Below are 227,065 nucleotides of genomic sequence, written 5' to 3'. Positions count from 1 at the left end.
CTCGTCGAGCGGCGCCATGGCACCGATGACGATGTTGCTGGCGACGTCACCGGCGGCCATACCGCCCATACCGTCGGCAACGGCAAGTAGCCGCGGCCCGGCGTAGACGGAGTCTTGATTGCCGTCACGGATCAGACCGCGGTCGCTGTGGGCCGCATAGCGCAGGGTCAGAGTCATGGCCGTAATTCGAGGGAAGTGCGGCCGATCCGGATCGGCACGCCGAGGGGGACGGGGGTTGGTCCGGTGACCTTAGCGCGATCGAGGTACGTGCCGTTAGTCGAGCCGAGGTCCTCGACGTACCACTGCCCTTCGCGCGGCACGAGCCGGGCGTGTCGCGCGGAGGCGTAGTCGTCGGTGATGACCAGGGTGGAGTCCTCAGCTCGACCGATGGTGATCTGCGCTTCACCAAGAGTGATCCTGGTGCCGGCCAGTTGACCGGCGGTCACCACCAGCTGGTGTGCCGCCCTGCCCCGTTTCACCTTCGCCGGCTTCGCCGTTTGCCCGGTCGAGGCCCCCACCGCGCGTGGTGCGGCCACCAGGCGACCGGACCGCGCGCCGGCGAAGAGATCCCGGCGGATCACACCGACCACCGTGAACACGAAGATCCACAGCAGGATCAGGAAACCGAACCGGGCAACGGTGATGACCAGTTCCGGCAAGGCGGGTCAGCCGTCCACGCGGAAGGTCAGCGTCGTCGTACCGAGCTGGACCATGTCACCGGGGTTCAACGCGACGGCGGAGACCCGCTGCCCGTTGACCATGGTGCCGTTGGTCGACCCCAGGTCGGTCAGCACGACCTGGCCCCCGTCGAAATCCAGCCGGGCGTGTCGCCGGGAGATGCCGACGTCGGGCAGGCGCAGGTTGGCCTGGTCGCCACGACCGATCACCGTGGACCCCATCTGGAGGGGGTAGGTGCGGCCGTCTCCGGAGACCAGCCGCACGTTGCGACCGCCACCGTGCCCCGGCGGCGGGCCGTAGCCACCGCCCTGGTCGTACGCGGGGTAGGCGGGCGGGCCGGCGTCGTAGCCGGGTGCCGACACCGGGGCGACCTCGCCGCCGGTGTAGACCTCGGCCGTGACACGGAACATGCCCGTGTCCAGGCCCTCACCTCGCTCGATCTCGACGATCACGTCGCCGTAGACCGTCCACGCCTGCTCGCCGATGAACTCCGCCTGCGACTGGGCCAATTCCTGGGCCAGCGCGGCGGCGTACGGCGCCAGCCGACTGTGGTCGAACGGCGAGAGATCGATCACGTAGCGGTTGGGCACCAACGTGCGCCCACCGGCCAGGATCGCCTTGTGCGCCTCGGCCTCCCGCTGCATGGCGTTGAGGATCTCCACGGGGTGGACCACCCCTTTGAAGACCTTGGCGAAGGCCCCTTCGACCAGGCCTTCCAGACGCTTCTCGAAGCGTTGCAGCACGCTCACCGGCTCCTCCTCGGGTCCCGAGGACATGATGGTATCCGGCCGGCGCGCGCGCAGCTCACACGCCGCTCGGCCGGCTGCTCCCGGCCCGTTCGGAAGGGCCGGGACTGTCGTGCTAATCTTTCGTCCGCCACGAACGGTAACCGCTCGTGGCGAGCGCCAGGGACAGCGTAGTATTCCCGAGGCCCGTTGGAGACAGCGGGGCCGGGGCGGCTACAGTGTTCCGGGTCGTGCCACGGGGATGTGGCGGAATGGCAGACGCGCACGGTTCAGGTCCGTGTGCCCGAAAGGGCGTGGGGGTTCAACTCCCCCCATCCCCACCAATGACGAGGGCTCCGCTTGATGCGGGGCCCTTCCGTCATATCGGGACGTGCCGGACGTCACGCTATGCTGCGATGGATTCTGCCTCCGATGGACCGGGAGTGGCGTGTGAGTGTCGCGTTGGTGACAGGGTCGGGTGGCCTGATCGGCTCTGAGGCGGTCCGGCACTTCGCCGGCCTCGGCCTGGACGTGGTCGGCATCGACAACGACATGCGCCGGTACTTCTTCGGCGAGGACGGCTCCACCTCGTGGAGCCTGGAACGGCTCGGCCGTGACCTGGGTAACGCGTACACACACTTCGCGGTGGACATCCGGGACCGGGACGGTCTGGAGCAGGTGTTCAAGAAGTACGGCTCGGACATCGCCGTGGTGATCCACAGCGCTGCGCAGCCGAGTCACGACTGGGCGGCCAAGGAGCCGTACACGGACTTCGACGTGAACGCCGGCGGCACGCTCAACATGCTGGAGAACACCCGCCTGCACGCGATCGACGCACCGTTCATCCACTGCTCGACCAACAAGGTCTACGGCGACCGGCCGAACAGCCTGCCGCTGGTCGAGCTGGAGACCCGGTACGAGCTGCCCGAGGACCACCGCTGGCACCAGGGCATCACCGAAGAGATGTCGATCGACCACTCGCTGCACTCGGTCTTCGGCGCCTCCAAGGTCGCCGCCGACGTGATGGTCCAGGAGTACGGGCGCTACTTCGACATGAAGACAGCTTGCTTCCGCGGCGGCACGTTGACCGGCCCGGCCCACTCCGCGGCCGAGCTGCACGGGTTCCTGGCCTACCTGATGCGCTGCGTCATGGAGGGCCGGACGTACAACCTGTTCGGCTACAAGGGAAAGATGGTCCGCGACGCGATCCACTCCCGCGACGTGCTGAGCGCGTTCGAGGCGTTCTTCCGGGCACCGCGATCCGCGGAGGTCTACAACCTCGGCGGCGGGCGGCACTCGAACACCTCGCACATCGAGGCCTTCCGGATCGCCGAGGAGATCACCGGTCGCGAGGCGCAGATCAACTACGTCGAGCAAAACCGCACCGGCGACCACCAGTGGTACGTCAGCAGCATGGCCCGGTTCGAGGCCCAGTACCCGGACTGGAAGATCACATACGACGTGCCGATGATCCTGCGGGAGATCTACGAGGCCAACGTGGACAAGTGGGTCCCCCAGTCATGACCACGTCGCGGACCAAACGCAACGTGCTGGGTGTCCTGGTGGACGCCACCGACTACGCCACGGCGACCGACGCGGTGGTGACCGCGGCGCACGAGCGTCGTCCGCTCGCGCTGACCGCGTTGGCCGTGCACGGCGTGATGACCGGGGTGCTGGACCCGGCGCACAACGCCCGGCTCAACTCCTTCGACGTGGTCACACCGGACGGGCAACCGGTGCGGTGGGCGCTCAACCTGCTGCACAACGCCGGCCTCACCGACCGGGTCTACGGGCCGACGCTGACCCTGCACGTGCTGTCGCGTTTCGCCGACGAGGGTCTGCCGGTCTACCTGTACGGCTCGACCGAGGAGACCCTCGCCCGGTTGATCCCGGCCCTGGAGCGGATGTTCCCCGCCCTGAAGATCGCCGGGGTGGAGCCGTCCAAGTTCCGCGCCGTCGAGCCCGGTGAGGACGCCGAGATCGCCGACCGGATCCGGTCCAGCGGTGCCCGGCTCGTCCTGGTCGGGCTCGGCTGCCCCCGCCAGGAGGTCTTCGCGTACGCCATGCGTCCGCTGCTCGACATGCCGCTGATGGCGGTCGGCGCGGCCTTCGACTACCACGCCGGTCTGCTCCGCAAGCCGCCGCCGTGGATGCAGCGTGCCGGCCTGGAGTGGTTCTGGCGTCTCGGGCTGGAGCCCAAGCGGCTCTGGCGTCGGTACGTCATCCTCAACCCGGCGTACCTGAGCCGGCTGGCCGCGCAGAAGATCGGCCTCTGGAAGGCCCGCCCGCCGGCGCCGGCCCACGAACGGCCGGCCACCTTCTCGGTCTGACCCGTACGGCACGAGGCCCCACCCGGTCTTCCGGGTGGGGCCTCGGTCGTGGGAGACCGCTCAGACGGTCAGGGTCCAGGTGTTGATGTAGCCGGTGTCGACCGAGTAGGTGTCGCGCACCTGAAGCCGCCAGGTGCCGTCGGCAGCCTCACCGGAGACGTTGACCGAGTACGTGGCGATCACGTTGTCGGCGCTGTCCGAGGTGCTGCTGTTCTTCAGCCGGTAGGAGCTGCCGTCCGGGGCGAGCAGGTCGATGACCAGGTCACCTCGGTAGGTGTGCACGATGTTCACCGCCACCGTGGACGCCGAGGACGCGTTGCGGCCACAGCCGGAGATGGTGATGGAGCTGGTCACCGCCGAACCGGCGTCCGGGATCGACACGTCGGTGCCGTTGGTGCCGGTGCAGCCGGTGGGCGGCGGCGGGGTGGTGCCGCCGCCGCCCACGTAGAGCAGCAGGTTCGGCGAGCCCGAGCCGACGTTGCTGATCACGTTCGGGGTGGCGGTGGACACGAGTTCGTTGCGCACCTGCGCCGGGGTCCAGCTCGGGTTGGCGCTGGCCACCAGGGCAGCCGCGCCGACCACGTGCGGCGTGGCCATCGAGGTGCCGCTGATGGTGTTGGTGGCCGTGTTGCTGGTGTACCAGGCCGAGGTGATCGACGAGCCGGGCGCGAAGATGTCCAGGCAGGTGCCGATGTTGGAGAACGACGAGCGGGCGTCCGCGCTGGTCGTCGAGCCGACCGTGATGGCCTCCGTGGTACGGGCCGGTGAGGTGTTGCACGCGTTCGCGCCGCTGTCGTTGCCGGCCGCCAGGCCGTACGTCACGCCGGAGGCGATCGAGTTGCGGACGGCGTTGTCCAGCGAGCTGTTCGCGCCGCCGCCGAGGCTCATGTTGGCCACCGCCGGCTTGATCGCGTTCGCGGTGACCCAGTCGACGCCGGCGATCACACCGGCGTTCGTGCCGCTGCCGGAGCAGTTCAGCACCCGGACGCCGACCAGCTGGACACCCTTGGCCACGCCGTACGACGACCCGCCGACGGTGCCGGCGACGTGCGTGCCGTGGCCGTTGCAGTCGTCGGCCGACCCGCCGTCCACGGCGTCGTAGCCGGAGGTGGCCCGGCCGCCGAAGTCGTTGTGGGAGAACCGGATGCCGGTGTCGATGATGTAGGCGTGCACGTTGCTCGCCGTGTTCGGGTAGGTGTAGGAGCTGTCCAGCGGCCGGTTGCGCTGGTCGATCCGGTCCAGACCCCAGGAGGGCGGGTTGGTCTGCGTTCCGGAGATCGAGACGGTGTGGTTCTGCTCGACGTACGCCACCGCCGGGTCGGCCGCGATCCGCGCCGCCGCGCTCGCGCTGACAGTGACCTCGAAGCCACGCAGCGCCGCTGCGTAGGTGCGGGCCACCGCGCCGCCGTGGCGACCGGAGAGTCGCTTCGCGGCGTCGCCGACCCGGTCCCGGGCCACGGCACTGTCCTTGAGTACGACGATGTAGCTGTCCGGCACGGCGGTGGCGCCGCCCGCGGCCCGCACCACACCGACGGGTTCGGCGGCCAGGGCCGGGGTGCCGACGGCCAGCACGGTCGCCGTGGCCACCCCGATCAGTACGGACCTTCGTGGAAGACCCATCTCCTACCTCCCTCTGACCGGCGGCGGAACGTGACGCCGGTCCCAAAATCAATCGACGCATGCCGATCCAGCTGAGGGTAGATCAGCCGTCGGGCACTTGAACATGTCGAAACGGCCATACCTTCGGGTGATGACCCCCTACGGGCCGACGTCGGGGACGAACAGGGGGTCGGCCCGGATTCGCCTGGCGCAGATCCGGGAAAGACTCTCGAACATGGAGAGTCAGCTCACCATCCTGTTCCCGGTAGCCGCCGCCTGGTTGGCCGCCGGCGTCGTCGCCGACGGCCTTCCCCGCCTGCGCAACACCCGCGCGCTTCGCCGGCGTACCGGATGGTTGCTGGCGCTGACCCTCACCGGCCTGACACTCACCGCGGCCGTGCTCGGCGGCGGTCTGCTCAGCGCCGGCTCCGCGCCGGTCGACCGGGCCGCCGCCGGGCTCACCCTGGCCGTCGGCCCGGCGCTCGTGGCGTCGGTCTGCTCGGTACGCCGGATCCGCCGGCTGTGGGCCGGGGCGGGCGCCTTCGCCAACGCTCCCGCCACACCCGCGCCGCACGGGCTGCGTGCCGCCGCCGCCCACCCGCTCGTGGGGCTGCCCCTCCAGGTGGCCGCCCTGGCCACGATGCCGGCGGTGATCGCGGCGATCGGCACCGACCTCGGGGCCGACCCCAGCGTCACCGGGCCGGCGATCACGGTAGGCGCTCTCGCGGTCGCCGCCATCGCGGTCCGGCACGCACTTCGCCACAGCCGGCTGGCCGAGCGGGTCCAGCCGGACGCCGCCCGGTCAACGCGGGCGGCTGGCCCCCTGCACGTATAGCAACTCCAGGATCGCCCTGGTCGCCTCGAACCAGCGGTCCAGCCAGTCCTGCGAGGGCAGGTTGCCCTTCGGCGGCAACTCCATCAGCAGGCCACGCAGCAACGGGTGGTCGGCGAAGGACTCGGTGGGCTCCATCGGCCACCCGTTCGGCGGGAACGACGGCTCGATCAGCGGATTCGGGTCCAACGAGGGCAACGAGAGCGGCGGATCCGCCGACTCGGAGGTCGCCTCCCGCCCGCTCAACTCCTGGTCGGTCGAGACCACCTCGGTCAGTACGGTGTCCCGACGGGCCCCGCGATACTTGCCACCGAATCGTTCCGCTTTGGCCGGACCGTTGGTGAGGTTGTCTGAACCGATCGTCGTCATCCGTCTCGCCTACTCGCTCGGTTGCGGGTCGGTGCGGCGGGTCGTCGACCAGTGCCGTACCGACCGGTTCAACGAGACGAGCGCGATGTGGCGACGGGATTCCCCCCGGAACCTCACCGGCCACCGCCGGCCACCGGCCGGCCGGAGACGGCGGAGTCCCCGTCCGGCAGGCCGGACGGGGACTCGCTGGGGCCATTCACTCAGACCGCGCCGAACACACCACCTCGGGTGCCCGCGACGAAGGCGTGCCAGTCACCGGGTGCGAAGACCAGGGCTGGGCCCGCCTTGTCCTTCGAGTCCCGCACTCCGACCGCCCCCGTCACGTACGCCACCTCCACGCAGTTGTCACAGTTCGGCCCGCTCTTCGAGCTCTTGAACCATGCTGCCTGCGTCAGGTCCACGGGGAACCCCTTGGTCGCCATTTCCACAACGGCTCCTCTGCCAGTTTTGCGATGTGTGCGACGGACTCCTCCGGACGTATGGCCGCAGCGCGGATGTGATCGAAGATGAAGCTGTACTTCTGTAGTTCGTCGCTCTTCTCGAGGAAAAGCCCACCCGTGGCGTTCTCCGCGTACACAACATCCGGATCACCGGGCTCAGGGAAGCTGAGGATCGTGAACGTGCCGTCCATGCCGGCGTGCGCACCCACCTCGAAGGGCAGGATCTGCAGCGTCACGTTCGGCAACTCGGCCACCTCGACCAACCGTCTGAGTTGGCCGCGCATCACCTCGTCCCCGCCCACCGGCCGACTTACCACCGCCTCATCGAGCACCACCCACAGATCGACCGGATCGTCCTGGGTCAATAACGACTGACGGCCCAGACGGACACGCACCCTTTGGTGTACCTGATCGGCGGTGAAGTCCGGCCGAGCGGCGCGGATCATGGCTCCGGCGTACTCCTCGGTCTCCAGGAGGCCCGGCACGACCTGCTGTTCGTACGCCCTTATCGAGCTCGCCGCCGCCTCCAGCCCGACGTACGCGCCGACGAGCACCGTGCTGTACGGATGCCACCAGCCCTTCTGGCGTGCCTCCCGTGCGATCTGCACGAGCTCGTCGCTCTCGGCGCCGACCACGCCGTAGATCCGCAGCATGTCCCGCACGTCGCGTGGGGTGGCCGTGGTGTGGCCGGTCTCGATCCGGGAAACCTTCGACGCCGAGCACTCCAACTGCTCGGCGACCACCTCGATGGTGATTCCGGCGGACTCCCGCTGGCGGCGCAGCTCGGCACCGAGCCGCCGCCGTCTGATGGTCGGACTGCGCCGCTCACTCATGGCGCAACCCACGAGTCAGTGGTCCCCGCCGCTGGCTGCTCGACCCCACTCGGGCTACCTCCGGTAACGCGCCACTGGGTGACACCCGCCGGGGGCGCGACCGTCGACCGGCGAGCGTTCGCGACGAAGGGGAGTGGTGCCGGTCCTCGGCCGGCCGCGACGGGCGAAACCGGCCCCCAGTGTGCCGTCCGGACGCGGATGGCTTCAATAGGCCTTTCGCGCGACACGCTCATGTATCGGCAAAAGTCGACGTGCAACTTGCATGAAGCACGTCCCTGATGCACTCTGTCCGTATGGCACGGATCACTCAGCGTCTCCGTTCACTCCCTCGGAGTGGTGACCCCACCGACCCGGGGAAGCTGGGCACGACGCGGGCCCGGCCGACGACACCGAGACCTGCTCCGGGGTAAAGACCCCGCCGCTGCAAGCCGGCAAGCTGCGGCGGCGGGCGCGGTTCCCGGAAGCAGTCGGGTGGTGGTCGGGTGGCGGCACGTCACCAACGGAGTACGGCCCGACCACCGCCATCCGCACCACCGGTTCACGAGGCACGACCCCGTCGCCGGCCGAGACGTCCCCCGTTCAGGCACCGCCGGCAGCCCGCCGGCCAACCCTCCCCAGGAGCCCATGTGCTTCCCCGCACCGGTGACGTACTGCACGTGACTCGCGCGGCGAGTGTCCAGTTCCTCAGGCCGATCAAGTTCCGGGTGATCCGGGTGCTCGACTGGCCCACCTATGACGGCTGGCTCTGGCTCGACGGCTACGAGTTGAACTCCGCGGGCGACGCGGTCAACCGACGTTCGATCTTCGTTCAGCGGGAAGGTCTGCAGCAACTGCAGGCCGCCCCCGAGCCCCGTCCGCACACCGTGCGGGCCCGACGACCGGTTGCCCGTACCCCAGTCCGGGTGGGCTGACCGGCCCGATCCGCCGCCGGTAGGCGTGCCGCCGCCATAGAATCGGTACGCCCACCCCGGCACAGCTCCACCCGCACGTCCAGGACCCTGACCCTGGGATGGTCATGGTCAATCAGCCCGCCCTTCGGCGGCACCACCGCTCCCGTATCGCCTACGCATTCGGACTACTGGCCCTCCTCGGGGCGATGGCCACAGCGCTGGTCCTCCTCCGAGACCCGGCGATGTCGTCCACCCCGCTGACCGCGCCGGTGCCCGCACCGGAGATCACCGTGGTCGACGCCGACCCTCCGTCGGACGAAGATCCATCGCTGTACGACGAACCCGGTTGGATCGGCGGCGACGCTCCCGGCCAGGCCGCCGACCCGACGGGGCCGGTGGCCGGCCACGGCGCCGGTGGCCAGTCCGACGGCCGTCAGGAGCTGACCGAGGCGGCTCCGGCCGGGCACACCGCCACCGACGTCCGTCGGTCCCTCTTCTGGTCCGGGATCTTCGGTCTCACCATCTCGCTGGCCGGCCTCGGCATGGTCGGTACCCGCCGCCGGATGTGGTGACCAGCGATCACGACGTGCTCGTCACCGTGGGGGTCGGCGTGGTCGGGCTCGCCCCGGTGGAGGGTCGGGCCTGGGACACCACCAGCAGCACCTCGTCGTCGGTCGGCACCGGTGTGCCCGCCTCCGGTTCGGTGCCCACCACCGTGCCCGGCGGCAGTTCCGACGGGCGGTACACCACGCGGTAGGAGAGACCGAGCCGGTTCAACAAACCCTCTGCGGTGGCCTGCGGCAGGCCGGCGAGCGGCGGCACCGGCACCTCGTCCGGTGCCGTTGTGGTCGGCGAACTGCTCGGCGACTCGCTGGTCGGTGCCGCCGAGGTCGGAGGCTCGGTGGTCGGCGCGGCACTCGTCGCACTGGCCGGCGGGAGCGAGGGGGTGGGCCCGGGGTCGTCACGGTCGTCGTCCTGGTTGGCGAGCACCAACCAGAGCGCTCCGCCGAGCAGACCGGCGAACAGCAGCCCGAGCACACCCCAGAGGATCGGCAGCCACCAGCGTCGGCCGCCCTGCTCCTCGACGTACCACTCAGCGGCGTCGGTCGGCCGGGACGGCCGGACCTCGGCCCGCCCGGACCACGACGGCGGTATCTGCGCCGTGCGGTCGGCGGGCGTGCCGGTGGACCGATCGATCGGCATGGTCTCGTCGGGCGACAGATCGGGACGCGCAGGGACGGTTCGGTCGATATGTGCCGTCTGTTCGGGCACCGAAGCAGGACGGCTGTCGATGGGTGCCGTCTCGTCCGCACCCGCGGTTGGTCGGGTCGACGGCGATGACTCCGGCCGGTCGGCGGCCGGGGGCAGGGCCCTGGTTCGGTCGTCGTCGTTCTCGTCGGCGGGAGGCTCCTGGCGGTCGTTGCTCATCGCACGTCCCTTCCCCGAACCGGACGGGCGTCATGGCCCTCGACCGTCAACCTAGTCGTCCATGGCGCCATCGGCGGGGATCAGCGTGCCGAGCCGCGCGGGAGGCGGCGCGTCGATCGGTGCGGGAAACAGCTCAGGGGGTGGGTTTGGTGGTCGGCTGTTCGACGCCGTCCGTGCCACACCAGATGCTGACCTCGTCGTTCCATCGGGCAGCGCCGTCCTCGGCCGGCTCCTGCCGAGTGACCTTTCCACTGCGCCCACTGACGTAACGCGGATAGAGGCCCTCGTCGATCAACTCGTTGGCGGCCTTGTCGCAGTTGTCCCCGACCACGTCCGGAACCTCGGCTGCCGGCGCTGGCCCCGCGACCTGGAGTTGCACCGTCGTACCCCGGGTGACCTCGGTGCCCACCGCTGGCGACGTGTTCTCGACGGTACGGCCGGTGCCGCCACCGAAGACCAACCGCCAGCCCAGCCGCTGCTTACGCAACAAGTCCCGGGCCTCGACGAAGTCGGTACCGATCACCGGCGGCACGGTCAGGCCGGTCCCCTTGGTCGCGCCGGCGGAGGTCCGGACGGCCGACGGTGTGGCCCGCCCGGTGCTCGGCCGGGGCGCGGTGGCCCGACCGGTCGGCGAACCGCTCAAGCTCGCGACGGCGAGGGGATCCTCCGAGGACGTGCCGCCGTCGCCGGCCAGCAGCCAACCACCTGTCGCGCCGACCGCGGCGAGCAGCACAGCGGCCAACCCGCCACCCAGCAACACGCTGGCCCGGCCCGCGCCGGCGCCACCCTGGCCACCGACGGCATCCTGTCGGCCCGTGTTCGTGTCCGTCATACCGCCCACCGCCTCATCACCGGCGACCGTACCGTCCGTCGCCCAACCTGTTGCGCCGGCCGTCCGCACCGGCGGGTCGTTGCGACTCGCCGCGCCGACGACGGGACGTTACGCTGCCCGGCATGGCCAGACAGGGCTGGGGAGTATCGATCGCCACGGCGATCGGGGTCGCTGCCGGCGCGGGCGCCGCACAACTGGGCTTCGGCTACGGGCTCGGCGTCATCGCCTGGACACCCACCGAGGCCGGGGCCACCGACACAGCCTGGGCCGACGGCCTCGCCTGGGCCACCTGGCTCGCTGCCAGCTCCACGGTCCTCGGCGCGGTCTGCGCGCAGCGACTGCACCACCGCGGCGCACCGAAGCCGGCAGAGGTCGCCTCTCCCGACTCGGCGGCCACGCCGGCCACTCGGGCGGACACTCCGGGCACCCAGGCGGACACTCCTGATTCCGCACTCGACACCACCGGCCCGGAGCCGCCGGCCGAGCGTGACGGTCTGCTGCGCCGGATGGCACTCGCGCTCGGCGCCGGCATCGGCGGCCTGGTGACGGTATTGCTGATCGCCGTACCCGCGCGGGTGGCCACCGGCGCGGACACCGGCGCACCGCAGCGCACCGCCGCCGTCCAGGCGACGCTGGGCATCCTGCTGGGCGTGGTCGTCGCGATCTGGGCGCTGCGCTCGCGGGCGGCGGCTGTCAACGTGACCGCGACGGCCGCCTGGCTCTGGCTGCTCGCGGTGGTCTCGGTGATCGACGGGGTACGCGTCGGACGCGGGCTGACCGGTGCGCAACTGGGCACCTGGCACCTCCACCCGGACCACTCGCACTACTGGATCGGTGGCCAGCTCTACTGGCCGGGCGCGCTGTTGGCACTCGTGCCCGCGCTGCTGATCGGCGTGCTGGCCGCCCGGCGGGCGGCGCGTTCGACCGGACACCGGGTCGGCGCTGCGGCCTCCGGCGCTGCCGGGCCGGTGCTCGTCGCGCTCGCCTACCTGACCACACTGCCGCACTGGTCGACGTTGGGCCCCGCGCAGCTGTCCACCCAACTGGTCGCCCCGTACGCGGTGATCGCCGGCGTCGGCGGTTCGGTGCTGGCCGCCGTTCTCGCGGAGCGAGCCGACCGGAACCGGACCACCCAGCTCGGGTCGACCGCGCCGGAGCCGGCTGCCGACTCGACCGCGGCCGTTGCGTCCAAGCCGACGACCCCTGCCACCGCCGGCGGGCCGAACCCAACCCCTGCGACGGCGGAAACGGACCCGGAGCCGCCGGTCTCCGGTAAGTCGAACGGCACCCCGGGCCGCCGTCGCAAGGCCGCCACGACCGGGGCGGCCGGGACGGGTCCCGCACCCGATGAGGACGCTCTGCCCAGAGTGCCCGCGCCCCGGACGGACCCGGACCTCACCGGGCCAGCCGACGAGGACCCGACACCAACCACCCGCCGCCCCACCCGCGCAACCCGCCGCCCCATCCACCCCCCAACGGACTGAATCCAGCCCTCTCCTCCTTGATCATGAAGTCATTGCCATCCCGTCCGGCGTGTCGGGGTAACAACTTCATGGTCAACGCGGGTGGGAGGGGTCAGTCGACCGGCCAGGTGTGCACGGGTTCGTTGGAGCGCTGGAGTTCCGCGTAACGCTGGACCATGTGGTGCAGCGCGGCCTTCCGGTCCATGCCGTGCTGCCGCTCCGCCGCCCAGACCGTCTCGGTCTGCCAGACGGCACCGTTGCGGCCGGTCCGGCAGCGCTGCTCGATGATGCCGAGCAACCGGTCCCGTTGGGCCGCCGCGACGCCGAACCCGTCGAGGCCGGCCGCCGCGGTGGGCAGCAACTGGTCCAGCACCAGCTTGGTGACCGGCACGTCACCGAGCCCGGGCCAGTGCAGGACGGCGTCGAGGCCACGTCGGGCGGCGGCGTGGAAGTTCTCCTCGGCGGAGCTGAAGGTCAGTTGACTCCAGATCGGACGGTCCGCCTCGGCGAGACCACGAGCCAACCCGAAGTAGAAGGCCGCGTTGGCGAGCATGTCCACCACCGTCGGGCCGGCCGGCAACACCCGGTTCTCCACCCGCAGGTGCGGGCGGCCGTTCATGATGTCGTAGACCGGGCGGTTCCACCGGTAGACGGTGCCGTTGTGCAGCCTCAACTCCCCGAGCTTCGGTACGCCGCCGGCGTGCAGCACCTCCACCGGGTCCTCGTCTTCGCAGATCGGCAGCAACGGCGGAAAGTACCGCACGTTCTCCTCGAAGAGGTCGAAGATCGAGGTGATCCATCGCTCGCCGAACCACACCCGAGGGCGTACCCCCTGGGCCTTGAGCTCGTCGGGACGAGTGTCGGTGGCCTGCTGGAACAGGGCGATCCGGGTCTCCGCCCAGAGTTGGCGGCCGTAAAGGTAGGGGCTGTTCGCTCCGACCGCCACCTGCACACCGGCGATTGCCTGGGAGGCGTTCCAGTAGTCGGCGAAGCTGTCGGGCGCCACCTGGAGGTGGAACTGGAGGCTGGTGCAGGCGGCCTCGGGGGCGATCGAGTCGGTGTGCGTCCGCAGTTGCTCGACGCCACGGATGTCCAGCTCGATGTCCTCGCCGCGGGCGCCGACGATCTGGTCGTTGAGCACCCGGTAGCGCTCGTTGGTGGAGAGGTTGTCCTCGACCAGGTGTCCCTCGGTGAGGGTGGGCAGGATGCCGACCAGGACGATGTTCGCGTCGGACCGGGCCGCGCGCTCGTCGGCCCGGGAGAGGCTGCCGCGCAGGTCACGTTCGTAGTCGGCGAAGCCGGCGCCGTCGATCAGCCGGGGCTCGGCGTTGAGTTCGAGGTTGAACTGCCCCAGCTCGGTCTGGAAGAGCGGATCGGCGATGTCGGCGAGGATCTCCTCGTTGCGCATCGCCGGTTCGGCCGTCGAGTCGACCAGGTTGAGTTCGATCTCCAGGCCGGTCATCGGCCGGTCGGCGTCGAACCCGAAGTCGTCGAGCATGAGGGCGAAGACGTCGAGGCACCGCCGCACCTTCTGCCGGTATCGGACGCGATCATCCCGGGTGAAGGCGCCCTGTGAGACGTCCCTGCCCATGTGTCCTCCCGACAGCCGGCGCGGTCGGGATCCTGCCGTCCCGGAAAGCGCATTGTGAACCATCAACGGTAAGAGCGCCGACCTGACCACGGCCAGAGGCCGACGGCGGTGTTCCGACTTCGACCCGAGCGGACGGCTCTCGTGGCGCCATCTGTACCCCGTGGCCGGCCGACACGACCCGATGGCGGTGCGAACAAGTCGTGACAATTACCACGACGCCACCGGGGTGGGTAGACGACGCAGGGCCCGCGCCGACGTGCGGCGCGGGCCCTGCGTACCGGTGATCCGGGAGGGATCAGGCCTGACGGACGGCCTCACCCTCGATCTCGATCTTGATCTTGCGGCTGACCAGCACGCCCCCGGTCTCCAGGGCGACGTTCCAGGTCAGGCCGAACTCCTCGCGGTCGATCTCGGTGCTCGCGGAGAAGCCGAAGATGTCCTGGCCGAACGGGCTGCGGCCGACACCCTCGAACTCCACCTCCAGCTCGACCGGGCGGGTGACGTCCTTGATGGTCAGCTCGCCGGCGAGCACGAACTCGTTGCCGCTGCGGGACTTGACCCCGGTGCTGCGGAATTCGAGGGTCGGGAACTTGTCGGAGTCCAGGAATTCGGGGCTGCGCAGGTGGGCGTCCCGGTCGGCCTGGGTGGTGTCGATGCTGGCGGCCTGGATGGTCGCGACGACCGACGACTGCAGCGGGTCCTCCGCGACGGTGATGGTGGCGGTCGCCTCGTTGAACTCACCGCGAACCTTGCTCACCATCATGTGCCGGGCAACGAAGCCGACCCGCTTGTGCGCCACGTCGAGCGCGTAGGTGCCGGCCGTCGGGATGGTGAGGCCGTCCCAGTCGCGGGTAACCGCATCGATGCTGCTGGTCATGCTGCTGTCCTCCAGGAGATTGTTTAGTAGCCCAACGACTGCTTAAGCAACTATAACTGCAACAACATTCCCTGTGTCAAGTACTGCTAGGATGAACGCGTGACCAACGTCTTCGACGATCCCCGGATCACCGCCGTCGGCCTGCTCTTCGAGGCACACGCCGGGCTGTCCGCCCGGTTCAACGCCCAACTCGAGGAGCACGGCCTGTCCGCGGTCGAGTTCGAGGTCATCACCCGACTGGCCCGCTCGCCGGGCAACCAGCTACGCATGACCGACCTCGCCGCGCAGACCTCACTGTCGACCAGCGGGGTGACCCGCGTGGTGGACCGGATGGAACGTGACGGCCTCCTCACTCGTCGGGCCTGCCCGAACGACCGGCGCAGCTCGTACGCCGTGGTCACCGCTGCGGGGATGCAGCGCCTGAACGAGACGCTGCCCGGTCACCTGCAGATGATCGAGCAGTGGTTCACCGGTCAGCTCGACCCCGAGGCGTTGACCGCCCTCCTCGACGGGCTGCGGCGGGTCCGCGACGCCGCACATCCGTGCGCTACCGCCGGCAGCGACGACACCACCTTCGCGCAGGAGACCGCGACCGATCAACCCTGAGAGCACCCGGGCGGCGGGGCGCCCGCACCGGCAGAAAGACCGGCAGAACTGCCCCCACCAAGCTGGATCATTCGGGCCAAGTCGACTTTCTGCCGTTCCGGCGGTGGCAGGCTTCCCACACCGGGGATCAACCGGGGGGTGACGGCGCGGGCGATCAGCGAGGGGTAGCACCAAGGGGGCTCTTCGTCCGCGCCACTCTCCCGTTGCCCTGCCGTCGTCGATCGCGCAGGAAGCATCCGCCCCAGGGCGCTACGGGGCCGTCGGCCCGTCCCGGTCGGCGGTCAATGCGTAGAGCAGTCCCGACTCGTGGGGCAGCAGCGCGATGCCACTCTCCCGACACACCTGATCGAGCCGATCGAGGACCGCCGGGTCAGCGGTGCTGGCGGCCAGCCCCACCAGCGACTCCACCACGTCCCGCCGATCCTGGCCCGACTCGGCAGCGGCCGCGAACCATTCGGCGGCCAACTCCCGGTCACCCTTGTGCAACGCGAGGTTGCCCTCGATCAGCGCACAGAGGCCGACGTCCGGCCCGTCCCCGGACAGCGCCATGTCACCGGAGCGTTGGCGCGGCACAGCCCGCCCGGATGGTGCTCGCACCGAACCCGCCGCCGCAGCCTCGGCCGTTCCCGCTCGCAACTCGGCGAGCACCTCGGTCGCCTCCGCGGCACGCCCGTCCTGGGCAAGCGCCAGCCCGACGGTCCCGAGCGTTCGGCGACGGCGCCCCTGGTCACCCAGCTCGGACAACGCCGCCATCGCCCGCCGACCACGGTCCACGGCGTCGGCGTACCAACCCTCCAGGCGGGCGACCTCGGCTCGACTGGCCCAGACCAGCACCCGCAGCCGCTGTTCCCCACTCTCGGCGGCGAGTCGGTCCGCCGCAGCGAGCCGGCGTCGCGCCGCAGCCAGGTCACCGGTCCGCATCTCGTGCCAGGCGAGACTGTTCTGAGCCACCGCCAGGTCCCGGGTCCGCCCGTCACGGGCCGCCAACCGCAGCACCACCTCGGCCTGCTCGCGCGCCTCGTCCTGTCGGCCGACGGCGATCAACAGTGTGCCGAGCACGATCCGCGCCTCCAGCTCACCTGTGACATCGCTGGCCTGCCGGAAGGTCTCCAACGCCGCACGCGCCGTCGGTAACTCCTCGGCACCCGCACCGTGCTCGGCCGCGAGGCGGGCGACACCGATCGCGGCCCAGCCCCGCAGGATCGGGTCGGCATCGGCGGTACGCGGGTCCGCCAGCAGGCGGTGCAACCACTGCCGCCCGACGACATCGCGCCCACGGAATCGCCACCAACGGGTCAGGCAGGCCGCCAGCCGCAGCGCCGTCAACGGGTCGTCGGTCGCCGCGTGGGCCAGCGACGAGCTGATGTCACTCGTCATCTCGTCCAGCCGATGCACCGCCTCGGACGAACGCGGACCAACGAGGTCGACGGCGGTCCGCGCCACCAACCGTGTGATCACCTCCGCGTGTCGCCGCCGGATGCAGGTCAACTCCCCCTCGCCGGCCGCCTGCTCGACGGCGTACTCACGGACCGCGTCGAGAAGCCGGAACCGGAACGAACCGGTGCCGCGTACGCTCAGCAGCCCCAGCTCGACGAACCGGTCCAGGCGGGGGACGGGATCGATCGCCACGGTGCCGTCCTGGTCGGCCTTGTCGGCGAGCATCTCCTCGGCCAACTCCACCGACCAGCGGTTGCCGAACACGGCGAGCTGCCGCAGCGCCGCCCGCTCGTCCGGAGCCAGCAGTCGGTAGCTGGTCGCCACCGCCTCGCGCAGGGTGACCGTGGCGACCGCGGAAGGGGTGGTCGGCCGTCGGGTGAGCGCGTCCGGCGCGTCCCAACCGGGGTGGACCGTGGCGTCGGCGGGAGCGGCCAGGTCGAGCACCCGATCGCCGTACCGGTTCAGCAGTTCGGTGAGGTCGAGGAGCCGACCCCGGGCGGCCATCAGCTCGATGGCGAGCGGCAGCCCGCCCAGGCGGCGAACCAGCGCGGCGAGCGCGGGCAACTCGTCGGGGGTGGGTGTCTCCCGGCGGACCTGGGCGAGCCGGGCGGTGAACAGGGCCACCGCCGGCCACGTTTCGAGTGTGGCCAGTCCGGTGTGCGCGACGTCCGGGGGCGGCACGTCGAGCGGCGCGACCGGCCAGACCCGCTCGCCGGGTAGACCGACCGGGTGCCGCCCGGTGACCAGCACCCGCAGCGACGGCAGGGCTGCGATCAGCCGGTGCACCGTCGCGGCGGCCGGACCCGGGGCGCGTTCCACGGCGTCCATCACCAGCAGGACCGGTCGGCCGGCGAGCTGGGCGACGAGTTCCGTCGGCCGCGCCGCGCCGAGTACGGCCATCGAGGCGGCGAGTACGTCCGGCCCGTCCGAGCCCTCGCCGATCAGCACCCCGGCCACTCCGGCCGGGTGGGCGGGGGCCACCGCGTGCGCCACCGACGTCGCCAGGGCGGTCTTGCCGACCCCGGCCAGCCCGACCAGGCTCACCAGCCGAGGGCCGCGCTCCTCGGTCAGCATGGCGGTCAGCTCGGTGATGTCGCGGTCCCGACCGATCAGCGCGACCGGAGGTGGGAGGCTGACCGGCCGGTCGGAGGTCGGGACAGCGATCGCCGTAGAGGTGGTGTCCGGCCGGGTTGACTCGGTGCCGGAGCCGCGGGCCGCAGCCAGGAACGCCGCCCGGTCGGCGCCGGCCAAGGCCAACGCCGCGGCGAGCAGGTCCACAGTGGTGCGCTGCGGCCGGACCGCCCGACCACGCTCCAGATCGCGCACCGTCCGCACACCCACCCCGGCCCGGGACGCCAGCTCGGCCTGGGTCAGGCCGACGGCGCGTCGATGCTCGCGAAGCAGCTCCGGCAGCGGGGTACGGCCAGCCGGGCTCCGCGACCCATCATGATCCGGAGTCATGGGCACGAAGAGTACGGATCGACTCCGACGGTTGGCAGTCGAACGTCGGGCTATTGACGCCCACCCGCCGAAATCCGACAGCCGTACGGCCAGCCGGTCCGGTACGGACGGCGGGTGGAACGGTTCAGAGGCCCAGGTCCCGAGCGATGATCATCCGCTGCACCTCGCTGGTGCCCTCGCCGATCTCCAGGATCTTGGAGTCCCGCCAGAAACGGGCTACCGGGTACTCGTTCATGAAGCCGTACCCGCCGTGGATCTGGGTCGCCTCCCGGGCGTTGTCGACAGCGATCGTGCTGGCGTGCAGCTTGGCGATGGCGGCCTGCCGCTTGAACGGCTCGCCGGCCAGCATCCGGGCGGCGGCGTCGTAGTAGGCCAGCCGGGCGGTGTGCGCCTTCAGCTCCATGTCCGCGATCTTGAACTGGATCGCCTGGTTGGCGCCGATCGGCTGACCGAAGGCGTGCCGCTCCTTCGCGTACTTGATCGACTCGTCGACACAGCCCTGGGCGAGGCCGACGGCCAGCGCGGCGATGGCGATCCGACCCTCGTCGAGGATCCGCAGGAACTGCGCGAAGCCCCGACCCCGCGCGCCGAGCAGGTTGGCCGCTGGTACGCGGCAGTCGTCGAAGGTCAGCTCGTGGGTGTCCGAGGCGGTCCATCCCACCTTGGAGTAGCCCGGCGCGACGGTGAACCCGGGCGTGCCGGTCGGCACGATGATCGTCGACAGCTCCTTGGAGCCGTCCGGGTTCGTGCCGGTCACCGCCGTGACGGTCACCATCGCCGTGATGTCGGTGCCCGAGTTGGTGATGAACGCCTTCGACCCGTTGATCACCCACTCGTCGCCGTCCAGCACCGCGCGGGTCTGGGTGCCGGCGGCGTCCGAGCCGGTGCCCGGCTCGGTGAGCCCGAAACCGGCCAACGCCTCGCCGCTGAGCAGCCTGGGCAGCCAGGTCGCCTTCTGCTCCTCGGTGCCGAAGCGGTAGATCGGCATCGCACCCAACGAGACCGCCGCCTCCAGCGTGATGGCCACGCTGGAATCGACCCGCGCCAGCTCCTCCAGGGCCAGGCAGAGCGCGAAGTAGTCGCCGCCCATCCCACCGTGCTCCTCGGCGAAGGGCAGGCCGAACAGGCCCATCTTGCCCATCTGCCGGACCACCTCGTACGGGAAGGTGTGTTGCTCGTAGTGCTCGGCGATGACCGGGGCGACCACCTCGCGTGCGAAGTCCCGCACGCTTTCCCGCAGCGCCGCTTGTTCGTCGGTGAGCCGGAAGTCCATGTCATCCTCCAGTGGGGACGGTCCGCCGGCGCTCGTGACGCCGGGACGGGTCGCTGTGCGGGCGGTCGAGGATCAGACCGGGGTCACGCCGTGCCGGCGTCGGGAGAAGTGCCGGTCCTTCGTACGCGCCGCCGCGAAGCGACGGACCAGCTCGGTACGCAGGTCGTGCGGCTCGACGATGGCGTCCACCACCAGCTCGCTGGCGAGCCGGACCACGTCGATGTCCTGCTCGTACTCGGCCCGCTTGGCGGCCACGAAGGCGGCCCGCTCGGCCTCGTCCTCGATGGCGGCGATCTTGTTGGCGTAGACGGCGTTCACAGCGGCCTCGGCCCCCATCACCGCGATCTTCGCGGTCGGCAGGGCGATCGTGGCGTCCGGCTCGAAACCGGGACCGGCCATCGCGTAGAGGCCGGCGCCGTACGCCTTGCGGACCACCACGCAGATCTTCGGGACCGTCGCCTCGGAGATCGCGGTGATCATCTTTGCGCCGTGCCGGATGATGCCCTGCTTCTCCACGGCGCTGCCGACCATGAAGCCGGGTACGTCGCTGAGGAACAGCAGCGGCACGTTGAAGGCGTCGCAGAGCTGCACGAACCGGGTGGCCTTGTCGGCCGAGTCGACGAAGAGCACGCCGCCCTTGAACATCGAGTTGTTGCCGACGACACCGACGACCTGCCCGTCGAGGCGACCGAAGCCGATGGTCAGCTCCTTGGCCCAGAGGGCTTGGATCTCGAAGAAGGAGCCCTCGTCGAGCAGTCCCTTGGCGTACCGCCGCATGTCGAACGCCTGCCGCTCGCTGGCCGGCACCAGCGCGGCCAGGTCGGCCTTCGCGGGCGCGGCGACGGCCGGCGCGGCCGGCGGCGTCTGGGTCCAGTTCGCCGGGAGGTACGACAGGTAGGTCTTCACCACGTCGAGCGCGTCGGCCTCGGTCTTGCAGAGGAAGTGCCCGACACCCGATTCGGCGGTGTGCACCTTGGCTCCACCCATCGCCTCCAGGGTGGTCTTCTCGCCGGTGACCATCTCGACCATCCGGTCGGAGCCGAGGTACATGCTCGCGTTGCCGTCGACCAGGGCCACCACGTCGCAGAACGCCGGGATGTACGCCCCACCGGCGGCGCTCGGACCGAACAGCGCGCACACCTGCGGGATCGAACCCGAGGCGCGCACCTGGTTCCAGAAGATCTTGCCGGCGCCACGACGGCCGGGGAAGAGGTCGACCTGGTCGGTGATCCGCGCGCCGGCCGAGTCGACCAGGTAGACCATCGGCACGCCGGCGCCGTACGCCCGCTCGATGATTCGGATGATCTTTTCGACGGTGCGGGCGCCCCAGCTGCCGGCCTTGACCGTGGAGTCGTTGGCCATCAGGCAGACCTGTCGGCCGTCGATCGTGGCGGTGCCGGTGACCACCCCGTCGGCGGGCAACCCTTCGGCCATCGAGTTGGCGTAGAGGCCGTCCTCGACGAACGAACCCTCGTCGACCAGGAGCGCGACCCGCTCACGGGCGAAGAGCTTGCCCTTGGCCGCGTTGGCCGCGTGGTACTTGTCCGCGCCGCCGGACCGGGCCCGCTTGCGCAGCTGCTCCAGTGCCTCACCGTCGAGCGTCACGCCGACTCCCTCGCCGTACCGACCTGAACGATCGTTAGGCTAGCGCATCGGCGTGGTTGTCGGCGACCTACGAGCGAACCAGACAGTTGGACCGAGAGCAAGACATTGAAAAACATGAATACATATCGCTAGGCTCCTGGCACCCCCCTCCCAGATTGGAGTCAGCGATGACCTCACGACTCAATCGGCTCGCCGTCGCGGTGCTCGCGACGACACTCGCCACCCTCGGCGTCACGGTCGCCAACCCGTCGCCCGCGTCCGCCGCCATGACCATCTGCTACAACACCAGCCAGGCAGGCAGCTACGCCGGCACCGCCAACCAGGCCGCCTCGATCTGGAACAACGCCACCGTCAACCTGACGCTCTCCGCCAACTGCGGCTCCAACCTGCGGATCTACCAGATCACCGGCGGCGGCTCGTACGCCGTCCGGACCAGCCTCGGCAACGGCCGGGTCTACATCGACACCCAGCAGGCCGCGCAGTACAGCCCGCTTCGCATCATGACCCACGAGATCGGGCACATCCTCGGCCTGCCGGACAACTACAACGGCAACTGCTCGCTGCTGATGTCCGGTGGCAGCGCCGGCACCAGCTGCACCAACCCGTACCCGAGCAGCGCCGAGGCGAACCGGGTGAGCAACCTCTTCGCCGGCACCCGCATCGCCACCGAGCGCAGCACCGACCGCGCCGAGGCGGACATCTTCCGCGACAGCTGGCCGAGCATGCTCACCACGGTGGGCTGATCGACCTGGTACGTCGGAGGGGCCGGCCTCGGGCCGGCCCTCCCCACGTCTCACTCAGCTCGGCATCGGCGTCAGCCGGGTCCGCGGACCGGCCCGCAGCACACCCGACGGCAGCCTCTTGCCGAGCAACTCCTCGGCCAACTCCGCCGCCTCGACGAGGGCCGCCAGGTCGATGCCGGTGTCGATGCCCATGTCGTGCAACATGTGCACAGCCTCCTCGGTCGCCAGGTTGCCGCTGGCCCCCGGCGCGTACGGGCAGCCGCCCAGGCCACCGACGCTGGCGTCGAACTCGGTCACCCCCAGCTCCATCGCGGTCAACAGGTTGGCCAGCGCCGTGCCCCGGGTGTTGTGGAAGTGCAGCAGCACCGGCACGTTCGCGTTACGGTCGCGTACCGCGGTCAACAGCTCGCGGACCCGGCGCGGCGTTCCCATGCCGGTGGTGTCGCCGAACGCGACCCGGTCGGCGCCGTCCCGGACCACCCGGTCGACGATGCCGGCCACCCGCGTCGGATCGATGTCACCCTCGTACGGGCAGCCGAAGCTGGTCGCCACGATCACCTCCACCCGAGCGGACGCGCCGTGCAGCAGGTCGATCAGTTCGGCGATGTCGTCCAACGACTCGTCGGTCGACCGGTTGACGTTGCGGCGGTTGTGCGTGTCACTGGCGGAGACCACCACCTCGATCTCGCCGAACCCGGCGGCGAGGGCCCGCTGGGCGCCCCGGGTGTTCGGCACCAGCGCCGAGTACCGCACCCCGTCGGCCTTGACCGCCCGCTGCCACACCTCGTCGGCGTCGGCCATCTGCGGGATCGCCTTCGGGTGCACGAACGACACCGCCTCGATCCGGCGCACACCGGTGCCGGAGAGCGCGTCGAGCAGACGGACCTTGGCGTCGGTCGGGATCGGGTCCTCATTCTGCAACCCGTCCCGTGGCCCGACCTCGCGGATCGAGACGGAATCTGGCAACTGGCTCATCGGTCACCTCGCTGTGACGTCGGATCGGGACAGCATGTCGGCCGCTTTGCTCTGCTGCCCTATGTGCGACGGCTACTGTCCGTCATCGGGACGCCGCTGTCGCATATAGGTAAGCAGAGCAAAGGGCCCGTCAACCAGTCTGGCCCGGCCGCCGGGCCGCACCGCCGGGGCCGCCGGGGCCGCCGGGCAACAGTGCCAGGCCGGGCCGCCGGCCGGCGGACCGCCGGGCACCGACCGCCGGGCCGCACCGCCCGGCGACGGGCCGCCCGGGGACCTGACCGTTCAGCGCATCCGGGAGACGATGCCCGTGTCGTAGGCGCCGGAGCGGAACTCCTCGTTGTCCAGCAGCTCGGCGAAGAAGGGCAGGTTGTTCTTCGGGCCGACGACCTGGAACCCGGCGACCGCTTCCTTCGCGCGTTCGAGCACCTCGTCGCGGGTCGCCCCGCTGATGATCAGCTTCGCCATCAGGCTGTCGTAGAACGGGGTGACGGTGTTGCCCTCGGTGTAGCCGGAATCCACCCGGACACCCACGCCGGCGGGCTCCACCCAGGTCTTCACCACACCAGGGCCGGGCAGGAAACGCTTCGGGTCCTCCGCGTTGATCCGCATCTCGATCGCGTGGCCGGCCGGCGTCAGGGCGTCCGGGTCGAACGTCGGCGCCAGCCCGGACGCCACCCGCAGCTGTTCCTCGACCAGGTCGATCCCGTAGACGTACTCGGTCACCGGGTGCTCCACCTGGAGCCGTGTGTTCATCTCCAGGAAGAAGAACTCTTCGGTGGCCGGATCGAGCAGGCACTCGACAGTGCCCGCGTTGCGGTAACCGACAGCCTCGCCGGCCCGAACCGCCGCCGCCAGAAGGCGGACCCGCAGCTCCGGCGAGACCGCCGGGGACGGGGACTCCTCGACCAGCTTCTGGTTTCGTCGCTGCACCGAGCACTCCCGCTCACCGAGCGCCACCACCCGACCGTCGGCCAGGCCGAGGATCTGCACCTCGACGTGGCGCACCCGGGGGAAGTACCGCTCGATCAACACCGACCCGTCGCCGAACATCCGCTCGGCGAACGCGCGCACCTTGTCGTACTCGGTGCGCAGCGCGGCCTCGTCGACGGCGACGCCCATGCCCATGCCGCCGCCACCGGCCGCGGCCTTGACCATCACCGGGTAGCCGATCTCGGCGGCGGCCGTCACCGCCGCGTCCAGGTCGGCGGCCGGGTCGGTGGTGCCCGGCGCGACCGGAACACCGGCCGCAGCCATCAGGTTACGGGCGTTGATCTTGTCGCCCATCGCGGTGATCGCGTCCGCGTCGGGGCCGACCCAGATCAGGCCACTGGCCTCGACGGTACGGGCGAACTCGGCGTTCTCCGACAGGAAGCCGTAGCCGGGGTGGATGGCCTGCGCGCCTGTCGCCTTCGCGGCGGCGAGGATCGCCTCGGTGTTGCGGTAGCTCAGGGCCGGGTTCGCCGGGCCGATGAGGACCGCCTCGTCCGCCTCCGCCACGAACGGCAGGTCGGCATCGGCCTCCGAGTGAACCGCGATGGCGCGGATGCCGAGCCGCTTGGCGGTCCGGATGATCCGGCGGGCGATCTCACCCCGATTGGCTACCAGCAGTGACTCGATCATGTTTCCTCCCGGCGTCCGGATGGTGGGACGGTGGTTAGGGAATCATGACCGACGAACCTCTGACGAGTCGGGCTCAGGCGAGCAACGCGGCAAGTGTCGCGCCGCGCAGCAGCTCGGCCCGGCGACGCCGGTCCACCTCACCGCCCAGGAACGGAGTCGAGTTCATCAACCCGAACGCGGCGTGCGCGAGCACCCGCGCCTCACCGTCGGGCATGCCCGGGTGCAGGGCGGTGAGCACTGTGACCCACTCCTCGACGTAGAGCCGTTGCAGGCGACGGATCCGCCGTCGCGGCTCCTCCGGCAGCCGGTCCAACTCGTGCAGGTGCAACGCGATCACCGCCGGGTTGGCCAGCGCGAACTCGACGTGGAAGTCGATCAGCGACTCCAGCACACCGCGCGGATCGTCCGGGTGCCCGGCGGCGCGTTCCCGCCCGCCGGCCAGCAACCCCTCACTGACCGGGATCAGCGCGGCGGCCAGCATGGCCTCCTTGCCGGCGAAGTGGTGGTAGAGCGCCGGACCGGTGACCCCCGCCGCCGCGCCGATGTCGTCCATCGACACACCGTGGTAGCCACGCGCGGCGAACAGACCAACCGCGATCTCCAGGATCTCGTCCTTGCGGGACCTGCGCCGGCCCGCGCCCGTGGCACCCCGTGCCTGCTGCTCCACCGTCACCGGGCAAGCCTAGACCGCGATCTGGCCCCGGTGGGCCGATGGTTGGCGAGCGGTTGAGCACACCTAGGCGCGGGCCCGCCGCGCTCAGTCGTCCGGGTCGAGGTCGTGCTCCGTTCGCAGCGCGGCGGCCTCGGTGGGCCGGTCCAGCAGATCCAGGGCACGAGCCAGCAGCCAGGCCGTCTGGCGGACCGGTCGCGAGTCGGCCGGCAGCCCACCGAGAACCCGTCGCAGGAGCGGCTCCGCCTCCGCCGGACGGTCCAGGCGAAGCAGCAGCTCACCGACGAGGATCTCCACCTGGGCAGCCTCACCGAAAGCCTCGATCGACCGTAGCCGGTCGGGCACCCCGTCCAGCCGAGCCAACGCCTCGTCCGGCCGGTTCTCGGTCGTCAGCACCCGCGCCCCGACCTCGGCGACCATCGCCAGCTCGTACGTCACCGGTGGCTCCGGCAGCCCGGCCAGGGTCACCGCCAGCGCGTCCGCCTGCTCGACGGCCCGAGTGGCCGCCGGCCGGTCGTCCGCCCAGAACCAGGCGTACGCCTCCCGCCGGCGCGCCCGCAACTCGTCCAGCGGCAGGTCGCCGAGCCGGTACGCCTCGGCGGCTGCGGCGAACCGCTCCGCGCCGGCCGCGTCCCGGTCCGCGTCGTAGAGGATGTCCCCGGCCTCCTCCAGCACCTGCGCCCGGTACGGAAGGTTGTCCGGACCGTCGAGGTTGTCGGCCAACTGCTCCAGCAGGGTGAGGGCCGGTTTGATCTCGCCGAGCCCGGCGTACACGCCGGCCAGCAGGTGCCGGCACCGGTCCGCCTCGGCCTGGGCGCCGAGCCGGTCGAGACCCAGGACCGCCTCCTCGGCGACCTCGGCCGCCTCGCCGAGCCGACCCACCATCCGGTACGCGTTAGCCAACTCCCACCGCAGGAACGCGTCCCCCTCTTCGCCCCGCTCCACGCAGAGCGTCACCGCCTCGACGAAGTCGTCCACCGCGTCGGCGGCCCGGCCGGCCGCGAGCAACGCACGGGCACGGGCAACGCGAACCGCCAACTCCGCTTCCGTCGGGGCCGACGCGAGCGCCTCGTCGCAGGCGGCCACCGCTTCGGCCGGGTCGTCCACCGTCCGGGCGTACGCCAGGGAAGCCGCCGTGACCAGCTCATCGACGCCCACGTCCCGGCCGATGCGGCGGGCCTCGGCAGCGGCGGCTCGCGCCTCGTCGAGACGTTCCGACTGCTCCAACACGTGCGCCCGGTGCAGCGCGACCCGGGCCGCCAGGTACCTGTCACCACCCGCGTCGGCGGGCACCCGGTCCAACGCCGTGAGCGCCTCGGCCCAGCGTTCCTGCTGAAGCAGCGCCAACGCCACCCGGTGGTGGGCGGCGGCCCGCTGCCGGGCGTCGCCGTCCCGGTCCAGCACCTCCGCTGCCTTCCGAACCAACGCCAACCCCTCGTCGGCGTCGTCGGAGCGGGCCAGCAGCACCCCGAGCCGCCCCGCGACCACCTGGGCGGACAGCTCGTCGCCCTCCGCCAGGTAAAGGTCCAGAGCCGCTCGGTTGGACTCGATCGCGCCCGGCAGGTCGTCCTCGTCGCCGCGCTCGGCCGCCCGCAACGCCATCCGCTGCGCGACGGTACGCGGCGGCAGGTCGGCTGCGCCGAACCGCTCGTCGTAGGCGGCCAACGCCGCCCGGAACGTGATCGGGTCGTGCCGACCCCAGCTCTGCTCGGCGAGGTCCAGGAGCTGGTCCGGCCCGGCGTCGGCAGGCACCGTCGGTGCGGGCGCCTCGGGCTTGCCGGCGCGCGTCGCGCCGTCGGCCAATAGCGGGAGGTCGCCGCGGTGGGACGTGGTCGACTCGTCCCCGCCCCTCGGTGGCGGGCGACGGCGGACGCTCGCGGACAACGGCAGGTGCTCGCCGCTCGGTCGAACGGCGAGCCGGCGGGCGACCCACTCCGACTGGTGGGTGGTGCCGTTGCGGGCGTCGAAACGCTCCGCCAACTCGGTGGCGGTCCGCGTCAGCTCGTCGGCGAGCACCGACGCCGACACCTCGCCGGCCGGTCGGCCCTCGGCGGCGCGGCGGTACACGGTCGCCGCGCCGCCCTGACCGGCCTGGCGCAGCGCGGCGGCAGCCGTCGCCGCGAAGTGCATCGCGGCGGCCGGCGACGGTGCCCGGTCCAGCCAGTCCAGATGCCGTTCGACCAACTCCACCGCCCGCGCCTCATTGCCGGTCAACGTGCAGAACTCGACGTGGTCGCCGATGTCCCACAGGTCGGCGAGGTTGCCGCGCAACCGGCGGTACGCCTCCCGGTGCGCGTCCCGCGCCGACTCGGCCCGCCCGGTCCGCAGGTACGGCAGGAGCAGCGCGGTGAGGATCGCCTGCGGCTGCTCGTTGCAGGTGAGCCGGCCGGCGAGCACCGGCTCGGACAGCGCCACCGCCTCCGCGTCCCGCCCGGTGTCGGCGAGGTAGTTCACCTGGCTCGTCGGGTCACAGCCGGCGCAGTCGGAGAGGTCGTCGCGCGGCGTGGTCTGCCAGAGCCGGTACCAGTGCGCGGCGGCCTCGGCGTCGCCCACGTGGTCGGCGACCCGGAACCGGTGCTTGTGGACGGTCTGCAGGCTGTGCCCACCGGCCCGGTAGCGGCGTTCCATGTCGTCCAACACCGCGTACGTGCGGTCGAGGGGCACCTCCGGGAAGTTCAGCAACCCGGTGACCATGTACTTGAAGTGCCACAGCAGGTTGTGCGCGTGACGTTGGTGGTAGGGCTGCGGGTCTCTGTCGAACTCGGACAGACACCAGGAGAACGTCACGAAGGACTTCGCGGGCTCGCCGCCGTAGATGTAACCGGCGGTGGCCTGCATCCGGGTGACGAAGGCCAGGTGCCGATCGTCGGCGGCGTCCACCCGGCGCAACAACTGCTCGAACGCGGCGATCTGCCCCGCCCCGTACGGCATGTCGGAGATGCCGCGCAACACCCGCCAGAGATCCTCGTCGCTCATGCTCGCCCCTGTCCTGGTACGGCCCGGCCGAGCAGGCCGAGGAAGGAATCGTTCAGCAGCGCCGCGTCGGCAGCGCGGATCGGATGGTGGCCGAGCAGCAGCGCCTGGCCGTACAACGCCTCGACGGCGAGCCCCACCAGCTCCGGGTCGGCCAGCGCGGTGACCCGGCGGACCAACGGGTTGCGGTGGTTCAGCACCAGCTGCGGACGGTCCGGCGGCGCGGTGGCGGCGAGAGCGTCGAGGACGCCGCCCCACAGTTCGTCGGCCCGGTCCCGGCTGGCCGCCAACTGGTCGTTGAACGCCGCCGACCTGCTGACCAGGTAGAGCGCGGGCAGCGACACCGGCTCGTACGCCCGGATCACCACCTCGCAGCCGGACCGTTCGACGGCCCGCTGCGCGGCGGCGAGGAACGGCCGCAGCGCCATCTCCACCTGCGGGTCGAGCGCGTCGAAACGGGTGGTCAGGTCACTCGGCTCCAGCCGTTCGATCAGCACCGAGCGGTCCACCGCCGGCAGCCGCTCGATCAGCTCGGTGTCGTACGTGTAGCCGCCGTTGACCACCGCCAGGTCCTGCGCGGCGGCCACCGCGGCGAGCTGCCGGAACTCGTCCAGGCTCGCCGCGTACCGGAGCACGCCGTAGCGCTCCCGGAACTCGGCGAGGGTGAGCGTGCCGACGTTGGTGTCCATCGGCCACCACCTGTCGACCAGCTGGAGCATCTCGTCGTCGTGCAGCGCCAGTGCCTTCACACCCAGGTGGTGCACCTGGAGGAACTCGGCCAGCCGGTGCGGGTCGTGCCGGGCCAGCCGGACCAGCCAGCCTCGTACCTGGTCGCCGAGCGCCTCCCGGGTGGTGGTCAGCAGGGTGTCCTCGTAGAGGGCCTCCCGGCTGGCGGTGGGGCGCAGCTCGGTGGCGTCCACCACGCAGTGCGCGAAGAAGGCCCAGTCCGGCAGCAACCCGTCGGCGTGCTCGGTGAGCAGCATCCGCTTGAGGTAGACCCGGTGCCCGGCACGGGCCGCCGGGTTCACCGGGGTGGGCAGGATGAAGGCGACACCGGTGAGCCCGGCCTCCGGCACGCTCAGGGGCAGCACGTCGAACGGGTCGACGCCGAGCGTCTCCCGGGCGTACGCGACAAGTGCCGCCCGGTCGACGGGCGCGCCGGGGGCGGTCGGCCAGGGCGGTTCGCCGGTGGTGGTGACCACGTCACCGACCCGGACGGTGACCGGCAGCAGTGACCCGAAGAGCCGGGCCAGGTCGGTGACGGTCGGGGTGGCGAACCACTGGTCGGCGTCGCGGCGCGGCACCAGCGTGACTGTGGTGCCCGGTTCGGCGCGGGAGGCTTCCGGTGGCGCCAGGCTCACCGCGTACCGGCCGTCGGCGTACCCGGTCCAGCGCACCGTGGGGTGGTCGCCGTTGCGGGTGAACACCTGGATCTCGTCGGCGACCAGGAAGCAGGAGAGCAGGCCGATGCCGAACTGGCCGAGGAACTCGTGCCGGGAGAAGCCGAGTTCGTCCCTCTTGGAGCTGCGGCCGATGGTGGCCAGCAACTCGTGCACCTGCGCCTCGGTCAGTCCGATGCCGGTGTCGTGCACCCGCAGCGTGCCGTCACCGGTCGTCTCCGGTGTCTCGATGCGGACCAGGGCCGGCGCGTCCGGCTGGGTCGAGCGCCGCGCGGTGATCGCGTCCACGGCGTTCTGCAGCAGCTCGCGCACGTAGACCCTCGGACTGCCGTAGAGGTGGTGGCTGAGCAGATCGACCACGCCACGGAGGTCGACCTGGAAGGTGTGGTCCACGTGCGTTTCTCCCCCGGTCCCGAAATGCCGGCGCCCACCGTACCGATGATCACCGACACGCGCGTCCCCCTTTCGCCCGGCGGCTTGACCCTCGACCAGGTCGAACCAGCACGGTCGCCGGATGACCTCCACAGCTCTGGGCCGGGACTTCCGGTTGCTCTGGTCCGCCGCCGTCTCGTCGCGGTTCGGGGACGCGCTGCGTACCCCCGCACTGGCCCTGCTGGCCGCGACGGTGACCCGCGATCCGCGGATCATCGCGGCGGTCACCGTGGCGGGTCAGTTGCCGCCGTTGCTCTTCGGCCTGCTCGGCGGTGTGTACGCGGACCGCTGGGACCGTCGTCGGACGATGGCGGTGGTCGACGGGGTACGCGCCGCCGTGGTGGCGGCACTGGCGGTGGCGGTCGCCCTGCACCGGGCCAGCGTCCCGGTGTTGCTGGTGGCGGCGTTCCTCCTCGCCGCGTTGGGCACTCTGTTCGACTCCGCCTCGTTCGCTCTGCTTCCCGCGCTGGTGCCACCGGACGCGTTGCCGAGGGCGAATGGCCGCCTCCAGGCGGGCGCCGCGGTTGCCGGGGGTTTCCTCGGGGCGCCGGCCGCCGGTGTCCTCTTCGCCGTCGCACCGGCCCTCCCGTTCGCCCTCGACGCCGTCACCTTCGCCGTGGCCGCGCTGCTCGTGCTGGCCCTGACCCCGGCACCCGTCGCGGGTACGCGGCCACGGTCCGGGGTACGGCGCGGGTCGGTGTGGCGTGAGATCGTCGATGGGCTGCGCTGGCTGTACGCGCACCGGACACTGTGGCGGGTCACGGTGCTCACCTCCGCGAGCAATCTGGCGATCAGTGGGATCATGGCGGTGCTGGTGCTCTACGCGCTGGACGTGTTGCGGGTGCCGCCGGCCGCGTACGGGCTGTTCGCCGCCGCCGCCATCGTCGGTGGCGTCGTCGGGGCGCTCGGGGCCGGTCGGCTCGCCGCCCGACTCGGCACCGTCCCGGCGCTGGGCGTGGTGCTCGCCGCGGAGACCGTGGCGTTGACGGGGTTCGCGCTGGCCCGGCATCCGGTGCCGGGCGGTCTCGCGTTGGCCGTGTTCGCCGCCGGCACCGTGGTGTGGAACAGCCTGTGGGCGTCGTACGGGCAGCGGAACGTGCCGGCCGGGCTGCTCGGCCGGGTCGGGGCGGCCCAGCGGATGGTCGGTCTGCTCACCGCCCCGGTCGGCGCGGCGCTCGCCGGGCTCGCCGCCGCCGCGTTCGGGACGGTGCCGGTGATGGGCGCGGCCGCGGGAGTGTTCGCGCTGGTCACCGTCGCGGCGTGGCGGGCACTGCGGCCGGTGTCGCCGGCCTAGGGCGGCCCGTCCCACCGGCTCAGCTCGGCGGCCCGTCTCACCGGCTCAGCTCGGCGTCTGTCTCCCGGTGGGAGAGCCCGGACAGGCGCAGCGCGATCCGCCGGCGGACCGGCGGCACCGCACCGATCAACCGGAGCAGCACGTCCCGGGCCGGCCGGCGCGCCGGGGGGACGGTGGCCAGCCGGGTCAGCCCGGCGGCGAAGCTCATCACGTCCTCGGCCATCGGCCGCTGCCGGGTGTTGTAGTCGTCGAGCAGCGTGTCCGGACCACCGTCGAACACGTCCGCTAGCGCGGTGCCGAGGGCGACCGCGTCGCAGATCCCGAGGTTCATGCCCTGCCCGCCGGCCGGGCTGTGCACGTGCCCGGCGTCCCCGGCCAGCAGCACCGACCCGGCTCGGAAGGTGTCGGCGATCCGGTGGTGGACCCGGAACCGGGAGCCCCAGAGCACCTCGGTCACATGGTCGGGTGTCCGTGCCGGGCCGCGTTCGTCGAGCAGCGCCTGGAGGTACGCCCGGTCCGGTGCGGGTGGGGCGTCCGCCACGGCGGCGACCAGGCGGACCACCCCGTCCGGCAGCGGCGCCCAGATCAACGGGCCGGGGCGGGCGAGGAAGAGAGCCGCCTCGTCGCGCGGCAGAACGCTTCGCACCCGTACGTCGGCGAGCACGAAGGACTCCTCGTCGCTGGGGCCGGTGAAGTCGATGCCGGCCAACTGCCGAACGGTGCTGTGCAGGCCGTCCGCGCCGACGACGTACCGGGCGCGCAACGGCTCCCCGTCGACCTGCGCGAGCACACCGTCGCCGGTGTCGGTGAGCCCGGTCAGTCGGCACTGTCGACGTACCTGGACGCCGAGGTCGGCGAGCTGCTCGACGAGCACCGCCTCGGTCACCGCCTGGGAGACCAGCAGCGCGTAGGGGTAGCGGGACGGCAGCTCGTGGAACGGCACCGTCAGCAGCACCCGGTCCCGGTCGCGCACTGTGAAGCGCGGCGTCCGCACCGCCTGGGCGATCAACGGCTCCGCCGCGCCGATCCGGTCCAGCACCTCCAGGGTGTACGCGTGCACTACCGCCGCGCGGGACGTCGTGGGCGGCTCGGCCAGCTTGTCCAGCAGTGTCACGTCGACTCCGCGTCGAGCCAGCGTCAGGGCGGTGGCGAGACCGGTGGGGCCCGCGCCCACCACCAGAACGTCGGTGCTCATGACCACCTCCAGACGATCGCTGCCAACACATGTTGGCAAACAGTTGTTGGCGACGTTAGAACCCTGCTGATTGCGTGTCAACACTTGTTGGCATACGGTCGTTGACGTGACAGTGCCCGCTCCGCCGACCCAACCCCGCCGCTCGGACGCGACCCGGGCGGCGATCCTGCGAGCGGCCCGCGAACGATTCGCCGCGGACGGCTACGAGCGCGCCACGATCAGGGCCATCGCCGCCGACGCCCAGATCGACCCGTCGATGGTCATGCGCTACTACGGCAGCAAGGAGGGTCTCTTCGCGGCGGCAGCCGAGTTCGACCTACGCCTGCCCGACCTGACCCCCGTCCCGCCCGAGCAGCTCGGCGAGACGCTCGTCCGGCACTTCCTCAGCCGGTGGGACGGCGACGAGACCCTCGTGGCGCTGCTGCGGGCCGCCAGCACCAACCCCGGTGCCGCCGAACGCATGCGCGACATCTTCGCCAACCAGCTCACCACCGCGGTGGCCGCCTTCGGCACCGACCCGACGACGACCGCCCGCCGTGCGGGTCTGGTGGCCAGTCAGGTCCTCGGCCTCGCCTTCACCAGGTACGTCGTCCGCCTGCCGCCCATGGTGGACACGACACCGGAGGACCTGGTCTCCTGGATCGCACCGACCCTCCAGCGCTACCTGACCGGAACACCGGGAAGCTGACCCAACCTTTTCCCTCCCCCCGTGCGTCTGGCAGGTGACGCGCATCGGGACGGCCGGGAGGAGGGCGGATGGCACCGAAGGGTGACGACGGGCGCGACGGCTACCTCGCCTTCGTGGAGAGCCACCAACACCGGCTGCTCCGCGCGGCGTACCTGATCTGCGGCAACCAACACCAGGCCGAGGACCTGCTCCAGGACGCGCTCCTGAAGCTCGCCCTGCGATGGGGCTCGGTCCGCAACGCCGACCCCTCCGCGTACGTGCGGGCCATCCTCTACCGCGACTCGGTGTCGTGGTGGCGACGTCGTCGGCGGGAGTGGCTCAGCGCCGCGCCGCCGGATCAGGTGGCCCACGACCGGGACGGCGCGCTACGGCTGACACTGCACGACGCGCTGGGTCTGCTGCCCCCACGGCAACGGGCCGTACTGGTGCTGCGCTACTACGAGGACCTGACCGAGGTCGCCACCGCCGAGGCGCTCGGGGTGACCGTCGGCACCGTCAAGAGCCAGTGTCACGCGGCGCTACGTCGACTCCGCGAGGTCGCACCGGACCTCGCTCGGGACACCCGACCGAGCCAGGGCTCGGCCGACCTGGCCAGCGGTCTGGAGGTGAACCCGTGAACGAGCAGGACCTACGCCGACTGATGACCGTCAGTGTCGAGGACGTGCTGCCCAGCCGACCGGCAACCGCCGGATGGGAGCGGGCCCGCCGCACCCGGCGTACCCGAAAGGCCGTCGCGGCGGCGGCGCTGGCCGTGGCGCTCGTCGGCGGTGGCATGGTGGCCGCCCTGCGCTCCTCCGCCGATCGTCCGCCGGTCATTCCGGTGGCCCCGACCGCCGAACCCACCCACAACGGCCCGGTCCAGCGGCCGCCCGACAATCTGACCTACCTACCCGACCCGTTGAACCGGCTCGGCAGCCCGGCGACGGTGCCGCTCTCCGAGCGACCGGTCCAGCGGGCGCGGGCGCTGTTCCAACCGGTCGACGAGGAGAACCGCGCGGACGGGCCGGTCCGGGTTCTCGGCGACGACGGCGTGGTGCGCAGTCTCGACGTGGTGACGTTGGCGCCCACCCGGGACGCGAGCGGCAACGAGGCGGTCGCCCTGAAGCCGGGAGTGCTGTCGCCGGACGGCCGGTCCGCCGCGTTCGCCCAGAACGACGAGTTGGTCCTGGTCGACCTCACCACGGCGGACGTCCGCCGCATACCGATTGAGGGATACCTGGAGTTGGTCGTGTGGGCGCATGACCGGGTGCTGGTCGGGGGCGACGACCGGACGTACGCGGTGGACCGGGTCACCGGGGTCGCCACCCTGATCGACGTGTCGACCTGGGTCCTGGCCGCACCCGACCCGGAGGCCGGCCGTGACGCCCCACTGGTCGAGATGATCGGTGAACGGGACGCCCTGAAACTGCGCACCAGGACCGCCCGCGAGGCGCAGATCCGTTCCGAACAGCCCATCACCGGGCGCGCGCTGCCCTCGCCGTACGCGATCAACGAGTTCTACGGCCGGGGCTGGCTGCACGGCGAGCGGCTGGCCAGCGCGGCGTGGATCACCAGCGGTGAGATCGACGGCGCCGAAGGGGTGGCCGTGCTGGACGCACGGACCGGCGCCGTGTCCCATCTGCTCGACCTGGGCCGGGATCGGGCCAAGGGCTGCTGCGAGGTGCTGGGCTGGGACAACAAGGGCTCGGTGCTCCTCCGGCTGGAGCCGGCTGCCCTGGCCCGTTGGAACCCGGAGACCGGCGAGATCACCGGCATCGTCCGCGACCTACGGGGGGCGATGGCACTTGCCAGCTGACGGCCGTCCCCACGCGACCGGGGCAATCGCGTGGGGACGGCCGTACGGCTCAAGCCGCGAGGCCGCTCAGCCTGCTCAGGAGGCGAGGCCGCCGGGCTGGTCGCCCTTGACCACAGGTGCCCGGACCAGGTTGCCCCACTCGGTCCACGACCCGTCGTAGTTGCGCACCTGCGGGTAACCCAGCAGGTGCCGCAGCACGAACCAGGTGTGGCTGGACCGCTCACCGATCCGGCAGTACGCGATCACGTCGTCGGCCGGGCTGAGCCCGAGCTGGTCGGCGTAGATCGCGCGCAGCTCGTCGGCGGACTTGAAGGTGCCGTCGTCGTTGGCGGCGGACTTCCACGGCTTGCTCACCGCACCGGGAATGTGCCCGCCGCGCAGCGCGCCCTCCTGCGGGTAGTCCGGCATGTGCAGCGTCTCGCCCGTGTACTCGCCCGGCGAACGGACGTCGACCAGCGGCCGGCCGGCGGCGATGTGCGCCATGACCTGCTCGCGGTACGCCCGCAGCGGCGCGTCGTCGCGCAGCGGCACCGGGTATTCCGCGCGCGGTCGGGTCGTCTTGTCGCGGGTCACCTCGCGGCCCTCGGCGATCCACTTCTGCCGACCGCCGTCGAGCAGCCGCACGTCGGCGTGACCGAAGAGCGAGAACACCCAGAGGGCGTACGCGGCCCACCAGTTGAAGTTGTCGCCGTAGAACACGACGGTGTCGCCCCGACCGATGCCCTTCGCGGCGCACAGCTCGGCGAAGCTCTCGGCGTCCAGGTAGTCCCGGGTCACCTGGTCGTTCAACTCCAGGTGCCAGTCGACCTTCACGGCACCGGGAATGTGACCGGATTCGTAGAGCAGCACGTCCTCGTCGGACTCGACGACGACGAGGCCCTCGTCGCCCAGGTGCTCGGCAAGCCACTCGGTGGTGACCAACCGTTGCGGGTCCGCGTACGACTGGAGGCGGGGATCGGGATCGCTCGGCACAGACATGATCCCCAAACTACGCCGCAACCCGACCGGACGACCCGCCATCGAGCATCGGGGACGACACATGTGGCGTGGGGAACGTTCGTGGGTGCCGTTCAGGCGCGGCGGTGAACGATCCGACCGGCGACCACGGTCACCAGACAGGCACCGTCGACACGGTGGACCGCGAGGTCCGCGCGCCCGCCCGGAAGCAGCGCCACCGACACCGCGACTGGCAGCACCAGCAGGTCGCTCCTGTCGACGGCGGCCCGCAGCGGCGGGTCGGTCAGGTGCTCTGCCACCACCGCCGTCACCCCGTCGCGCAGCAGCGCGTGCACCCGCTCGCGTGGGGTGGGCGCCGGCGGCAGCGGGCCGTCGTGCAACAGACCCGGACCCAGGGTGCCGGGCCACCGGCGAATTCGAACACCCGGGTACGCCGCCGTCAGCTCGGCAAGCGGCCCGACGGCCTCGATCCGGTCGCCGCCCACGAGTACGGCGTGCTCCGGCACCGGCTCGCCGACCCGGTCGCGCCGCAGCAGCGGCGCGGTGTGCAGGGTGAGCATGTTCAGTCGACGATGGGCCCGAGCAGCGGACGCTTGGCCGTCACCGTGTCGCCGGACGACCGGCCGGTGAGCCGACGCTTCACCCACGGCGCGAGGTGCTGACCGGCCCATCGCAGGTCGGCGGCGCGGGCGGCCAGCCACGGTGACGGGGCCGGGTGCGGCGGGACCATCAGCCACTCCTCGTCGCAACCCACTCCCAACGCGTTCAACACCTGCCCCGCCACCCGCCGGTGGCCGGCCGCGGAGAGGTGCAGCCGGTCGGTGCTCCAGAGCATCGGGTTGAGGAAGGTGTCGTCGGCGTACAGGTCGACCATGATCGCGCCGTGCCGCTCGGCGGTCTCACCGACAGCCTGGTTGAGCAACTGCACCCGGGGAGCGACGAGGCGCTGGCCGGGCAGCCGGGCCATCACGTCGGCGAACCGGAACAGCAGCACATCCGCGCCACCGGAACGCAGTTGCCGGACCACCTCGTCGAAGCGGGCCACCAGCGTGTCCGGGTCGAAGGTGCGGCGCAGAACGTCGTTGCCACCGGCCGCGAAGCTGATCAGGTCGGGCTTCATCGCCACCGCCGCCGGCACCTGCTCGGCGACCACCCCGGGGAAGAGCCGGCCCCGGATGGCCAGGTTCGCGTACCGGAAGTCGGGGCCCGCCTCGGCGGCGAGCCGGGTGGCCACCAGGTCCGCCCAACCCCGGAAGGTGCCGTCCGGGTACGCGTCGTCCATTCCCTCGGTGAAGCTGTCCCCGACCGCGACAAAACTGCGCCAGCGCACCCGCGCCCCCTTACGCCACTCGTTGCCTGCGGCGACAAGTCTGTCACCGGAGGCGTCACCGGCACCGCCCCGATCGACGGACGTGGCGGAGGTCATGGCTCAGCCGCGCGACACCCCGGTCTGGCGACCAAGTCGACCGGAGGGACCGGCCACCCCCGTGAGCGGCCGGTCCCTCGTCGTCACCGGTGGAAGTCCACCGGTTGGCTCAACCCAGCAGGCCGCCCCATGGCTGACCGGCCGGGACAGCCGCGTCGGCCTGCACCCGGCCGTCAGCGCCGTAGCGGACCAACCGGTACGCCGGCGCGTCGTCCGCCGGGGTCGCGGTGTTGACCTGGACCACCAGGCCACCATCGGCCAGGATCATCGCCTTGACGGCCTGGCCGTGGCCGTTCGGCTCGCTCCAGGCCCGCTTGAGCGGCGTCAACTCGGTGGCCTTCCCGCTGGCGGCGTCCACCCGGTAGGTACGGAACCGCCAGCCGCACCCACATTCGCCGGCGTTGGGCACGTGCGTGCTGATGACGAGGGACCGACCGTCCCGGGAGATACCGGCCACCCCGTCGATGACGAGGCCCTTCGGCACGCTCGGCGTGATCGAGCGTTCGGTGCCCCGCTCGCCGCGGATTCGCACCGCTCGGTCGGTGAACTGCGCGATCGACCCGGCGGACACCGTCGGGCAGCTCGCCTGCCGGGTGGCGACCACCTTCCGGCCGGTGCCGTCGGCGTTGACGGCGACGACGGTCCAGTCCTTCTCCCGGCCCAGGCCGAACAGCACCCGGTCGGAGTCGAGCCAGCTCGGGGCGCAGGTCTGCTGGCCGTGCGTCGGGATGGCGCGCTGCTTGGTCCCCTCGAAGTCGCTGATCAGCAGCCGCTCGGCGGACGCCTCGACCCACGCGGCCCGTCGGCCGTCCGGCGCGACGGCGATCTGCCCGGCAGCCGTACCGTTGCCCGGGCGGCCCTCCCGCACCTGCTGCCAACGCCCGTCCGAGGTACGCCGCCAGACCCGGGCCGGGTCGTTCTGCGCCGCGCCGTACTCCTGGGCGGTGTACCAGGTCAGCTGCGGCCACTGGGGCGAGCCGCCGGCCGGGTCCGCCGGGGCCGTAGTGATGGGGGCGACGCCCGACCCGGAACCACCCGCCCCGCCGACCGAGGTATCACTGGTCGCGGGAAAGGCACCGTCGTTTCCGGCGGGAGTCGACGCGCGGTCCGGCCCGGCGGAACCGCAGGCTGTGACAGCAACCGACAGGAACAGCAGCGCGGCCGTACCGACGAGGGCGCGGTAACGACGGGCGGGCTGGGTGAACGGGCCGAGGTTCATGGTGGTACTCCTTCATGGAGTTCGCTACCGAGCGGGACACCACCCAAGACGTGCCCCTGGTCGTGGTGAGTTGCCCCCGCCGGACGCCGCTATCCGACAGTCGGATCCGACCGCCCCGGCAACCATTTCCGCAGATCACCAACGGTGATCGGCGCGCTGCGGCGACCGATGCGCGGACCGCAAAGGGCGGGCCACCCGGAGGTGACCCGCCCTTCGCCCTGCTTGGTCGTCAGCTCACGACGGCCAGGATCTGCATGTCCTTCAGAGCCGCCGGCTCTGCGGTCTCGGAGATCTTCCTGCCGTCCTCGCCGACCAGCAGCACGGCGTACCCGTTGCCGCCCTGGACCCGGACGACCATCGACCCGTCGGTCTGGAAGTGGACCTGCCGCACCTCGCGCCCACCCAACGGCAACCCGATCGTCTTGCCGGTACGGGTGTCCAAGACGACATTGACCCGTAGGTCGCGAGCACCGTCGCCAGAATCCCCAGCTGACCGGGCCCGCAGCAGGGCGATCCGGGAGCCGTTCGGGGAGAGGCTGACAACGTCTCTGGTGTGCCACCCGCCCGGGGAGAAGCCGGGAACGACTCGTTTCTTCCTGCCGTCGGCCCCGTAGAGGGTGACCCCGTAGTCGGTGGTCATGGCGATGGTCTGACCGTCCGCCGCCCAGAAGGCGTTGCAGCCCTCGGGGTCGGTGGCCCACCAGCTCACGGTTCTTCCCGCTGAACGCATGTCCACCACGCCGTACCGGCCAGGGCCACCCGATGACCTCAACTCCCGGAACAGCAACTGCCGACCATCCGGCGACCAGGCCGCCCCGACGCAGTACGGATCGACATTCGCGCGCACCTCCTGCCTGTCCGAGCCGTCGACGTCGGAGACGAAGAGTTCGTTCTCGGGGCTCACCCAGGCCACCCGGCGACCGTCCGACGAGACGCCCGAGTTTCCCCTCATCGCGATGTCGGGCAGCGCCAGCAGCCGAACCGGGCTTTCGCCGGGGTGCCAGGACCGAAGGTTCCACGTCTGCTCGCTGGTCACCTCGACAGGCCCGTAGAAGAGCTTGCCGAACTCCGCCGTCGGCGTGTTCGGGCTGGATCCACCGTCGGGGGAGCCGGGTGCTCCGCTGGTGCTGGTGGACGGCGTCGAGCTGGGCGACTGCGTCGGCGTCGGGCTTGCCGTGACCGACGGGCTGTCGGCGGGCAGTGGGGCCGGGGACTGATCAGGCCGAACGGCGAAGGCGGTGCCGGCCGCCGCCGCGATCAACACCAGAGCGGCGGCCGACGTGGCCACCGCCCGTTGGATACCGAGCCGTCGGGACGTCCGTAGGGTCCGGTCCCGCAGGTCGACCACGGTGACCTCCTCGGCCAGCTCGGTGAGATCGAGCCGGAGGCGCTGGTCGTTCATTGGGCGCTTCCTTCCAGGACGTACAGCTCGGCGAGTTCGGGCGCGACGACGCGCAGCTTGGCCAGTGACTTCGCCGTCTGGCTCTTCACGGTGCCCACGGTGACGCCGAGAAGATCGGCGGTCTCGGCCTCGCTGCGGTCCTCGAAGAACCGCAGCACCAGCACGGCCCGCTGTTTCGGGGAGAGCTTCGCCAGCGCGGCCCGGAGAGTGAGCCGCAGGCTGGTCTGTTGGGCGTGGTCCGGGCCCGAGTCGCCTCCGCGTGGCTCGGGCAGGTCGCCCGGCATCGACTCGGGTACCCGGCGACGCCGCCACCAGGAAACCTGTAGGTGGTACATGGTTTTGCGGGTGTACGCCTCGGCGTTGCCGGCGTGGTGCAGCCGGTTCCAGGACCGGTGTGTGCGGGCCAGAGCCGACTGGACGAGATCCTCCGCCAGGTGCTGGTCACCGGTGAGTAGATAGGCCGAGCGCAGCAACGCCGGCGTGCGAGTACGGACGAACGAGTCGAACTCACTCAGTAGAGGGTCCACACGGGCCGATCCTTCGGGTAATGAGGCTGGGGCGGTGTGCTGCCTTCCCAGACGCGAGTCGACACGGCGATGGTTGCCGCCGGCGATTCCCGGTCCACGCCACCGGATTCGCCCGAATTGGGTCGCCCGGCCGGCCGGCACGGCCCTAGGCTGCGCCCATGCTGCTACGCATGTCGACCCTGTTGCTGCGGACCCTGCGCGAGGATCCGGCCGACGCGGAGGTGCCGAGCCATCGGCTGCTGCTGCGTGCCGGCTACGTCCGTCGTGCCGCACCGGGCGGCTACACCTGGCTGCCGCTGGGCAAGTTGGTGCTGGACCGGATCACCCAGGTGGTCCGCGACGAACTGGTCGCGATCGGCGACCAGGAGGTGCACTTCCCGGCGCTGCTGCCCGCCGAGCCCTACCGGACCAGCGGCCGGTGGACGGAGTACGGCGATCTTCTCTTCACCCTCGCCGACCGGCGCGGCGCCGAGCACCTGCTGGCGCCCACCCACGAGGAGATGGCGGCGCTGCTGGTCAAGGACCTGTTCACGTCGTACCGGGACTTCCCGGTGACGCTGTTCCAGGTGCAGACGAAGTTCCGGGACGAGGCCCGACCCCGGGCCGGTGTGCTGCGCGGCCGGGAGTTCCTGATGAAGGACGCGTATTCCTTCGACCTGGACGAGGCGGGGCTGCGCGACGCGTACGCCCGGCATCGCGCGGCGTACCGGCGGATCTTCGACCGGTTGGGTCTGGACTACACGGTGGTGCACGCGATGTCCGGCGCGATGGGCGGCTCCGCGTCGGAGGAGTTCCTGGCGACGACACCGGTCGGCGAGGACACCTATGTCGGCTGCACCGCCTGCGACTACGCGGCCAACACCGAGGCGGTGGTCACCCGGGTGCCCGCCGCCGGTGATCCGACCGTGCAGCCTCCCGTCGAGGTGCACGAGACGCCGGAGACGCCGACGATCGCCAGTCTGGTGGAGTTGGCGAACGCCCGCCGGTTGGGCGGTCGGGACGGCTGGACCGCCGCCGACACCCTGAAGAACGTCGTGCTGTCCGTCCGTCAGCCGGGCGCGGACCGGGCCGAGCCCCTGGTGATCGGGCTGCCCGGTGACCGGGAGGTCGACCTCAAGCGGGTCGAAGCCGCCCTGCACCCGGCCCAGGTGGCCGTCTTCGAGGAGTGGGCCGAGCATCCCGAGTTGGTTCGCGGCTACATCGGGCCGCAACTGCTCGACAAGCTGGGCGTCCGTTACCTGGTCGATCCTCGGGTGGTGGCCGGCTCGGCGTGGCTGACCGGGGCGAACGAGCCGGGCCGACACGCGACCGATGTGGTCTGCGGTCGGGACTTCACGCCGGACGGCACTATCGAGGCGGCCGAGGTACGGGCCGGTGACCCCTGCCCGACCTGCGACGACGGTGAGCTGACCATCCGGCGGGGCATCGAGATCGGGCACATCTTCCAGCTCGGCCGCCGGTTCACCGACGCGTTCGCCGTCGACGTGCTCGGACCGGCCGGCAAGCCGGTCCGGCCGACGATGGGTTGCTACGGCATCGGGGTCTCCCGGGCGGTGGCGGCAGTAGCCGAGCAGCACCACGACGACCGTGGGTTGGTCTGGCCGGCGGCGGTCGCGCCGTGCGACGTACACCTGGTGGTCGCGGGCAAGGGCCCGCAGCTCGACACGGCGCTGGAGCTCGGCGGGCGTCTCGCCGCCGCCGGCCTGCGCGTGCTTGTCGACGACCGCACGCACGTCTCGGCCGGGGTCAAGTTCACCGACGCCGAGCTGATCGGCATCCCCCGGGCCGTCGTGGTCGGCCGCCGACTCGCCGACGGGTACGTCGAGCTGCGCGAGCGGGCCGGCGACGGGCGCTCCGAGCTACCGCTGGAAGGCGTGGTCGAGCGACTCGTCCACGAGGTACGCCAGGAACGTGGAAACCTGGTGTAGCTGCCGCGTCACGGGGTAGTGCTGTCGGATCGGTGGAAACGTCTTCGGAGGCTCTCGTGACCGAATACCGGGTCAGCGACGTGATGACCAAGCAGGTCGTGTATCTGCCGGTCGAAACCACCCTGGACGAGGCGGCCAGGGTGATGAAGGAGGCCGACATCGGTGACGTGGTGGTCACCGATGGCGCCAGCCTCGCCGGCATGATCACTGACCGGGACATCGTGGTGCGGGCCGTGGCGGAGAACAGCTCCCCGGCGGCCACCACCATCGGCTCGATCGTCACCCGCGAGGTGGTCATGATCGAGCAGCACTGCACCGCGGGTGAGGCGGCGGCGTTGATGCGGGACCGGGGCATCCGGCGGGTGCTGGTCTGTGACAGTGATCGCAAGCTGGTCGGGATCGTCTCGCTCGGCGACCTGGCCATGCAGCTCGACCCCACCAGCGCGCTGAGCGAGATCAGCGAGCAGTCGCCGACCGTCTGACGACGTGCGGGCCGGCGCGGTCGGCTTGTTCGCGAGGGCCCCGCACGACGGCGGTAGCCTCGACGCATGGCTGACATGCCGGCCCGACTGGCCGAGATCGTCGACGAGTTCGCCGCGGCGCCGCGCGACCTGGTGCTGGAGATGCTCCTGGAGTACGCGGACGTCATCCCGGTGCTGCCGGAGGGCACTGCCGAACGCGAGGGCATGGAACAGGTGCCCGAGTGTCAGACGGCGTTCTTCCTGCGCGCGAAGGTGACTCCGGACGGCACCGTCGAGACGCTCTTCGACTGCCCGCCGGAGGCACCCACCACGCGGGCGTTCGCCGGGATCCTCGCCGAAGGGCTGGCGGGTGCCAGCGCGGAGCAGGTGCTGGCCGTGCCGGACGACCTCTACCAGCGGATGGGCCTGGCGCAGGCGATCAGCCCTCTGCGGGTTCGTGGTGGCACGGCGATCCTGGGTCGCCTCAAGCGGCAGATCCGGGAACAACTCGGCTGACCTCGGGGTTGCCAACGATCATGGAGATCGAGATCTACGCGGACGTGATCTGCCCGTGGTGCTACATCGGCAAGCGCCGCCTGGACGAGGCCCTCGCCAGCTACGAGGGTGAGGTCACTGTCCGCTACCGGCCGTTCCAGCTCGACCCGTCGCCGGTGCCCGAGCCTCTTCCGCTGGTGCAGGCACTGGCCGGCAAGTTCGGTGGCCCGGAGCGCGCCCGGCAGATGATCGACCACGTGACCCAGGTCGCGGCGGCCGACGGCCTCCGACTGGACTACGACCGCGCGGTGATCGCGAACACCTTCGACGCGCACCGGCTGGTCTCCTACGCCACCGATCACGGCCGGGCGGCCGAGATGGTGGAGGCGCTCTACCAGGCGCACTTCAACAACGGCGTCGACGTCGGCTCCCGGGAGGCGCTCGCCGCGCTGGCGGGTGACATCGGGCTGGACGCGGCCGACGCACGACGATTCCTCGACTCCGACGAGCGCGTCGCCGACGTCGAGGCCCAACTGGCCACCGCCCGGGACCTCGGCATCACCGGCGTGCCGATGTTCGTCCTGGCCGGGAAGTACGCGGTCTCCGGTGCGCAGGAGGTGCAGACGCTGCTCGCCGCGATCGCCGAGGTCGAGCAGCGCGAGGCCGCAGCCCTCTGACTCAGCACGGCAACCGGCATCGATGATCATGATGTTTCACGTGCAACAACATCGATGCCGGTTGTTGGTCAGGCCGGCCTGGCCAGGCCTTCCACCACCTGAGCACCGGGCAGCGCGCCCAACGCCGGCCCCGGCAGTGCGACCTTGCTGTGCCGTACGCCGGAGCCGATGATCACGTGCGGAGTGGCGACGACCCGCGAGTCGACCAGGATCGGCCACTGCGCCGGCAGTCCGATCGGGGTGATGCCCCCGTACTCCATGCCGGTCAACTCGACCGCGTCGGCCATCGGCGCGAAGCTCGCCTTACGCACGTCGAGCGTGCGGCGGGCCACCCCGTTCACGTCGGCCCGGGTGGTGGCCAGGACGATGCACGCCGCGTAACGCACCACTCCGTCGCGCTTGCCCGCCACCACGACGCAGTTGGCCGATACGTCCAACCCCACCTCGTACGCCTGACAGAACGCGGCCGTGTCGGCGAGGTCGGCGTCGATCGGCGCCACCAGCACGTCGTTGACGTCCACCGGCGCGTCGGCCGGCCACTGCGCGACGGCCTCCGCAACCGGCGGGGCGAGCAGGTCGAGGCGAGCGCGGGCCGGTTCGGTCTTCAGCGTTCCCATCACGGGTGCGATCCTCGCATCCGCACTGCCGAACCGCCCGGCGGCTCCCGGGCCGTCCCGTGACACCACCGGGCCCGGCCGAACCGCGCCGGTGCTCAACTGCCGGCGAGGAACGCGTTGTCGCGCATGAAGGAGCGGTCGCGGGCAGCCGCCAGCTCCTCCTCGCGCCGGGCCCTGGCCCGTTGCAACTCCAGGTCCTCCAACCCGTGGCGGACACCGAGTCGGATCACGCCGTAGAGGAAGACGAAGCCGAAGACGTAGAGGATCACCGTGGTGACGACAACGAACATGGCGTCACCGTAAGACGAACGTGAACCGTTGTTGCTCTCATTTCCGGCCGGTTCCCCCGTACGTGTCGGCGAGGTGATTGGCCCAGGTACGGACGCCCCGGGGCAGCGCCTCGGTGACGAGACCACCGGCGCGCAACTCGCGACCGAGCCGGCCGGGAATCCGCACCGGCAGCAGTGGTCGGCGTGAGCCTCGGGCCTCCCGCCACGCCCGAACCGCCTCGTCGAAGCGGAGCACCTGCGGCCCGCCGTACTCCTCGATGCCGCCCAGCGGCCCGGCGACCAGCCGAGCCGCCAACCGCGCCGCCACCTCGCCCGGATCGACCGGTTGGGCCAGCACCGCCCGGTCCCCGATCACCGGTCCCAGCCGCGAGCTGGAGGTGAGCAGATCGTCGAGGAACTGCGGGAACTGGGTGGCCCGCAGCACCGACCACGGCACCGGTCCGGCCGTGACCACCTGTTCGGCGGAGAGCTTGTGCCGGTAGTACGGGATCGGCACCCGGTCCACCCCAACGATCGAGATGTAGACGAGGTGCCCCACACCGGCGGCGCGGGCGGCCATCACGAGCCGGCGCGTACCCAGCACGTCCACCTGGTAGGTCTGCCCGCCCTGCGGGGCGGACGCCAGGTGCAGCACGGCGTCCACCCCGGACACCGCCTCGCCCAGCCCGTCGCCCGTCGCGAGGTCCGCCACCACCCACTCGACCTCGGAGTCGGTACGCCACTGTCGGCTGGTGGCCCGGACCGTCACACCGTCGTCGTGCAGCCGCGTGAGCACCGCGCGCCCCAGGCGGCCGCCCGCCCCGGTGACCAGAACCCTCATCTCGTCCTCCTGTTCCGGCCGCGAACCGCGGCACACCTGTCCGATCGATGAGCCGTCGGCCCACGCGATGTCGACGGCACAGACGGCACTCCCGTGACCGGGAGTGCGGCGGGTCACCCCGAACGGATCAGGTCCAGCACGGTCAACAACGCGAAGAACGCGATCACGATCTCGTTGACGATCCAGGTGTGCCCCTCGGCCCACTCCCGCATCCGGTTGAGCGTCCGGGCCGCCCTGCCCCCGAGCAGCAGCAACGCCAGCAGGGGCAGGGCGAGTAGAAGCACTGTGAGCAGCACGAACGGCACCAGGTGCCACCACGGCAGGTTGTGCCTGGCCACGCTCGCGCCGACCGCCGCCATGGTCAGGTCGTCGGTGGGTGTCACCACGAAGAGCAACGCGCCCAGCCGCATCGCCTGACGGGGTCCGGCACGCTCGATGCCGCCCAGCCATCTCGGCGGCCCGGAGCGGTCACGCCGTACCCAGACCACCACGGCCAGGCAGACCAGCAGCGCGAGAACCACCAGGTCGATGGCGGGTCCGCGGTCGACCTTGCCGGCGACGGCGCTGGCGTCGGCGACCAGGCCACCCACCCAACGGGTCAGCAGCCAGCTCACCGTCACCCCGGCCGCGACCACCAGCCCGGCGCCGCCGAGAAAGCCCAGCGACGCCGCCCGGGGCCGGTTCGACGAAGCGAGGAAGACCGCCACGACCAGTTGGGATCCGGCGACCATCACCACGGCGAGCGGCAGGACGGTCAGGAGGTTCATCGCCCGTCATCCTCCCGGCCCGACCGGGTCGGATGCGGCCGTTTCCCCGGATCACCCGAGCGGTCGGGTGCTCACGCCCAGCACGACCCGGCCGGCCAGTAGCGCCCCGAACAGCGCGAGGCCCGCCGCCACCACCAGGGTCAGCGTGTAACTCGCCGGGCCGGGCGCGCTGCCGGCCGCCAACACGGCCCCGGTCAGCGCCAGCACTGTTGCCGCGAAGAGTGAGTCGCCCAGTTGCAGCGACGAACTGTTGCGCCCCTGCTCACCCGGTGCCGACAACTCCAGGGTGAGCACCGACAACGACGGGTAGAGCAGACCCATGCCGAGACCGGCGACCGCCCAGCCCAGCACGGCGACGCTCACCGGCAGTTCCGGTCGAACGGCCAGCGCCACCGTGGCGGTGCCGACGGTGATGCAGGTCAGCCCGGCGCGCGGCAGGCTGGCCCGGGAGGTCGGCACCGGAATCCGACCCTGCAACCAGGAGCCCACCGACCAGGCCAATGCGCCGACCGTGAGGACCAGCCCGGCTGCGGTCGGCGAGAGGCCCCGCTCCCGGGAGAGCATCAACGGAATGACGACCTCGGCGCCCACGAACGCCGCCGACGCCAGACCACGCAACCCGACGACCGTCGGCAGACCACGAGCCGCCCGGAGGAACCCGGCCGGCAGCAGACGCGGGGCGCAGACCAGCAGACCGACCACTGCGACCACGATCAGCACCAAGGCGGAGACGCCGCGCTGCTGACCCCCGATGTGCAGCAGTGCGGCACTCACCGCGGCACCGAGCGCCCAGGCGATTCGTGCCGCCGCGCCGGCCGGTGGACCGGTCGTCGTGCTCCGGCCCAGCGACCGGAGGCCCGGATGGATCAGCAGGACCGCCGGCACGGCCACCGCCGGGACCGCCAGGAAGACCCACCGCCAGCCCAGGTACTCCACGATCGGACCGGCGACAGCGGGCCCCACCAGCGACGGTACGACCCACGCCGCCGCGAACGCCGCGAAGATCTTCCGGTGCAGGTCCTGCGGGTACGCCTGCCCGACGATCACGTAGAGCGCCACCGAGAGCAGCCCGGAGCCGAAGCCCTGCACCGCCCGCCCGACGACCAGCGCACTCATCACGGGAGCGGTCCCGGCGATCAGCAGCCCGACCACGAACCAGGCGACGCCGTGCCACATCGGTCCACGAGGTCCACGGGCGTCGCACCAGATGCCGGACACGACCATGGCCAGCACACCGGTGGCGAACGATCCTCCGAACGCGATCCCGTACAGCGCCAACCCGTCGAGGCTCCGGGCCACGGTGGGCATCGCCGTACCGACAGCCAACGCCTCGAACGCGAGCAGCGAGATCAACGCGACGCTGCCCACTGTCATCGCCCGCAGCCGAGGCGCGAACAGCCCCGGTGCTGCGGGTACGGCGGTGGCTGTTGGTGTGGTCGACATCCACCGAGGATGCGACCTCAACCCTGATTCAAGTCAAACCCTGGTGATCCGGCTCTCGTCAAGCGTCCTGCAACGCCTCCCCAACCCCGCGCACGAGGCCGGAAAAATGCTGGTCGGCCAGCAGATGACCGGCGGTGATCACCAAGGCGATCGGCCACTCGATGACCTGGAGCGCGGCCAGCACCCCGAGCCCCGCGTAGTAGACGACCTTGTCCGGTGGTGGCACCGCCACCTCACCCAGCATCGGCAGGTCGACTCGTCGCTGGTACATCTGCACGTTCTCGCGCGAGCCGTTGAGGTGTCGCGTCAGCGTGCTCATTCCGGCCTCCCCGTGTCCGGTGATTGTCGTCGGATTCCACACCCCACCCCGTCCATGCGCCGGCCTCGGCGGAAAGTTCCGCCGCTGGAGGGGCATAACGGACGGCAGGTCGGGAAGCCAGGCCGCCGGACGCGAGGCGGTGGGAGGACGAGATGGCCGGCGTGCCGCACCTGTTCGGCGAGGCGGCGCGAACCGTCAACTCGGCCGCGACCCGGCTGGCCCGGACCGTGGGCCTGAGCCGTCGTCGGGTCTGGTCGCGACCGGGCCGGCACCACATCGAGGTCCACGGCGTGTGCCAGGACGGCGGCAACCGGCTGGCGCGCCAGGTGGAGGACGCGCTGGAGCGGATGCCGGGAGTGGCCTGGGCCCGCGTCAACGCCCCGTCCGGCCGGGTGGTGGTCGCCGTCCAGAATCCCGAGCCGACGATGCGCGACCTGATCGAGACGATCAGCCGGGTCGAGCAGGCCTGCGACCACGAGCCCGACCCGGAGATCCCGCCGCCGCACCCACCGGAGGAGGGGCCCCGAACTCCGCGCACCCTCGGCGGGCTCGCCTCGGACGCCCTGGGCCTCACCATCTCGGCGGCCACCCGGATCCTGCCGTTCGCGCCGCTGCCCGGGGAGGTCTCCGGCCTCCTGGCCGCCGTGGACCTACAGCCGAAGGTGCACGAATTCGTCGGCAAACGGCTGCGCTCCGACCCACGCGCCGACATCCTGTTCCCCCTGGCAGAGGCGGTGGTGCAGGGTTTGACCGGTCGCTGGACCGGGATCGTCCTGGACGGCGCCCAGCGGGTGGTCCAGTGGGGCGAGGCGCGGGCCCAACTCTCCGCCTGGGAGCGCGCCGAGCCACGGCTGACCGGCGACGCGGACCGTGCGACGGCCCGATGGCCGGTGATCGACCGTCCTCGGCCGAAGCCGGACGGCCCCGTGGAGCGGTACATCAACAAGATGCTCGCCGCGGGCGCGGCGGCCGGAGCGGCGGCCATGCCGTTCGCCGGGCCCAAGCGGGCCACCGCGCTGGGCCTCGCCGCCCTGCCCAAGGCCCCCGGCAGTGGACGCGAGGGGTACGCCGCCCAACTCGGCTGGATGCTGGCCCGGCGTGGCGTGATCGCGATGGACCGCAGCGTGCTGCGGGAACTGGACCGGATCGACACGCTGGTGTTGGACGCGGCAGTGCTCGGCTCGGACCGGGGCGTACTGGCCGATCTGGCTCCGGCGACCGGAGCGGACGTCGACCAGGTGGCCGAGCGGGCCTTCGCGCTGTTCGACCCGGACCACCCGGCCGCGTCCCGCACGGCCGACGACTGGCGGCTCGCACCCCTCGACCAGATGCCCGCGGACGGCGATGGTGACATCCCGGACGGGGACCGTCTGCGATCCGCCGGGGGTCAACTCCTCGGCCTGGCACACCGGGACCGGCTGGCCGCGCTGCTGCGGGTGGAACCGGAGCCCGCGCCCGGCGTCGACGGCCTGCCGGCCGCCGCCCGCAGGGCCGGTCTGCGGCTGGTCGTCGCGGGTGGGGACGAGCAGCGGTACGCCTTCGCCGACGCGCTGCTGCCCGGCGGCGACCGGTTGACCGAGTCGGTACGCGCGCTTCAGCGCGACGGCGCGGTGGTGATGGTGGTTTCCGCGGACCGGAAGGCGCTCGGCGCGTCCGACTGTGGTCTCGGGTTCACCACCGCCCCGGAGGATCTACCGCCGTGGGGTGCACACCTGCTGGTCGGCGGTGATCTGCGGGTGGTGGCCCTGGTGATCGAGGCGACCGGGGTCGCCCGGCGCACGGCGAAGCAGAACATCCGGCTGTCCATGGCCGGCAGCGGTCTCGGGGCGCTCGGCGCGTTCACCGCCCCACCGACGCAGTTGCCGCACAAAGCGCTGGTCGCCGTCAACGGTGCTGCCGGGTTGGCCTTCGCGAACGGGGTCTGGCAGGCCCGCCGGCTGCACGACCAGTCGGACACGCCGGCACCGGTCACGACCGCCTGGCATCTGATGCCCGTCAGTACGGTGCTCGACCACCTGCGCACCACCCCTGACGGTCTGACCGGAGCGGAGGCCCAGCGCCGCCACCACGGGTCGGCCGGGAACGGAGAGGCCGCGCCCGGAACCGGGGGTCTGCTGCGCGCCTTCGTGGAGGAGTTGTCCAACCCGTTGACTCCGGTGCTGGCCGCCGGTGCGGTCCTCTCCGCCTCCTTTGGATCGCTCGTCGACGCCGCGCTGGTGGGCAGCGTCGTCGGTGGTTCCGCCCTGATCGGCGCGGTACACGAACGGAACACGGAACGGTCGCTGGCGGAGTTGCTGTCCCGTTCGGCGGTGACGGCGCGGGTCCGTCGGGACGGTGCCGAGCAGGTGGTCGCCGCCGGAGACCTGGTCCTCGGGGACGTCATCGCCCTCGAACCGGGCGACTCGGTGCCCGCCGACTGCCGGGTCCTCGAATCAGTGGGTCTGGAGGCGGACGAGTCCTCCCTGACCGGTGAGTCGTTGCCGGTCGCCAAGTCCAACCGGCCGGTGGTGGCCGCCGCGATCGCCGACCGCCACTCGATGCTGTACGAGGGAACCACAGTCGCCGCCGGACATGGCACCGCCGTGGTCGTGGCGACCGGGTCGGACACCGAATCCGGCCGCAGTCTCGCGCTGGTGCGGCAGGCCCCACCGACGAGCGGGGTGGAAGCGCGGCTCGGCTCGTTGACCAGCGCCGCCATCCCGCTGGCCGCTGGCTCGGCGGTGGCGGTGGCGGGCGCGGGTCTGCTTCGGGGCGTACCCCTGGCCGAAACGGCGGCGACCGCCGCGAACCTCGCCGTTGCGTCGGTGCCGGAAGGGCTGCCGTTTTTGGTGAGTGCGGCGCAGCTGGCGGCCGCCCGACGTCTCGCCGAGCACGGCGCGTTGGTTCGCAACCCGCGCACGATCGAGGCGTTGGGTCGGGTGGACGTGCTCTGCTTCGACAAGACCGGCACGCTCACCGAGGGGCAGCTGCTGCTGGCCGGGGTCGGCGACAGCGCCGGTGACCGGTACGCCCCGGTGGACCGGTTGGACGACCGACTCCGGTTGACGCTGGCTGCGGCGTTGCGGGCCACCCCCGCCGCGGCGAACCCGGAGGAGTTGGCGTTGCAGACGGACCGGGCCGTCCGGCGGGGTGCCGGGGAAGCCGGGGTGGTGGAGCAGACGGGCGCTCCCGGTTGGCGGGCGAACGGAGGGCTGCCGTTCGAGCCTTCCCGCGGCTACCACGCGAGTGTCGGCGAGACCGACGGTCGGCTGCTGTTGAGCGTCAAGGGTGCTCCGGAGACGGTGCTGCCGCGGTGTTCGGCCCGCCGCATGGACGGCAGTCAGCAACCGTTGGACGACGCCGGGCGCGCGGAATTGGAGCGGATGCTCGCCGACCGGGCCGGGGCGGGCAACCGGATCCTGGCCGTCGCGGAATGTCCCGTGGACGACCCGAAGGTGACCGACTCCGACGTGCGCGGGCTGACCTTCGTGGGTTTCCTGGCCCTCGCGGACGGGGTTCGGGAGAGCGCTGCCCCGGCGGTGCGTCGGATCCGGCAGGCCGGCGTGCACACCATCATGATCACTGGTGATCATCCGGCCACCGCCGAGGCGATCGCCGCCACCATCAGCGAGCACGACGAGCAGCGCGTGGTCACCGCCGGTGAACTCGACCGACTGGACGACGACGCGCTCGCCGACCGGCTGGCCAACACCGACGTGGTGGCCCGCTGCACCCCGGCGCACAAGGTGCGGATCATCCAGGCGTTGCAGAAGTGCGGGCGAACCGTCGCGATGACCGGCGACGGGGCCAACGACGCTCCGGCGATCCGGCTGGCCGACGTCGGCATCGCCCTCGGTCAACGGGGCACCCCGGCGGCGCGTGCCGCCGCCGACCTGGTGGTCACCGACGACCGGTTGGAGACCATCATCGCGACGCTGGTGGAGGGGCGGGCGATGTGGTCGTCGGTGCGCCACGCGCTCAGCATCCTGGTCGGCGGCAACCTGGGCGAGATCGCATTCAGCGTGCTCACCGCCGCGGCGACCGGTCGTTCCGCGCTCACCGGCCGACAACTGCTGCTGGTCAACCTGCTCACCGACCTGGCACCTGCGTTGGCCATCGCGGTCCGGCCACCCGCGTCGGACCGCACCGACAGGCTGCTCAGGGAGGGCCCGGACCTGGCGCTCGGGGAGAGCCTCACCAGGGAGATCGGGTTGCGGGCGGCAGCCACCACGCTGGGCGCCACAACGGGTTGGACGTTGGCCCGGTACACCGGACGCCGTCAGCGGGCCGGCACCGTCGCCCTGGTGTCGCTGGTCGGCACCCAGCTCGGCCAGACCGTCCTGGCCGGTGGCACCAGCCCGACCGTGCTGGCGTCGACGGCGGCGTCGCTGGGGGTGCTGGCCGTGGTGGTGCAGACGCCGGGAGTGAGCCAGTTCTTCGGCTGCACCCCGCTCGGGCCGGTCGGTTGGACCATCGGGGCCGGCTCGGCGCTCGGCGCCACCTTCGCCAACGGCGCGCTCACCAGGCTGATGGAACACCTGCCGGAAGCACGACCCGAGGCCTCGTCCACGTCCACGTCCTCGCCCTCGTCCTCGTCCTCGTCCGAGATTCAGCACGCGGATTGACCACAGTTGTTCCGCGCGGCCGGCTTCGCGTTCCCGACCGTCACCGCTCCTCGGCACCGAACGGGTCGCGGGCCGGACCCTGCTCGGCCCAGCACCGACCACCACGGAACTCCACCCCCGGGACACCGTCGCTCAGTCGGCTGATGTCCACCACACCGGCCAACGCGGCGACGACGTCCGACCGTAGATCCTCGACAGCCGTCTCGAGATCGTCCTCCTCGGCGCACCAGTCGAGGTCGGCCGCCCGCAGGTCGGCGACCGCCTGACCGGTGACCGCCGCGGGGTCGGTGACGAGCACCTCGACCCGGCAGTAGAGGTGCACGGTGACGGGGGTTCGCTGCTCATCCATCCGCGGATCATGACAAGCGCGACGCAGGATCCGACAGGTCTTTACCGCAGCGGCCTGGGGAGAGGCACTTCCCCTCTCATGGCCTTCTCGGCCAGCTCGACGCGCTCAGCATGAAGCCTGCTGTCATCCAGCGGATGGCCCGGCACGTTGATGCAGCGTTGGCCCGACAGTGCACTACACACTGGACACAAGAGAAAGAACCCGCTCGACGGCACCAGCTCGACCCCCTGGGCCAGCGCGGATCGGCCAATCTTGACGATCGCCTCGTACAGGTCGTCGTCCTGATGCCGTGTGGCTGCGGCAGCCGCCTCCCGCATTCCGTCCCAGAATTGTTCGACCGAATTCGGCTCGTTCACGTCAATCCGCACGATCGCGGATCCCCGCCTCCGGTCCACGTAAACGTCACCACCTGAGCGGCGCGTCAGTCGGTACTGTCGAAGCGAAACAGGATCTAGCATCGTCGGCATGGCAACGAGGCTGGTGCAGATCAACATGAAGGCGCGGGACGACTCCGCGCTGGGCGACTTCTGGGCCAAGGCACTCGGTTGGGGAGTCTCCAGCGAGGAGCCCGGCGTGACCAACCTCGAACCCGAGGGCTTCGTCTACCCGGATCCCGTCGCCGTCGTCATCGACCTCGTCGTCTCCACGGAACCCAAGACCGTGAAGAACCGCGTGCACGTCGACCTCGCCACCACCTCGGCAGCCCACCAAGCGCAGGTGGTCGCGCGCCTGACAGACCTCGGCGCCACACCTGCCGACGTGGGCCAGGGCGACGTCCCGTGGACGGTCCTGGCCGACCCGGAGGGCAACGAGTTCTGCGTGTTGGAACCCCGACCGACCTACCGGGACACCGGGCCGATCGCCGCTGTCGTGGTCGACTGCACGGATCCGCCTGCCATGGCCCAGTTCTGGGGACAGGCCACGGACTGGGTCCTGCAGGAGGTGACCGACCGCCAGGCGGTGCTGCGCTCCGCCAAGGGCGTCGGGCCGTACCTGGAGTTCATCCGGACACCTGATGTGAAGACCCTGTGGAACCGCGTCCACCTCGACGTCCGGCCGTACCCCGGGGACGACCTCGGCGCCGAGACCGCCAGGCTGACCGCTCTCGGCGCCACCGTGATCGACCTGGACGTTCCGTGGACGGTCCTCGCCGACCCGGAAGGCAACGAGTTCTGCCTTCTCACCCCAGCCTGACCGTTCGCCCGCATCCCGGATGGCACCGCCGACGGAGATGAGCCGCCGGTTGACGTTCCTGCTCGCGGCAGCGGCGGGAGCATCCATCGGCAACCTGTACTGGGCGCAGCCGCTCCTCGGCTTCATCGCCGCCGACCTGCACGCCGCGACCGCGACCGCAGGCTGGCTCGTCACCGTGACACAGCTCGGGTACGCCGTCGGCGTGCTGCTCCTCGTGCCGCTCGGCGACGTCCTCGACCGCCGCCGGTTCGTCCCGGTGATGCTGCTGGCCTCGACAGCCGCACTGCTGATGTGTGCGCTGGCACCGACGATCGAGGTCCTTCTCCTCGCACTCGGCGTGCTCGGCGTGACGACGATCTCCGGGCAGATCCTCACCCCGCTCGCCGGGGACCTCGCCGGGGACGCCCACCGCGGCCGTATCGTCGGCGTCGTCGGGTCCGGCACCCTCACCGGCATCCTGGCCTCCCGCACGATCAGCGGCCTGGTCGCCGACACCGCCGGGTGGCGTGTGGTGTACGCCCTCGCCGCCGTCGTCGCCCTCCACTTCGCGGTCCTGCTGCACCGCGCGATCCCACCGCTGGCACCGCGGACGCGTCTGCCGTACCCCCAGCTCATCGCCTCGGTCGGCGCGGTGGTCACGGGCGAACGGGCCGCCCGGTGGACGCTGGCCCTGGCCGCGACCGGATTCGCCACGTTCTCGCTGTTCTGGACGGCGCTGACGTTCCTCCTCAGCGGCCCGCCGTTCCGCTACCCGGTGGCGGTCATCGGGCTCTTCGGGCTGGCCGGCCTCGCTGGAGTCCTGTCCGGCCTGCACGGCGGCCGTCTGCACGATAGTGGTCTGTCGCTGCCAGCCACCGGGGTGGCCTGGATGCTGGCCCTCGGCGCCTTCGTCCTCGCGGCGTTCGCCGGCCGATCCGTCGTGCTCGTCGTCGTCGCGATCGTCATGCTCGACGTCGCTCTCCAGACGCAGGCCCTTCTCAACCGGGCACGGCTGTTCACCCTCTCCCAGGTGGCTCGCAGTCGGCTCAACACGGCGCTGGCCGTCGGCAACTTCATCGGCGCCGCCGTCGGATCCGCAGCCGCAAGCATCCTCTGGTCGGCCGGGGGTTGGACAGCGGTCACGATCGCGGGGGCAGGGCTCTGCTGTGTGGCGCTGGCGGTATGGGCGCTGGGACGACGGGGACCACTCTTGACCCCACGTCCGGGTAACATCCCCGTGCTTTGATCTGTAACGGGGAGGAACATTTACATGCGTTGGAAGATCCCGGCTGGCGCCCTGATAGCGCTGGCCTTTCTGGTTCCGGCGGCACCGGCGGCCGCCCAGTTCGAATCGCCCGGGTTGGACGCGGCCTGCCAGACGGTCGAGCGCAAGGTGTACCAGGACGTCCGCAAGCTCGTCGCAGTAGACCTGGATACCCCGACCGATCAGGAGATCCGGGTGTTGACCGCCCAGCTCCTGCACGCGGCCAACGTCGACAAGTTGACCGTTCTGCAGGGTGCCATCGACAAGAAGCTGAAGGGCACCCCGGAGGAACTCCGGGCTTTCCTCAAGAAGGACGTGCCGAACGTCTGGATGGTGGATCTGCGGATCAAGGTGGGCCAGTCGATGACGGGCGCCGGCGTCAACGTGAAGCAGGCCGCACAGGTGACGCTCGACGACGGTTCCCTCGATGTGCTCCTGGCTTACCTGAACGACGGCGTGTACACCGCCCGTGAACTCGACTGCGCGTCTCAGCCCACCCCGACGCCGACCGTCACGCCAAGCGTTACGCCGAGCGCCACGACGACCGAGGCACCGACGCCTGCTCCCTCCACGACCCTGGCCGCCGGCGGCGGCGAGGGCGGTGGACTGCCCCTGACCGGTGCCAACACCGCGACCGTGATCGGCGTTGGCGGTGCGCTTCTGCTCCTCGGCGGCATCGGCTTCCTGATGGGACGCCGGCGCCGGGCTCGTTTCGTCGCATAGCTCCACTCGACGCGCCCGGCTCGATGCTTCATCGAGCCGGGCGCGTCTTTGCATGTCCCATCAGACGGCGATTGGTGACAGCCAGGCAAGTCGACACCGCGCAAGCAGTCGCGGACAGCGACATGAATACGGCGCATAGTGTGATGACGTGGACGAGCGTGAACAGCTGGCGGTGGACGCAGTCAGATCGTTCGTCGCAGCCTTCAAGCGGATCCGCGAACGCCTCTTCGCGGCCTACCCGGAGCTGACCGGCTTACCCGACCTGCTGGCTGCGGTCAGGTCAACTCGAGTACTACCTCGGGAGGGCCGGTCGAGCACCGGCATCGACTACTCGGTCCACGGTGCCGGTTGTCGAATGACAGACGAGCAGGGCACGGTAGTCGACGTCGACCTGGTCGACGGGGTGGAAGCCTTCGACGGCTGGCGGGTCCATGTCTTCCTCGACGGACGCGAGGGGGAAAGTCTCTCGGTTGAGGAACTGCACACTGCCTGCTCCCGCCTCGCCGGTTGGGCGGAGCTGCGCGAGCTGCAGCCGCACCGTTGGTACGCGCCCTGATGGTGAAACGGATCTTCACGCTGGTAAAGCGCGATCAGACGGTCGTGAGCCTCTCGTGACCAGCTGCGCACCCCACCTATGGGCCCGTGGCCGGCCCGGGGCGGCCCGCTGACCTGCCGCACGGCGTCAGGTGCTGGACTTCCTAGCCGTACTTCACGCGGGACTTGCGGCCGGCGACGGTAGACCTCAACCACGGCTTGGAGGTGCCTGCTCGACCGGGCCGACGTCGCCTTGATCAAGGGCGAAGAGCTGCGGCCGGTGACAGAGGTGCTCGGGCTCTTCACGATTTAGATGACGGCAGACCACCTACGGCCATGCACCCGCCGACGCGGGCAGGTCAGGCTGGACCGAGATCAACCAGAGAAAGTGCTGGTGGAGCCCAGGGGACTCGAACCCCTAACCCCTGCCTTGCAAAGGCAGTGCTCTGCCAGTTGAGCTAGGGCCCCGTGCGTGGGCGTCGAATGCTCGTCGCCCGGGCCGAACGTCAGCGCAGGTCGGGCGCGGTGGTCGCCTCGTGCCACAGGGCACGCTCGTCGTTCGAGGCCTTGATCTTGTTGAACACGACGGCGGCCACGCCGACGACGCCAGCCACAATCAGCAGCTTCTTGAACATTGGGGCGACCCCTCGTGCTCGACTACCGTCGGACGACAATGCGGTGGGGCTAGATGGAATCGAACCATCGACCTCAGAGTTATCAGCTCTGCGCTCTAACCGACTGAGCTATAGCCCCGCGTTGCGACGAGCAAGATTAACCCATCCGCTCTGCCGGCCCCAAATCGGGGTCCGAACCTACGAGCCGGGCCGTCGTCGCCTGCCAAAACCTACCTGAGTACGGGACGCCGGAGCGACCGCATTACGCGGTGCCCCGGCGTCCCGGTCGCTCAGTCCCGCTCGGCGAGGGTCAGCTCGATCCCGCCGACCAGGTCGGCGCAGACGTTGTAGACGAACGCTCCCAGCGTGGCCAGCGCGGTGAACAACACCACGTTGACCAGGCCGATCAGCGCCGAGCTGAGGATCACGCCCTTGGCGGTGATCTGGAAGCCGCTGGTGCTCTGCCCACCGCCGGCGTTCACCAGGTCGCTCAGGCTCTCGTTGACGCTCTGGAACACGCCCATCGCGTCCAACGCCAGGTAGAGCACCGACGTGGCGACCACCACGACGATGAAGAGCACCACCGACACGGCGAACGCGAACTTCATCACGGACCAGGGGTCGATCCGCTTCAGGTTCAGTCGGGCCCGGCGCGGTCCGCGGGAGGCGGCCGAGCTGACCGAGGTACGCGCGGCGCGTACCGCGTCACCGACACGGGCTGCCCCGACGGCGGACGCGTTGCCGATGCCCGGCGGCAGACCGCCACCGCTGGCCGGGCGGCCGGCGGCGGTACGAGCGCTCTCGGGCTGCGTCATGCCCGGTGTGATCCGCGGCTGGGTGCCGGTCGACCCGGTCGACGCCGCCGGACCGGACCGCACGTTGATCGGCTGGGTGGTCGCCGGACGGGCCGAAGACGCCGTCGCCGAACCCGAGGGGGTGGCGGCGGTGGACGACTTCGGCGCGTCGGTGTTGGAGGCCTCGGTCTTGTCGGCCGACCCAGCGTCTTCAGCGGGCGGCTCCGGCGGGGGTGTCATGCCCGGAGCCCTGGTGAATTTCGGGGCAGGCGCGTCGGCAGGGACCGTCGCCCGGCCCACGGCCGCGCGGCCGGTCGCTGGTGTGCCGCCCTTGGCGGCCTCCTCGTCGACCGGGTTGGCCGAGGTCCCCGTGTTCCCCGACTTCGCCTGTGTCTCCGTCATTCAACTAGTCCTGTTCGTCAGGCTCGTCGGCATTGCGAGCAATCGCCACGATAGTCACGCCGTCCGGGAGGTCCATCAGCTTGACCCCCATTGTGTTCCGGTCACGCGTACGGCGTACAGGCTTCACCGGAGTCCGAATGACACCACCATTGCTGGTGATCGCGAACAGCTCGTCGTCCGGATCGATCACCACCGCGCCGACCAGACCACCGCGCCGTTCGGTGATCTTCGCAGTCAACACGCCCTTACCTCCCCGGCCCTGCACCGGGTATTCCTCGATCGGGGTGCGCTTCGCATATCCCCCGTTCGTGGCCACCAGAACGTCCAGACCCTCCCGGACGACCTCCATGGCGAGCAGGACGTCGTCGTCCGTGAAGCGCATGCCGATCACGCCCGAGGTGGCCCGGCCCATCGGCCGCAACGCCTCGTCCGACGCGTTGAACCGGATCGCCTGCGCCTTCTTGGAGACCAGCAGCAGGTCGTTCTCCGGCGCAACCAACGCAGCACCGACCAGCTCGTCCTCATCGCGCAGGTTGATCGCGATGATGCCGCCGGAACGGTTGGAGTCGAACTCCTCGAGCCGCGTCTTCTTCACCAGGCCGTTCTTCGTGGCCAGTACCAGATAGGGGGCTACCTGGTAGTTCGGGATCTCAATGATCTGCGCTATCTGCTCGTCCGGTTGGAAGGCGAGCAGGTTGGCCACGTGTTGGCCCTTGGCTACCCTACTGGCCTCCGGCAACTCGTACGCCTTGGCCCGGTACACACGCCCCTTGTTCGTGAAGAACAGGATCCAGTCGTGGGTCGAGCATACGAAGAAGTGGCTGACGATGTCGTCCTGCCGCAGCGTGGCGCCACTGACGCCCTTGCCGCCGCGCCGCTGGGAGCGGTAGAGATCGACCTTGGTCCGCTTGGCATACCCCGTGCGGGTGATCGTCACCACCACGTCCTCGCGGGCGATGAGGTCCTCCATCGAGACCTCGCCGTCGAACGGGATGATCTGTGTACGCCGATCGTCGCCCCACTTGGCGACGATCTCGCCCAGCTCCTCCGAGACGATCTTCCGCTGCCGCTCCGGCTTGGCGAGGATGTCCTTCAGGTCGGCGATCTCGATCTCGAGCTTGGCCAGGTCGTCGAGGATCCGCTGCCGCTCCAACGCCGCGAGACGACGCAGCTGCATGTCCAGGATCGCGGTCGCCTGGATCTCGTCGATGTCCAGCAGCCGGATCAGGCCCTGCCGCGCGTCCTCCACCGTCGGCGAGCGCCGGATGAGCGCGATCACCTCGTCCAGGGCGTCCAGCGCCTTGGACAGACCTCGCAGGATGTGTGCCCGCTCCTCGGCCTTGCGGAGCCGGAACGCCGTCCGCCGGCGGATCACGTCGATCTGGTGCTCGACGTAGTAGCGGATGAACTGGGCCAGGTTGAGCGTGCGCGGCACCCCGTCGACCAGCGCCAGCATGTTGGCGCCGAACGTCTCCTGGAGCTGGGTGTGCTTGTAGAGGTTGTTGAGCACGACCTTCGCGACCGCGTCACGCTTGAGCACCAGCACGATCCGCATACCGGTACGACCGGAGGACTCGTCGCGGATGTCGGCGATGCCGGCGAGCTTGCCCTCCTTGATCAGCTCGGCGATCCGCTCGGCGAGGTTGTCCGGGTTGACCTGGTAGGGCAGCTCGCTGACGACCAGGCAGGGCCGACCCCGCTTGTCCTCCTCGACCTCCACCACGGCGCGCATCCGGATCGAGCCACGACCCGTGCGGTAGGCGTCCTGGATGGCGGTGGTGCCGACGATCAGACCGTGGGTGGGAAAGTCCGGGCCCTTGACGATGCCGAGCAGCGCCTCAAGGGTGGTCTCCTCGTCCTCCTCCGGGTGCTCCAGGCACCACTGCACGGCCGCGCCGATCTCGCGGAGGTTGTGCGGCGGGATCTTGGTGGCCATGCCGACCGCGATGCCCTCGGAGCCGTTCACCAGCAGGTTCGGGATCCGTGACGGCAGGATCGTGGGCTCCTTGGCCCGGCCGTCGTAGTTGTCCTGCAGGTCGACGGTGTCCTCGTCGATGTCCCGCAGCATCTCCATGGCGAGCGGGTCGAGCTTGCATTCTGTATATCGCATGGCGGCAGCCGGATCATTACCGGGCGAGCCGAAGTTGCCGTTGCCGTCGACCAGCGGGTACCGCAGCGACCAGGTCTGCGCCATCCGGACCAGCGCGTCGTAGATCGCCGAGTCGCCGTGCGGGTGGAACTGGCCCATCACGTCGCCGACGACGCGGGAGCACTTCACGTAGCCGCGGTCCGGGCGGTAGCCGGAGTCGAACATGGCGTAGAGGATCTTGCGGTGGACCGGCTTGAGGCCGTCCCGGACGTCCGGCAGCGCGCGCCCGACGATGACGCTCATCGCGTAGTCGAGGTAGGAGCGCTGCATCTCCACCTCGAGCCCGACCGGTTCGATCCGGTCGTGCGCGACCACCGCGGCGGCGGCCTCGGCGGGGACCTCAGGCTCGTTCGGTGTGGACTCGGGAGAATCGGTCACTGTATACCCTTATCAGACTCAGAGTCGTTTTTGTGCTGTGGATAACCGCTGTGGATACCGGCCAAGCTGTGGATAACTCTGTGGACCGCCGGATCGGCCGGGCATCGCCCGGCCGATCCGGTGCGGTCCGTCAGATGTCCAGGAACCGAACGTCCTTGGCGTTGCGCTGGATGAACGACCGGCGCGCCTCGACGTCCTCACCCATCAGCACACTGAACAACTCGTCGGCGGTCGCCGCGTCGTCGAGAGTGACCTGACGCAGGGTACGCGTCGCCGGGTTCATCGTGGTTTCCCACAGCTCGGGATAGTTCATCTCGCCGAGGCCCTTGAAGCGCTGGATGTCGTCCGGCCTGGCGTTGGCCTTCTTCTGCTGGCGCAGCGCGATCAGCCCGTCCCGCTCACGGTCGGAGTACGCGTACTGCGCGTCGTCGCCCTTCTTGTTCCACTTGATCTTGTAAAGCGGCGGGGCGGCCAGGTAGACGTGCCCCAGCTCGACCAGCGGACGCATGAAGCGGAACAGCAGGGTGAGCAGCAGGGTCTGGATGTGCTGGCCGTCGACGTCCGCGTCGGCCATCAGCACGATCTTGTGATACCGCAGCTTCTCGATGTCGAAGTCGTCGTGGATGCCAGTGCCCAACGCGGTGATCAGCGCCTGGACCTCGTTGTTCTTCAGCACCCGGTCGATGCGGGCCTTCTCCACGTTGAGGATCTTGCCGCGGATCGGCAGGATCGCCTGGGTCCGCGGGTCGCGGCCCTGCTTGGCCGAGCCACCGGCCGAGTCGCCCTCGACGATGAACACCTCGGACTCGCGCGGGTCGGTGGACTGGCAGTCGGCCAGCTTGCCCGGCATCGAGCCGGACTCCAGCAGCGACTTGCGCCGGGCCAGCTTGCGCGCCTGCTGTGCGGCGATCCGGGCTCGGGCCGCCTGGGAGGCCTTCGTGATGATCATCTTGGCCTCGGCCGGGTTGCGGTCGAACCAGTCGACCAACCACTCGTTGCAGACCCGCTGCACGAAGCTCTTCACCGGGGTGTTGCCGAGCTTGGTCTTCGTCTGGCCCTCGAACTGCGGGTTGGCCAACTTGACCGAGATGATCGCCGCGAGCCCTTCACGGATGTCCTCGCCGGAGAGCTTCTCGTCGCCCTTGAGCAGCTTCTTGTCGGTGCCGTACCGGTTGACCACGCTGGTCAGCGCGGACCGGAAGCCCTCCTCGTGGGTGCCGCCCTCATGCGTGTTGATCGTGTTGGCGAACGTGTAGACCGACTCGCCGTACGACTCGTTCCACTGCATGGCGATCTCGACGGACATGCCCTCTTCCTCGGCGCCGAACTCGACCACCGTCTTGTGGATCGGGTTCTTCGAGGCGTTGAGGTGTCGCACGAAGTCGGAGATGCCGCCCTCGTAGTAGAAGGTGACCTCGCGCTGCCGGCCGTCCTCCTCCTCGGCGACCCGCTCGTCGAGCAGGTGGATGCGCAGGGCGCGGTTGAGGAAGGCCATCTCCTGGAGTCGCCGGTAGATGGTCTGGAAGTCGAAGTCGACGGTCTCGAACACGTCGGGGTCGGGCCAGAAGGACACCGCCGAGCCGCTGCGGTCGGTGGTCTCGCCCTTCTCCAGCGGGCTGGGCTTGGAGTTGGTGTACTGCTGCCGCCAGACGAACCCGGACTTGTGGATCTCCACGGCCATCCGGGTGGAGAGTGCGTTCACCACGGAGACGCCGACGCCGTGCAGACCGCCGGAGACCGCGTACGCCTTGCCGTCGAACTTGCCACCCGCGTGCAGCACGGTGAGCGCGACCTCGACACCCGGCTTCTTGAGCTTCGGGTGGAGGTCGACCGGGAAACCACGGCCGTTGTCGGTGACCCGAACGCCGCCGTCGGCCAGCAGCACCACGTCGATGGTGTCGCAGTATCCGGCGAGCGCCTCGTCGACAGCGTTGTCCACAACCTCCCAGACGAGGTGGTGCAGACCGCGCTCGCCGGTCGACCCGATGTACATACCGGGCCGCTTGCGGACCGCCTCCAGCCCTTCGAGAACGGTGATCGACTCTGCGCCGTACTCCTGCTTTTCCTGCGCTGCCACCCTCGGCCACTTTCTCGCGTCAGCTGCGCCGGTGGGGCGCAGCGGGCGCGGGTTCGGCGGACAGGACGCGACGTCGGCGCGCGGACCGGTGCCGGAGACCTCCGGGCAGCGGGTCGAACGCGCCGGTCGCCGCGGTTGCCCGCGGATCGCGATCGGCTCGACCCGACGTGGAGAATGAATCTGGGCCACCGGCCCCGTCCCCCGCACCGAGTCTTCGTCTCGCTGTCAATCCTACTGTGCCCGGGGGACAGATCCACCACTCGGCACCCTCAGAGAGGCGGCTGAGAAGTCCATAGCCGGCAGAACCCCATCGCCCACGACTCCCCCCACACGCCAGGCTCGGATCGCACGCGCCGCCGCCGAACGGGTTGACCCGCGCCCGGGCGGGTCGGGGGTCGCGGCCGGGGCGTCCGTGCCGTACGTTTGCGGCGCCCCGGAACCAGCCTTGATCTTTACGGCCTGGAACCGGGACGATCGACCCGATCGACCCGACACGTGCTCTTTAAGAGGTGACAGATGGGGCTGGACAATGTCGCGGTGCACTGGCCGCGGACCGGCCGCTTCTACGATCCGGTGGCGCCGGCCGAGTTCGTCGACTTCGGCGAGATCGTCGACCTGCCGCGAATCTCCGCGCCGACGGCTGCCCTGGCCGAGCTGATCGCGAAGACCGGCACCATCCGGGCGACCGCGTACACCGAGTTGGTGGATCTGCTCCTCGGCCTGGAAGGTGTGTTGTACGCCACAGACGCCGCCGCCGAGGACGAGGACCCGGTGATCGACCCGGACGGTTGTTCCTGGATCGCCAGTGGGATCGAGAGGTTCGTCGCGGGGCACCGCGCACACGGCGAGGCGGTGACCTTCGAGTCGGTGAGCACGGTGCTGCGTTCCCTGCTCGGCGACGGCAGGCTGGCCGAGCAGCAGTTGCGATGGCTGGAGAGCCGGCTGGACGCGCTGCGCGACGAGCGCGGCGACCCGCCGCAGTGGAACTTCACCTGTGCCGAGCTGGGCGTGCTGGCGGCGTTCTACCGGCGCTGCGCGGAACGCGGCTTCGCGGTCTACGCCGACGCCTGACCCGCGCCGGCCTGCTCAGCCGCTGCGCCGCCGACCGGTCGATTGGCCGCCGCGATCAACTGGGTGAGCACCCCGTGCAGGTGTTGCAGGTCCTCGACGGGCAGCCCGAGGCGCTGCACGATCGCGGCCGGGATCAGCTCGGCCTGGCTGCGGAGCGCGGCACCGCTGGCGGTCAGGGTGACGGCGAGGCTGCGCTCGTCACTGGGGTCGCGTTCCCGGCGCAGGTAGCCGGCCGCTTCGAGCCGCTTGAGGAGGGGTGACAGGGTGCCCGGATCGAGCTGCAACAGGCGGCTGAGGTCGCGGCCGGACAACGGTGCGTGCTGCCAGAGCGCCAACATGACCAGGTACTGCGGATGGGTCAGCCCCATCGGTTCCAGCAGCGGCCGGTAGACCGCCACCACACTGCGCGCGGCCACCGAGACGGCGAAGCAGACCTGCTGTTCCAGCGCCAACGGGTCGACGCCCTGCCGTGTCTCGCTCATCGGTTGCCCTCCCCACGCACGATGGCTATCGTACCAATCATTGGTACACCAACTGTTGGTGTACCAATCGTCAATCGGGCAACGCGGGAGAGGGCGGCAGATGAGCGACGACGGCGCGGTCACCAGGGCTCCGGGCGAAGGTGGCCGGCTCCTGAGCTGGGCCTTCCGCCACCTCGCCGGCCCGGCCGACGGTGTGAAGGGCGCGGTGCAGGGCGGCTCCGCCGAGGCCCGCGAGGCGTGGAAACGGGACCTGGCCGAACGCAAGCGCTACACCCGGGAGCAACGCGAACTCAAGCGGGCCGCCCGCGAGGCCAACCGACGGGGCTGATGCCCGGTCAGCCGTACGTGTCGCGGGGGCCCCGTCCTCGTACCCGGCGCGGCCCCTTCGACCACGACGGCGCGGCCGGCCCGTGGATGTGCAGCTTGCGCACCACGTTGTGGCCGACCTCGCTGGCGATCTGCTTGAGCAGCGAACCGGCCAGCAGCCGCAGCTGGGTGGCCCACGCCGTCGACCGCGCCTCCACGGTCAGCTCACCGTTCTCCAGCTTGACCGGGCGGCTGTTCTGGGCGACCTCCGCGCCGACGACCCGCTCCCAGGCACCGAACACTGTCGCCTCGGCCGCCGGCTGCTGCCAGCCACGCGCCTTCACCAACCGGTTCAGCACCGCACCGAGCGGCTGCGGATCGCGGGGGTCGGGGCCCGGGCCGGAGTAGCCCCGCAACCGCCGCCCCGAGCCGCCGGCAGCGTCGCCGCCCGCACCCCCAGGGGTACGCCGCGCGCGAGCCGCCGCCTGCCGCTTGGACAACGCCGCGTCGAGCACCGCCCGAGCCAACTCCGGCCCAGTGGCGGCCGCCGCCGGCTCACCGCCGGTCGACTCCGCCCCGGGGGTACGCGCACCCGCACCCGCGCCCGCCTCGGGCCGCTTGGCGTCTGACTCATTCGACACGGCGTACCGTCCCTTCGCCGACCCGGTAACGGCTGCCCCGTAGGGCCGCCGGCACGTCGTCGTCCACCGCGCAGGTGACGAGCAGCTGACTCGCCCCGCCGACCAGCTCCGCCAGCCGCTCCCGGCGGCCGGTGTCCAACTCGGCGAAGACGTCGTCGAGCACCAGCACCGGCTCGATGCCGTCGGCCCGCAGGAGGTCGTACCCGGCCAGCCGCAGCGCGAGCGCGAACGACCACGACTCGCCGTGGCTGGCGTACCCCTTGGCGGGTAGTGGCCCGAGGGCCAGCGCCAGTTCGTCGCGGTGCGGGCCGACCAGGGTGGTGCCCCGTTCGATCTCGGCGGAGCGGGACGCGGCCAGAGCCGCGGCGAGTGCCTCCGCCAACACCGTCCGGTCGGTGGTCGGCTCGGCCAGGTCGATCGAGGGGCGGTAGGTGATGCCGGCGGCGCCCCGGCCGGCCGCCACCGCGTCGTACGCCTTCGCGACGTGCGGGGTGAGCGCGGCGACGAGCTCCAGGCGGCCGGCGAGCAACTCCGCGCCGTGCTGGGCCAGGTGGGTGTCCCAGACGGCGAGGGTGCCCAGGTCGCCGCCTCGCGACCCGCCGGTCTTGCGCGCCAGGTACGCCGTACGCAGCAGGGCGTTGCGCTGCTTGACAACCCGCTCGTAGTCGGCCCGTACACCCGCGTACCGGGGTTGGCGGCTGACCAGCAGGTCGTCCAGGTAGCGGCGGCGCTCGGCCGGGTCGCCCCGGACCAGCTCAAGGTCCTCCGGGGCGAAGAGCACGAGTCGCAGGGCACCGAGCACGTCCCGGGCCCGCCGCGCCGGTGACCGGCCCAGCCTTGCGCGGTTGGCCTTGCCGGGCACGATCTCCAACTCGACCAGGAGTTCCCGCCCGTCGTGCGCCACCGCGCAGCGGATCACCGCCGACGTGGCACCCATCCGCACGAGTGGTGCGTCGGTGGCGACCCGGTGCGAGTCCAGGGTCGCCACGTAGCCCAACGCCTCGACGAGATTCGTCTTGCCGACACCGTTGGCGCCGATCAGGACGTTCGCCCCCGGTTGGAGATCGACGGCCACCCGCTCGTACGAGCGGAAGTCGACCAGTTCCAACCGTTGGACGTACACCGGGTGTCGATACCGCTCAGCGCTTGTGGACGGCGTGGCCGCCGAACTGCTGACGCAGCGCGGAGACGGCCTTCATGGCGGGCGAGTCGTCCTGTCGCGAGGCGAACCGGGCGAACAGCGAAGCGGTGATCACATTCAGCGGTACGGCCAGCCGGACCGCCTCGTCGACGGTCCACCGACCCTCGCCGGTGTCCTCGGTGTAGCCGCTCAGATCGGCCAACTCCGGGTCCTCGTCGAGCGCCCGGTCCAGTAGGTCGAGCAGCCAGGAGCGGACGACGGTGCCCTCCCGCCAGGACTTGATGACGCCCGGCACGTTGGTCACCAACTCGGAGGCCGCCATCAGCTCGTAGCCCTCGGCGTAGGCGTGCATCAGCCCGTACTCGATGCCGTTGTGCACCATCTTCGAGTAGTGCCCGGCGCCGACCGGCCCGGCGTGCACGAAGCCGAACTCGCCCTCCGGCTTGAGAGCGTCGAAGATCGGCATCAGCCGGTCCACGTGCTCCTGGGCGCCGCCGACCATCAGCCCGTAGCCGTTCTGCCGACCCCAGACGCCACCGGAGACGCCGACGTCGATGTAGCCGATGCCCCGCTCGTTGAGCCGTTCGGCCCGGGGCGCGTCGTCGCTGAACCGCGAGTTGCCGCCGTCGATGATGATGTCGCCCTCGCCGAGCACAGCGGCCAGCTCGTCGATGGTCGCGTCGGTGACGCCGGCGGGCACCATGACCCAGACCGCGCGCGGCGACTCGAGCTTCTCTGCCAGGCCCGCGAGGGATGCGACGTCACTGATCTGCGCGTTGTGGTCGAAGCCGACGACTTCGTGACCAGCGGCGCGCAACCTCTCCCGCATGTTGCCGCCCATACGGCCGAGACCTACAAGGCCGAGCTGCATGTGTGTGTACCTCCGTGGATCTTTGTTGCTGGGCGCGATCAGCGAGAGACGCGGATCGGCATGATGAGGTACCGGTACCCGGGAATGACGTCGCCATCCTCGCCGGCGGGGGAGATCACGGCGGGCTTGAAGGCGTCGACGAACGACAGGACGGCCGTCTGGGATCCCAGGTTTGCCAGGCCGTCGATGAGGTACTGCGGGTTGAACCCGATGGTCAGCGCGTCACCGGTGAAGGTGGCCTCCATCGCCTCGCTGGCGCGGGCCTCCTCGGAACCACCGGCCTCCACCACCAGGCCGTCGGCGCTGAAGCTCAGCAGCACCGGGGTGGTGCGCTCGGCGACCAGCGCGACCCGCTTGACGACCTCGATCAGGGTGCTGACCGGCACCCGGGCCTCGGCGTTGTGGGTGGCCGGGAAGAGCGAGCGGACCGGCGGGTAGTTGGCGCCGTCGAGCAGGCGGCTGGTGGTGCGTCGGGTGCCACCGGCCAGGCCGACCATGCCCTCGCCCGCAGCGCCCTGGGCCAGGGCGAGAGTGACCTCGCCACCCAGCGGGCCGAGGGCCTTGGCGGTGTCGTTCAGGGTGCGGGCCGGCACCAGGGCGTTGATGCTCACGTCGGGGTCGTCCGGCCGCCACTGGATCTCACGCAGGGCCAACCGGTAGCGGTCGGTGGCGAGCATCGAGAGCGTGCTGCCGGAGAGCTCGACGCGTACGCCGGTCATCATCGGCAGGGTCTCGTCCCGGCCGGCCGCGATGGCCACCTGGGAGACCGCCGTGGCGAACGCGGCGGCGTCGACGGTGCCGGCGCTCTGCGGCATCTCGGGCAGTGCCGGGTAGTCCTCCACCGGCATGGTGGGAAGGGTGAACCGGGCGCTGCCGCAGACCAACTCGAGGTGCGCGCCGACCGCGGCGATGTCCACCGGCTTGGCCGGCAGCGCCTTGGTGATCTCGGCGAGCAGGCGGCCGGAGACGAGGGCGGCGCCGTCGGCGTCCCCCTGCACCTCGACGGTCACCTGGCTGGAGACCTCGTAGTCGAAGCCGGAAACCCGCAGGTTGCCGTCGGTGACCCGGAGCATCACCCCGGCGAGCACCGGTACGGACGGCCGGTTGGGCAGGCTCTTCGCGGTCCACGCCACGGCCTCGGCGAGCGCGTCGCGCTCCACTCGGAACTTCATCAATGCCTCCGCGTCGACGTCAGCGACAACTCTCTCATGCCGACCGCTGCCTACCGTCCCGCCCGACCGTGCGGGTACCCATCGCACCTTAGGGCGCGGGGGTATCGGCTGTGCGCCCGACCCCACTGATCGTGTCGATGCTGACCGGTTGATCCGGCAGCGTTCGGCCCGATCCACAGAAAGCCCAACGGTGATGATTGGTTTTTGTTCTCTTAGAAGAGATAACTCATCGTCTTCATCGCACCTGTGCAAACTGTGGAAAAGCCAGGTCTGCGCAGCTCAGACAGGTTATCCACCGGTGATTTAGCTGTGGAGAACCGGGGGGACAACGTGCTTGCGTGTCCACAGCCCGCTCTCGTCCACCGGTTGTCCACCGTCGTCCACCGGTTGTCCACCGGTAATCCACCGACTTTCTCCCCAAGCCTGTGGACGACGATGAAGATCACCATTGCCGTCATCCCCAGAACCTTCAACAGCTCGTACACAGGTCGACGGTCATCGGTGGATAACGTGCCGGTTGTCCCCAGGCGTCCACAGCCTCGTACACAGGGTTTCTCCACAGCCTGTGGGTAACCGTCGACGGACGGACCGTAGTTATCCACCGGCGGTGGACAACGAGCTGTGGACAACGAGTGGAAGGCGAGGCGGTCACGGCCTCGATCCTGTGGCCTACACCATGTCGAGAGTCCACCCGGGAACCGAAAGAAGTACGCCCGGCCGGAGATCCGGCCGGGCGTGTCCCGGGCTGTGCACCGTCACGACGGCTGGCGTACGCCTCAGCTGTTCTGCTTGATCCGGTTGGTCAGCTCGGCGATCTGGTTGTAAAGAGAGCGGCGCTCCGCCATCTGCTGCCGGATCTTCCGGTCGGCGTGCATCACGGTGGTGTGGTCCCGACCGCCGAAGGCCTGACCGATCCGGGGCAGCGACAGCTCGGTCAACTCCCGACACAGGTACATGGCCACCTGCCGCGCGTTGACGAGCACGCGGGACCTGGACTGGCCCCGGAGGTCCTCCAGGCTCACACCGAAGTAGTCAGCCGTCGACGCCATGATCTGGTCGGCGTTGATCTCCGGCCCGGCGCCGTCGGGCATGAAGTCCCGGAGCACCTCCTCGGCCAGGGACAGCTCGACGGTCGACCGGGTCAGGCTGGCGAACGCCGTGACCCGGATCAGCGCCCCCTCCAGTTCGCGGATCGAGTTCGACACCCGGGAGGCGATGAACTCCAACACGTCCGGCGGGGCGTACATCCGCTCCTGCGCCGCCTTCTTCTGCAGGATCGCGATCCGGGTCTCCAGGTCCGGCGGCTGGATGTCGGCCAGCAGCCCCCACTCGAACCGGGTTCGCATCCGGTCCTCCAGGGTGGCCAGCTGGCGCGGTGACCGGTCGGAGGTGATCACGATTTGCTTGTTGGCGTTGTGCAGGGTGTTGAAGGTGTGGAAGAACTCCTCCTGGGTGCGCTCGCGGTTCTCCAGGAACTGGATGTCGTCGATCAGCAGGATGTCGACGTCGCGGTAGCGCCGCTGGAACGCGCTGGTCTTGTCGTCCCGGAGCGAGTTGATGAAGTCGTTGGTGAATTCCTCGGTCGAGACGTACCGGACCGAGCGGGCGTTGCCCAGGGTCGTGGCGTAGTGCCCGATGGCGTGCAGCAGGTGCGTCTTGCCCAGACCGGAGTGCCCGTAGATGAAGAGCGGGTTGTACGCCTTCGCCGGTGACTCCGCCACCGCCACGCTCGCCGCGTGCGCGAAGCGGTTGGACGATCCGATGACGAACGTCTCGAACATGTACTTCGGGTTGAGCCGGTTACCACCGGTGTCGGCACCGGGCAGCCGGCGGTCGTCGCGACCACCCGTGCGGTGGTCGACACCGCTACGGCCCGGGCCGCTGTCCGTGCCGGTGTCCCGCGGAAGCGCGCGGATCACGTGCTGGTCGCGCGGAGACGCCGACTCCTCCCGGTAGCGGGGCTCGTAGGGCCGGGTGTCCGGACCCGGCGGGTCCAGCCGGGCGGCCTGCTCGTCGTAGCCACGCCGGTCGGGCCCGGGCCGGGGAGTACGCATCGGCTCCGCGAAGGCGGTGCTGAACAACGCCTCCTGCCCGTCCCTGCTGGCGGGGATCAGCCCCGGGCGGTGCGCGTCGACGGCCGGCGCGAGGGGCGGACCGGCAGGTGCGGGTGGCGCGGTCGGCTCGGGCGCATGTCCGGCGTGGGCCTGCTCGGGGATCAGCGGGTCGGCGGACGGCCGAGCGCCCTGGTCGTCGAAGTGGTCGGCAGCCGGACCCTCGGAGTCGAACGGCACGGGCTCCGGAGCACTGCGGTAGACGGTCCCGGCGGGTCGGCCGGCGGCGTCCTCGGCGACCCGGACGGTGACCGCCACCTGGATCGGCCGACCCAGCCGGCGGGTGAGGGCCTCGGTGATCGCCGGACGGAGCCGAGACTCGATCACGTCGCGGGTGAAAGCGTCCGGGACGGAGAGCAGAGCGGTGTCCTCGACTATCGCCCGCAGCCGGGTCAGTCGGAGATAGGCACGCTGCTGGGCGGAGATGATCTCGTCGGCGAGCTCGTCGGTCGCCGCTAACCACACTGCGGCAAGGTCGGTCGTACCGGCCACCGTCGTGCCACCCCCTCGCTTCTGCTCCCGGCCGCCGCTGTCTGCCAGCCGGCCGTCCCGGGCCCGCCGCGTTCGCGGGTGGAACAACACCCACCTGACGGTCGACCGGTGGTCATCCACAAGTTATCCACAGCCTGTGTACCGACCGATTGTGGCCTCCGCCGGACGCGGGTGGGACCTGCCCCTGCCTGAACGGGCGCTGAAGCGGGTTCACCGTGCCGAACGATTCACTACCTGGTCCGGTCTTGCCTGTGCGACGACCGGAGCTTCCGACGCTCACCGCAATCGGGCACGGTAACAGCGTTGTCCCTGCGCCATCAACCGGCGACGCGGCGGGGGCCTTCTCGGCATCAGCGAAAACCACCCTTCGGCCTCGGGCGCGTCCCGTTGGCCCCCGCCCGAGGTGTTTGACGGTCATTGCCCCCCTGCGTAGGCTGGAACGGCTGCTTTCTCGCCCTCTGCTAGGGTGATGGGTGCTTGCTGTCCACGGTCGCATCCCCGCATCGCCGAGGTCCCGCTCCGCCGGACAGCACCGATCGTGGGCCACCGTCGAGGTGGCCTGGACCACCACACGACCCCGGCGATTCCGTCGTACGGGGCGCGTACGAAAACGGAGAGCCTGACGTGAGCAAGCGCACCTACCAGCCGAACAACCGCCGGCGCGCGAAGACCCACGGCTTCCGGCTGCGCATGCGCACCCGTGCCGGCCGTGCCATCCTCTCGAGCCGTCGCGCCAAGGGTCGCACCACCCTGTCGGCCTGAGCCGACCGGGCCGGTCCAGGGGACGTGGGCAGTCGTGCTGGCCGCCGCACAGCGACTGCGGCGCAGCACTGACTTCGCCGCAGCGGTTCGTGGTGGCCGGCGCGCCGGGCGTGGTGCCGTCGTGGTCCACCTGACCGTGCCGGTGATCGCCGACCCCAGCACACCTACCTCGTCGGAGCCGGTGCGGGACAACAGTACGGAGCAGTTCTCCGTGCCGTCCCGTGCCGGCTTCGTCGTGTCCAAGGCCGTCGGCAACGCGGTGACCCGTAACCGGGTCCGGCGTCGACTGCGCGCGCTCGTCCGGGAACGGCTGGTCGACCTGCCGTCCGGCAGCACCCTGGTCGTCCGGGCGCTCCCCGCGGCGGCGCAGGCTTCGTACCCTCGGCTCGCCACCGACCTGGACGCCGCCCTCGCGGTCGCCAGGTCACCCCGCGAGCGGCGGGCTCGATGAGCGACACCGGGCAGACCGGCGCACGCCCGTCGACAACCGGTGCCAAGGTGCTGATCGCGCCCATCATCGCGTACCGTCGGTGGATAAGTCCGGCACTGCCGGCCCGCTGTCGGTTCTACCCGTCGTGCAGTGCGTACGCCCAGGAGGCGGTCGTGCGGCACGGCGCGCTCCGGGGAGCCGTGCTGGCGGTCCGGCGGCTGTTGCGCTGCCACCCCTTTCACCCTGGTGGACATGACCCGGTACCGGAGCCGGGCGGCCGCCGCCGCGCTGATGTGACTGGAGCCCCGAATTGAGTCTCGACTGGATCTACTACGCGATTTCGTGGATCCTGCTGACCTGGCACTCTGCCTGGGACGCCATCGGGGTGCCCGTCGGCGCGGTGATCGGCACCAACTTCGCCTGGATCCTGGCGATCATCTTCCTGGTGGTCACCGTCCGGGTGATCCTGTTCCCCGTCTTCGTCAAGCAGATCAAGTCGCAGCGGGCGATGCAGGCGCTCCAGCCCAAGGTCAAGGAGCTTCAGGAGAAGCACAAGGGTGACCGGGAGACGCTCCAGAAAGAAATGATGGAGCTGTACAAGAAGGAGAAGGCCAACCCGCTGATGGGTTGCCTTCCGATGTTCCTTCAGATCCCGGTCTTCCTCGGCCTCTTCCACGTGCTGCGCCGCCTCGACCCGGACAAGCAGAACAAGACGCTGTACGGCTGGACCGCCGACCAGTTCCAGAGCGCCTCGCAGGCGAAGCTCTTCACCGCCCCCATCGCCGGCAAGTTCGGCTCCACCGCCGACGAGCTGGCCAGCCTCGGCGCCAACGGCACCACCGTCAAGGTCATCGCCGGTGTCCTGGTCCTGGTCATGATCGCGACCACCTACCTGACCAGCCGTCAGATGATCCTCAAGACCGGCTGGGCCGAGGACCCGCAGCAGCGGATGATCCAGCGACTGATGCTCTACGGCATCCCCGCCTCGCTGCTGATCTCCGGCGCGATCTTCCCGATCGGCGTGATCATCTACTGGGTCACCAACAACCTCTTCACCCTCGGCCAGCAGCAGTGGGTGCTGCGGAAGTTCCCGCCGCCGGTGACCGCCAAGAAGGCCACCGCCCCCGCCGCCAGCCGCAACCCCGTGCAGCCCGCCAAGTCCGGTGGCCTGTTCGGTCGGGGCAAGACGGCTCCGCCGGCGCCGGTCAAGGCCGCCGCACCCAAGGTCGCCGGGCCGAAGCCGGGCGCCAAGCCGATGAACAACCCGAAGAAGGGTCGCCCCGCCAAGCGGCAGGGCTGACCTGCGAGGGCCGCCGCCGCTGATCCGACGGCGGCCCGTTCCGCACCGTGCAGCCGCCGCATGGCCGGCGCCGGACGGAACCGACCGCGCGCCGCGCGGCCACGGGCGACACTGCCCGTACAGACGTGCCCGCGGGCACCGGCGACCTCCCGCCGGCCCCGGGAAACCAGTCGGACCCGACGGTCCGGCCGAGCGAGTACGGAGATGAGACCGTGACCGAGACCAGCATCCCCCGCACCGAGCAGCCAGTCGACGAGGAGGAGACCGCGACGCTCGCGGTGGACGGCGACGACACCGAGGACGACGACACCGAGGCGGACGACGACACCGACACCGCCGCGCCCGGCGTCCGGTCGAAGAAGGCCGCCGGCGAGGGCGACCTGTTCCGGCAGAGCGAGATCGCGGCCGACTACGTCGAAGGGCTGCTCGACATCCTCGACTACGACGGCGACATCGACGAGTTGGTCGCCGCGGGCCGGCCCATGGTCGAGGTGGTCGGCGAGCGTCTGCAGAACCTGGTCGGTCAGCGCGGGGCCACCCTCGAGGCACTCCAGGAGCTGACCCGCCTCGCCGTCTTCCGGCAGACCGGCACCCCGAGCCGTCTGCTGCTCGACGTCGGCGGCTACCGGGCCAACCGCCGCAAGGAACTCGCCGCCGTCGCCAAGAACGCCGTCGAGAAGGTCAAGGAGTACGGCGAGCCGGTGCGCCTGGAGGCGATGTCCGCGTTCGAGCGTAAGTGCGTACACGACGTGGTCAACGCCATGTCCGGTGTGGCCAGCGAGTCCGAGGGTGTGGAGCCGAACCGGCGCATCGTCGTACGGCCGGCGGACTGACCGGGTGACCCACGACGACAACACGGCCGACGCCGTGTCCGGCCCGGGCGGTACGCCGCCCGGGCCGTCGCCTGTCCGACCGTCCACTCCGGACGCAGACTCCGCTGGATCCGGCACCGCGCCTTCACCGGACGACGCTGCCCTGCCGCCCCGGTTGGCACCGGCCGCGCTGACCCTCTTCGGTGACCGTCTCGACCTGGCTGCCGCGTACGCCGAACTCCTGGCCACCGACGGGGTCGTCCGTGGTCTGATCGGCCCTCGGGAGGCGCCCCGCATCTGGGATCGTCACCTGCTCAACTGCGCCGCGGTCGCCGAGCGCATCCCGTCCGGCGCGACGGTGCTCGACGTCGGGTCCGGCGCGGGTCTGCCGGGGCTGGTGCTCGCCATCGCACGGCCCGACCTCACCGTCACCTTGATCGAGCCACTCGCCCGACGCACGTCCTTCCTGATCGAGGCCGTCGAGCAACTCGGCCTGGCGAAGTCGGTGCGTGTCTTCCGGGGTCGGGCCGACGAAGCGGCCACCGGGTCGAGCGGTCGGGACCCGATCAGCGGGGACGTGGTGACCGCCCGCGCCGTCGCCCCACTCGATCGGCTGGCGACCTGGAGTCTTCCCCTCGCTGTGCGGGGCGGCCGTCTGCTGGCACTGAAGGGGTCCTCCGCCACCGCGGAGATCGAACAGCACGCCGAGGTGGTGACGCGGTTGGGCGGTGGCGAGCCGACCGTGCACCTCTGTGGCGTCGACGTGATCGACCCACCCACCACCGTCGTGGAGATCGTGCGCGAGCGGATGGTCGGCCCTCGCCCGGTGGCGAGCAAGCGTGACAGGGGCGGTCGCTCCCGCCGACGCTGACACTTCGTGCCATCGGGCTTCCGGCCGGTGGGTTGCCTCGTTGTACCGGTACGGATGGACGAGGAGATGAGAACCCGACGTGGACCGGCCGCGCCCGTCCGCCGTAGGCTGACCGCGCGTCGATAGTGTGGAGCGGTCGGTGGACGTCGTGGGTTTCCGATCGCTCCCGAGGGCCGCACGCTCCGGGTTGCGGGCGTGGTGTGGCCAAGTTGACCGGGGCGCGGACCGACCATCCGAAGCGGGCAGGGATGACAGGTGCATGACGACGGCAGGTACGACGATCCACACGTGACCGGGGCTACCAACGATCCCGTTTCACGTGAAACCGACTACCCGAACTGGTCGCCCGGCGCGACCGGGCCAGGAGAAGGCGGTTCGCCGGCTTCACGTGACCACCGTCCGGGGCCGGAACGGTCGGAAAGCTCGACCACGCCGGATCCCGCGAGCGTTCGCCGGACCTCCGAGGGTCTGAGTCGACCGGTCAACGCCGCCGAGGTGCGGTCGAGTACGGGCCGTCGCAACACTGCGGCGGCGGTTCGGTTCGAGTCGGCGGTTCCGCACCAGCCCACCGCAGCGGCTGCTCCGGACACCGCGTCGATGATCACCGAAGCGCCGGTCGCTTCGACCGAGTCGTTGGCCGCCGTGGCCGCCGACCCCACGTACGTTTCACGTGAAACCCCGACGCGCGAAGAGGATGACCCACCGTTGGCTATGGAGGCGATGCGCGCCGTGCAGATCCTGAATCCCAGTGGCGAGGTGACCATGCCTCGACCGGACCGGACCCGGGTCATGTGCGTCGCCAACCAGAAGGGCGGCGTGGGTAAGACCACCACCACCGTCAACCTTGCGGTGGCGCTCGCCCTGCACGGCAACCGGGTGCTCGTGGTGGACCTTGATCCGCAGGGCAACGCCTCGACCGGGCTCAACGTCCCGCATCACACCGGTATCCCGGACGTCTACGACTGCCTCATCAACAGCGTGCCGCTGGTGGAGGTGGCGCAGGCGGTGGAGGGCATCCCGAACCTGTGGTGCGTACCCGCGACCATCGACCTGGCCGGTGCGGAGATCGAGCTGGTCTCGGTCGTGGCGCGTGAGTCGCGGCTGGACCGCGCCATTGCCGCCTACCCCGGCCAGTTCGACTACGTCTTCATCGACTGCCCGCCTTCGCTCGGCCTGCTCACGGTCAACGCCCTGGTGGCCGCGCAGGAGGTGCTGATTCCGATCCAGTGCGAGTACTACGCACTGGAAGGGCTCAACCAGCTGATCAACAACATCAACCTGGTGCGCCAGCACCTCAACCCGAAGCTGGACGTCTCCACGATCCTGCTGACCATGTACGACCGCCGTACGCGGTTGGCCGACGCCGTCGAGCAGGATGTGCGGAACCACTTTGGTGACAAGGTCCTCCAGGCGGTCATCCCCCGCAACGTCCGGGTCTCCGAGGCACCGAGCTACGGCCAGTCGGTGATGACCTACGATCCCGGTTCGCGGGGAGCAACGAGCTACTTCGAGGCCGCCCAGGAGATCGCCGAGCGAGGCGTCAAGGAGCCGGTGGGCCGGAATGCGTAGTGCGGACGAGTCGCTGGGAGGCGTGGCATGAAGAACCGTCCTCGGGGCGGTCTGGGTAGGGGCCTTGGGGCGCTGATCCCGACCGGACCGGCGCCGGATGCCGCCGGCACCGCGACGGCTGTCGAACCGGACAACGACCAGGAGGCGGCAGCTGCCACAGCCGCCGCTCCTGCGGTGTCCGTCAGGGCACCGGTCCACGAACCGGAGCCCGCTCTCAGCCCGGTACCGGGAGCACGCTTCGCCGAGATTCCGGTCGACGCGATCCTGCCCAACCCGAAGCAGCCCCGTCAGGTCTTCGACGAGGAGGCACTGGAAGAGCTCAAGACCTCGATCCGGGAGGTCGGCTTCCTCCAGCCCATCGTCGTCCGCCAGCTCGACGACGAGAAGTACGAACTCGTCATGGGTGAGCGGCGTTGGCGTGCCGCCCAGGCGGTGGGGCGGGAGAACATCCCGGCGATCGTCCGGGACACCCGCGACGACGCCATGCTCCGCGATGCGCTGCTCGAGAACATCCACCGGGCCAACCTCAACCCTCTCGAAGAGGCCGCTGCCTACCAGCAGCTGCTGGAGGAGTTCGGGGCCACCCACGAGGAGCTGGCCCGCCGGATCGGCCGGAGTCGTCCGCAGATCTCGAACACGATCCGGCTGCTGAACCTGCCGGCTCAGGTACAGCGCCGAGTGGCAGCGGGGATTCTGTCGGCCGGGCACGCCCGTGCACTGCTGAGCCTGGACGAGGCGGAGGCGCAGGAGCAGTTGGCGTTGCGCATCGTGGCCGAGGGCCTGTCGGTCCGGGCGACCGAGGAGATCGTGGCGCTGACGCTCAACGACGGGTCTGCCAAGAGCCAGGCCGCGAAGCGTCGACCGAAGGCACACGCGCCAGCCTTGAACGATCTCGCCGATCGGCTCTCCGACCGCTTCGACACCCGGGTGAAGGTGGACATCGGTCGGAGCAAGGGCAAGATCACGATCGAGTTCGCCACTGTGGACGACCTCGAGCGGATCGTCGGAATCATCGGAGTGCAGCAGGAGGAGGGCGAGGGCTGACTCCTCCTCACTCCCCAACGGCGGCCGCGCTACCCACCGGGTGCGCGGCCGTTCTGTATCTACGGGCCCGTTTCACGTGAAACAGGCCCGTAGATTCGGGCTGGCGGCTGGCGGCTGGCGGCTGGCGGACGGGCGGCTGGCGGACGGGCGGCTGGTGAACGGCGGCTGGTGGACGGCGAGGGCGACTGAGGGCTGGTCGACGAGCGGCTGGCGGACGGCGGACGGCGCGTGCCTGCTCGGTGTCACCTGGGTCCGCGACGAGGGCTGTTCGTGTTCGGCTGCCCGACGTCGTCCCGCTCGACCTGAGCGCGAGGTGGATCGGCTGAAGCAGGACCGGCCGGGGGGGTACCGGTCGCCGGAGGAAGCCGCAGCCGGCAGCGAGCGAGGCTGAGCGAACCTGTACTTCCGTCTCCCGACGGGAAAGTGCAGGGCGTTGGTTCTGGCTCGCTGATCCGCCGGCTGTGTTTGCTCCGACTTATGGGGCGCGCGATGAACGAGTCGATCGTGAGTCGTCCGAGCCCTCGACGCGGGTCAGGCTCTTCGACTGCGTTGTTTCACGTGAAACGGCAATTGTCGAGGCCGCCAGCGATGCGCTCCCCGTGGATGTTCTTGAGGTGTCCTGCGCGCCGCTGAGCGGCCCGCTGCGGACCGGAGAGTCGGTGGGGGTGGGTACGGGCGACCGGGGCGTTCGGTGAGCCTCTCCGTCCCGTTGAGCGATTCGGCCGAGCGTCGGGTCGGCCGAGCGCCGGGTCGGCCGAGCGCCGGGACGGTCGAGCGCCGGGTCGGTCGACTGCGAATACGCGTGCCCCCCTCGGCCACGATTCGCGCCCCGTGCCCGGTCCCCGTGCCCGGTCCCCGTGCCCGGTCCCCGTGCCGGCGTCTGCCCTGGGTCGTGCGGTGGCAGGGAGCTCGCGGTCGCCCAGCGGCATGGTCGACTCGGGATCACCGAAGTGGGGGTATCGGAGGCACCGGCATACCCCGACTTCGCCGAACCTGTGTCGATCACGCTCAAACTGGCGAGCTGACCTTCGAAGGCGAGGCCCCGCCGGATTCTGACCGGAACGCCGACGAGACGCGTGCCGCTGTGCACGAGCCGTCCGACCGGCGGCGTGTAGACCGGTGGCCGCCGGCACGGAGCGCGTCGCTGAGTCGGGCGCACGCACAGCTATCCCAACCCTGTGGATAACGTGCCCGCGGACCGCGTCCGCGAGACCCTCCAAGGACCTGAGGCGGGCGTTCGGCCGATGAGCGATTGAAGCGTGGAGTACGCGTCCAGGGACCACCGCGAAGACGAGAGACGCGCAGCACAGCACCGAAAAGAGGGTGCCGGTGGACAGTCGCGGCGGCCTTCCTCGGCGGTCTGTCGACAACGACCGACAGGCGGAAAAGTTATCCACACCGGTTTTCCACAGGCACCCTCGGTTTCACGTGAAACAGCGCGTGGGAGCGGGTGCATGCCTGTGGATGACGGCCTGTGTTCAGGATCTCGGCAGGCTGTGGATACCGCTGGACCGGAGGTCCGTGACCCGGCGTGGCGGGTCGACAAACGGTACCGATTCGCTGTGTCGAGATCGATCATTCAGGTAGGGACACCGGTGCCAGACTCGGTTAGGGTCAGCGTCGTGCACGACACCCCTCCCTCAGTGCCGGACTTCACCCAGTGGCCGTCGTTCCCCTTCGAGGGCGACCTCCACGTGAAGCAACTCGATGATCCGGTCCCGGTCGAACCGCCCCGGAAGGGCGAGGGTCTCCGGGAATGCACCGCCTGCAACGCGCCCGACGACGCCTACATCTGGGTCGGGGAACGGTGGCGGGTGCGCGCCATGGACCGGCCGACCGGGCTGCCCATGGTTCTCATCCTGGAATCGCGGACGCACCTCGACCTCGGTGACCTGCCGAACCTGTTGGCTGCCGAGCTGGGCGTGATGACCGTACGTCTGGAGCGGGCCATCCGATCCCTCGACGGCGTGGCCCGGGTGCACGTCAACCGGTGGGGTGACGGCTCAGCGCACCTGCACATGTGGTTCCTCGCCCGGCCGTACGGCCGCCTTCAGTTGCGTGGCACCTTCCTGTCCCTCTGGGATTCGATCCTGCCGCCGATCTCCGAGGCCCAGTGGCGGGAGAACCTGGCGCTCGTCGCCGCCTGGCTCGCCGAGTTCGGTGGCCGCCCGCTCGCCGAGCCGCCCCGCATCCAGTGGCAGGCGCCGTCCAGCCTTCTGGCGCAGTCGGCCGCTGCGGATGCCGCTGCCGCCGAGGCAGCTGCTGTGTCGGTCATCGAGGCAGCAGAGGAGATTCCGGAGCCGAACTCCGACGCCGACGCGGCCCCGGGCGACACCGCGTCCGCAGCTGACGAGGTATCGCTCGACGAGGATGCTGGTGCCGGCTCCACTGCACCCCCCGGCGATTCGACGGGTGGATCCGATGATGAGCCGGCATCAGCCGACGAGGCGTCGGGCGGAACCCCCGCCGGCACGCCGGCGCCCGGCACCGCAGCGTCGAGCAAGCGGCCTTCCGGCCCGCCGACGCCTGGGATCGCCGGCACTGTGACGGCACCCGTCAACGCACGGTCTGTTCTCGACGACCCGGACGACGATGCCAGCGACGACGCCACCAAGGGCCACCAATAACGGGGCCCATCACCCACGCGGGGGACGAGCCCGCCCCACGGCCACCCCGCCCACGGCCACACCCCGCGTGTGGTGGCCACCCCGGGGTGGCGGGGCCAGCTCGGGGCGGCGGCGAACACAGAGGCATCGAGGACGCCACGTTCCGCAGGGCCGACGGTCGCTACGCCGGCATTTGAGGCTCTGCGCCGCGACGTCTCGCCGAACCGAACGATGAACCGCGCCCCACTGGGCGCGACCAACCACAGGACCGGCGACGGCATCCGCGTGCGCCGCCCCGATGGTCGGCACACGCGTCGTGCCGACCGATGCGGACGCCGCGCTCGCCGATGAGATCAGGACATCGAGACTGCCGCGCACATCAGGACGCCGCGCCCTTCCGAGCAGACCTGGACGCCGCGCACATCACTACGTCGCACCCGCCGAGCGCATCAGGACGTAGGACGTTGCTGAGCAGATCAGGACGCGGCGAGACGTGCCGCTGCGCGACTCACCAGCGTGCCGAGGAGGCGCCCGAAGTCCAACCCCGCCGCCTGTACGGCGAGCGGCAGCAGTGAGGTCTCGGTCATGCCCGGCGAGACGTTGACCTCCAGCACGTGTGGCTGGCCGGACGCGTCCACGATCACGTCGACGCGGGAGAGGTCCCGCAGGCCGAGTGCGGTGTGTGCGGCGAGAGCCACGTCGGAGACCGTGGCGGCCACCTCCGGGTCCAGCCGTGCTGGAGCGTGCCAGGTGGTGCGGCCGGCCGTGTAGCGGGCCGCGTAGTCGTAGACACCGTTGCGCGGCACGATCTCCACCGGCGGCAGCGCCTGCGGACCGTCACCGAGGTCGACCACGGAGACCGCGACGTCCATGCCGGCCACGTACCGCTCCACCAGTGCTGTGGAGTCGTACGCGAAGCAGCCGACCATCGCGGCGGGCAGCGCCGTGGCGTCCCTGACCACCGCGCCTCCGAGCCCGGACCCACCCTGCGCCGGCTTCACCATGAGAGGGAGGCCCAGCCGGTCGACGATCCGGTCCAGTACGGCGACCGCGCCGAGTTCGGAGAAGCGGTCGTGTGGGAGTGCCACCCAGTCCGGGGTGGGGATGCCGGCTTCGCGGAGCACCGCCTTGGCGGAGGGCTTGTCCCAGGCGAGTCGGGAGGCTCGGGCGTCACAGCCGACGTACGGGATGTCGCAGAGGTCCAGGACTCCCCGCAGCGAGCCGTCCTCGCCGGTGGCACCGTGCAGTGCGATCACCACGGCGTCCGGCGGGTCCGCGGCGAGCGCTGGCAGCAGCGCGACGTCGGCGTCCCGCATCTCGGCTTCCACCCCGACGGCGCGTAGCGCGTCGAGCACCCGGCGGCCGGAGCGTAGTGACACGTCCCGCTCATAGGAGAGCCCTCCCGCGAGCACCACCACGCGCAGGTCGGGCGAGGCTGCGGAATCGGTCACGAGGATGCGCTCAACGGCGGTCGTACCCATGCCGGCATCATGCCAAGTCGGGCCCTGGCACGTCGGCGCCGGCCCGGCCGCGTCGGCCGGCGGCACCACCCACGGCACCGAAGACCCGGCGCATCGCGATCTCCTGCTCCATGACACCGGCCAGCCGGCGGACACCCTCGCGGATCCGCTCCGGCGGCGGGAAGCTGAAGTTGAGGCGCATCGCGCCGGTGCCGGTGCCGTCGGCGTAGAAACCGGTGCCGGGAACGTAGGCGACTCGGGCGGCGATCGCGCGCGGCATCATGGCCTTGGAGTCGAGCCCGTCGGGCAGGGTGGCCCAGACGAAGAGACCACCGGCCGGGGTGGTCCAGCTGGTGCCCTCGGGCATCAGGTCGGTCATCGCGTCGAGCAGGGCGTCCCGGCGTTCCCGGTAGACCTCGCGGTAGACCTTGAGTTGTTGCCGCCACGGCATCGTGCCGAGGTAGGTGGCCACGGCGGCCTGGGCGTAACCGCTCGGGCAGAGGATCTGCGCCTCGCTGGCGATGACCAGCTTGTCGCGGACCGCGTGCGGCGCGAGGATCCAACCGACCCGCAGCCCGGGGGCGAAGGTCTTGGAGAAGGTGCTGAGGTAGAACACGCCGTCCCGGCGGCGGGCCCGCAACGGCGCCGGGGCCTCACCCTCGAAACCCAGCTGACCGTACGGGTCGTCCTCGACGACGAGCAGGCCGGCGCGTTCGCAGATGTCGAGCACCCGTTCCCGGCGCTCCTCGCTGAGGGTCACGCCGGCCGGGTTCTGGTAGGTGGGGATCGTGTAGAGGAACTTCACCCGACGGCCGGCGCGCGCGAGGTCGGCGATGGCCGCCTCCAGCGCCTCGGGGACGAGACCGTCCTCATCCATCGGCACATGCACGACCTGCGCCTGGGCGGCCTGGAACACTCCGAGCGCACCGACGTACGTCGGCCCTTCGGCGAGCACCACGTCACCCGGGTCGAGGAAGAGCCGGGCGACCAGGTCCAGGGCCTGCTGCCCGCCCACGGTGACCACGACGTCCTCCGGCGAGGCACCGCACGCCGCGTCGATCCCGGACAGCGACATGACCTCGCAGATCCGCTCGCGCAACTCGAGGGTGCCCTGACCGATGCCGTACTGGAGGGTGCTCACACCGTGTTCGGAGCCGAGCCGGCCGAGCATCTCACCGACCGCGTCCAGCGGCAGAGCGGCGATGTACGGGGCACCTCCGGCGAGCGAGACGACCTCCGGGCGGCTGGCGACCGCGAACAGTGCTCGGATCTCCGAGGCGGTCATTCCGCGTACCCGCCGGGCGTACCGGTCGGTGTAGTCGTCGAGTGTCGTGCCGGTCATGACCTCACCTCGATCGCTGCTCGGGTGGCTCCCGCCCCGGGTACCCCACACGCCGCTGACCATGGCGGCGAGGCACCGATTGTCGATCCTAGTCCGCCAGGGCCCCGCTGCCTGGGTGCCGAGACGGATCGACCACATGGCGGACCGTCCGCTCGACGTCCCCCGGTGCGGTGGGCATCTGCGCGTCCCCTCCCGCATCGCCGATCGGCGGCGTACGATCGCTCGTCGGGGGCAGGAAGGCGGCGCTGTCGTTCCATGCCGGTCTCACCACCGAGCCTATTGTGGGGATGCGCCATATGTCGCGACGTCTGGTCAGCCTGACCCTCGACACGCTTGAGGACCTTCCCAGTCCGTGCCGGCAGTGCGTCTACTGGGAGCTCGATCCGGTCTCTGCGGACCGGGCCTGCGCTGCGGGTGATCCGGGCCTGGAGAAGGAGGCGTGGGTCTCCCAGACGCTGTTGGAGTGGGGTTCCTGCGGCAAGCTCGCGTACGTCGACGGCATGCCGGCGGGCTTCGTCATGTACGCCCCGCCCGCCTACGTGCCCCGCTCGATGGCGTTCCCCACCTCGCCGGTCTCGGCCGACGCGGCACTGCTGATGACCGCCAACGTGGTTGCCGCGTTCGCCGGCGGTGGCCTTGGTCGGATGCTGGTGCAGGGCGTCGCCCGGGATCTCACCAAGCGGGGGATCAAGGCCATCGAGGCGTTCGGTGACGCGAAGTTCGGCGACGCCGACGATCCGTCGGGTGGCTGCGTGGCGCCTGTCGACTTCTTCCTCTCGGTGGGGTTCAAGACCGTCCGTCCGCATCCGCGTTTCCCCCGGTTGCGTCTTGAGTTGCGCACCGCGCTGAGCTGGAAGTCGGATGTCGAGTACGCGTTGGAGAAGCTGCTCGGGTCGATGAGCCCGGAAACTCTGCTCCGGCCGGTTCGTCCCGCCCCGGCGACCCGTTCCACCAACGGCTGACTGTCGACGTCACGGGTGACCGACGATCAGTCGACCACCGTGCCGGCGGCCACGACGGCCCGCAGTTCGCTGACGTCGAGCGAACCGGTCGGGACGTCCCGTTCGATCGGGTAGTACATCCGCTGCACAGCGGCCACGATCGCCTCCACCACTCGGTCCCGGAACCGGGGGTCGACCAGTTGGGCGCGGTCCGTGGGCGAGGTGAGGTACCCGACCTCGACCCGCACGGCGGGCATCCGGGTCAGTCGCAGCAGTTCCCAGGTCTTGGCGTGGGTACGGCAGTCCCGTAGCCCGGTACGCGCGACGATCTCCCGCTGCACGAGCCCGGCGAGGCGTTCACCGGTCGCCGAGGTCACCCCGTTGTCGGTGCCGTAGTGGTAGGTGGCGACACCCTCCGCGTCCGGGTTGGCGTGGCCGTCCAGGTGCAGCGAGATGAACACGTCGGCGCCGAGCGAGTTGGCCAGCAGGGCCCGGTCCGTGTCCGGCAGGCACCTGTCGGGCGACGGCCCTCTGGTGAGCTGTACCCGTACCCCGGACGCGGCGAGACGCCCCTCCAGCCGGCTGGCCAGGTCGTGCACCAGGTCCGCCTCCGTCCAGCGCAGCGACCCGTCGGGTACCACCATCCCGGGGTCGGTGCCGCCGTGCCCGGGGTCGATCACCACCGTCTTGCCGACCAGCGCCGGCCCGGACTGCCGGATGGCGTCGGACTCGCGGAGCCACTGCGGGCGGCCACCGACGACCTTGCGGCCGATCCGGCGCAGCGCGTTCATGGTGTGTGGGCCGCAGGATCCGTCGGGGGTGAGCCCGACCTCGCGCTGGAACTGCGCTACCGCGCGGGCCGTCCGGATGCCGTAGATGGAGTCGGCCCGGCCCACGTCGTACCCCATTTCCAGCAGCCGTTCCTGTAGCGACCGGACGTCCTCGCCGGTGAGCGGCTCGGGGACGGCGTGGTAGAGGGTGCGGGCACCGAGCCGCCAGCGGGCGGCGTCCAGGGCGCGCCAGGTCTCCGCACCGACCCGGCCGTCCACGCTGAGCCCGCGGGACTGCTGGAACGCGCGGACCGCCCGCTCGGTGTCGAGGTCGAACTCGTCGGCGTGCGTCCCGGCGGCGGGGAGGAGTTCGAGGCTGAGAAGGATGGTACGGATCTCCGTGACCGCGGGTCCTCGGTCACCGGGTCGGATCGGACGCACGCACGACCCCCTCTGCACGACGCTGGCTGGCCGGGCGGCCTCGGCTTGAGGCTATGCGCTCCGGGGCGGCGAGGTGGCGGGCCAGGAAAAACAGCCGGGGGAACGACGAACCCCGCACCCGGCGAGCGGGTACGGGGTTCGGTCGGCGTCCTGCTGGTCAGAGAGCCGACTGGATGAGCCGGACCAGCTCGCCCTTCGGCTTGGCGCCGGCGATCGACTGCACCGGCTGACCGTTCTTGAAGACGGTGAGCGTCGGAACCGACATCACGCGGTAGGCCCGTGCGGTCTCCGGGTTCTCGTCGATGTTGAGCTTGACGATGGTGACCTGGTCACCCATCTCGCCCGCGATCTCCTCGAGCAGCGGCGACACCTTGCGGCAGGGGCCGCACCACTCGGCCCAGAAGTCCACCAGAACCGGCTTGTCGGCCTGCAGCACGTCGGCGACGAAACTCTTGTCCGTGACCGCCTTGGTATTTCCCACTATGCCCCTCCTCCGGGATGTGTTCCTTGTTTCAGCCGAGCGTCGCGATGAACCGTTCGGCGTCGAGTGCGGCGGCACAGCCGGTGCCGGCCGCGGTGATCGCCTGACGGTAGGTGTGGTCGACCACGTCGCCGGCGGCGAAGACGCCGGGCACGTTGGTGCGGGTGCTGGGGGCGTGGACCTTGACGTAACCCTCGTCGTCCAGCTCGACCTGGTCGCGGAACAGCTCACTGCGCGGGTCGTGACCGATGGCAACGAAGACGCCGGTCACGTCCATCACCTTGGTCTCGCCGGTGTGCACGTTGCGGACCCGTACGCCGGTGACCTTGCCGTCGTCGCCGAGGATCTCCTCGACGGTGCTGTTCCACTCGACCTTGATCTTCTCGTTGCTCAGCGCCCGATCGGCCATGATCTTGCTGGCCCGGAACGAGTCGCGGCGGTGGATGATGGTGACCGACTCGGCGAAGCGGGTGAGGAAGGTGGCCTCCTCCATCGCCGAGTCACCGCCACCGACGACCACGATGTGCTGGTTACGGAAGAAGAAGCCGTCACAGGTGGCGCACGCGGAGACACCGTGACCCAGGTATTCCTGCTCACCGGGCACACCCAGCGGGCGCCAGGCCGAACCGGTGGAGAGGATGATGGACTTGGCCCGGTAGGCGGTCTCGCCGACCCAGACGGTGCTCACCGCGCCGGAGCCGACGTCGCCGGTGTCCACCAGCTCGACCCGGGTCACGTCGTCGGTGAGGAACTCGGCGCCGAACCGCTCGGCCTGCTTGCGCATGTTGTCCATCAGCTCGGGGCCGAGGATGCCGTCGGCGAATCCGGGGAAGTTTTCGACCTCGGTCGTGGTCATCAGCGCACCACCGGACTGCACGCCCTCAATGATCAGCGGCTTCAGGTTGGCGCGCGAGGCGTAGACCGCCGCCGTGTAGCCAGCCGGCCCGGAGCCGATGATGATCAGGTTGCGGACCTCGTCCACTGCCGTCTCCCGAGTTGTGTGTGTTCGGCGTCGGCGTGAGCACCGATGCCGATCCGAGTTGCCGACGCCTGGGTGGGGCCGACAGCTGACTTCCAGAACGTCATCGTACGAACCGGGGATTCCCGAGCCGGGCATCCGGTGGGTCAGGTCACGTGGGCGGTCATCGCGCCATCGACCGTGGATTCACCCTACCCGCGACGAATACCGGCTGTCCGAGCCGGACCCGGGCACCCCGCACTCCGGGCCACTCACCCAGGCCCAGCGGGCCCCGGTCGCGTCGGTGAAACGGATGACCAGTGCCGGCTCGCCCTGGAACCGGGCGTAGTCCAGCACGTCGACCACCAGCGGGCCGTACCCGTGCTCCGTCGTCACGGTGGTCAGGCAGGTCTTCAGCGCTGCCTCGCCGGTGAGGCGGGCCAACTGGTCCAGCCCGTCACCCATGGGACGCCGACTGCCACTGGCGTCCACCTCGGGCTGGGTGCCGGGCGTGTTCCCGGTCGCCCGGCCAGGGCTCGGCGCGCTCTGCATGGTGCCCTGCTCGTTGCCGAGGATCTGCGGGGAGTAGTCCGTACCGCTGCGTAGTGGCGGCCCGGTGGTGCGGGCCGGGTCGGCCCCCGCGACGCCCTCGGGTGCGCTGGCCGGCCGGTCGAGGGCGGTGCCACTCGTGTCCTGCGAGCTGTTCCTTGCCAGTTGGTTGAGGCCCAGCGTGACCGCCGCGATGGCGACCAGGACGGCGGCCACCGGCTTGCCGTGGCGGACCGCCTCTCTCCAGCGTCGACCGGGGCCGGCGGACGCCCGGGTGGTGCGGATGGCGGGCCGGCGACCAGCCCCGCCCTGGGCCGGTACGACAGGCGGGGTGGCGGTGTCGACCCGGTGCTCGGGCATGGGGTCCCCGGACGTCGGCTCCGCGGCCGCCAGCGCGGCGGAGATGCGGTCGACGATCGCCTGCGGCATCTCCGGTGACGGTTCGGCCCAGCGGGCGAGGCTCGCGTGGACCTCCGTCAACGCGGGTGCCAGCTGTGCGTACGCCTCGACCCAGGCCGGGTCCGTGGACACCAGCCGGGCGACTTCCTCCTGCTGCGGGGTGCCGTCCAACGCCCCGCCGAGGTAGTCAGCGAGGAGGTCGCCGTCGACCTCCCGGAACCCCTCGGTCGTCACGTGTCCTCCTGGTTGGCGTCCCGCCGGTACCGGCTCGACCTCGATCCGACGCCCTCCGCCGGGCCCGGGTTCCCGGGAGTGACGGCTGGCACGTCACCGGTCGGGCCCGTGGGATCCGGTCGGGGCGAGGGCGTGGCGGCCACGGCCGGGCGGAGGTGCCCGAGCAGTACCGCCAGCCGGGCCCGGCCCCGGGCACAGCGGCTCTTCACCGTCCCCTCGGCGACGTCGAGGATCCGGGCGACCTCGGCGACCGGGTAGCCCTGGACGTCCACCAGCACCAGTGCGGCGCGTTGTTCGAGGGGCAGCGCGGCGAGCGCCTCGCGGACCACCAGCGCGGTGTCGTGGTCCGGGGCCGGGGCAGCCGGCTCGGGCCCGCCGACGCCCGAGCCGTCCTCGGCGCGGTTGCCGTCCGGCAGCGGCACGGTGGGGTGCGCCTGCCGGCGACGGATCCGGTCCAGGCAGGCGTTCACCACGATGCGGTGCAGCCAGGTCGTGACCGCAGAGTCGCCCCGGAACCGCGCTGCGGCCCGGTGCGCGGACAGCAGCGCGTCCTGGAGAGCGTCGGCTGCCTCCTCGCGGTCCCCGAGGGTACGCAGAGCGACGGCCCAGAGCCGGTCGCGGTGCCGCCGGAACAGCTCGGCGAAGGCGTGCGGATCACCATCGACGTGGGCACGCAGCAGCTCCAGATCGGTAGCTGCGGCGTGCCCGTCCATCACCACGTCCTGTGGAAGCAGTGCCAGGAGGAAGCCGTCCGGCTCACGACCCCTGGACCGTGATCTCCTGCACGCCCAGCTTGAAGCCGCCCTCGGACGGGGGCAGTTCGGTGATCCAGAACAGCAGGTACTGGTATTTCTTGTCGGCGTCGAACCCGTTGAACGCCATGGTGGCGCCGTCGTGGTCCTCGAAGGGCTGCCCGATGAGGTCCGTGTAGTTGGCGACCAGCTGCTTGTCGCCATTCGAGTTCGACGGCGGGTTCGTCGTGCCGGACATGAGCTGGGCGGACGCGCCAGGCGCCGAGAGCACGGCCTTCAGCGACTTGACGCTGTGCGGCTCGCCGAGGTCGAGCCAGACCCCCATGCCCTTCTTGAGGTTGCCGAAGTTGGGCCGGTCCCGGTACGTCTCGGTCTCCCAGCCCTTGTCCTCGTCACCGTCGATGACCTTCTCGGCCCCGCCGACCTCGCTGCGGTTCTTGCTGTCCGGGTCGATGATCCGGACGTTCTTCACCGCCAGCTTGCGCACCTCGTTGGCGGCCGGGGTGGCATCGCCGGCCGGTGCGCTGGACGTGGGGGCGGGAGGCTGGTTGGCCTGCGAGCCCTTGTCGCCGTCGTCGCCCAGGGTGCTGATCCCGATCAGGAGGCCGACCAGGGCGACCACCAGCAGACCGGCGATGCCCAGGGCGACCTTGCGCCCCCCGGCCGCAGCCAGCGGCGACGGCTCCTCCCCGGTCTCGGCGGCGAACCGCAACGGCCCGCTGTTGTCGAGGTAGTGCTCCTCCTCGGCCGGCACGTCCAGACGGGCCAGCTCGGCGGCGAGCACGTCGGAGGACGGCGGAGCGATCTGGGCGTCGAGCAGGTCCATGGTCAGGTCGTCCAGGTACGCGGGCACACCGGCCCGGACCTGGCGGGGTGCGGCGAGAACGCCCGCGGCGTCCCGAACGGCGTCGGGGATGGCGGCACGGCCGTGGCCGGCGGTGGCGCCCCGCAGTGGTGCCTCCGTGTGCGGCCAGTAGCCGGTCAGGGCGAAGTAGAGGACGCCGCCGACCGCCCGGATGTCGTTCTCCTGGCTGTCGTCGCCGTCGGTGCGGGCGTCCGCCAGGACGACGCGGCCCTCGTCACTGATCATGACGGTGCCGGGGTGGACGTTGCCGTGCACCATGCCGGTGGCGTGCACCGCGGCGAGCGCGCTCGCGACGGCGTTGCCGATCGCGGTGGCGCGGGCCGGGTCCAGTGGGCCGTCGGCCGTCAGGTCCCGCAGGGACTGCCCGTCCACCCACTCGCGGACCACGTACGCCCGATCGGCCTCGTCGATCGCGTCGTAGACGCCGACCAGGTTCGGGTGGATGACCCGGCTGGCCGCGACGGCGGCCTGAAGCATCTCGGTGGCGGAGTCGCCGCCCGGGTAGCGCAGCACCACCGCGACGGGACGGCGCAGGATGACGTCGACCCCGCGCCAGACCAGCCGACCCGCGCTGTCGTTGTTGATGTGCTCAACCAGTTCGTATCGCTCGGCGAGGACTTCACCGGCCGTGGGAGCACCGAAGGTCATGACCGGAGGAGCGCTTTCGTCCGCCTCCTGACCCTCGCCGACCTGGGTCACCCGTCCTCCCTCGGTGATCGTGTCGATCGATGGACCCGCACTGCTGGGCATGTGGCTTCCCGCTCTGCCGTTGAAGGAACCGGCCGACCGGTTTCGACGCGCAGCGTCGGCCCCTGCCGTACCCGTCGAGAGCGACCTTACCCGGGTTGCCCGTCTCCCCGACATGTCATCTTCCCGCCGTACCTGGCGGGTTCCCGGCAGTCGGAGAAGTCGTCCGGTTACGACCGTTGTCAGCCACGTTGCTGGCACATGTACTAGCTAATCTACGGCTTCACCGCAAGTGACCGACGGCGGGGCTGGCCTGGCCCGATGCTCCCAACAACCGAGCTGTTCCCGCCGATCGGCCGGCCACGCTCAGCCGTACGGTTGGTTATCCACAGCCCGATGCGGTGGTTGACCGGCGAAACGCGGAGTTATCCACAGGTGCATCCCCAGCCTGGTGATCCGCAGTGACGATCTGTATCTGTGCCAACTTGTTGTGATCTGTTGTTGACGATCAGCGACCGAGGCGACGGCGAACCATCCCGACCACCTCGGTGATCTCACTGATCCGCAGCACCATCGCCAGACCCAGGTAGGTCCCTCCGATCACCGCGCCGCCGATCACGAGCTGGACGATCGCCTGGAGGCGGCTCGGCGTGGCGTCGCCGGGAAGCAGCTTCACGACGATCAGGCCGACCAACGCGGCGCCGAGCGCCGCGACCAGGACACGACCGCCGGTCCGCATGATCTCGCCGAGGCCGATGCGCCCGACGCGGGGGCGGAGCAGCCAGGCCGACCCGATGGCCGCCGCCAGATAGGACACCGCGTTACCGATCATCATCCCGGCACCGGCGAAGCTCGCCGAGAAGGCAGCGAAGAGCACGATCTGCACGCCGACCCGCAGGGCCACCACCGGAATGTTGATTAGCGCGGGCGTGCGGGTGTCCGGCAGCGCGTAGAAGGCGAAGGTGAAGAGCTGGCTCACCGCGAACGGGACCAGCGCCAGCGCGGCGGCGAGCAGCACGACGGAGGTGGCGGTGGCGTTGTCCTCGGTGAACGCGCCGACCCGGAACAGCGTGAAGGCGATAGGTGTGGCGAGGACGGCATAGCAGACCGCGATCGGAGCGAGCACCGCCGTGACCGTGCGGGTGCCCCGGGAGAGGTCGGCGGCGAGGTCGGCGTACCGGCCGTCGGCGGCGGCCGCGCTCATCCGCGGCATCAGCGCCGTGATGATCGAAACGGCGATGATGCCGTGTGCCGTCATCAGCAGGAGGAAGACGTTGTTGTAGATCAGCGGACCGGCCGCGTTCTCCTTGCCCGCCCGGTTCAGGAGGTTGAACAGCACGATCAGGCCGACCTGGCTCACCGCGACGTAGCAGATCATCCACGCGCCGAGCCGGCCCAGCTCACGCAGCCCGAGGGCGCGGAAGTCGAAGCGCAGCCTCCAGCGGAAGCCGACCTTGCGCAGCGCCGGCAGCAGGCCCATCGCCTGAATGGCGACGCCGAGCAGGGTGCCGCCACCGATCAGGATGATCCGGCCGGCCGTCATGTCCTCCGGCTGGACGATCTTCGCGCCGAAGATGGCGATGTAGAGGCCGGCGGTGCCGATGACCACCAGGTTGTTGAGGATCGGTGCCCACATCGGGGCGGCGAAGTGCCCCCGGGTGTTGAGCACCGCGCTGATCAACGCGGAGAGTCCGGAGAAGAAGATCATCGGCAGCATCAGGTACGACAGGTGCCGGACCAGGCCGGAGTACGCCTCGGTCGACTCGCTGCTGCCGTACAGCCAGGTCAGCGGCCAGGCCAGAGCCACCGCCAGGATCGCCGCCGCGCCGAGTGCCAGCACCGCGAGGGTGAGCAGCCGCTGGGCGTACGCCTGACCGCCGTCGACGTCGGTCTTGCGTCGACGCACCAGCACCGGGATCAGCACGCTGGTGAGGACGCCGCCGAGGAGGAACTCGTAGACCATCCCTGGCAGGATCTGCGCGGTGGTGTACGCGTCACCGACGAGCGCGCCGCCGAGCGCAGCGCCGATGACGAGGTTGCGCAGGAAGCCCGTACCTCGGCTGACCAGACTGCCGACCGCCATCACCGCGCTGTTCGTGGCCGCGCTGGCCTCGGCGACCTGCTCCTGCGGCGGTGCTGTCGACTCCAGGGCCGGCTGGTTCAGCGGCTCGGCCGAGATGAACGTGGCGCCGTCCCCCGGACGTACGCCAGCTCCGGGCCCGCCATCCTGCGCGGCGTTGGCGCTGCGGTAGAGCCCGCCGCTCATCTCCAGCCTCCCAGGGGTACGTCGGGTCGGACAACGACCCGCACGCCACAGACCATAGTCAACCCCCACCCGTTACCCGCGCCCGGCGGATCGGATCACACCCCGGCCCGATAAGCTGGCGATCCCATGTCCGAAGCCTCCGCTCCACACGCCGCCGACCGCCGCGAACTCACCGCCGCGCAGCGCAACGCCGTCGCCGAACTGCTCCGGGTTTCCCCGGTCGCCGACGAGTTGGGCCGCCGCTTCGTCCGCGCCGGTCACGAGTTGCACCTGGTGGGTGGTTCGGTACGCGACGCGCTGCTCGGCCGACTCGGGGACGACCTCGACTTCTGCACCGACGCGCACCCGGACGAGACGCTGCGGATCCTCAAGGGCTGGGCCGAGTCGATCTGGGAGACCGGTCGCGAGTTCGGCACCATCGGCGCGCAGCGCGACGGTCTCCGGCTGGAGGTCACCACCTTCCGCGCGGAGTCGTACGACCAGGTCAGCCGCAACCCGGTGGTGGTCTACGGCACCAGCCTCGACGAGGACCTGAAGCGGCGCGACTTCACCATCAACGCGATGGCCGTCAGCCTGCCGGAACACCGGTTCACCGATCCGCACGGCGGCCTGGACGATCTTTCGGCCAAGGTGATCCGTACCCCGAGCACCCCCGGTGAGTCGTTCGGCGACGACCCGTTGCGGATGCTGCGGGCCGCCCGGTTCGCCGCCCAACTGCGCTTCGCCGTGCACCCGGACGTGCACCGGGCGATGACCGAGATGGCCGCCGATCTGGACCGGATCACCGCCGAGCGGATCCGTGACGAGTTCACCAAGCTGCTCTGCGGCGCCGACCCGATCACCGGTTTGCGGCTGCTCGTCGACACCGGACTGGCCGAGCGGTTCATCCCGGAGCTGACCGGGTTGAAGCTGGAGATCGACGAGCACGCGCAGCACAAGGACGTCTACGAGCACACCCTGACGGTCGTCTCGAACGCCGTCTCCTACGAGGACGAGGGGTGTGACTTCGTCCTGCGGATGGCCGCCCTTCTGCACGACGTGGGCAAGCCGGCGACCAAGGCTGTCGGGCCCGACGGCCGGGTCAGCTTCCATCACCACGAGGTGGTCGGCGCGCGGTTGACCAAGGCCCGGATGAAGGCCATGCGGTACCCGAAGGAGATCACCGCGAAGGTGACCGCGCTGGTCGCGCTGCACCTGCGCTTCTACGGGTACGGGCGGGGTGAGTGGACCGACTCGGCGGTGCGCCGCTACGTCGCCGACGCCGGTGACCTGCTGCCCCGCCTGCACAAGCTGACCCGCTCGGACTGCACGACCCGTAACCGGCGCAAGGCCGCGCAGCTCGCCGCGGACTACGACGCGCTGGAGGACCGGATCGCCCGGATAGCGGCCGAGGAGGACCTGGCCCGCGTCCGCCCCGACCTGGACGGCAACGCGATCATGGAGTTGCTCGGCGTACCGCCGGGGCCGGTGGTGGGTCGGGCCTGGAAGCACCTCAAGGAACTGCGCCTCGAACACGGCCCGCTGGACCGCGATGCCGCCGAGGTGGAGTTGCTGCGCTGGGCCCGCGCCGAGGGCCTGGTCGACTAGCCCTGCCAGCCAGCGACGGGCGCCACTCCCGAACCGGGAGCGACGCCCGTCGGCGTACACACTCAGCGGGTCTCGACGGCCTTGCCGTCGACGGACGCGGTGCCGTTGCCCGCCGGCGTGGACGCTGAGCCGAGCCGGGCCAGCAGACCGGCCAGGTCGATCCCGGTCAGGTCGCTGCCGAGCTGGAGCCCTTGGGCCACGTTGCCGGCCACCGACTTCGTCAGCGACGACGCACCGTCGGTGGAGATGACAGTCATCTTGTCGATCGCACCGATCGGGGCGCTGGCCGCCTCCACCACCTGCGGTAGCACCTTGACCAGCAAGTCCAGAACCGCCGCCTCCCCGTACGCGGCGAACGCCTCGGCCTTGCGCGCCATCGCGTCCGCCTCGGCCTCACCCTTGGCCAGGATGGCCGCCGCCTCGGCCTGACCCTCCCGCTCCACCGCCTCGGCGATGGCGGAACGCCGACGCTGCTCGGCCTCACCCTCCTTGGCGCCCTCGATCGCGTTCGCCTCGGCGAGCGCGGCACGCCGGGCCCGCTCACCCTCACCGGTGAGCCGCGCCTGTTCGGCGGAGGCCTGCGCGGCGGCGATGACCGACTGTCGCTGCGCGTCCGCGTGCAGCACCGCGGCGTTGCGCGACGCCTCCGCCTCCTGCTCCACCTTGTACCGGGCCGCGTCGGCCGGCTTGCGTACCTCGGTGTCCAGTTGGCGCTGCTTGAGTTCGGCGTTGCGCTCGGCGACCTTCTGCTGCTCGGAGAGGATCGCCTGGTCCCGTTCCGCCTGCGCGAGCGGGCCGGCGGCGGCGGACTTCGCCTTCGCCGCGTCGATCTCGGCCTGGATGCCGGCCTGCTTGAGGGCCAGGTTCCGGTTCGCCTCAGCGATGGCCTCCTCGGCGAGCAGGCGCTCCTGCTCGGCCTGCTGCCGGGCCCGCGCCTCGGCGATCGCCGCGTCCTTGAGCACCCGGGCGGCCTCCGGCCGACCCAGGTCCTGCAGGTAGGAGCCCTCGGCGAGGATGTCCTGGAGTTGGAAGGTGTCCAGCACCAGGCCCTGGTTGGTCATCGAGTGCTCGGCCTCCTCAGCCACGGCGCTGGCGAACGCCGCCCGGTCCCGGATGACCTCCTCGACGGTGAGCCGACCGACGATCGAGCGCAGTGCGCCGGCGAGTACCTCGCGGGTGAAGTTGTCGATCTCGTCCTGTTGGTGCAGGAACCGCTGGGCGGCGGCCCGGATCGCGTCCTCGGTCCCGCCGACCTTGACGATCGCCACGCCGTGCAGGTCGGCGCGGATGCCCTGCTTGCTCACCGCACCCCGGATGCCGACGTCGATCCGTCGGCTGGACAGATCCAGCGACTGGAGCTTCTGCACCACCGGCAGCACGAAGACCGACGCGCCCAGCACGACCTTCTGCCCGGAGGTGTCGGTCGACCGTCCGCCGTCGGCGGTCTGCGTGGTGCGGCCCTTGCGACCGGTGACGATGAACGCCTCGTTCGGCCCGGCCACCTTGATCCGGGAGAGCACGAAGAGCACCAGGATGAGCACGAGGAGGACCGCGCCACCGATGGCGATTAACAGGGCCATATAAGGAGTCCCGTCTACGAGGGGGAAATCAGTAGGTCTCGACCTGCACGCTTGTCTCGCTCAGCGCCTGAACGACGAACACCTGGGCACCAATCGGTATCGGCTGGTCCGCACGGGCACTGAGCTTGACCGGTTGGCCGGCGACGCGGATCCGGACCTCGCCGTACCCGTCGATCGGCACCGGGGTGACGACCAGGCCGAGCGCGCCGACCAGGTCGTCACGGGTGGGGGTGGGGTCCGTGCGCATGTTCCGCGCCGCCCGGCTCAGCCGGGCGGCCAACCAACCGGTGGGCACGGCCGCGAGGACGCCGCCGACCACAGCGCCGACGACCATTCCCGGTGTACGCGCACCGAGCAGTTCGTTGACGATGGCCGCGCCGAACCCGAACGCTCCGGCGAAACCGGCGACCGTCTCGACCGAGATCGGGCCGTCCACGTCGGCGTGCCCGAACTGGAACAGCTCGGTGCCGAGCAGGGCGAGTGCGAGCACCCCGATGCCCGCCCCACCGATGATCAGGAAGATGAGCGTCCCCGTTGCCACGACCTTGACGGTATCGACGCCATGCAACGCCGAACGGCCGAGTGGCGCTCGGCCCGACGCTGGCAGTCGCGTCGGCGGCGGCGTCGGGGAGAATGGGTTGATGCGCTGGACCGTGCTCGACTCACCGATCGGTGAGTTCTCCGTCGCCACGGACGGCACGAACGTCTGCGGCGCCGCCTTCGGCCGGGTCGACGCGGCGGTCGATGAGCCCGGCGATCCGCTGTCCCAGCGGGCGGTGACCGAACTGCGGGCGTACTTCGACGGTGCGTTGACCGCGTTCACCATCCCGGTCTCGATGCCGCGCGGCTCCGACTTCGAGCGGGCCGTGTGGGAGGAGATGACGCGGATTCCGTACGGGGAGACGCTCACCTACGGCGAGGTGGCGCGCCTGGTCGGCGATCCCGGGGCGGCCCGGGCGGTGGGCGTGGCCTGCAACCGAAACCCCGTGCCGGTGATCGTGCCGTGTCACCGGATCGTCGGCGTGGGCGGCAAGCTTGTCGGCTTCGGCGGAGGTCTGCCCCGCAAGGTCAAGCTGCTGGAGCTGGAGGCCGGGGTCGCCCTGCTACGCGCCTGGCACTGAGTTCTCCGGCACCTCACCACCCGAGCGGGCCAGCCACGGCGGGTCGACCAGGGGCCGCCGCCGGAAGAAGGCATTGGCCGGAGGCAGGGCCAGCAGGACCAGCGCGACGACGATGGCCACCGGCGCGCCCACACCCAGGGTGAGCAGCAGAGGCTCCAGCCAGCCCGGCATGGCGTCCCGCGCCATCGTGGTGATCCGGTCGGTGTCCTCGGTGGAGTACACGGAGTAGAGCGGCCGGGGAGACCGGACCACACTGACGGTGGCGCAGCAGGCGAGAAAGGGCGCCGTGGCCCAGGAGGCGATCCGCGCGCCGTTCACCCCCACCACGTTGGCGGCGGCCAGCGCGAGGAGTGCGAGTGACAGCAGTGCGGTCAACAGGTCGGCCGCCAGGTCTGCGGTGCTGCCCAAGCCGGCGAAAGCGACCCCGCTCGCTGGCTCGAAGGACCTGGCAGCCTCGTTGAAGAAGTTCTGGTGCCAGTAGATAAGTGGCAGCGCGGCGAGTTGCGCGACGGCGGCCAGTGCCAACAGCAGGCAGGCCAGCGCGACGATGCGGGGCCGAGGAAACCGGCCGGGAGGCGGGATCGTCGCTGAGGTGCCGGTCCGGGAGGCCATGACTGGATTATCAGGAGCCTTGCTGCCTCCCGTGTTCCCGTTGGCGGTGGTGAGGATCACGTGCCGTGTCACCGCATCGTCGGTGCCGGTGGGCGGCTCGTCGGCTTCGGGGGCGGCCTGCCGCGCAAGGTGTACCGGCTGGAGTTGAAAGCCCGGGTGGCCCTGCAGCATGCGTGGTCCTGATTGGTCCCGCCGGGCCCATCTATATTCATCAGCCGATCGGTCGATGTGGACACCTGGCCCCATCCGCCATGATCGGGCGTCATTTCAGCGACTCTGCGGGGGAACTATGACCGAGAACCAGGACAAGACTGTCAACCGCCGTCGGCTGCTGCGCCGCGCCGGCACCGTCGCGGCAGGTGTCGCCGGCACGACCGTCGTCGGTGCCGCCGTTGCGGTGCCCGCTCAAGCCGCCCCGGGTGACCCGGTAGTTCAGGGTGCCAATAACGCCGCCGGTGCCACCACCACGGAGCTGAACAGCACCGGGACCGGCCCCACGTTGCGGCTGGCGAACACGAGCACCACCACCTCGAACGGCCTGGTGCTGGCCCGCCCGGCGCTGCAGCTGACGCCGAGCGGCGATCTGCTGCACAGCGACTCGCCCGGCGGCTCGATCGGCATGGACACCAACAGCAACATTCAGGTGGTCGCGGAGTACGGCGGCGGCAAGTACCTGGAGTACGTGCACACCACCGGTAACTCGAACCAGATCGTGCCGGTCTCGCCGCAGCGGGTCATCGACACTCGGTCGGCCGCTTCGCGCGCCCGGATCCTGAACAAGTCGTCGACGACCCTGGACAGCTCGGGTCGCCTGCGCGACGGTCAGACGATCCACGTCGACCTCAGCGACTTCGTCTACTTCGGGGACGCCCTCTTCGGCAACCTCACCGTCACCACGGCGGTCGCCTCGGGCTTCGTGCAGATCTTCCCGTACGGCACCCCGCGTCCGGCGAACTTCTCGAACATCAACTACCTGACCAACCAGGTGGTGGCTAACTCGTTCATGTCGGGTGTCGGCTACCTCAACGACGATGCGACCGACGTCATCTCCATCTACGCCGCTCGGACCACCCACATCATCATCGATGTGGTGGCGTTCGTGGTCGGCGTCGGTGCGGTCAACCCGGGCATTCTGCCCTTCGCCGCGAACGCGACGGCGCGAGGTGCCGAGTCGGCCGAGGAGCGCAGGGCGAAGCGTGCCGCGAAGGCCCAGGCGGGCACGCCGAGCTGGAAGAAGTAAGGCGGTCGCCGTACCAACGGCGAGGTTTGTGAACGCGGCGAGGGCCGGGTCCGTTCGGACCCGGCCCTCGCCGATGCTGTTGGTGTTCAGCAGGTCAGCGCGCGACCTCACCGGCGATGAACTCCTCGACAGCCTGGTGGGCGTCGTGGTCGGCGTACTGCACCGGCGGGGACTTCATGAAGTACGACGAGGCCGACAGGATCGGGCCACCGATCTTCCGGTCCAGCGCGATCTTGGCGGCGCGGACCGCGTCGATGATGACGCCGGCCGAGTTCGGGGAGTCCCACACCTCGAGCTTGAGCTCGGCGTTCAGCGGGGTGTCACCGAACGAGCGACCCTCGAGGCGGATGTACGCCCACTTGCGGTCGTCCAGCCACGGCACGTGGTCCGACGGGCCGATGTGCACGTCGCTCTTGCTCATCTCGTGCGGGATCTGCGAGGTGACCGACTGGGTCTTCGAGATCTTCTTCGAGACCAGCCGCTTGCGCTCCAGCATGTTCATGAAGTCCATGTTGCCGCCGAAGTTGAGCTGGTACGTGCGCAGCAGCTCGACGCCCCGGTCCTCGAAGAGCTTCGCGAGAGCGCGGTGCACGATGGTCGCGCCGACCTGGCTCTTGATGTCGTCGCCGACGATGGGCAGGCCCGCGTCCTCGAACTTCTTGGCCCACTCGGGGTCGGAGGCGATGAAGACCGGCAGGGCGTTGACGAACGCGCAACCGGCGTCGATCGCGGCCTGGGCGTAGAACTTGGCGGCCTGCTCGGAGCCGACCGGGAGGTAGCAGACGACGACGTCGACCTGCGCGTCGCGCAGCGCCTGCGCCACGTCGACGGGAGTGGCGTCGGACTCCTCGACGATCTCGCGGTAGTACTGGCCCAGACCGTCGAAGGTCGGGCCGCGCTGCACGCTGACGCCGGTCGGCGGTACGTCACAGAGCTTGATGGTGTTGTTCTCGCTGGCGACGATCGCCTCCGCGAGGTCCATGCCCACCTTCTTGGCGTCCACGTCGAACGCCGCGACGAACTCCACGGCGTTGACGTGGTAGTCGCCGAAGGCGACGTGCATGAGACCCGGGACGCGGTCGTTCGGGTTGGCGTTCCGGTAGTACTCGACGCCCTGAACCAGGGACGAGGCGCAGTTACCCACACCGACGATGGCGACGCGGACGGAGCCCATAGCGTCTGCCTCCTTCTTTTCTGTCACGGCCGCTCATTCCTGGTCTCTCCAGGCGGAGGCGGGCTGTTGTCTTCTCGTCGGCCGCCGGCTGTCCCGATGTTCGGGACCGTCGGGGCTCGGCCGGAGCGCTCGTTGGCGATGAGCTCCTCCAGCCAGCGGACCTCGCGCTCACAGGCATCAAGACCGTGGCGCTGCAGTTCCAAGGTGTAAGCGTCGAGGCGCTCGGCCGCCCGGCCCAGCACGTCACGAAGCCCTTCGCGACGCTCCTCGATCTTGCGGCGGCGACCCTCCAGAATGCGCAGGCGGGTCGCCTGGTCGGTCCGGGCGAAGAACGCGAAGTGCACCCCGAAGCCCGTGTCGTCGTACGTCTCGGGCCCGGCCTGTGCGATCAGCTGGGCGAAGCGTTCCTTGCCCTCCGCGGTGATTTTGTAGACCACCCGACCTCGTCGGCTGGTCAGCGCGGGAACCTCCTCGGCGGTGGCGGGTGTCTCGGCAGCTTCGGTGATCCATCCCGCCGCCTGCAACCTGCGCAGGGTCGGGTAGAGCGAGCCGTAGCTGATCGCCGCCCGGATCGCGCCGAGTTTGGCGGTCAACTCCTTGCGCAGCTCGTAGCCGTGCATCGGAGACTCCTGCAGGAGGCCGAGGATGGCGAACTCAAGCACTGGCCACCCTCTCTTTACCCTCCGGTGGGAAGTGGTAACCGCCGCGATGTATCGGACCGATACATCGCACGTTAGCGGGTCGCGCCGGCCAGGGCAAACCCCCTCTCCGAGGTGTTGTCGTCACGGATTGTGAGCATGGTCGCCTGGTCGGGCCGGACCGCGTACCCTTCTCCGCATGCGTACGCAGCGCCAGGTCGTCGACTACTCGCTCCAGAAGCGAGCAGTGCTGCGTGAGCTCCTGGCCGGCCGGGTCGGCACGTACGACGTCTGCGACGCATCGCCGTACCTGAAGAACGCCGCCCGCTTCCACGGTGAGCCGACCGACCGGCGCTGCCCGATCTGCCGGAGCGAGAATCTGACTCTCGTCCACTACATTTACGGCGACGAACTCAAGCAGTCCGCCGGGCAGGCCCGGACACTCACGGAGTTGCCCGTGCTGGCGATGACGCTGCGTGAGTTCCAGGTCTTCGTGGTGGAGGTGTGCCTCGGCTGTGACTGGAACCATCTCGTCGAGCAGTACCTGCTCGGCCGGGACGGTCTGGTCGGCGACAACGAAGGCGCCGGCGAGCAGGATGCGGCGGCCGAAGGCGCAGGTCGGCGGAGGCGAGAGGCGCAACGGTGAACGCAGCAGGTTGGACCGGCCCCGGGGCCGTAGACGAAACCCGGGACGGTCGACCGCTCGTTAGTCCGATTGGCCCGATTGATACTGCAAGTACCTCGGTGAAGCGGCACCCCCGTGCCGTCGTCCCGGGTGAAGCAACTCACGGCAACCCGGTGGCGGCGCAGTCGCGCCCCACCGCGACCGGCAGGGTGTGAGGAATGAACTCGTACGGCGATCCCAGTTCTGCGCGCGGGCGGGCCCAGTACCCGGGCCCGGACGGTGACCCCGGACCCGACGCGGCCAACGCGTACGGCCGATCCGGCGGTGACTCCCGCGCGGGTGGCTGGTCGGCCTCGGAGGGCGGCGCGGCGACTCCGGGTCGTGCCTCGGTGACACCGCGGGCCGCCGGTGGACGGGCCACCGTCGGCGGATCGGCCTCGGTGCCGCCGCGCGGTGCGGCGGCCGCCGGATCCGCCTCGGTGGGCTCGGCGACCCCGGGTCGCTCCGGGCGGGCCTCGGTGCCGGTGTCGCCGGCACCGGCCGCCGGACGTGCCGGCGCGGGCCGGGCCTCGGTGCCCGTGTCGCCCGCGCCCGGCGCCCCGGCGGGTCGGGCCGCTGTCGGTGCCGCCGCCGTCGGCGCTGCCTCGGTCGGCACCGCCTCGGCGGGCCGGGCCAGTGTCGGCTCCGCGTCGGTGGGTGGCCGTGCCGCAGTCGCGCGGGCGAGCGTCTCACCGGTCTCCGGTGGGCCCGGCGGGCCTGGTGGCCCCACCGGTCCGGGTCGAGGCGGCCGTGGCGCCGGTGACTCGGGCGCGGCGCGGTCGAAGAAGCGCAAGCGGATGAACCTGCTGATCGCCGCGTTCGCGGCCTTCATCATGCTCGCCGGCGTCGGTGTGGTCGGGTTCACCTACTACTCGACCAACGTGGTCATGCCCGACGAGTTGCCGTTGCCGCTGTCCACCACCGTCTACGCCAAGGACGGCAAGACCGCGTTGGCCAAGCTGGGCAGCGAGAACCGCACCTTCGTCACCATCAACCAGATCCCGAAGCACGTGCAGGACGCGGTGGCGGCGGCCGAGGACCGCAACTTCTACCGGCACTCGGGCGTCGACTACAAGGGCATCGTCCGGGCGGGGTGGAACAACATCTCCGGCGGCGACAAGCAGGGTGCCTCGACGATCACCCAGCAGTACGCCCGCAACGCGTTCGAGAATCTCCAGGACGACACGTACGGCCGGAAGGTGAAGGAGGCGATCCTCGCCTCCAAGCTGAACGACGCGTACAGCAAGCCGGAGATCATGCAGCACTACCTCAACGTGATCTACTTCGGACGCGGTGCCTACGGCATCGAGGCCGCGGCGCAGACCTACTTCAACAAGTCCGCGAAGGACCTCACAGTGGGTGAGGGTGCGGTGCTCGCGGCGGTGATCAAGCAGCCGGTGGCGAGCGACACCCACCGAGGGTTCGACCCGGCGGTCAACCCGACCGATGCGAAGTCGCGGTGGGACTACGTGATCAGCGGCATGAAGAAGGAAGGTTGGGTGGACGCCCCCAACCGGCCCGCGTCGCCCACCGAGTACCCCAAGGTGCAGCCGCCGAAGAAGGGCGGTAACGGGTTCGGTGTCGACAGCCCGCGAGGCAACGTCATCAACTACGTCCGCCAGGAGATGGACGCGATGGGCCTCTGCTCCGACTCGGGAGCGGAGGGCAAGGTGAGCTGCGTGGACGCGCTGCGCGACGGCGGCTACCGGATCACCACCACCATCGACCCGAAGCTGCAGACCGCCGCCGAGAACATCGCGATGCATTCGAAGAAGGGCTCCGAGCTCAACGACCAGCCGGATAACCTGATGGCGGCGATGGTCTCGATCGACCCGAAGAAGGGTCGGGTGCTCGCCTACTACGGTGGTGACAGTGGCGCCGACTTCGACTACGCCGGCAAGAACACCGACAAGAACGGTGACCTGACCGGTGGCCACCAGCCGGGCTCGTCGATGAAGGTGTACACCCTGGCCGCCGCGATCGAGGCCGGCATCTCGGTCAAGTCGCACTGGGACCCCACGCCGTACAAGCCGGAGGGCTCCTCGGTCGCGATCGGTAACGCGGGCCGCACCAACCTGAAGTGCGGCAAGTGGTGCACCCTCGAAGAGTCGACGGTCCAGTCGTACAACGTGCCGTTCTACTGGGTCGCCGACACGATCGGCGCCGACAAGGTGGTCGACATGGCCCGGAAGGCCGGCGTGACCACCATGTGGGGCGTCGACCCGCCGCAGGCCTTCGACCTGTCGAAGAAGGGGAAGAACCCGTTCGACAACTACACCGCCTTCGGCAAGTACCCGATCACCGTGTTCGACCACGCCAACGCCATGGCCACGTTCGCCAACGACGGCAAGTACATCAAGGCCCACTTCGTCCTCAAGGTCGAGCAGCAGGAGAAGGACACCGGTAAGTGGAAGGTGGTCGGCAGCGAGCGCATCAAGCCTGAACAGCGGATCTCCAAGAAGGTCACCGACGAGGTGACCGGCGTCCTGAAGCAGATCCCCGGGGCCGGGTCGAACAACATGTCGCTGGAGAGCGGCCGCCAGGCCGCCGCCAAGACCGGCACCTGGGAGTACGACAAGGACGACAACTCGCACGCCTGGACGGTCGGCTACACGCCGCAGAACGCGACAGCGGTGTGGGTGGGTAGCAAGGACCCGAAGAGGCCGGAGATCCGGCTCACGGGCGGCAAGGACATCGGCGGCTCGACGCTCCCCGGCCCGATCTGGGAGAAGTTCATGAACGCCGCCCTCAAGGGCCAGGAGGAGATTCCCCTGCCCAGCGTCACCGGCGAGGGTGACGTCACGAAGGGCAACGGCAAGGAGCCGGTGGCCCCACCGCCGCCGCCGGGCGGCCAGCCGGGCGGTCCGCCGTGTGACCCGCTCACCGACCCGTTCTGCCCGCGCGGCGGTATCCCGGGAGGCAACCCCGGCGGCAATCCGGGGGGCAACCCCGGCGGTAATCCTGGTGGGCCCGGCGGCGGTGGTGGCGGCGGCGGAGTGCTGCCCGGCCTACCACCGAACCGGGACTGACCCGTACCCTCCGCACACCGCCGCCGGCCGGACGACACGTCCCGGCCGGCGGCGGTGTTTTCGTACCCGGGATCTCCGCGTTGGGACGGGACGGGCACCCCCGTCGTACGGCAGGATGCCTCTTCATGAGCACCCAGTCGACGCCCGGCATCGACGACGCCGGTACCACCGACCACCCGTCACGCTCCGACGGATTCGTCCGCGGCTTGTCCAGCGCGATCGGCGGGCCGCTGGGCGACCACGCGACAGCGCTGGACCGACCGGCCGGCCAGGAACGTCGCTTCTGGACCGCCGTCCGGATCGTGCTGGCACTGACCTGCCTCACGCTCGCGCTGCACTGGGTGCAGAAGTCGCCCTGTCAGGACGGAGCCTGGCAGAACAACGTCCAGTACACGCGCTTCTGCTACACCGACGTCCTGGCCCTCTACTACGCCGAAGGGCTCAACGAGGGCAAGGTCCCCTACCGCGACCACCCGGTCGAGTACCCGGTGCTGACCGGATACTTCATGGGGGCGCTGGGCCTGCCGGTGCACGCTGTCGGTGCCGACGACCCGAGCATCAACCAGGGCCAGTGGTTCTACAACCTCAACGCGCTGGTGCTGGGCGCACTCGCGGTGGCCACCGTGGCGGTGATCCTGTCCCTTCGTCGTCGACGACCCTGGGACGCCGCGTTGTTCGCGCTCGCCCCGGCACTGGTGCTCACCGCCACCGTCAACTGGGACCTGCTCGCCATCGGGCTGGCCGCCTTCGGCCTGTTGGCCTGGGCCCGGAAACGGCCAGCGGTGGCCGGGGTGCTGCTCGGGCTCGCCGGCGCGGCGAAACTGTGGCCGCTGTTCCTCCTCGGGCCGATCCTCGTCCTGGCGCTGCGCGCCGACCGGATCCGCGCCGCGCTCGTCGCCACCGGTACGGCGATCGCCGCCGTGGTGCTGGTGAACCTGCCGGCCGCACGCGCGTACCCGGAGAACTGGGACCGTTTCTTCGAGTTGAACACCACCCGGCCCATCGACTGGGGCACGCTCTGGTACATCGGCCGTTACCTGGACGGCAAGGTCGGCAACGACCCCGCTCAGCTCGGCCCGTTCGAGTGGCTGAACGCCAACATCCCCACGCTCAACACCGTCTCGTACGCGCTGTTCGGGCTGGCCTGCCTCGGTGTCGCCGTGCTGGCGCTGCGCGCGCCGCGCCGACCGCGGCTGGCGCAGCTCGCCTTCCTGGTGGTCGCGGCGTTCCTCATCTTCAGCAAGGTCTGGTCCCAGCAGTTCGTGCTGTGGCTGCTGCCGCTGGTGGTGCTCGCCCGTCCGAAGTGGGGCGCCTTCCTGGCCTGGCAGATCGCCGAGGTCTGCTACTTCGTCGCCTTCTACGGCGAACTGCTCGGGGCGGCGACCAGTCGTCCGGTCTTCCCGGAGGGGGTGTTCGTGCTGGCCTCGACGCTCCGGCTGACCACAGTGGTGGTGCTCTGCGTGCTGGTCGTCCAGGAGATCCTGCACCCCGAGCGGGACGCGGTGCGGGCGACCTACCGGGACGATCCGGACGGCGGCGTGCTCGACGGCGCACCAGACGCCCCCTGGCTGGACCGCTGGCGCCTTCCCCAGAGCAGTGAACCTTCACGGGAGCCAGCAACCACGTGACTCCTCAGCTATAACGCGGCCCGGACCACGTCAGGTTTTTCGGGGAGCCCGCCCGGCGCAGGGATCAAGCCTGACCGCCCGGAGCCGGGCGGGCTCCCCGAAAAACGCCTTAGAGCCGATACACGACCGCGTCCCCGACGTCCTGCCGGCTGATGCCGAGCGACTCGACCGGTGCGTCGATGGTGATCTCCCACGGCGTGCCGACCACCTGGCCGCGCAGCAGCACCACAGTGCGGACGCCGAGCGTGCGCAGATAGTCGACGCTGGTCTGGTCGGGGAACGACTGGCTCACCCGACGAACGTCGTCGAGCTGGCGCGGGGTGAAGCCGCTACCGCCGTTGACCACGTCGGGGAAGCCGCTCGTGGACCAGAGCATCACGTGCTGGTCCAGACTCTGGTTGCTGGGCAGCACCAGCAGCGGCCCCTGCGCCGACCGCATCGCGGCCGGCTGGGTCGGCACCACCGGGTGCGGCGTGGTGTTCAGGCCCTCGACGGTCACCAGCAGCAACGGCAGCAGGGTGGCCAGCCGCAGCCACGGCCCCGGCCACGACGGGATCCGCTGCGCGGTCAACTCGCGGACCCGGTCGGTGAGCGCGGTGACCGCGCCGGCCGCGAGCAGGCCGAGCAACAACGTGGTCCACAACATCAACCGACCGGGGGTACGCAACGCGCTCCAGCCCGGCAGGTGCTCGAAAAGCGGCACGTAGGTGGCGGTGCCGTCGAAGAAGCGGGTGCCCATCGCGAAGGCCATGGTCACCAGCACCCCGGCGAGCAGCAGCAGTCGGTGCCGCAGCCGCCACACCGAGAAGAACAAACCGCCCAGGGCCAGCGCGTACAGCACGAAGCCCGGCAGCAGGGTCATCTCCGGGTGCCACGGCAGCGCGGCGCGAGCGCCCTCGTGCAGACCACCCCAGATCCGCGACTCGGCGGGTGCCGTCACGAAACCCGACGCCGGAGGCGAGAAGATGCTGATGTCGTCGATGGTCCGCTCGGCGTACGGGTGCAGCTCGGTCACCTTGAAGAACGGGTACGCCATCAGCAGACCCACGCTGGCGAAGAACAACCCGCCGAGCACGTCGGCGACGAACAACCGACGACCGAACGGCACGGCCTGGCGGGTGCGCAGCCGCCGCACGTAGAAGAGAACGACAGCGACCAGCACCGCGCCGGCCAGGAAGTACGCGAACGGCAGCCCGATGCCGAAGCCGAGGCTGAGCTGCCAGGCCGCCACCAGCCAACCGGCGTAGACCCACCCGTCGTGCCGGCGCTCGGGTCGATAGCCGTGCCGTAGTGACCAGCCGTGCCCGCGCGCCAACATCGCCAGCGCCAGCGGAATCCCGCCGTTGGAGATCACGTGCAGGTGCCCCGCCTGAGCCAGCAGCCACGGCGCGTACGTGTAGCTGACGCCGGCGACGGCGGCACCGATCCGGCCGGCCCCGAGCTGACGGGCGAGCGCGTACGCGCCGAGCGTGGCGAGCGCGTGCGCCAGCACGAACATGATGTTGTAGCGCAGCAACGCGTCCTCGGGGCCGCTGCCGAGCATGCCGGCCGGGGCGTACCCGAGCAGGGTGTCGGAGAACGCGAAGCTCCACAGCTCGGGGAAGAACGTGTTGGACTGCCACAGACGCGCCGGGTCGGCCAGCAGGATGTGCCCGGACCAGGCCATCTGCCACGCCTGCAGGCTCGGGTCCCAGTAGTCCTGGGGCAGCGTGTAGCGGGGGTAGCGCAGGGTCGGCCAGGTCATCAGCACGGCCAGCGCCACCGAGCAGAGGCTAGCCAGGGTCCACTCGTGGATCAGGAAACGGCCGACGGCACGACCCGCCCGGGTGAAGACGGAGGGCTGCGGCTCCGGCGCCGAGGCGAACGCCTCCCAACGGTCCGCCACGACCGGCGTGGCCGCACCGTCGGTCTTCGTGTCACCGTCGGTAGTGCCCGCTCTCCTGCCCTTACCTGCCCAACGCCACCACTTCGTCGTCGTCGGCTTGGCCTCGGCAGCGGCGCCTTGCGTAGCGCCGTCCTTGCTGTCTTCGGGCGGGGCGCTGGACTCGGCGTCCTCGCTCGCCTTGCCGTCCTTGGCCGGGGCGCCGTCCTTGCCGCCCTCGCTCCCCTTGCCGCCGTTGCTGTCCCCGCTGCTCGTGGCTGGGATGTTGTTGGCCTTGCCGCCCTTGGCCGGGGCGCCGCTCTTGCTGTCCTTGCCGTTCTTGCCGCTGTTGTCGTCCTTGGCGGGGACGCCGTCCCTACCGGGGACGCTGTCCTTGGCGGGGACGCTGTCCTTGGCCGCGGCGCTGTCCACGGCCGGGGCGGCCGCCGTGCTGTCGGTCGCCGCAGGGCTCTCGTCGGAGAGGGTGTCGGAGGAGCGAGCTGGCCGGGCTGGGGCACCCGACGCGGATGCGGTAGCAGGCCGGCTCTCGGCGTCCGAGCCGGCGGGGGTGGGCCGGGCCTTCCCGGGCCCGGGCTGTCCGGTGGTCATGCCGCCGGGCTCGCCGTCCCGAGCTGCTGACGGAGGAAGTCGATGTCGGCCGCCTGGCCGTCCACACCGCCCGGTGTCTCGACGACCACCGGAGCCCCGGCCGCCCGGATCACCGCGACGACCAGCTCCGGGTCGATCGTGCCGCCGTCGAGGTTGTCGTGCCGGTCCTGACCGGAGTTGAACCCGCCCTTGGAGTTGTTGGCGTGCACCAGGTCGATCCGCCCGGTGATCGCCTTGACCCGGTCGACGAGGCCGAGCAGCTCCTCGCCTCCCGCGTAGGCGTGGCAGGTGTCCAGGCAGAACCCGACCTCGTAGTCGCCCACGGCGTCCCAGAGCCGGGCGAGCGCGTCCAGTCGCCGGGCGCACGCGTTGTCGCCGCCGGCGGTGTTCTCGATCAGGACCGGCACGCCGAAGCCACCGGAGTCGGCGGCGTACGCGAATGTCTTGCGCCAGTTGTCGAAGCCGACGGCCAGGTCGTCCCCGGCGTTGACGTGCCCCCCGTGGACGATCAGGCCCTTGGCCCCGATCGAGGTGGCCGCGTTGGCGTGCCCGAGAAGCAGCTTTCGGCTGGGGATCCGGATGCGGTTGTTGAGGGTGGCGACGTTGATGACGTACGGCGCGTGCACGTACAGGTCGACCTCGGCCGTGCGTAGCCGCTCGGCGTCCTCCCGGGGCTTGGGCGCCTTCCATCCCTGTGGATCGGCGAGGAAGAACTGCACGGTGTCGGCGGACCGGGCGGCCGCCTCCGCCAGCGGGTCGGTCGAATCGACGTGGGCTCCGATACGCATGCGAGCGAGCCTACGTCGCGACCCTGACCGGGCGGGTGACGGCCGGGCGGTGTCGCGGGGTGGTCGCGTCACCGGCCGGACCGACGATCGTTGATGCGTGTGAACCGGCGACCAGTGCCCGGTGCCTCCGGCGGCGTGGATGCGCCGTGGCAGGCGACCGGAGGGTCGACGGCCGACAGCGAGGTCACCTCCGCCGTGCGGCCCGGCGCGGCGGAGGAGACCCCGCATCCCAGACACCTACCGATGAAAATCTCGGCAATTTGTGCTTTTCCCCCCGACAAGGTACGAGTGCTGTTGTATCGTCAGGTAACAACACGATAAAGCTCCGCGGGGCGTCTTCGGTCCAACCTCATCGGTGTGGTCGTTCCTCCCCAGGTCCCACCCAAGGAATGCGGACCAGACGCCTCGCGGCCTCGTAGACGGGGGTCCATCAACGGCCGGCAGACGGTCGTACGGTGGACCCCCGTCCCCATGTCCGCGTGCTGACCCCACCACCCCGGGCATGATCGTTGAGACCGGGTATCCTGGTCAGGTTGTCCGCGTCCGGCCGAGTTCCCTCGGCGCGTGCGGGCAGCGACACAAGACCTCCTGCCACGGAAGGACCGTGGCCGCTTAGCCCACAGGAGGTGAGCACGTCTTGCGTCATTACGAGATCATGGTGATCCTCGACCCCAGCCTCGAGGAACGCACCGTCGCCCCGTCGCTCGACACGTACCTGAACGTGATTCGGACCGCGGGTGGCTCGGTTGAGAAGACCGACGTGTGGGGCCGCCGGCGCCTCGCGTACGAGATCAACAAAAAGGCAGAGGGCATCTACGCCGTCGTCGACCTGCAGGCCACGCCTGCTGCGGTGGCCGAGCTGGACCGTCAGCTGCGACTCAACGAGTCCGTGCTGCGCACCAAGGTCCTCCGACCGGAAATGCGCTAAGCCTTCAACCCCCCGGTTCGTCCGGATCAGCCTCCGCGACTCTGTCAGAGGGCTCTGGCAGCCTGTACGACGAGACGCTGAGTGCGCGAGGAGATGGTCATGGCAGGAGACACCACCATCACGGTCATCGGCAATCTGACCGATGACCCCGAGTTGCGGTTCACCCCCTCCGGGGCTGCGGTCGCCAAGTTCCGAGTCGCTTCGACGCCCCGTTTCATGGACAAGGCGTCGAACGAATGGAAGGACGGCGAGCCGCTGTTCCTCGCGTGCACCGTCTGGCGTCAGGCCGCCGAGCACGTCGCCGAGTCGCTGCAGCGTGGCGCCCGGGTGATCGTGTCGGGCCGGCTGCGTCAGCGGTCGTACGAGACCCGCGAGGGTGAGAAGCGCACCGTCATCGAGCTCGAGGTCGACGAGATCGGCCCGTCGCTGCGCTACGCCACGGCAAAGGTGCAGAAGATGTCCCGCTCCGGCGGCGGTGGCGGCGGCTTCGGTGGCGGTGGTGGTGGCAACCAGGGTGGCGGCGGAGGCAACTTCGACGACCCCTGGGCTTCGGCCGCTCCCTCTCCCGCGCGTGCCGGTTCGGGCGCCAATTATGACGAGGAGCCACCGTTCTAATGGCGCCGAGCGCCCGCGATCGCAAACCAGGAGCACGTGCAATGGCCAAGGCTGCGGCACTTCGCAAGCCGAAGAAGAAGGTGAACCCGCTCGACAAGGACGGGATCACCTATATCGATTACAAGGACACCGCGCTGCTGCGCAAGTTCATCTCCGACCGCGGCAAGATCCGCGCTCGCCGGGTGACCGGCGTGACCTCGCAGCAGCAGCGGCAGATCGCCCGCGCGGTCAAGAACGCCCGTGAGATGGCGCTCCTGCCGTACACGGCCACCACCCGCTGAGAGGAGGCACCGATATGAAGATCATCCTGACTCAGGAAGTGTCCGGCCTCGGTGCCCCGGGCGACATCGTCGAGGTCAAGAACGGCTACGGCCGTAACTACCTGCTGCCGCAGGGCTTCGCGATCGCCTGGACCAAGGGCGCGGAAAAGCAGGTCACGGTCATCAAGCGGGCCCGTTCGGCCCGTGAGATCCGCGACCTCGACCACGCCAACGAGGTCAAGGCTCAGCTCGAGGGTCTCAAGGTCAACCTGAAGGTCCGCGCCGGCGACGGCGGACGGCTCTTCGGCTCGGTCACTCCGGCCGAGATCGTGGACGCCGTCAAGGCGGCCAGCGGCCCGGTCCTCGACCGTCGCCGGCTGGAGGTGCCCGGTCACATCAAGTCGACCGGCAGCTACCCGGTGAAGATCAAGCTGCACCCTGAGGTGACCGCGTCGTTCAACCTGAACGTCGTTCAGGGCTGACGTCCGCAACACCACAACGAGGGCCCGCACCGATCGCTCGGTGCGGGCCCTCGTGCGTACGTCGTCAGTCGACCCCTTCAGGGCCTGGCAGGTGGGCACAGCCGAGCCGGGCAGCCCCAGACCGCCGGCCGGTCATCCGATCGGCTGGCCGGTCACCGCGCTGATCAACACCGTGGACAGGCCGCCGCCCACCACGGCGGCGGCGACGGCGATGGTCGCTGAGCGCCACGTCGTGCCCACCCGACGCAGCAGAGCCGCCACGACCAGACTGCTCACCAACGCGAGACCGAAACGTGGCGAGCCGGCGAGAAGCGACTCCAACGCGCGTGACCGGGCCGAGTCACAGCCACCCCCGCTGATGTCGGTCACACATCCGGCCGGTGCCTGACCGTCCAACGTCAACAGCCAGACGAAGATCAGCATCGCGGGCACCAGATAACAGGCGGCCGTGTACAGCAACGGCCGGACCGAACCGCCCGGATCCGGGTCGAGCAGATCGTCCTCGAGACGCCGAGAGAACGCACCGGTGGCCGCGGACTCGACCCGCCGCCGCACCGACGCGGCCCCGACCGCAGGTCGGTCCGCCCGACGGCGGGACGCTCCACCGACCGGAGCGGGCGCGCTACGTGGGCGCGGAGCGGTGTAGCCCACCACCGGTGACCTGGGCGCCGACGTCGTCGGATCCATCCACCGGGGGTCGTCATCGGCCAGCCGGGTGCCGGGCCAGAACCCCTCGTCCCGTGCCGGCCAACCCTCCGCGGCCACCGGGCGGTCGGACCGCGGCACCAGCGTACGGTCCCACTGGTCGTCCTCGATGGCGGACCGCTCCCACTGGCCGGTGCGGTCGGACCGCTCCCAACCACCGACGCTCTCCACCGCCGACCACTGCTCACTCAGGTCCGTGCCGGCCGCCGAGGGCCACGCGTGCACGCCCGAGGCGTCCCAGGGATCCACAGCCGGCGGGTAGGTCGGCTCGGGCTCAACCACCCGGTCGGACCCCCGCACCCACGGGTCAGCCGGCGGACGCGACCAGGACTCTTCGGCCGCACGACGGCTGCGCCGGGTGGGACGCCGCACCTCCGGCTCGGGCGCGGGCTCGCTCGGGGTGGACTCCAGATCGCCACCCGACCAGACCACCTGCGGGCGGCCGGTGGACGCACGACGAGGGCGGCGTTCCTGGATCGTGCCGGAGACCGGCTCGTCCTCCCCGCTGTCGGCGCGACGACGGCCCGCGTACCCCTGCTCCTGCGGACGGTCGAGGGTCCACTCCCGGGTGTGGTCGGAGTCCGGTGCGGCGCCGATCGCCGCCTGCTCGCGCCACCCTGTCTCGCCGGCCCGCCGCCGGCCCGCCGCCGGCTCGGCCGACCGCCGGCCGGCACCGGACGTGGGTGTGTCGCGTTCGTCCTCGTCCGGGGCAGCGTGGCGTCCGCCGCCGTCGGCGTGCCGGACACCCGATTCCAGGGCCCACCGAGGCAGGTAGGCGTCGACGGGCTCGTCCTGGCCGCGGTCCAACGCACGCCGTCGGCTGGAGGTGCGGTAGCGCCCCTCCTCGTCGTACGGATCAACCGGAAGGGACGCCGCGCGCTCACTCCACGAGGCGGTCGGTGGGCGCTCGCGCGGGCTGCCATCCCCGCGCCCCCAGTCCCGGTAACTCACGGCCGGAGTGTGACCCTTCTGAACCCAAAGCGGAATCCGCTGTCCAGGTGTAGCCGTTCGCTGGAGATAGTACGGGACGATCGTGTCACAGAGCCGACCGAAATATCTTCCTCCACAGGCTGGGGAGCATGTTCTCCCAGGTCATGCGGTTCTGAGGAAGAATTCCCCAACAGTTATCCACAGGCTGTGCACACTCCACGCACATGCTGTCCACCGACATCCACAGGTTGTCCCGAGGCTCGTCCACCGGCGTTGTTGAGTCTCTGACCTCGGGGTCCGTATGGTTGGCCCTCGACCGCCGGCCTGATGGCCCCCGATCGGCCGGCCTGGTCGGACGGAAGCGTCGTACCCCAGCGGTAGAGCTGGGACCGGGTTCGGCGCAGTGGAGGGGGGACCCGTGTCGGTCACTGACGACATGCGGGCAGATTCACGCTCCGGCGGAGGTCAACCACCGGCGCAGCGGGACGGCCAGTTCGACAAGACCCCGCCGCAGGACGTGGCAGCCGAGCAGTGCGTCCTCGGCGGCATGCTGCTCTCCAAGGACGCCATCGCCGACGTCGTCGAGATCCTCAAGACCAACGACTTCTACCGGCCGGTGCACGCCACCATCTTCGACACCATCCTGGACATCTACGGTCGTGGTGAGCCGGCTGACCCGATCACCGTGGCCGCCGCCCTGACCGACTCCGGCGACCTGGCCCGGATCGGCGGCGCACCGTACCTGCACACCCTGATCGCGAGCGTGCCCACCGCCGCGAACGCGGCCTACTACGCGCGGATCGTCAGCGAGCGGGCGGTGTTGCGCCGGCTGGTCGAGGCCGGCACCAAGATCGTGCAGCTGGGTTACGGCACCGCGAGCGGCGGCAGCCGCGACGTGGACGACATCGTGGACCTTGCCCAGCAGGCCGTCTACGACGTCACCGAGCGCCGGGTCAGCGAGGACTTCGCGATCCTGGCCGACATGTTGCAGCCGACCCTGGACGAGATCGAGGCGGTGGGTGCGCAGGGCGGTGTGATGACCGGCGTGCCGACCGGCTTCAGCGACCTGGACCGGCTGCTCAACGGTCTGCACGCCGGCCAGCTTGTTATCGTCGCGGGCCGACCTGGATTGGGCAAATCAACAGCAAGCATGGATTTCGCTCGAAACGCAGCAATTCGGGCGAACCAGGCTGCGGCCATCTTCTCGCTGGAAATGAGCAAGGTCGAGATCGTCATGCGACTGCTCTCGGCCGAGGCGCGGGTGCCGCTGCACGTGCTTCGTAGCGGGCAGCTCTCCGACGACGACTGGACGAAGCTGGCGCGCTGCATGGGCGAGATCAGCGAAGCGCCGCTCTTCGTCGACGACACACCGAGCATGAACCTGATGGAGATCCGGGCCAAGGCTCGGCGGCTCAAGCAGCGGCACGACCTCAAGATGATCGTGGTCGACTATCTCCAGCTGATGACCTCGCCGAAGCGCACCGAGAGCCGTCAGCAGGAGGTCGCGGACCTCTCCCGTGGCCTCAAGCTGTTGGCCAAGGAGGTCGAGTGCCCGGTCATCGCGGTGAGTCAGCTGAACCGTGGCCCCGAGCAGCGCACCGACAAGCGACCCCAGCTGTCCGATTTGCGCGAATCTGGCTCAATTGAGCAGGATGCCGACGTTGTCATCCTTTTGCACCGCGACGACTACTACGACAAGGAGTCGCCGCGGGCGGGCGAAGCGGATTTTATTGTTGCCAAGCATCGGAATGGCCCTACCGACACCGTGACCGTCGCCGCCCAGCTGCACCTGTCGCGTTTCGTGGACATGGCCATCGGCTAGTTCAGCCGAGCAGTGGAAACCAGCCCGCCGACTCGCCCAACTCCAGTCGGTCCCGGTCGGTGAGCGGCACGCGCCCGGTCGCCTTCAGCAGGTAGTCGTGGTCGCTCCAGGCGACCGGACGGACCGCGTCGTCACTGAGCAGGCCGTCCATCGTGGCCACCGCGACAGGTGTCGCCAGTGGACCCGGAGGCGGCGCGTCGGGTAGGTCCACGATCAGGTCCAGGTGATGGGCGACGGCCTCGGTCGTCAGGGTGGCGAGGAAATCCGGTACGCGCAGCACGTGTCCCTGCGTGGTCACGTACCCCTGCGGATTGGTTGACGCGGCGGCGCGGACCGCTGCGGGGGCGGTCTCGCGCCAGAGCCGGACGATGCCGGTCGGGCGGTCGAACGCGGCGGCCGAGCGGCGGACCCACCAGGCGTGCGCGGCGGCCTCGTCGTCACCGCCGGGGAAGTCACGCCAGTAGCTGACGTCGTCGGCGTCGGCGGGGCCGTCCACCGGGCTGGCCAGTGCGACAAGCGCGCGTTGGGCGTCGCCGAGCACGTGGAGGAGCAGGTCGGCGACGAGCCAGCCGTGACAGCGGGTGGTGCGTTGCAGGCCGCTGTCATCCAGGCCGTCGACCACCGCGGTGATCCCGGCGTACGCCTGGGCCAACGCCTCGGCGGCTCGGATCGCGGTCATGCGACCAGCCTGGCACGGGCGAGTTCCACCCACCACCCACCGGCGTTGTGCCCGGGTCGACACGTGGATCGACCCGGGCGCGAGGTCGACCTGGGCTCAGCCGAACATCTCGTCGAGGAAGCCCTTGCGCTTCTTCTGCCGGTAGTGGCCGTGGTAGCCGTGGTGCTGCTGCTGGTGGCCGTAAGCCGGCGCCGGCGGGTAGCCGTGAGCGGGCGGCGGCGGTGGCGGAACGGCACCGTAGCCGGGCTGGTGGGGCGCCGGGGGCGGCGGAGGCGGCGGGTAACCGGCCGGCTGATGGGCGGGCTGCGACGGCGCGCCGCCGCTCTGCTGGCGGCTCCAGTTGGCCTCCGCCTCGAAGAGCTTCTCCAGCTCACCGCGGTCCAGGAAGATGCCTCGGCACTCCCCGCACTGGTCGATGACGACTCCGCTGCGCTCGTACTGGCGCATTTCTCCGCGACACTTGGGACAGGTGAGACTACTCATCGCACGACGGTACCTGGTGGACCTATGCAGTTGCTGTGAGCGCCTCGGTGACTTCTTCGTCGGAAACCTCGTGGAAGTCGTCGTAGTAGACGCTCACCGCACCGAAGTCCGGCGGACGTTGCGCGCAGATCACCTGGTCCGCCTCGGCGGCGAGGAGTTCGTAGGCCTCCTGTGCGCCGACCGGGACCGCTACCACGACCCGGTCGGCTCCGAGTTGGCGTGTGACCTCGACGGCGGCGCGGGCGGTCGCGCCGGTGGCGAGGCCGTCGTCGACGATCACCGCCGTGCGTCCGGTGAGGTCCAGTGGTGGGCGGCCGCCCCGGTACAGCCGTTCCCGGCGCTCCAGTTCGGCCTGCTCCCGTTGGCTGACCTCGGCGATGTCGTCGCTGCTGAGACGGCTGGCCACCGCGTCGTTGAGGACCTGGACGCCGCCCGGCCCGAGCGCGCCGAAGGCGACCTCCCGGGCCCACGGCATTCCGAGCTTACGGACGACCAGCACGTCCAGCGGCGCGCCGAGGCGTTCGGCGACGACCCGGGCGACAGGTACGCCGCCACGGACGAGACCGAGGACGACGACGTCGGGTTCGCCGACGAGTGCGGTGAGCCGGTCGGAGAGCACCCGGCCGGCGTCGGCCCGGTCGCGGTAGGTCGTCATGCCTTCAGGTCTACGCCCTGACGCGGTCCCGCGCCCTGCGGTTACGCGGATGTGGCCCGACCGGACAGGTGGCCGGGAGCCGCGATCGGTGGCGTGTCGGTGGGGCGGTGCAGGGCTGGTGCCCAGGTGAGCAGGGCGAGCGGGTACAGCAGGTAGCCGAAACGGGTCGTGGGCATCAGGGCGATGGCGGCGAGTAGTCCGTACCCGCAGATGATGGCGGTGGCGGCGGCGGTGCGGGGCGGGCGGCGGGCGAGTCGGACGGCGATGGCGACGCCCGCCGCGACCAGCAGCGCGGCGGCGATCAGGCGGCCGGCGGGCAGCCCGGTGGCGATCAGGTAGCCGGGGAACGGAGACTGTGCGGGGCTGGTGACCAGGCCGTGGCCGAGAGGGAAGCGCAGCACGTTCTCGGTCAGCGCGTCGCGGTCGACGAGCATCGCGGGCAGGAGGGCGGCGACCGGCAGGCCGATCGCGCCGGCGGCGACCCGCGCGCCGGCGCGGCGGGTCAGACCCCACACGATCAGGACCAGGGCGACCGGCCACGCGAACAGCTTCAGCGCGCCGGCGAGCCCGACCGCGAGGCCGGCCCGGCCGGGTCGGTCGGCGGCGGCGAGCGCGAGGGCCAGCAGGCAGAGCGCGAGTACGGGTAGGTCGTCGCCGCCGGTGGCGAGGGTGAGGGCGCAGATCGGCAGTACGGTGGCGGCCTGCACGCCGCGCAGCAGCGCGGCGTTCCGGCGGTGCGCGGCGTCGGCCTCGTCCGGGTCGGCAGGTGTTCTGCGCAGGGCGCGCACGGCCAGGGCGAGCGCCAGCGCGGTGCCCACCGCGAACCAGACTCGGGAGTCGGTCCACCAGGTGTCGACGAGTGCTCGGGGTAGGCCGAAGATCGCCATGCCGGGCTGGTACGGGGTGTAGCCCATCAGTTGGTCGCCGGGTGGGAGGGCGGCGATCGCGTCCGGTCCGAGGTACGGGGTGCCGTGTTCCAGGAGGCGGGCGCCGGCGTGCTCCACGACCAGCACCTCCTCCTGCGCCCGGTCGGTGCGCCCGCCGGCCCGCTCGATGCTCTGCCAGAGCAGAGGCAGCAGCGCGGTGCCCGCCCAGGCGAGACCGGTGACCGCCCAGCGGGCTGGCAGCCCGACCAGCGGGGAGGTCGGGGTGCGCCGGCGCAGCAGCAGTTGGGCGGTCACCACAAGCGTCGCGACCAGGTAGCCGGCTGCGGCGATCGTGCCCCAGGCCCGGTGCGGCAGCAGGGTCGACGTGACCGCGGTGATCGCGGCGAAGACGGTCGACGCGGCGTAGAGACCGAGGTCGAGGGCGAGTCCGCCGGCGGCGGTGTCGAGCGTCCGCCAGTGCCAGCGACGGCGGCGGCGGGCGGTCGGGTCGTCGGCGATCACGGCGCAAGTCTGGCAGACCGGTCCGCTTCGGCACCGGGCCGAGCCGGTCGGATCCGGCGTTGCCGGACGCGGCCGGTCAGGCGGGCAGGTGCGGGAGGCGTTCGGTGCGGGAACGGCCGCTCTGGCGACGGTTCTGGCTCAGCCTGATGACCGCACCGGCGTCGTGCAGGGGCGCGGCCAGGGCGCCGGGTCGGCCGCCCGAGCCCCGCTGCATCGCCGCGAGCAGAGTGCCGGCGGGCATCGGCCGGGCGAAGAGGTGCCCCTGGCCGGCGACGCAGCCCAACTCCCACAGGGCCCGCCGCTGCGGTTCGCTCTCCACCCCCTCGGCCACCACGTCCAGGTCGAGGCTACGGCCCAGGTCGAGGGTGGAGCGGATGACGGCGGCGGCCTCCGCCGAGCTGTCCATCGTCGTCACGAAACTCCGGTCGATCTTCAGCTCGTGCACCGGGATTCGGGAGAGCAGGGAGAGGGACGAGTAACCGGTGCCGAAGTCGTCCAACGCCAGCCGGACACCCTCGTCTCGTAGTCGACCGAGCACCCGGTCGACCACGTCGAGTTGGCTGAGCGTCAGTGTCTCGGTCAACTCCAGCACCAGCCGGTCCGGTGGCAGGTCGTGCGCGCGCAGGCGGGCCAGCACCGAGCCCGGGAACCGCGCGTCGAGGAGGCTTCGCGGCGACACGTTCACCGCTACCGGTACGTCGAAGCCGGCGTCCCGCCAACTGCCCGCGGCGATCAGCGCCTGGTCGAGGATCGCCTCGGCGAAGGCCGGCAGCAGGCCGGACCGTTCCACGGCCTCCAGGAACCGCAGCGGGTCGATCATGCCGTGGGTGGGGTGGTGCCAGCGGGCCAGCGCCTCGGCGCTGGTCACCTCGCCGGTGCCCAGGTCGACGATTGGTTGGAAGTTGACGACGAACTCGTGGTCGGCGACCGCACGTGGCAGGTCGCCACCGAGGGTGAGGCGGCCCAGGTCGGCGGTGTCCCGCGTGGCGGCGTACGTGGCGGTCCGCTGCCCGGCCCGTTTGGCCTGGTACATCGCCACGTCGGCGCGGCGCAGCAGCTCGGCCATGCCACCGCTGGACGGGGCGACGGAGATCCCGCCGCTGGCCTCCACGCTGATCCGCATGCCGTCCAGTTCGAAGGGCTCGTGCAGGGCGGCGAGCAGCGTCTCGGCCCGGTGCGCGGCCACCGCCGGGGCCGGAAGCCCTCGCAGGAGTACGGCGAACTCGTCGCCGCCGAGGCGGGCCACCAGGTCACTCGGCTGGGCTGCGCCCCGCAACCGGCCGGCGACCTGCACCAGCACCTGGTCGCCGGCGGCGTGCCCGAGTGTGTCGTTGACCTCCTTGAAGTGGTTGAGGTCGATTAGCACCAGCGCCGTCACCCCGTCGGCGTGCCGGGCGCTCAGCTGCTCGGTGCCCTCGTCGAGGAGTTGCCGACGGTTGGCCAGGTCGGTCAGCGCATCGTGCGCTGCCGCGTACGCGTGTTCGTCGGCCACCCGGGCGAGTTCGGCGTACGCCTGGGCGTTTCGGACGGCCGTGCAGAGTGCGGAGGCGAAGGTGCGCAGGGTGTACTGCTCCCGCTCGGAGAGTTGCACCGGGCCGTGGAAGCGCAGTTGGAGGACGCCGATGTCGATGGTCCGGTCGTGCCCCTCCAGTGGGGTGGGGACGATCGTGCCGTCGACGTTGGTGGGGGTGCCGGTCGGGCCGTCGAAGGTGATGCCGCCGGTGCCGCCGCGTACGGTGCGACCGCCGTCGCGCAGCTCGATTTCGACCTCGTCGGCGGAGAACAGTTCGGCGGCCTGGGTGACGGCGGTGGTGAGGACGGTGTCCAGGTCGACCACGTTGAGCGCGTCCGTGGTGCGGGCGAGCCGCTGCCACGCCTGCTGTTCGGTGCGGCCCCGGATGCGCGCGGCGTAGGCCAGGTGCAGGCTCAGGACCAGGGGCGGAACCGCGAGCAGCAGGCGGGGGTCGAGTCGGATGATCAGTAGCGTGCAGGCCGTGACGACGAACCGCACGGCGAAGCTGGCGAGGCGGAGGTCGAGATTGCTGCGGAAGTGCTTCGCGATCCTGGTCTCGGAGGCGAGCGCGATGACCGGAATGGCGAGCAGGTCGTCCAGTAACGCTGCGACCAGGTAGGCGAGCGCCAGCGGACCCAGCAGCGTCAGGGGGGCGGCCCCGGTGGCTGGCCACGTCCAGTTCGTCATCGCGAGCGTGGTGCCGGCGCCCCAGGCCACGATGACGTTCTTCCCGACACCGAAGGCGAGCTTTATCGGTGTCAGGCGGAGGGAGGCGATGGCGATCCCGACAGCGGTGCAGAGCACGACGACCGAGGTCGGAGCGATGGCCGCGCCAACGATGATCGCCATTTCGTTCCAGCTGATCGACTGAGTCGTCGACCGGATCCGTACGCGGGCCTTGACCAGCGTGCCCAGAGCGATCATGAGCGTGAGCATCACGAGAACCGCGGCGTCGTTCGCCGTCGTCGGCTTCGCCGAGCGCAGGGCGGCCGGGAGTGAGGCGGCGACGATGACCGCGGCCACAGCGACGACGAGACCGACGAGCAGCAACAGCCGCCGATCGGTCTCAGTCTCTCGTCGCTGAGGAAGGGTCATGCCGCTCCCGATAGGTGTCTGCGCGTTCTCGCAGCCTACTGCCCGGGTCCTCAGAAGTCCTGTGTCGAGCTCGTCAGTTCCAGTCGGTTCCACGCATCGCGCTGCCCCCTTCTAGTGCTGTCCATTGGAGTGCCTGTCCGAGTTCGGGAGGTCTTCCTTGAAAGGCAGCGTAAGAGAAGGAAGGGCGGTCTAGAACAAATAAATGTCGGTATGCGCAGGATTAGCCAAGTTGGGGCCCTTTTATTACGTTCTGTCCATCGTCACTGAACGGAGTGCGTTGAGCTCGTCGACGTCGGAATCAACTGGCACCTTGCAACTGCGGACGGTATCTGGCGCGGATGTGGTTGCTCTATTCCTTGAGTCTGGAGGCTCGTCAGGAGTTGCCTCATCCGGAGTTTGGTCAGGCGTAAGGTCGGCACGGGCAGAGTTGGTGCGTCCCGAGGCTCCCTGGCCAGGGGCAGTAATGGTGTCAGTCCGGCCGGGTCGTTGGCGACGGCGGATGGATAATCGCGTTTCAGCAGGCCGCGGCGCAACTTGCTGTCCACATGATGCTGTCCCGGATTGGCATTCGAGCAGCTCCTTACGTCGCTCCCGGGATGCCAAGGATGGTTCGTATCGCCCCCCGTAAGCGGCGCGCCACCCCCCGGGGTCGTAGACTTCGCTGCGTGGTCGGCTGAATACCTGGCAGGGCTGGCGGGGGCGGGTGGAGATTCGGGTTCTGGGCGGCCTTTCGGTGCAACTGTCTACCCGCGCACTGCACCTCGGTACACCCAAGCAACAGGCAATATTCGCAATGCTCACCGTTCAGCCCGGGCGACTCGTGACAGTGGACGATCTCGTCGATGAGTTATGGGCCGATCGCCCACCGCGATCGGCGATAGCTAATGTGCAGACCTATGCGGCCAATCTGCGCCGGGCTTTCGAAGCCTGCCCGACTGGACGCGGCGTCATCGAGCGCCAACGCAACGGCTATCGACTCGTCGTGGATCCGGAGCGCGTCGACGTCTTTCGCTTCGAGATGGAACGCAACGCGGGCCGGGAAGCAGTGTCGGCTGGCGACCTGGACGGCGCGCGGCAACTGCTTGAGCGCGCCGTGGCTCGGTGGCGGGGTCCAATGCTCGCAGGCATCCCGCTCGGACCCGCCCTCACCTCCCGAACCGTCGCTGCGGAAGAGGAGCGGCTACTGACCGTTGAGCTTCTCGCCGACGTCCAGCTGCGCTCGGCCCGAGACGACCTGGCGATTCCGCTGCTGCGTGACGTGGTGGCTCGCCACCCTCTCCGTGAGTCGGCCTACCTGCTCCTCATGCGGGCTCTGTTCGAGCGGGGCGACAACGCGGAGGCGTTGGCCACGTACGACGAGATCCGAACGAGGCTCGTCACGGAGCTGGGGGTGGGTCCCGGGAACAACCTCCAGGACCTGCACCGCTCGATCGTCACGTCGGTGTCGCATGCGGGCGGTGTCGGCCCGGGGCGCTCGGCCGCGGTCACGGCTGGTGTTCAGGGGGGTGCGACGCCCGGAGAGACGGGTCGGACCGCTCCGGTGGATCACCTGCCCCGAGCGGTGACCGACTTCGTCGGACGGGAAGAAGTGGTGTCGCGGCTGCTGGCGGAGACCCGGAGAGTCGAGGAGCGGGTGCCCGCCGTGCACATCATCGACGGGATGGCGGGCAGCGGCAAGACCACCCTCGCCGTGCACGTGGCCCGCCGGCTGTCCGACCGATATCCGGACGCCGCGTTGTTCCTGGACCTCGGCGGGCACGGAGAGAAGCGTCAGATGGAGCCAGCGAGTGCCCTCGTCGTCCTGCTTCGACAGCTCGGTGTTCCGGCCGAGCGTGTTCCGGTGGAGCTCGACGCGCGGGTGGAGTTGTGGCGGCACGAACTGGCTGGCCGAAGGTCGGTGGTCGTTCTCGACAACGCCGCGAGTAGCGAGCAGGTGATGCCTCTGCTGCCGGCCGAGCCGAGCGCCGTCGTATTGGTGACCTCGCGACGACGTCTCTCCCACCCGGAGGTCGGACCGTCGCGAACGCTCCCGCTGCTGAGCCCGCAGGAGAGTGTGGATCTCCTCGGCCTCAGCGTCGGCCGGGACAGGGTCGAAGCAGAGCCGGAGGCCGCCTTCGAGGTGGTCCGGCGGTGCGGGCATCTTCCCTTGGCGATCCGTCTGGCCGGTGCCAGGCTGGCCCATCGGCGCGGTTGGCGGACCTTGTCGAACAAATGACCGGCGACCCTCTGGTGCTGCACCACCTGGCTCGGGAGGAAAGCACCGTCACCGGTGCGTTCGCCGCTTCCTATGAGCCCCTCCCGGACTCGACCAAGCGCGTCTTCCGGTTCCTGGGTCTGTATCCCGGGACCCGTTTCAGCCCGCCCGCGGTAGCCGCACTGACCGGCCTGACATTGTCGGAAGCCCACACGACGCTGGACGACCTCGTCGACCGGAACCTAGTGGAGGACCTGGAATCCGGTCGGTATCGGCTGCATGACCTCTTGCGCCAGTACGCCCTCGAACTCTGCTCGCACGACGACTCCTCGACGGACCGCAACCTCGGCCTGGCTCGACTGTTCGACTTCACGTTGGGCGCGGTCCTGAAGGTCGCTGACCTCCTGGAGCCTGGCGTCATCCGGTCCCAGGTGCGGCACGACCCATCCAGGCAGCTCGAACTCGTTGAGGCCCTCGGGGCGGCGACCGTCGACTGGTTGGAAGCCGAGCGCACGGACCTGGTGACCATGGTGACATCGGCGCACGAGTCCGGGTTCGACGAGCACTGTTGGCAACTGGCCCGCGCCCTGTGGCGGTTCTGCTACATCCGCGGATACTTCGAGGACATCATCCTGACCCATCGCGTCGGGCTGGAGGCGGCGGAGGCGACCAAGAACTCCGACTCGCTGGCGTTGATGAACAACTATCTGGCGTCCGCGTACGTCCGTACCGGTGACATGCGGGCTGCGCTCGACCATCTGACGCGGTCGGTCGACCTCTCCCGCGACTCGCGGGACGTGTCGAACGCAGCTCGGTACCGGGCGAACCTCGCCGCTGTGTACTGGTGGAGCGGTCACCTGTCCGAGTCGGTGAAGCTCGGCTCGGAGTGCCTGCGTGATCACAAGTTGTACGGGAATGCCGGCGGTTCCATCCTGCTACCGAATCTCGGCTTGGCGCTCACGGCCCTCGGGCGTCACGAGGAGGCGTTGCGGATGCATCGCCTGCACCTGTGGTGGGCCCGGACGAATTCCGACCATTTCCACACCCTCAACGCGCTCAGCCACATCGGCGCGGTGCGTGTCCGGATGGGCGACCTTCCGCAGGCGATCCGGATTCTGCTGGCGTCGTTGGCCCTGCGGAAGCGCACCGGCCACCGGTACGCCGAGGCCGAGGTGCGCAACGATCTCGGGATCGCCTACCGGGGTCTGGGCCGTCTGGTGGAGGCTCAGCAGGAACACGAGACGGCCCGGAAGTTGTCGATCGGTTCCGGGGAGCGACACGTCGAGGCGGCTGCGCTGAACGAACTGGGACGCACTCTGCTGGCGCAGGGGCGGGGCGTCGAGGCGGCCGAGATGCACGAGGAGGCGTTGCGGTTGGCGACCAGGATCGCGCACCCGTACGAGCAGGGCCGCGCCCTGGCCGGCCTCGCCGAACACCGTGCCGGGCTCGACCCTGCGGAGGCCCGGAGGTACTGGGAGCGGGCCCTGGCGATCTTCCGACGAATGGGCGTGCCGGAGCGCTTCGATGCCGAGCGGCGCATCGCCGGGTTGGCGGGCGTCGGAGCTCACGACCACACCCCCGCGAGCGACGCCGCGAAGCGCTGACCCGGCCGAGCAGCGCTTATCGATTTCTTATCGACCGGCCCGGTAACTTACCGGCCGTATCGGCGAACGGGGGAGGCTCTGCCCGTGTGCAGAGCCGGTCCGTCGACACGCACCCGCCGACAGGTCACCCCAGCGACCTCGGCGGCGGGTCGGTGAGGGAGGAGCGGCGTCGGACCGGCGCGCCGTCAGCACCCGGTGTGGCGGTCGACGCGGCGCCGCTCCTTCTCCAGCACCGTCGTACCGCACCGATAGGCTCACGACCGTGACCGAACCCGCGCAGCTCAGCCACGTCGACCGCGCCGGCGCGGCCCGCATGGTCGACGTCTCCGCCAAGGCGGTGACGGGCCGGTTGGCCGTCGCGGCCGGCCGTCTGCGGACCACGCCCGAGGTCATCGACCTGCTGCATCGCGACGGGTTGCCCAAGGGTGACGCGCTGGCGGTCGGTCGGCTGGCCGGCATCATGGGGGCGAAGCGCACGCCCGATCTGATCCCGCTGTGTCACCCGATCGCGCTGCACGGCGTCACTGTCGACCTGCGGTTGACCGCCGACACCGTGGAGATCACGGCCACCGCCCGCACCGCGGATCGCACCGGAGTGGAGATGGAGGCGCTGACGGCGGTCGCCGTCGCCGGTCTCGCGCTGGTCGACATGGTCAAGGCGGTCGACCCGGCCGCCTCGGTGGAGGCGGTGCGGGTGCTGCGCAAGGAAGGCGGCAAGACCGGCGAGTGGGTTCGGCCGGAGGACCGGCCGTGATCCGGGCCCGGGTGATCGTGGCATCGAACCGAGCCTCGGCCGGCGTCTACGCCGACACCAGCGGGCCGCTGCTCGTCGCGGGCCTGCGCGAGTTGGGGTGCCAGGTCGACGAGCCGGTGGTGGTGCCCGACGGAGAGCCGGTCGGCGTCGCTCTGCGGGCCGCCCGAGCCGACGGTGTCGACGTGGTGGTGACCAGCGGTGGCACCGGGGTGACCCCGTCGGATCGGACGCCGGACGTGACCCGCGATCTGCTGGATTACGAGATCCCCGGCATCGCCGAGGCGATCCGCGCGCACAGCCGCGACCGGGTGCCCACGTCGGTGCTGTCCCGGGGCCTGGCCGGGGTGGCCGGCCGGATGCTGGTGGTCAACCTGCCCGGCTCGACCGGCGGGGCCCGGGACGGCCTGGCCGTGCTCGGGCCGATCCTCGGGCACACCGTCGACCAGTTACGCGGCGGAGACCACTGAGCGGGGACACCCCCGCGCTCGTGCCGGAGGGCAACCGGCTCGGTGGTCGTGCCCACCGATCGGTCCGTGCCAGGCCCGGGCGGGTGTCGGTCCGTGCCGATAGGCTCGGTCGGTGAGCACGGAAACCGCACCCACCGCGGATCGGGTGGCCGCACCCCCGCCGGCTGGCTGGGAGGAAGCGCGGTCGCGGGTCTACGCGGTCGGTCTCGCCGCCGCGCTGCCCGCCGTCGCCCGACCACTGGCCGACATCGACGGGTCCACCCTCGCCGAACCGTTGACCACCCGCACCGACCTTCCGGCCTTTCCGACATCCAGCGTCGACGGCTGGGCGGTGCGGGGCGCCGGCCCGTGGCGGGTCGTCGGTCGAGTGCTGGCGGGCAGCACCCCTGCGCCGCTCACCGAGGCCGACACCACGGTCGAGATCGCGACCGGAGCCATGGTGCCCGAGGGCGCCACTGCGGTTCTGCGGGTCGAGGAGTCCACGACCGCCGACGGCCTGGTGCACGGCACTCCCCGGGAGACGCCGGAGTGGCGGCAGCCAGGTGAGGAGGCGTACGCCGATGAGGAGTTGTTGCCGGCCGGCACGCCGGTCGACCCGGCGGTGATCGGTCTGGCGGCCTCCTGTGGGCACGACACGCTGCGGGTCCGGCGCGCACCGCGCGCCGCCCTCCTGGTCTTCGGCGACGAGCTGTTGACCGCTGGGCCGCCCGCGGCCGGTCGTGTCCGGGACGCGCTGGGTCCGGCGGTGCCCGCGTGGCTACGGCGCTACGGCTGTCAGGTCCGACAGTCGGACGTGATGGGCCCGGTGGCCGACACGCTGCCCGCGCACGTGGCGGCCCTGCGGTCGGCATTGGCCAGCGCCGACCTCGTGTGCACCACCGGCGGCACGATGAACGGCCCGGTCGACCACCTGCACCCGACCCTGGAGGCGCTCGGCGCCGACTACGTGGTCAACACCGTCGCGGTCCGGCCGGGCTTCCCGATGCTGCTGGCCCGGCTGGCCGACCCCGACGGGCGGATCAGGTTCGTGGCCGGGCTGCCGGGCAACCCACAGTCCGCCATCGTCGCGCTGGTGTCGCTGGTCGCCCCGCTGCTCGCCGGCCTCCAGGGGCGCTCGATGCCCGTGCTGCCGCAGGCCACGTTGGCCGAGGCGGTGCCCGGCCGTGGTGACCACACCCACCTGGCGCTGGTGAGTCTGGACCGGGCCGCGGGCACCGCGTCTCCGGTGCGACACGTCGGGTCGGCGATGCTTCGTGGCCTGGCCGGCGCGGACGGCTTCGCCGTCATCCGGCCCGGCACCAGAGGCGAGCCGGGTGACCGTGTGCCGATCGTGCCGCTGCCGTTGCTGCCCGGGGAGCGTGCGTCATGACCGCGCCGGCGATCACCTTCGGTGAGGTCACCGACCAGCCGCTCGACCTCGCCACGCACGAGGCGGCGGTCGCCGACCGGCGGGCCGGCGCTGTGGTGTCCTTCCAGGGCGTGGTCCGCGACCACGACCACGGGCGCCAGGTCACCAGCCTGGAGTACGAAGGACACCCGAGCGCCGCTCAGGTGCTGCGCGAGGTGGCCGCCGAGATCGCCGCGGAACCCGACGTCTACGCGGTAGCCGTCTCGCACCGGGTCGGCCCACTGGAGATCGGTGACGTGGCGCTTGTCGCCGCCGTGAGCACCGCGCACCGGGCGGCGGCCTTCGCCGCCTGCGCCCGGCTGGTCGACGAGGTCAAGGCACGCCTGCCGATCTGGAAACGGCAGGTCTTCACCGACGGCACCGAGGAGTGGGTCAACTGCCCATGACCGGGTTCACCGACGGTTGCTGAGCACCGCCGCCCTGGCGAGCCGGTCACCGTAGAACGCGGGCTCGGCACCGGGCCGCCAGGGCAGCGCGGCGACCAGCACGATCAACGCGACAGCGAGTGAGTTCTCCATCAGGGCCCCGAACAGACCGTCCTGGTAGTGCGACATCTCCGGCAGTTGGTGCTCGTACGGCCAGATCGGGGAGATCAGGAACAGCAGGTAGAGCCCGATCGCGGCGGCGCCGTGGCGGAGGCCGGTGAGGGTGGGATACCAGATCGGCGGGCGGAGGCCGTTGACCCCGGGCAGTCCGCCGAACACGGGCCCCTGGCCGGTGCGCTGAGGCATCGTGCGACTCGCCTCCCGGCGTCGCACGGCGGCGTCGGCCAGCACGATGATCGCTGGGATCACCCAGACCAGGTGGTGCGTCCAGGAGATCGGGCTGATCACGTTCGCGGTCAGACCGACGAGCGTGAACGCGGTCAGCTCGTCGCCGTCGGCGCGGGAACTGGCCGCGCGGGACAGGCCCAGCGCCAGGATCAGCACTGAGAAGGCGAACCAGAGCAGCCCGGGGGTCTCGATCGAGTCGTACAGCCGGGCGAGCAGGCCGGCGAGTGACTGGTTGGGCGTCATGTCCGCCGCGCCGACCCGTTCGGTCTGCCAGAGCACGCTGCCGAAGTACGTCCGTGACTCGTCGCCGACGATCGCGAAGCTCGCCACCGTCACGCCGATCGTGGTGCCGATGGCGGTGGCCGCCACCCGCCACTGACGGGTGATGAGCAGGTACGCGATGAACAGTGCCGGGGTGAGCTTGACCGCGGTGGCCAAGCCGATGCCGGCGCCGGCCCAGGCTCCGCCGTAGACGAAGCGCAGCAGCGGGCCGTCGGTGGCGGCGTAGTGGGTGCCTCGGCGGGAGCGCCAGCGGAGGCCGATCAGATCCGCCATGATCAGGGCGAACAGCAGGATGTTGACCTGGCCGTAACCGAGGGTTTCCCGAGCCGGTTCGATGGCGACCGCGAGCGGCACCGCCAGGGCCACTGTGAACCACAGTGGCCACGCCAACCGGTCCACGATGGGGCGCAGCAACCCGGCCAGGACCAGCGCCAACGCGGCGATGCTGGCGGCGGCGTTGACCATGCCCGCCATACCGATCGGCAACTGCGCCATCGGCAACATGACCAGGCCGGCGAACGGCGGGTAGGTGAAGCCCAGCGTGGTTCCGGGCGCGATGAACTCATAGAGCTCGTGTCCGCTCGCCCACCACACCACGGCACCGTGGTAGATCTTCATATCGAAGAAGTTGTACGGCCGCCCGAAGGTGCCGATGGCGAGCCATGCGGCGTAGGCGACGGCGGCCACGATGGCGCCCCGTACGACGTTCCTGCGATCGATCCCGCGCGTCGCGCGTTGGATTGGGGCGAGGCGGTCCGCCCGACTACCGACAGCCGTCGGCATGGCGTGGCCACCCCCGTACCAAGGTTGTCCTATCCGTCCAGGTCCTGCACGGAGCCTAGAACGGCGCCTCACGTCAGTGCCTCCCGCGTTATGCGACCGTGTCCGATCCCACACAAGTTTTTGACATTTCCACCGCGTTAACGCCTACCGGGTGGTTCAGGTAATTCGCGGCCTTAGCGGGGGGTGGGGGCGGCTCGGAGACGGATCGACGCAGGTCAGCCGGGAAGTCGGCGCGCGGTGGACGCGGACCGGACGGCGATCCGAGCCTCGCGTCGTGCCGTACGGACGGCGCGTTGCACGGAACGTCGAGAGTGGCCGATGCGGTGACCCGTCCGCCACCGCAGACCGGGCTTGCCGCCGGTGTCGGCAGCGGCCAGCAGAAGACCGCCGAGGATGCCCAGGTTCTTCATGGCGTGGATCTGGTTGTTGTTCCTGGCGGTCGGGTCGTCGTTCTTCCAGAAAGGATGCCCGGCGACGGTCACCGGCACCAACGTGCCGGCGAGGACCAGAGCGGCAGGTCGACTGAAGCGGCCGGTGGCGAGCATCAACCCGGCGCTGACCTGCACCGCGGCGTTGAGTCGGATCAACGCCTCGGTCTCGGTGGGGAAGCTCGGGTGAGCCTTCTTCAGAAGCGGCGCGACCTTCTCGGTCACCGGCTGGGCGGCCACCGCGAGCCGGCCCGGGTCGCGGAAGTTGCGGTACCCCTGGACCACGAAGATGCCGCTCAGCATGGCTCGGGCGAGGGAGCGTACGGGCGTCATGGATCAGTCATACCCCGTCTGGGCGGTTGCTACCCCGGCAACGGCCGGATCGGATCGGTGCCCGTGCACGTGCGCCACGCCGATTCGAGCGACAGTCACGGATGGACTGGCTGCGGCGGGTAACGTCGCGCGGGTGACCACGCTGCGGCTACGCCCCGAGGACCCGGCCGACGCCGGCTCGGTACGCCGCGTTCTGGGAGCTGCCTTCGCCCGTCCGGACGTGACGACGCCGCCGGAGGTGGGCCTCGTCGACGAGTTGCGCGGCACCGCCGCCTGGCTGCCGGAGCTGGCCATGGTCGCGGAGTACGGCGGTGAGGTGGTCGGTTACGCGCTGCTGACCCGGGTGCGTGTGCGGCCTGAGCGGGGTTCGGACGTTCCCGTCCTGGCACTCGGTCCGGTTGCGGTGGCGCCGCACCGGCAGCGCGTCGGGCACGGCACTTCGGTCGTGCAGGCCGCGTTGGACGCCTCCATCGAGTTGGGTGAGCGGCTGGTCGTGGTCCTCGGCGACCCGGCTTTCTACCGCCGGTTCGGTTTCGGCCCGGCGGCGGAGCTGGGCCTGACCGGGCCGTGGGCTGGTCTCGGCGAGCCGTGGCAGGCGTTGGTGCTGCCACCTTCAACCAGCGAGGAGGGTCCGCCGCCCCGCGGTGAGGTGCTCTTTCCGGCGCCCTGGTCCAAGGTCTGACCGCATCGGTGGCGGTCAGGCCGGTTGGGTGCGTAGGTACCGACCGAAGTGCGGCACAGTGAAGGCGACAGTGCCCCGCTCACCGGAGTAGATCAGCCCCTTCTTGATGAGAGCGTCGCGGGCCGGGGACAGGCTGGCGGGCTTGCGGCCGAGTGCCCGCGCGATCTCGGCGGTGGGCACCGCCGCGTCCATGTCGTCGCGGACCACCGCCGAGGAGTCACCCTCGACCGCGGACATCGTGGCCATCGCCCGCATGTATTCGCGCTCGGCGGGCGTGGCCCGCTCGAATCGGGAGCCGAAGAACCCGACCGCCAGCTCCGCCTCCGCCTCCGGTGCGGCGACCCGCACGTCGGCGGCGGTGATCGGCGAGCGCGGCGCGTGATCCCAGGTCGCCTTGCCGTACGCCTGGACGAAGTAGGGGTAGCCGCCGGACTTCTCGTAGAGCAGGTCGAGGGCCTTCTGTTCGTACTCGACCTGCTCGCGCTCGGCTGGCGCGCAGAGCGCTTGGTCGGCGGCGATCCGGTCGAGCCGGTCGATGCGTTGGTAGCGGAACAACCGCTCGGAGTACGACTTGGCGGCGCTGAGCACCGCCGGCAGGTGCGGTAGGCCGGCGCCGACCACGATCAGGGGAGCGCCGAGCTGGGACAGCTCGTGGCAGGCGGCGCAGAGCGCCGACACGTCCTCCGGGCCCAGGTCCTGCATCTCGTCGATGAAGATGGCGATGCCGGTGCCCACGTCACTGGCCACCGCGGCGGCGTCGCTGAGCAGCTCGACCAGGTCGATCTCGATGTCGCCGGAGTCGGCCCGGCCGCTGGCCGCCGGCACGTCGATGCCGGGCTGCCACCGGTCGCGCAGTTTCGGGGCGGCGCCGGCCCGGCCGGTCGGGGCGGAGCGTTGGGCGAACGCCTTCAGGACGCCGAGGAACGCGTCGATCCGGTCGGGCGCCCGGTGTCGGGGGGCGAGTTCCCGGACGGCCATGTGCAGGGCTGCGGCGACCGGTCGCCGCAACGACTGGTCCGGCCGTGCCTCGATCTTGCCGCTGCCCCATAGATGGTTGATCGCCTGGGACCGGAGGGTGTTGAGCAGGACCGTCTTGCCGACGCCCCGCAGCCCGGTGAGCATCAGGCTGCGCTCGGGGCGACCCCGGGCGATGCGTTCCAGCACGATGTCGAAGACGTCCAGCTCCCGCCCCCGCCCGGCGAGCTCGGGCGGACGCTGGCCGGCGCCCGGCGCGTACGGGTTGCGGACCGGATCCACGCATTGGAGAGTATCGGGCCATCTAGCTGCGGGGCTAGACATGGATAGATGGGGCTACCGGCGTGTCGAGACCGTCGAGACAAAACTAGGGCTGTCTAGCTTGGACGCTAGACAGCCCTAGTTTTGCCACGAAACAGGCCCTAGCGTTCCTTCAGGCAGAGGACGTAGTCGAACAGGTCGATCGAGTTGTCGTGCACGTAGTTAGCTGTCGCCTGCGGCGCGAGCGTCTCGCACCGGTCCCCGTCGGTGGTCGCCGGAATCCGCAGCAGCACCTGGTACGTGTTCGGACCACACGGCACCTTGCGCAGCTCCGCGTCGTCCTCGGTGCCCTCGTTCACCACGCAGTCGCCTCGGGCGAACTCCTCGTCCGGACCGGGCGGGGACGGCAGGTCCGGCGTCGGTGCCGCGCTGGGCAGGACGGGCGGGCGCACCGGCATGCTCACCGACGGCTTGGGCTCGACGTCGTTGCTGGCGTCCGCCACCCTCCAGATCGCCCAGCCGGCCAGGCTTAGGCACGGGCAGAGCAGGAGCAGCACCACCAGCGCGATGATGAGGGCGACCTTGCGGCCGTTGGTCTTCGCCGGTGCGGCGGGCGGCATGCCGAAGCCGCCCGGAGGCGGCGGGCCCCACGGCGCGGACGGCTGACCCGGCACCGGCCCGGCCGGCGGGAACGGCCCAGGCGGCGGGTAACCCGCGCCGGAGGTGGGGGGATAGCCCGGGCCCACCGTGGGAGGCTGGCCCGCGCCCGAGGCCGGCGGGTAACCCGGGCCCGAGGTCGGCGGGGGTGCCCACATCGGTTCGGTCGGAGGCTCCGGGTTGGTGGGCGGCGGCGCCCACATCGGGGCGGTGGGCGGTTCCGCGCCGCTCGGCGGAGGGCCCCACTGCTGCCGGGTCGGGTCCTCAGCGGGCGGCGGCGGGCCCCACTGCGGCACTGTCGGGTCGACCGGTGGAGGGCCGCCAGACCCCTCGGGAGGGCGCTGCTGACGGTCGTCCGGCTGGTCGGAGCCCGGTGGTCCGTAGGTCGTCATGTCATATCCCCGGGGTGGGTGGTCTCAGCGTTGTTTGAGGCAGAGGACGAAGTCGAGGGTGTCCAGCTCGCTGTCGAAGAAGTACCAGTTGGTGTACCCCTCGACCTTGCTGCACTTGGCCTCGGCGTCACGCTCGCCGCTGGTCGCGCCGTCGACCCGACTCAGCACCTCGTACGTCTTCGCCGCACAACCGCTGATCAGCAGCTTGGGCTTGCCGCCCGCGGCACCGTCGTTGCGGACACACTGGCCGACCTTGGCGAACCGGGGATCGGCCGACGACTCCGGAGCAGCGCCGCTCGGTGCGGGCTCGGCCACGTCCGCGTCCGCGTCCGCACTCGGTTCACCGGCAACTGGTGAATCGCTCGGTGCGGCCAACGGTGTCGGGTCGTCCTGCCCGCGTAGCAGCCAGAAGGCCCCACCGGCGGCCACCACCAGCAGCACGACGGCCAGCACCGCGATCAGCGGCCCCCGACCGCGTCGGCCTGGTGCCGGAGCAGGATCGCCGCCGTACGGGCCTTCGTCCGGCCGGTACGGCTGCCCGTACGCCGGGTTCGTCCCGTACGAGCCGCCGTAGGGCGGTGACCCCTGCTCGCGCCCGTAGGGCCCCTCGGAGCCGCCCCCGTAGGACGCGGGACCTGAGCCGCCGTACGTGGCGGGACCTGGGCCGTCGTACGACGCGGGACCCGGGCCGTCGTAGGGGCCGGGTCTCCCCTGCGGTGCGCGCGGATACGACGGAACCGCAGGCGGGTACTGCTCGTTCGCGGGCGGATAAGGCTGCTGCGTAGGCCGTCCGGGCGTCTCGTCGGGTCGTTGCCCACGCCACGGTCCCGGGTCGCCGCCGCCCGGTGGTCCGTAGTTCGTCATGCCGCTCTCCTGCACGTGTGGTGAGAGGCCGGCCACCAACACGCGACGCCGACTCCGACGTCACCGTAGCGTGGTCCACTGATGAGCTCACCTCCACCGAGCGCCGCAGCCCTCTCCGGGCGCCGCGCAGGCGCCACACCGACACTGGTCTGGACCGCGTTGATCGTGGTCTACCTGCTCTGGGGATCCACCTATCTGGCCATCCGGATCACTGTGGAGACGCTGCCGCCGCTGTTGTCGGCCGCCCTGCGGTTCGCGGTGGCCGGTCTGATCCTGGCGGTGGTGCTGCGGCTGCGTCGAGGGCCCGGCGCGCTGCGGGTCGACCGCCGGCAACTCGGCTCGGCCGCGCTGGTCGGCGTGCTCCTGCTCGCCGGTGGCAACGGCCTGGTGGTGCTCGCCGAGTCCGGGCCACCCGGGGTGGCGCTGCCCTCCGGCATCGCCGCACTGCTGGTGGCGACAGTGCCGCTGCTGGTGGTGCTGTTGCGTTCCGCCACCGGTGACCGGCCCCCGCTCTGGACGTTCGCCGGGGTCACGGTGGGCTTCGCCGGTCTGGTCCTGCTGGTGCTGCCCGCCGGCAGTTCGGACGCGGTGCCGCTGGTGGGGGCGTTGACAGTGGTGGGGGCGGCGACCTCCTGGTCGGTCGGGTCGTTCCTGTCCGGACGCATCCGGATGCCCAGCGACCCGTTCGTCGCGACGGTGTACGAGATGCTGGCCGGTGCCCTGGTGCTGGCCGTCGTCTCCGCCGGTCGGGGCGAGCTGAGCGACTTCCATCCGGCGCAGGTCAGCGCGCGTTCCTGGCTGGCGTTGGGCTACCTTATGGTGGCCGGCTCGCTGGTGGCCTTCACCGCGTACGTCTGGCTGCTGCACAACGCGCCCATCTCGTTGGTGTCGACGTACGCCTACGTCAACCCGGCGGTCGCGGTGGCGCTCGGTGCGCTGCTGGTCGCCGAGCCGATCACCCCGCAGGTGCTGCTCGGTGGAGCGGTCATCGTGGCCGGTGTCGCACTGGTGGTGAGCACGGAACGGCCGCGTCGGGCGAGCGCGGAATCACGATCGGGGACCTCACCGGTGAGCGAGCGCCGGTAGCCTCCGGGCCATGTCGGCCGCTGCTCTGGTCGGGGTGGCGTTGCTCGGCGGGCTGGTCGGTGTCGTCGTACCCCCGCTGGCTCTGCGCTTCACCGACCCGCCGGCCCGGCCGCGGCCTCGACGTGGTGTCTGGGTGTGGCTGCCGGTGTCGGCGGCGGTGTTCGGCGGGCTTGCCGTGACTCGAAGTGACGATCCCGCGTTGCCGGTCTTTCTCCTGGTGGCGGCCGTCGGGCTGGTGCTGGCCCGGGTGGACCTGGCCTGTCTGCGCCTGCCCGACCCGTTGGTCCTCACCGCCGGGCTGGTGGCTCTCGCCGGCCTGACCGCCGTGGCGCTGCTGGCCGACGAGCCGGCCCGACTGCTCGGCGCGTTGACCGGCGCGACGGTCGCGGGTGCGGCGCACGTGCTGCTGGCCCTGCTCCCCGGCTCCCGACTGGGTTTCGGAGACGTGAAACTCGCCGCCGCCCTCGGTTTGCCGCTCGGCTGGCTGGGTCGGGACGCCCTGCTCGTCGGGCTGCTCCTGCCGCACCTGCTCCACGGCACACTGGTGGTCGGCCTACTCGCCGCGCGACGGGTCCGCCGGGACACCCTGCTGCCACTCGGGCCGGCCCTGCTCGCGGGCGCCTGGCTCGCCGCCCTACTCGACTGACCAGCCCGTTGCTTCCACCCTCCGTGGCAGCCGTCCGGCGGCCCGTCGCAGAGAGCGATATACCTGTGAGTCATAGATATGACTCACAGGTATATCGCCTACGCGTCATCGTGCGGCGAGGTCTCGTGCTGGCCGGCGTCCCGGCCCGGACCGTCAGATCAGGCGGAGTTGACGGTCCTTGGGACGACGGGGCTCGGCCTCTCCGAACCGCTCGAACAGGCCGGGGTCGATGACACCGAGGAACGGCGACGGAACGCAGTCCCGCTCCACGCCTTGACGGGTACGCCGGGCGGCGTGGCTGACGTAGAGCCGGTCCTGGGCGCGGGTGAGGCCGACGAAGAAGAGCCGACGCTCCTCGGCGACCGCGTCCTCGTCGGGCGTCGAGCCGGGCCACCGCAGCGGCAGCAACCCGTCCTCCACACCGATCAGGAAGACCACCGGGAACTCCAGGCCCTTCGCGGCGTGCAGGGTGAGCAGCGTGACCGCCTCCGCGCGCGGGTCGAGCGCGTCCACCTCCGCGCCCGTCGCCAACTGCGACAGGAACGTCTCCAGGTCGTCCCCACAGCGGCGGGCCAGTGGGGTCAGCAGGTCCACGGCCGAGCGGACGTCCTCGGGACGGACCGCGCCGCCGACGCCGTCGAGGGTGGGCACGGCGAACCGCTCCGCGACCACCTGGCCAGCCAGTCGCACCCGGGCGGCCAGCGGGCCGGCCAACCCGTCGGCGTGCCGCAACTCGCGGGCGATGGCCGCCACCCCGGGCCGGTCCCGCAGCCGGTCGTGGGACCGCTTCTGCACCGGGATGTTGGCCCGGGTCAGGGCGTCCACGACGGGTGCGGCCTGCGCATCGGTGCGGTACAGCACGGCGATGTCGGAGAACGACAACGTCGTGGAGCGGCCGTCGATCCGGCCCGAGTCCAGCGAGCGGTGGGACAGCCCGCCGACGAGTTCGTCGACGGTACGGACCACGAAGTCGGTCTCCTCGGCGACGGAGGCCGCTGGGTAACGGCCGACCAGCGGAGCCTCCGGGTCGAGCCGGGCAGGGTCCAGTCGCCGGCCACGAACCAGCGAGGACGGCGCGATGGCCTGCACGGCGGCGGCCAGGATCGGCGCGGACGAGCGGTAGTTGCGGTTGAGTCGGACCAACCGGGCGTCCGTGAAGTCCTCGGAGAAGCGCAGGAAGTAGCCGACGTCGGCACCCCGGAACGAGTAGATCGCCTGGTCCGGGTCGCCGATCGCGCAGAGGTTCCCGTCCGCCGGGCTGAGCAGCCGCAGCAGCTCGTACTGCGTCTCGTCGACGTCCTGGTACTCGTCGACGAAGATCCACCGCCAGCGGTCCCGGTAGCGCTGCACCAGCCCACGATCGGCCCGCAACAACTCCACCGGCAGGCTCACCAGCTCGTCCAGGTCGACCAGGTCCTGCTTGCGCAGCAGCGCCGTGTAGCTGGCGCTGTCGTCGCCGGCCTCCACCCGCGCCGCCGCCCGCTCGGCGTCGTCGGCGATCCGGAAGTCGCTCGGGAGGCCCACGGCCGCGGCGTTCTCCCGAAGGATGGTCAAGCCCAGCGCGTGGAACGTGCCGACGGTGACGTCCTCGGCGACCGGGCCGAGCAGGCCGTCGAGGCGGTGCCGCAGCTCCTCGGCGGCGCGACGGGTGAACGTGATCGCCAGACAGTGCTCGGGAAAGACGTTCAGCTCCGCGCAGAGGTACGCGATCCGGTGCGTGAGCGTCCGCGTCTTGCCGGTGCCCGGGCCGGCGACGATGAGCAGCGGCCCGCCGGGTGCGGAGGCGGCCACCCGCTGCATCGCGTCCAGCCGGTCCAGCAGACCGGTGCCGACCTCCTCCATGCCGGACAGCATCGGCTCGAACGGCTCGTGCGGCGACGGCGGCGGCGCGATCGGTGGCGCGGGCGGCGGGGTCGGCTTGCGCTTCGGCTCGGCCTTGGCCGCCGCCGGGCGCTTGGCCGTCGCGCGGGCCGCCGGCTCCGAGGGACGTCGCTGCGCCGGCACGGGTACGTCGAACAGCGTCTCCTGTGCCGTGCCCGCGTGAGCGCCCAACTCCGCCGGGTCGAAGAGCGTGATCACCCCGTACTCGCCGTCGTAGCCCGGCACCCGACGTACCTCGCCCCGCCGCAACCGTCCGATGCCCTCCGCGAGGAGTTCCCCGCCCGTCTGGGCGATGTCGGTGAGCGGCGTGGTGGTCAGGATCTCCAGCTCGGGGCCGAGGGTCGCCACCAACTCGTTGAGTCGCCCCTCGACCTTCTTCGACCGGGCGCCCACCTTGTTGATCTCACCGAGGATCTCGGCCAGCGGCACCAGGTGGGTGACGTCGCGGGCGTCCGCCGGCCGGTGCCCCTCCGGGCGGTCGGCCAGCTCCTCGACCCGGCTGAGGACGCCCACGGTGAGGGGTTTGCCGCACTCGGGGCAACGACCGCCGGCCGCGCGGGTGCGCTCCGGCGACCAGTTGACGCCGCACAGCCGGTGCCCGTCCGCGTGGTACTTGCCCTCCTCCGGGAAGAACTCGATGGTGCCGGCCAGGCCCGCACCGGTCCGCAGCGCATCCCGGACGGCGAAGTAGTTGCGCTCGGCGGTCAGCACCGTCGCCTCCCGGCCCAGGGCCGGCGGGGAGTGCGCATCCGAGTTGGACACCAACTGGTAGCCGTCCAGACTGCCGACCCGCCAGTTCATCGCCGGGTCGGACGAGAGACCGGTCTCCACCGCGAAGATGTGCTCGGCCAGGTCGGCATAGCAGTCCGCGATCGCGTCGAAGCCCGACTTCGAGCCCAGTGCGGAGAACCACGGCGTCCAGATGTGCGCCGGCACCAGGAATCCGTCCGGGCTGGCCTCCAGGGTGATCTCCAGCAGGTCGCGGGAGTCCAGGCCGAGGATCGGCCGGCCGTCCGAGCCGAGGTTGCCGATCCGGCCGAGCGCGGTGTTGAACCGTGCTACCGCGTCCAGGTCGGGCAGGTAGATCAGGTGGTGCACCTTGCGGGTCCGGTCGTCCCGCTTGTAGATGGTGGAGATCTCCACGCTCAGCATGAACCGGACCGGGTCGGCCTCCGCGGCGCTCGCCAGCCGGGGAGGCAGCCGGCGGGCGACGTCCCGTTCCGCGTCGGCGTCGAGCCGGTACAGCCCCGGCTCGGCGGGCCGAAGGGTCTCCCGCAGGTGGTCGTACCAGGCAGGATGGGTGAAGTCGCCGGTGCCGAGCAGACCGATGCCCTTACGGCGGGCCCACCACGAGAGATTCGGTGTGGTGAGGTCGCGGCTGCACGCGCGCGAGTATTTCGAATGGATGTGCAGGTCCGCGACGAATGGCGGTAGGCCACCGGGGGGTACGGCGCTGAACGGAGGCACGCCGCATCCTGTCACGCCCGCCACGCCGGTCGCCTGCCGCCACGCGCGGACGTGACATCCGCTATGCCGAGCGCAACTCGACCAGACTGATCTGCGGCTCGGCGCCGACCCGGACCGGCGGCCCCCAGAAGCCGGCGCCGTTGGTCACGTACACCTTGGTGCCGTCGACCTCGCCGAGGCCGCTGACCACCGGCTGCTCCAGCCGCACGGCCAGGTTGAACGGCACCATCTGACCACCGTGGGTGTGCCCGGACAGTTGCAGGTCAACGCCGTACCTGGCCGCCTGCACGGCAGCCAACGGCTGGTGGGCGAGCAGCACCACCGGGCGGCTCGGGTCGCGGCCACCGAGGGCGGCGGCGAAGTCCGGACCGGCCGCCAGGCCGCTGTCTCCCGTGGCGTCCAGGTCGTTGACGCCAGCGATGTCGAGCACGCCGCCCCGGGCCTGGATCTCCTGGCGGCGGTTCTGCAGGACCCGCAGGCCGAGACGGTCGACCTCCTGGACCCACTCCTCCACGCCGGAGTAGTACTCGTGGTTGCCGGTGACGAAGAAGTTGCCGTACCGGGAGCGCAGGTCACGCAGCGGCGCGGCGGCCGAGCCGAGTTCGGCGACCGAGCCGTCGACCAGGTCGCCGACGACCGCGACCAGGTCCGCGTCGAGCCGGTTGATCGCGGCCACGATCCGCTCGGTGTGCGCCCGGCCGCGCAGAGGGCCGAGGTGGATGTCGGAGACGGTCGCGATCCGCAGGCCGTCCATGCTGCGGGGGAGTTTGGCCAGCGGGATCCGCACCCGGTCCAGTCGTGGTGGGCCGAGAGCGGTGCGGACGCCGTACCCCACGGTGGCGGTGGCGGTGAGGCCGGCGAAGATGGCCGCGCTGCGGGCCAGCAGGAGCCGGCGGGCCGGGTCGTGGTCCGGTGCCGCGACGGCGCCGGCGGCCGGCGGGTCGGTGGGCCCGGCGGCACCGACCAGCACCGGCTCGGGCGCGGCGGCGGTCGGCTCCGCGGCGATCACCCGGCGGCGCAGCACCAGCCGGGTGACCAGCATCGGCACCTCGAGCACGACAAGCACCACGAGCAGGTAGAACATCAGCGCGAGCCACAGGTAGCCCGGCCAGGCGAGCCAGTAGAGCCCGGCCTGCGTCCCGGCGAGGGTGACCGGCACGAGCAGCGCCAGCACCAGGGCGGCGATCCCGCCGATCCGTCGCCAACGGCCCGGGGTGGTGGTGTCGCGAACCAGCCGCTTCCACAGGTAGAGGTGGATGAGGCCGGTGATCAGAGCCAGGACGCCCACGAACCCCAGAACCGCGAACATGCGTGCGCCTCCCTCAGCCGCCCGCGAACGGGGGCAGGACGTCGATCGTGGCCCCGGCCGGCAGGGGTGCCCGACGATCATGACAGGCCACGCCGTCCACGAGGAAACTCGCCACCCGCAGCACCGCGGCGAGCCGGTCGCCGTGACGCTGGGTCAACTCGGCGCTGAGGTCGTCGAGCGACCGACCGGCGGGCAGGACCTCCTCGGTGCGTCCTGCGGCGGCCCGGGCCCCCGCGAAGTAGCGGACGGTCAGGTGCGTCGGGTCCACGTCTCAGCCCCCGATCGCGGACATCGGCCGGGTCGGCTGCAGGAAGGTGGGATCGTCGATGCCGTGCCCGGCACGCTTGCCCCACATCGCGGTGCGCCAGCGCCGGGCCAGCTCGTCGTCGTCCGCGCCGCCGCGCAGCGCGGCGCGCAGGTCGGACTCCTCGGTCGCGAAGAGGCAGGCGCGGACCTGGCCGTCGGCGGTCAGCCGGGTGCGGTCGCAGTCCCCGCAGAAGGGGCGGGTGACGCTGGCGATCACACCGACCCGGGCGGGGCCGCCGTCGACCAACCAGGTCTCCGCCGGTGCCGCGCCGCGCTCGGCCGGGTCGGCGCTGAGATCGAAGGCGGTACGCAGGGAGGTCAGGATCTCCTCGGCCGTCACCATCGTGCTGCGGTCCCAGCCGTGCTGGGCGTCCAACGGCATCTGCTCGATGATCCGCAGTTGGTAGTCATGGTCGAGAGCGAAGCGCAGCAGTGCCGGTGCCTCGTCCTCGTTGACACCACGCATCAGCACGGAGTTGATTTTCACGGGGCTGAGCCCGGCGGCCTTCGCCCCGGCGAGCCCGGCCAACACCGCGTCGAGGCGGGGCCGGCGGGTGAGCCGGTCGAACCGGCCCGGGTCCAGGGTGTCCAGTGAGACGTTCACCCGGTCGAGGCCGGCCGCTCGTAGTGCCGGAGCCAACCGGTCCAGACCGATGCCGTTGGTGGTCAGCGAGACCCGGGGGCGGGGCTGCAACGCGGCGACCGCGGTCACGATGCCGACCAGCCCCGGTCGGATCAGCGGCTCACCGCCGGTGAACCGCACCTCGGTCACGCCGAGCCGCTCGACGGCCACCCGGACCAGCCGGACGATCTCCTGGTCGGTCAGCAACTCGGGGCCGGCCAGCCAGGGCAGACCTTCGGCCGGCATGCAGTAGGTGCAGCGCAGGTTGCACTTGTCGGTGAGGGACACGCGCAGGTCCCGGGCGACGCGGCCGTACCGGTCGACGAGGACCCCGTCGGTCCCCGGGGCGACGCTCACCTGTCGACCGTAGCGCGCTCGGCCCGGCCCAGGGCGGCACGGGCGGTCTGGACCACCACATCTCGGTAGCTGCCGCCGAACAGGGCGGTGTGCACGAGCAGCAGATGCAGTTGGTGCACTGGTAGCCGAGCCTGCCAGTTGTCCGGCAACGGCCAGGCCTCCTGGTAGGCGGCGAGCACCCGGTCCAGGTGCGGGATGCCGCCGAAGAGCGCGAGTTGGGCGAGATCTGTCTCCCGGTGCCCGCCGTGCGCTGCCGGGTCGACCAGCCAGACCCGGTCGTCGGCCCCCCACAGCACGTTGCCCGGCCACAGGTCGCCGTGGACGCGCGTGGGCGGCTCGTCGCCGCCGAACTCGCCGACCCGATCGATCACCTGCTCGACCAAAGCGATATCGGCGCTGGTCAGCGCACCGTCGTCGACTGAGCGTCGCAGGTAGGGGAGGAGTCGTCGCTCGGCGAACCACGCCGACCAGGGCCCGTCGGTGGGGGTGTTGTCCTGTGGGAGCGAGCCGATGAAGCCGGGCCAGGGCGCACCGAAGCTGGCCGACCCCGCCCGATGCAGGTCGGCCAACTCCCGGCCGAAGCGCTCGGCGGCCTCCGGCGTCGGCTCGCCGGGCTCCACCCAGTCGAGCGCCAGCAGGCTCGGCAATGCCACGATCACCTCGGGTACGGCGACAGCGTCGGCCTCCCGGAGCCACCGCAACCCGGCGGCCTCGGCGGCGAAGAAGCCCTCCGGTGCCGTCCGATCGGCCTTCTCGGGCCAGGACTTGGCGAAGACGGAGTGGCCGTCGTCCAGGGTGAGCCGGGCGGCGGCACAGATGTTTCCACCGGCGACCGGCGTCTCCCGGATGCGCTGGTGGGTCCGGAAGGTCGGCAGGTGTGTCGGGTGCGCGCGTAGGTACGCGAGGTCCATCAGCGCACGGTAACCGCTCCCCACGACACTGCGGCCCCGCCCGAGGGACATCGACCCTCCGGCGGCACCCGTGGATGTGGTTCGAGCAGGCAAAACACGCTGAGTAACTGTGGATAAGCCGCGTGTCGTCCACAGGGGCGGCGACGCCGGACCGGAGCGCCGCACGCTACCGGCATGACAGCGACCGAACGCCCCCAGCTCACCGTCCGCTCCCCCGCCGACCTGATCGCCGCAGTGCCGTACCTGCTCGGGTTCCATCCCGCCGACAGCGTGGTCGCCGTCGCGTTGCTCGGCCGGCAGATCATCTTCGCCGCCCGTGCCGACCTGCCCGACCCGTCGACCGATCCGGTCGAGCGGGCACGGCATCTGGCCGGCGTGATCCGCAGGCAGGGGGCGGAGTCCGCGACGGTGGTCGGTTACGGGCCACCGGACCGGGTCACCCCGGCGGTGGACGCGGTGCGTGTCGCACTGGCCGCCGGTGGGACGGAGGTGCTCGACGCGTTGCGGGTGACCGAGGGCAGGTGGTGGTCCTACCTCTGCGTCGAGCCCGACTGTTGCCCGCCCGAGGGCCGGCGCTACGACCCGAGTGCCAACCCGGTGACCGCCTCGGCGGTCTTCGCGGGCCAGGTCGCCCTGCCCGATCGGGCCGCGCTCGTGGCGCAGGTGGCGCGGGTCGACGGGTCGGCCCGGGAGGCGGTACGCGCGGCCACCGCCCGCGCCGAGGTGCGAATGGCTGAGCTGATCGAGCAGGCGCCCGAGAGTGACCTGCTCGGCGGGCGGGCTCTGCGCTCGGCCGGCGTGGCGGCGGTTCGCGAGGCCCAGCGTCGGCAGCGGCGCGACGAGCGGCTCGACGACGACGAGGTGGCCTGGTTGAGCCTGCTGATGACCCACCTTCCGGTCCGCGATCACGCCTGGGAACGCACCGACGGTCGGGACCGGGACATCACGCTCTGGACCGACGTCCTGCGCCGGGCCGAGCCGGAGTTGGTTGCCGCGCCCGGGGCTCTGCTTGCCTTCGCGGCCTGGCGCGCGGGGCAGGGGGCGCTGGCGGCGGTCGCGCTCGAACGCACGCTCAGCCTGCACCCGGACTACTCACTCGCCGTGTTGTTGGACGACCTCCTCCGGCGCGGCGTGCCCCCGTCCGAGCTGGACGGCTGGCCGTCGGTGGGCATGCCGGGAGTGATCCGTCCACGCCGGAGGAGTCGCCGTGGTCGCCGCTGAGGAGCCGGTCCCCGGTTGCCGCCCCGACTCGGAACAACTCCCGGCAGCTGTATCGCAATTTTGCTATAGTCGGCTCTGGTTGGTCCTCTTCCACCCGGAGGCTGCGACGGAACTGCAAGCCATACCCGCGCTCGAACAAACGGCCATTGGGCACGCGGTCGAAAAGCTGGAGAGCCTCGGCCCCAACCTTGGCTACCCGCACTCCAGCAAGATCAGAGTTGCCGACAAGCTTCGTGAGCTGCGTCCACGCGGAGGGCGCAGCCCATGGCGCGTCTTCTATGCACAGGTTGGCGAGGCTTTCGTGGTTGGCGCCATCGGCCCGGAGGCCAGCGTCAGCCAGCGGAACTTCACCCGGGCCGTCGCAGCCGCAGAGCGAAGGATCAAGAACGTGGAGGCGGAGTGATGAAGCGTTCCGAACTCAAGACCTCGCAGCAGGTCATCGACGACGCCAGCCGGCAGGACCCGGCCTTCCGCGCAGAGTGGGATCGGACAGCCTTCGCCCGCGAGGTCGCACTCCGTATCGTGCGGTACCGCGCCGACAACGAACTGACCCAGACCGCGCTCGCCCGCAGAGTGGGGATGACCCAGTCGGTCATCGCGCGCCTGGAGTCCGGCGACCAGCCGCCGTCGATCGCCACGCTCGCCAAGCTCTCCAAGGGCACCGGCATGGTGTTCGACGTCAAGATCTCGCACGGCGAGGTCGAGATCGTGGCCGCCTAGTCAGCCACGCCCGGCGTAGGGCGGTCCAGACGACAACCAGCCGGTGTTGGTGGCGCGTTCAGGCTTGATCGACTCGGTTTCCTGAACAATGGGGTGTCCCGGTCTCCAGGACGCCGCGATGCCAACGAACCCGGGTGGATCAAGGGTTGGCTCGTGCCGGGGTCAGCGCTGCGAGAGGCAGCGTGTGGCAGGGCCTGACCTAGGCGACCGGGCCGATCTCTCGGGCCAGCCGAACGAAACCCGCCCAGGCCTCGGGCCCGAAGGTCAGTGTGCCGCCGTCCCGGTCCTTCGTGTCGCGGACGAGCACGACGCCCGGCAGGTTGTCGGCCACCTCCACGCACGCGCCACCGTTCGAGCTGCTGCGGGTGCTCTTGCGCCAACGGGCGCCGCTCAGGTCATCCATGCTCGCGCTCTCATCAGGTCGATGGTCAGGTCTCGCGGTAGCGCTAACGACCTCACGCTATCCCAGACCGCCCACAGCGGAGCAACGTCATTACTGAGCCGTCCGGCCGCCTGATCGTCGAGGTATCCGACGTCGCCGCCATCCGGTGTGCTGGCAATGACGAACGGCCCGGCCTGGCCCGGGTGGAAGCCAGCCGTCAGGGGGAGGACGTGGATCATCACGGCCGGCCGTTCGGCGAGCATCATCAGGTGATCGAGCTGGTCGGCCATGATGTCGGGCCTCCCTCGGCGCAGCGCGGCCTCGTCGATGACGAAGACGCTCAACGGCGGCCGAGGTCGGTCGAACACGGCGGCCTGCCGACGCAGGCGGGTTTCCACGTGCGCTTCAAGGTCGTCGTCGGCCCAGAGGCCGCTGCTCAACACGGCCCGCGCGTACGCCTCGGTCTGAAGGAGACCGGGCAACACGGCGGATTCGTACCACCGCAACCCCACGGCCTCGCGCTCGATGTCCGTCCAGGGCCGGAACCACGCCGGCTCGCGCCGCTTGTACAGGTCGGGCCAGAGGTCTTCCTCGTCGCGGCCCAGGACCTCGGCGACCTTCGACCGGTGCCGCGTCTGCGGAATCCGTCCCGGGTTCGCCCACTTGGCCGCCGTCTTGGGATCCACCCCGATCTGGGCGGCAAGGCTGTCGGCTGTCAGGCCGGACTTCGACATAGCTTCAGCGACTGCGCGGTTCATCCGTGTCCCCTCTAGTTCGTCCCAGACGTCCAAAGGAGATATTGCTACGCAGTGTATTCGCTCAGCAACCCTTGGAAGTGTGCTTCTCAGACGTCGTGACCGGCAGGGGCCACCCGAAACCCGGCGGTCGCGTTCGTGCCGGGGCCGCCTCGTGGGCGAGCACTCAGGGGCGGCCCCTTCCCACAACGAGGAGGAGACATGTCGGACAGGCTGACGAACCCGCCCGCATCCCGCGGGGAAGATTCAGCGGTGGGGCGATGGTCGGGACGTTGAAGGGCGGCGACCTCGTACGCCTGTCCCGCGCGGCAAGCCCGCAGTTCGTCAGGCCCATCACGGTGCGAGTGATCCGCGAGTTGACCGATCGGCATACCTACCACGGCTGGACCTGGATCGAGGCGTACGAGCTGGGGCCGGACGGCAACGCACGGGCCAAGCGGGAGTTGTTCGTGCTCCGCGAAGGGATCGACCTGTTGCCGTCCGGCCAGATCGCCCAGTCGACGTGGCAGGAACCGGTGCGGGCTTGCCGATGAACGACGACGCGGAACACCCTCTGCTCAAGCCGGCGTGGCGCTGCCGCACTTGCGGAATCGCGTGGCCCTGCTCGGTCGCGAAACTTCGCCTGCTCGGTCGGTACCGCGGTCGACCCGACGAACTGGTCGAGCACCTGAAAGCACTGCAAACCGAAGCGACCGAAGACCTGACCAAGCTGTATGGCGGCAAGACCCCCAATGGCCTGACCGAACGCTTCATCGGCTGGGTCAAGGCTCGATGACCCACCCACTCCCGCCCCGGGCGCTGATCCCTCGTCCCCCGAGGTCGATCGTCCGGGGCGGGCCCGCCCAGCGGCGGCCTCCGTCGAAGGATGTACGCGTTACTCCTGTCCACGGCCGACGCGGCGGGGCCATCGCCCCCGGAGAATGATCTCGTGACCCCCGCATTGCTGCTGTCGCTGGCCGGGCTGGCGCTGATCGACAGCACCAGCATCGGCACCCTGTTCATCCCGGTCTGGCTGCTGCTCGCCCCCGGGCCGGTCAACGCCCGACGGATCCTGGGCTACCTCGCCACTATCGCGGGGTTCTACCTGGGGGTGGGGCTGCTGCTGGTCTTCGGTGGCAGCACGCTCGCGGACGCGCTGGGCGGTGCGTTGGACAACCGGGCTGTGCTCTGGGCGCAACTCGTCCTCGGTGTCGGCATGCTGGTGCTCAGCTTCCGCTACGACGGCAAACGGCGTCCGCGTACCGGTGGTGTGCTGCGGTGGCGGGACCGGGCGACCGCCGGCGACTCCTCGGTCCGATGGCTGGTCGGGCTCGCGCTGCTCGCCGCGCTCGCCGAGGTGGCGACCATGCTTCCGTACCTCGGTGCGGTGGGTCTGCTGGCCACCTCCGGGGTCGGTTCGGCGACCGTGGTGGCGTTGCTCGCCGGATACTGCCTGGTCATGGTGTTGCCGGCGATGATCCTGCTGGGTGCCAGGGTGGCTCGCCCGGCACTGGTCGAACCGGTGCTCGCCCGACTCAACAACTGGATCGTGAACAAGGCGGGCAGCGCGTTGGGCTGGATCCTCGGCATCGCCGGCTTCCTGATCGCCCGCGACGCCGCCGTCCGCCTCGGCCTGTTCGGCATGATCGACCGCTGAGCGTCAGGCCGGCTGCTCGACGGTGACCCGGTGCGGCCCGGCGTAGACGTTCATCGTCCGACCGCGCAGGAAACCGACAAGTGTCATCCCCGCCTCGTCGGCCAGTTCGACGGCGAGTGTGCTCGGGGCGGACACCGCGGCCAGCAGAGGCAGCCCCGCCATCCAGGCCTTCTGGGTCAGCTCGAAGCTGGCCCGTCCGGAGACCAGCAGCAGGTGCCCGGCAAGTGGTAGTCGTCGTTCCCGGACCGCCCAGCCGATCACCTTGTCCACGGCGTTGTGCCGGCCCACGTCCTCCCGGAGCACCACCAGCTCACCGTCGGGGGTGAACAGCCCCGCCGCGTGGAGCCCACCGGTCCGGTCGAAGCCACGCTGGGCGGCGCGTAGTCGGTCGGGTAGTTCGGTGAGGAGCGTGGCCGAGACACTGAGTGGATCCGCCGAGACCGGAAACAGCGACCGGGTGCGTACCGCGTCGATGCTCGCCTTGCCGCAGACCCCGCAGGAACTGGTCGTGTAGAAGTTCCGGGACGGGTCGGTGATCGGTTCCGGCACGCCGGGCGCGAGCACCACGTCCACCACGTTGTACGTGTTCGGCGTCTCCGCGCCCGCGCACAGCTGCGCGGTCGACACGTCGTCCGTCGACCGGATCAGCCCCTCCGTCAGCAGGAACCCGATGGCGAGGTCCAGGTCGTCGCCGGGGGTGCGCATGGTGACGGCGAGCGGCCGTCGGCGACCGGGGCCGGCCGCGCCCACGCGGATCTCCAGCGGCTCCTCCACGGCGAGCGTGTCCGGACGACGGACGGATCCCCGTCCGGCGGTCACCGCTTCCAGGTCGATTCGGAGTACGCCCCGCCGATCAGTTGCCCGTCCCATCCCGCCATCCTCCACCCCAGGCCGGCCCGCCCGCACGACCACCGGCCGTAGGGCACCCGGCGGCACCCTCCGACCGGGTGTGCCGGCGGCCGGGTGAGATCAGCGCCCGCCCGTGCGCCGTGCCGGACACCAGCGCCGGAAGGTGCGCTGCCCGAAGCGTGATCCACCCGTGTTCCTTGAAGTCGGGGTATGTCCGGCACTGGGACACCGCGATTTCGGCAAACCCGAGTCGATCACGGCGTTCGTCCGCCGTGCCGGGCTCGCGCGGTCGCTGCACACCGGGTGTGACCGGTCCCGGCTACCGTGGCCGGGTGGAGACGTACGCCGCTGTGGTGCTCGCGGGTGGGGCCGCCCGCCGGATGGGCGGGGTCGACAAGCCCGCGCTCCCGGTCGGCGGCCGCTCGATGCGCGACCGGGTGTTCGCCGCCGTCGCCGACGCGACGCCACGGGTGCTTGTGGGTCCGGCCGACGCCGTGCCTCCGGGCGTGCGGGTCGTCCGGGAGGACCCACCGGGCGGGGGCCCGGTCGCCGCGGCGGCTGCCGGCCTGGCGCTGCTGGACCCCGACACCAGCCTGGTCGCGCTGCTCGCCGCCGACCTGCCGCTGCTCACCCGGGCCGCGATCGGGGACCTGCTGAACCACCTCGACCGGGAGACCTCCGACACCGAACCGGCCCGCGACGGCCTCGCCCCGGCACCGCCGGCCCGTGCCGGCCTCGGCAGCGAGCGGCGACCTGACGGGGCGTGCTTCGTGGACGGGGACGGGCGGCGGCAGTCACTGTGCGGTGTGTGGCGGGTCCCCGCGCTGCGGGCGGGGCTGGACCGGTTGGCGGCCGAACGGGGTGGCAGCCTGTCCGGCGCCCCGGTCCGGGCGTTGCTGGCCGGGCTTGTGACATGGGAGGTGCCCTGGTCCGGCGACGGCCCGCCGCCGTGGTTCGACTGCGACACTGACGAGGACGTACGCCGGGCGGAGGAGTGGGCGCGATGACGGTGATGGACGACTGGGTCACGGCGGCGTGCGCCGAGTTGGAGCTGGACCCTTCCACGGTGCCCGTGCCGGCGGTGCTGGATCTGGCCCGCGACGTGGCCCACCAGGTGCTGCGGCCGGGTGCGCCGGTCACCGCGTACCTGCTCGGCGTGGCCGTCGGGCGTGGCGCCGACCCGGCGGACGCCGCGGCCCGGCTCAGCGCGCTGGCCGGCACCTGGCCGGTCGAGCTGGGCGCCGAACCGGCGGACCCGACGGTCCCCTGACCGCCGTTGTCCGATCCCGGTCCGGGCTGATTCGACGCACGGGCGGCGTGGGTAGGGTGATCGTGACGGACGGAGGCGATCATGACGGCTGACCACCCCTCGGCCTCGGACGGTGAGCTGCCCGCTGGCGCGGCGGAGTCGATCCTGCTCGATGAGCCCAGCACCACCGACCTGCGGGCGAAGGTGACCGAGGCGTGGCGGGAGTTCGCCCGAGCGCTCGCCGTACGACTGCGGGACCTTCCGGTGGGCGCGCACCTCGACGTGACGCTGGATCCCACCGCCTCCGGCACCGGAGACGCCGTTTACTCGATCAGCGTCGACGTGGACGGTGACGGCGCACTGTCCGCCCGCGCGGTCGGCAACGCCACGCTGCCGGCGGGTTACCGGCTGGACCGGGGCGCGGTGGCGGACATGATCGCGCTCGGCTGGTCGCCGCCCGGGGTGGTCGCCGGCTCCGGCGGTTCCTTCGGGCTGGACGCCACGACGGCCGAGTCGACCCGGGTCGCCGCGCTGCTCTCCCGCACGCTGCGGGACGTCTACGGCGCCCCGCACCCGGCCTTCCTCGTCTACCTGGTGCACGACGCCGAGGGGGAGCCCTTGGCAGTGGACCCGTTGGGCACCGCGCGCAGCGAGTTCGGCCCGGATGCCGATGTCGAGGCCGACCTGGAGGAGGCACTGGCCGAGGCCGCAGCCGCGCAGACCGAGCGGGACGACGTGCTCGACCTGGCGGATCGGGTCCGTACCGTGGTTTCCACGATGTTGAAGTCGGACACCGACCGGTTGCAGGTCGACTCGGACGGCGACATCAACATCCGGGCCGGTTCGGCGATGGTCTTCGTGCGGGTACGGGACAACCCACCGCTGGTGGACGTCTTCTCCCCGATCCTCACCGAGGTCGAGCCGACCGAGCGGCTCTACGTGAAGCTCTCCGAGTTGACCAACCGGATGCCGATCGGCCGTCTCTACTGCGCCGACGACACGGTCTGGGCGTCCATCCCGGTCTTCGGCCGCAATTTCCAGGCCACCCATCTGATGCTCGCGGTGCAGGTGATGACCGGTCTCGCCGACGAGTTGGACGATCGTCTGCACGGCGAGTTCGGCGGCAAGCGGTTCTTCGGCGAGGGTGACAAGCCGGTTCGGCGCGACGACTCGGAGCACCGCACCGGGATGTATCTCTAAAGCGTGTCCAGCAGGGTCTTGCCGACCGTCGCGCGCGCCTCGATGGCGGCGTGCGCGTCGGCGGCGCGTTCCAGCGGGAATCGCTGACCGATCAGCGGTCGCAGGTTGCCGGCCGCCGCGTCGGCCAGGGCCTGCCGGGTGTACGCCCGCAGCCGCGCCTGTGGCACGTCCGGCCGGACCAGAGTGACCTGCCGTGCCGTGGCGACCTCTGCCGACACCGGGGACCACTCGCCACTGGCCAAGCCGAAGCTGATCATGCGACCGCCTGGCTCCAGCAGGTCGAACGCGGCTTGGGCCGTCGCCCCACCGACCCCGTCGAACACCACGTCCACTCCACCCGTCGCAGCTCGGACACGGTCGGGCCAGTCAGGCAGGCGGTAGTCGACGGCCAGTTGGACACCCAGGCCGGGCAGCAACTCCACCTTGCGGTGCCCACCGGCTGCGCCGATCACCCGCGCGCCCGACCGGGACGCGAGCTGCACCAGCAGACTGCCCACCCCGCCGGCGGCGGCCTCCACCAGCACCCGGTCGCCCGGCTGGACACCCACCGCCTCGACGAGCATGGCGGCGGTACGCCCGTCGGCCAGCAGCGCCACCGCCTCGTCCAGAGCCAGTTCGGCGGGCACCTCGATGGGGGCGGACGCGTCCACCACCACGCGTTCGGCGTACGCGCCGGAGCCGCCGGTGGCGCTGACCACCCGACGCCCGGTCAACGCCGGGTCGACGTCCGGCCCGACGGCGGTGATCACTCCGCCGACTCCGTTGCCGGGGATCAGCGGTGGGGTGACCCGGAACGGGCCAGGGCGACCGGAGCGCTGCTGCGTCTCGACGAAGGTGATGTTCGCGTGCGCGACGTCGATCAGCACCTGGCCGGGGCCGGGCGTCGGGTCGGGTGTGGTTTCGGGCACCAACACCTCGGGCCCGCCGAACTCGTGTAGCCAGATCGCCCGCATGGTCTGCCCTCCCTGTCGCATCCGGAAGAACCACTGCAACAGGTGAACCCGACTTGAGGTCAAGCTCCGGTGGAGGGGCCCACACCCGGTGACTCGACCAGCCTGGAGAGCACGATGGTGCTGCGGGTGGATGTCACGAAGGACTCGGCCCGCAGCCGTTCCAGGGCCGCCTCCAGGTGGGCGATGTCGGCGGCGCGCAGGTGTACGAGCGCGTCCGCCTCACCGGAGACGGTGTAGGCGCCGACCACCTCGGGGTGCCGGCGGGTGGCCACGCCGATCTGTGCGGGGGTCGTCCGGCCGGCGCAGAACAGCTCGACGAAGGCCTCCGTGGTCCACCCGACGGCTGCCGGATCCACCACAGCCGTGAATCCCCTGATCACGCCGGTGGCCCGCAGTCGGTCGACGCGACGCTTGACGGCTGGGGCGGAGAGTGAGACCCGGGTGCCGATGTCGGCGTACGACGCACGGGCGTCGGCGACGAGTAACGCAATGATCCGCTGGTCGACCGCGTCTATCTGCAACGTTCCGCCTCTGAGAAGCAACGGTTGTGGCTGTTACCAAAGTTCTACGGTACCTACTCTTGGTGACCGTGAACCAGCAGCGATTCCCGCGAAAGCGGACATATCTCATGTGCTCGCCGGAGCATTTCGCGGTCGAGTACGCGATCAACCCGTGGATGGACGTCACCACCCCGGTCGACCGGGACCTGGCCGTCAAACAGTGGGACCGGCTGCGGGAGACGCTGGTCGGTCTCGGCCACGAGGTGCACCTGCTCACGCCCGAGCACGGCCTGCCCGACATGGTCTACGCCGCCAACGGCGCGTTCACCGTCGACGGCAGCGTGTACGGCGCACGGTTCAAGCACGAGCAGCGGGCCGCCGAGGCGGCCGCCCACCACGCCTTCTACGAGTCCCAGGGCTGGCGGTTCGTGGCGCCGAGCGAGACCAACGAGGGCGAGGGCGACTTCGCGTACGTGCCGGAGGCGCACGGCGGGCTCATCCTGGCCGGGCACGGCTTCCGGACCGAGGTCCCGGCCCACGCCGAGGCGCAGGAGGTGTTGGGCCGGCCGGTGGTGTCGCTGCGCCTGATCGACCCGCGCTTCTACCACCTCGACGTGGCGCTCGCGGCCATCGACGACGCGAACGTCGTCTACTTCCCGGGCGCGTTCTCCGCGGCCAGCCAGCGGGTGCTCACCCAGCTCTTCCCGGACGCGGTGATCGCCGACGACGAGGACGCGATGGCCTTCGGGCTCAACCTGGTCAGCGACGGCGCCAACGTGGTGCTCAACAGCGAGGCGACCCGCCTCGCCGGCAAGCTGAAGGCCGCCGGCTACACCCCGGTTCCGGTGGAGCTGGCCGAGTTGAAGAAGGGCGGCGGCAGTGTGAAGTGCTGCATCGCCGAACTGCGGCACTGACCCGCACGTCAGCTCCGTACGCCAGGGGCCGGCCTCCCGATGGGAGACCGGCCCCTGACCTCGTCGTGGCGGGTGCTCAGCCCAGCGTGGCAAGCTCGTTGATCAGCACGTTCGACATGACCTGACCATCGCGCTGCACCTCTCGCAGGTACCACTTCTGCTGCGGGGTGCGCGGCTGGTTGAACTGCCAGATGCCGCGCGGGCTGTCGATCTGGCCGATCTTGCCCAGGGCCAGGTTGACGTCCTTCGGCGTGGGCTTGCCGCCGGTCAGCTGGATGGCCTGGTCGAGCACCTGCGCCGCGTCGTACGACGCCATCGCGTAGGTGGTGGGCGTGACCTGGTGCTTCTTGCGGTAGGCGGAGGCGAAGACCCGGTTGGACGTGTTGTTCAGGTCGGCCGAGTAGTTGAGCGCGGTCTGGATGCCCAGCGCGTTCTCCTTCAGGTTCTCCAGCACGTTGCCCTCGGTGAGGAAGCCGGGCGCGTAGATGGGCCCGGAGTACTTCTCCCGAAGCTGCTTGATGAACTCCACGGCGGCCGCGCCGGCGAAGAAGCAGAAGACGGCGGTGGGCTTCTTGGCCAGTGCCTTGCTGATGTCCGACGCGTACGTGGTCTTGCCCGGGTTGGAGGTCGCGCTCGTGTAGGTCACCGGGTCGCTGATCCGCGGGTCGGTAGCGCCGAACTCCTGCTTGAAGCCGCGCACCACGTCCGGGCTGCCGACGTTCTCCGGCATGATGATCGCGACCCGGCCGTTGGCCGGCAACTGGTCGCGCAGGTAGCGACCCAGCGCGCGGCCGGCCTCGTCCAGCACGTACGACGTCCGCCAGATGTAGAAGACGCTCTGCAGGCTGCTCGGTGAGGCGTTCGAGCCGATCAGCGGGACGCGCGCCTCCTCGACGGTGTCCCGGATGCCGACCATCACCGCCGAGTTGACCACGCCGGTGAGCGCCAGCACGCCCTGCTTGAGCAGGCCCTCGACGGCGGCCTTGCCCGTCTTCGCGGTGTCACCCTCGTCGGCGGTCAGCAGTTCGACCGGGTGTCCACCCAGCTTCTGGTCGTGCAGGTCCAGGAAGATCTGGAAGCCGTTGGTGATGTCTTCGCCGATGCTCTTGAACCCGCCGCCCTGCGGCGTGATCAGACCGATCTTGACCGGGCCGCGGTCGGCGGTCGGCTGGGCGTCGGTGTCGGAGCCACATCCGGCGACGAACCCCGTGGTACCGAGCGCGGCCAACAGTTGGAGCGCCCGCCTGCGATTCATCTGCGACACCGAGTTCCTTCCAGGAAGCATTGCAGGGCCGAACACCGCCCCTCCGGCGTTCTACCTGGTCCGCGACGCTGCGTCAATGGCTAGTGATCATCGTGCAGGGACCGCAACATAACGAGGACCTGAGGCCACGCTGACGACTCCGGATCGATCAGCCCGAAATGCTCGCATTCGGGTAGTTCAACAAGGGAGATATCGGATCCTGCGGCACGCGCTGCTGTGACGAAGTCACGGCTCATCTCCGCTGGAACCTGTTGATCCTCGGAACCGTGCATGACTACTGTGCGTGTCCGGATGGGTACCAATCTTCGTGGATCGGCCGCCGCATAGCGGTCCGGGACCTCCGCCGGACCACCGCCGAGCAATGCGGCCACCGCACCCCCGTCCAGATCCCGCCGGTACGCCTCGCCCAGGTCGGCCACCGGGGCCAGGGCGAGCACCCCGGCCACCGTCGCCGGGGCGGTGGCCGCCACGTACATCGCCAGGTGGCCGCCGGCGGAGTGCCCGAGCAGCACCGGCGCGGCCCGGCTCACCCGGCCGGGAAGCGCCTCCGCGGCCAGCGCGGGCAGCTCGGCCACTCCGGTCCGCACGTCGGTCAACGTGCCCGGCCAGCCGCCTCCCGGCTGCCCGGTGCGCCGGTACTCCACCTGCGCCACCGGGTAACCGGCGGCGGCGAGGGCGGCGGACAGCGGGCCGGTGTGCTGTCGGTCGTACTCGGCCCGCCAGAAACCGCCGTGCACCACGACGACGAGCGGCCGTGCCGGACCGGTCCCCGCCGGGAGGCGAAGGTCGGCCACCTGATCCGGGTGGTCCCCGTACGCCACGGTCCGGTCGGGTTTCGGCGCGGGCCGGGTCAACACGGCACGCGGGTCGGCAGACATGGCGCGACGGTAGCGCGCCCCGGCCGGGTGGTTCGGCCCCGGGAGTAGGTCCCGGGCGGCATGGTTCGCAACCGCTGGGTAAAGATGGACCCCATGACCGACGCGCGTTCCGCTGGACAAGACGACGAGCCCGGCACCGACGATTCCGGCCACTCCGGCACCGTTGTGGTGGTCGGCCCGGACGGTCGGCCGATCGGCACGATGCAGACCGACGAGGGGCAGGGCGAGGACCCGACCCGCCTGGTCGAACAGCCGGCCAAGGTGATGCGGATCGGCAGCATGATCAAGCAGTTGCTCGAGGAGGTGAAGGCAGCTCCTCTCGACGACGCCAGCCGCACCCGGATGCGGGAGATCCACGAGCGGTCGATCGTCGAGCTCAAGGATGGCCTCGCCCCCGAGCTCCGCGACGAGCTGGAGCGCATCTCGCTGCCCTTCACCGAGGACAAGGCCCCCAGTGAGGGTGAGTTGCGGATTGCCCACGCCCAGCTCGTCGGTTGGCTGGAGGGCCTGTTCCACGGCATCCAGGCGGCCCTGGTGGCTCAGCAGATGGCCGCACGGGTTCAGCTCGAGCAGATGCGCGGAGGCCGCCAGGCCCTGCCCAGCGGCCCCGGCGGGATGGTCCCCGGGATGCCGCCGGGCATCGGCCAGCCGGGCGGCGGCGAGGGCCACAACACCGGCCAGTACCTCTGACCGGCTCAGCCCACCCCGAAGACCTTTTCCAGGTACGCCGCCACGCCGTCCTCGGAGTTCGTCGTCGTCACCTCGTCGGCGACCGCCAGGACGGCGCGGTGGGCGTTGGCGACCGCCACGCCACGCCCGGCCCAGGTGAGCATCGGCACGTCGTTGGGCATGTCACCGAAGGCCACCACGTCGGCCGCGCTCACCCCGATCCGTTCGCAGTACCAGGCCAGGCCGGCCGCCTTGGTCACGCCGGCCGCGGAGATCTCCACGAGGCCGGACGACGACGAGTGCGTGGCCTCGGCCAACCCCGCGACCGCGGTGGCGATCAACTCGGCGAAGGCGTCCGGGTCCTGCTCACCAGCCCGGGCGAGGAGCTTCACCGCCGGCACGGAGAGCAGCTCCTCCGGCGTCTCGATCGCCCGGATACCGTCCGGGTCCACATCCCAGCGCAGCGGATAGTGCGCCTCGTGCCGCATCTGCCGGCTGTCCAGGATCTCCACGGCGAAGCTGATGCCGGGCACCTCGGCGCGTAGCCGTCGCGCCACCTCGGCGAGGTGCTGCGGCGCGAGCGGGTCGGCCCGCAGCACCTCGTCGTTGAACGGGTCGTAGACCACGGCACCGTTGGCGCAGACCGCCGGTAGTGGCTCGGCCAGTTGGTCGTACACCATCTTCAGCCAACGGACCGGACGGCCGGTGACCAGGACGACCGGCGTGCCGCGCGCGGAGATCCGCGCGAGCACGTCGGCGGTGCGCGGGCTCACGGTGTGGTCGTCGCGGATCAGCGTGCCGTCGATGTCGGTGGCGATCAGGCGAGGTGTCTCTCCCATCACCGGGACAGTAGCCGGTCCAGATACACGGCCACTCCGTCGTCGTCGTTGCGCAAGGTCACCTCGTCGGCGGCGGCGCGGACGTCCGGGTGCGCGTTCGCCACCGCCACCCGCGCCCAGCCGGCCCACTCGAACATCGGCAGGTCGTTGGGCATGTCACCAAAGACCAGCACGTCGGCCGGGTCGACACCGAGGGTCTGCGCCACCACTGTCAGCCCGCTCGCCTTGTCCACGCCGGGCGGGCAGATCTCGATGAAGCCCAGCCCGGCCTGGGTGAGCGTGGCGACCTGCGGTGAGACGATCCGGCGGGCCACCGCCAGCAGCTCGTCCACGTGGTGGTCGGCGGTCCGGGCGAACGCCTTGATCACATCGCAGGAGAGGCACTCCGCGCGGCTCCGCGCCTCGAACCGGTCCTGGTAGGGCCAGCTCTCGTGGTAGTCACCCCAGAGCGGCGCGTCGTGCTCGTCGGATGCCTCGACCATCACCGTCAGCGGGCCGACAGCGGCCTCCAGGTCGGCGAGCAGCCGGGCCAGCACCTCGGCGGGCAACCGCTCGTCGCGCAGCACCAGCGGGCCCGATGGGTCGCTCTGGTCGACCACCCGGCCGCCGCCGGCCATCACCAGGAAGTCGGCGGCGCGGATGTCGTTGCGGGTCAACTCGGTCAGCCGAGGTCCGCGACCGGTCGCGCCGACCACCGGAATCCCGGCGGCCCGCACCCGGTCGAGCACCCCATGGGTGTACGCGGAGACGGTGTCGTCGCTGCGGACCAGCGTCCCGTCGAGGTCGGTCGCGATCAGCTTGGGCAGTCCCGGGCGGGTCATCGTTCCTCCTTCGCCCGCCGCCGTCGCAGCCTGCCGTGGGTCCGGAGAGCCGAGGCCCGGCGTGACGGCGGGCAGCAACCGTACCTCGCGGAACAGGTCGCATCCATGGCTTCCAGGCGAATCGGACGTCAACACCAGCAGACGTCCGACCATCGGGTCCTACTCGAGAATCCGCTCCAGGTCGCCGACATGGGGGTATCCACATGCCCCGAAACCCCCATCTCGGCGACCTGGAGTGGATCAACCCGCCGCAGCCGCCGGACGAGGTGGCCAGAGGCCCGGGACGGGACGGGTCGGGTCAGGTCGGGTTGTCGGGGCGTGCGAAGGGAGTGGCTGGAGTGACAGTCAGGTCGGCTGGGGCGGGGAGGCCCTCGTCGACCGGGTCGGGGTGTCTGCGGCGCCAGCCGCGTGTCACCGAGCCGGCCCCCGCCTGGTCGTCGGTCGCCGGTGCGGGCGTGGTGTAAGACGCCAGTCGCAGCGCCGCGCCGAGCAGCACGCAGGCCGCGAACGCCATCACCAGGCCACGACCGTATTCGGTCCGGAAGCCGTCCTGCTCCGAGTAGAAGAAGGTCCGCTGACCGGAGTCGTTGAGAGTGGCCGCCGCGGCGACCAGCAACGCCAGCAGGGCACCGGCCAGGGTCAGACCGGCCAGCCGGGCGTTCGACCGCACGGCTGGCGTGCCTCGCAGCGCGAGCGCCACAGTGCAGACCAGGACGAGGAGCCCGACCAGGTAACCGACACCGAACCCGCCGATCTCGGACACCCCGGCGGGCACCGTCATCGTGGCGTTCCCCTCCGGCCCACCGTTCGGGAGGCTCAGCACCAACCACTCGCCGACCATCGAGGCGACCCCGGCCACCGCGCCCAGACCGGCCAGCAGCAGCGGCAGCCGAGGATCCTGCACGAACCCGGCCAGCGGCCACCCGAACCGGCGGCGCGGAGGCGGGTCGTCGTCGGCACCCCACTCGATGACGGCCGGACCGTCGGACCGGTCGCCCTGTCGTGGGATCGGTAGCTCCTCGGACATCGGCCATCCTTCCGCCGGTCACGGATGTGGGTCGAATCATGGCACAGCCAGCGGTGCGTGACCGGGATCGCACGGCTCGCGTCCGTGCCGCTCGGTCGCCCGGCGGTCACCTTTCCGCTAGCGTTCTTCCCATGCCTATCCGTACCGCTTCAGCACAATGGCAGGGCAATCTCACCGAGGGTGCCGGCACGGTCCGCACCGGTAAGGGTGGCCTGTCGGGCAACTACTCCTTCAAGTCGCGCTTCGAGGAGGGCGAGGGCACCAACCCGGAGGAGCTGATCGCCGCCGCCCACGCGGGCTGCTTCTCGATGGCGTTCTCGAAGGCCCTCGCCGACGCCGGCTCGACGCCCACCTCGGTCGAGACCACCGCCAAGGTCCACCTGGACAAGACCGACGCCGGGATGACCGTGACCCGCATCGACCTGGAGACCGTCGGTCAGGTCCCGGGCATCGACGACGCGGAGTTCCAGAAGCTCGCCGAGGCCGCCAAGGCCAACTGCCCGATCTCCCGCCTGCTCTCGCCCGGCGCCGAGATCAGCCTCAACGCGCGCCTGGCCTCCTGAACCGGTCGACCCACAACCGCTCGACCACGGAGAGAGTCTCCGCCCACCTCGGGCGGTCACTCTCTCCGTGACCTGCGGAGCCGGTCGGCGGCACCGCTGACCCGGCGAGCCGCACCCCGCATCGGGCACAATGGGTGGGGTGCCGGTGGAGATGACCCGCGAGCGCTTCGAGGAGTTGGTCGGCGAGGCCCTCGACGAGGTGCCCGAAGAGCTGCTCGGCCTGATGAACAACGTGGTGATCCTCGTCGAGGACGACCCGCCGCCGGGCGAGCACGACCTGCTCGGCCTCTACGAGGGCCATGCCCTGACCAGCCGTGGCTGGGACTACTCCGGCGTGCTGCCGGACCGGATCTTCATCTACCGACATCCGATCCTGCGGATCTGCGACAACGACGACGATGTCGTCGACGAGGTGGCGGTGACGGTGGTCCACGAGATCGCCCACCACTTCGGCATCGACGACGAGCGGCTGCACGCACTGGGCTGGGGCTGAGTTCCGGATCGGCGGTCGCCGCGTCACCCCGGCCGTGGTTGCCCCCTTCGCCTACCGTCGGTGCAGCGACCGCGAACCCTGTCAGGAGGCACCTTTCATGCGCAGCGAGCTGTTCTCCTCGGAGAACCTGGAAAAGGAGTCCGCGCAGCCCGGCATGCGGCTGCAGAACTCCAAGATGTTGAAGATCGAGCTGAACGGCGAGGCGATGGCCCGGGTCGGCTCGATGGTCGCCTACCAGGGGAACGTGCAGTTCCAGGCGCTGGGCTCGGGCGGGCTCGGCAAGTTCCTCAAGCAGAAGCTCACCGGCGAGGGCGTCCCGCTGATGAAGGTCTCCGGCCAGGGTGACGTCTTCCTCGCCGAGTTGGCCAAGGACGTGCACATCATCGACCTGGAGCCGGGTGACGCCCTCTCCATCAACGGCTCCAGCGTGCTCGCCTTCGACTCGACCCTCCAGTACGACATCAGGATGGTCGGCGGCGCCGGGATGGCTTCCTCGTCCGGCCTGTTCAACTGCGTGTTCAGCGGTTACGGACGGATCGCCATCACCACCAAGGGCACCCCGGTGGTGCTCAACGTGGATGCCCCGACGTACGTGGACCCGCAGGCCGCGGTGTGCTGGTCGGCCAACCTTCAGACCGGCTACCACCGGGCCGAGCAACTGGGCCTCGGCACGCTGCTGGGTCGACGCACCGGTGAGTCGTTCACGATGAGCTTCGCCGGCCAGGGCTTCGTGGTGGTGCAGCCGTCCGAGGAGCCGCCGGTCATGGGCAGCGGTCAACAGCAGCAGGAGGGCGGTCTGCTCGGCGGGCTGCTGAGCTGACCGACGTGGCGGGGGCGCTCCCGGGACTCGGGGGCGCCCGGCCCGATCAGGTCAACTCGCCGGTGCGCAGTCGAGCCAGCCAGGCCGCCGCGTCCGCGTAGTCGACGTCGGACAGGCCCGCCGGCGCCGGCACCGGCCGTTCGCCCGCCGCCTCGGCCCAGCGGTGCCGGGGGTACGACCCCAGGAAGCGGACGTCGGCGCAGACCCGACGCAGCCCCTGCAACGCCTCGCCCAGGCGTACGTCGGCCACGTGGCCGGTGCAGTCGAGGAAGAAGACGTACCGGCCCAGGGCCTCACCGGTCGGGCGGGACTCGATCCGGGTCAGGTTGACGCCGCGTACGGCCAACTCCATGAGCACCGACAGCAGGGCACCGACCCGGTCGTGGGCGATGTAGACAGCGAGCGAGGTGAGGTCGTCGCCGGTGGGCGGCGGAGGCGGCCCCGGCCGGGACACCAGCGCGAACCGGGTCACCGCGTCGGGATGGTCCGCGATCTTGTCGGCGAGGACCGCGAGGCGGTGCCGGGTCGCCCCGATCGGCGCGCAGATCGCCGCGTCGTACTCGCCGGACCCGGCGCCGGCGGCAGCCGCACCGTTGGAGAGCACGTCGACCACCACGCCGTCGGGCAGGTGGTCACGCAGCCAGCCCCGGCACTGGGTGGAAGCCTGCGGGTGGGCCGCGACGGTGCGGATCGAGGTCAACGAGGTGCCGGGTCGGGCGCCGAGCACGAACTCCACCGGCAGGATCACCTCCCGGGTGATCACCAGCGGCTCGCCCTCGGCCATCTCGTCCAGGGTGACGCCCACCGCCCCGCCGATCGAGTTCTCCAACGGCACCAGAGCGGCGTCGGCGTCCCCGGCGCGGACACTGTCCAGTGCCTCCCCGACGCTGCGAGCGGGCGTACGGGTGCCGCGCTCGGCGGCGGGCACGGAGCGCAGGGCCTGCTCGGCGAAGGTGCCCTCCGGCCCGAGGTAGACGAAACGTGTCGGCGGTGTTCCCGGCATGCCGATCAGCCTACGCACCCGGCCGGGTGGCCGGACCGGCCTCACAGGCCAGGGCGCGGATTCCGGCCGGCCCGGCGGCGCGTACCTCGACGGTGCAGACGTCAGTGCCGGCGGTGACGAGCGTCGGTGCGCTCGGCTGGCCCCGGGTGACCACCTGGAGTTCCTCGTGCCCGGTCACCTCGAGCACGGTGAACTGCCAGTCGGCGGCGCAGAGGGGGCCGGTGCGGACCTGGACCCGGACGTTGGCCGGGAGCACGCCCGCCCGACCACGGAGCAGCTGCACCACCCGCTGCCCGGTCGGGCCGTTCCGGCAGGCCGTCGCGACCGCCCCGGCGTCGGCGGAGGGCGTGATCGCGGCGCTCGGCGGTGCGGTCACCGGCGGGGTGGTGGGGGCGATGCTCGGGCCGGGCGTCGGCGGAGCCCCGCTGCCGGTGGGCATGGCGGTGGGCGTACGCACCCCGGGCGGGGCGCCACAGCCGGACAGCGACGCGGCAGCGAACACCGCGAGCGTGACCGCGAGGGTCCGGGCGGCTGAATGGCCGGTCCGGCCGCGTGGGACGTTAATCGTCTTCCGCGACGGGGGAGACGCGGGGCGGGGTGGGGTGAACGGCACGGGCCGGTCCTCGGGGACATCGGAGAATTCGTCACGGCCGGGGTGGCCGAGCCCATCGTAGGGTGAGCGGCCTTCCGGGTGAAGGTCAGCCGGTGACGCGGTGCCCGGCGCGCTGGAGCGCGGCGATGCCCTCGGTCAGCCGGACGGCCGGCACCAACAGGTAGTCGGTGTCGAAGGTGGAGAACGTGACCACGCTGACCCGCGCCTCGGCCAGCGGGTCGACGAGCGCGGCCAGGCTGCCGGTGCCGTTCGGCTCCATCGGCGCGGCGACCCGTAGACAGCGCCAGACGGTCTCCACCACGGCCTGCGCCGGAGCCCGGTCGGTCGGACAGATCACGGAGATTCCGTCGGAGGTCCAGCTCACCGTGACGACGTCGGTGTCACGGAGGTCGTTCGACGTCGCATCCGGCACTGTGGTGCCGGCGGCCAGCCTGCACACAGCGTATTCCCCGGGCAGTAGAGCGATATCGAGCATGGAGGCACCTTACGGCCTGCGCGGGGGCTCTCCCGGGGAACGCCGCGTGCGGCGAACGACACACTCCGCCGCAGGTCAGACCTCGGAGAAGAAGGTGAGTGAGCCTGCTACGGCGCCGTCGGTGAGCACCGGGGTCGAGATCGCGTCGACTGTCGCGTCGGAGTTGCTTGCCGAGGCGGCCTGCACGCGGAGTAACCCACGAGCGAGTCGGCCGGACGAGAGCGCCAGCAGCGGCGGAATCTTGTCGATCTCGGCCTCGGTCAGCACGCCCCGGTTGGCGGTGAAGTCGAGCAGGCGCAAACCGCCGTCGAGCAGCGGTCGCCCGATCAGACCGGCCGGCTCGCCCAGACAGAGCAGCTCGCATCCGGCCGTGGAGATCGCCACCACCCTCGTGTCGGCGTCGATCAACAGGCACGGCTCATCGGCCCGGGACACCGTCGAGGACCATTGGCCGACGTTGCCGGACTCCGGCTCTGTCGACGCTCGGGCCGCCGGCACGAACGCTTCCGAGAGCGAAAGTTCGACGTGGGCCACCGCGCCTCCTATGTGCACCGATCGACTGTCCACGCTAGCGGGTCGCCGACGGAATCACCGAGCGCACCGGGTCACCGTGCCGCGCAGCCTGGACGGCGCGACTGGTGACGGCGCGGAAACCGGTGAGGTGGACGGGGGGACCGGAGCCGCGTGGCGTCGCCGGTGACGTTACCGGCGGTGGGCCGGCTTGTCAGCGGCCGTTCGGCCCTCGTCGTACCACCGGTAGTCGGCGGTTGGACGGTACGTGCCGTTCAACCAGGTGCTGGGGTGCTGTGCGACCCGGGACAGCTTCTCGGCCGTGGCGGGGCTGATCCGGCTGCCACCAGCGACGAGGAGCCGGTCCAGCTCCCGGTGGGTGGCCATCAGACAGTCCTTCGGAAGGCCGTAGACACTGATCACGCCGGAGCCGACGAAGGTCAGCACCGGCGTCACCGGGACGGGCAGCCCCACCGCGTCGGAGAGGGCCTTGCTGGCCCGTTTGGCGTCGCGGCGGGACTCGGCAACGTACGGGGGCCTCTTGCCGTTGATCTGCACGACGTCGCCGGCGACGAGCACCCTCGCGCGGCCGTGGTCGGCGATGGTCACGGCGAAGAGGCCGCTCGGCCCGATGGCGAGGAACCCGGCGCGGTCGTCCTGACCGCGGTCGAGGACGTCCGTCACGTCTGTGCGAGGCCACTCGATGACGTGCCAGGCGGGACCGAGGTGGTCGAGCTGGCCCAGTGCCCGCGCCCCGGCCGCCTCCAGGCGGCGTGCGCCCCGCTCAGCCCGACGGCGACGGGCCCATTCGAGAGGTGTCGGACGGACTGGTTCGAGAACCCCCGGCGACTCGACGCGGGGGTGTGGCACCGCGACGGGCGGCAGTGCCCGAGCGGACGGTACGGCTCGTCGTGCGGGAAAGACAGTCATCGTCGACCTCCGGCAAAAGGTCCCTCGAAGTTATGTCCTCACTACCCTACGTTGTCACTCCCGGTGTTCGGCAAGCCGGAGCGCCGGAATGACTGTGGATGAATGCCATATTCATCCACAGTTCTTTTGTCGGATGCCGCCAAACCCTGCCCTACGCTGCGGGAGTGACCCACTACGTCGACAGTGAAGTCGGCCGGCTCGGCACCGTACTGCTGCACCGGCCCGGCCCCGAACTGGCCCGGCTCACCCCGCGCAACAACGACTCGCTCCTGTTCGACGCGATCCCCTGGGTCGGGCGCGCCCAGGAGGAGCACGACGCGTTCGCCGCCGCCCTGCGCGAGCGCGGGGTCGAGGTCCTCTACCTGGCCACCCTGCTGGCCGAGACACTCGCCGTGGCGGACGCCCGCGCGGAGCTCACCGAACAGGTGCTGCGTTCCCGGCGACTCGGCGACACCCTGCGGGCCCGCGTGGCAGACCACCTCTCCTACCTGGACCCGGCGGCCCTGGCCGACGTGCTTACCGCCGGGCTGGCCCACGAGGAGCTGCGGATCAGCTCGGAGCGGCCGGGCGGGCTGGTCTACACGTTGATGAACAGACATGACTTCGTCATCGACCCGTTGCCCAACCTGTTGTTCACCCGCGACTCGTCGCTCTGGATCGGCGACCGGGTCGGCGTCACCAGTCTGGCCATGCCCGCCCGCCGCCGCGAGACCACCCTCACCGACGCCATCTACCGTCACCACCCACGCTTCGCCGGCACCGAGTTCGTCTACCGCCCGAACCTCGAACACCTGGAGGGCGGGGACGTGCTGCTGCTCGCGCCCGGGGTGCTGGCGGTGGGCGTGGGCGAGCGAACCACACCGGCCGGCGCCGAACGCCTCGGCCGGCAGGTGTTCGCCGCCGGCCTGGCCCACACCATCCTGGTGGTGCCGATCGCGCAGAAACGCGCCACCATGCACCTCGACACCGTCTGCACGATGGTCGACGTGGACGCCGTCCTGATGTATCCCAACATCGCGAGCACGCTGTCCGCGTACACCGTCATCGCCGGGGCGGACGGTGCGGACCCGCGGGTGGACGGACCGGCGCCGTTCCTGCGTGCCGCCGCCGACGCGATGGACCTCGACGTGCTCCGGGTCATCGACACCGGGCTGGATCCGGTCACCGCGGAACGTGAGCAGTGGGACGACGGCAACAACACCCTCGCCCTGGCACCCCGGCTCTGCGTGGGCTACGAGCGCAACACCGAGACCAACGCCCAGTTGGAGCGGGCCGGCATCGAGGTGATCCCGATCGCCGGCTCCGAGTTGGGCTCCGGCCGGGGCGGCCCGCGCTGCATGTCCTGCCCGATCACCCGCGAGCCGCTGCGGGGAAGGGCGCCCTCGTCGGGATAGGCGCCCTTCCGCAGCTCAGCGGAGGGTGAGCTGGCGGCCGAGCAGACCCTGGCGGGCGCGCCGGCCGGCGGCGTCCAGCGGGCCGTCGGTGGCCAGCGCCTCAGCGTAGCGCTTGGCGAACTGCGCCACCGGGTCCTCCCACTCCGCCGCGGGAGTCTCCTCCGGCAGGTCCCACACCGGGACCAGTCGGCCGTGCGCGCGGAACATGCCGGCGAACTTGGTCTGCTCGCCGAGGGTCAGCGAGCCGGCCGCGCCGAGACGGGCCAACGCGTCGAGGGCGGCGTCCTCGTCGTCCGGCAACACCCAACGCACGTGCGCCTTGTCCGGGACCTGGCACCAGTACGCGGCCTTCGCCGCGGTCATTCGTACCGTCGGATAGATGGCCGCGTTCGCCCGCTCCAGGGACGCCTGGACGGTCGGGTCGTCGCCGGCCCCGGGGTCGAGCCAGAACTCGAAACCCTCGTGCATGCTGATGTCCAGTGGGCCGTCCACGAGGATGTCCTGCAGGCGTGGGCCGGGGCCGGGCAGCGGCGGCACGGACACCTGGCCGCCCGGCTCGGCCCGCAGCGCGCAGAGCAGCGCGTCGGCCAGGTCGCGGGAGACGTCACCGGACTGCTGGTGGCGCTGAAGACCGATGAGCACCCGGCCGTCCGGCTTGGTGATCGCCGGCGCGGCCATCGGCAGCACCGTGGCGAGCGTCGCCGACCGGTCGCCGAACTCCTCGACCAGGGCGGGTGCCAGTCGCAGCGGCGCGGAGGCCGCCGGCACCAGTTCGCGTAGGGCGATCCACTCGGGCTCGTCGACCAACCCGTCGAACGGACGCGGCACGAAGATGTCCCGCACCTTGTCCTTGCGGGGGGCGCTGTCGGCGGCGGTGCGCTGGCTCTTTCGACGCTTGCTCACGGCGTCACAGCCTAGAGGCCCGACCGGCTCGCCGTGGCCCGGACCCACCCAACCTCAGCCCGTCGATCAGCGAAGTCGCCACCACCTTCGGCGGTGACCTCGTAGCCCGGAGGCTCAGCCCGCCGGCACCAGGTCGGGTCGCGGCGCCGGCACCGGATCGAACTCCGCCCAGACTCGCTGGCCCATTCCGTCCCGCTCGACCCCCCAGCGGGTCGCCAGACCAGCGACGATGTGCAGCCCGCGACCGTCCGCCGCGTCGGGGCTGGCCGTCCGGATCCGTGGCCCGGTGCTCGCGCCCCCGTCGGTGACCCGCAACTGGATCGCAGTGCCCTCGGGCGAGGACCGTAGCCGCCACGCGACCCGGATGACTCCGCCCGGAAGCGGCCGGGCGTGCCGCACCGCGTTGCCCACCAGCTCCGCGAGCACCGCGATGAGATCCGCGCGGAGCGTCGGGGGTACGACGTCCGCCAGCTCGTCAGAGAGTCTGTGCCGGGCGAGCCGGGCCCCGGCCGGATGGTGGGGAACCACCACGCACCACGCCCGATCCGTCACTGCCGCTGCCACCGTTGCCTCCACGTCGCGCCACCTCGGTCAACAGCGGGGTAGCCGCACCTCTGCGACCGTACCGCCGCCGGCCCTCGGACGTAGGGATACCCATCCATTCTGTTGTTCAACGATCCGGCGGACGAGATAGAGGCCGAGCCCTGCCCCCGGATAGCCGCGTCGGTCGCCGGACTCGCCCTGCCAGAACCTGTCGAACGCGCGCTCCACGTGCTCCGGTCGGATGCCGATGCCCTGGTCGCTGACCCGGAACGCCACCAGTTGACCGTCGACCGAGGCGGTGACCTCGATCGGGGAGTCCGGTGCCGAGTACTTGCCGGCGTTGGTCGTCAACTCGGTCAACACAGTGGCCAGGCTGGGGCGGTGACCGAGCGCCTTGGGTAGGTCGTTCGGGAGGAGCAGCACCAGCCGCCGGCGCAACTCCGCCGGCAGGTCGACGACGGCGGAGCGCAACGCCTCGCCGAGGTCGAACGGCGTCGCGGGCTCGTCCCCGGGCCCCGCCTCGGCAGCCGAGGAGAGGAGACGGTCGACCAATCGGGCCAGTTCGTTGGCGCGCTGCCCGATCACCCGGGCGGCCTGCCGGCGGTCCACCTCGGTCAGTGACTCCCAGTGGTCGGTGAGCGTGTCCGCGTACCCCTTGATGACGGTGACCGGCGTCCGCAGCTCGTGGCTGGTCACGGCGACGAACAGATCCCGGTCGTGGTCGCGTTGCTGCTGGTCGGTGATGTCGCGGAAGGTGACCACCCGGAGCGTGCCTGGGCCGGGCAGCTCGCCGGAGGTGATCCGCAGCCAGCGGCCGTCCGGCATCCGGTGATCGCGCACCTGACCGGAGGGCGGCAGCGGGAACGGCAGGGGGCGGCTCAGCGCCTGCTCGACCGACCGGCCGGTGACCTGCGCGGCGGCCGGGTTCCAGAGTCGGACGTGCCCGTCCCGGTCGACGACGGCCAGCCCGTCGGCCAGCGCTGCCACGACCGGGCCGTCACCGTGCACCGGCAGGCCGCTCTGGTCGCCGTACATGTGCGCGACGCAGGACGCGAGGTAGGCGACCACCCCCTGCTGCTCGGCACCCGGTTCGTCGTCGCCCGGATAGAGCGCGTGCAGGCTGCCCACCGTGTGGCCGCCGATCTCCGCCCGGGCGACCACCATCCACCGCAGGTCGCTGCCGCTCAACTCGGCGGCCAGTTTGCCGTTGAGGTGACCCACCCGCACCTGGCGTGCCCGTGGGCCGGCGAGCAGGCAGACGGTGTCCGGATCGTCGACTGCCAGCGGCCGGCCGAGGGCCCACTCCGCCGCCCCGGTCGCGGAGATCACGCGACCGCCGGTCGGGCCGAACTCGACGAATGCCATACCTGTCGCACCGAGCGCGGGCTGGGCCACCCGGAGAAGCTGGGTGAGGACCGGCAGGCCCGCGTCCCCAGAATTGATCATCTCGATCACGACGGTGTGGCCGCCGAGGAGAGCGGGAAAATCGATACGCTCCGGCATGTGCCGAGTCTGCCCGGTCGACCTGGATTTGGGCACCCCCGCCGGCTCAGCGGCCCAGCCGGGCGAGGGTGTGCGCCGGCCGGTCGGTGATGATCCCGTCCACCCCGGCGGACAGCACCAGCTCCAGGTCGGTCGGCTCGTTGACCGTCCAGACGTACACCTGGTTGCCGGCCGCGCGCAGTGCGGGCAGCAGTTGCGGGCGACCTCGGACAAGACCGATGCCCGGCCCCGCGATCCGGGTGCCGAACGGGAGCCGGCCCAACCGCAGCCACCGTGGCACCACCTCCAGCAACAGCACTGTGGGCAGCGTCGGGGCCAGCTCGCGGACCCGGCGGACCGCCAGCGGCGAGAACGACATCACGGTGACCTGCACGGGGTCGTCCGGCGCCGGGTCGGCCAGCCCGTACCGGCGCAGCATGGTGACCAGTCGTCGTTCCACGGTCGAGCCGTAGCGGGAAGGGTGCTTCGTCTCCACCAGCAGTCGGACCGGCCGCCCGGCGTCGAGCACGGCGTCCAACAGCCGGGCCAGGGTCAGCAACCGGGTGTGCGAATCGTCCGGCGGCAGGTCGCCGCTCGGTGCGCTGCCCGGATGCCACGAGCCGAAGTCCAGCGCGTCCAGCTCGGCGAGCGTACGCGCGCTGACCAGACCGCGACCGTTGCTGGTGCGGTCGAGTCGACGGTCGTGTACGCAGACCAGGTGCCCGTCCCGGGTCAGCCGGACGTCGCACTCCAGCCCGTCGGCACCCTCGTCGAGGGCGCGCAGGTACGCGGCGAGAGTGTGCTCGGGCAGGTCGAACGAGGCGCCGCGGTGCGCGAAGACCAGTGGGCCGCCCATCCCCGCCCGCCCTCAGATGACCTGGCCGGGCTGCCCGTTCGCGTCGACCACCGGCCGGCCGACCGCGGCCCACTGGCGCATCCCACCGTCGGCGTTACGCACCTGCCCCCAGCCGTTGTTGACCAGGTAGGCGACGACCTGGGCCGAGCGCCCGCCGGAGCGGCAGATGACCGCCACGTCCCGGTCGGTGGGCACCTCGGCCAACCGCGCCGGCAGTTCCATCATCGGCAGGTGGTGGGCTGTCGGAGCGTGGCCGGCGGCCCACTCGTCGGCCTCCCGCACATCCAGCAGGTAGGTCTCGTCGTCGATCTCGGTCACGGGCACGGTGGGAACCTGGGGTCCGAACACAGGAAGCAACACTAGATCCTCGTCGGCCGGTTCGGCACCGACAGGGCCGTCGCCACCGTCACAACCGGGTCACCCAGCGCGGGTTGGCCTGCGCCCAGGCCGGCACCCGAGTGCCCCGAACCGCCTCGAAGAGCCCGTTGCCCCCGTTGTCCAGTACCACGTAGGAGACCTCGTCGATGGTCTGTGGTGACGACGGAACCTGGACGCCGCGCATCCCGTCGGGCGGCAGCGCGCGCAGCGCGAGGAGCAGATCCTCCAGGGGTACGCCGTTGGTGTCGACGGTCAACGACCCGCCGACCGCCCGCAGCACCTGGTCGAACTTGACCGGGTTGCTGCGCAGGTCCGCTCTGCCGGCGCTGTCCAGCATCGCCCGGAGCAACTGTTGCTGGTGGTGCTGCCGGTCGTAGTCGCCACCGGGCAGGTCGTAGCGCTGTCGTACGTAGTCCAGGGCCTGCGCCCCGTCCATGCGCTGACAGCCGGTGGGGAAGACCCGGTTGGTGTGGATCGAGCGGACCTCGGTGTCCACGCACATGTCCACCCCGCCGAGCAGGTCGATGACCTTGCGGAAGCCGGAGAAGTCGATCAGCGCGGCACCGTCGAACCGGATGCCGGTGAGCCGGTGCAGGGTGGCGGAGAGGAGCCGGGCGCCGGCCTGCCCGCCGCCGCCGTGCTCGTACGCCGCATTGATCTTGTCTTGGCCGCCGCCGAAGCCGTTTCCGGGTGGGATGGCGACCAGCAGGTCCCGTGGGATGGAGACGAGGTAGGCCTCCCGCTGCCCGGCCGGTACGTGCACGATCAGGATGGTGTCCGAGCGTTGGTCCGGACCACTGTCACCGGGGCGGCGGTCGGAGCCGACCAGGAGGTAGTTGAGGGGCCCGTCCAGGTCGGTGCGGTCGGTGCGGGCGTCGGCGTCGAGCAGTTGCTCCTTGGTCACCGTCCGGTCGTACCGGTTGCTGAGCGTCTTGAGCCCGATCATGGCGAGCCCGGCCAGCAGGACGAGGGCCAGGCCGATGCCGAGCAGGATCCGTGACCCGCGGGCACGGCGCGCTCGGGTGGCCGGGGCCGTTGCCGCCCGGCCCGCCGTGTTCCGCCCCCACCTGGACGTGACCGCCTCCCCGCAGCCGCACGTGAAACCTGCTCACGTCGAGGCTACGGGTGGTGACGACGCCGTCGCTGGCTTTCCGCGACTCCCGGTCGTCACTTGCGGGTGGAGATCACCTCGGGATGGGTGAAGACGAACTCGGCGAGTTTGTCCTGCTTGACGGCCTGGAACATGGCCATCGTCTCTTCGCTCAGGCCCTCGGTGTTGTTGCCGTTGGCGTGGAAGGTGCCGCCGTTGGTCTTGAGCATGGTCAGCTCGTTGGCGGTGACCCCGCGCATCGTGAAGATGAAGTTCTCGATCGCCACACCGCCGGTGTCCAGCACGAACGCCTTACCGGCCGCCTTGATCAGCTGGTTCATCTTGCTCGGGCTGGTCAACATGCCGCCGTCGGTGGCCTTCTTGGCCATCGCCTTGATCAGCTGCTGCTGGTTGGCCTGCCGGTCGTAGTCGCCGTTCTTGAGGGACTTGCGCTGCCGGGAGTAGTCGAGCGCGGCCCACCCCTCCATCTCCTGGCAGCCCTTCTTGTGCACCACAGGGGTCCGCGGCTTGCCAGTCTTCTTGGCGTCCGCGTTCCACATCGGCTTGCCGTCGACGTACGACATGTGCAGCGACTTGACCTCCTGGCTGACGCAGATGCGCACCGTGCCCAGGGTGTCGATGACGTTCTTGAAGCCGCCGAAGTTGATGATCGCCGCGCCGTCGAAGCTGATCCCGGTGAGCCGCTTGATGGTCTGCGCCATCAGCTGCGCGCCACCCTCCCAGCCACCACCGTTGGCGGCGCCGGCCTGGAACGCGCCATTGATCTTGCCGGTGCCGCCGGCGTAGCCGCTCTTCTTGAACGGGGGGATCTGCGCCTCGGTGTCCCGAGGGATCGAGATCAGGTACGCCTGGTCGTGCGTGGCGGGGATGTGCAGGATGATGATGCTGTCCGAGCGCACGTCGTCGGCCGCCCAGCGCTCCCGGGCGTCCACGCCGAGCAGCAGCATGTCGATCGGCCCGTCGAGGCTCGCCCCGCCCTCGGCGTCGGACTTGCCGGCGTCGCCCAGCAGGTTACGTTGCGCGATGTCCCCGGTTGCCTGGCCGATCAGCACCTTGCCGCCGACGATGCCCACGCCGCTGCCGAGCATCAGCACGGCCCCGAACACCACTGTCAGTCGGGCCCACAGAGGGTCCTTGCGCTTGGCCCGCTTCTTCGCCGGCCCGCCGCCACCAGCAGGGCCGCCACCGCCGACGCCGGGCGGCCGGGCACCCGGCCCGCCGCCCGAGGCGCGTGCCTGCACGGGTATGGCCGCGGCAGCACGACCGCTGGGCGCGGCGGACCCGGGGGACGAAGGGCGACGACTGGCCTGAACCGGCATGCGTGCTCCAGCTCGTGATCAGGAGGGGGCGGCACCACTGTACGGACATCAATTCGACTTTGCGAGTTCAGCTCGGGTCAATCCGGACGTCAACTTACGTGGACTCGGTCGATCGTCGCCACTCGATGAGCCGAACGGCGGGCAGGCCGTCAGTCGCGGGGTCCTCCGCCCCGGTCAGCCGCCGTCGTTGCTCTTCGGCGGGTTGGCCTTGACCCAGTCCGCCATGGTGTCGGCCGACATGGCCCGGTACATCGCGAGCGCCTTCTCCCGGTCCGAAACCACTACCGACTCGCCGTTGATCGTGTCGCTGCCCGAGTTCGGGCTGGTCACGAAGGTGAGATTCTCACCGCGCAGGTTGCGGAACTGCAGCGCCATGTCTGTAACCGAGAAACCCTGGTCCACGGTTACGGCCTTGGTCACCGACTGGAGGAAATCGTTGAGCTTCTTCGGATTCGCCAGCGTGCCGCTGCTCGCCGCCTTGTCCATCAGCGCCCGCAGGAACTCCTGCTGGTGCCGCATCCGGGCGAAGTCCCCGTCCGGGAACTGCTTACGCTGCCGGATCCAGTCCAGCGCCTCCGCGCCGTCCATGTGGTTCGTGCCCTTGGTGAACGTCCGGTAGGGCTTGTGGATCGAGGTGACGGTCCGCTCCACCTTCAGGTCCACCCCGCCGAGAGCGTCGGTGACCTCCTTGAACCCGCCGAAGTCGATAGCCATCACGTGGTCGATCCGAACGTCGCTGAAGCACTCCACGGTGCGTACCGCCAGGGGGAGACCGCCGAACGCGAACGCTGCGTTGATCTTCGCGCGCTGACCGGAGTCGCAGGCCGCGCCCGCGCTCTCCGGGATCGGCACGTAGAGGTCGCGCGGGATGGAGACCAGGTAGGCCTCCTGGTGGTCGGCCGGAATGTGCATCACGATGATCGTGTCGGCGCGCCACTGGCTCTTCGTGTCGACCGGGGCGTCCGGGTCCCGTGAGTCGCTGCCGACCAGCAGGATGTTCAGCGCGCCGTCGACGGCCTTGACCGGGCGACCACCGGTGATCTCCGCGAACGGGTCGGTGCGGGCCAGGTCGCCGTTGAGGTTGCGGGCGTAGAGCCAGGCGCCCACGCCGCCGAGCAACGCCAGCACCAGCACCGCGACCCCCGCCACGAGGGCGATCCGGCCCCAGCGCGGGCGTGGGCCGCGTCGTCCCGACCCACCGGCGCCACCTGGGCCGCCGGGGCCCCTCGGCCCCGTCGGGCCGCCCGGCCTGGGCCCCTCCTCGTCGTACGACGGGTAGAAGCGTGCCTCGGCGGGACGGGCGCGCCCGGAGGCGCCCCGATCAGGGCCGGGCACCGACGCGCGCCCGGCGCTGCGGTGCAGGGACGGATACGGGACGCCGGCAGACGAAGTCGCGGACATGTAACTCAGGGTACGTAGCGGGAGCCAGTACCGCCTTCAGGCGACACTCAGCGGCAGGCGGTACGCAACGAACCGGCTACCCTAGCCGCGCCCGGAAGTACTCGATCGTGCGTCGCAGGCCGTCTTCGGGCGCGACTGTCGGCTCGTATCCCAGCAGTTCGCGGGCGAGCGTCAGATCGGGGCGGCGCATCTCCGGATCGTCCGAGCTGCGCGTGACGTAGATCACCTCGGAGCTGCTGCCGGAGAGCGACACGATCAACTCGGCGAGTTGCCGCATGGACAACTCGTGCTCGGTGCCGCAGTTGACCGGACCCGTCTCGGTCGAGTCGAGCAGCAGCAGGATGCCGCGAACCAGGTCCTCGACGAAGCAGATCGAGCGGGTCTGGTTGCCGGTGCCGTGCACGGTGATCGGCTCACCGCGCAGCGCCTGGGAGACGAAGGTGGGGATGGCGCGGCCGTCGTCCGGACGCATCCGGGGGCCGTACGTGTTGAAGATCCGGACGATCGCCGCGTCGAGCCCGCGGTAGCGGTGGTACGCCATCGTCGCGGCCTCGGAGAAGCGCTTCGCCTCGTCGTAGACGCTGCGGACCCCGATCGGGTTGACGTTGCCCCAGTAGGTTTCCCGCTGCGGGTGCTCCTTCGGGTCCCCGTACGCCTCGGAGGTGGAGGCCATCAGGAACCGGGCGCCGTCGGCGACAGCGCGCTCCAGCAGGTGCAGGGTGCCCACCGAGCCGACCCGGAGGATCTCCACGGGAAGCTGGGCGAAGTCGGTGGGGCTGGCCGGCGAGGCCATGTGCAGGATCGCGTCGAAACGCTCGGCCATCGCCGGGTGGTGCGTCGGCAGGCCGTCGGAGAGGTCCGCCTCGACGAGCGTGAAGGTGGGCCGGTCCAGCAGGTGGGCCACGTTGTCCTTCGAGCCGGTGACGAAGTTGTCCAGCGCCACCACCGTGCAGCCGCGGGCGATCAGGACGTCCACCAGGTGCGACGGGACGAAGCCGGCTCCACCGGTGACGAGGATGCGGTGACCGGACCCGAAGCGCTCAACAACCTTCATACCGCTCAGCCTACCGACCACGGATACGGCGACGGGCTCCCGCCGACGCGAGGCGTCAACGGGAGCCCGTCCAGAGCGTCAGTGGGCGCCCGAGCCGGTGAGGGCGCGCACCTCCAGCTCCGCGTACTTGTCCTCGTCGTGCTCCTTGGAGATGACGGTGCCGATCCACCCGCACAGGAAGCCGAACGGGATGGACAGGATGCCCGGGTTGGACAGCGGGAACCACTGCCAGTCGTGGTCCGGGAACATCGAGGTCGCGGCGCCGGAGACCACTGGCGAGAAGAACACCAGCAGTACGGCCGAGAGCAGGCCGCCGTAGATCGCCCACACCGCGCCGGAGGTGTTGAACCGCCGCCAGAACAGGCTGTAGAGGATCGCCGGCAGGTTGCCCGAGGCGGCGACCGCGAAGGCGAGTGCCACCAGGAACGCCACGTTGAGGTTCTGCGCGTAGATCGACAAGGCGATCGACACCGCGCCGATGACCAGGGCGGAGATCCGGGCGACCCGCACCTCCTGCCGCTCCGACGCCTCACCCCTCTTCATCACGTTGGCGTAGAAGTCGTGCGCCAGGCTGGACGACGAGGCCAGCGTCAACCCGGCGACCACCGCGAGGATGGTGGCGAAGGCGACCGCCGCGATGATTGCCAGCAGGGCCGCGCCGCCCAGTTCACCGCCGAAGAAGCTGATGCCCAACGCTTCGGCCAACTGCGGCGCGGCGGTGTTGCCGGCCTTGTCCTGTGCGGTGATCGCCTGGCTGCCGACCAGGGCCGCCGCACCGAAGCCGAGGGCCAGGGTGAGCAGGTAGAAGGTGCCGATGATGCCGATCGCCCAGAGCACGCTCTTGCGGGCCGCCTTGGCGGTGGGCACCGTGTAGAAGCGGATCAGGATGTGCGGCAGACCGGCGGTGCCGAGCACCAGGGCGATGCCCAGGGACAGCAGGTCCACCTTGTTGTAGAACGTCTGTGTCGAGTTGCCGGCGACCTCGACGCCGTACCGTAGCCCGGGTTCGAGGAACGCGCTGCCCTTGCCGGATGCCGCGGCCGCCTGGCCGAGCAGCTCCGACAGGTTGAAGTTGAACTTCGCCAGCACCAGGATGGTCATCAGGAGCGCGCCGCCCATGAGCAGGAACGCCTTGACGATCTGCACGTAGGTGGTGCCCTTCATGCCGCCCACCGTGACATAGATGATCATCAGGGTGCCGACCATGATGATGGTGGCCACCTTCGCGGTGTCCGCGTCCATGCCGAGGAAGGTCGTCCCCGGCCGGATGCCGAGCAGCAGCGCGACCAGCGCGCCGGCACCCACCATCTGCGCCAGCAGGTAGAAGATCGACACCGTGATGGTGGAGACCGCCGCCGCCGTACGCACCGGACGCTGACGCATCCGGAAGGCCAGCACGTCCGCCATCGTGTACCGGCCCGAGTTACGCAGCAGCTCGGCGACCAGCAGCAGGGCCACCAGCCAGGCGACCAGGAAGCCGATCGAGTAGAGGAAGCCGTCGTAGCCGTAGAGGGCGATGATGCCGGCGATACCGAGGAACGAGGCGGCCGACATGTAGTCGCCGCCGATCGCCATGCCGTTCTGGAAGCCGGAGAAGGACCGGCCGCCCGCGTAGAAGTCGGTAGCCGTCTTGGTCTGCCGGCTGGCCCAGATCGTGATGGCCAGGGTCACCGCCACGAAGACCAGGAAGAGCGTGATGGTCAGGTTGCGGGCGGTGTGGTTGCCCGCCTCCGCCGCCAGGAACGTCTCAACCGCGTGGACCGTCTTCATGGGTCACCTCCCCGATCTCGGCGCGGATGCGGTCCGCGATGGGGTCGATCTTCCGGTCCGCGTACCGGGAGTAGAGCCAGGCGATCAGGAACGTGGAGACGAACTGGAGCAGGCCGAAGACCAGCGCGACGTTGATGTTGCTGCCGAACAGCTTCGTGCCCATGAAGTCCCGGGCGTACGCGGAGAGAATGACGTAGAGCGCATACCACAGGAAGAAGGCGACGGTCATCGGGAAGACGAAGCCGCGCAGCGCACGCCGCAGCCCGGCGAACTCGTCCGACCGTTGTACGGTCAGGTACTTGTCCGACTGGGAAGCGGCCGAAGCGGGTGTGTCCGTGGACATCTGTGGATCACCACCTTCACAGGCGTCAGAGGAGTTTCGCGCACGGTAGAGAGCGCGCTCCCCGACGGGGAAGGCCGAGATCGACGCCGGTCGTCGACTGCGCCGAGCGGTTGCCTGGCTGCGCCGAGTGACTCAGGTCACTCCGGTGACCGGTCGGTCGGGACGGCCCGCCCGTTCAGCCCGGTAGCTCGTGGTACCGACCGCGGTAGTGCAGCAGCGGAGACGCCTCTCCGGTCAGGTCGACAGCCTCGATGGTGGCCTCCACCAGCAGGCCCCAGCCGTACTCCCGGGCGGTGTCCAGCCGGCACCCGGCCCACCCGCCGGCATCCGCGGGCACCGGCCCGTACGGTGTCTCGATCCAGGTGTCGGCGGCGAAGAGCCCACCCGGTGCGGGAAACAGGCCGGCGAACCGGTCGGCGAGCTGCCGGTGCGGTGGACCGAGCGGCGTGACAGCGAACCGGCCCGCCTCCTCCGCCGCCGCCCAGAAGTCGGACTCCGGGTCGATCAGCCCGACCAGTCGATCCGGCTCTCCTTCGGCGACCAGCGTGGACGACACCGTCAGCCCGGCCGGGCCGGGAGCCGTCCAGAGGGTCACCGGTGCGGCGAGCCGGCCGCGCAGCCGGCGTACCGGTGACCGTTGCCCGGTCGGCACCGCGAACGGATCGGTGTGGTGGATCTCGGCACCCGGCTCATGATTCACGTGAAACATTGTGCCGTCCCGGGCACGTGCCCAACCCAGGAAGCGCTCGTGCAGATCGGTGGGTCGCCCGTTGAGCTGGGCGAGCTGAGCACCGGCCTCCGCCATGAGGGCACCCAGGTAGACCAGCAGCCCCACCCGGTCATCCCGGTATTCGGTGAGCAACGCCAACCGCGCCGGCTGGCCGGCCAGAGCGCGCCGCAGCCACGGCACCGCCAGAGCGGCCGCATCGGCAGGTGCGGCCGGCTCACCAGCGACCTCCGTCCGGCCGGGCCGGCGGTGCCGGGACCGGCCCGTCCCTCCCGGCGGTCGGGGGGCATCTCCTGTTTGCGCGATATGACTCAGAGTCATAAATATGACTCCGAGTCATATCGCTAGTGGTGGCATGACGGTCGGGATACTCTGCGGCGGCGCAGCTCACCACCGACCGCCGTTCGCGCGCCAGGCCTGCGCCGGGGTCAGCCAACCGGCCCGGCCAGGTCGCGGCATGGCCACCGTCGGCCCGACCGCCCATGCAGGCGGCCGAGCGGGCACGCCCGGCGATCCCTCCGCGCCCGGCACCGCCGCCGGTTCTGCCGGCTTCCTCCTCCGGTACGACCACCGCGCCCCGTTCCTGCCCCGGATGAACCCGACCATGGCTGATCTCCTCCTGCTCGACGAGGGCCGCCCCGGCCGGGGGATGACCGGGGCGGCCCGAACGCAGGACCCGATCGCCGGGACGTCGCCTCCACCGGCCGGGCCGCGTGTCCTCCACCTTGGACGGAAAGGTGCGGCCCGGCGGTACTGGACGCACAGCTCGGTCGGCTGATGGAACTCGCCGCCCTGCCGAGCGTCAGACCGCACGTCGTGCCACTCGAAGCGGGAGCACACGTCGGATTGACCCTCGGCTTTCTGCTCGCCGAACTGCCCGACGGGGAACGGGTCACCTATGTCGAGGATGTCGCTCGTGGACACGTCATCGACGACCCGGACGTCGTGCGCGACACGGGCGGTGCCTGCGTCGAGGTGGCGGACAATCTGCCCGGTGTGGTGCTGGTTCGGGACAGCAAGGATCGCTCCGGCCCGGTCCTCACCTTCGCTCCGGCCGCGTGGCGCGGCTTCGTCGACGCTGCCCAGGCGGCAGGTCGCCGCGCCGGTTAGCGGCGCGGCGTGATCGTGGCCAGCAACTCGGGCAGCCGACGGTCCAACACGTCGCCGGCCAGGTACGCGCCCAGCAGCGCCGCGCCCAACCCGTACGCCGCGCCGACCGGCAGGGCCAGCCAGAGCCAGGCGTCCCCGAGCAGCGCGGCGGCTACCACCATCGGCACCGCCGCGACCGCCGACACCAGCATGGTCACCAGGGTGAGCAGCCCCTTCGTGAGGCCCGCACCGCTGTTCATCGCGAACGGGTTGCTCGTTTCCGGCAGCGAGTACGCCCCGAGCACCGAGACGAAACTGTTCACCGCCAGCCCCGCGCCGTAGGTGGCGACCAGGCTGCCGAAGGTGAGCCCGATCCAAGCCGGTCGACTGAGCAGCACCGACAGCACCACCGACACGAACGCCAGCATCGGCAGCACGTACAGCGAGAAGGCGGTCATCCGCGCCCGCAGCTCCACCCGACCGGGCACTCCGGCCACCACGTTCGCGGCGTACGCGCTGCCGTCGAAGCCGAACTGGTTGGCCAGGGTGGCGGCGGCGAGCACACCCACGAGAACCATGGAGATGGTGACCACGACCGGTGAGGAGTCGCTGGCAGCCGCCGTCAACCCCTCGCCCTCCATGGCCGCGAAGTCCCCGCCCGTGACGTTGACGAACACGGGAACGAAGATGCCGACCACCGCGATCGTGATCAGGTTGGCCCGGCGGCGCGCGTCCCGCCACCAGTACCGGGCCTCCCGGGCGACCAGCGCGCCGAAGCGGTCCCGGCGGGCCCAGCCGGTGGCACGGGGGAACAGTTGGGCGACGGCGCCACCGGCCACCCCGCGTCGCGCGGGGGCCTTACCGGCGCTCGCCGCGCCCACCATGGCCGACTCGAGCGACCGGGACCACCAGAACAGCAGGGCGCCGAGGGCCACCACCGTGATCAGCAGTTTCACCGGTGCCGCCCACACCCGTCCCTGGGCCACGTCGATGCCGGCCGTCCACGGCGCGCCGAGCGGCGTCCAACCGATCACGGTCGCCGCGCCGGTCAGCCGGGTCCAGTCCGTCTCCCGCAGCGCCGCGAGACCGAAGATCTGCAACGGGCCGAGAAGTGCGGCGACCACCGCCAGCAGCACGGCCGCCAGGTCCCGGACCCGCCGGGACCGCAGCATGGTGGCGAAGGCGCTGGTCACCGCCCGGCTGGCGGCCACACAGAGCAGCAGCCCCGCGACCACACCGACCACGGCCACCAACCCCGCCGACCAGCCGCCCAGCGACCAGGAGGTGAGCACCAGCCCGAACGTCGCGATCAGCACCGCCAACACCGGAACGCTGATCAGAGCCGCCGCGAACAGACCGGTCACCAACGTGCGGCGGGACAACGGCAGCAGCGCGAACCGGGCCGGGTCCAGTGTCTCGTCCACACCGAAGAAGACCAGTGGTAGGAGCAGCCAGCCGAGCACCAGCAGGCCCCCGCCGGCCGCACCGACCAGCACCGCGTACTGGCCGTCGCCGGTCAGGCCGGGCAGGGCGAAGAGGAAGAAACCACTGACCGCGAACCAGAGCCCGAGCAGCGCGCCACCGATGAACAGTGCGATCCGCCAGCCCTGACCCCGGAAGCTGTTGCCCATCACCCGCAGCTTCAGCCGCACGAAGTGCCGAGCGGAAACCGTGTGTACGGGCGCGGTGGGCCCGGCGTCCGTGCTCACTGCGACAGCCACGACAGCTCCTCGCCCGTCGCAGTGCGCCCGCCGACCACCTCGACGAACACCTGCTCCAGCGAGCGGTCACCACGGACCTCGCCAATCGTCCCGACCCGCTTGATGGTGCCGCCGGCCAGGATCGCCACGTGTGAGCAGAGCCGCTCGACGACCTCCATCACGTGACTTGAGAAGACCACGGTGCCTCCGCCGGCCGCGTACCTGCTGAGAATGTCGCGGATCAGCGCTGCGGACACCGGGTCGACCGCCTCGAACGGCTCGTCCAGCACCAGCACCCGAGGGCCGTGCAGCAACGCGCAGGCCAGGCCGATCTTCTTCTTCATGCCCGCCGAGTAGTCCACCACCAGCGTGCGACCGGCGTCGCCGAGCGCCAGCACGTCCAGCAGCTCCGCGGCCCGCTGGTCGACCACCGCCGGGTCCATCCCCCGCAACAACCCGTTGTACGCGAGCAACTCCGCCCCGGTCAGCCGGTCGAACAGGCGTACCCCGTCGGGCATGACGCCCAACAGCTGCTTCGCGGCGACCGGGTCCTGCCAGACGTCCTGCCCGAGCACCCGGGCCGAGCCGGCGTCCGGTCGCAACAGCCCGACCGCCATCGACAGGGTGGTGGTCTTGCCGGCCCCGTTCGGGCCGAGCAGCCCGTAGAAGGAGCCGGCGGGGACGTCCAAGTCGACGCCGGCCACCGCGATCGTGCCGTCGAACCGTTTGGCCAGGCCACGCAGTGCGAGCGCGGGGTGCTCAACAGTCATGCGTCGACGCTATCCGGCGGCGGCCAGTTCCGCCGTCCGGCGGCGGGCGGACCGGGATCATCCTGAAGTCGTAGATCCCCGATCCGCCCTCGACGACGGTTGATCCACTCCACATCGCCGATGTCGGGGTGTCAGAGCATCGGCATGCCGCCACATCGCCGACGTGGAGTGGATCACGCAGCCCCACCCGAAGCTCACTGCATGCGGAGGGCTTCGGGGGTGTGCAGGCGGAGCATGGTGGCCGCGACGTCGGCCGGTGCCCGCCGCCGAGTAGCCATCGACACCGCGACCATCACTGTGAACGCCAGCGGCACCGTCCAGGCGGCCGGCTGCGTGGTGAGCGTGGCCGGCCAGCCGGACAACGGCGGACCGAGCACGGTGACCAGCACCGCCCCGATCGCCGCCCCGCCGCCGACCAGCACCCCGGCGGCGGCGCCCAGGTCGGTCAGGCCACGCCACCAGATGCCGAGCACCAGCAGCGGGCAGAAACTCGACGCGGCCACCGCGAAGGCCAACCCGACGACCTGCGACACGTCCATCCCGGAGACGTGCAACGCCAACACCGTCGGCACCGCTCCGGCGATCACCGTGGCCAGCCGGAAGCCGCGTACCGAGCCGCGGCCGAGCACATCCGTCGAGATCACCCCGGCGACGCTGGTCAGCAGCCCGGACGAGGTGGAGAGGAACGCCGCGAACGCGCCCGCCGAGACCAGCGCGGCGAGCAGCCGGCCAACCGTCCCGTCACCGAGGGTCGCGCCGGGCAGCAAGACCACCACCGCGTCGGTCTGCCCACTGACCAGCAACTGCGGCGTGTAGATCCGGCCGAGCACCCCGTACAGGGTGGGGAGCAGGTAGAAGGCGCCGACCAGGGCCAGCACGACCAGTGTCGTCCGACGTGCCGCCGCACCGTCCGGGTTCGTGTAGAAGCGGACCAGCACGTGCGGCAGGCCCATCGTGCCCAGGAACGTGGCGAGGATCAGCGAGTACGTGGCGAAGAGCCCTCGGTCGTCGTCCCCCGCGGCGCTGGGCAGCAGCCAGTCGTTCGCCTCGGTGGCCACCCCGGACACCTCCGGCACCCGGTCGCCGGCCGCGAAGGTCAGCTCGTCGCCGGGGCGTACCTCCCGGATGTCGCCGTCGGGCAGGGTGAGGGTCGCGCGATGCTCGACCACGACGGTGGTCGCGGCCCGGAACGTCGGCCCGTCGGGCGGAGTCACCGCCGGGCGGCCGTCGGCCTGCCACTGCAGGGCCAGGAAGATCACGGGTACGGCGAGCGCGGTCAGCTTGAGCCAGTACTGGAACGCCTGCACGAAGGTGATCGCCCGCATGCCGCCCAGCGCCACGTTCGCGGTGACGACGGCGGACACGAGCAGGGCACCAAGTGGGTACGGGGAGCCGGCCACCGTGGCCAGCGTGAGCCCGGCCCCCTGGAGCTGCGGCACCAGGTACAGCCAACCGATGAAGATCACGAAGGCGGTGGCCAGGATCCGTAGCCGGCGCGACCCGAGCCGTAGCTCGCAGAAGTCGGGCAGGGTGAACGCGCCGGACCGGCGCAGCGGTGCCGCCACGAAGAGCAGCAGGGCCAGGTACCCGGCGGCGAATCCGACCGGATACCAGAGCACGTCCACGCCGTACTTGAGGACCAGCCCGGCGATGCCGAGGAAACTCGCCGCCGACAGGTACTCCCCGCCGATCGCGGCGGCGTTCCACGTCGGGCTGATCGCCCGCGACGCGACCAGGAAGTCGGACGTGGTCCGGGCCAACCGGAGCCCGTAGAAGCCGATCCCGACGGTGACCAGGGTGACCGCCACGATGGCCGGCACCACGAAATCGTTGCCCACCTCAGTGCTCCGGCCGTTGCACCAGGTCGGTGAAGTCCTGCTCGTTGCGTTCGGCCAGCCGCACGTACGCCCAGCCCACCCCGATCAGGAACGGGAACGAGGCCACACCGAGTAGCAGCCACGGCAGGTTGACACCGGCGACGGTGGTCCGGCCGAGCGAGGGCGCGATGGCGAACAACCACGGCAACCCGCCCAACCCGATGACCACCACCAGTGAGAGCCGCAGCGCCAACGCGAGTTGGGCCCGGACCAGGCCGCGGACCAGCGCCTCACCGACCTGGGTCTGCTGGGCCAACTCGGCGCGGGTCCGCTCGGCGCGGGTGTCCTGCCTGGTGATCTCGGCCAGCACGATCCGGGCCCGCCGGGGCGGTGGTACCGCACCACCCGACCCCACGTCAGGGATTTGCTCGGCCACCCCGGCAGTCTCGCCCGCCGTGCGCGATTGTCAAGCGGTGGCGCTCACCAACCCCGAAGAACCGAGCAGTCCATCAGCGCGGCGGCCCCCTGGACCTCCTCGAGATCCGGCCGCGCCCGCTCCCGGCCGAGGTTCGTCCCCCAAAGCCCGTCCCGGGGCAGCTCGGTGGCGAGCTGCCTCAGTGCACAGCCGCGCATCGGCTCGGGCAACCGGACCAGGGCCGGTACGGCGTCCTCCGACAGCCCGGACAGGTAGTCGATGTCCACCCGACCGGTCTGCAGGTACCTGTCGACGTTCCGCTCGGCGATCAACCGGTCCGGGTTGACCAGCGCCAAGCCGAGCAGCGCCAGCACCGCCGTGCCGATCACCAACCGGGGCAGCCAATCCGCCCGCAAGCGCACCACAGCCACCCCGACCAGTACGAAGAGCAGCCCGAGCCACAGCTCGATGGTCGCCACGACGAGCCGCAGCCGGGTGGCGCCGTACGCGTCCGTGTAGACCTGCATCCGGTAGAGCGCCGAGGCGACGATCACCAGACTGAGCGCGGTGAGCGCACCGAGCAGGACGCGCACCAGCAGGCGGTCCGCCCGGGTGACCTTCGGCGCACGGCGGGCGGCGACGGCGATCACCAGGAGGGTGAGCGCGGTGACGGCGAGCAGTTGCCAGAACCCGCCACGGGCGTACTGGGCGTAGGTGAGCCCGGCGGTACGCAGCACGTGCCCGGCGCCACCGAACAACACTGTCAACTGGACCAGCACGAAGACGGTGAACAGGGCGACCAGCATGCCCAGCGGGAGGGTCCACTCCAACCGGTGCGCTGTCCGAGGTGTCTTCGGGTGCAGACCCTCCAGGTCGGGTGGGCGGCTCACCAGGAAGGCGCCCCCGAGCAGGCCCCCGCCGATCAGCAGCAGCCGGGCCAGCCAGTCGGGCACGCCTACCGACGAGACGTCCGGCAGCAGACCGGTGACCAGGTCGGCGAAAACCGCGTCGGCGGAGGAGAAGAGCAGACCGAACAGCGTCAGCAGACCCGCGGAGATCGCCAGGCTGGTCAGGACGCGCCCGATCGGGACACCCGAGGTGGACGACTTCCTGGCCTGGAGCCCGCGTACCGCCCAGGGCAGTGCCCGTACCGTCGCGGCCGGCGGCAGCGTCGCGCCGACGAGCATGCCGAGCGGGCTTCGCCCGCCGGTCAGTGCCAGCGTCCCGGTCACCGCCGCCGCGAGCAGGCAGAGGACGAAGAGCCAACCGGCCGCCCGGACCGTGCCTACCGCGACCAGCGCGATCGTCGCGGCGACCCACACCACCTGTGCCACCCGCCCCGGTGCCCCCGTGGCACCGGGACGGGCGGCGGTTGCCGCAGGTGGCGTGGTGGCCGGTGTGGTCGGAACGCTCCTCGGTCCCGGTGTCGCGGAGCTCGTCGGTCCCGGTGTCGTCGTGGCCTTCGGCGGGTCGGCGCCTTCCGGCGTCGGCGCGGCCGTGGAAGGCCTGGTCGGCTGCGTCCCCGGCGAAGACGCGGCGGAGGTGCCGGGCGCGGCGGTGGTGCCGGGCGCGGCGGCAGCACCAGCGGCGGCGGTGCCGGGCGCGGCCGTGGTGCTGGGAGCGGCCGTGGTGCTGACGGCGGCGGCGCCGGTGGTGGCGGTGCTGGTGGCGGCGACGCCGAGGGCGGCGACGCCGGCCAGTGCCGCCACCAGCCAGCCGAGACCGGGGCGAACGACGGTGAGCGTGGACGCGCCGACGACGGACGCCGCTGTCACCGCGGTCAGGACCAGCGGTCGGGCCGCACCGGACGGCCCCGGCCAACGCCGCTCGATGAACGACGGCGGCCTCGGCAGGACCGGCGCGGGTGGCCATGGCTGAAGCTGACCGGTGGCCGGCGGCGTGGCTGGGCCAGGTCTCACCGGCGGAGGGACCTGCGCTCCGGTCGGCCCGGTGGCCGGAACGGGAACGCTGCCAGGGCTGGTCATGCGGCCTCTTTTCGGTGGGAGCCGTTGTCCGGGATGGTGACCTGGATGCGGCAGCCGGGTCGGTCGTTCCGGTGCGGGCCGATGGGGTCGAGGACGGCGATCCGGCCGCCGTGCAGCTCGACGACCCATCGCGCGATCGCCAGACCGAGACCTGTTCCGCCGCCGGCCGACCGGTCGCCACGCGTGAACCGTTCGAAGACCCGGGACCGCTCGGCCGGCGGGATGCCCTGGCCCTCGTCGCTCACCTCGACGCGGAGGTGGTCGCCGTCCTCTTCGGCGGTGACCCGGACGACACCGCCGGGCGGGCTGTGCCGCGCCGCGTTGTCGAGCAGGTTCGCGAAGACCTGGTGCAGCCGCCACGGGTCCGCGTGCACCGTCAGCGGCGACGGCAGGTCACGGAGTTCGAAACGTACGTCCAGGCCGGCCCCGGACGCGCTCGCGGTGGCGTGCTCCACCGCCTCGTCGAGGAAGTCCCCCACGTCCATCCGTACCCGCCGCAACGGCACCACGCCGGCGTCGAGGCGGGACAGGTCGAGCAGGTCGGCGACGAGATGTCCGAGCCGTTCGGTCTGGGCCAACGCCGAGCGCAGCGCCGCTGGCTCGGGGTCGGCCACCCCGTCCACCATGTTCTCCAGCACGCCCTGCAACGCGGTGATTGGCGTCCGCAGCTCGTGTGAGACGTTGGCGATCAACTCGCGGCGGCGCTGGTCCGCGGCGTGCAGGTCCTCGGCCATCTTGTTGAAGGCCTGGGCCAGCTCGCCGACCTCGTCCCGGGAGGTGGCGCGTACCCGTCGCGTGTAGTCGCCCCGGGCCATCGCGCCGGCTGCCGCCGTCATCTCGCGCAGCGGCGAGGTCATCCCGTGGGCGAGCACCTGCGAGGTGACAAGACCGATGCAGATGCTGGTGACCGCCGTGCCCGGCGGGAGCCAACCGATGCCGTACCAGAAGTAGCCGATGGCCACGGCCCAGGATGCGACGAGCAGCACGCCGAGCTTCATCTTGATCGAGCGAACCGGGTCCAGAGGCCGGGGTAACACCCGTTCCACCCAGTCGAACAACCTGCCGGTCACGCGGGCACCTCCAGGGCGTAACCCACACCGTGGACGGTCCGGATCAGGTCGGCGCCGAGTTTGCGGCGTAGCGCCTTGACGTGGCTGTCCACAGTGCGGGTGCCACTCCCGTCGGCCCATCCCCACACGTCGGCGAGCAGCCGTTCCCGAGGGAGCACCGTGCGGGGACGCCCGGCGAGGTGGACCAGCAGGTCGAACTCCGTCGGGGTGAGGTGCACGTCGGCACCGTTCCGGCGAACCCGCCGCTCGGCCTCGTTGATCTCGATGTCGCCGAGCCGGATCGCGGGCGGCGTCGGGGCGGCGGCCCGATCCACCCGCCGCAGCAGGACGTGCACACGGGCGGCCAACTCCCGCATCGAGAAGGGCTTGGTGAGGTAGTCGTCCGCACCGACCGCGAGCCCCACCAGCAGGTCGGTCTCGTCGTCGCGAGCGGTGAGCATCAGCACCGGCACCGGTCGGTCGGCCTGGATCCGGCGGCACACCTCCAGGCCGTCGAAGCCGGGCAACATCACGTCGAGGACGACGAGATCGGGCTGGCCGGTGCGGAACTGCGCGACGGCGCTGGGCCCGTCCGCCGCGACCTGCACCGAGAAACCCTCGGCCCTCAGTCGAGCCGCGATGGATTCGGCGATGGTCCGTTCGTCCTCGACCACCAGTATCCGGCGTTCCCTCATGGGTCACGACTGTAGGGAGCGGCCGTGGAGGTCGGTGGGTGGCGTTGTGAACAACCTGTGGAGAACGGCTCACGCCTGTGGATAACCCAGCGATGATGACGCCGAACTCCACAAACGAAGCGGGGCCGGTGGCACACCGCCACCGGCCCCGCCACCTCGACGGTCAGCTGGTCGGTACGACCAGGTCCACGGACATGCTGCCGCTGGCCGGGACGGTGAACCGACCGAGCTTGCGGGTGCCGTCCGGCTGTGTCGCCAGGTAGCGGCCGTCGAACTCCTGGGTACCAAGTGAGGTGTGGTAGGTGAAGAAGATCCTCTGCGGTCCGTTCAGCCGGATGGCGAACTGTCCGTCGACGATATGGCCGTTACCGGTGATGTCACCGGTGTCGACGCTGTGGGCGAGAATCCAACCGTCGGTGAAGGGGATGCCGTCGGGCGTGCGGAAAGTTCCGGTGAGCCCGAGACCCTTGCCCAGTTGGGCGTCCTGGGTGGTGGTCGCGCCAGCGGTGACGGTCACCGGGGTGGCGGCGAATCGGCTCAGCTTGTCACCCGACCACTCGCGGGCGTACTGCTCGTCGCCGTAGACCAGCGGCCACGCGTACGGCCCGAGCCGGCGGACGGTGTAGACGCCGTTCTCGTCGGTCGTCGCATCGTCGGCGCCGATCCCCGGGTGGCTGGTCAGCGCGGACACGCCGACGCCCTTGATCGGCTTGCCGGTCGCCGCCTCGGTGACAGTCCCGGTGACGCTGCCCGCCCGGTCGATCCTGACCTGAGGGCCCGTCGTCACCTGTCCGACGGTGGCGACGACGGTGGTCGCCTGCCGTTCGTCGCCGGTCCCACCGTCGGTGCCAACCCACTGACGACCGTAGGCGTCGTCCTGCGGCACCGCGAAGAGCTTGTAGCTGCCGGCGGTGAGAGGCCCCACCTTGATCTGACCGTTGCGGTCGCTGCACTCACCGTAGCCGCCCCCGGCTGCCGCCCGCTTGGGTAGGAATGCGTCCAGGCAGACGCTCGAGAGCGGCGTGCCGGTCAGCCGGTCGACGATTGTGGAGGTGATGACCGCGCCCGGCCGCAACTTCACGGTGAGCCTGGTGGTGCCCTTCGCCTCGACACGTACGCGGTTCAGGTCCCGCGCAAAGTACAGCTTGTCGGGCGCGTACACGCGGAGGTCGTGCCGACCCGCCGGGAGGCCGCTGATGATCATCGTGCTGCTGCCGTTGCTGCACTGGGTGTCGGTGCAGAAGTTGGTGACCTTGGCGCCGCTCACCGAGTCAACGGCGGAAATGGCGATCGAACCGGTGTCCAGCAGGCTGTCGGCGATGCTCGTCTGCCGCCCGCCGCGAACCTGGACGAGGTTGGCATCCTCGGGCGTCAGCTTGCCGCGGTAGTACTGCTCTCGACTGCTGGTGGAGAACTTGACCTGATACGAGCCCTGCAGAAGTTGCGCGGTGAACTCACCGTTCGAGTCGGTCTGCTGCCACATGATGCCGTAGTCGTTGGCGGAGCCGAGGTTGACATTGGCCCTGTCGAGGGGCTGACCGGCAGTGGTGGTGAATCGGCCGGTGAGCACACCGACCGGCAGTACCGTTTCGTTCACCTCAGTCGTCTCGTCGCCCTTGACCTCGAAGACGCTCGCGTCCAGCTCGTCGAGCTTGCCCGGGACGTACTGGCTCTGGTACGAGCCTTCGATCGGTTCGAACGTCACCCGGTAACGGCCGGGGAGCACCGGGATGGTGTACCGACCATCGTCGTCGGTACGACCAACGGCACGCTGAGACGTGTCGACATTGATGGCGTCGACCCTCAGGCTCGCCCGGGGGTTGCCGGCATGGTCGACGATCCGGCCGGCGACGGTGCCGGTGGTGAACAACTGCTCGTTGACTGTGGTGGTGGCGCCAGCCGAGACGGTCACCGGGTCGGCGTCCGACAGCTCCGCTTTCTGGTGGTGGTACTGGTCGGGCCGGGGCCAGGGGACGAAGCCCACGACGTACGAGCCGGGGGTTAGTCCGTCGAAGGTGTAATTGCCGTCAGCGTCGGTGTTGGTGGAGCCGATACTTGAATAGCTTCCGGCCTTGTAGACCTGGACGAAAACGTCGGCGGCGGCGGTGCCGGCACTGGTGGTCAGTCGTCCGCTGACCGCGCCGGTGTCGGCTGCCTGGGCCGGGGTGGCGCCGGGCAGAACGAGCATCGCCACGACGGTGCCGGCCAGCAGGGCGCGACAGGCTGGGATTAGCTGCATCAATGTCCAAACGTGGGGGTGGCGGGGCAGTCTGAGCGGACTCGGCCCGCACCGATGCGTTACCCCGCAACCGAATCGGCCCCAAGAGGATAGGTTACCGACGATGATCGGCCGGGTGCCCGCACCGGTGCGACGCTACGAGTCAGCGTTCGTGCTCTGTGCGCCTGCGGAAGCCCTCGTCACTCCAGGCCCACGCGCTCCGGGCGGGCCGAGGCGGAGCCGAGCCAGGTGTGCGGGTTGCCGTACCAGCACCAGCCCAGCTTCGGTGCCCCCTGGCTGATCCAGAGTGCCGGCACCCGCTTGTCGCCACACCGGGAACCGACGAGTGAGAAGCACCTGTTGCTCGCCAACGCGGCCGGGTGCAGCGTGACGAACGCCAGCCCTTCGTCGATGGTGAGCGGCAGCCGACCCTGGGCGGTCATCCCCTCCATGGCGGTGGCCGGGGCCAGGTTGCGGAACTCCTCGCCCCGGTCCACGTCGAAGAGCAGGTAGGCAGGCCCGGCCGGCACCTCCAACTCCTTGATCGGGTCGAAGCGCGGCAGGTCGTCCTCGGCGTAGTTCCGGTCGAGAACGCCGGGCTTGCGCTTTCCGGCCAGCGTGGTGAGCCCGAGCCGTTCCGGCATCCCGACCAGGTCCCGGGTGATCACCAGCAGGAACGGCACCCGCGCGTCGGTGGGGGCGGGCAGCCCGGCGGTGCCGTCGACCGCCCTGGCCCGAAGGGGCGCGACCAGGTCCCGGAAGGCGGTCTCCGACAGCCCGGCCAGGGCCGGGTAGCCCAGGTGCACCAGATGGTCGACCTGACGATCGAACTCGGTCTCGGCGTCGAACGGGGTCACGGTCATGGCGGCCTCCCGGAAGTCGTACGGACTAGCGTACAACGTACGGTAGGCGCGGTTCCATTCCCGGGTCAGCGATTCCAGTCCTGCTTCGCGGCCCTGACCAGCTTGTCCTTCAACTCCCGGGTGTGTCGTCGGCTCACCGGCAGCTCGGTCGAGTCGATCACCACGACATAGCCGGAGTTGACCAGACGCAACTCCGCGATCAACTTCAACTGCACCAGGTACGACCGGTGCACCCGGACGAAACCGGCGTCGGCCCAGCGCTCCGCCAACGTGGCCAGCGAGACCCGCACCAGGTGGGACCCCTCCGCGGTGTGCAACCGGGCGTAGTCCCCCTGCGCCTCCACCCACCGCACCGCCGAACGGGGCAGCATCCGGGTGGTGCCGGCCAACTCGATGGGGATCGTCGGGTCCTCCTCGGCGCGGGCCAGCGCCGCCGGGTGCGACGGCACCACCCGCGAACCGATCACCCGGCGCAACGACTCGGCCAACCGGTCGGCGCGGACGGGTTTGCGGACGTAGTCGGTGGCACCCAGGTCGAAGGCGTCCACCGCGCCGTCGTCGTACGCGGTGACGAACACGATCGCCGGCGGCCGGGCGAAGCGGCGCAGCACCCGGGCCAACTCCATCCCGTCCAACCCGGGCATCCGGATGTCCAGGAAGACCACGTCCACGTCACCGTCGCGGAGCAACCGCAGGGCCTCGGTCGCGTCGCCGGCGGTAAGCAGCCGGGCCACCCGGGGGTCGGCCCGAAGGTGGTACGCCAGCTCGTCGAGTGCCGGCGGCTCGTCGTCCACCGCCAGCACCCGGAGGAAACCCGACGCGTTCACCGCGGCCGTGCCGGTTCGCTCGCTCACGACCCTGCCCGTACACCCGGGTGGAACTTCGGCACCCGCATGCTCACCTTCGTGCCCGAGCCCAGCCCGGTCTCCACGACCAGGCCGAACCGGTCCCCGAAGACCGACCGGAGCCGCTCGTCGACGTTGGAGAGGCCGACGTGCTGACCCGTGTCGTCGCCCGGGTCGCCAGTGCTGCTGGCCAGCTCGGCGATGCCGGCGGTCAGCGTGGTCGGGTCCATTCCCACTCCGTCGTCCTCCACCGTGATGTGGCATTCGGCGCCCGCGTCCCGGGCCTCGATGCTCACCATGCCCGTGCCCGGCTTACGGGACAACCCGTGGCGGACCGCGTTCTCCACCAGAGGCTGAAGGCAGAGGAACGGCAGCGTCACCGGCAGCACCTCCGGGGCGATCTGCAACCGCACCTGCAACCGGTCGCCGAACCGGGCCCGCTCGATGGTCAGGTAACGGTCGATGGAGCGCAACTCCTCGGCAAGGGTGGTGAACTCGCCGTGCGCCCGGAAGGAGTACCTGGTGAACTCCGCGAACTCCAGGATCAGCTCCCGGGCACGCTCCGGGTCGGTGCGGACGAACGAGCCGATCGCGGTCAGCGCGTTGTAGATGAAATGCGGGCTGATCTGCGCCCGCAACGCCCGGATCTCGGCGCGGGCCAGCCGCTCCCGGGACGAGTCCAGCTCGGCCAGGGCGAGCTGGTTGCCGGCCCAGTGCGCCGTCTCCAGGGTGGCCTGCACCAACCCCGGCGGTGGTGGACTGTCGGCGACGGCCACCAGCGCGCCGACCACCCGACCGTCGGCCCCCTGCAACGGCGCGACCACCGCCCCACGGATCGGGCAGTCCACCCGGTCGCAGTGCAGCTCCTGCTCGCCGAGCACCGTCGAGCGGCCGGTGTCCACCGTCCGCTGGGCCGCCGCGAGCAACTGATCGCCGTGGTGCGTGCCGCGCCCGTCGAGGGCCAGCAACCGGTCGGCGTCGGCGAGCGCCAGCCCGACCGCGCCCACCAGGGCACGCAGATGGCGTACGGCCTTCGCGGCGCCCGCCTCGCTCAGCCCTGCGCGCAGCGGCTCGGCCGCCAGGCCAGCGGTGTGCAGCACCTCGTAGGTGGCCCGCTGGGTGGCGGTGGCGATGCCCCGGCGGGCGCGCAGCCGCAGCACCGCCAACAGGGCCGCCGTCAGCGCGGTGACGAGCGACACGACGCCGACCACGGCGGAGAGGTTGGCACCCACGCAGCGATCCTTGCCCCTGCGGGCCGACCCGCCAAGCCCCAGGCCTATCGCGTACGGCAGGTTGAGGTCCGGGACCCGGACGGGAGAGGGTGGCGGCGTGGCAAGCGCAGGTCCCTCAGCTCCATTTGGCGGGGCGCGTGTAGCTGCGCCCCGTCGCTGGGTCCGCGACGATGTTGGGCAACTGGGCGTCCCGTAGAGCTTGCTCGCGGATGAAGAACTGACCGAGATCGCCGACGCTGGTCAGGTGGCTGGAGGCCTTGGTGTTGCCAGGTGGCATGGCGAGGTAGATCCGTTGGCTGGGGTTGACCGCCCGTACGGTGGACAGGGCTGGGGCGAGGTCGGTGTCAGCGCTGATGAGCAGGGTGGTGTCCGCAATGCGGAGGGCCGCGTCGGCGACCATCATCGCACCGAGTGCGACGTCGGTCCCCTTCTCCTCGAAGCTCCTGTACTGCCGGCCGCAGCCGCAGCTGTAGCTCTGTCCGCAGCGGCGGCAATCCTTGATTGTCCGCTCCTTGAATCGCCCGAGGTGCACAGTGAGCAGCCCACCGTTGCGGATCTTCATGGCGTCGATGTAGCTGGTCTGGTTCTGGGCGGCGGCAGGTTCGTTCTTGACGATGGCTGAGAAGTAGTGGACCCCGGTGACGGTGTCCTTGGGCCGGAGTTTGCGTACGAGTTCTACGACGTCGAGCCACATGTGCTTGCGGCCGTACTTGTTCTTCATCCCGTAGTACAGGTTGAAGCCGTCGATGTAGGCGGCGACTGTGGCCACGTCCACCCCTCTGGTTCTCGGTGTTGGTGTATGGTTGGGCCATACGACGCCGAGAGATACGGCAGGAACGGCCCCCAACTGGGGGCCGTTTTTTTGTCCTTGTCCTGATTGCCGTTGGTCACCTTATCGCTACCGTACGACGGGTCCTGATGCGAGGTGGCCACCGGCTGCGCGACACCGGTGGCTCGAAGCCCTCGAAACGGGTGCTAGTACGCGCCCTTGCGGGCGAGCACCACCCCGACGGTGCGCCACAGAATGCTGAGGTCGTACGCCAACGACCAGTTGTCGACGTAGTAGAGGTCCAGGCGGACCGACTCGTCCCAGGACAGGTCGGAGCGGCCGGAGACCTGCCACAGGCCGGTCATGCCGGGGCGGACCAGCAGGCGGCGGCGTACGTCGCCCAGGAAGTCGCCGTCGTCGGCGGGCAACGGGCGGGGCCCGACCAGCGACATCTCACCCCAGAGCACGTTGATCAGCTGCGGCAGCTCGTCCAGTGACGAAGCCCGCAGGAAGCCGCCGACCGGGAAGACCCGGGGGTCCTGCTTCATCTTGAACAACATGCCGTCGGTCTCGTTGCGGTCGACGAGGCTGGCCAGTCGATCCTCGGCGTCGACGTACATGGTCCGGAACTTCCACACCCGGAACGTGCGTCCCTCGTGCCCCACCCGAGGTTGGCGGAAGAACACCGGCCCCCGGTCGGAGATCTTGATCGCCACGGCGATCACCACGAAGAGCGGGATCAGCAGCAGCAGGCCGAGGCCGGCGGCGACCCGGTCCATCAGGTTCTTGGCCAGCAGCGCGGGACCGGAGAGGGTCGGCTCCTCGACGTGCAGCAGCGGCAGGCCCTCGATCGGCCGGATGTGCACCCGGGGCCCGGCGATGTCGGTCAGCTGCGGCGCGACGACCAGGTCGACGCCGGAGCCCTCCAACTGCCAGGCCAGCCGGCGCAGCTCGCCCGGCTCGGCGCTGGCCGACCCGCAGACGGCGATGGTGTCCCCGCCGACCTCGCGGACCAGGGCCAGGACGTCACGGCCGGCGTACACCGGAACCGGGGTCGGCATTCCCCGGGCCGCCGCGTAGCCGTCGGTGATGTGGATGGCGACGGGCACCAGCCCGGCGGCCGGGCTGCGGGTGACCGCCGCGTAGACCTCCAGGCACTCCGGCAGGGTGCCGACCAGCACCATCCGGTGGGCGGCCTGACCGGCCCGACGGCGGATGTAGTGCAGCGCCCAGCGGGCCACGAACCGGCCCCACAGGATCAACAGCAGGGCGCCGAGCAGGGCCGTGCCGACCGTCCACCGGGACAACGCGGTCTTGGTGGCGAAGGCGAGGAACGAGACACTCGCGGCCACCGTCACCGCGGCCCGGATCACCCGCTTGAACTCGTCCGGGCCGAGCCCCAGGTAGCGCCGGTCGTACGCCCGGTTGCTCCAGAGGATCACCACCCAGCCGAGCGGAAGCAGCAGGTAGGAGATCGTGTGGAACCAGGTCGGATCCTGGTTGGTGCCGGTGAACCCGGAGGCAGCCTGGTCGAACAGCTGGATCGCGATCCAGCTGGCGAACGCCGCCGCGCCGAAGTCGAGCAGCAGCAGGATCGCGATGTAGGGGCGGTGCCAACGGGAGACACGGCGTCGAGCCCTGGTCCATGCCGACCGAGGGACGCCGTTGTGTGACGGCGGCGTCGGCGGCTGGATCTCGAAGCTGTCGACGTGCCGCACGAGTCTGCTCCGGCCTTCGTTGGATACCGGGCGCTGGAGGCTTGCCGTCACCTCACCCATGTCCTCCCGCATGACACGGGCCGCTCACTCGGCGTGAGGGCCCGGGTCGCCCACCGTCCCAGTCTCCCACGCGGGCTCCGACCGGTCGCCGCCCCGAGGGAGATTGGCGACCGATGGTGCCGGCGGGATCTGGCCGGCTCCGCACCATTTCAGAAGCCGGGGACCGGGCCACTATACCGATGGATGCGCGCGTGGCGAGAATGGCGGACCGGAGCTTCCGCTCAGGAAGGCCGATTCCGCTCCGTAGTCGCCACGTGGAATTACTCACCGTACGAGACGGGACAACCGTCGGTCAGCGAGGGGTTTTCCGCCGGTCTGACAGGTCGGGCAGTACTGCAGGCTCGAATCGGCGAACGACACCTCCCGCACGGTGTCTCCGCACACCGGGCAGGGCAGCCCGGTGCGGGCGTGCACCTTCAACCCGGAACGCTTCTCGCCCTTAAGTTCCGCTGCCCGCTGACCCAGGGACCGCTCGACGGCGTCGCCGAGCACCTGCCGGGTGGCCGCGTGCAGTGTGGCGATCTGGGCGTCGGTGAGCCGATCGGTGATCGCGAACGGAGACAACTTCGCGGCGTGCAGGATCTCGTCGGAGTACGCGTTGCCCACCCCGGACAGCACCGACTGGTCGGTCAGCACCCCCTTGACCTGCCCCCGCCGGCTCCGCAACCGCTCCGCGAAGGTGGGCAGGTCCGCAGCGAGCGCGTCCGGGCCCAGTTTGGCCACCCCGGGCACCGCCGAAACGTCGGTGACCAGGTACGCGGCCAGTTTCTTCTGGGTGCCGGCCTCGGTGAGATCGAAGCCGGAACCGTCGTCCAGGCGTACGCGCAGCGCGATCGGACCCTTGCCGGGCCGCAGCGGAGTGGTGGCCGGGAACGCCTCCCGGTAGTGCAGCCAGCCCGCCCGGGCCAGGTGCACCACGAGGTGCAGGTCACCCTCGAACAACACGTCGAGGAACTTGCCGTGCCGGCTGGCATCGACCACCGCACGACCAGCGACGGCGGTCGGTGCCGGTTCGTACGTCTTCAGGGCGCTGATCGCGGCGATCTCCAGCCGGTCGACACGCCGCCCCACCGCGCGCTGCCGCAGGTAACCCGCGAGCGCCTCAACCTCCGGTAGTTCGGGCACCAGCCAACGGTAGCCTTCTTTCCCGTGAGCGTGAGGAATGAGCTTGCGAGTCCCGCAATCGCGAACGAAAGGCAAGCTCAGTGAGAATCGTGGTGGCGCACAACCGGTACCGGGAAGCCCAGCCCTCCGGCGAGAACATCATCGTCGACTCGGAGATCGCCCAGCTCACCGCCGCCGGCGTCGAGGTGCTGCCGTTCATCCGCAGTTCGGACGAGATCCCGTCGATGTCGAAGGCCGCGAAGGCGCTGCTGCCGATCTCGCCGATCTGGGCGCCGCGTGCCCAGCACGACCTGAGCCGACTGCTCACCGAGCACCGACCGGACGTCCTGCACCTGCACAACCCGTACCCCCTGCTGTCGCCCTGGGTGGTGCGGACCGCGCACCGGCACGGCGTGCCGGTGGTGCAGACGGTGCACAACTACCGGCAGGTCTGCTCCTCGGGGATCTACTTCCGGGACGGGGTGATCTGCCAGGACTGCAAGGGCCGGGCGCTGGGGGTGCCGGCGATCAAGCACCGCTGCTACCGCGATTCGGCGGCTCAGAGCGCCCTGATGGCGACCACCCTGGCCGTGCACCGCGGCACCTGGCGTTCGGTGGACCGGTACGTCGCGCTCACCTCGGCGATCGCCGACCACCTCCGCGACTACGGCATTCCGGACGAACGCATCGTGGTGAAGCCGAACTCGGTGCCCGACCCGGGCCAGCCGTCGCCGCTCGGTGACGGGTTCCTCTACATGGCCCGACTCTCCCCGGAGAAGGGCCTTGACCTGCTGCTGGACGCCTGGCGTCGGCACCCGGTGGGTGCGCTGGGCACGCTGCGCGTGGCCGGCGACGGTGAGCTGCGCCCGCTGGTGGAGTCCGCCGCCGCCGAGCGGTCCGACGTGGTCTACCTCGGTCAGATCGACCGGGCGGGGGTACGGGCAGCGGTCGAGGCGAGCGCTGTGGTGATCGCCGCCTCCATGTGGCACGACGTGCTGCCGACCGTGATCCTCGAGGCGTTGGCCAGTGGTCGACCGGTGCTCGGCACGGCGCTCGGCGGAATCCCGTACCTGGTCGGGGCCGATGCCCCGCACGAGCCCGCCGGCACCGGCCCGGCCGAGAACGCCTCCGCCGTCGCCTCGCCGGTAGCGTCGGAGGTCGCCTCGCTGGCCGCTCCGCGGGTGGCCGGTGGCGGGTCGCCCATGCCGGCCGGGATCGGTCTCGGCGACGCCGGCTGGGTCGTCGCCCCGGAGCCGGCCGCGCTGGCCGCCGCCCTGCCGGTCGCCCGGGCCGGAGCGCCCGGGTTGGCAGCGGGCGCTCGGGCCCGCTACGAGCGCACCTTCCACCCCGACGTGGTCATCAAGCAGCTCATCGACATCTACGCGGGCGTGGCCCGCTCCTCCGCCCGCGCCTGACCCCGTCCCGCGCGGCGTTGCCCCGCGCTGGCGGTGCCCCGCGCGGCGGTGCCCCGCGCTGGCGGTGCCCCGCGCGGCGTTGCCCCGCGCTGGCGGTGCCCCGCGCCATGCGGCCGCAAGATCCGCACAACATCGGCGAAGTTGCTGTTTCCGGCGCCCCGGAGGCAGCAACATCGGGGAAGTTGCGCGGATCTTGCGGGTGCCGGTGCGCGCGGCGCGAGGCGGGCGGGGTGGGTGTGGTGCGGGGGCGACGCGGGTCAGCGTAGGGAGGCTCGGGCGGAGAAGGCGATGCTCGCCAGCAGGAAGCCGCCGTTGACGATGGTGAACGCGACCATCACCCAGAGGACCAGAGCGGGTGCCACGGCCAGCACCAGGGCGGCCACGAAGATCACCGCGCCGTAGTCGCGGACCAGCTTCACCAGACGGACCGGCAGCGAGGTCGAGGTGACCATGCTGGCGGCGTTCGGGCCGGACTGCATCACCGACGTCACCAGGTTGACCATCCAGGTGCCCGCGAAGGTCGCCACCAGCCAGGTCGGGGTGGACGGCTCCTGTGCCACAGCGGTGGCGGCCAGCGCGGCGACCAGCGCGATCTGCGCGGCCACGTCGCAGAGGATGTCGATCCGGGCGCCGGCCGCACTGCCTTGGCCGGTCACCCGGGCGAGCTGCCCGTCGGCGCAGTCCAGGGAGTACGCCACCTGCCAGCCGATCAGGGCGAGCAGGCCGACCACCCAGGCCGGTACGTCTCCGTCGGCGACCGGGCCGGCGAGCGCCACCACGGTGATCGAGGTGGCCAGCCCGAGCACCAGGTTGGCCAGGGTCAACGCGGTCGGGCGCAGCCCGAGCCGCTGGGCGACCAGCGCGAAGACAGCGCCCAGCCACTGGCTGATCGACTCGCTGAACAGGCCGCCGCCCCGGTTCACCCGGTGGAAGTCGGCGACGGTGGGACGGGGGTCAGCCAAGCTGGTCGCGGATTGCACCGGCGTAGTCTGCCAGCCGCTCCCGCGTCTCGGTAGGCGACAGCGCCAGGTGTTCGAGGATGGTGTAGCGGTCCGGTCGGGTACGCGGCGCGAACTGCACCGCCTCGACGAACTGGTCGTCGGTGAGCGCCACCTCGGCGGGGAGCCGGGGTAGCCCGTGCCGGGTCAGACATGCCGACATCTCCCCGAAGCGGCGCAGATCTCCGCGCAGCCAGGTGCAGAACAGCGCGCCCAGGCCGGCCAGCTCGCCGTGTGAGGCGGTGCCGGGGAAGAGCGAGTCGACCGCGTGCATGATCTCGTGGCAGCCGCCGCTGCACGGGCGGCTGGTGCCGTCGACAGCCATCGCCAGGCCGCTGGAGATCAGCGCCTCGGCCAGCACTGTGACGAACGCGTCGTCAGTCATGTCGCCCGGGTGGTTGAGCACCGCCTCGGCACCCGCTCGCGAGAGCGAGGCGGCCAGCCCGTCGACCGGCTCACCGCGTACCTGGCGGGACAGGTCCCAGTCGGCCAGCGCGCTGATGTTGCTGACCACGTCACCGATGCCGGCCCGGTTGTGCCGGTCCGGACCGCTCTCCACGAAGTCCAGGTCGACGATCACCGCGATCGGGATGTGCACCCCGTAGGAGCCCTTGATCCCGTCGGTGATCAGGCTGGCGACCGGGGAGGCGATCCCGTCGTTGGCGAGGCTGGTCGCCACCGACACCATCGGCAGCCCTCGACGGGTGGCCGCGTACTTGGCCACGTCGATGGTCTTGCCGCCGCCGATGCCCACGACCGCGTCGTACGAGCGGGCGCGGAGCTTGCCGCCGAGGTCGTCGGCGGCGTCCAACGTGCCCCCGGTGACGGTGAACACGTCGGCGGTCCGCAGCGACGGCCGGATCAGCTCCGCGATCTGGGCACCCTGGCCCGGACCGACCACCACCGCGACGTCACCGCCGGAGGAGATCCGCCCGTCGGCCAGGATCGCGGCCAGGTCGGCGACCGCCCCCCGCCGTACGTCGATGTGCAGCGGGGTGAGGATGCTCCGCGCTAGTAGCGGCACGCGATCTCCCGCGCGCGGGCCAGGTCGGCGTGGTTGTCGACCTCGACCCACGGGACGTCACCGATCGGTGCCGCCCGCACCTCCCCACCCCGGTCGGAGAACTCCTGGTAGCCGTCCTCGTAGTAGAGGTTCGGGTCCCGTCGCCAGGTCGCCTCCAACGCGTCGGCGAGGGCGTCGGCGACCTGCGGCTCGATCAGCGTGGCACCGATGTACTCCCCGTACGCCTCGCCCGGGTCCATGATCTTGGTGATCCGGGTGAGCTGACCGGCGGCGTCGAAGGTGGTCTTCATCTCCTCCTCGGCCAGCGGCTTGAGGGTGTCCACAGCGAGCAGGATGCCCGGCCCACGTTCGGCGAGCAGCGTCTTCTCCACGCTCACCGGGTGCACGGTGTCACCGTTGACCAGCAGAACGCCACGCGCGAAGTGCTCCCGGGCCAGCCAGAGCGAGTAGGCGTTGTTCCACTCCTCGGCCTTGTCGTTGTGCACCAGGGTGATCGTGACCCCGTACTTCTTCTCCAACTCCGCCTGGCGGGAGACGACAGCGTCCGCCGCGTAGCCGACCACGATCACGACGTCGGTGAGCCCGACCTCGGCGAGGTTGCCCAGCGCGATGTCGAGGATCGTGGTCTCGCCGTCCACCGGCACCAACGCCTTCGGCAGGGTGTCGGTGTACGGACGCAGCCGGCGTCCCGCTCCGGCCGCGAGCACCATTCCGATCATCGCGACATCCTCCCTCGTCCTGCTGCCCGTCATCGGTGGAGGATAGCGCCGGTCGGTCGGCCCGCTCTGGTCAACCGGTCAGCCGGGTAACGCCGCGAGGTCGGCGAGCAGGGTCAGTCGCTCCTCGGCCCCGAGGGCGGCGTACGGGCCGGCGGCCCTTCGGTCGGTCTCCAGCTCGATGGCGGTCCGTTCGGGACCGGCCGGCAGGGTGGCGACGCTGGCCGCGGTGTGCCCGGCGGCGGCCCAGGCGGCGGCGTGCGCGTCGGCCCGGTGGTAGCGCAGCGTGCCGAGCCGGTTGAGCAGCAGCACGCCCGACGGGGTGCCGTCCGGCTCGTACGGGGGTGCCATCGCGGTGAAGGCGGAGCCTCCGTCGTCGCCCTCCTCGTCGGCCAGCACCAGGGCGTAGGACAGCAGCCGGCCGAGCGCCGCCACCATCCGGGACACCCGCTCGTCGTGTCCGGCCCACAGTTCCTCGGTGACGTCGGCGTGTACCTGGTACAGCTCGCCGAGGAAGGCCGCCCCCCGCTCGCTGGCGGAGAGCGTGCCGTCCGCGCTGCGCTGAAGCATCCCGTACGCCACCTGTTTGTCCACCGCCCGGCGGCAGGCGACCGGGTCCTGGTACCGGGTGACAGCGGCGAACCCCGGCCCGTCGACCCGGCCGCCGGGTGCGGCCAGCCGGGTGCGCAGGTCGACCAGGAATCCGGTCGCGGCGGTCCCGCCGTACCGCTGGACCAGAACGGCGCCGCCACCGTCGCGACCGGCCAGCATGCCGGCCCGGAAGACCCGGTCCACGGCCGGCGCGAGCAGCCCGGCGATGCGGTGCGGGGCCAGCTCGACGCTGTTCACGGACCTGTCGAACGCAGCGCGGCGAAACCCTCGTCCGCGATGCGCCGGATCAGCCCGTCGTTGACGTCGCGGTGCTCGTCCAGGACGGACAACTCGTGTTCGGCGAGCCAGCGGTACTCGGTGTGCTTGCCGGCCTCCAGCCTCGGGTGGTCGAGGTCACCGTCGACGCGGACGAGGAAGTCGTACTCGATCCGGGTCAGGCCGTCGTCGCCCACGTAGGTGTACTCGCCCACCTGGCCGAGGACGTGCGAGAGGAACCAGCCGGTCTCCTCGGTGATCTCCCGGCGGAGCGCCGTGTCGATGTCCTCGCCGGGTTCCACGTGACCGCCGACGATGTCCCAACAGTTGGGGAAGAGGCGTCGGTGGGGTGAGCGTCGCTGGAAGAAGATGCGGCCGTCGTGGTCGACGATCAGCGCGCCGGCGCAGCGCAGGGGCTCGGTGGACACCATCCGACAGTAGCGAGCGTTCGGGTTGTGCCAAGGCGCGGCCTTGTCCCGGAAACATCCACGGACGACCATGTTCCTACCGGATGCCACCGTCCCAAGGGAGTGATGTGTGATGCAGGTACGGGATGCCATGTCCAGCCAGGTTCTCGTCGTCGGCCCGGAGCACACGCTCCGCCAGGCGGCCCGGATGATGTCGGCCCGCGGTGTCGGGTCGGCGGTCGTGATCGACCCGGATTCCGAGGGAGTCGGGATCATGACCGAACGCGATGTGTTGAAGGCTGTCGGCGCGGGCCTGGACTGTGACGTGGAACGCACCGGAGCCCACCTGACCTGGGACGTGGTCTACGCCGGGCCGGAGTGGACGGTGGCCGAGGCCGCCGCGGCGATGGCCCGGGGCGGTTTCCGGCACCTGGTGGTGCTGGACGGTCGGGAGGTGGCCGGGGTGATCTCGGTTCGGGACATCATGCGGGTGTGGGCGGAGAGCCAGGCGGTCGCGACGACCTGACCGGGTGAGGTGTGGCAGGTCGGATCGACGGGTAAGCATCCCTTGCGGGCGCGGAGAGACCGTCACCCGCAAGGGGAGGGCCCGATGCGTGACGCGGAGCGCCTGGTCGAGCAGCAGTACGCGATGCTCCTGCGTCGGGATGTGGCCCGTCTGCCGGATCTCTACGCCCCGGAGGCGTTCTACGCCATGCCGGGCGTGACGGTCCGACCGATCGAGCTGCCCGCACTCCTGCGTACCTGGACCGGCGCCTTCCCGGACCTGCGGGTCGACGCGCTCGGCGCGGTCCGCACCGGCGGTGGCGCCGCCGTCGAGCTGCGCCTGTCCGGCACCCACACCGGCACGCTGCACTCGCCGTACGGCACCGTCGCGCCGACCGGCCGGACGGTGAGCTGGGAGGTGGCCGACGTGGTCCGGGCCCGCAAGGGCCGGATCACCGCCTGGCGTTCCTACTTCGACTGGAGCCAACTCCTCGACGCGCTCGGCGTGCAGTTTGAAGGGCTTTCCCGGGCTGCGCACCACGACGCGCTCGCCCTTCCGGTCTGAGTTGTCGCCGACCGGTGGAGTCGGGTCACCCGTCCCGGTGGCTCAGGATGCGGACATCGCCGTGCCGTCCGCGCGCGCCCCGTCGCCGCCCGTACGCTCAACATCCATGACCGCCGAGCAGTTGATCTCCTTTGCCCGTGGGGCTCCCTCGCTGGACATCGTCGATGTCGAGGGGCTCAAGGCCGCCGCCGTCCGCGCCTTCGACGCCGACCCTGCGGGGGTGACGGCATACGGCACCTCCGTCGGTTACGTTCCGCTGCGAAAGTGGATCGCCGAGAAGCACGGGGTCGAGACCAATCAGGTGCTGGTCACCAACGGGTCGCTCCAGGCCGACGCGTTCCTCTTCGACCACCTGGTCCGCCCCGGCGACGCGGTGGTGGTGGAACGCCCGACCTACGACCGGACGCTGCTCAACCTGCAGCGGATGGGCGGTGAGCTGCACGGCATCTCCGTCCAGCCGGACGGTCTCGACACGGCCGAGTTGCGCAAGCTGCTGGAGTCCGGGGTCCGGCCCCGGCTCGCCCACGTGATTCCGAACTACCAGAACCCGGCCGGCATGACGCTCTCCCTGGAGAAGCGGCGGGAGCTGCTCGACCTGGCCGCCGAGTACGGGTTCACCATCTTCGAGGACGACCCGTATGCGGACATCCGTTTCCGCGGCGAGGCGCTGCCGTCGATGCTCTCGCTGGACACCCGCAACGTGGTGGTGCACGCGTCGAGCTTCACCAAGACGGTCTGCCCGGGTGTCCGGGTCGGATATCTGGTCGGCCCGGCGGACCTGATCGCCGACATCGCCAAGAACGCGACGAGTCTCTACATCTCGCCGGGGATGGTGTCGCAGGCGATCGTGCACCAGTTCTGCGTCTCCGGTGACATCGACCGCTCCATCGAGACGGTCCGCGCGGCGTTGGGTGAGCGGGCCCGGGTGCTCGCCGAGTCGTTGCGCCGGCACCTGCCGCAGGCGCGGTTCGTGGAGCCCGACGGTGGCTACTTCCTCTGGGTGGAGTTCCCGGAGGACGTGCTCGTCGACCGGCTCGCTCCGGCTGCCGCCGAGCGTGGGGTCGCGGTGGTCAAGGGCAGCGACTTCGTGTTGGACGGCGGGCGGCACGCGCTTCGACTGGCCTTCTCGGCGGTGACCGCCGATCGGATCGACGAGGGTGTCCGTCGTCTTGCGGACGCCGTCGAGGCCGTCCGCAGCTGAACGAACTGTCAGGTTCCTGACAGAACGACGATGCCGGCCGTCCCGGGACTCCCGCCCGGGCGGCCGGCGGCCCACAATGCTGCGAGCGTCATTCGTGTTACGTCGCGGAAATCACCGCCCGACCCTCCCCCGGGCCGGCCCGCGACCAGGATGACGCGGCAGCACAACCTCCCGCCCCCACGGGTGTCGGGTGGGCCGTGTCGTTCCCGCACACCCCCCGATGCGGCCCGGCCCACCCGGCACCACCCCCACGCGACCGCCGTCACACGTTTCCTCGACCGCAGTCGGCGTAGCCTGCAAGCCGCAGCTGAGCGCGGGAGGTGACGCGATGACGGATCGGACAGAGCGGGACCGGACGGCACCGTCGACCACCGGTCGGGTGTTGCGACCTCGGGCGTGGCCCTCCCCGGTCCGGGCGATGACCCGGATCCTGCACACCGACGGCGCCCCGCCGGCGCCGACCCCCACCGGCGCCGGTCGCAGCTCGGTGGTCGACTGCGCGCTCTACGTCGACGGCAAGCGGCAACCCGGCGACTGGACGTACGCGGAGGCGCTGACCGCGGCCCGCCGCGAGGAGCACGGCTTCGTCTGGCTCGGTCTGCACCAGCCGGAGCTGGCCGAGATGACCGCCATCGCGGAAACCTACGGTCTGCACGAGCTCGCCGTCGAGGACGCCGTCAAGGCCGAGCAGCGTCCCAAGCTGGAGCGCTTCGGCGAGGTCGTCTTCCTGGTGCTGCGTACCGCCAGGTACTGCGAGCACGCCGAGCTGACCGAGAACTCCGAGGTCGTGGAGACCGGCCAGGTGATGCTCTTCATCGGCCCGAACTTCGTGATCAGCGTCCGGCACGGCGACGCCTGCCGGCTCGCCCCGATCCGTGCCGACCTGGAGACCAAGCAGGATCTGCTGCTGCACGGCCCGTGGGCGGTGGCGTACGGGGTGACCGACCGGGTGGTGGACCTCTACCTGGAGGTGGCCGAGCAGATCGAGGACGACCTGGACGTGCTGGAGGCCGAGGTCTTCGACCGGCACGGCCACGGGCGGATCCAGCGGATCTACCAGATGAAGCGGGAGCTGGTGGAGTTCAAGCGGGCGGTGGTGCCGTTGCAGCGGCCGCTGATGACGCTGACCTCGCAGGTCAACCGGGACGTGCCGAAGGAGGTCCGTCGTTACTTCCGGGACGTGCAGGACCACCTCAGCCGCACCGTGGAGCAGGTGAACTCCTACGACGACCTGCTGAACTCGATCCTCCAGGCGCGGTTGGCGCAGGTCACCGTCGACCAGAACAACGACATGCGCAAGATCGCCGCGTGGGCGGCCATCGCCGCGGTCTGGACCTCCATCGCCGGCGTCGAGGGCATGAACTTCGACAACATGCCCGAGCTGAAGATGACGTACGGCTATCCGGTGGCCCTGGCTCTGATGCTCGGCGTCTCGCTGGCCCTCTACCGCTGGTTCCGGCGCAACGGCTGGCTCTGACCGCAACCGCAACCGCAACCGCAACCGCGACCGCGACCGCGACCGTCGACACGGAAGCGCCGGCGCGCGGAGTGATCCGCGTGCCGGCGCCCGTTTCGCCGCCGCTGTGGTGGTCAGCGCCGCCCGTTGGTGCGGGCGGTGTCCTTGCCCAGGGCCTTGGTGAGGTCGTCGGTCGGCCGACCGGAGACGTCCGTGGCACCCTCGGCGACCGACGGGACCTTGTCGGTCGGGCGGATGCCGGTCTTCTTGGCCGGGCTGGTGGTGCTGGCGCTGGTGCCGCCGGCCACCGCCGAGCTGCCCGCGCCGGTCATCCCCGCCGCGCCGGCCATGGCGGACCCGTCGCCGCCCTTGGTGGCGGACGGCGTACGCACCTCGATCGAGTCGACGTCGTCGCGCATCGGCTCCAGGGTGCGGGTCGGGTCGTACTCGGCCCACTCCTGCTGCTCCCGGCGGCGGCGGAGCGCGACCGCGCCGGCCAGGCCGGCGATGGCACCCGCCGCCAACAGGCCGGTCATCATCGAGCCGCGACGGCGCGGCTGCTTCTTCTTACCGGTGATCCGCATGGTCTTCGACTTGGCCTTCCTGGTCAGCGGCCCTGCCTGCGCGGCGCCGTCACGGGCCGCCGCCGCCAGCGGCGCCAGCGTGGTGAGTGTCGTCCCCCAGCCGGTCGACGCGCGGTCGCGCACCTTCGCGGCGGTCGGTGCCACGTAGCCCCGGGCCACCTGGACCCGCGGGCCGACAGTCGCGCCAGCGCCCTTGGCGGCATGGTTGGCTGCCTGCATCAGGTGGCTGATGCTCTGGTTCAGCTCGGCCTTCGCCAGCTGCCCCTGGGACTTACGCCGCCCGAATCCAAACACGGTCCTACCTCCTGGGAGTTGTTCCTTCGTCATCCTCCACCTTCGGATGCCTCCGCGATGCCAGATCGGGCACATGGGAGGATCCGCATGGAACTGACCAACGAGTGAGGAGTACCCGTGGCCGAGGCTGTCTACGCCACCTTGCACACCAACGCTGGCCCGATCCGGCTGGAGCTCTTCCCGAACCACGCTCCGAAGACGGTCCGCAACTTCATCGACCTGGCCGAGGGCAACCGGGAGTACACCGACCCGCGCACCGGTCAGCCGGGCAGCGGGCCGTACTACGACGGCACCATCTCGCACCGGGTGATCAGCGGGTTCATGGTCCAGATGGGCGACCCGACCGGCACCGGTCGGGGTGGGCCGGGTTACAAGTTCGCCGACGAGTTCCACCCGGAGCTGCGCTTCGACCGGCCCTACCTGCTGGCGATGGCGAACGCCGGACCGGGCACCAACGGTTCGCAGTTCTTCATCACCGTGTCGCCGACGCCGCACCTGAACAACCGGCACACGATCTTCGGGCAGGTCGCCGACGAGCAGTCGGTGAAGGTCGTCGACTCGATCGCGAACACCCCGACCGGCCCGAGCGACCGTCCGCTGCAGGACGTCGTCATCGAGCGGGTCGAGATCGAGCGGTCTGCTGCCTGAGCGACCGGCGAGGTACCTTTGCTCGCATGATTGAGCGCTCCGGAGCACCGCACCGTCCGGCGTCGGTGGTTCGCGTGGCGGTGGACGGCGGGTCGACCCGGTGAGCGAGTCGCCGCCGACCACCCCGGTCTGCTACCGGCACCCCGGCCGGGAGACCTACGTCCGGTGCACCCGCTGCGACCGGCCGATCTGCCCGGAGTGCATGCGGGAGGCGTCGGTCGGGCACCAGTGCCCGGAGTGCGTCAACGAGGGCCGTCGCAGTGTCCGGCCGGCGCGTACCGCCTTCGGTGGCGGTGCGGCCGGTCGGCACGGCTATGTCACCAAGGCCCTGATCGCCGTGAACGTGCTGCTCATGCTGCTCTCCATCGCCTCGGACCGGGGCGGGGACGCGGCGGTGGGCGGTTCCGGCTTCGGCGGTCTGATGGGTGGCAGCACCCCGCTGACCAACTGGGGGTCGGTGCTCGGGCTGGCGGTCTTCCCCGACGGCACGCTCGGTGGCATCGCGGACGGCCAGTGGTACCGGCTGATCACCGCGATGTTCCTGCACTACGGCGTGATCCACCTGCTGCTCAACATGTGGGCGCTGTGGGTGCTCGGCCGGTCGTTGGAGGCCAACCTCGGGCCGCTGCGCTTCGGCGCGCTCTACCTGATCGGTGGGCTCGGCGGCAACGTGGCCGCGTACCTGTTCAGCGCCCAGAACTCGGCCACCGCCGGTGCGTCCACCGCCGTCTTCGGCCTCTTCGCCGCGCTGATCATCATCGAGCGGAAGATGGGCCGGGACATCTCCCAGGTGATCCCGATCCTGGTGATCAACCTGGTGTTCACCCTGACCGTGCCGGGCATCTCCATCCCCGGGCACCTGGGCGGCCTGGTGGTCGGTGCGCTGATGGCACTGGTGCTCGCCTACGCGCCGCGCGGCCGGCGCACGCTGGTACAGGCCGTCGGTGGTGGGCTGATCCTGCTGATCCTGCTGGCACTTGTCCTCTTCCGGACGGCGCAGCTACTCAGCTGACCGGGCGGGCCGCCTCCAGTGCGGTGGCCGCCTCTTCCGGGGTGGCCCCCAGGTCGTACCGGCCGAACAGGTGCAGCGAGTTGCCCGCGTCGATCTCCAAGGTCTCGCTGGTCAGCCCCAGCCGGGGCCGCCTGTCGACGGTGATCGCCTCGATGGTCGGCCAGGGCAGCAGCCGGTGGCCGGCGAATCCGTGGATGACGGTGAGTCCGCTCGAATCGACCGCCAACCGAACCGGTGCGATCAGGTCGCGTGCCGCCCAGACGACCAGGACGGCTGCGGCCAGAATGGCCAGCACCAGCCGGACCGCGTCGCCGTCGGCGAAGAGCAACCCGAGTGCGATCAGCAGGACGGCACCGGCGAGCTTCGCCGCAGGCAGGGTCGACGGCACCCGCCACTGCCGGTGTCCGGTGATGTCATCCACCCGCCCAGCATGCCAGCGCCCCCCGCTGCCAGCGCCCCCGCTGCCGTCGATCATGGAGTTGTGGTGCCCCACATATGGTGCGAAGTGGAATCTTCTGCCCACCACAACTCCATGATCGACGCCGGAGAGGGCGACGCCGGAGAGGGCGACGCCGGAGAGGGCGACGCCGGAGAGGGCGACGCCGGAGAGGGCGACGCCGGAGAGGGCGACGCCGGAGAGGGCGACGCCGGAGAGGGCTGGCCGGAGAGGGCTGCGCGGCGGCTCGTCGCGTCGGCGTAGGATCGGGGCAGCCCAAGTTACCGGGGAGTAAACATGAGTGACGCGGTCATCGTCGGCGCGGTGCGTACCCCGGTCGGGCGGCGTAAGGGCAGCCTCGCCGGCGTCCATCCGGTCGATCTCTCGGCGCACGTGCTGCGCGCCCTCGCCGAGCGCACCGGGCTCGACCCGACGCAGGTCGACGACGTCTTCTGGGGCTGCGTGTCCCAGGTCGGCGAGCAGTCGTGGAACATTGCCCGCAACGGCGTGCTCGCCGCCGGCTGGCCCGAGACGGTGCCCGGCACGACACTGGACCGGCAGTGTGGCTCCAGCCAGCAGGCGCTGCACTTCGCGGCGGCCACCGTGCTCTCCGGCCAGGCCGATCTGGTGGTCGCCGGTGGCGTCGAGTCGATGACCCGGGTTCCGATGGGCTCCAGCGTGGCCGGCGGAATGCCGTTCAGCGACCAGCTCCGGGACCGGTACCGCGGTGTCGAGGGCTTCGCCGACGACGCGCCCCTGCCGTTCAACCAGGGCGTCGGGGCCGAGCTGATCGCCCAGCGGTGGCGGCTCACGCGTACGCAGCTCGACGAGTTCGCGTTGGCCAGCCACGAGAAGGCAGCCGCGGCGCAGGACGCCGGAGCGTTCGAACCCGAGCTGACGCCGGTGCCGCTCGGCGACGGCGGCAAGTTCGCCGCCGACGAGGGCATCCGCCGGGACACGACACTGGACAAACTCGCCGAACTCGCCACCCCGTTCCGCGCCGACGGCGTGGTGACCGCCGGGTCCGCGTCCCAGATCTCCGACGGTGCCGCTGCCCTCGCGGTGACCACCTCCGAGTGGGCGAGCCGGCACGGCCTTCGGCCGCTGGCCCGGATCCACACCGCCGTGGTCGCCGCCGACGACCCGGTCACCATGCTCACCGCGCCCATCCCGGCCACCGCGAAGGCGCTGCGCCGCGCGGGGCTGGGCATCGAGGAGATCGGGGTGTACGAGGTGAACGAGGCGTTCGCCCCGGTGCCGCTGGCGTGGTTGGCGGAGACCGAGGCGGATCCGGAGCGGTTGAACCCGCGTGGAGGGGCCATCGCCCTCGGTCACCCACTCGGTGGCTCCGGCGCCCGGATCATGACCACCATGCTCCAGCACATGCGGGACAACGGGATCCGCTACGGCCTGCAGACCATGTGCGAGGGCGGCGGCATGGCCAACGCCACCATCGTCGAGCTGATCTGACGCCTGCCGGAAAAGGCGTCGCCCCGGCCCGACCGGGCGGCCTAGGGTGCCCAGCGTGACGACGACCTCTGGTGAGCGCAGCTCTGACTGGTCCGACGAGCAGTGGCAGGTGCGGGCCCGCACCTGGGTGGACGCGCACCTGAGCCGTGCCGGCCGACGGGTGACCGGGTTGGTGGAGCCTCGGGTGCGTCCGTGGTCACTGGTCTGGCGGGTGCCCACCGACGACGGCCCGGTCTGGTTCAAGGCCAACAACCCGGGCACCGTGCACGAGGCGGTCCTGGTCGAGACGCTCGCCGAGCTGACACCCGAACGGGTGCTGACCCCGATCGCCGTGGACCGGGAGCAGGGCTGGTCGTTGCTACCCGACGGTGGTGAGTCGTTGCGCGACGTGCTGGGGCGCGACCCCGACCTTTCGCACTGGGAGCGGGCGCTTCCCGGGTACGCGGCGCTGCAACTGGCGAGCGCGCCGCGCGCCGACGAGCTGGTCGCCCTGGGCGTGCCGGACCACCGTCCGGAGACGCTGGCCGGTCTCTTCGCCGAACTGCTCGAGGATCACGGGTCGCTGCTGACCGGTGCCGAGGGCGGGCTCAGCCAGGACATGTACGAGCGGTTGCGGGCGGAGCTGCCGTCGTACGCCGAGCGGTGCCGCCGGCTCGCCGACATCGGGATTCCGGCGACCGTGCAGCACGACGACCTGCACGACGGCAACGTCTTCGCGGGCCCGGACGGATACCGCTACTTCGACTGGGGCGACGCGTCGGTGGCGCACCCGTTCGGCACGCTGCTGGTGACCCTGCGTTCCATCCGGTACGCCGAGAAGCCGGCGGCCGACGACACCCGGCTGGCCCGGTTGCGGGACGCCTACCTGGAGGCGTGGACCGACAGGTACGACCGTCGGACCCTCGTCGAGGCCGCCGACCTCGCGATCGAACTGGGCCCGGTGAGCCGCTCGCTCTCCTGGCGTCGAGCCCTGGACACGCCGGACGAGTCGCGTGCCGAGTACGCAGACGCGGTTCCCGGTTGGCTGGAGGAGCTCTTCGCCGCTGACCTGTTCCAGCCGGATTCCTGACCACGATCCGTCGCAGTCGGAAGTCGGACAGCCAGTGCGTCGCGGTGTCGTGGAACTTCCAAAAATCCGCCGTGACCCACGTCACCCGGTCGGGGGCGTCGTTGGGCAGGTCATGGACGTCTTCTCCCGAACGTTCCTCCCGGCCGCCGCCGAGGCTGGCCTGGCCGTGCAGACCGTGAGCCGGCACATGCCGGTCTTCCGGCGCTGCGTCGGCTCCGGTGACGCCACCATCCTGGTCACCCGATGCAGCCGCCCCGACCGTCCGGTCACCGGCGACTACCTGCTGCTGCTCACCCACCGTCGACTGGTGGTGACCCAGCAGACCCGACTCCTGCACCGACTGCGCCTGCACCTCAACACCGAGTTGCGCGAGCTGAGCAACGTGACCTGGAGCCCGGACCCACGACTGCAGTGCGTCGAGCTGGCGGCCACGGCGATCGACGGGATCCGCGAGCGGTTCCTCATCCGTACCAGCCATCCGAAGCGGGTGTGGCAGCTCGACGCGCTGCTCAACCACGCGTTCCGGACGCGCCTGCGGGTGCCCCGGGAGCGCGTCGTCGCCACGATCAGCGACACGCCAGCCGCCGCACGGCCCAGCGCGTTCCGCCCGGCCCCGGTGAGCTGACCAGCTCTCAGCCGGTGCCTTGCGCTGCTCTTACCTAACCCGAACACGCACCGATCGCGCTGGCCCGCCCGGTCGGCAATCATGGGCCGGTGACCGTCGAACCGCCGCACCGCGGGCTCGTCCTCGTGGTCGAGGACGAGCCGGCCATCGCCGACCTGGTCCGGCTGTATCTCACCCGGGACGGGTTCGGCGTCCACCTGGAACGCGACGGTGTGGCCGGCCTGAGCGCCGCCCGCCGACTACGCCCGGTGGCCTGCGTTCTGGACATCGCGCTGCCGGGCCTGCCCGGCACCGAGATCTGTCGTCAGCTGCGCGAGGCCGGTGACTGGACACCGGTCATCTTCCTCACCGCCCGCGACGACGAGGTCGATCGGATCGTCGGCCTGGAGTTGGGCGCCGACGACTACGTGACCAAGCCGTTCAGCCCCCGGGAGTTGGTCGCCCGGGTGCGTGCGGTGCTGCGCCGTTCCGCCGGTGGCCCCGAAGGCGCGGAGCGGCCGCGCGTCGTCGGGCCGGTGACGCTCGACCCGGCACGCCGGACGGTCAGCGTCGGGGACGCACCGGTGCAGCTCACCTCCACCGAGTTCGACCTGCTGGCCCACCTGATGGCCCGGCCCGGCCGGGTCTTCACCCGGGAGGAACTGCTGGCCGGGGTCTGGGGGTACGCCGCACACGCCGGCACCCGCACCGTGGACGTGCACGTCGCCCAGGTACGGGCGAAGCTCGGCCCCGCCAGCGTGATCCGCACCCACCGCGGCGTCGGGTACGCGGTCGATGCCTGACCGTCCCCAGCGTGTCGAGTCGCCGACCATGACCCTGCCGGTGGTCGGCGCCAACCCGTCGGCCGCACCGCGGCGGGGCCGCTTCGGTCGTACGCTGACCGCCCGGGCGGTGCTCGTCACCTGCGCTGTGGCACTGGTGTCGGTGCTGGTCACCGCGATCGTGGCGGTGCCGCTGGCGATCCGCGGAGCGGAGCGACGGGATCAGGACGCGCTCGCCGCCCAGGCCCGGCTCGCCGCCGAGGTGCTACGGACCCGACTGGACCGGGGCCGCAGCACCGACGAGGAGCGGCTCATCCAACAACTACGCAACCAGGGCATCGACGCGTACCTGATCCGCCGCGGGACGGTCGACCGATCCGGCCTGCCACCCCGGGTGGTGCAGCGCATCGGGCAGGGCCGCAACGTGTCGGTCCGGCGCGTCGTCGACGGGAAACGGGCCCTGGTCGAGGGCCGGGCGCTGCCCAACGGCAACGGCGTGGTGCTGTCCCGTCCGTCGTCGGACGGGCTCTGGGCCCAGGTGCTGCGCAGCCTCTGGTTGCCGCTCCTGGCCGGGCTCGCCGCCGGTGTGGCGGCCGGTCTGCTGCTGGCCCGCCGGCTGGCCCGGCCGATCCGCATCGCGGCCACCGCCGCCGCCCGGCTCCGCGCCGGAGACCGCGCCGTCCGGGTGCCGGTCGAACCACCGGACGAGGTCGCCGACCTGGCCGAGGCGTTGAACGGCCTCGCCGGCGCGCTGGCCACCAGCGAGGGACGGCAGCGGGAGTTCCTGCTGTCCGTCTCGCACGAGCTGCGCACCCCGCTGACCGCGATCCGAGGGTACGCCGAGGCGCTCGCCGACGGCGTGCTCGGCGCTGACGACACCGTCGACACCGGTCGGACGATGCTGGTCGAGGCGCAACACCTGGACCGGCTGATCGGGGATCTGCTGGCGCTGGCCCGGTTGGAGGCGGCCGACTTTCCCCTCGAACCGGTGCCGGTGGACCTCACCCGGTTGGCAGTGGACGCGGAACCGGCCTGGTCCGGCCGGTGTGCGGCGGTCGGGGTGCCCTTCCGGTTGGAGACACCCGGTCGACAGGTGCCCGCGTACACCGATCCGGGTCGGATCCGTCAGGTGCTGGACGGGTTGCTGGAGAACGCGCTGCGGGTCGTACCCCCGGGGTCGCCCGTGGTGCTCGCGGTCCGGCCGGCGGGCGCGGACCCGGCCGCCGGCGGTGTGCTGGAGGTCCGTGACGGTGGGCCCGGCTTCACCGACGACGACCTGGCGGTGGCGTTCGAACGCGGTGCGCTGCACGAGCGGTACCGGGGGGTGCGCAAGGTGGGCAGCGGACTGGGGCTGGCGTTGGCCGCCGGCCTGGTCCGCCGACTGGGCGGCGAGATCACCGCAGGGCACGCGCCGGAGGGCGGTGCCGCCTTCACGGTCCGGCTGCCCGGTGATCCTTACCTGACCCGAACATCGTCCTGACGCTCCGCTCGTCGTTCCCGGGGAGGCTGAGGGCTCCACTGCAGAGAGGGAACGCCATGTCGCGTTGGGGATTCGCCACCGGCACAACCGCCCTGCTGGCGGCGGTCGCGCTCGGTCTCAGCGGCTGCGGTGCGGCCGAGGTGGCCAGCCAGCCCGCCCGGGAAGCGGCCGTCGAGGTCGCCGCCGCCATGGGCGTCGAGGGTCAGGCGCTGACCGCCATGGGCTTCGACGCCGACGACCTGGACGTGCAGACCGTCGCCGCACCGGCCACCCCGACGCCCGGCGCCTCCCCCACCGCTCAGGAGAAGGCCCGGGAGAAGCGCGGCGAGGAGTGGCGCAAGCGCCGGCAGGCGCGGGTGCTGCTGCGTAAGAACACCCTGCACGGTGAGGCGGTGGTAAAGACCAAGGACGGCGGTACGCAGACAGTGGCCGTTCAGCGCGGCGAGGTGACCGCGATCGACGGCAGCTCGATGACCGTCAAGTCCACCGACGGCTTCACCATGACCTGGACGTTCGGCGAGGACCTGCGGGTCGTCGAGCGGCGCAACACAGTGCAGCCGAGCGAGGTGAAGGTCGGCGCGACGGTCGGCGTCGCCGGTGCGAAGGACGGCGACAAGGGCGCGGCGCGGCTCGTGCTCATCCCCCGCACCAAGTGAGCGATCGGGGCCCCGGCCGACGCCGGGGCCCCGACCCCTCGTCAGTACACGCGCGACCCGATGAAGTCGTCGTGACCGTAACCGACCGGGTTGGCGGCGGTACGGGCCTCGAACGACCACTGCTGCCGGGTGCTGCTCCCGCAGTTCGCCAACCGCAGACGTGGGCTGCCCAGCAACGGATTGTCGAACGCCACGCACAGGTTGCTCGCGGCGGCCGGCTTGATCTGACTGCCGGAGAAGACGAACTGCTGCGCTCCGGTGCCGTTGCAGTCGTAGATGTTCACCGCGGTGCCGGCGGTCATCGAGCTGTTGGATACGTCCAGGCAGCGATCGTGGGACAGCTCCGAGTGCAGCGACCGCCGGGCCGAGTCGTACCAGAAGCCCTGGTTACGCCCACCGTGACAGGAGTACGGCTGCTGCACGGTGCCGTTGCGGGAGTCGTACCCCTTGCCGTCGACGCAGGTGCCGGTGGCCAGGTTGCGCAGTTGCCGGAAGTCCAGCAGACCCGGGTAGAGCACGCCGCTGCCGGTGCTCGCCGGGTCGACGCAGCTGGCCCGGGTCTGACCGGAGTTCCAGAACTGGGTGATGCACTGGGCGAACATGCCGTGCCCACGGGCGTTGGGGTGGAAGGACTGGCGGGCGGCGTTCTCGTTCCAGATGCCGACCTCGATGAACAGGCCGCGTACCGAGGTGTTGTCGGTGCACACCTCGTGCCCGTGGAAGAGCCGGCTGGCGTCCAGGTAGCGGGTGCCGGTGTTCGCGGCGGCCGAGCGCAGCGCCGACTCGAACATCGGCACCGCCTTGTTCCGGGCGAACGCCGCGTCGGCCAGGTACAGCAGACAGCCGCCGGAGTACCAGCCCGGGAAGTTCGGGTTGTCCTCCACGTCGGGGCTGCCCGGGCTCGGGTACGACATCAGCACCAGCTCGTAGTCCGACCGCAGGTAGCCGGCCTTCGTCATGGTCTGCCGGATGTCGTTGAGCGCGGATTCGACGGCCTGGCGGCTGCCGTCGGTGCGGATCGTCCACTGGTCGGTGTAGGTGGGGTAGCAGGGCCCCTGGAAGAAGACCCGACGAACGGCGCAGTCGGTGGCGACCGGACCGAACTGGATGGTGCCGTCCCCGTTCGCGCCGACCACCACCCAGATCAACTTCACGTGCGTGTTGCGCGCCTTGATGCCCAGGTAGTCGCCCTGGTTCAGCTCGTTGTGCTGGGTCGGGCCGCTGGCGATGAGATTCCACGGCGTGGCACCGGAGCAGGCGATGTTGTACTGCGCGTCCGACGTGATGCCGGTGCGGAACACCGCCTGGTCGTACGAGCGGTCGCACCAGTTGCCGTCCTGGTGGGTGCCGGGGACGTAGTTGCCGACCCCCTCGCCGGAGATCTCGCTGTCGCCCATGGTGACCAGCGCTGTGCGGCGTTGTTCGATCGGACGGATCGCCGGGTTGCCGTAGAGGGCGGTGGCCTCGGCGGCCCGGATTGCTTCTAGGTTGGCGGGGAGTGGTTGGACGGTCGGACGGTCGGCGGCGGTGGCGGGGGTGGCCGGTCCGGCGAGCATCGGTAGGACGAGAGCGGCGACGGCGACGGCGACGGTGATGGCCCGTCGTCGGGTCGCGCGTTCGCGCCTGGCGGGGATTGCAGGCATCGACGCACTCCTTTCGGCTCAGTCGCGGGACGTCGACTGAGTTACCAGACGGTAACGTGCGGATCAATAGATGTGAATGCGCCTCGGATCCTTGCGCGCAGGCTGCCGAACCGCCCGGATCGGACTATCCGGGCGGCCAGGCTCGCGCTGCCACCGTCAGCCGCCGGGCTCGCGCTGCCACCGTCAGCGGCCGGCCTCGCGCTGCCACCGTCAGCGAGCGGGCGGCAGGGCGTAACCGACGTAGCCGCGGAACTCCAACCGCCAGCCGGCCGGAACCAGCTTCGTGCAGGCCGGACGGCTGCCGGTGCAGACGATCGCGTCGACCGAGGAGGGGTCGGCCGCCGGTCGTTCCGGCAGCACCGACTGCAACGCCACCAGGTCGGGAGAACTCCCGTCCGGCTGCCGCAGCAGCAGCCACCACGGGTACTCCCAGTTGTCGTTCTGCTGCACCAACCCGATCCGCCGGGCATCGCTGTCGCGCACCGCCGCCGCGGCCCAACGGAACTCGTCGGCCCACTGCGGGCGACGCAGGAACCGGGTGTCCCAGTCCGAGGTGGTGAAGACCGAACCGGAGCCGACCAGGCGGCGCGGGAAGCCATACGACAGCGCGAGCACCCCGGCCAGCGCCGAGGTCGCCAGCACGGTGGCCGCCACCAGTGTGGCCACCGACCGGCGCGCCGAGTTCGCGCGGCGGCGACGCAGGAGCGCGTCGACCCAGAGTCCGGCCAGTGGCACCGCCAGCACCACCGCGTAGAGGATCAAACGGTTGCCCCACGGCTGCCACTTGATCATCGAGGTGTGCAGCAGGACGGCGGCCAGCACCACCACCGCGTACGCGCGCAGCGGCCCGGTCTGCCCGGGATCGATCCGGCGCGGACGGGCGAGCGCGACCACAGCACCGATCAGCGCCAGTGCCCCGGTCAGGGGGAACGCCACCCGGTCCTCGTCCGGATACCAGGCCGGCTCCGGGAAGATCTCCCGACCGAAGGTGATCGCCCGGTCCTGTGGGTCCACGCCGATCACACCCGCGCCGTCGATGATCACCTCGGCACCAGCTCGCCGCAGCGGCGCCAGCGGTGTGTCGAACGCGGTGTGCCCGATCCGCAGGGCGTTGACCAGGATCGACTGTGGGTCGTGCCGTTCCATCGGGATCGACTCACGCAGCCGTGGTGGGCCCAGCGGGTGCCCGAACTCGGCGGTCACCCGGGCCAGGAACGGGCCGACCACCACTGCCGCCACCAGCAGGATCAGCACCGAACCGCCGACCGTGCGGGCCACCCCACCGACCGGCCGAGGCCGCCGAGCCGCGTCGGTTGTTGCCGCGCTCGCGGCCGGGCCGACTGCCGCGCCCGCCGCCAGGGTGAGTCGGAGCTGCGCCAATCCCCAGAGCACCAGGAGCGGGCCGACCGCGATCAGGCCGCTGGTCTTGGTCACCGCCGTCAGGCCGGTGGCCGCCCCCAAGCCGAGCAGCGTGCCCCAGCCGGTCCGCCGGCGCAGCCCGTCCAGCACCAGGGTCGCGGCGCAGGTGACCCACGCCGCGCAGACCAGGTCGGTCTGCGTGCTGGTCGCCTGGAGCACCACCATCGGCGTGGTCGCCAGCACGAACGCGGTGAGCAGCTGAGCCCTCCGGCCGCCGCCGAGCTGCGCGGTGATCCGTGCGGCCACCAGAAGACAGAGCACTCCGGCCGCCCACTGCACCAGGTTGTGCAATTGGTCCCCGCCGGTGAGGAGCCGGAGGTGCAGCAGCAGGTACTCGGCTCCGGGCGGGATGGTCACCTGCCGGTGGATGGCGGTGGGCCAGAAGTCCAGGTCGCCCTGGGCGACCCAGTGCTCCACCTTCGGCAGGTGGTACGTCTGCGAGTCGAAGTTGTTCGGCTCGGCGAGCAGCGCGACCAGCAGCTCCACCAGGACCAACCCGGCGATCGTGCCGACGAGCAGCCGTTCCCCCCGTCCGGCCGTGCGCCAGGCGTCGACCGCCACGGACAGCAGACCGGAGGGTGCCCGGGAGGTCCGCGGCGGAGCGGGGCCGGAAATGGTCGCAGGGGGCTCAAGGGTCGGGTCCGGGCTGGCACCGGACGCCACGGCGCCCACCGGCACCGGTAGTGGGGTGGCGGCGGGAGGAGGCGCTGGTCGGCTCGACCGTCGCCGCAGACCGGCCGCTGTCGCGGCAGCGACCAGAAAGAGCAGCCAGGCGGTGACGAAGGCCGGCCGGTTCAGCGCGTGCATCGCGCCGAGAAGCTCGACGACGAGTACCGCGTACACCCCGGTCAGCAGTGCGGAGCGCACCACGGCGAGTCGCAGCGGTGCGACCGCATCGACCGCACGCGACCTCAGTGCGACGGTGAGTAGGAGCACCGAGGCGGCGGGAACCACCGCGAGCAGGGAGCCGGCAGCCGACATGGCGGGAAGTAAACACCATCCGCCTGAACCCGCCACGCCGACGGCCCGACGGTGGCGGCACGCGGTGGGCCAACCAGCCAGGCTAGGCTATGCCCGACGTATTGTCGCCACCGTGGAGATTCCCGTGAAGCTCTCGATCCTCATGCCGGTCTACAACGAGGAAGAACGCATCGCGGATGCCCTCAAGCAGGCGTTGGCGGTTGACTATCCCTGCGAGATCGAGCTGGTCGTTGTCGACGACGGCAGCCGGGACGGCACCGGCGAGGTCCTCGGCCGCGCCGACGACGCACGCCTGCGGGTCATCACCCACCAGCGCAACGCCGGCAAGGGTGCCGCCATCAAGACGGCTGTCGACAGCGCGGAGGGTGACTACATGGTCATCCTCGACGCCGACCTGGAGTACGACCCGCAGGACATCCCCAAGCTGCTCGACCCGGTGCTCGACGGGCGGGCCACCGTGGTCTACGGCAATCGCACCTTCGGCAGCCACAGCGCCTACAGCTTCTGGTACGTGATGGGCAACAAGGGCGTCACGATGGCCGCCAACGTGCTGTTCAACTCGTACATCGGTGACCTGGAGACCTGCTTCAAGCTGATGCCGGTGGCGCTCTACCGGTCGCTCGAGGTGCGCTCGCGCGGCTTCGGGATGGAGGCCGAGGTGACCGGCAAGCTGCTGCGTCGCCGCATCCGCCCGTACGAGGTGCCGATCAGCTACCGGGCACGTGGCCGGGAAGAGGGCAAGAAGATCACCTGGAAGGACGGCGTCGAGGCGATCTGGATCCTCGGCCGTGAGCGCGCCCGCCGCCGCCCGGTCCCCGCGTCCCGCTGACCGACGCTCGCTCTTCCGAGCGGGCTAACCTCTAGTTGAAGCGCACTTCAACTAGAGGACCTGGTGATGCCGGATTCGTTGACAATCGGTGAGCTGTCAGTCCGCTCCGGCGTGGCACCCTCGGCGCTCCGTTACTACGAACGACTCGGGCTGATCCGCGCCGACCGGACCGGCGGCAACCAACGCCGCTACGCCCGCGCCGAGCTGCGGCGGGTGGCCTTCATCCGGATCTCCCAGCAGGTCGGCGTCTCGCTCGACGAGATCCGCGCGGCACTCGACTCGCTGCCCGAAGGCCGCACCCCCAGCCCACAGGACTGGGCGCAGCTCTCCGCGAGCTGGCGGAGCCGGTTGGACGAGAAGATCAGACTGCTCGCCGAACTCCGCGACAACCTGGACGGCTGCATCGGCTGTGGGTGCCTCTCCCTGCAGCGCTGCGTGCTCTACAACCCGGGTGACGCGCTGGCCGGCGAGGGCCCGGGCGCGCGCCTGATGCTGCCACGACCGGCGGACGCGCCTCCCGCCGTCACCCCACTGTGAGCAGCACCTTGCCGAAGTGGTCGTTCGACTCGACGAGCCGGTGCGCCTCCGCCGCCTCGGTCATCGGCAGCCGCCGGTCGACGATCGGTCGGACCGTGCCCGCCTCGATCAACGGCCACACCTCGTCCCGTACGCCCTGGACGATCTCCGCCTTCTCCGCGAGGGGCCGGGAGCGCAACGACGTCGCGGCGACGCTCGCCCGCTTGGTCAGCAGCGCGCCAAGATCCAGCTCGGCCTTGCGCCCACCCTGCATGCCGATCACCACCAGCCGCCCGCCGGTGGCCAGCGCCGAGACGTTCCGCCCCAGGTAGGACGCGCCCATGATGTCCAGCACGACGTCGACGCCGCGACCGTCGGTGGCCCGCCGGACCTCCTCCACGAAGTCCTGCTCCCGGTAGTCGATCGTGTGCGACGCGCCCAGCTCACGCAGCCGGGAGTGCTTGGCCGCCCGGGCGGTGGTCAGGACGGTGGCGCCCAGTGCGGCCCCGAGCTGGATCGCGAAGGTGCCGATGCCACTGCCCCCACCGTGCACGAGCAGGGTGTCACCCGCGCCAAGACGCCCCACCTGGACCAGGTTCGACCAGACCGTGCAGGCCACCTCGGGCAGCGCCCCGGCGTCGACCGGGTCGCACGCCGGCACCGGCAGCAACTGCCCGGCGGGCACCGCCACCCGCTCCGCGTACCCGCCGCCGGCCAGCAGCGCGCAGACCTGCTGCCCGACCGCCCACCCGGCAACGTCCGCGCCGACCACGGTGATGACCCCGGAACATTCCAATCCGGGGTACGCGGACGCGCCCGGCGGCGGCGGATAGTGCCCCTGCCGTTGCAGCAGGTCAGCGCGGTTGACCCCGCTGGCCCGCACATCCACGATCACCTCGTCCGGGCCCGGCTCCGGGTCGGGCACCTCGGCCCAGACCAGCGCTTCGGGTCCACCGGGCTGCGGAATGGTGATGGCTCGCATGGCTCAGTCTTACCCGATCACACCTGATGCCGCAGGCGCACCCTCCAGCCCACAGTGGACCCGCCGGAGCGCCTGCCCAACCCGTACGGGGAGGGACACCGGGCCGGCCGGAGCGAGCCGTGGCAGACTATGCGTGGCCGTACGCCCACGGGTGGCGGCCCAGGAGGGTTCGCCTAGTGGCCGATGGCGCTGGTCTTGAAAACCGGTAAGGCAGCGATGTCTTCGTGGGTTCGAATCCCACACCCTCCGCTTCCCCTGGTGGGCTGTTTACCACCCATCCGGCAGCCTCGCGGTCGACACACTCACGCCCTGGGCGTAGTAGCCGTTCGTCTCGTGGAACAGTGAGAACTCGCCGATGGCGCCGTCGACCTGATCAGCTTTCTGGTCGTCCGGGTCGTTGAAGAATGCCACGTCGACCTCCATCGAGGCGGTGGCCTCCAGCCGGAAGTCTGCTCTCCGGAATCGCGCCCAGCACCGACCGGGGCGCTGCAGCCGCCCGACACGTCAACCGAATCGAGGCTCTGGGTGAACGGCTGCGCTACGGGAGAGCGTTGGCCGGTGCCGCCGCCATCGTGCGGTGGCCTGCGCCGCTGACCGCTGCCGCGCCGGCACCGACGAGGATCGCCACAACGGCGACGATGCCACCTAGCCCTGGACGGGGCATGACCGCAGGTATCGCCCCATCGAACAGGGCTGACGCTTCGTCGTAGCTGAGCACGAGGAGGAGCGTCGATCCGACGGCGACCGCACTCAGCGTGGCGGTGGCTGCCAGGGGGAGCGCCGGTCGGGCGGTCCGACCGAGTACGGCCCAGGCGACGCAGGCGTGCAGCGCCAGGACACTGCCCGCATACCCACCCCAGCCGGGGAATCTGGTGAGCGGCACAGTGATGTCGCCGTAGTGGGCCCACGGAAGTGCGACGGCGGAGAGCAGACTTCCCACAGCTCCGACGAGGGCAGCGGAGAGGGCAACGCTCCTTGTCACGGCTCGACCTCCTTGACGCCTCGCGCCCCACCACGCCCACCAATCTGATGTCGCCCGATGTGGAGTAGGACGCCGATCGCGGTCAATGTTAAGGGCGTGACGACTCGGTTTCGCCGACGTTGGTGTCGGGACGTCTTGGATACCGCGACTATCCCGAAGGAGTGGATCACAACTCGACCGGGTCGACTGACCTCCCGGACCGGATCCTGGTCCACGCCTCGTAGTCGAGCAGCACGGCCAGGAACGCGGTGAGCAGGCCGAGAGCGGCCCAGAACGGGCAGGTAACGGCCGACTGGGTCGCGGCGTCCCGCGCTCCGGTCACTCCGGCGGGTCCGCGCACCGCCGCTCGTCGCGGATCGTCTCCTCGGCCAGTCGCTCGACTGCTCGTCGGCGTTCGTCGGCGATGGCCCGTGTGTCCCGGCGGCGGAACGCGGTGAGGACAGCTACCGCGAAGTCCCGCCAGATGCCGGCCACGATGTCCCCCTGAGGAACGTTGCCCGAAACTCCACCGTAGCTCCGGAAAACCACTGTGCCGCTCGTCGGAAGGGACAACGCGGGGTAAGAAGAGGCTGGTATTTCCGCACACCGGAAGGATTCGTCCCGATGACCCTGGAACGACCGATTGCCCCGGACCCGTACGAGCTGCTGCCGACGCTGCCCTCGTTCACTCTGACGAGCGACGACGTGCAGAACGGCGAGCCGATGGACGCGCGGTACGCGCACGGCAGTACCGGGGGCGAGAACGTCTCGCCGCAGCTGACCTGGTCGGATTTCCCCGCCGAGACGAAGAGCTTCGCGGTGACCTGTTACGACCCCGACGCACCGACCGGCAGCGGCTTCTGGCACTGGGTGCTGGTGAACGTGCCGGTCGGCGTCACCCAGTTGCCCACCGGAGCCGGTGGCGCGGCGGGCGCCGACCTCGGTGGCGCGTTCTCGGTGCGCAACGACTACGGCGAGCAGGGGTACGGCGGGGCGGCGCCGCCGGCCGGTGACCGCCCGCACCGGTACGTCTTCGCGGTGCACGCCGTGGACGTCGAGCGACTGGACCTGACTCCGGAGGCCAGCCCGGCCTACGTCGGCTTCAACCTCACGTTCCACACCCTGGCGAGAGCGGTGATCCGCCCCACGTACCAGATCAAGGAGTAACCGGGCCCCGCCGCCCCGTCTCGTCGATCATGGAGTTGTGGTGGGTGTCAAAACACCCTAAAGGGTGATGAACCTGGTACCACGACTCCATGATCGACCGGGTCGGGCTGGGCGGGGGGCGGGGGCGCGGGTGGGTCAGGAGGGGACGCGGGCCACCGCGAAGACGGACTGGCCGAACGGGGGGCGGACGAGCTGCTCGGCGGCCTTGGTGGCGGGCAGGACGACGGTGTCGTACACCTTGACCATCGGGCCCTCCTTCGGCATCAGCCGGAAGACCTTGGTCGCCATGAAGTAGCCGATCAACCCCAACGCGTTGGCGTAGTGGATCTTCTCGACGGTCAAACCGGCCTCGGTCATCGCCGCCTGGAGGGTCTTCTTCGTGTAGCGGCGGACGTGCCCGGTGGCGATGTCGGCCGGGCTCATCGCGAACTGGAACGCCGGCACGATGATGATCACCGCGCCGCCGGGTCGGACCAGGTCGCGCATGCTGGTGAGCGCGCCGACGTGGTCCTCGATGTGCTCCAGGACGTTGTACGAGACGGCGGCGCTGTATTCACCCCGGTCGTTGTGTGGCAGCAGCATCTGCCGGACGCTGATGTTCGGCCGTTCGGCGAGGCGCTCCTTGAGCTGCACCAGCCGGTCCGGGTCGGCCTCGGTGGCGGTGAACCGCGGCAGCCGCTCCGACCACTCCAGCGCGTAGTCACCGAGGCCGCTGCCGATCTCGATGGGATCGTCGCCGAGGTACGGCACCGCAAGCTCGATGAACCAGCGACGGTGGTTGACAGCCGTCGCCAGGCCTTCCAGCACCTCGGACTGCACGCGCTGATCCCCAGTGATTTCTGCCATGCGTCGATTCCTCACGATATGAACTCGACCCGTGCCTGGACCGACAGAGTGAATCATCCGCTGGGACGGCAGAAGAATCGGGGCATCGGGGATGGCCGAATTGTGGTCGGGGGGTGGGTTCGTGATCGGCGGTCGGCGAACCCGGCACATAGTACGGCAGTACCCCGAAACATGTCACGGCAGCGTCAGGCCATGACTATCCTCTGAATTGTCATGACTACTCCCGAATCGGACGCGCCCAGCGACGGTCCGGCCGCTGCGTCGGTGGAGGGGGCCTCGCCTGATGCCCGGCGGCCGCGCCGGGGGAGGGTGGCCGACCTGGCCGCCGTGCTGAGCTTCGTTGTGCTCGGCTTTTGGGTCACGTGTCGACTCTGGCTCGACCCCGCCGGCGCGGTGCGGGACAACGAGTCCGATCAGTCGCAGTTCGAATGGATGATGGCGCACGGTGCGCGGGTAATCACCCATTTCGCATATCCGTTCCATTCGGATCAGATGAACGTCCCGGACGGCGTCAATCTGATGGCGAACACGTCCGTATTATCCATTTCGTTGCCATTTACGCCTATCACCCTGCTGTTCGGGCCTCGGGCGTCATTTCTGGTCTTTCTCACCGCCGGCATGATTGCCACAGCGACCGCCTGGTACTTCCTGCTCTCCCGGGTTCTGATCGGCAGCCGTGGGCCCGCCTGGCTGGGTGCCGGCTTCTGCGCGTTCGCGCCCGCGATGGTGTCGCACGCCAACGGGCATCCGAACATCGTGTCGCAGTTCGTCGTCCCGCTGATCATCTGGCGCACGCTGCGACTCGGCGACCCGGGCCGCTGGCTGCGCAACGGCGTCCTCCTCGGGCTCGTGATCGTCTGGCAGGCCTTCCTCAACCTGGAGATCCTGCTGATGACCGCGATCGGGGTCGGTGTGGTCGTCGGCGTGCTTGCCCTCGGCCGCGCCGATCTCCGAACACGGATCCGGCCCTTCCTCGCCGGTCTCGCCGTCGCGGCCGGGGTCGCCGGACTGCTGCTGGCGTACCCCCTGTACGTGCAGTTCTTCGGTCCGGGCGCGTACTCCGGGCTGTCCCGCCTGATCCGCGGCTACTCCAGCGACCTCGCCTCGTTCGTCGCGTACTCCAGGGAGTCACTCGCCGGCAGCCCGCGCACCGCCGCGGGCCTGGCCAAGAACCCGACCGAGGAGAACAGCTTCTTCGGCTGGGCGCTGGTCGTGCTGGTGATCGCCCTGGTCTGGTGGTTGCGCCGCTCGGTCGTCGTGCTCGCGCTGGCCGGGCTCGGCCTGCTCTTCGCGGTGCTCTCGCTGGGCCGCGAGGTCCGCTTCGACAACAAGGGGACGGGTGTGCCGGGCCCTTGGGCGGTGCTGGAGAACCTGCCCATCCTGCATTCGGTGGTGCCGACTCGCTGGGCGCTGGCGATCACCCCGATCGTCGGGCTGCTGCTCGCCTACGGTGCCGAGCGTGCCCGCGAGTTGGCCGACTCGCACCCGGCGGCGCGGGGACAGATCCGCTTCGTCACCGCCACAGTGCTCCTGATGGCCCTGCTCCCGATCGTGCCGACCCCACTGCCCGTGGCCCATCTCGACCCGGTGCCCACGTTCGTGACCAGTGGGGCGTGGCGTCAGCACGTGGCCGGTGGGCGCAGTGTGGTGGCCCTGCCGCTGCCGGACAGCACCTACGCGGAGCCACTGCGCTGGTCCGCGGCGACCCGGCTGGACATGCCGCTGGCCCGCGGCTACTTCCTCGGGCCGGACACCCGGCCCAGCGCCGATCCACCAAAGGTCGCGCTGTTCGGGGCCACGCCACGTCCCACCAGCAGCTTCTTCGCCACCATTCGTCGCACCGGGGCGGTGCCGCCGATCACTCCGCAGACCCGGGTCCGAGCGGTCGACGACCTGCGCTTCTGGCGGGCCGGAGTGGTCATCCTCGGCCCACACGAGCACGAGGACGCGCTGCGTCGGGGGATGACCGAACTGACCGGCATCCAGCCGGTCTTCACCGGCGGGGTGTGGGTATGGGACGTCCGACCGTTGACCGACTGAGGGTCAGCGGACGCAGCAGCCCTGGCAGACCTTCGGCCGGGGGAGGGTGAAGGCGAGGCAGCAGGTGCGCCGCTGCACTGTCGGTTCACCGGTCGGGCCGGGCACCAGCTCGATCAGGTCGCTCAGATCGAGGGCGCCGAGCAGGGTGTCGATGCTCTGCACCGTCGAGCCGGGCAGGCCGTCGGCGGCCCGGAGGATGCCGTGCGCGATGCCGGAGGCGACCGAGCCGAGCAGCGTCCGGGTGCCCACCCGGACCTCCGACTGGATCGCCGTGATGAGCGGCGCCAGGTGGGAGTCGAGCAGGGAGACGCGCAGCGCGGTCAGCAGCTCGGCCTCGTCGGCGACGACCCGTACCTCCGGCAGGCCGGCGAGCGCCAGCGGGTCGCTCGGAAGCACCGCCACGGTGATCCCACGGCGAAGGCCCATGGTGAGCAGCTGCCGGTGGTCCTCGAAGTGGATCAACACGTCGGCCGGATCGAACAGCGGCACCCGCCGGGCCGAGGCCCAGCCGAGCACGACCGGCAGCGCGGTCCAGTAGCTGTACGACTTCCAGGCCAACGCGGCGCAGGCGTGCGGGGTGCCACCCCAGCGGGTGGCGGCGCCGTTCAGCAGCTCCGGCAGTCGGCTGCCGTCGATCAGGGTGGTGGCGGGTGACCAGCCGAACTCGTCGTCGACCAGGAGACCCGGGGCGAGGCCCGGAAGATCATCGGTGCCGAACATGGCGCGTAGCGCCGCGGTGACGGGGGCGAGTGGCGTGGCGGTCACGTCCCGCCCCGGCAGCACCGCTGTCACCTGAGATCCCCCGTCCGCGTGACCGAGGAGTGTGCGCCCCGGCGGACGACCACTGCCGTCCTGAACTAAGGCTAGCCTAACCACGCCCTCGGGTCTAAGGGAAGCCTCACCTTGGTCGAATCGGGAGGCCCAGGTCACGCCGGTTGCCCGGTGGGCGAAGCGCCTCTGCCTCGGCTACTACCCGGCGGTTCCGCAGGAAAACGCTGCCGCAGGATCGATGTCTATCGGTGAATTGTCAATCAGAGTGTCGACAAGATGCCAGATGCGTGTGTGCTCGGGCACGGAACGTGAAACTTATATCCCCGGCCACGAGGAAGCCGATGACGACCTCACCCCTCGAACGGGCTGCCGACTCCTTCGCGGCCGAGCTCGCCCGGCAACGGACCGGGCGAGGGCTGTCCAAGAAACAACTAGCCGTCCTGATGGGGTTCGACCCCTCGTACGTGAGCCACGTCGAGGGACGCCGGCACCGGCCGACCGAGGACTTCGCCCGCCGCGCCGAGGCCGTCCTGGAGGCCAGCGGCGCGATCTGGCAGCGCTTCCGGGAGTACGACGACCTCCGCCACGCCCGCGCGGGCAACCCGCCCCGCGAGCAGTACGCGCCCGGGCAGTGGCTCCCACCGGGCACCGGCCTCGTCGTGGAGCGGGAACTCGCCACCCTCACCCACACCGACGACGGCTACCGGTGCGTGATCCACCGCGAGTTGTACAACGCCGGCACCGAGCCGGTCACCCGCTACCTGGTCCGGGTCGCCGTCGACCGCTACCCGAACGACCCCGGCCGCTCCAACCGGCACCACCGGGAACACCCCCTCACCTTCGCCGAGCTGCAACTACAGGCCCGCCGAGACGACGGCGGCGGCGAACCGGAGCCGATGCACTGGCGTGCCAAACACGACCGGGACGCCTTCAAGGAAATCTGGCTGCTCTTCGAGAACGGGGAGCGACGGTTCCCGCTCTACCCGGGCGACCGGGCCACCATCGAGTACG

Annotated in this window: 223 protein-coding genes, 4 tRNA genes and 3 pseudogenes (2 of these 230 cut by a window edge); 94 read left to right on the top strand and 136 right to left on the bottom strand. The window is 70.8% G+C overall.

Going from position 1 to position 227,065, the window contains the following annotated elements; genetic code table 11:
* The 3 genes in view from O7631_RS05475 to O7631_RS05465 are tightly spaced (at most 6 nt apart) and all read right to left on the bottom strand, a layout consistent with a single transcriptional unit that may run on beyond the window.
* Positions 1-177: the beginning of a protein phosphatase 2C domain-containing protein gene (locus O7631_RS05475; RefSeq protein WP_278143280.1), read on the bottom strand. The gene continues 1,293 nt to the left of window position 1, outside the view; the window shows 177 of its 1,470 coding nt (coding positions 1-177); it begins with the start codon at positions 175-177; its stop codon lies off the left edge, out of view.
* The gene (locus tag O7631_RS05470) at positions 174-659 is read right to left on the bottom strand and encodes an FHA domain-containing protein (protein ID WP_278143279.1); all 486 of its coding nucleotides are present in this window, start codon (positions 657-659) and stop codon (positions 174-176) included. The genes O7631_RS05475 and O7631_RS05470 overlap by 4 nt, the downstream gene beginning before the upstream one ends.
* A 6-nt stretch (positions 660-665) precedes the next feature.
* Positions 666-1,454 (bottom strand): DUF3662 and FHA domain-containing protein, encoded by a 789-nt coding sequence (locus O7631_RS05465; RefSeq protein WP_007454122.1) that lies wholly within the window; start codon positions 1,452-1,454, stop codon positions 666-668.
* 207 nt (positions 1,455-1,661) lie between these two features.
* Here O7631_RS05465 and O7631_RS05460 point away from each other — a divergent pair.
* From O7631_RS05460 to O7631_RS05450, 3 genes are all read left to right on the top strand, one after another.
* A tRNA-Leu gene (locus O7631_RS05460) sits at positions 1,662-1,747 on the top strand.
* Positions 1,748-1,811: 64 nt separating this feature from the next.
* Positions 1,812-2,927 carry an NAD-dependent epimerase/dehydratase family protein gene (locus O7631_RS05455; protein ID WP_278143278.1) on the top strand — a complete coding sequence of 372 codons (1,116 nt, stop codon included), beginning with the start codon at positions 1,812-1,814 and terminating at the stop codon, positions 2,925-2,927.
* Positions 2,924-3,733 carry a WecB/TagA/CpsF family glycosyltransferase gene (locus tag O7631_RS05450; protein ID WP_088986982.1) on the top strand — a complete coding sequence of 270 codons (810 nt, stop codon included), beginning with the start codon at positions 2,924-2,926 and terminating at the stop codon, positions 3,731-3,733. Before O7631_RS05455 ends, O7631_RS05450 begins: the two co-directional genes overlap by 4 nt.
* 60 nt (positions 3,734-3,793) lie before the next feature.
* On the opposite strand, the gene O7631_RS05445 is transcribed toward O7631_RS05450, so the two are convergent.
* Positions 3,794-5,353 (bottom strand): S8 family serine peptidase, encoded by a 1,560-nt coding sequence (locus O7631_RS05445; RefSeq protein ID WP_278143277.1) that lies wholly within the window; start codon positions 5,351-5,353, stop codon positions 3,794-3,796.
* Positions 5,354-5,567: 214 nt separating this feature from the next.
* On the opposite strand from O7631_RS05445, the gene O7631_RS05440 reads away from it, so the two are divergent.
* On the top strand, positions 5,568-6,167 hold the full coding sequence (locus O7631_RS05440; RefSeq protein WP_278143276.1) for a hypothetical protein: 600 nt from the start codon (positions 5,568-5,570) through the stop codon (positions 6,165-6,167).
* Here O7631_RS05440 and O7631_RS05435 read toward each other — a convergent pair.
* The 3 genes from O7631_RS05435 to O7631_RS05425 all read right to left on the bottom strand — a co-directional run bounded on the left by O7631_RS05435 (position 6,135) and on the right by O7631_RS05425 (position 7,806).
* Positions 6,135-6,533, bottom strand: coding sequence for a hypothetical protein (locus O7631_RS05435; RefSeq protein WP_278143275.1), 399 nt, complete (start codon positions 6,531-6,533; stop codon positions 6,135-6,137). The two genes, O7631_RS05440 and O7631_RS05435, sit on opposite strands and share 33 nt — an antisense overlap.
* A 200-nt stretch (positions 6,534-6,733) precedes the next feature.
* A complete protein-coding gene (locus O7631_RS05430; protein ID WP_088986986.1) occupies positions 6,734-6,955 on the bottom strand; it encodes a DUF397 domain-containing protein in 222 nt (73 codons plus the stop codon).
* Positions 6,925-7,806, bottom strand: coding sequence for a helix-turn-helix transcriptional regulator (locus O7631_RS05425; RefSeq protein WP_088986987.1), 882 nt, complete (start codon positions 7,804-7,806; stop codon positions 6,925-6,927). Before O7631_RS05425 ends, O7631_RS05430 begins: the two co-directional genes overlap by 31 nt.
* 626 nt (positions 7,807-8,432) lie before the next feature.
* Here O7631_RS05425 and O7631_RS05420 point away from each other — a divergent pair.
* Positions 8,433-8,717, top strand: a complete 285-nt coding sequence (locus O7631_RS05420; protein WP_278143274.1) for a hypothetical protein — start codon at positions 8,433-8,435, stop codon at positions 8,715-8,717.
* 98 nt (positions 8,718-8,815) lie between these two features.
* Positions 8,816-9,268 (top strand): hypothetical protein, encoded by a 453-nt coding sequence (locus tag O7631_RS05415; RefSeq protein ID WP_278143273.1) that lies wholly within the window; start codon positions 8,816-8,818, stop codon positions 9,266-9,268.
* Positions 9,269-9,275: 7 nt separating this feature from the next.
* Here the strand turns inward: O7631_RS05415 and O7631_RS05410 are convergent, their stop codons facing one another.
* The gene (locus O7631_RS05410; RefSeq protein ID WP_278143272.1) at positions 9,276-9,899 is read right to left on the bottom strand and encodes a PASTA domain-containing protein; all 624 of its coding nucleotides are present in this window, start codon (positions 9,897-9,899) and stop codon (positions 9,276-9,278) included.
* 358 nt (positions 9,900-10,257) lie between these two features.
* Positions 10,258-10,956, bottom strand: coding sequence for a PASTA domain-containing protein (locus O7631_RS05405; RefSeq protein WP_278143271.1), 699 nt, complete (start codon positions 10,954-10,956; stop codon positions 10,258-10,260).
* Positions 10,957-11,078: 122 nt separating this feature from the next.
* Here O7631_RS05405 and O7631_RS05400 point away from each other — a divergent pair, with 122 nt between their 5' ends.
* Positions 11,079-12,440, top strand: a complete 1,362-nt coding sequence (locus O7631_RS05400; protein WP_278143270.1) for a hypothetical protein — start codon at positions 11,079-11,081, stop codon at positions 12,438-12,440.
* Between the two features lie 91 nt (positions 12,441-12,531).
* Here O7631_RS05400 and O7631_RS05395 read toward each other — a convergent pair whose 3' ends face one another.
* Together O7631_RS05395 and O7631_RS05390 are read right to left on the bottom strand one after the other, a co-directional pair.
* Complete coding sequence (locus O7631_RS05395; RefSeq protein ID WP_278143269.1) at positions 12,532-14,010, bottom strand: glutamate--cysteine ligase; 1,479 nt, start codon at positions 14,008-14,010, stop codon at positions 12,532-12,534.
* Between the two features lie 295 nt (positions 14,011-14,305).
* A complete protein-coding gene (locus O7631_RS05390) occupies positions 14,306-14,887 on the bottom strand; it encodes a YceI family protein (protein ID WP_269681737.1) in 582 nt (193 codons plus the stop codon).
* Positions 14,888-14,986: 99 nt separating this feature from the next.
* On the opposite strand from O7631_RS05390, the gene O7631_RS05385 reads away from it, so the two are divergent.
* Entirely contained in the window at positions 14,987-15,493 is a 507-nt protein-coding gene (locus O7631_RS05385; RefSeq protein ID WP_278143268.1) for a MarR family transcriptional regulator, read from the top strand.
* A 249-nt stretch (positions 15,494-15,742) separates the two neighbouring features.
* Here O7631_RS05385 and O7631_RS05380 read toward each other — a convergent pair whose 3' ends face one another.
* From O7631_RS05380 to O7631_RS05370, 3 genes are all read right to left on the bottom strand, one after another.
* Positions 15,743-18,391, bottom strand: coding sequence for a helix-turn-helix domain-containing protein (locus O7631_RS05380; RefSeq protein WP_278143267.1), 2,649 nt, complete (start codon positions 18,389-18,391; stop codon positions 15,743-15,745).
* A 124-nt stretch (positions 18,392-18,515) separates the two neighbouring features.
* Entirely contained in the window at positions 18,516-19,664 is a 1,149-nt protein-coding gene (locus O7631_RS05375) for an acyl-CoA dehydrogenase family protein (RefSeq protein WP_088986996.1), read from the bottom strand.
* A gap of 72 nt (positions 19,665-19,736) precedes the next feature.
* Positions 19,737-21,269: an acyl-CoA carboxylase subunit beta gene (locus O7631_RS05370; RefSeq protein WP_088986997.1), complete on the bottom strand. Its 1,533-nt coding sequence runs from the start codon at positions 21,267-21,269 to the stop codon at positions 19,737-19,739.
* Between the two features lie 167 nt (positions 21,270-21,436).
* Between O7631_RS05370 and O7631_RS05365 the strand changes: the two genes are divergently transcribed.
* A complete protein-coding gene (locus O7631_RS05365; protein ID WP_278143266.1) occupies positions 21,437-22,012 on the top strand; it encodes a snapalysin family zinc-dependent metalloprotease in 576 nt (191 codons plus the stop codon).
* Positions 22,013-22,066: 54 nt separating this feature from the next.
* On the opposite strand, the gene O7631_RS05360 is transcribed toward O7631_RS05365, so the two are convergent.
* The 5 genes from O7631_RS05360 to O7631_RS05340 all read right to left on the bottom strand — a co-directional run bounded on the left by O7631_RS05360 (position 22,067) and on the right by O7631_RS05340 (position 30,043).
* Positions 22,067-22,978 carry a hydroxymethylglutaryl-CoA lyase gene (locus O7631_RS05360; RefSeq protein WP_278147850.1) on the bottom strand — a complete coding sequence of 304 codons (912 nt, stop codon included), beginning with the start codon at positions 22,976-22,978 and terminating at the stop codon, positions 22,067-22,069.
* Between the two features lie 291 nt (positions 22,979-23,269).
* Positions 23,270-24,607, bottom strand: a complete 1,338-nt coding sequence (locus tag O7631_RS05355; RefSeq protein ID WP_278143265.1) for a biotin carboxylase N-terminal domain-containing protein — start codon at positions 24,605-24,607, stop codon at positions 23,270-23,272.
* A gap of 73 nt (positions 24,608-24,680) precedes the next feature.
* Positions 24,681-25,280: a TetR/AcrR family transcriptional regulator gene (locus O7631_RS05350; protein ID WP_269681744.1), complete on the bottom strand. Its 600-nt coding sequence runs from the start codon at positions 25,278-25,280 to the stop codon at positions 24,681-24,683.
* 84 nt (positions 25,281-25,364) lie between these two features.
* Positions 25,365-28,253 (bottom strand): hypothetical protein, encoded by a 2,889-nt coding sequence (locus tag O7631_RS05345; protein WP_278143264.1) that lies wholly within the window; start codon positions 28,251-28,253, stop codon positions 25,365-25,367.
* Positions 28,250-30,043 (bottom strand): HSP90 family protein, encoded by a 1,794-nt coding sequence (locus tag O7631_RS05340; RefSeq protein ID WP_278143263.1) that lies wholly within the window; start codon positions 30,041-30,043, stop codon positions 28,250-28,252. Before O7631_RS05340 ends, O7631_RS05345 begins: the two co-directional genes overlap by 4 nt.
* A gap of 121 nt (positions 30,044-30,164) precedes the next feature.
* Between O7631_RS05340 and O7631_RS05335 the strand changes: the two genes are divergently transcribed.
* Positions 30,165-31,376 carry an MFS transporter gene (locus tag O7631_RS05335; RefSeq protein WP_278143262.1) on the top strand — a complete coding sequence of 404 codons (1,212 nt, stop codon included), beginning with the start codon at positions 30,165-30,167 and terminating at the stop codon, positions 31,374-31,376.
* A 37-nt stretch (positions 31,377-31,413) separates the two neighbouring features.
* Here the strand turns inward: O7631_RS05335 and O7631_RS05330 are convergent, their stop codons facing one another.
* Positions 31,414-32,571, bottom strand: coding sequence for an FAD-dependent oxidoreductase (locus O7631_RS05330; RefSeq protein ID WP_278143261.1), 1,158 nt, complete (start codon positions 32,569-32,571; stop codon positions 31,414-31,416).
* 106 nt (positions 32,572-32,677) lie between these two features.
* On the opposite strand from O7631_RS05330, the gene O7631_RS05325 reads away from it, so the two are divergent.
* The 3 genes from O7631_RS05325 (at position 32,678) to O7631_RS05315 (ending at position 35,054) form a co-directional block, all read left to right on the top strand.
* Positions 32,678-33,259: a TetR family transcriptional regulator gene (locus tag O7631_RS05325; protein ID WP_278143260.1), complete on the top strand. Its 582-nt coding sequence runs from the start codon at positions 32,678-32,680 to the stop codon at positions 33,257-33,259.
* 68 nt (positions 33,260-33,327) lie between these two features.
* The gene (locus O7631_RS05320; protein WP_269681750.1) at positions 33,328-33,876 is read left to right on the top strand and encodes a SigE family RNA polymerase sigma factor; all 549 of its coding nucleotides are present in this window, start codon (positions 33,328-33,330) and stop codon (positions 33,874-33,876) included.
* A complete protein-coding gene (locus O7631_RS05315) occupies positions 33,873-35,054 on the top strand; it encodes a hypothetical protein (protein WP_278143259.1) in 1,182 nt (393 codons plus the stop codon). Before O7631_RS05320 ends, O7631_RS05315 begins: the two co-directional genes overlap by 4 nt.
* A 75-nt stretch (positions 35,055-35,129) precedes the next feature.
* Here O7631_RS05315 and O7631_RS05310 read toward each other — a convergent pair whose 3' ends face one another.
* The 6 genes from O7631_RS05310 to O7631_RS05285 form a co-directional block, all read right to left on the bottom strand.
* Complete coding sequence (locus O7631_RS05310; RefSeq protein ID WP_278143258.1) at positions 35,130-36,032, bottom strand: sulfurtransferase; 903 nt, start codon at positions 36,030-36,032, stop codon at positions 35,130-35,132.
* 92 nt (positions 36,033-36,124) lie between these two features.
* The gene (locus O7631_RS05305; protein ID WP_278143257.1) at positions 36,125-36,571 is read right to left on the bottom strand and encodes a hypothetical protein; all 447 of its coding nucleotides are present in this window, start codon (positions 36,569-36,571) and stop codon (positions 36,125-36,127) included.
* Positions 36,572-36,573: 2 nt separating this feature from the next.
* Positions 36,574-37,341 (bottom strand): SGNH/GDSL hydrolase family protein, encoded by a 768-nt coding sequence (locus O7631_RS05300; RefSeq protein ID WP_269683721.1) that lies wholly within the window; start codon positions 37,339-37,341, stop codon positions 36,574-36,576.
* Between the two features lie 205 nt (positions 37,342-37,546).
* Entirely contained in the window at positions 37,547-38,656 is a 1,110-nt protein-coding gene (locus O7631_RS05295) for a hypothetical protein (protein ID WP_278143256.1), read from the bottom strand.
* Between the two features lie 229 nt (positions 38,657-38,885).
* On the bottom strand, positions 38,886-40,058 hold the full coding sequence (locus O7631_RS05290; RefSeq protein WP_278143255.1) for a hypothetical protein: 1,173 nt from the start codon (positions 40,056-40,058) through the stop codon (positions 38,886-38,888).
* Entirely contained in the window at positions 40,055-40,585 is a 531-nt protein-coding gene (locus O7631_RS05285; RefSeq protein ID WP_278143254.1) for a SigE family RNA polymerase sigma factor, read from the bottom strand. The genes O7631_RS05290 and O7631_RS05285 overlap by 4 nt, the downstream gene beginning before the upstream one ends.
* 158 nt (positions 40,586-40,743) lie before the next feature.
* Here O7631_RS05285 and O7631_RS05280 point away from each other — a divergent pair, with 158 nt between their 5' ends.
* From O7631_RS05280 to O7631_RS05265, 4 genes are all read left to right on the top strand, one after another.
* Positions 40,744-42,513: a proline--tRNA ligase gene (locus tag O7631_RS05280; RefSeq protein ID WP_278143253.1), complete on the top strand. Its 1,770-nt coding sequence runs from the start codon at positions 40,744-40,746 to the stop codon at positions 42,511-42,513.
* Between the two features lie 56 nt (positions 42,514-42,569).
* Positions 42,570-42,995, top strand: coding sequence for a CBS domain-containing protein (locus O7631_RS05275; protein ID WP_278143252.1), 426 nt, complete (start codon positions 42,570-42,572; stop codon positions 42,993-42,995).
* A 66-nt stretch (positions 42,996-43,061) separates the two neighbouring features.
* Positions 43,062-43,490: a SufE family protein gene (locus O7631_RS05270; RefSeq protein ID WP_278143251.1), complete on the top strand. Its 429-nt coding sequence runs from the start codon at positions 43,062-43,064 to the stop codon at positions 43,488-43,490.
* Positions 43,491-43,510: 20 nt separating this feature from the next.
* Positions 43,511-44,146 carry a DsbA family oxidoreductase gene (locus O7631_RS05265; protein ID WP_278143250.1) on the top strand — a complete coding sequence of 212 codons (636 nt, stop codon included), beginning with the start codon at positions 43,511-43,513 and terminating at the stop codon, positions 44,144-44,146.
* A gap of 68 nt (positions 44,147-44,214) precedes the next feature.
* On the opposite strand, the gene O7631_RS05260 is transcribed toward O7631_RS05265, so the two are convergent.
* The 6 genes from O7631_RS05260 to O7631_RS05235 form a co-directional block, all read right to left on the bottom strand.
* Entirely contained in the window at positions 44,215-44,763 is a 549-nt protein-coding gene (locus tag O7631_RS05260; protein WP_278147849.1) for a YbaK/EbsC family protein, read from the bottom strand.
* 95 nt (positions 44,764-44,858) lie between these two features.
* Entirely contained in the window at positions 44,859-45,053 is a 195-nt protein-coding gene (locus tag O7631_RS05255; protein WP_088987020.1) for a hypothetical protein, read from the bottom strand.
* Between the two features lie 37 nt (positions 45,054-45,090).
* A complete protein-coding gene (locus O7631_RS05250) occupies positions 45,091-45,873 on the bottom strand; it encodes an NAD(P)H-binding protein (protein ID WP_278143249.1) in 783 nt (260 codons plus the stop codon).
* Positions 45,874-45,986: 113 nt separating this feature from the next.
* Positions 45,987-46,640 (bottom strand): GAP family protein, encoded by a 654-nt coding sequence (locus tag O7631_RS05245; RefSeq protein WP_278143248.1) that lies wholly within the window; start codon positions 46,638-46,640, stop codon positions 45,987-45,989.
* A gap of 51 nt (positions 46,641-46,691) precedes the next feature.
* On the bottom strand, positions 46,692-48,083 hold the full coding sequence (locus tag O7631_RS05240; protein ID WP_278143247.1) for an MFS transporter: 1,392 nt from the start codon (positions 48,081-48,083) through the stop codon (positions 46,692-46,694).
* A gap of 58 nt (positions 48,084-48,141) precedes the next feature.
* Entirely contained in the window at positions 48,142-48,402 is a 261-nt protein-coding gene (locus tag O7631_RS05235; protein ID WP_145778311.1) for a hypothetical protein, read from the bottom strand.
* A 152-nt stretch (positions 48,403-48,554) separates the two neighbouring features.
* Between O7631_RS05235 and O7631_RS05230 the strand changes: the two genes are divergently transcribed.
* Positions 48,555-53,006, top strand: coding sequence for an HAD-IC family P-type ATPase (locus O7631_RS05230; RefSeq protein ID WP_278143246.1), 4,452 nt, complete (start codon positions 48,555-48,557; stop codon positions 53,004-53,006).
* Between the two features lie 40 nt (positions 53,007-53,046).
* Here O7631_RS05230 and O7631_RS05225 read toward each other — a convergent pair whose 3' ends face one another.
* Positions 53,047-53,355, bottom strand: a complete 309-nt coding sequence (locus O7631_RS05225) for a hypothetical protein (protein ID WP_278143245.1) — start codon at positions 53,353-53,355, stop codon at positions 53,047-53,049.
* Positions 53,356-53,396: 41 nt separating this feature from the next.
* The gene (locus O7631_RS05220; protein ID WP_278143244.1) at positions 53,397-53,723 is read right to left on the bottom strand and encodes a hypothetical protein; all 327 of its coding nucleotides are present in this window, start codon (positions 53,721-53,723) and stop codon (positions 53,397-53,399) included.
* A gap of 97 nt (positions 53,724-53,820) precedes the next feature.
* Between O7631_RS05220 and O7631_RS05215 the strand changes: the two genes are divergently transcribed.
* The 4 genes from O7631_RS05215 (at position 53,821) to O7631_RS05200 (ending at position 57,071) form a co-directional block, all read left to right on the top strand.
* Positions 53,821-54,549, top strand: a complete 729-nt coding sequence (locus tag O7631_RS05215) for a VOC family protein (RefSeq protein WP_278143243.1) — start codon at positions 53,821-53,823, stop codon at positions 54,547-54,549.
* Positions 54,550-54,568: 19 nt separating this feature from the next.
* Positions 54,569-55,774, top strand: coding sequence for an MFS transporter (locus tag O7631_RS05210; protein ID WP_278143242.1), 1,206 nt, complete (start codon positions 54,569-54,571; stop codon positions 55,772-55,774).
* Positions 55,775-55,798: 24 nt separating this feature from the next.
* Positions 55,799-56,515 (top strand): LPXTG cell wall anchor domain-containing protein, encoded by a 717-nt coding sequence (locus O7631_RS05205; protein WP_278143241.1) that lies wholly within the window; start codon positions 55,799-55,801, stop codon positions 56,513-56,515.
* A 148-nt stretch (positions 56,516-56,663) separates the two neighbouring features.
* Entirely contained in the window at positions 56,664-57,071 is a 408-nt protein-coding gene (locus O7631_RS05200) for a hypothetical protein (RefSeq protein WP_278143240.1), read from the top strand.
* A gap of 370 nt (positions 57,072-57,441) precedes the next feature.
* Here the strand turns inward: O7631_RS05200 and O7631_RS05195 are convergent.
* The 6 genes from O7631_RS05195 to gyrB form a co-directional block, all read right to left on the bottom strand.
* A tRNA-Ala gene (locus tag O7631_RS05195) sits at positions 57,442-57,517 on the bottom strand.
* 38 nt (positions 57,518-57,555) lie between these two features.
* Complete coding sequence (locus tag O7631_RS05190) at positions 57,556-57,684, bottom strand: DLW-39 family protein (protein WP_231924476.1); 129 nt, start codon at positions 57,682-57,684, stop codon at positions 57,556-57,558.
* Between the two features lie 44 nt (positions 57,685-57,728).
* Positions 57,729-57,802, bottom strand: a tRNA-Ile gene (locus O7631_RS05185).
* Positions 57,803-57,953: 151 nt separating this feature from the next.
* Positions 57,954-58,859, bottom strand: coding sequence for a DUF3566 domain-containing protein (locus O7631_RS05180; RefSeq protein WP_278143239.1), 906 nt, complete (start codon positions 58,857-58,859; stop codon positions 57,954-57,956).
* A 4-nt stretch (positions 58,860-58,863) separates the two neighbouring features.
* Positions 58,864-61,386 (bottom strand): DNA gyrase subunit A, encoded by a 2,523-nt coding sequence (gyrA, locus tag O7631_RS05175; protein WP_278143238.1) that lies wholly within the window; start codon positions 61,384-61,386, stop codon positions 58,864-58,866.
* A 130-nt stretch (positions 61,387-61,516) separates the two neighbouring features.
* Positions 61,517-63,463, bottom strand: coding sequence for a DNA topoisomerase (ATP-hydrolyzing) subunit B (gyrB, locus tag O7631_RS05170; protein WP_278143237.1), 1,947 nt, complete (start codon positions 63,461-63,463; stop codon positions 61,517-61,519).
* A 516-nt stretch (positions 63,464-63,979) separates the two neighbouring features.
* On the opposite strand from gyrB, the gene O7631_RS05165 reads away from it, so the two are divergent.
* The gene (locus O7631_RS05165) at positions 63,980-64,534 is read left to right on the top strand and encodes a hypothetical protein (protein WP_278143236.1); all 555 of its coding nucleotides are present in this window, start codon (positions 63,980-63,982) and stop codon (positions 64,532-64,534) included.
* Here O7631_RS05165 and O7631_RS05160 read toward each other — a convergent pair.
* A complete protein-coding gene (locus O7631_RS05160) occupies positions 64,519-65,016 on the bottom strand; it encodes a MarR family transcriptional regulator (protein ID WP_278143235.1) in 498 nt (165 codons plus the stop codon). The two genes, O7631_RS05165 and O7631_RS05160, sit on opposite strands and share 16 nt — an antisense overlap.
* Positions 65,017-65,116: 100 nt before the next feature.
* Between O7631_RS05160 and O7631_RS05155 the strand changes: the two genes are divergently transcribed.
* Positions 65,117-65,344, top strand: a complete 228-nt coding sequence (locus O7631_RS05155) for a hypothetical protein (RefSeq protein WP_269681773.1) — start codon at positions 65,117-65,119, stop codon at positions 65,342-65,344.
* Positions 65,345-65,351: 7 nt separating this feature from the next.
* Here the strand turns inward: O7631_RS05155 and O7631_RS05150 are convergent, their stop codons facing one another.
* From O7631_RS05150 to dnaA, 5 genes are all read right to left on the bottom strand, one after another.
* The gene (locus O7631_RS05150; RefSeq protein ID WP_278143234.1) at positions 65,352-65,963 is read right to left on the bottom strand and encodes a DciA family protein; all 612 of its coding nucleotides are present in this window, start codon (positions 65,961-65,963) and stop codon (positions 65,352-65,354) included.
* A complete protein-coding gene (gene recF / locus O7631_RS05145) occupies positions 65,953-67,086 on the bottom strand; it encodes a DNA replication/repair protein RecF (RefSeq protein ID WP_278143233.1) in 1,134 nt (377 codons plus the stop codon). The genes O7631_RS05150 and recF overlap by 11 nt, the downstream gene beginning before the upstream one ends.
* A 16-nt stretch (positions 67,087-67,102) precedes the next feature.
* A complete protein-coding gene (gene gnd / locus O7631_RS05140; RefSeq protein ID WP_278143232.1) occupies positions 67,103-67,975 on the bottom strand; it encodes a phosphogluconate dehydrogenase (NAD(+)-dependent, decarboxylating) in 873 nt (290 codons plus the stop codon).
* A 38-nt stretch (positions 67,976-68,013) separates the two neighbouring features.
* Positions 68,014-69,147: a DNA polymerase III subunit beta gene (dnaN, locus tag O7631_RS05135; protein ID WP_088987037.1), complete on the bottom strand. Its 1,134-nt coding sequence runs from the start codon at positions 69,145-69,147 to the stop codon at positions 68,014-68,016.
* Positions 69,148-69,923: 776 nt separating this feature from the next.
* The gene (dnaA, locus tag O7631_RS05130) at positions 69,924-71,750 is read right to left on the bottom strand and encodes a chromosomal replication initiator protein DnaA (protein WP_278143231.1); all 1,827 of its coding nucleotides are present in this window, start codon (positions 71,748-71,750) and stop codon (positions 69,924-69,926) included.
* A gap of 624 nt (positions 71,751-72,374) precedes the next feature.
* On the opposite strand from dnaA, the gene rpmH reads away from it, so the two are divergent.
* From rpmH to O7631_RS05085, 9 genes are all read left to right on the top strand, one after another.
* Positions 72,375-72,512 (top strand): 50S ribosomal protein L34, encoded by a 138-nt coding sequence (gene rpmH / locus O7631_RS05125; RefSeq protein ID WP_007453904.1) that lies wholly within the window; start codon positions 72,375-72,377, stop codon positions 72,510-72,512.
* A gap of 34 nt (positions 72,513-72,546) precedes the next feature.
* The gene (gene rnpA / locus O7631_RS05120) at positions 72,547-72,963 is read left to right on the top strand and encodes a ribonuclease P protein component (RefSeq protein WP_278143230.1); all 417 of its coding nucleotides are present in this window, start codon (positions 72,547-72,549) and stop codon (positions 72,961-72,963) included.
* The gene (yidD, locus tag O7631_RS05115) at positions 72,960-73,256 is read left to right on the top strand and encodes a membrane protein insertion efficiency factor YidD (protein WP_145778329.1); all 297 of its coding nucleotides are present in this window, start codon (positions 72,960-72,962) and stop codon (positions 73,254-73,256) included. The genes rnpA and yidD overlap by 4 nt, the downstream gene beginning before the upstream one ends.
* On the top strand, positions 73,253-74,242 hold the full coding sequence (gene yidC, locus O7631_RS05110; RefSeq protein ID WP_278143229.1) for a membrane protein insertase YidC: 990 nt from the start codon (positions 73,253-73,255) through the stop codon (positions 74,240-74,242). Before yidD ends, yidC begins: the two co-directional genes overlap by 4 nt.
* A 212-nt stretch (positions 74,243-74,454) precedes the next feature.
* On the top strand, positions 74,455-75,075 hold the full coding sequence (locus O7631_RS05105; protein ID WP_278143228.1) for a R3H domain-containing nucleic acid-binding protein: 621 nt from the start codon (positions 74,455-74,457) through the stop codon (positions 75,073-75,075).
* 142 nt (positions 75,076-75,217) lie between these two features.
* Positions 75,218-75,925 carry a 16S rRNA (guanine(527)-N(7))-methyltransferase RsmG gene (gene rsmG, locus O7631_RS05100; protein WP_278147848.1) on the top strand — a complete coding sequence of 236 codons (708 nt, stop codon included), beginning with the start codon at positions 75,218-75,220 and terminating at the stop codon, positions 75,923-75,925.
* Positions 75,926-76,180: 255 nt separating this feature from the next.
* Complete coding sequence (locus O7631_RS05095; RefSeq protein WP_278143227.1) at positions 76,181-77,494, top strand: ParA family protein; 1,314 nt, start codon at positions 76,181-76,183, stop codon at positions 77,492-77,494.
* Positions 77,495-77,521: 27 nt separating this feature from the next.
* On the top strand, positions 77,522-78,538 hold the full coding sequence (locus O7631_RS05090; protein WP_278143226.1) for a ParB/RepB/Spo0J family partition protein: 1,017 nt from the start codon (positions 77,522-77,524) through the stop codon (positions 78,536-78,538).
* 1,643 nt (positions 78,539-80,181) lie between these two features.
* Entirely contained in the window at positions 80,182-81,165 is a 984-nt protein-coding gene (locus O7631_RS05085; RefSeq protein WP_278147847.1) for a hypothetical protein, read from the top strand.
* Positions 81,166-81,620: 455 nt separating this feature from the next.
* Here O7631_RS05085 and O7631_RS05080 read toward each other — a convergent pair whose 3' ends face one another.
* Entirely contained in the window at positions 81,621-82,625 is a 1,005-nt protein-coding gene (locus O7631_RS05080) for a D-alanine--D-alanine ligase (protein ID WP_278143225.1), read from the bottom strand.
* Positions 82,626-82,632: 7 nt separating this feature from the next.
* Positions 82,633-83,946 (bottom strand): PLP-dependent aminotransferase family protein, encoded by a 1,314-nt coding sequence (locus tag O7631_RS05075; RefSeq protein WP_278143224.1) that lies wholly within the window; start codon positions 83,944-83,946, stop codon positions 82,633-82,635.
* A 296-nt stretch (positions 83,947-84,242) separates the two neighbouring features.
* Between O7631_RS05075 and O7631_RS05070 the strand changes: the two genes are divergently transcribed.
* The gene (locus tag O7631_RS05070) at positions 84,243-84,908 is read left to right on the top strand and encodes a GNAT family N-acetyltransferase (RefSeq protein ID WP_088987047.1); all 666 of its coding nucleotides are present in this window, start codon (positions 84,243-84,245) and stop codon (positions 84,906-84,908) included.
* A 26-nt stretch (positions 84,909-84,934) separates the two neighbouring features.
* Here the strand turns inward: O7631_RS05070 and O7631_RS05065 are convergent, their stop codons facing one another.
* From O7631_RS05065 to murJ, 7 genes are all read right to left on the bottom strand, one after another.
* Positions 84,935-86,098, bottom strand: coding sequence for an N-acetylmuramoyl-L-alanine amidase (locus O7631_RS05065; protein WP_269681786.1), 1,164 nt, complete (start codon positions 86,096-86,098; stop codon positions 84,935-84,937).
* Positions 86,099-86,255: 157 nt separating this feature from the next.
* Positions 86,256-86,579 carry a thioredoxin gene (gene trxA, locus O7631_RS05060; protein WP_088987049.1) on the bottom strand — a complete coding sequence of 108 codons (324 nt, stop codon included), beginning with the start codon at positions 86,577-86,579 and terminating at the stop codon, positions 86,256-86,258.
* A gap of 31 nt (positions 86,580-86,610) precedes the next feature.
* Positions 86,611-87,561 carry a thioredoxin-disulfide reductase gene (gene trxB / locus O7631_RS05055; protein ID WP_145778338.1) on the bottom strand — a complete coding sequence of 317 codons (951 nt, stop codon included), beginning with the start codon at positions 87,559-87,561 and terminating at the stop codon, positions 86,611-86,613.
* A 183-nt stretch (positions 87,562-87,744) separates the two neighbouring features.
* Entirely contained in the window at positions 87,745-88,719 is a 975-nt protein-coding gene (locus O7631_RS05050) for a hypothetical protein (protein WP_278143223.1), read from the bottom strand.
* Positions 88,716-89,432, bottom strand: coding sequence for an RNA polymerase sigma factor SigM (gene sigM, locus O7631_RS05045; protein ID WP_278143222.1), 717 nt, complete (start codon positions 89,430-89,432; stop codon positions 88,716-88,718). Before sigM ends, O7631_RS05050 begins: the two co-directional genes overlap by 4 nt.
* Before the next feature lie 43 nt (positions 89,433-89,475).
* Entirely contained in the window at positions 89,476-91,086 is a 1,611-nt protein-coding gene (locus O7631_RS05040) for a protein kinase family protein (protein WP_278143221.1), read from the bottom strand.
* Positions 91,087-91,531: 445 nt separating this feature from the next.
* A complete protein-coding gene (murJ, locus tag O7631_RS05035) occupies positions 91,532-93,289 on the bottom strand; it encodes a murein biosynthesis integral membrane protein MurJ (RefSeq protein ID WP_278143220.1) in 1,758 nt (585 codons plus the stop codon).
* Positions 93,290-93,415: 126 nt separating this feature from the next.
* Between murJ and O7631_RS05030 the strand changes: the two genes are divergently transcribed.
* Positions 93,416-94,876 (top strand): CCA tRNA nucleotidyltransferase, encoded by a 1,461-nt coding sequence (locus O7631_RS05030; protein WP_278143219.1) that lies wholly within the window; start codon positions 93,416-93,418, stop codon positions 94,874-94,876.
* 62 nt (positions 94,877-94,938) lie between these two features.
* Here O7631_RS05030 and O7631_RS05025 read toward each other — a convergent pair whose 3' ends face one another.
* Positions 94,939-96,456: an SPFH domain-containing protein gene (locus tag O7631_RS05025; protein WP_278143218.1), complete on the bottom strand. Its 1,518-nt coding sequence runs from the start codon at positions 96,454-96,456 to the stop codon at positions 94,939-94,941.
* 28 nt (positions 96,457-96,484) lie between these two features.
* Positions 96,485-97,024, bottom strand: a complete 540-nt coding sequence (locus O7631_RS05020; RefSeq protein ID WP_278143217.1) for an NfeD family protein — start codon at positions 97,022-97,024, stop codon at positions 96,485-96,487.
* A 73-nt stretch (positions 97,025-97,097) separates the two neighbouring features.
* On the opposite strand from O7631_RS05020, the gene O7631_RS05015 reads away from it, so the two are divergent.
* Positions 97,098-97,577, top strand: coding sequence for a methylated-DNA--[protein]-cysteine S-methyltransferase (locus O7631_RS05015; protein WP_278143216.1), 480 nt, complete (start codon positions 97,098-97,100; stop codon positions 97,575-97,577).
* Here O7631_RS05015 and O7631_RS05010 read toward each other — a convergent pair.
* Entirely contained in the window at positions 97,560-98,189 is a 630-nt protein-coding gene (locus O7631_RS05010; protein WP_278143215.1) for a hypothetical protein, read from the bottom strand. The two genes, O7631_RS05015 and O7631_RS05010, sit on opposite strands and share 18 nt — an antisense overlap.
* Before the next feature lie 60 nt (positions 98,190-98,249).
* Between O7631_RS05010 and O7631_RS05005 the strand changes: the two are divergent.
* Positions 98,250-98,372 (top strand): annotated as a pseudogene (locus O7631_RS05005) (MGMT family protein); the annotation flags it as partial.
* A 106-nt stretch (positions 98,373-98,478) separates the two neighbouring features.
* On the top strand, positions 98,479-99,429 hold the full coding sequence (locus O7631_RS05000; protein WP_278143214.1) for a hypothetical protein: 951 nt from the start codon (positions 98,479-98,481) through the stop codon (positions 99,427-99,429).
* Between the two features lie 94 nt (positions 99,430-99,523).
* Here O7631_RS05000 and O7631_RS04995 read toward each other — a convergent pair whose 3' ends face one another.
* The gene (locus tag O7631_RS04995) at positions 99,524-100,603 is read right to left on the bottom strand and encodes an inositol-3-phosphate synthase (RefSeq protein ID WP_269681798.1); all 1,080 of its coding nucleotides are present in this window, start codon (positions 100,601-100,603) and stop codon (positions 99,524-99,526) included.
* 23 nt (positions 100,604-100,626) lie between these two features.
* Positions 100,627-101,265 carry a PadR family transcriptional regulator gene (locus O7631_RS04990; protein WP_030331823.1) on the bottom strand — a complete coding sequence of 213 codons (639 nt, stop codon included), beginning with the start codon at positions 101,263-101,265 and terminating at the stop codon, positions 100,627-100,629.
* Between the two features lie 175 nt (positions 101,266-101,440).
* Between O7631_RS04990 and O7631_RS04985 the strand changes: the two genes are divergently transcribed.
* Positions 101,441-101,887: a DUF5318 domain-containing protein gene (locus tag O7631_RS04985; RefSeq protein WP_269681799.1), complete on the top strand. Its 447-nt coding sequence runs from the start codon at positions 101,441-101,443 to the stop codon at positions 101,885-101,887.
* Positions 101,888-102,026: 139 nt separating this feature from the next.
* Here the strand turns inward: O7631_RS04985 and O7631_RS04980 are convergent, their stop codons facing one another.
* A complete protein-coding gene (locus tag O7631_RS04980) occupies positions 102,027-102,635 on the bottom strand; it encodes a hypothetical protein (RefSeq protein ID WP_278143213.1) in 609 nt (202 codons plus the stop codon).
* A gap of 67 nt (positions 102,636-102,702) precedes the next feature.
* Here O7631_RS04980 and O7631_RS04975 point away from each other — a divergent pair, with 67 nt between their 5' ends.
* Both O7631_RS04975 and O7631_RS04970 read left to right on the top strand, forming a co-directional pair.
* Positions 102,703-104,934 carry a transglycosylase domain-containing protein gene (locus tag O7631_RS04975; RefSeq protein WP_278143212.1) on the top strand — a complete coding sequence of 744 codons (2,232 nt, stop codon included), beginning with the start codon at positions 102,703-102,705 and terminating at the stop codon, positions 104,932-104,934.
* Between the two features lie 125 nt (positions 104,935-105,059).
* Positions 105,060-106,562 carry a glycosyltransferase 87 family protein gene (locus tag O7631_RS04970; RefSeq protein WP_278143211.1) on the top strand — a complete coding sequence of 501 codons (1,503 nt, stop codon included), beginning with the start codon at positions 105,060-105,062 and terminating at the stop codon, positions 106,560-106,562.
* Between the two features lie 109 nt (positions 106,563-106,671).
* Here O7631_RS04970 and O7631_RS04965 read toward each other — a convergent pair whose 3' ends face one another.
* Entirely contained in the window at positions 106,672-109,032 is a 2,361-nt protein-coding gene (locus O7631_RS04965) for a hypothetical protein (RefSeq protein ID WP_278143210.1), read from the bottom strand.
* Positions 109,029-109,820, bottom strand: coding sequence for a deoxyribonuclease IV (locus tag O7631_RS04960; protein ID WP_278143209.1), 792 nt, complete (start codon positions 109,818-109,820; stop codon positions 109,029-109,031). The genes O7631_RS04965 and O7631_RS04960 overlap by 4 nt, the downstream gene beginning before the upstream one ends.
* 637 nt (positions 109,821-110,457) lie before the next feature.
* On the opposite strand from O7631_RS04960, the gene rpsF reads away from it, so the two are divergent.
* The 4 genes from rpsF to rplI all read left to right on the top strand — a co-directional run bounded on the left by rpsF (position 110,458) and on the right by rplI (position 112,105).
* The gene (rpsF, locus tag O7631_RS04955; protein ID WP_036411437.1) at positions 110,458-110,748 is read left to right on the top strand and encodes a 30S ribosomal protein S6; all 291 of its coding nucleotides are present in this window, start codon (positions 110,458-110,460) and stop codon (positions 110,746-110,748) included.
* An 81-nt stretch (positions 110,749-110,829) separates the two neighbouring features.
* Positions 110,830-111,363, top strand: coding sequence for a single-stranded DNA-binding protein (locus O7631_RS04950; RefSeq protein ID WP_197699314.1), 534 nt, complete (start codon positions 110,830-110,832; stop codon positions 111,361-111,363).
* A 41-nt stretch (positions 111,364-111,404) separates the two neighbouring features.
* Positions 111,405-111,644 carry a 30S ribosomal protein S18 gene (gene rpsR, locus O7631_RS04945; RefSeq protein WP_013289355.1) on the top strand — a complete coding sequence of 80 codons (240 nt, stop codon included), beginning with the start codon at positions 111,405-111,407 and terminating at the stop codon, positions 111,642-111,644.
* A 14-nt stretch (positions 111,645-111,658) separates the two neighbouring features.
* On the top strand, positions 111,659-112,105 hold the full coding sequence (rplI, locus tag O7631_RS04940) for a 50S ribosomal protein L9 (protein ID WP_088987066.1): 447 nt from the start codon (positions 111,659-111,661) through the stop codon (positions 112,103-112,105).
* A 132-nt stretch (positions 112,106-112,237) separates the two neighbouring features.
* Here the strand turns inward: rplI and O7631_RS04935 are convergent, their stop codons facing one another.
* On the bottom strand, positions 112,238-113,761 hold the full coding sequence (locus tag O7631_RS04935; RefSeq protein ID WP_278143208.1) for a hypothetical protein: 1,524 nt from the start codon (positions 113,759-113,761) through the stop codon (positions 112,238-112,240).
* 397 nt (positions 113,762-114,158) lie between these two features.
* Between O7631_RS04935 and dnaB the strand changes: the two genes are divergently transcribed.
* A complete protein-coding gene (gene dnaB / locus O7631_RS04930) occupies positions 114,159-115,562 on the top strand; it encodes a replicative DNA helicase (protein WP_278143207.1) in 1,404 nt (467 codons plus the stop codon).
* A gap of 1 nt (position 115,563) precedes the next feature.
* Here dnaB and O7631_RS04925 read toward each other — a convergent pair whose 3' ends face one another.
* From O7631_RS04925 to O7631_RS04905, 5 genes are all read right to left on the bottom strand, one after another.
* Positions 115,564-116,241 carry a maleylpyruvate isomerase N-terminal domain-containing protein gene (locus tag O7631_RS04925; RefSeq protein WP_278143206.1) on the bottom strand — a complete coding sequence of 226 codons (678 nt, stop codon included), beginning with the start codon at positions 116,239-116,241 and terminating at the stop codon, positions 115,564-115,566.
* A 96-nt stretch (positions 116,242-116,337) separates the two neighbouring features.
* Positions 116,338-116,724: a zf-TFIIB domain-containing protein gene (locus O7631_RS04920; RefSeq protein ID WP_269681808.1), complete on the bottom strand. Its 387-nt coding sequence runs from the start codon at positions 116,722-116,724 to the stop codon at positions 116,338-116,340.
* Between the two features lie 22 nt (positions 116,725-116,746).
* Positions 116,747-117,379, bottom strand: coding sequence for a phosphoribosyltransferase (locus O7631_RS04915; RefSeq protein ID WP_278143205.1), 633 nt, complete (start codon positions 117,377-117,379; stop codon positions 116,747-116,749).
* A gap of 41 nt (positions 117,380-117,420) precedes the next feature.
* Entirely contained in the window at positions 117,421-118,767 is a 1,347-nt protein-coding gene (locus O7631_RS04910) for a glycosyltransferase 87 family protein (protein WP_278143203.1), read from the bottom strand.
* Positions 118,768-118,843: 76 nt separating this feature from the next.
* Positions 118,844-121,375 carry a bifunctional diguanylate cyclase/phosphodiesterase gene (locus O7631_RS04905; protein WP_278143202.1) on the bottom strand — a complete coding sequence of 844 codons (2,532 nt, stop codon included), beginning with the start codon at positions 121,373-121,375 and terminating at the stop codon, positions 118,844-118,846.
* A gap of 703 nt (positions 121,376-122,078) precedes the next feature.
* On the opposite strand from O7631_RS04905, the gene O7631_RS04900 reads away from it, so the two are divergent.
* The 6 genes from O7631_RS04900 to O7631_RS04875 all read left to right on the top strand — a co-directional run bounded on the left by O7631_RS04900 (position 122,079) and on the right by O7631_RS04875 (position 128,188).
* Entirely contained in the window at positions 122,079-123,590 is a 1,512-nt protein-coding gene (locus tag O7631_RS04900; RefSeq protein ID WP_278143201.1) for an AfsR/SARP family transcriptional regulator, read from the top strand.
* Positions 123,587-125,173 (top strand): tetratricopeptide repeat protein, encoded by a 1,587-nt coding sequence (locus O7631_RS04895; protein ID WP_278143200.1) that lies wholly within the window; start codon positions 123,587-123,589, stop codon positions 125,171-125,173. The genes O7631_RS04900 and O7631_RS04895 overlap by 4 nt, the downstream gene beginning before the upstream one ends.
* Before the next feature lie 262 nt (positions 125,174-125,435).
* Entirely contained in the window at positions 125,436-125,927 is a 492-nt protein-coding gene (gene moaC / locus O7631_RS04890; RefSeq protein ID WP_088987073.1) for a cyclic pyranopterin monophosphate synthase MoaC, read from the top strand.
* Positions 125,924-126,394: a MogA/MoaB family molybdenum cofactor biosynthesis protein gene (locus O7631_RS04885; RefSeq protein ID WP_278143199.1), complete on the top strand. Its 471-nt coding sequence runs from the start codon at positions 125,924-125,926 to the stop codon at positions 126,392-126,394. Before moaC ends, O7631_RS04885 begins: the two co-directional genes overlap by 4 nt.
* A 112-nt stretch (positions 126,395-126,506) precedes the next feature.
* Positions 126,507-127,763 carry a molybdopterin molybdotransferase MoeA gene (locus O7631_RS04880; protein WP_278143198.1) on the top strand — a complete coding sequence of 419 codons (1,257 nt, stop codon included), beginning with the start codon at positions 126,507-126,509 and terminating at the stop codon, positions 127,761-127,763.
* The gene (locus tag O7631_RS04875; RefSeq protein ID WP_088987076.1) at positions 127,760-128,188 is read left to right on the top strand and encodes a molybdenum cofactor biosynthesis protein MoaE; all 429 of its coding nucleotides are present in this window, start codon (positions 127,760-127,762) and stop codon (positions 128,186-128,188) included. Before O7631_RS04880 ends, O7631_RS04875 begins: the two co-directional genes overlap by 4 nt.
* 6 nt (positions 128,189-128,194) lie before the next feature.
* Here O7631_RS04875 and O7631_RS04870 read toward each other — a convergent pair whose 3' ends face one another.
* A complete protein-coding gene (locus O7631_RS04870; RefSeq protein WP_278143197.1) occupies positions 128,195-129,640 on the bottom strand; it encodes a glycosyltransferase 87 family protein in 1,446 nt (481 codons plus the stop codon).
* A gap of 215 nt (positions 129,641-129,855) precedes the next feature.
* Positions 129,856-130,401: a DoxX family protein gene (locus O7631_RS04865; RefSeq protein ID WP_278143196.1), complete on the bottom strand. Its 546-nt coding sequence runs from the start codon at positions 130,399-130,401 to the stop codon at positions 129,856-129,858.
* Between the two features lie 133 nt (positions 130,402-130,534).
* Between O7631_RS04865 and O7631_RS04860 the strand changes: the two genes are divergently transcribed.
* Positions 130,535-131,083, top strand: a complete 549-nt coding sequence (locus O7631_RS04860) for an N-acetyltransferase (protein ID WP_278143195.1) — start codon at positions 130,535-130,537, stop codon at positions 131,081-131,083.
* Between the two features lie 15 nt (positions 131,084-131,098).
* Here O7631_RS04860 and O7631_RS04855 read toward each other — a convergent pair whose 3' ends face one another.
* The 3 genes and pseudogenes from O7631_RS04855 to O7631_RS04845 form a co-directional block, all read right to left on the bottom strand.
* Positions 131,099-132,340, bottom strand: a complete 1,242-nt coding sequence (locus O7631_RS04855; protein ID WP_278143194.1) for an ATP-binding protein — start codon at positions 132,338-132,340, stop codon at positions 131,099-131,101.
* Between the two features lie 140 nt (positions 132,341-132,480).
* A complete protein-coding gene (locus O7631_RS33250; protein WP_347403536.1) occupies positions 132,481-132,939 on the bottom strand; it encodes a hypothetical protein in 459 nt (152 codons plus the stop codon).
* A gap of 453 nt (positions 132,940-133,392) precedes the next feature.
* A pseudogene (locus tag O7631_RS04845) lies at positions 133,393-133,860 on the bottom strand (flagellar basal body protein FliL); the annotation flags it as partial.
* A gap of 453 nt (positions 133,861-134,313) precedes the next feature.
* On the opposite strand from O7631_RS04845, the gene O7631_RS04840 reads away from it, so the two are divergent.
* Together O7631_RS04840 and O7631_RS04835 are read left to right on the top strand one after the other, a co-directional pair.
* Positions 134,314-135,318: an EamA family transporter gene (locus tag O7631_RS04840; RefSeq protein WP_278143192.1), complete on the top strand. Its 1,005-nt coding sequence runs from the start codon at positions 134,314-134,316 to the stop codon at positions 135,316-135,318.
* A 10-nt stretch (positions 135,319-135,328) separates the two neighbouring features.
* Positions 135,329-135,964 (top strand): prepilin peptidase, encoded by a 636-nt coding sequence (locus tag O7631_RS04835; protein ID WP_278143191.1) that lies wholly within the window; start codon positions 135,329-135,331, stop codon positions 135,962-135,964.
* Positions 135,965-136,117: 153 nt separating this feature from the next.
* Here the strand turns inward: O7631_RS04835 and O7631_RS04830 are convergent, their stop codons facing one another.
* The 5 genes from O7631_RS04830 to O7631_RS04810 form a co-directional block, all read right to left on the bottom strand.
* Positions 136,118-139,312: a UvrD-helicase domain-containing protein gene (locus tag O7631_RS04830; protein ID WP_278143190.1), complete on the bottom strand. Its 3,195-nt coding sequence runs from the start codon at positions 139,310-139,312 to the stop codon at positions 136,118-136,120.
* 61 nt (positions 139,313-139,373) lie between these two features.
* Entirely contained in the window at positions 139,374-140,621 is a 1,248-nt protein-coding gene (locus tag O7631_RS04825; RefSeq protein WP_278143189.1) for a metallophosphoesterase, read from the bottom strand.
* Positions 140,622-140,634: 13 nt separating this feature from the next.
* Complete coding sequence (locus O7631_RS04820) at positions 140,635-140,889, bottom strand: MoaD/ThiS family protein (protein ID WP_278143188.1); 255 nt, start codon at positions 140,887-140,889, stop codon at positions 140,635-140,637.
* Positions 140,890-140,892: 3 nt separating this feature from the next.
* Entirely contained in the window at positions 140,893-141,906 is a 1,014-nt protein-coding gene (gene moaA / locus O7631_RS04815) for a GTP 3',8-cyclase MoaA (RefSeq protein WP_278143187.1), read from the bottom strand.
* A complete protein-coding gene (locus O7631_RS04810) occupies positions 141,903-142,817 on the bottom strand; it encodes a fructosamine kinase family protein (RefSeq protein WP_278143186.1) in 915 nt (304 codons plus the stop codon). The genes moaA and O7631_RS04810 overlap by 4 nt, the downstream gene beginning before the upstream one ends.
* Before the next feature lie 174 nt (positions 142,818-142,991).
* Here O7631_RS04810 and O7631_RS04805 point away from each other — a divergent pair, with 174 nt between their 5' ends.
* The 3 genes from O7631_RS04805 to O7631_RS04795 all read left to right on the top strand — a co-directional run bounded on the left by O7631_RS04805 (position 142,992) and on the right by O7631_RS04795 (position 144,758).
* A complete protein-coding gene (locus O7631_RS04805; protein WP_278143185.1) occupies positions 142,992-144,038 on the top strand; it encodes a DUF4192 domain-containing protein in 1,047 nt (348 codons plus the stop codon).
* 79 nt (positions 144,039-144,117) lie between these two features.
* A complete protein-coding gene (locus O7631_RS04800) occupies positions 144,118-144,441 on the top strand; it encodes a type II toxin-antitoxin system RelE/ParE family toxin (protein ID WP_278143184.1) in 324 nt (107 codons plus the stop codon).
* On the top strand, positions 144,441-144,758 hold the full coding sequence (locus O7631_RS04795) for a helix-turn-helix transcriptional regulator (RefSeq protein ID WP_278143183.1): 318 nt from the start codon (positions 144,441-144,443) through the stop codon (positions 144,756-144,758). Before O7631_RS04800 ends, O7631_RS04795 begins: the two co-directional genes overlap by 1 nt.
* 199 nt (positions 144,759-144,957) lie before the next feature.
* Here O7631_RS04795 and O7631_RS04790 read toward each other — a convergent pair whose 3' ends face one another.
* Positions 144,958-145,161 (bottom strand): DUF397 domain-containing protein, encoded by a 204-nt coding sequence (locus O7631_RS04790; protein WP_278143182.1) that lies wholly within the window; start codon positions 145,159-145,161, stop codon positions 144,958-144,960.
* Positions 145,149-145,898: a Scr1 family TA system antitoxin-like transcriptional regulator gene (locus O7631_RS04785; protein WP_278147846.1), complete on the bottom strand. Its 750-nt coding sequence runs from the start codon at positions 145,896-145,898 to the stop codon at positions 145,149-145,151. The genes O7631_RS04790 and O7631_RS04785 overlap by 13 nt, the downstream gene beginning before the upstream one ends.
* A gap of 257 nt (positions 145,899-146,155) precedes the next feature.
* Between O7631_RS04785 and O7631_RS04780 the strand changes: the two genes are divergently transcribed.
* The 3 genes from O7631_RS04780 (at position 146,156) to O7631_RS04770 (ending at position 147,531) form a co-directional block, all read left to right on the top strand.
* A complete protein-coding gene (locus tag O7631_RS04780; RefSeq protein WP_278143181.1) occupies positions 146,156-146,428 on the top strand; it encodes a hypothetical protein in 273 nt (90 codons plus the stop codon).
* Positions 146,425-146,670 carry a flavin reductase gene (locus tag O7631_RS04775; protein WP_278143180.1) on the top strand — a complete coding sequence of 82 codons (246 nt, stop codon included), beginning with the start codon at positions 146,425-146,427 and terminating at the stop codon, positions 146,668-146,670. Before O7631_RS04780 ends, O7631_RS04775 begins: the two co-directional genes overlap by 4 nt.
* 153 nt (positions 146,671-146,823) lie before the next feature.
* Positions 146,824-147,531: a GAP family protein gene (locus tag O7631_RS04770; RefSeq protein WP_278143179.1), complete on the top strand. Its 708-nt coding sequence runs from the start codon at positions 146,824-146,826 to the stop codon at positions 147,529-147,531.
* Between the two features lie 3 nt (positions 147,532-147,534).
* On the opposite strand, the gene fdhD is transcribed toward O7631_RS04770, so the two are convergent.
* Positions 147,535-148,401 (bottom strand): formate dehydrogenase accessory sulfurtransferase FdhD, encoded by an 867-nt coding sequence (fdhD, locus tag O7631_RS04765; protein ID WP_278143178.1) that lies wholly within the window; start codon positions 148,399-148,401, stop codon positions 147,535-147,537.
* A 251-nt stretch (positions 148,402-148,652) separates the two neighbouring features.
* Here fdhD and O7631_RS04760 point away from each other — a divergent pair, with 251 nt between their 5' ends.
* From O7631_RS04760 to O7631_RS04750, 3 genes are all read left to right on the top strand, one after another.
* Positions 148,653-149,387, top strand: a complete 735-nt coding sequence (locus O7631_RS04760; protein WP_278143177.1) for an NTP transferase domain-containing protein — start codon at positions 148,653-148,655, stop codon at positions 149,385-149,387.
* Positions 149,384-149,650 carry a DUF6457 domain-containing protein gene (locus tag O7631_RS04755; RefSeq protein WP_278143176.1) on the top strand — a complete coding sequence of 89 codons (267 nt, stop codon included), beginning with the start codon at positions 149,384-149,386 and terminating at the stop codon, positions 149,648-149,650. The genes O7631_RS04760 and O7631_RS04755 overlap by 4 nt, the downstream gene beginning before the upstream one ends.
* A gap of 81 nt (positions 149,651-149,731) precedes the next feature.
* Positions 149,732-150,829 carry a hypothetical protein gene (locus O7631_RS04750; protein WP_269681835.1) on the top strand — a complete coding sequence of 366 codons (1,098 nt, stop codon included), beginning with the start codon at positions 149,732-149,734 and terminating at the stop codon, positions 150,827-150,829.
* On the opposite strand, the gene O7631_RS04745 is transcribed toward O7631_RS04750, so the two are convergent.
* Positions 150,826-151,782: a zinc-binding dehydrogenase gene (locus O7631_RS04745; RefSeq protein WP_278143175.1), complete on the bottom strand. Its 957-nt coding sequence runs from the start codon at positions 151,780-151,782 to the stop codon at positions 150,826-150,828. The two genes, O7631_RS04750 and O7631_RS04745, sit on opposite strands and share 4 nt — an antisense overlap.
* A 59-nt stretch (positions 151,783-151,841) precedes the next feature.
* Complete coding sequence (locus O7631_RS04740) at positions 151,842-152,303, bottom strand: Lrp/AsnC family transcriptional regulator (RefSeq protein WP_088987096.1); 462 nt, start codon at positions 152,301-152,303, stop codon at positions 151,842-151,844.
* Positions 152,304-152,362: 59 nt separating this feature from the next.
* Between O7631_RS04740 and ddaH the strand changes: the two genes are divergently transcribed.
* Entirely contained in the window at positions 152,363-153,196 is an 834-nt protein-coding gene (gene ddaH / locus O7631_RS04735) for a dimethylargininase (protein ID WP_347403494.1), read from the top strand.
* Positions 153,197-153,272: 76 nt separating this feature from the next.
* Here the strand turns inward: ddaH and O7631_RS04730 are convergent, their stop codons facing one another.
* Both O7631_RS04730 and O7631_RS04725 read right to left on the bottom strand, forming a co-directional pair.
* Complete coding sequence (locus O7631_RS04730) at positions 153,273-154,460, bottom strand: ABC transporter substrate-binding protein (RefSeq protein ID WP_278143173.1); 1,188 nt, start codon at positions 154,458-154,460, stop codon at positions 153,273-153,275.
* 80 nt (positions 154,461-154,540) lie between these two features.
* Positions 154,541-155,338: an alpha/beta fold hydrolase gene (locus O7631_RS04725; RefSeq protein ID WP_278143172.1), complete on the bottom strand. Its 798-nt coding sequence runs from the start codon at positions 155,336-155,338 to the stop codon at positions 154,541-154,543.
* 84 nt (positions 155,339-155,422) lie between these two features.
* Between O7631_RS04725 and O7631_RS04720 the strand changes: the two genes are divergently transcribed.
* Positions 155,423-156,028: a bacterial proteasome activator family protein gene (locus O7631_RS04720; protein ID WP_278143171.1), complete on the top strand. Its 606-nt coding sequence runs from the start codon at positions 155,423-155,425 to the stop codon at positions 156,026-156,028.
* Positions 156,029-156,033: 5 nt separating this feature from the next.
* On the opposite strand, the gene O7631_RS04715 is transcribed toward O7631_RS04720, so the two are convergent.
* From O7631_RS04715 to O7631_RS04705, 3 genes are all read right to left on the bottom strand, one after another.
* Positions 156,034-156,846, bottom strand: coding sequence for an HAD family hydrolase (locus O7631_RS04715; RefSeq protein ID WP_278143170.1), 813 nt, complete (start codon positions 156,844-156,846; stop codon positions 156,034-156,036).
* A complete protein-coding gene (locus tag O7631_RS04710; RefSeq protein ID WP_269681841.1) occupies positions 156,846-157,667 on the bottom strand; it encodes an HAD family hydrolase in 822 nt (273 codons plus the stop codon). Before O7631_RS04710 ends, O7631_RS04715 begins: the two co-directional genes overlap by 1 nt.
* Before the next feature lie 298 nt (positions 157,668-157,965).
* Positions 157,966-158,694 carry a hypothetical protein gene (locus O7631_RS04705; RefSeq protein ID WP_278143169.1) on the bottom strand — a complete coding sequence of 243 codons (729 nt, stop codon included), beginning with the start codon at positions 158,692-158,694 and terminating at the stop codon, positions 157,966-157,968.
* Between the two features lie 131 nt (positions 158,695-158,825).
* Between O7631_RS04705 and O7631_RS04700 the strand changes: the two genes are divergently transcribed.
* The 3 genes from O7631_RS04700 to O7631_RS04690 all read left to right on the top strand — a co-directional run bounded on the left by O7631_RS04700 (position 158,826) and on the right by O7631_RS04690 (position 160,570).
* Positions 158,826-159,257 (top strand): OsmC family protein, encoded by a 432-nt coding sequence (locus tag O7631_RS04700; protein WP_278143168.1) that lies wholly within the window; start codon positions 158,826-158,828, stop codon positions 159,255-159,257.
* Positions 159,258-159,402: 145 nt separating this feature from the next.
* On the top strand, positions 159,403-159,750 hold the full coding sequence (locus O7631_RS04695; protein WP_197699411.1) for a metallopeptidase family protein: 348 nt from the start codon (positions 159,403-159,405) through the stop codon (positions 159,748-159,750).
* Positions 159,751-159,847: 97 nt separating this feature from the next.
* A complete protein-coding gene (locus O7631_RS04690; protein ID WP_269681844.1) occupies positions 159,848-160,570 on the top strand; it encodes an AIM24 family protein in 723 nt (240 codons plus the stop codon).
* Positions 160,571-160,616: 46 nt separating this feature from the next.
* Here the strand turns inward: O7631_RS04690 and pheA are convergent, their stop codons facing one another.
* From pheA to O7631_RS04665, 5 genes are all read right to left on the bottom strand, one after another.
* Positions 160,617-161,573 (bottom strand): prephenate dehydratase, encoded by a 957-nt coding sequence (gene pheA, locus O7631_RS04685; protein WP_278143167.1) that lies wholly within the window; start codon positions 161,571-161,573, stop codon positions 160,617-160,619.
* Between the two features lie 10 nt (positions 161,574-161,583).
* Positions 161,584-162,075: a hypothetical protein gene (locus tag O7631_RS04680; RefSeq protein WP_278143166.1), complete on the bottom strand. Its 492-nt coding sequence runs from the start codon at positions 162,073-162,075 to the stop codon at positions 161,584-161,586.
* 196 nt (positions 162,076-162,271) lie between these two features.
* The gene (locus tag O7631_RS04675) at positions 162,272-162,661 is read right to left on the bottom strand and encodes an ACT domain-containing protein (protein ID WP_278143165.1); all 390 of its coding nucleotides are present in this window, start codon (positions 162,659-162,661) and stop codon (positions 162,272-162,274) included.
* A 75-nt stretch (positions 162,662-162,736) separates the two neighbouring features.
* Positions 162,737-163,195, bottom strand: coding sequence for a hypothetical protein (locus O7631_RS04670; RefSeq protein WP_278143164.1), 459 nt, complete (start codon positions 163,193-163,195; stop codon positions 162,737-162,739).
* Between the two features lie 168 nt (positions 163,196-163,363).
* Complete coding sequence (locus O7631_RS04665; protein ID WP_088987108.1) at positions 163,364-164,101, bottom strand: hypothetical protein; 738 nt, start codon at positions 164,099-164,101, stop codon at positions 163,364-163,366.
* 164 nt (positions 164,102-164,265) lie between these two features.
* On the opposite strand from O7631_RS04665, the gene O7631_RS04660 reads away from it, so the two are divergent.
* Positions 164,266-165,495: an arginine deiminase gene (locus tag O7631_RS04660; RefSeq protein ID WP_269681848.1), complete on the top strand. Its 1,230-nt coding sequence runs from the start codon at positions 164,266-164,268 to the stop codon at positions 165,493-165,495.
* A gap of 15 nt (positions 165,496-165,510) precedes the next feature.
* On the opposite strand, the gene O7631_RS04655 is transcribed toward O7631_RS04660, so the two are convergent.
* The 12 genes from O7631_RS04655 to O7631_RS04600 all read right to left on the bottom strand — a co-directional run bounded on the left by O7631_RS04655 (position 165,511) and on the right by O7631_RS04600 (position 177,460).
* Positions 165,511-166,398 (bottom strand): DUF5926 family protein, encoded by an 888-nt coding sequence (locus O7631_RS04655; protein ID WP_269681849.1) that lies wholly within the window; start codon positions 166,396-166,398, stop codon positions 165,511-165,513.
* Positions 166,399-166,512: 114 nt separating this feature from the next.
* Positions 166,513-166,929: an ATP-binding protein gene (locus O7631_RS04650; RefSeq protein ID WP_278147845.1), complete on the bottom strand. Its 417-nt coding sequence runs from the start codon at positions 166,927-166,929 to the stop codon at positions 166,513-166,515.
* A gap of 60 nt (positions 166,930-166,989) precedes the next feature.
* A complete protein-coding gene (locus O7631_RS04645; protein WP_269681850.1) occupies positions 166,990-168,444 on the bottom strand; it encodes a PAS domain-containing sensor histidine kinase in 1,455 nt (484 codons plus the stop codon).
* 46 nt (positions 168,445-168,490) lie between these two features.
* Positions 168,491-169,279: a glycerophosphodiester phosphodiesterase family protein gene (locus O7631_RS04640; protein ID WP_278143163.1), complete on the bottom strand. Its 789-nt coding sequence runs from the start codon at positions 169,277-169,279 to the stop codon at positions 168,491-168,493.
* Between the two features lie 12 nt (positions 169,280-169,291).
* Complete coding sequence (locus O7631_RS04635) at positions 169,292-169,627, bottom strand: rhodanese-like domain-containing protein (RefSeq protein ID WP_088987113.1); 336 nt, start codon at positions 169,625-169,627, stop codon at positions 169,292-169,294.
* A gap of 58 nt (positions 169,628-169,685) precedes the next feature.
* On the bottom strand, positions 169,686-170,603 hold the full coding sequence (locus O7631_RS04630; RefSeq protein ID WP_278143162.1) for an LCP family protein: 918 nt from the start codon (positions 170,601-170,603) through the stop codon (positions 169,686-169,688).
* Between the two features lie 221 nt (positions 170,604-170,824).
* A complete protein-coding gene (locus O7631_RS04625; protein WP_278143161.1) occupies positions 170,825-172,009 on the bottom strand; it encodes an LCP family protein in 1,185 nt (394 codons plus the stop codon).
* Positions 172,010-172,261: 252 nt separating this feature from the next.
* Entirely contained in the window at positions 172,262-173,488 is a 1,227-nt protein-coding gene (locus tag O7631_RS04620) for an LCP family protein (RefSeq protein WP_278143160.1), read from the bottom strand.
* 76 nt (positions 173,489-173,564) lie between these two features.
* Positions 173,565-174,542 (bottom strand): NAD-dependent epimerase/dehydratase family protein, encoded by a 978-nt coding sequence (locus O7631_RS04615; protein WP_145778406.1) that lies wholly within the window; start codon positions 174,540-174,542, stop codon positions 173,565-173,567.
* A 78-nt stretch (positions 174,543-174,620) separates the two neighbouring features.
* Complete coding sequence (locus O7631_RS04610) at positions 174,621-176,312, bottom strand: cation acetate symporter (protein ID WP_278143159.1); 1,692 nt, start codon at positions 176,310-176,312, stop codon at positions 174,621-174,623.
* Entirely contained in the window at positions 176,290-176,655 is a 366-nt protein-coding gene (locus tag O7631_RS04605; protein WP_278143158.1) for a DUF485 domain-containing protein, read from the bottom strand. The genes O7631_RS04610 and O7631_RS04605 overlap by 23 nt, the downstream gene beginning before the upstream one ends.
* A 175-nt stretch (positions 176,656-176,830) precedes the next feature.
* Positions 176,831-177,460 (bottom strand): flavin reductase family protein, encoded by a 630-nt coding sequence (locus tag O7631_RS04600; protein WP_278147844.1) that lies wholly within the window; start codon positions 177,458-177,460, stop codon positions 176,831-176,833.
* A 379-nt stretch (positions 177,461-177,839) separates the two neighbouring features.
* Between O7631_RS04600 and O7631_RS04595 the strand changes: the two genes are divergently transcribed.
* The 3 genes and pseudogenes from O7631_RS04595 (at position 177,840) to O7631_RS04585 (ending at position 178,492) form a co-directional block, all read left to right on the top strand.
* Positions 177,840-178,160, top strand: coding sequence for a hypothetical protein (locus tag O7631_RS04595; protein ID WP_278143157.1), 321 nt, complete (start codon positions 177,840-177,842; stop codon positions 178,158-178,160).
* Positions 178,160-178,282 (top strand): annotated as a pseudogene (locus O7631_RS04590) (XRE family transcriptional regulator); the annotation flags it as partial. The gene O7631_RS04595 and the pseudogene O7631_RS04590, both read left to right, overlap by 1 nt.
* Before the next feature lie 27 nt (positions 178,283-178,309).
* A complete protein-coding gene (locus O7631_RS04585; protein WP_278147843.1) occupies positions 178,310-178,492 on the top strand; it encodes a DUF397 domain-containing protein in 183 nt (60 codons plus the stop codon).
* Here O7631_RS04585 and O7631_RS04580 read toward each other — a convergent pair.
* From O7631_RS04580 to O7631_RS04560, 5 genes are all read right to left on the bottom strand, one after another.
* Positions 178,489-180,192: an ABC transporter permease gene (locus O7631_RS04580; RefSeq protein WP_278143156.1), complete on the bottom strand. Its 1,704-nt coding sequence runs from the start codon at positions 180,190-180,192 to the stop codon at positions 178,489-178,491. The two genes, O7631_RS04585 and O7631_RS04580, sit on opposite strands and share 4 nt — an antisense overlap.
* Complete coding sequence (locus O7631_RS04575) at positions 180,177-180,941, bottom strand: ABC transporter ATP-binding protein (RefSeq protein ID WP_278143155.1); 765 nt, start codon at positions 180,939-180,941, stop codon at positions 180,177-180,179. Before O7631_RS04575 ends, O7631_RS04580 begins: the two co-directional genes overlap by 16 nt.
* Before the next feature lie 194 nt (positions 180,942-181,135).
* A complete protein-coding gene (locus O7631_RS04570; RefSeq protein WP_278143154.1) occupies positions 181,136-182,779 on the bottom strand; it encodes a cation acetate symporter in 1,644 nt (547 codons plus the stop codon).
* 1 nt (position 182,780) lies between these two features.
* Complete coding sequence (locus O7631_RS04565; RefSeq protein WP_269681862.1) at positions 182,781-183,194, bottom strand: hypothetical protein; 414 nt, start codon at positions 183,192-183,194, stop codon at positions 182,781-182,783.
* 44 nt (positions 183,195-183,238) lie between these two features.
* Positions 183,239-184,498, bottom strand: a complete 1,260-nt coding sequence (locus O7631_RS04560) for a DUF4173 domain-containing protein (protein ID WP_278143153.1) — start codon at positions 184,496-184,498, stop codon at positions 183,239-183,241.
* Between the two features lie 25 nt (positions 184,499-184,523).
* Between O7631_RS04560 and O7631_RS04555 the strand changes: the two genes are divergently transcribed.
* The gene (locus O7631_RS04555) at positions 184,524-185,051 is read left to right on the top strand and encodes a hypothetical protein (protein WP_278143152.1); all 528 of its coding nucleotides are present in this window, start codon (positions 184,524-184,526) and stop codon (positions 185,049-185,051) included.
* Between the two features lie 103 nt (positions 185,052-185,154).
* On the opposite strand, the gene O7631_RS04550 is transcribed toward O7631_RS04555, so the two are convergent.
* The 9 genes from O7631_RS04550 to O7631_RS04510 all read right to left on the bottom strand — a co-directional run bounded on the left by O7631_RS04550 (position 185,155) and on the right by O7631_RS04510 (position 195,732).
* Complete coding sequence (locus O7631_RS04550) at positions 185,155-186,156, bottom strand: HAMP domain-containing sensor histidine kinase (protein WP_278147842.1); 1,002 nt, start codon at positions 186,154-186,156, stop codon at positions 185,155-185,157.
* Positions 186,157-186,224: 68 nt separating this feature from the next.
* A complete protein-coding gene (locus tag O7631_RS04545) occupies positions 186,225-186,902 on the bottom strand; it encodes a response regulator transcription factor (protein ID WP_278143151.1) in 678 nt (225 codons plus the stop codon).
* A 163-nt stretch (positions 186,903-187,065) separates the two neighbouring features.
* Positions 187,066-189,141, bottom strand: a complete 2,076-nt coding sequence (locus tag O7631_RS04540) for a carboxypeptidase regulatory-like domain-containing protein (RefSeq protein WP_278143150.1) — start codon at positions 189,139-189,141, stop codon at positions 187,066-187,068.
* 179 nt (positions 189,142-189,320) lie between these two features.
* The gene (locus O7631_RS04535) at positions 189,321-189,983 is read right to left on the bottom strand and encodes a DUF5701 family protein (protein WP_278143149.1); all 663 of its coding nucleotides are present in this window, start codon (positions 189,981-189,983) and stop codon (positions 189,321-189,323) included.
* A 65-nt stretch (positions 189,984-190,048) separates the two neighbouring features.
* Positions 190,049-190,810: a LytTR family DNA-binding domain-containing protein gene (locus O7631_RS04530; protein WP_088987132.1), complete on the bottom strand. Its 762-nt coding sequence runs from the start codon at positions 190,808-190,810 to the stop codon at positions 190,049-190,051.
* 23 nt (positions 190,811-190,833) lie between these two features.
* Positions 190,834-192,060 carry a histidine kinase gene (locus O7631_RS04525; RefSeq protein WP_278143148.1) on the bottom strand — a complete coding sequence of 409 codons (1,227 nt, stop codon included), beginning with the start codon at positions 192,058-192,060 and terminating at the stop codon, positions 190,834-190,836.
* A 115-nt stretch (positions 192,061-192,175) separates the two neighbouring features.
* Entirely contained in the window at positions 192,176-192,829 is a 654-nt protein-coding gene (locus tag O7631_RS04520; protein WP_278143147.1) for an NYN domain-containing protein, read from the bottom strand.
* A gap of 206 nt (positions 192,830-193,035) precedes the next feature.
* The gene (locus O7631_RS04515; RefSeq protein WP_269683728.1) at positions 193,036-194,607 is read right to left on the bottom strand and encodes a sugar transferase; all 1,572 of its coding nucleotides are present in this window, start codon (positions 194,605-194,607) and stop codon (positions 193,036-193,038) included.
* Between the two features lie 264 nt (positions 194,608-194,871).
* Positions 194,872-195,732, bottom strand: a complete 861-nt coding sequence (locus O7631_RS04510) for a DNA-formamidopyrimidine glycosylase family protein (protein ID WP_278143146.1) — start codon at positions 195,730-195,732, stop codon at positions 194,872-194,874.
* 80 nt (positions 195,733-195,812) lie between these two features.
* Here O7631_RS04510 and O7631_RS04505 point away from each other — a divergent pair, with 80 nt between their 5' ends.
* Positions 195,813-197,126, top strand: a complete 1,314-nt coding sequence (locus tag O7631_RS04505) for a glycosyltransferase family 4 protein (protein ID WP_278143145.1) — start codon at positions 195,813-195,815, stop codon at positions 197,124-197,126.
* A 257-nt stretch (positions 197,127-197,383) separates the two neighbouring features.
* On the opposite strand, the gene O7631_RS04500 is transcribed toward O7631_RS04505, so the two are convergent.
* The 5 genes from O7631_RS04500 to O7631_RS04480 form a co-directional block, all read right to left on the bottom strand.
* On the bottom strand, positions 197,384-198,106 hold the full coding sequence (locus O7631_RS04500) for a CDP-alcohol phosphatidyltransferase family protein (RefSeq protein ID WP_278143144.1): 723 nt from the start codon (positions 198,104-198,106) through the stop codon (positions 197,384-197,386).
* Positions 198,081-199,148, bottom strand: a complete 1,068-nt coding sequence (locus O7631_RS04495; protein ID WP_278143143.1) for an iron-containing alcohol dehydrogenase family protein — start codon at positions 199,146-199,148, stop codon at positions 198,081-198,083. The genes O7631_RS04500 and O7631_RS04495 overlap by 26 nt, the downstream gene beginning before the upstream one ends.
* Positions 199,136-199,867 carry a phosphocholine cytidylyltransferase family protein gene (locus O7631_RS04490; RefSeq protein ID WP_278147841.1) on the bottom strand — a complete coding sequence of 244 codons (732 nt, stop codon included), beginning with the start codon at positions 199,865-199,867 and terminating at the stop codon, positions 199,136-199,138. Before O7631_RS04490 ends, O7631_RS04495 begins: the two co-directional genes overlap by 13 nt.
* A 78-nt stretch (positions 199,868-199,945) precedes the next feature.
* The gene (locus O7631_RS04485; protein WP_278143141.1) at positions 199,946-200,713 is read right to left on the bottom strand and encodes a hypothetical protein; all 768 of its coding nucleotides are present in this window, start codon (positions 200,711-200,713) and stop codon (positions 199,946-199,948) included.
* On the bottom strand, positions 200,710-201,162 hold the full coding sequence (locus tag O7631_RS04480) for an NUDIX domain-containing protein (RefSeq protein WP_278143140.1): 453 nt from the start codon (positions 201,160-201,162) through the stop codon (positions 200,710-200,712). Before O7631_RS04480 ends, O7631_RS04485 begins: the two co-directional genes overlap by 4 nt.
* Before the next feature lie 109 nt (positions 201,163-201,271).
* Here O7631_RS04480 and O7631_RS04475 point away from each other — a divergent pair, with 109 nt between their 5' ends.
* The 4 genes from O7631_RS04475 (at position 201,272) to corA (ending at position 204,885) form a co-directional block, all read left to right on the top strand.
* Positions 201,272-201,664 (top strand): CBS domain-containing protein, encoded by a 393-nt coding sequence (locus O7631_RS04475; RefSeq protein WP_145778434.1) that lies wholly within the window; start codon positions 201,272-201,274, stop codon positions 201,662-201,664.
* Between the two features lie 84 nt (positions 201,665-201,748).
* Positions 201,749-202,207 carry an ester cyclase gene (locus O7631_RS04470; protein ID WP_269681876.1) on the top strand — a complete coding sequence of 153 codons (459 nt, stop codon included), beginning with the start codon at positions 201,749-201,751 and terminating at the stop codon, positions 202,205-202,207.
* 106 nt (positions 202,208-202,313) lie between these two features.
* The gene (locus O7631_RS04465; protein WP_088987144.1) at positions 202,314-203,408 is read left to right on the top strand and encodes a PLP-dependent aminotransferase family protein; all 1,095 of its coding nucleotides are present in this window, start codon (positions 202,314-202,316) and stop codon (positions 203,406-203,408) included.
* Positions 203,409-203,736: 328 nt separating this feature from the next.
* Positions 203,737-204,885 (top strand): magnesium/cobalt transporter CorA, encoded by a 1,149-nt coding sequence (gene corA / locus O7631_RS04460; RefSeq protein ID WP_145778437.1) that lies wholly within the window; start codon positions 203,737-203,739, stop codon positions 204,883-204,885.
* Positions 204,886-204,998: 113 nt separating this feature from the next.
* Here the strand turns inward: corA and O7631_RS04455 are convergent, their stop codons facing one another.
* Positions 204,999-205,775 carry a hypothetical protein gene (locus O7631_RS04455; protein WP_278143139.1) on the bottom strand — a complete coding sequence of 259 codons (777 nt, stop codon included), beginning with the start codon at positions 205,773-205,775 and terminating at the stop codon, positions 204,999-205,001.
* An 84-nt stretch (positions 205,776-205,859) separates the two neighbouring features.
* On the opposite strand from O7631_RS04455, the gene O7631_RS04450 reads away from it, so the two are divergent.
* Both O7631_RS04450 and O7631_RS04445 read left to right on the top strand, forming a co-directional pair.
* Positions 205,860-206,390 carry a peptidylprolyl isomerase gene (locus tag O7631_RS04450; protein WP_088987147.1) on the top strand — a complete coding sequence of 177 codons (531 nt, stop codon included), beginning with the start codon at positions 205,860-205,862 and terminating at the stop codon, positions 206,388-206,390.
* A 100-nt stretch (positions 206,391-206,490) separates the two neighbouring features.
* Positions 206,491-207,402, top strand: coding sequence for a rhomboid family intramembrane serine protease (locus O7631_RS04445; RefSeq protein WP_278143138.1), 912 nt, complete (start codon positions 206,491-206,493; stop codon positions 207,400-207,402).
* Here O7631_RS04445 and O7631_RS04440 read toward each other — a convergent pair.
* On the bottom strand, positions 207,395-207,823 hold the full coding sequence (locus O7631_RS04440; RefSeq protein ID WP_278143137.1) for a PH domain-containing protein: 429 nt from the start codon (positions 207,821-207,823) through the stop codon (positions 207,395-207,397). The genes O7631_RS04445 and O7631_RS04440 overlap by 8 nt on opposite strands.
* A gap of 111 nt (positions 207,824-207,934) precedes the next feature.
* Between O7631_RS04440 and O7631_RS04435 the strand changes: the two genes are divergently transcribed.
* The 7 genes from O7631_RS04435 to O7631_RS04405 all read left to right on the top strand — a co-directional run bounded on the left by O7631_RS04435 (position 207,935) and on the right by O7631_RS04405 (position 213,899).
* Positions 207,935-208,102, top strand: a complete 168-nt coding sequence (locus O7631_RS04435; RefSeq protein WP_278143135.1) for a hypothetical protein — start codon at positions 207,935-207,937, stop codon at positions 208,100-208,102.
* A 33-nt stretch (positions 208,103-208,135) separates the two neighbouring features.
* A complete protein-coding gene (locus O7631_RS04430; protein WP_145778442.1) occupies positions 208,136-209,308 on the top strand; it encodes an acetyl-CoA C-acyltransferase in 1,173 nt (390 codons plus the stop codon).
* Positions 209,309-209,363: 55 nt separating this feature from the next.
* A complete protein-coding gene (locus tag O7631_RS04425; RefSeq protein ID WP_278143134.1) occupies positions 209,364-210,377 on the top strand; it encodes a phosphotransferase in 1,014 nt (337 codons plus the stop codon).
* A 112-nt stretch (positions 210,378-210,489) separates the two neighbouring features.
* Complete coding sequence (locus O7631_RS04420; protein WP_278143133.1) at positions 210,490-211,002, top strand: hypothetical protein; 513 nt, start codon at positions 210,490-210,492, stop codon at positions 211,000-211,002.
* Between the two features lie 89 nt (positions 211,003-211,091).
* On the top strand, positions 211,092-211,784 hold the full coding sequence (locus O7631_RS04415; protein ID WP_278143132.1) for a response regulator transcription factor: 693 nt from the start codon (positions 211,092-211,094) through the stop codon (positions 211,782-211,784).
* Positions 211,777-213,243: a HAMP domain-containing sensor histidine kinase gene (locus tag O7631_RS04410; RefSeq protein WP_278143131.1), complete on the top strand. Its 1,467-nt coding sequence runs from the start codon at positions 211,777-211,779 to the stop codon at positions 213,241-213,243. Before O7631_RS04415 ends, O7631_RS04410 begins: the two co-directional genes overlap by 8 nt.
* Positions 213,244-213,299: 56 nt before the next feature.
* On the top strand, positions 213,300-213,899 hold the full coding sequence (locus O7631_RS04405; RefSeq protein WP_278143130.1) for a hypothetical protein: 600 nt from the start codon (positions 213,300-213,302) through the stop codon (positions 213,897-213,899).
* A 41-nt stretch (positions 213,900-213,940) separates the two neighbouring features.
* Here O7631_RS04405 and O7631_RS04400 read toward each other — a convergent pair whose 3' ends face one another.
* Positions 213,941-215,542, bottom strand: coding sequence for a ricin-type beta-trefoil lectin domain protein (locus O7631_RS04400; protein WP_278143129.1), 1,602 nt, complete (start codon positions 215,540-215,542; stop codon positions 213,941-213,943).
* 210 nt (positions 215,543-215,752) lie between these two features.
* Positions 215,753-217,942, bottom strand: coding sequence for a glycosyltransferase family 39 protein (locus tag O7631_RS04395; protein WP_278143128.1), 2,190 nt, complete (start codon positions 217,940-217,942; stop codon positions 215,753-215,755).
* Positions 217,943-218,066: 124 nt separating this feature from the next.
* Between O7631_RS04395 and O7631_RS04390 the strand changes: the two genes are divergently transcribed.
* Complete coding sequence (locus O7631_RS04390; RefSeq protein ID WP_278147840.1) at positions 218,067-218,771, top strand: glycosyltransferase family 2 protein; 705 nt, start codon at positions 218,067-218,069, stop codon at positions 218,769-218,771.
* A gap of 66 nt (positions 218,772-218,837) precedes the next feature.
* Complete coding sequence (gene soxR, locus O7631_RS04385; RefSeq protein WP_278143127.1) at positions 218,838-219,308, top strand: redox-sensitive transcriptional activator SoxR; 471 nt, start codon at positions 218,838-218,840, stop codon at positions 219,306-219,308.
* On the opposite strand, the gene O7631_RS04380 is transcribed toward soxR, so the two are convergent.
* Complete coding sequence (locus tag O7631_RS04380; protein WP_278143126.1) at positions 219,295-220,269, bottom strand: NAD(P)H-quinone oxidoreductase; 975 nt, start codon at positions 220,267-220,269, stop codon at positions 219,295-219,297. The genes soxR and O7631_RS04380 overlap by 14 nt on opposite strands.
* A 162-nt stretch (positions 220,270-220,431) precedes the next feature.
* Between O7631_RS04380 and O7631_RS04375 the strand changes: the two genes are divergently transcribed.
* Positions 220,432-220,518: transfer RNA gene (locus O7631_RS04375), tRNA-Ser, on the top strand.
* 18 nt (positions 220,519-220,536) lie between these two features.
* Here the strand turns inward: O7631_RS04375 and O7631_RS04370 are convergent.
* The 4 genes from O7631_RS04370 to O7631_RS04355 all read right to left on the bottom strand — a co-directional run bounded on the left by O7631_RS04370 (position 220,537) and on the right by O7631_RS04355 (position 221,725).
* Entirely contained in the window at positions 220,537-220,680 is a 144-nt protein-coding gene (locus tag O7631_RS04370) for a hypothetical protein (RefSeq protein ID WP_278143125.1), read from the bottom strand.
* 127 nt (positions 220,681-220,807) lie between these two features.
* Positions 220,808-221,251, bottom strand: coding sequence for a hypothetical protein (locus O7631_RS04365; protein WP_278143124.1), 444 nt, complete (start codon positions 221,249-221,251; stop codon positions 220,808-220,810).
* Between the two features lie 166 nt (positions 221,252-221,417).
* Positions 221,418-221,591, bottom strand: coding sequence for a hypothetical protein (locus O7631_RS04360; protein ID WP_278143123.1), 174 nt, complete (start codon positions 221,589-221,591; stop codon positions 221,418-221,420).
* Positions 221,570-221,725, bottom strand: a complete 156-nt coding sequence (locus O7631_RS04355) for a hypothetical protein (RefSeq protein WP_278143122.1) — start codon at positions 221,723-221,725, stop codon at positions 221,570-221,572. Before O7631_RS04355 ends, O7631_RS04360 begins: the two co-directional genes overlap by 22 nt.
* Positions 221,726-221,854: 129 nt before the next feature.
* Here O7631_RS04355 and O7631_RS04350 point away from each other — a divergent pair, with 129 nt between their 5' ends.
* Positions 221,855-222,397, top strand: coding sequence for a YbhB/YbcL family Raf kinase inhibitor-like protein (locus O7631_RS04350; RefSeq protein ID WP_278143121.1), 543 nt, complete (start codon positions 221,855-221,857; stop codon positions 222,395-222,397).
* Between the two features lie 135 nt (positions 222,398-222,532).
* Here the strand turns inward: O7631_RS04350 and O7631_RS04345 are convergent, their stop codons facing one another.
* The gene (locus O7631_RS04345) at positions 222,533-223,243 is read right to left on the bottom strand and encodes a class I SAM-dependent methyltransferase (RefSeq protein ID WP_278143120.1); all 711 of its coding nucleotides are present in this window, start codon (positions 223,241-223,243) and stop codon (positions 222,533-222,535) included.
* 213 nt (positions 223,244-223,456) lie between these two features.
* On the opposite strand from O7631_RS04345, the gene O7631_RS04340 reads away from it, so the two are divergent.
* Positions 223,457-225,283: a hypothetical protein gene (locus tag O7631_RS04340; RefSeq protein ID WP_278143119.1), complete on the top strand. Its 1,827-nt coding sequence runs from the start codon at positions 223,457-223,459 to the stop codon at positions 225,281-225,283.
* Positions 225,284-225,286: 3 nt separating this feature from the next.
* Here O7631_RS04340 and O7631_RS04335 read toward each other — a convergent pair whose 3' ends face one another.
* Positions 225,287-226,063, bottom strand: coding sequence for a hypothetical protein (locus tag O7631_RS04335; RefSeq protein ID WP_278147839.1), 777 nt, complete (start codon positions 226,061-226,063; stop codon positions 225,287-225,289).
* Between the two features lie 332 nt (positions 226,064-226,395).
* On the opposite strand from O7631_RS04335, the gene O7631_RS04330 reads away from it, so the two are divergent.
* On the top strand, positions 226,396-227,065 hold the start of the coding sequence (locus O7631_RS04330; RefSeq protein ID WP_278143118.1) for a peptide deformylase. 860 nt of this gene lie beyond the right edge of the window; only the first 670 of its 1,530 coding nucleotides appear in the window; its start codon is at positions 226,396-226,398; its stop codon lies beyond the right edge, outside the window.

The organism is Micromonospora sp. WMMD967, from assembly GCF_029626165.1.
In the GTDB taxonomy this organism is placed as follows: domain Bacteria; phylum Actinomycetota; class Actinomycetes; order Mycobacteriales; family Micromonosporaceae; genus Micromonospora; species Micromonospora taraxaci.
This window is presented reverse-complemented; position numbering and strand designations above follow the sequence as displayed.

Coding starts and splice junctions, on each gene's coding strand:
- O7631_RS04705 (WP_278143169.1), bottom strand. CDS start 158,694: ATGTCCGAGGAGCTACCGATCCCACGACAGGGCGACCGGTCCGACGGT.
- O7631_RS04870 (WP_278143197.1), bottom strand. CDS start 129,640: ATGCCGACGGCTGTCGGTAGTCGGGCGGACCGCCTCGCCCCAATCCAA.
- O7631_RS04345 (WP_278143120.1), bottom strand. CDS start 223,243: ATGGCAGAAATCACTGGGGATCAGCGCGTGCAGTCCGAGGTGCTGGAA.
- O7631_RS05270 (WP_278143251.1), top strand. CDS start 43,062: ATGGCTGACATGCCGGCCCGACTGGCCGAGATCGTCGACGAGTTCGCC.
- O7631_RS05390 (WP_269681737.1), bottom strand. CDS start 14,887: ATGACCAGCAGCATCGATGCGGTTACCCGCGACTGGGACGGCCTCACC.
- O7631_RS04575 (WP_278143155.1), bottom strand. CDS start 180,941: ATGACTGTTGAGCACCCCGCGCTCGCACTGCGTGGCCTGGCCAAACGG.
- O7631_RS05215 (WP_278143243.1), top strand. CDS start 53,821: ATGGCAACGAGGCTGGTGCAGATCAACATGAAGGCGCGGGACGACTCC.
- O7631_RS04865 (WP_278143196.1), bottom strand. CDS start 130,401: ATGACGCCCGTACGCTCCCTCGCCCGAGCCATGCTGAGCGGCATCTTC.
- O7631_RS04340 (WP_278143119.1), top strand. CDS start 223,457: ATGACTACTCCCGAATCGGACGCGCCCAGCGACGGTCCGGCCGCTGCG.
- O7631_RS04435 (WP_278143135.1), top strand. CDS start 207,935: ATGATCGACGCCGGAGAGGGCGACGCCGGAGAGGGCGACGCCGGAGAG.
- O7631_RS04915 (WP_278143205.1), bottom strand. CDS start 117,379: ATGACGACCTACCGCGACCGGGCCGACGCCGGCCGGGTGCTCTCCGAC.
- O7631_RS05405 (WP_278143271.1), bottom strand. CDS start 10,956: ATGACGGACACGAACACGGGCCGACAGGATGCCGTCGGTGGCCAGGGT.
- rpsR (WP_013289355.1), top strand. CDS start 111,405: ATGGCCAAGGCTGCGGCACTTCGCAAGCCGAAGAAGAAGGTGAACCCG.
- O7631_RS05335 (WP_278143262.1), top strand. CDS start 30,165: ATGACCTCCACAGCTCTGGGCCGGGACTTCCGGTTGCTCTGGTCCGCC.
- O7631_RS05180 (WP_278143239.1), bottom strand. CDS start 58,859: ATGACGGAGACACAGGCGAAGTCGGGGAACACGGGGACCTCGGCCAAC.
- O7631_RS05160 (WP_278143235.1), bottom strand. CDS start 65,016: ATGAGCGAGACACGGCAGGGCGTCGACCCGTTGGCGCTGGAACAGCAG.
- O7631_RS05030 (WP_278143219.1), top strand. CDS start 93,416: ATGTCCGAAGCCTCCGCTCCACACGCCGCCGACCGCCGCGAACTCACC.
- O7631_RS04905 (WP_278143202.1), bottom strand. CDS start 121,375: ATGACCCTTCCTCAGCGACGAGAGACTGAGACCGATCGGCGGCTGTTG.
- O7631_RS04675 (WP_278143165.1), bottom strand. CDS start 162,661: ATGCTCGATATCGCTCTACTGCCCGGGGAATACGCTGTGTGCAGGCTG.
- O7631_RS05010 (WP_278143215.1), bottom strand. CDS start 98,189: ATGGCCTCCCGGACCGGCACCTCAGCGACGATCCCGCCTCCCGGCCGG.
- O7631_RS04610 (WP_278143159.1), bottom strand. CDS start 176,312: ATGAAGACGGTCCACGCGGTTGAGACGTTCCTGGCGGCGGAGGCGGGC.
- O7631_RS05365 (WP_278143266.1), top strand. CDS start 21,437: ATGACCTCACGACTCAATCGGCTCGCCGTCGCGGTGCTCGCGACGACA.
- O7631_RS04875 (WP_088987076.1), top strand. CDS start 127,760: ATGACCGCGCCGGCGATCACCTTCGGTGAGGTCACCGACCAGCCGCTC.
- O7631_RS04380 (WP_278143126.1), bottom strand. CDS start 220,269: ATGCGAGCCATCACCATTCCGCAGCCCGGTGGACCCGAAGCGCTGGTC.
- O7631_RS05240 (WP_278143247.1), bottom strand. CDS start 48,083: ATGTCGACCACACCAACAGCCACCGCCGTACCCGCAGCACCGGGGCTG.
- O7631_RS05380 (WP_278143267.1), bottom strand. CDS start 18,391: ATGACTCCGGATCATGATGGGTCGCGGAGCCCGGCTGGCCGTACCCCG.
- dnaN (WP_088987037.1), bottom strand. CDS start 69,147: ATGAAGTTCCGAGTGGAGCGCGACGCGCTCGCCGAGGCCGTGGCGTGG.
- O7631_RS05225 (WP_278143245.1), bottom strand. CDS start 53,355: ATGGATGAGCAGCGAACCCCCGTCACCGTGCACCTCTACTGCCGGGTC.
- O7631_RS04960 (WP_278143209.1), bottom strand. CDS start 109,820: ATGCGTATCGGAGCCCACGTCGATTCGACCGACCCGCTGGCGGAGGCG.
- O7631_RS04605 (WP_278143158.1), bottom strand. CDS start 176,655: ATGTCCACGGACACACCCGCTTCGGCCGCTTCCCAGTCGGACAAGTAC.
- O7631_RS05190 (WP_231924476.1), bottom strand. CDS start 57,684: ATGTTCAAGAAGCTGCTGATTGTGGCTGGCGTCGTCGGCGTGGCCGCC.
- O7631_RS05310 (WP_278143258.1), bottom strand. CDS start 36,032: ATGTCTGTGCCGAGCGATCCCGATCCCCGCCTCCAGTCGTACGCGGAC.
- O7631_RS05080 (WP_278143225.1), bottom strand. CDS start 82,625: ATGGGTACGACCGCCGTTGAGCGCATCCTCGTGACCGATTCCGCAGCC.
- O7631_RS05290 (WP_278143255.1), bottom strand. CDS start 40,058: ATGAACGACCAGCGCCTCCGGCTCGATCTCACCGAGCTGGCCGAGGAG.
- O7631_RS05165 (WP_278143236.1), top strand. CDS start 63,980: ATGGGGCTGGACAATGTCGCGGTGCACTGGCCGCGGACCGGCCGCTTC.
- O7631_RS04835 (WP_278143191.1), top strand. CDS start 135,329: ATGTCGGCCGCTGCTCTGGTCGGGGTGGCGTTGCTCGGCGGGCTGGTC.
- O7631_RS04400 (WP_278143129.1), bottom strand. CDS start 215,542: ATGCCTGCAATCCCCGCCAGGCGCGAACGCGCGACCCGACGACGGGCC.
- O7631_RS05210 (WP_278143242.1), top strand. CDS start 54,569: ATGGCACCGCCGACGGAGATGAGCCGCCGGTTGACGTTCCTGCTCGCG.
- O7631_RS04795 (WP_278143183.1), top strand. CDS start 144,441: ATGAAGCGTTCCGAACTCAAGACCTCGCAGCAGGTCATCGACGACGCC.
- gnd (WP_278143232.1), bottom strand. CDS start 67,975: ATGCAGCTCGGCCTTGTAGGTCTCGGCCGTATGGGCGGCAACATGCGG.
- O7631_RS04645 (WP_269681850.1), bottom strand. CDS start 168,444: ATGCCGGAGCGTATCGATTTTCCCGCTCTCCTCGGCGGCCACACCGTC.
- O7631_RS05375 (WP_088986996.1), bottom strand. CDS start 19,664: ATGGACTTCCGGCTCACCGACGAACAAGCGGCGCTGCGGGAAAGCGTG.
- O7631_RS04490 (WP_278147841.1), bottom strand. CDS start 199,867: ATGATCGGAATGGTGCTCGCGGCCGGAGCGGGACGCCGGCTGCGTCCG.
- O7631_RS04630 (WP_278143162.1), bottom strand. CDS start 170,603: ATGATCGGGCTCAAGACGCTCAGCAACCGGTACGACCGGACGGTGACC.
- O7631_RS05260 (WP_278147849.1), bottom strand. CDS start 44,763: ATGGGAACGCTGAAGACCGAACCGGCCCGCGCTCGCCTCGACCTGCTC.
- O7631_RS04455 (WP_278143139.1), bottom strand. CDS start 205,775: ATGACGAAGGAACAACTCCCAGGAGGTAGGACCGTGTTTGGATTCGGG.
- corA (WP_145778437.1), top strand. CDS start 203,737: ATGACGGATCGGACAGAGCGGGACCGGACGGCACCGTCGACCACCGGT.
- O7631_RS05395 (WP_278143269.1), bottom strand. CDS start 14,010: ATGGGCAGGGACGTCTCACAGGGCGCCTTCACCCGGGATGATCGCGTC.
- O7631_RS04535 (WP_278143149.1), bottom strand. CDS start 189,983: ATGACCGTGACCCCGTTCGACGCCGAGACCGAGTTCGATCGTCAGGTC.
- O7631_RS05465 (WP_007454122.1), bottom strand. CDS start 1,454: ATGTCCTCGGGACCCGAGGAGGAGCCGGTGAGCGTGCTGCAACGCTTC.
- O7631_RS05235 (WP_145778311.1), bottom strand. CDS start 48,402: ATGAGCACGCTGACGCGACACCTCAACGGCTCGCGCGAGAACGTGCAG.
- O7631_RS05255 (WP_088987020.1), bottom strand. CDS start 45,053: ATGTTCGTTGTCGTCACCACGGTGATCCTCTACGTCTTCGGCTTCGTC.
- O7631_RS04540 (WP_278143150.1), bottom strand. CDS start 189,141: ATGCAGCTAATCCCAGCCTGTCGCGCCCTGCTGGCCGGCACCGTCGTG.
- O7631_RS05445 (WP_278143277.1), bottom strand. CDS start 5,353: ATGGGTCTTCCACGAAGGTCCGTACTGATCGGGGTGGCCACGGCGACC.
- O7631_RS04595 (WP_278143157.1), top strand. CDS start 177,840: ATGGCCACCGTCGGCCCGACCGCCCATGCAGGCGGCCGAGCGGGCACG.
- O7631_RS04615 (WP_145778406.1), bottom strand. CDS start 174,542: ATGAAGGTTGTTGAGCGCTTCGGGTCCGGTCACCGCATCCTCGTCACC.
- O7631_RS04750 (WP_269681835.1), top strand. CDS start 149,732: ATGACGGCTGACCACCCCTCGGCCTCGGACGGTGAGCTGCCCGCTGGC.
- O7631_RS04790 (WP_278143182.1), bottom strand. CDS start 145,161: ATGGATGACCTGAGCGGCGCCCGTTGGCGCAAGAGCACCCGCAGCAGC.
- O7631_RS04720 (WP_278143171.1), top strand. CDS start 155,423: ATGGACCCCATGACCGACGCGCGTTCCGCTGGACAAGACGACGAGCCC.
- O7631_RS04895 (WP_278143200.1), top strand. CDS start 123,587: ATGACCGGCGACCCTCTGGTGCTGCACCACCTGGCTCGGGAGGAAAGC.
- O7631_RS05000 (WP_278143214.1), top strand. CDS start 98,479: ATGACCGAGAACCAGGACAAGACTGTCAACCGCCGTCGGCTGCTGCGC.
- murJ (WP_278143220.1), bottom strand. CDS start 93,289: ATGAGCGGCGGGCTCTACCGCAGCGCCAACGCCGCGCAGGATGGCGGG.
- O7631_RS05015 (WP_278143216.1), top strand. CDS start 97,098: ATGCGCTGGACCGTGCTCGACTCACCGATCGGTGAGTTCTCCGTCGCC.
- O7631_RS04755 (WP_278143176.1), top strand. CDS start 149,384: ATGACGGTGATGGACGACTGGGTCACGGCGGCGTGCGCCGAGTTGGAG.
- O7631_RS05330 (WP_278143261.1), bottom strand. CDS start 32,571: ATGAGCACCGACGTTCTGGTGGTGGGCGCGGGCCCCACCGGTCTCGCC.
- O7631_RS04470 (WP_269681876.1), top strand. CDS start 201,749: ATGCGTGACGCGGAGCGCCTGGTCGAGCAGCAGTACGCGATGCTCCTG.
- O7631_RS05320 (WP_269681750.1), top strand. CDS start 33,328: ATGGCACCGAAGGGTGACGACGGGCGCGACGGCTACCTCGCCTTCGTG.
- O7631_RS05295 (WP_278143256.1), bottom strand. CDS start 38,656: ATGAACCTCGGCCCGTTCACCCAGCCCGCCCGTCGTTACCGCGCCCTC.
- O7631_RS04825 (WP_278143189.1), bottom strand. CDS start 140,621: ATGTTCGCGGTTCTGGGGTTCGTGGGCGTCCTGGCTCTGATCACCGGC.
- O7631_RS04430 (WP_145778442.1), top strand. CDS start 208,136: ATGAGTGACGCGGTCATCGTCGGCGCGGTGCGTACCCCGGTCGGGCGG.
- O7631_RS05070 (WP_088987047.1), top strand. CDS start 84,243: ATGTCGCGACGTCTGGTCAGCCTGACCCTCGACACGCTTGAGGACCTT.
- O7631_RS04420 (WP_278143133.1), top strand. CDS start 210,490: ATGGACGTCTTCTCCCGAACGTTCCTCCCGGCCGCCGCCGAGGCTGGC.
- O7631_RS05230 (WP_278143246.1), top strand. CDS start 48,555: ATGGCCGGCGTGCCGCACCTGTTCGGCGAGGCGGCGCGAACCGTCAAC.
- sigM (WP_278143222.1), bottom strand. CDS start 89,432: ATGGACGGGCACGCCGCAGCTACCGATCTGGAGCTGCTGCGTGCCCAC.
- O7631_RS04405 (WP_278143130.1), top strand. CDS start 213,300: ATGTCGCGTTGGGGATTCGCCACCGGCACAACCGCCCTGCTGGCGGCG.
- O7631_RS04985 (WP_269681799.1), top strand. CDS start 101,441: ATGCGTACGCAGCGCCAGGTCGTCGACTACTCGCTCCAGAAGCGAGCA.
- pheA (WP_278143167.1), bottom strand. CDS start 161,573: ATGCCGGGAACACCGCCGACACGTTTCGTCTACCTCGGGCCGGAGGGC.
- O7631_RS05250 (WP_278143249.1), bottom strand. CDS start 45,873: ATGAGGGTTCTGGTCACCGGGGCGGGCGGCCGCCTGGGGCGCGCGGTG.
- O7631_RS04395 (WP_278143128.1), bottom strand. CDS start 217,942: ATGTCGGCTGCCGGCTCCCTGCTCGCGGTGGTTCCCGCCGCCTCGGTG.
- O7631_RS05355 (WP_278143265.1), bottom strand. CDS start 24,607: ATGATCGAGTCACTGCTGGTAGCCAATCGGGGTGAGATCGCCCGCCGG.
- O7631_RS04920 (WP_269681808.1), bottom strand. CDS start 116,724: ATGAGTAGTCTCACCTGTCCCAAGTGTCGCGGAGAAATGCGCCAGTAC.
- O7631_RS04620 (WP_278143160.1), bottom strand. CDS start 173,488: ATGTCCGCGACTTCGTCTGCCGGCGTCCCGTATCCGTCCCTGCACCGC.
- O7631_RS05205 (WP_278143241.1), top strand. CDS start 55,799: ATGCGTTGGAAGATCCCGGCTGGCGCCCTGATAGCGCTGGCCTTTCTG.
- O7631_RS05435 (WP_278143275.1), bottom strand. CDS start 6,533: ATGACGACGATCGGTTCAGACAACCTCACCAACGGTCCGGCCAAAGCG.
- O7631_RS04840 (WP_278143192.1), top strand. CDS start 134,314: ATGAGCTCACCTCCACCGAGCGCCGCAGCCCTCTCCGGGCGCCGCGCA.
- O7631_RS04665 (WP_088987108.1), bottom strand. CDS start 164,101: ATGACTGTCTTTCCCGCACGACGAGCCGTACCGTCCGCTCGGGCACTG.
- O7631_RS05075 (WP_278143224.1), bottom strand. CDS start 83,946: ATGACCGGCACGACACTCGACGACTACACCGACCGGTACGCCCGGCGG.
- O7631_RS33250 (WP_347403536.1), bottom strand. CDS start 132,939: ATGCCGCCCGCCGCACCGGCGAAGACCAACGGCCGCAAGGTCGCCCTC.
- O7631_RS05280 (WP_278143253.1), top strand. CDS start 40,744: ATGCTGCTACGCATGTCGACCCTGTTGCTGCGGACCCTGCGCGAGGAT.
- O7631_RS05415 (WP_278143273.1), top strand. CDS start 8,816: ATGGTCATGGTCAATCAGCCCGCCCTTCGGCGGCACCACCGCTCCCGT.
- O7631_RS05410 (WP_278143272.1), bottom strand. CDS start 9,899: ATGCCGATCGATCGGTCCACCGGCACGCCCGCCGACCGCACGGCGCAG.
- O7631_RS04965 (WP_278143210.1), bottom strand. CDS start 109,032: ATGACCACCGGACAGCCCGGGCCCGGGAAGGCCCGGCCCACCCCCGCC.
- O7631_RS04515 (WP_269683728.1), bottom strand. CDS start 194,607: ATGGGTGAGGTGACGGCAAGCCTCCAGCGCCCGGTATCCAACGAAGGC.
- O7631_RS04350 (WP_278143121.1), top strand. CDS start 221,855: ATGACCCTGGAACGACCGATTGCCCCGGACCCGTACGAGCTGCTGCCG.
- O7631_RS04690 (WP_269681844.1), top strand. CDS start 159,848: ATGCGCAGCGAGCTGTTCTCCTCGGAGAACCTGGAAAAGGAGTCCGCG.
- O7631_RS05430 (WP_088986986.1), bottom strand. CDS start 6,955: ATGGCGACCAAGGGGTTCCCCGTGGACCTGACGCAGGCAGCATGGTTC.
- O7631_RS04410 (WP_278143131.1), top strand. CDS start 211,777: ATGCCTGACCGTCCCCAGCGTGTCGAGTCGCCGACCATGACCCTGCCG.
- fdhD (WP_278143178.1), bottom strand. CDS start 148,401: ATGGGACGGGCAACTGATCGGCGGGGCGTACTCCGAATCGACCTGGAA.
- O7631_RS05440 (WP_278143276.1), top strand. CDS start 5,568: ATGGAGAGTCAGCTCACCATCCTGTTCCCGGTAGCCGCCGCCTGGTTG.
- O7631_RS04745 (WP_278143175.1), bottom strand. CDS start 151,782: ATGCGGGCGATCTGGCTACACGAGTTCGGCGGGCCCGAGGTGTTGGTG.
- O7631_RS04480 (WP_278143140.1), bottom strand. CDS start 201,162: ATGGTGTCCACCGAGCCCCTGCGCTGCGCCGGCGCGCTGATCGTCGAC.
- O7631_RS04805 (WP_278143185.1), top strand. CDS start 142,992: ATGACAGCGACCGAACGCCCCCAGCTCACCGTCCGCTCCCCCGCCGAC.
- O7631_RS05455 (WP_278143278.1), top strand. CDS start 1,812: ATGCTGCGATGGATTCTGCCTCCGATGGACCGGGAGTGGCGTGTGAGT.
- O7631_RS05155 (WP_269681773.1), top strand. CDS start 65,117: ATGAGCGACGACGGCGCGGTCACCAGGGCTCCGGGCGAAGGTGGCCGG.
- O7631_RS04975 (WP_278143212.1), top strand. CDS start 102,703: ATGAACCTGCTGATCGCCGCGTTCGCGGCCTTCATCATGCTCGCCGGC.
- O7631_RS04475 (WP_145778434.1), top strand. CDS start 201,272: ATGCAGGTACGGGATGCCATGTCCAGCCAGGTTCTCGTCGTCGGCCCG.
- O7631_RS04780 (WP_278143181.1), top strand. CDS start 146,156: ATGGTCGGGACGTTGAAGGGCGGCGACCTCGTACGCCTGTCCCGCGCG.
- O7631_RS05265 (WP_278143250.1), top strand. CDS start 43,511: ATGGAGATCGAGATCTACGCGGACGTGATCTGCCCGTGGTGCTACATC.
- O7631_RS04545 (WP_278143151.1), bottom strand. CDS start 186,902: ATGAGGGAACGCCGGATACTGGTGGTCGAGGACGAACGGACCATCGCC.
- O7631_RS04925 (WP_278143206.1), bottom strand. CDS start 116,241: ATGACCGCGATCCGAGCCGCCGAGGCGTTGGCCCAGGCGTACGCCGGG.
- O7631_RS04995 (WP_269681798.1), bottom strand. CDS start 100,603: ATGGGCTCCGTCCGCGTCGCCATCGTCGGTGTGGGTAACTGCGCCTCG.
- O7631_RS05040 (WP_278143221.1), bottom strand. CDS start 91,086: ATGCCCAGCAGTGCGGGTCCATCGATCGACACGATCACCGAGGGAGGA.
- O7631_RS05450 (WP_088986982.1), top strand. CDS start 2,924: ATGACCACGTCGCGGACCAAACGCAACGTGCTGGGTGTCCTGGTGGAC.
- soxR (WP_278143127.1), top strand. CDS start 218,838: ATGCCGGATTCGTTGACAATCGGTGAGCTGTCAGTCCGCTCCGGCGTG.
- O7631_RS05025 (WP_278143218.1), bottom strand. CDS start 96,456: ATGGCCCTGTTAATCGCCATCGGTGGCGCGGTCCTCCTCGTGCTCATC.
- rplI (WP_088987066.1), top strand. CDS start 111,659: ATGAAGATCATCCTGACTCAGGAAGTGTCCGGCCTCGGTGCCCCGGGC.
- O7631_RS05425 (WP_088986987.1), bottom strand. CDS start 7,806: ATGAGTGAGCGGCGCAGTCCGACCATCAGACGGCGGCGGCTCGGTGCC.
- O7631_RS04700 (WP_278143168.1), top strand. CDS start 158,826: ATGCCTATCCGTACCGCTTCAGCACAATGGCAGGGCAATCTCACCGAG.
- O7631_RS04810 (WP_278143186.1), bottom strand. CDS start 142,817: ATGGACCTCGCGTACCTACGCGCGCACCCGACACACCTGCCGACCTTC.
- O7631_RS05090 (WP_278143226.1), top strand. CDS start 77,522: ATGAAGAACCGTCCTCGGGGCGGTCTGGGTAGGGGCCTTGGGGCGCTG.
- O7631_RS04640 (WP_278143163.1), bottom strand. CDS start 169,279: ATGGGCGGCCCACTGGTCTTCGCGCACCGCGGCGCCTCGTTCGACCTG.
- O7631_RS04725 (WP_278143172.1), bottom strand. CDS start 155,338: ATGTCTGCCGACCCGCGTGCCGTGTTGACCCGGCCCGCGCCGAAACCC.
- O7631_RS04600 (WP_278147844.1), bottom strand. CDS start 177,460: ATGGCGGAGGCCGGTGCTCAGCTCGCCCAGCTCAACGGGCGACCCACC.
- O7631_RS04465 (WP_088987144.1), top strand. CDS start 202,314: ATGACCGCCGAGCAGTTGATCTCCTTTGCCCGTGGGGCTCCCTCGCTG.
- O7631_RS05245 (WP_278143248.1), bottom strand. CDS start 46,640: ATGAACCTCCTGACCGTCCTGCCGCTCGCCGTGGTGATGGTCGCCGGA.
- O7631_RS04775 (WP_278143180.1), top strand. CDS start 146,425: ATGAACGACGACGCGGAACACCCTCTGCTCAAGCCGGCGTGGCGCTGC.
- O7631_RS05400 (WP_278143270.1), top strand. CDS start 11,079: ATGGCCAGACAGGGCTGGGGAGTATCGATCGCCACGGCGATCGGGGTC.
- O7631_RS05345 (WP_278143264.1), bottom strand. CDS start 28,253: ATGAGCGACGAGGATCTCTGGCGGGTGTTGCGCGGCATCTCCGACATG.
- O7631_RS04970 (WP_278143211.1), top strand. CDS start 105,060: ATGAGCACCCAGTCGACGCCCGGCATCGACGACGCCGGTACCACCGAC.
- O7631_RS04710 (WP_269681841.1), bottom strand. CDS start 157,667: ATGACCCGCCCGGGACTGCCCAAGCTGATCGCGACCGACCTCGACGGG.
- O7631_RS04785 (WP_278147846.1), bottom strand. CDS start 145,898: ATGAACCGCGCAGTCGCTGAAGCTATGTCGAAGTCCGGCCTGACAGCC.
- O7631_RS05305 (WP_278143257.1), bottom strand. CDS start 36,571: ATGCTCACCCTGCACACCGCGCCGCTGCTGCGGCGCGACCGGGTCGGC.
- yidD (WP_145778329.1), top strand. CDS start 72,960: ATGAGCGACACCGGGCAGACCGGCGCACGCCCGTCGACAACCGGTGCC.
- O7631_RS04715 (WP_278143170.1), bottom strand. CDS start 156,846: ATGGGAGAGACACCTCGCCTGATCGCCACCGACATCGACGGCACGCTG.
- O7631_RS04550 (WP_278147842.1), bottom strand. CDS start 186,156: ATGAAGCTCGGCGTGCTGCTCGTCGCATCCTGGGCCGTGGCCATCGGC.